General features: G+C 61.3%; 168 protein-coding genes, 7 tRNA genes, 1 pseudogene and 1 riboswitch. Of the genes and pseudogenes, 94 read left to right on the top strand and 82 right to left on the bottom strand.

The genetic code is table 11. The features are described 5' to 3' along the window. The 4 genes from B3B04_RS10520 to B3B04_RS10505 all read left to right on the top strand — a co-directional run. A partial coding sequence (locus B3B04_RS10520; RefSeq protein WP_414632072.1) for a TolC family protein occupies positions 1-1,217 on the top strand: 1,217 nt, incomplete at its 5' end. Beyond that, entirely contained in the window at positions 1,214-2,389 is a 1,176-nt protein-coding gene (locus B3B04_RS10515) for an efflux RND transporter periplasmic adaptor subunit (protein ID WP_313442798.1), read from the top strand. The genes B3B04_RS10520 and B3B04_RS10515, both read left to right, overlap by 4 nt. A gap of 12 nt (positions 2,390-2,401) precedes the next feature. Continuing rightward, positions 2,402-5,623 carry an efflux RND transporter permease subunit gene (locus B3B04_RS10510; protein WP_292042637.1) on the top strand — a complete coding sequence of 1,074 codons (3,222 nt, stop codon included), beginning with the start codon at positions 2,402-2,404 and terminating at the stop codon, positions 5,621-5,623. Positions 5,624-5,799: 176 nt separating this feature from the next. Continuing rightward, a riboswitch (cobalamin riboswitch) is annotated at positions 5,800-5,994 on the top strand. A 135-nt stretch (positions 5,995-6,129) separates the two neighbouring features. Then, positions 6,130-8,085 (top strand): TonB-dependent receptor plug domain-containing protein, encoded by a 1,956-nt coding sequence (locus B3B04_RS10505; RefSeq protein WP_292042635.1) that lies wholly within the window; start codon positions 6,130-6,132, stop codon positions 8,083-8,085. On the opposite strand, the gene B3B04_RS10500 is transcribed toward B3B04_RS10505, so the two are convergent. After that, a complete protein-coding gene (locus B3B04_RS10500) occupies positions 8,082-9,503 on the bottom strand; it encodes an alpha,alpha-trehalose-phosphate synthase (UDP-forming) (protein ID WP_292042634.1) in 1,422 nt (473 codons plus the stop codon). The genes B3B04_RS10505 and B3B04_RS10500 overlap by 4 nt on opposite strands. Beyond that, positions 9,500-10,273 carry a trehalose-phosphatase gene (gene otsB / locus B3B04_RS10495; RefSeq protein ID WP_292042632.1) on the bottom strand — a complete coding sequence of 258 codons (774 nt, stop codon included), beginning with the start codon at positions 10,271-10,273 and terminating at the stop codon, positions 9,500-9,502. Before otsB ends, B3B04_RS10500 begins: the two co-directional genes overlap by 4 nt. Positions 10,274-10,511: 238 nt before the next feature. Here otsB and B3B04_RS10490 point away from each other — a divergent pair, with 238 nt between their 5' ends. The 6 genes from B3B04_RS10490 (at position 10,512) to B3B04_RS10465 (ending at position 20,829) form a co-directional block, all read left to right on the top strand. After that, positions 10,512-11,294 (top strand): ImuA family protein, encoded by a 783-nt coding sequence (locus B3B04_RS10490; protein ID WP_292042631.1) that lies wholly within the window; start codon positions 10,512-10,514, stop codon positions 11,292-11,294. Further along, positions 11,182-12,747, top strand: a complete 1,566-nt coding sequence (locus B3B04_RS10485; RefSeq protein ID WP_292042629.1) for a Y-family DNA polymerase — start codon at positions 11,182-11,184, stop codon at positions 12,745-12,747. The genes B3B04_RS10490 and B3B04_RS10485 overlap by 113 nt, the downstream gene beginning before the upstream one ends. Beyond that, positions 12,744-16,109, top strand: a complete 3,366-nt coding sequence (locus tag B3B04_RS10480; protein ID WP_292042628.1) for an error-prone DNA polymerase — start codon at positions 12,744-12,746, stop codon at positions 16,107-16,109. The genes B3B04_RS10485 and B3B04_RS10480 overlap by 4 nt, the downstream gene beginning before the upstream one ends. Before the next feature lie 128 nt (positions 16,110-16,237). Next, a complete protein-coding gene (locus B3B04_RS10475) occupies positions 16,238-17,380 on the top strand; it encodes a PAS domain-containing protein (RefSeq protein ID WP_292042626.1) in 1,143 nt (380 codons plus the stop codon). 360 nt (positions 17,381-17,740) lie between these two features. Next, the gene (locus B3B04_RS10470) at positions 17,741-18,841 is read left to right on the top strand and encodes a DNA cytosine methyltransferase (protein WP_292042625.1); all 1,101 of its coding nucleotides are present in this window, start codon (positions 17,741-17,743) and stop codon (positions 18,839-18,841) included. Next, positions 18,820-20,829, top strand: coding sequence for a BbrUII/HgiDII family restriction enzyme (locus B3B04_RS10465; protein WP_292042624.1), 2,010 nt, complete (start codon positions 18,820-18,822; stop codon positions 20,827-20,829). The genes B3B04_RS10470 and B3B04_RS10465 overlap by 22 nt, the downstream gene beginning before the upstream one ends. A gap of 649 nt (positions 20,830-21,478) precedes the next feature. Here B3B04_RS10465 and B3B04_RS10460 read toward each other — a convergent pair. Beyond that, positions 21,479-22,279, bottom strand: a complete 801-nt coding sequence (locus B3B04_RS10460) for a DNA adenine methylase (protein ID WP_292042623.1) — start codon at positions 22,277-22,279, stop codon at positions 21,479-21,481. 201 nt (positions 22,280-22,480) lie between these two features. Here B3B04_RS10460 and B3B04_RS10455 point away from each other — a divergent pair, with 201 nt between their 5' ends. Then, positions 22,481-23,290, top strand: a complete 810-nt coding sequence (locus B3B04_RS10455; protein WP_292042620.1) for a hypothetical protein — start codon at positions 22,481-22,483, stop codon at positions 23,288-23,290. A 99-nt stretch (positions 23,291-23,389) separates the two neighbouring features. Here the strand turns inward: B3B04_RS10455 and B3B04_RS10450 are convergent, their stop codons facing one another. Further along, positions 23,390-24,406 carry a phage portal protein gene (locus tag B3B04_RS10450; RefSeq protein WP_292042619.1) on the bottom strand — a complete coding sequence of 339 codons (1,017 nt, stop codon included), beginning with the start codon at positions 24,404-24,406 and terminating at the stop codon, positions 23,390-23,392. Then, positions 24,399-26,306: a terminase large subunit domain-containing protein gene (locus B3B04_RS10445; protein WP_292042618.1), complete on the bottom strand. Its 1,908-nt coding sequence runs from the start codon at positions 26,304-26,306 to the stop codon at positions 24,399-24,401. The genes B3B04_RS10450 and B3B04_RS10445 overlap by 8 nt, the downstream gene beginning before the upstream one ends. Before the next feature lie 174 nt (positions 26,307-26,480). On the opposite strand from B3B04_RS10445, the gene B3B04_RS10440 reads away from it, so the two are divergent. The 12 genes from B3B04_RS10440 to B3B04_RS10385 all read left to right on the top strand — a co-directional run bounded on the left by B3B04_RS10440 (position 26,481) and on the right by B3B04_RS10385 (position 33,096). Beyond that, complete coding sequence (locus B3B04_RS10440; protein ID WP_292042617.1) at positions 26,481-27,398, top strand: GPO family capsid scaffolding protein; 918 nt, start codon at positions 26,481-26,483, stop codon at positions 27,396-27,398. Positions 27,399-27,446: 48 nt separating this feature from the next. After that, on the top strand, positions 27,447-28,490 hold the full coding sequence (locus B3B04_RS10435) for a phage major capsid protein, P2 family (RefSeq protein WP_292042616.1): 1,044 nt from the start codon (positions 27,447-27,449) through the stop codon (positions 28,488-28,490). A 50-nt stretch (positions 28,491-28,540) separates the two neighbouring features. Continuing rightward, a complete protein-coding gene (gpM, locus tag B3B04_RS10430) occupies positions 28,541-29,446 on the top strand; it encodes a phage terminase small subunit (protein ID WP_292042614.1) in 906 nt (301 codons plus the stop codon). A 128-nt stretch (positions 29,447-29,574) separates the two neighbouring features. Further along, a complete protein-coding gene (locus B3B04_RS10425) occupies positions 29,575-30,063 on the top strand; it encodes a head completion/stabilization protein (RefSeq protein ID WP_292042613.1) in 489 nt (162 codons plus the stop codon). Further along, positions 30,063-30,287 (top strand): tail protein X, encoded by a 225-nt coding sequence (locus tag B3B04_RS10420; protein WP_292042612.1) that lies wholly within the window; start codon positions 30,063-30,065, stop codon positions 30,285-30,287. Before B3B04_RS10425 ends, B3B04_RS10420 begins: the two co-directional genes overlap by 1 nt. A gap of 4 nt (positions 30,288-30,291) precedes the next feature. After that, positions 30,292-30,534 (top strand): hypothetical protein, encoded by a 243-nt coding sequence (locus B3B04_RS10415; RefSeq protein WP_292042610.1) that lies wholly within the window; start codon positions 30,292-30,294, stop codon positions 30,532-30,534. Then, positions 30,531-30,773 carry a hypothetical protein gene (locus tag B3B04_RS10410; RefSeq protein ID WP_292042609.1) on the top strand — a complete coding sequence of 81 codons (243 nt, stop codon included), beginning with the start codon at positions 30,531-30,533 and terminating at the stop codon, positions 30,771-30,773. The genes B3B04_RS10415 and B3B04_RS10410 overlap by 4 nt, the downstream gene beginning before the upstream one ends. After that, positions 30,760-31,242, top strand: a complete 483-nt coding sequence (locus B3B04_RS10405) for an N-acetylmuramoyl-L-alanine amidase (RefSeq protein WP_292042608.1) — start codon at positions 30,760-30,762, stop codon at positions 31,240-31,242. Before B3B04_RS10410 ends, B3B04_RS10405 begins: the two co-directional genes overlap by 14 nt. Before the next feature lie 28 nt (positions 31,243-31,270). Continuing rightward, positions 31,271-31,741, top strand: coding sequence for a hypothetical protein (locus tag B3B04_RS10400; RefSeq protein ID WP_292042606.1), 471 nt, complete (start codon positions 31,271-31,273; stop codon positions 31,739-31,741). Next, positions 31,722-31,919, top strand: coding sequence for a hypothetical protein (locus B3B04_RS10395; RefSeq protein WP_292042605.1), 198 nt, complete (start codon positions 31,722-31,724; stop codon positions 31,917-31,919). Before B3B04_RS10400 ends, B3B04_RS10395 begins: the two co-directional genes overlap by 20 nt. Continuing rightward, positions 31,919-32,413, top strand: coding sequence for a phage tail protein (locus tag B3B04_RS10390; protein ID WP_292042604.1), 495 nt, complete (start codon positions 31,919-31,921; stop codon positions 32,411-32,413). Before B3B04_RS10395 ends, B3B04_RS10390 begins: the two co-directional genes overlap by 1 nt. Continuing rightward, positions 32,413-33,096 (top strand): phage virion morphogenesis protein, encoded by a 684-nt coding sequence (locus B3B04_RS10385; RefSeq protein ID WP_292042602.1) that lies wholly within the window; start codon positions 32,413-32,415, stop codon positions 33,094-33,096. The genes B3B04_RS10390 and B3B04_RS10385 overlap by 1 nt, the downstream gene beginning before the upstream one ends. 27 nt (positions 33,097-33,123) lie before the next feature. Here B3B04_RS10385 and B3B04_RS10380 read toward each other — a convergent pair whose 3' ends face one another. Continuing rightward, positions 33,124-33,861 carry a hypothetical protein gene (locus tag B3B04_RS10380; RefSeq protein ID WP_292042601.1) on the bottom strand — a complete coding sequence of 246 codons (738 nt, stop codon included), beginning with the start codon at positions 33,859-33,861 and terminating at the stop codon, positions 33,124-33,126. Positions 33,862-33,945: 84 nt separating this feature from the next. After that, complete coding sequence (locus B3B04_RS10375) at positions 33,946-34,647, bottom strand: SOS response-associated peptidase (protein ID WP_292042599.1); 702 nt, start codon at positions 34,645-34,647, stop codon at positions 33,946-33,948. Between the two features lie 182 nt (positions 34,648-34,829). Between B3B04_RS10375 and B3B04_RS10370 the strand changes: the two genes are divergently transcribed. The 14 genes from B3B04_RS10370 to B3B04_RS10305 all read left to right on the top strand — a co-directional run bounded on the left by B3B04_RS10370 (position 34,830) and on the right by B3B04_RS10305 (position 46,546). Further along, positions 34,830-35,744 (top strand): baseplate assembly protein, encoded by a 915-nt coding sequence (locus tag B3B04_RS10370; RefSeq protein WP_292042598.1) that lies wholly within the window; start codon positions 34,830-34,832, stop codon positions 35,742-35,744. After that, positions 35,741-36,310 carry a phage tail protein I gene (locus B3B04_RS10365; RefSeq protein ID WP_292042597.1) on the top strand — a complete coding sequence of 190 codons (570 nt, stop codon included), beginning with the start codon at positions 35,741-35,743 and terminating at the stop codon, positions 36,308-36,310. Before B3B04_RS10370 ends, B3B04_RS10365 begins: the two co-directional genes overlap by 4 nt. A gap of 3 nt (positions 36,311-36,313) precedes the next feature. Beyond that, on the top strand, positions 36,314-38,191 hold the full coding sequence (locus B3B04_RS10360) for a gp53-like domain-containing protein (RefSeq protein ID WP_292042595.1): 1,878 nt from the start codon (positions 36,314-36,316) through the stop codon (positions 38,189-38,191). A gap of 12 nt (positions 38,192-38,203) precedes the next feature. After that, positions 38,204-38,695 (top strand): phage tail assembly chaperone, encoded by a 492-nt coding sequence (locus B3B04_RS10355; protein WP_292042593.1) that lies wholly within the window; start codon positions 38,204-38,206, stop codon positions 38,693-38,695. Positions 38,696-38,836: 141 nt separating this feature from the next. Then, positions 38,837-39,415, top strand: a complete 579-nt coding sequence (locus B3B04_RS10350) for a phage baseplate assembly protein V (protein WP_292042591.1) — start codon at positions 38,837-38,839, stop codon at positions 39,413-39,415. After that, entirely contained in the window at positions 39,412-39,759 is a 348-nt protein-coding gene (locus B3B04_RS10345) for a GPW/gp25 family protein (protein ID WP_292042589.1), read from the top strand. The genes B3B04_RS10350 and B3B04_RS10345 overlap by 4 nt, the downstream gene beginning before the upstream one ends. Before the next feature lie 22 nt (positions 39,760-39,781). Then, positions 39,782-40,966 (top strand): phage tail sheath subtilisin-like domain-containing protein, encoded by a 1,185-nt coding sequence (locus B3B04_RS10340; protein WP_292042587.1) that lies wholly within the window; start codon positions 39,782-39,784, stop codon positions 40,964-40,966. Positions 40,967-41,019: 53 nt separating this feature from the next. Further along, positions 41,020-41,532 carry a phage major tail tube protein gene (locus tag B3B04_RS10335; protein ID WP_292042584.1) on the top strand — a complete coding sequence of 171 codons (513 nt, stop codon included), beginning with the start codon at positions 41,020-41,022 and terminating at the stop codon, positions 41,530-41,532. A gap of 63 nt (positions 41,533-41,595) precedes the next feature. Then, entirely contained in the window at positions 41,596-41,916 is a 321-nt protein-coding gene (locus tag B3B04_RS10330) for a phage tail assembly protein (protein ID WP_292042582.1), read from the top strand. Between the two features lie 11 nt (positions 41,917-41,927). Continuing rightward, entirely contained in the window at positions 41,928-42,059 is a 132-nt protein-coding gene (locus B3B04_RS10325; RefSeq protein ID WP_292042579.1) for a GpE family phage tail protein, read from the top strand. Positions 42,060-42,084: 25 nt separating this feature from the next. Beyond that, positions 42,085-44,646 carry a phage tail tape measure protein gene (locus B3B04_RS10320; RefSeq protein ID WP_292042575.1) on the top strand — a complete coding sequence of 854 codons (2,562 nt, stop codon included), beginning with the start codon at positions 42,085-42,087 and terminating at the stop codon, positions 44,644-44,646. A 40-nt stretch (positions 44,647-44,686) separates the two neighbouring features. Beyond that, a complete protein-coding gene (locus B3B04_RS10315) occupies positions 44,687-45,115 on the top strand; it encodes a phage tail protein (protein ID WP_292042571.1) in 429 nt (142 codons plus the stop codon). Then, positions 45,112-46,140 (top strand): contractile injection system protein, VgrG/Pvc8 family, encoded by a 1,029-nt coding sequence (locus tag B3B04_RS10310; protein ID WP_292042569.1) that lies wholly within the window; start codon positions 45,112-45,114, stop codon positions 46,138-46,140. Before B3B04_RS10315 ends, B3B04_RS10310 begins: the two co-directional genes overlap by 4 nt. Positions 46,141-46,228: 88 nt before the next feature. Next, positions 46,229-46,546 carry an ogr/Delta-like zinc finger family protein gene (locus B3B04_RS10305; protein ID WP_292042566.1) on the top strand — a complete coding sequence of 106 codons (318 nt, stop codon included), beginning with the start codon at positions 46,229-46,231 and terminating at the stop codon, positions 46,544-46,546. Position 46,547: 1 nt separating this feature from the next. Here B3B04_RS10305 and B3B04_RS10300 read toward each other — a convergent pair whose 3' ends face one another. Then, entirely contained in the window at positions 46,548-46,799 is a 252-nt protein-coding gene (locus B3B04_RS10300; RefSeq protein ID WP_292042563.1) for a hypothetical protein, read from the bottom strand. A 61-nt stretch (positions 46,800-46,860) separates the two neighbouring features. Then, entirely contained in the window at positions 46,861-47,493 is a 633-nt protein-coding gene (locus B3B04_RS10295; RefSeq protein WP_292042561.1) for a hypothetical protein, read from the bottom strand. A 622-nt stretch (positions 47,494-48,115) separates the two neighbouring features. Between B3B04_RS10295 and B3B04_RS10290 the strand changes: the two genes are divergently transcribed. From B3B04_RS10290 to B3B04_RS10235, 12 genes are all read left to right on the top strand, one after another. Then, the gene (locus B3B04_RS10290; RefSeq protein ID WP_292042559.1) at positions 48,116-48,544 is read left to right on the top strand and encodes a hypothetical protein; all 429 of its coding nucleotides are present in this window, start codon (positions 48,116-48,118) and stop codon (positions 48,542-48,544) included. After that, on the top strand, positions 48,541-49,233 hold the full coding sequence (locus B3B04_RS10285; protein ID WP_292042556.1) for a hypothetical protein: 693 nt from the start codon (positions 48,541-48,543) through the stop codon (positions 49,231-49,233). The genes B3B04_RS10290 and B3B04_RS10285 overlap by 4 nt, the downstream gene beginning before the upstream one ends. 509 nt (positions 49,234-49,742) lie before the next feature. Continuing rightward, on the top strand, positions 49,743-49,961 hold the full coding sequence (locus tag B3B04_RS10280) for a hypothetical protein (protein ID WP_292042555.1): 219 nt from the start codon (positions 49,743-49,745) through the stop codon (positions 49,959-49,961). Beyond that, positions 49,958-50,320, top strand: coding sequence for a hypothetical protein (locus B3B04_RS10275; RefSeq protein ID WP_292042554.1), 363 nt, complete (start codon positions 49,958-49,960; stop codon positions 50,318-50,320). Before B3B04_RS10280 ends, B3B04_RS10275 begins: the two co-directional genes overlap by 4 nt. After that, a complete protein-coding gene (locus B3B04_RS10270) occupies positions 50,317-50,616 on the top strand; it encodes a DUF2312 domain-containing protein (protein WP_292042551.1) in 300 nt (99 codons plus the stop codon). The genes B3B04_RS10275 and B3B04_RS10270 overlap by 4 nt, the downstream gene beginning before the upstream one ends. Positions 50,617-50,618: 2 nt before the next feature. After that, positions 50,619-50,921, top strand: a complete 303-nt coding sequence (locus B3B04_RS10265; protein ID WP_292042549.1) for a hypothetical protein — start codon at positions 50,619-50,621, stop codon at positions 50,919-50,921. After that, positions 50,921-51,295: a helix-turn-helix domain-containing protein gene (locus tag B3B04_RS10260; RefSeq protein ID WP_292042546.1), complete on the top strand. Its 375-nt coding sequence runs from the start codon at positions 50,921-50,923 to the stop codon at positions 51,293-51,295. Before B3B04_RS10265 ends, B3B04_RS10260 begins: the two co-directional genes overlap by 1 nt. After that, complete coding sequence (locus B3B04_RS10255) at positions 51,292-51,711, top strand: helix-turn-helix domain-containing protein (RefSeq protein WP_292042543.1); 420 nt, start codon at positions 51,292-51,294, stop codon at positions 51,709-51,711. Before B3B04_RS10260 ends, B3B04_RS10255 begins: the two co-directional genes overlap by 4 nt. Before the next feature lie 7 nt (positions 51,712-51,718). Continuing rightward, positions 51,719-51,880 (top strand): hypothetical protein, encoded by a 162-nt coding sequence (locus B3B04_RS10250; protein WP_292042540.1) that lies wholly within the window; start codon positions 51,719-51,721, stop codon positions 51,878-51,880. Next, the gene (locus B3B04_RS10245; protein ID WP_292042538.1) at positions 51,870-52,214 is read left to right on the top strand and encodes a hypothetical protein; all 345 of its coding nucleotides are present in this window, start codon (positions 51,870-51,872) and stop codon (positions 52,212-52,214) included. The genes B3B04_RS10250 and B3B04_RS10245 overlap by 11 nt, the downstream gene beginning before the upstream one ends. Next, a complete protein-coding gene (locus B3B04_RS10240; protein WP_292042535.1) occupies positions 52,211-52,411 on the top strand; it encodes a hypothetical protein in 201 nt (66 codons plus the stop codon). Before B3B04_RS10245 ends, B3B04_RS10240 begins: the two co-directional genes overlap by 4 nt. After that, on the top strand, positions 52,392-53,405 hold the full coding sequence (locus B3B04_RS10235; protein ID WP_292042532.1) for a site-specific integrase: 1,014 nt from the start codon (positions 52,392-52,394) through the stop codon (positions 53,403-53,405). The genes B3B04_RS10240 and B3B04_RS10235 overlap by 20 nt, the downstream gene beginning before the upstream one ends. A 42-nt stretch (positions 53,406-53,447) precedes the next feature. Here the strand turns inward: B3B04_RS10235 and B3B04_RS10230 are convergent. From B3B04_RS10230 to B3B04_RS10215, 4 genes are all read right to left on the bottom strand, one after another. Continuing rightward, a tRNA-Arg gene (locus tag B3B04_RS10230) sits at positions 53,448-53,524 on the bottom strand. A gap of 131 nt (positions 53,525-53,655) precedes the next feature. Next, positions 53,656-53,961 (bottom strand): ETC complex I subunit, encoded by a 306-nt coding sequence (locus B3B04_RS10225; RefSeq protein WP_292042530.1) that lies wholly within the window; start codon positions 53,959-53,961, stop codon positions 53,656-53,658. Between the two features lie 99 nt (positions 53,962-54,060). Continuing rightward, positions 54,061-54,351 (bottom strand): sel1 repeat family protein, encoded by a 291-nt coding sequence (locus B3B04_RS10220; protein WP_292042529.1) that lies wholly within the window; start codon positions 54,349-54,351, stop codon positions 54,061-54,063. A 77-nt stretch (positions 54,352-54,428) separates the two neighbouring features. After that, entirely contained in the window at positions 54,429-55,148 is a 720-nt protein-coding gene (locus tag B3B04_RS10215; RefSeq protein ID WP_292042527.1) for a glutathione S-transferase family protein, read from the bottom strand. A 139-nt stretch (positions 55,149-55,287) separates the two neighbouring features. Here B3B04_RS10215 and B3B04_RS10210 point away from each other — a divergent pair, with 139 nt between their 5' ends. Continuing rightward, a complete protein-coding gene (locus tag B3B04_RS10210; RefSeq protein ID WP_292042525.1) occupies positions 55,288-55,851 on the top strand; it encodes an RcnB family protein in 564 nt (187 codons plus the stop codon). A gap of 155 nt (positions 55,852-56,006) precedes the next feature. Beyond that, on the top strand, positions 56,007-56,987 hold the full coding sequence (locus tag B3B04_RS10205) for an RcnB family protein (protein ID WP_292042523.1): 981 nt from the start codon (positions 56,007-56,009) through the stop codon (positions 56,985-56,987). A 145-nt stretch (positions 56,988-57,132) separates the two neighbouring features. Here the strand turns inward: B3B04_RS10205 and gatB are convergent, their stop codons facing one another. The 3 genes from gatB to gatC are packed head-to-tail and all read right to left on the bottom strand — an operon-like array spanning position 57,133 to position 60,399. Beyond that, positions 57,133-58,626 (bottom strand): Asp-tRNA(Asn)/Glu-tRNA(Gln) amidotransferase subunit GatB, encoded by a 1,494-nt coding sequence (gene gatB, locus B3B04_RS10200; RefSeq protein ID WP_292042522.1) that lies wholly within the window; start codon positions 58,624-58,626, stop codon positions 57,133-57,135. Positions 58,627-58,628: 2 nt separating this feature from the next. Continuing rightward, positions 58,629-60,107 carry an Asp-tRNA(Asn)/Glu-tRNA(Gln) amidotransferase subunit GatA gene (gene gatA, locus B3B04_RS10195; RefSeq protein ID WP_292042520.1) on the bottom strand — a complete coding sequence of 493 codons (1,479 nt, stop codon included), beginning with the start codon at positions 60,105-60,107 and terminating at the stop codon, positions 58,629-58,631. Positions 60,108-60,111: 4 nt separating this feature from the next. Then, a complete protein-coding gene (gene gatC, locus B3B04_RS10190) occupies positions 60,112-60,399 on the bottom strand; it encodes an Asp-tRNA(Asn)/Glu-tRNA(Gln) amidotransferase subunit GatC (RefSeq protein ID WP_292042518.1) in 288 nt (95 codons plus the stop codon). A gap of 120 nt (positions 60,400-60,519) precedes the next feature. Here gatC and ruvX point away from each other — a divergent pair, with 120 nt between their 5' ends. The 5 genes and pseudogenes from ruvX (at position 60,520) to dprA (ending at position 65,115) form a co-directional block, all read left to right on the top strand. Continuing rightward, positions 60,520-60,999, top strand: coding sequence for a Holliday junction resolvase RuvX (gene ruvX / locus B3B04_RS10185; protein ID WP_292042517.1), 480 nt, complete (start codon positions 60,520-60,522; stop codon positions 60,997-60,999). A 91-nt stretch (positions 61,000-61,090) separates the two neighbouring features. Then, a complete protein-coding gene (locus B3B04_RS10180) occupies positions 61,091-62,071 on the top strand; it encodes an aspartate carbamoyltransferase catalytic subunit (protein WP_292042516.1) in 981 nt (326 codons plus the stop codon). Then, the gene (gene pyrC, locus B3B04_RS10175) at positions 62,071-63,363 is read left to right on the top strand and encodes a dihydroorotase (RefSeq protein WP_292042514.1); all 1,293 of its coding nucleotides are present in this window, start codon (positions 62,071-62,073) and stop codon (positions 63,361-63,363) included. The genes B3B04_RS10180 and pyrC overlap by 1 nt, the downstream gene beginning before the upstream one ends. A 12-nt stretch (positions 63,364-63,375) precedes the next feature. Then, entirely contained in the window at positions 63,376-64,029 is a 654-nt protein-coding gene (gene plsY / locus B3B04_RS10170) for a glycerol-3-phosphate 1-O-acyltransferase PlsY (RefSeq protein ID WP_292042512.1), read from the top strand. Continuing rightward, a pseudogene (gene dprA / locus B3B04_RS10165) lies at positions 64,026-65,115 on the top strand (DNA-processing protein DprA). Before plsY ends, dprA begins: the two are co-directional and overlap by 4 nt. On the opposite strand, the gene B3B04_RS10160 reads toward dprA, so the two are convergent. Then, positions 65,102-65,323, bottom strand: a complete 222-nt coding sequence (locus tag B3B04_RS10160) for a hypothetical protein (RefSeq protein ID WP_292042510.1) — start codon at positions 65,321-65,323, stop codon at positions 65,102-65,104. The pseudogene dprA and the gene B3B04_RS10160 overlap by 14 nt on opposite strands. Before the next feature lie 152 nt (positions 65,324-65,475). Here B3B04_RS10160 and topA point away from each other — a divergent pair, with 152 nt between their 5' ends. Then, positions 65,476-68,127, top strand: a complete 2,652-nt coding sequence (topA, locus tag B3B04_RS10155; RefSeq protein ID WP_292042508.1) for a type I DNA topoisomerase — start codon at positions 65,476-65,478, stop codon at positions 68,125-68,127. A 5-nt stretch (positions 68,128-68,132) separates the two neighbouring features. Here the strand turns inward: topA and B3B04_RS10150 are convergent, their stop codons facing one another. Next, entirely contained in the window at positions 68,133-68,519 is a 387-nt protein-coding gene (locus tag B3B04_RS10150; protein ID WP_292042505.1) for a hypothetical protein, read from the bottom strand. A gap of 210 nt (positions 68,520-68,729) precedes the next feature. On the opposite strand from B3B04_RS10150, the gene B3B04_RS10145 reads away from it, so the two are divergent. Then, on the top strand, positions 68,730-70,322 hold the full coding sequence (locus tag B3B04_RS10145) for a DEAD/DEAH box helicase (RefSeq protein ID WP_292042503.1): 1,593 nt from the start codon (positions 68,730-68,732) through the stop codon (positions 70,320-70,322). A 77-nt stretch (positions 70,323-70,399) separates the two neighbouring features. Beyond that, the gene (locus B3B04_RS10140) at positions 70,400-71,458 is read left to right on the top strand and encodes a GGDEF domain-containing protein (RefSeq protein ID WP_292042501.1); all 1,059 of its coding nucleotides are present in this window, start codon (positions 70,400-70,402) and stop codon (positions 71,456-71,458) included. Positions 71,459-71,488: 30 nt separating this feature from the next. On the opposite strand, the gene B3B04_RS10135 is transcribed toward B3B04_RS10140, so the two are convergent. From B3B04_RS10135 to B3B04_RS10085, 11 genes are read right to left on the bottom strand one after another with little or no spacing between them, the layout of a single operon-like run. After that, positions 71,489-72,307, bottom strand: a complete 819-nt coding sequence (locus B3B04_RS10135) for a MetQ/NlpA family ABC transporter substrate-binding protein (RefSeq protein WP_292042497.1) — start codon at positions 72,305-72,307, stop codon at positions 71,489-71,491. A 17-nt stretch (positions 72,308-72,324) separates the two neighbouring features. Beyond that, positions 72,325-72,981, bottom strand: coding sequence for a methionine ABC transporter permease (locus B3B04_RS10130; RefSeq protein WP_292042496.1), 657 nt, complete (start codon positions 72,979-72,981; stop codon positions 72,325-72,327). Next, the gene (locus tag B3B04_RS10125; RefSeq protein ID WP_292042494.1) at positions 72,981-74,000 is read right to left on the bottom strand and encodes a methionine ABC transporter ATP-binding protein; all 1,020 of its coding nucleotides are present in this window, start codon (positions 73,998-74,000) and stop codon (positions 72,981-72,983) included. Before B3B04_RS10125 ends, B3B04_RS10130 begins: the two co-directional genes overlap by 1 nt. Further along, on the bottom strand, positions 73,997-74,395 hold the full coding sequence (locus B3B04_RS10120) for a HesB/IscA family protein (protein ID WP_292042493.1): 399 nt from the start codon (positions 74,393-74,395) through the stop codon (positions 73,997-73,999). Before B3B04_RS10120 ends, B3B04_RS10125 begins: the two co-directional genes overlap by 4 nt. Before the next feature lie 6 nt (positions 74,396-74,401). Further along, positions 74,402-74,800 (bottom strand): SUF system Fe-S cluster assembly protein, encoded by a 399-nt coding sequence (locus B3B04_RS10115; RefSeq protein ID WP_292042491.1) that lies wholly within the window; start codon positions 74,798-74,800, stop codon positions 74,402-74,404. A gap of 5 nt (positions 74,801-74,805) precedes the next feature. After that, positions 74,806-76,059 carry an aminotransferase class V-fold PLP-dependent enzyme gene (locus tag B3B04_RS10110; protein WP_292042490.1) on the bottom strand — a complete coding sequence of 418 codons (1,254 nt, stop codon included), beginning with the start codon at positions 76,057-76,059 and terminating at the stop codon, positions 74,806-74,808. Beyond that, entirely contained in the window at positions 76,038-77,060 is a 1,023-nt protein-coding gene (sufD, locus tag B3B04_RS10105; RefSeq protein ID WP_292042489.1) for a Fe-S cluster assembly protein SufD, read from the bottom strand. The genes B3B04_RS10110 and sufD overlap by 22 nt, the downstream gene beginning before the upstream one ends. Continuing rightward, entirely contained in the window at positions 77,057-77,809 is a 753-nt protein-coding gene (gene sufC, locus B3B04_RS10100; RefSeq protein ID WP_292042486.1) for a Fe-S cluster assembly ATPase SufC, read from the bottom strand. Before sufC ends, sufD begins: the two co-directional genes overlap by 4 nt. A gap of 13 nt (positions 77,810-77,822) precedes the next feature. Next, positions 77,823-79,289, bottom strand: coding sequence for a Fe-S cluster assembly protein SufB (sufB, locus tag B3B04_RS10095; RefSeq protein WP_292042483.1), 1,467 nt, complete (start codon positions 79,287-79,289; stop codon positions 77,823-77,825). A gap of 3 nt (positions 79,290-79,292) precedes the next feature. Continuing rightward, positions 79,293-80,429: a cysteine desulfurase family protein gene (locus B3B04_RS10090; protein WP_292042479.1), complete on the bottom strand. Its 1,137-nt coding sequence runs from the start codon at positions 80,427-80,429 to the stop codon at positions 79,293-79,295. Further along, on the bottom strand, positions 80,426-80,878 hold the full coding sequence (locus B3B04_RS10085; RefSeq protein ID WP_292042477.1) for an Rrf2 family transcriptional regulator: 453 nt from the start codon (positions 80,876-80,878) through the stop codon (positions 80,426-80,428). Before B3B04_RS10085 ends, B3B04_RS10090 begins: the two co-directional genes overlap by 4 nt. Before the next feature lie 161 nt (positions 80,879-81,039). Here B3B04_RS10085 and B3B04_RS10080 point away from each other — a divergent pair, with 161 nt between their 5' ends. Beyond that, positions 81,040-81,690: an alpha/beta hydrolase gene (locus B3B04_RS10080; protein ID WP_292042476.1), complete on the top strand. Its 651-nt coding sequence runs from the start codon at positions 81,040-81,042 to the stop codon at positions 81,688-81,690. A 125-nt stretch (positions 81,691-81,815) separates the two neighbouring features. On the opposite strand, the gene B3B04_RS10075 is transcribed toward B3B04_RS10080, so the two are convergent. Both B3B04_RS10075 and B3B04_RS10070 read right to left on the bottom strand, forming a co-directional pair. Next, complete coding sequence (locus B3B04_RS10075; protein ID WP_292042474.1) at positions 81,816-82,775, bottom strand: DMT family transporter; 960 nt, start codon at positions 82,773-82,775, stop codon at positions 81,816-81,818. Beyond that, positions 82,775-83,941 (bottom strand): anhydro-N-acetylmuramic acid kinase, encoded by a 1,167-nt coding sequence (locus B3B04_RS10070; protein ID WP_292042473.1) that lies wholly within the window; start codon positions 83,939-83,941, stop codon positions 82,775-82,777. The genes B3B04_RS10075 and B3B04_RS10070 overlap by 1 nt, the downstream gene beginning before the upstream one ends. A gap of 179 nt (positions 83,942-84,120) precedes the next feature. Here B3B04_RS10070 and tyrS point away from each other — a divergent pair, with 179 nt between their 5' ends. The 3 genes from tyrS (at position 84,121) to B3B04_RS10055 (ending at position 86,823) form a co-directional block, all read left to right on the top strand. Then, positions 84,121-85,377, top strand: a complete 1,257-nt coding sequence (gene tyrS / locus B3B04_RS10065; RefSeq protein ID WP_292042470.1) for a tyrosine--tRNA ligase — start codon at positions 84,121-84,123, stop codon at positions 85,375-85,377. Between the two features lie 47 nt (positions 85,378-85,424). Next, the gene (gene bcp / locus B3B04_RS10060) at positions 85,425-85,892 is read left to right on the top strand and encodes a thioredoxin-dependent thiol peroxidase (RefSeq protein WP_292042469.1); all 468 of its coding nucleotides are present in this window, start codon (positions 85,425-85,427) and stop codon (positions 85,890-85,892) included. A gap of 136 nt (positions 85,893-86,028) precedes the next feature. Next, positions 86,029-86,823 carry a bactofilin family protein gene (locus tag B3B04_RS10055; protein ID WP_292042467.1) on the top strand — a complete coding sequence of 265 codons (795 nt, stop codon included), beginning with the start codon at positions 86,029-86,031 and terminating at the stop codon, positions 86,821-86,823. Positions 86,824-86,894: 71 nt separating this feature from the next. On the opposite strand, the gene prfB is transcribed toward B3B04_RS10055, so the two are convergent. From prfB to dapA, 4 genes are all read right to left on the bottom strand, one after another. Further along, a protein-coding gene (prfB, locus tag B3B04_RS10050; RefSeq protein WP_292042465.1) for a peptide chain release factor 2 occupies positions 86,895-88,008 on the bottom strand; the annotation gives its coding sequence in 2 pieces (ribosomal slippage) (positions 86,895-87,938 and positions 87,940-88,008; 1,113 coding nt in all). An 88-nt stretch (positions 88,009-88,096) separates the two neighbouring features. Continuing rightward, positions 88,097-90,502, bottom strand: a complete 2,406-nt coding sequence (locus B3B04_RS10045) for a penicillin-binding protein 1A (RefSeq protein ID WP_292042462.1) — start codon at positions 90,500-90,502, stop codon at positions 88,097-88,099. 85 nt (positions 90,503-90,587) lie between these two features. Then, positions 90,588-91,058: an SsrA-binding protein SmpB gene (smpB, locus tag B3B04_RS10040; RefSeq protein WP_292042461.1), complete on the bottom strand. Its 471-nt coding sequence runs from the start codon at positions 91,056-91,058 to the stop codon at positions 90,588-90,590. After that, the gene (dapA, locus tag B3B04_RS10035) at positions 91,058-91,942 is read right to left on the bottom strand and encodes a 4-hydroxy-tetrahydrodipicolinate synthase (protein ID WP_292042458.1); all 885 of its coding nucleotides are present in this window, start codon (positions 91,940-91,942) and stop codon (positions 91,058-91,060) included. Before dapA ends, smpB begins: the two co-directional genes overlap by 1 nt. A 120-nt stretch (positions 91,943-92,062) precedes the next feature. On the opposite strand from dapA, the gene B3B04_RS10030 reads away from it, so the two are divergent. Next, on the top strand, positions 92,063-94,093 hold the full coding sequence (locus B3B04_RS10030; RefSeq protein WP_292042456.1) for a lytic transglycosylase domain-containing protein: 2,031 nt from the start codon (positions 92,063-92,065) through the stop codon (positions 94,091-94,093). Here the strand turns inward: B3B04_RS10030 and B3B04_RS10025 are convergent. The 4 genes from B3B04_RS10025 to B3B04_RS10010 form a co-directional block, all read right to left on the bottom strand. After that, on the bottom strand, positions 94,090-94,851 hold the full coding sequence (locus B3B04_RS10025; RefSeq protein ID WP_313442863.1) for an ABC transporter ATP-binding protein: 762 nt from the start codon (positions 94,849-94,851) through the stop codon (positions 94,090-94,092). The two genes, B3B04_RS10030 and B3B04_RS10025, sit on opposite strands and share 4 nt — an antisense overlap. Next, positions 94,848-95,783 (bottom strand): FecCD family ABC transporter permease, encoded by a 936-nt coding sequence (locus B3B04_RS10020; protein WP_292042660.1) that lies wholly within the window; start codon positions 95,781-95,783, stop codon positions 94,848-94,850. The genes B3B04_RS10025 and B3B04_RS10020 overlap by 4 nt, the downstream gene beginning before the upstream one ends. Before the next feature lie 50 nt (positions 95,784-95,833). Continuing rightward, entirely contained in the window at positions 95,834-96,550 is a 717-nt protein-coding gene (locus tag B3B04_RS10015; RefSeq protein ID WP_292042658.1) for an ABC transporter substrate-binding protein, read from the bottom strand. Positions 96,551-96,627: 77 nt separating this feature from the next. Further along, positions 96,628-97,257: a TetR/AcrR family transcriptional regulator gene (locus B3B04_RS10010; protein ID WP_292042451.1), complete on the bottom strand. Its 630-nt coding sequence runs from the start codon at positions 97,255-97,257 to the stop codon at positions 96,628-96,630. 240 nt (positions 97,258-97,497) lie between these two features. Here B3B04_RS10010 and B3B04_RS10005 point away from each other — a divergent pair, with 240 nt between their 5' ends. The 3 genes from B3B04_RS10005 to B3B04_RS09995 are packed head-to-tail and all read left to right on the top strand — an operon-like array spanning position 97,498 to position 100,541. Further along, positions 97,498-98,811 carry a glycosyltransferase gene (locus B3B04_RS10005; RefSeq protein WP_292042450.1) on the top strand — a complete coding sequence of 438 codons (1,314 nt, stop codon included), beginning with the start codon at positions 97,498-97,500 and terminating at the stop codon, positions 98,809-98,811. An 18-nt stretch (positions 98,812-98,829) separates the two neighbouring features. Next, complete coding sequence (locus B3B04_RS10000; RefSeq protein WP_292042448.1) at positions 98,830-99,729, top strand: class I SAM-dependent methyltransferase; 900 nt, start codon at positions 98,830-98,832, stop codon at positions 99,727-99,729. Next, positions 99,729-100,541 carry a TrmH family RNA methyltransferase gene (locus tag B3B04_RS09995; RefSeq protein ID WP_292042445.1) on the top strand — a complete coding sequence of 271 codons (813 nt, stop codon included), beginning with the start codon at positions 99,729-99,731 and terminating at the stop codon, positions 100,539-100,541. The genes B3B04_RS10000 and B3B04_RS09995 overlap by 1 nt, the downstream gene beginning before the upstream one ends. A 38-nt stretch (positions 100,542-100,579) precedes the next feature. Here B3B04_RS09995 and B3B04_RS09990 read toward each other — a convergent pair whose 3' ends face one another. Together B3B04_RS09990 and hrpB are read right to left on the bottom strand one after the other, a co-directional pair. Continuing rightward, the gene (locus tag B3B04_RS09990) at positions 100,580-101,818 is read right to left on the bottom strand and encodes an MFS transporter (protein ID WP_292042444.1); all 1,239 of its coding nucleotides are present in this window, start codon (positions 101,816-101,818) and stop codon (positions 100,580-100,582) included. A gap of 132 nt (positions 101,819-101,950) precedes the next feature. Continuing rightward, entirely contained in the window at positions 101,951-104,386 is a 2,436-nt protein-coding gene (hrpB, locus tag B3B04_RS09985) for an ATP-dependent helicase HrpB (RefSeq protein ID WP_292042656.1), read from the bottom strand. A 146-nt stretch (positions 104,387-104,532) separates the two neighbouring features. On the opposite strand from hrpB, the gene B3B04_RS09980 reads away from it, so the two are divergent. The 5 genes from B3B04_RS09980 (at position 104,533) to glnA (ending at position 108,800) form a co-directional block, all read left to right on the top strand. Next, positions 104,533-106,029 (top strand): amino acid permease, encoded by a 1,497-nt coding sequence (locus tag B3B04_RS09980; RefSeq protein WP_292042443.1) that lies wholly within the window; start codon positions 104,533-104,535, stop codon positions 106,027-106,029. Between the two features lie 225 nt (positions 106,030-106,254). Further along, a complete protein-coding gene (locus B3B04_RS09975; protein ID WP_292042442.1) occupies positions 106,255-106,464 on the top strand; it encodes a cold-shock protein in 210 nt (69 codons plus the stop codon). A 145-nt stretch (positions 106,465-106,609) separates the two neighbouring features. After that, positions 106,610-106,694 (top strand) — tRNA-Leu (locus tag B3B04_RS09970). 287 nt (positions 106,695-106,981) lie between these two features. Then, positions 106,982-107,320 carry a P-II family nitrogen regulator gene (locus B3B04_RS09965; protein WP_292042439.1) on the top strand — a complete coding sequence of 113 codons (339 nt, stop codon included), beginning with the start codon at positions 106,982-106,984 and terminating at the stop codon, positions 107,318-107,320. 70 nt (positions 107,321-107,390) lie between these two features. Next, complete coding sequence (gene glnA, locus B3B04_RS09960; RefSeq protein ID WP_292042436.1) at positions 107,391-108,800, top strand: type I glutamate--ammonia ligase; 1,410 nt, start codon at positions 107,391-107,393, stop codon at positions 108,798-108,800. Between the two features lie 132 nt (positions 108,801-108,932). Here the strand turns inward: glnA and tatC are convergent, their stop codons facing one another. The 3 genes from tatC to B3B04_RS09945 are packed head-to-tail and all read right to left on the bottom strand — an operon-like array spanning position 108,933 to position 110,571. Then, a complete protein-coding gene (gene tatC / locus B3B04_RS09955) occupies positions 108,933-109,829 on the bottom strand; it encodes a twin-arginine translocase subunit TatC (protein WP_292042433.1) in 897 nt (298 codons plus the stop codon). Continuing rightward, the gene (gene tatB / locus B3B04_RS14610) at positions 109,826-110,344 is read right to left on the bottom strand and encodes a Sec-independent protein translocase protein TatB (RefSeq protein ID WP_313442872.1); all 519 of its coding nucleotides are present in this window, start codon (positions 110,342-110,344) and stop codon (positions 109,826-109,828) included. The genes tatC and tatB overlap by 4 nt, the downstream gene beginning before the upstream one ends. 23 nt (positions 110,345-110,367) lie before the next feature. Next, positions 110,368-110,571 (bottom strand): twin-arginine translocase TatA/TatE family subunit, encoded by a 204-nt coding sequence (locus tag B3B04_RS09945; RefSeq protein WP_292042430.1) that lies wholly within the window; start codon positions 110,569-110,571, stop codon positions 110,368-110,370. A gap of 109 nt (positions 110,572-110,680) precedes the next feature. On the opposite strand from B3B04_RS09945, the gene rnhA reads away from it, so the two are divergent. Beyond that, positions 110,681-111,130 (top strand): ribonuclease HI, encoded by a 450-nt coding sequence (rnhA, locus tag B3B04_RS09940; protein WP_292042427.1) that lies wholly within the window; start codon positions 110,681-110,683, stop codon positions 111,128-111,130. 17 nt (positions 111,131-111,147) lie between these two features. Here the strand turns inward: rnhA and B3B04_RS09935 are convergent, their stop codons facing one another. The 3 genes from B3B04_RS09935 to B3B04_RS09925 form a co-directional block, all read right to left on the bottom strand. Further along, entirely contained in the window at positions 111,148-111,603 is a 456-nt protein-coding gene (locus B3B04_RS09935) for an NfeD family protein (protein ID WP_292042425.1), read from the bottom strand. A 19-nt stretch (positions 111,604-111,622) separates the two neighbouring features. Further along, entirely contained in the window at positions 111,623-112,648 is a 1,026-nt protein-coding gene (locus B3B04_RS09930) for an SPFH domain-containing protein (RefSeq protein WP_292042423.1), read from the bottom strand. Positions 112,649-112,725: 77 nt separating this feature from the next. Next, on the bottom strand, positions 112,726-113,136 hold the full coding sequence (locus B3B04_RS09925; protein ID WP_292042420.1) for an NUDIX hydrolase: 411 nt from the start codon (positions 113,134-113,136) through the stop codon (positions 112,726-112,728). A 77-nt stretch (positions 113,137-113,213) separates the two neighbouring features. On the opposite strand from B3B04_RS09925, the gene B3B04_RS09920 reads away from it, so the two are divergent. The 4 genes from B3B04_RS09920 (at position 113,214) to B3B04_RS09905 (ending at position 117,399) form a co-directional block, all read left to right on the top strand. Then, positions 113,214-114,617: an FAD-binding oxidoreductase gene (locus B3B04_RS09920; protein ID WP_292042419.1), complete on the top strand. Its 1,404-nt coding sequence runs from the start codon at positions 113,214-113,216 to the stop codon at positions 114,615-114,617. Positions 114,618-114,711: 94 nt separating this feature from the next. Beyond that, a complete protein-coding gene (yaaA, locus tag B3B04_RS09915; RefSeq protein ID WP_292042416.1) occupies positions 114,712-115,485 on the top strand; it encodes a peroxide stress protein YaaA in 774 nt (257 codons plus the stop codon). A 64-nt stretch (positions 115,486-115,549) separates the two neighbouring features. Next, positions 115,550-116,347, top strand: a complete 798-nt coding sequence (locus B3B04_RS09910; RefSeq protein ID WP_292042414.1) for a 3-hydroxybutyrate dehydrogenase — start codon at positions 115,550-115,552, stop codon at positions 116,345-116,347. A 32-nt stretch (positions 116,348-116,379) separates the two neighbouring features. Further along, positions 116,380-117,399, top strand: coding sequence for a patatin-like phospholipase family protein (locus tag B3B04_RS09905; protein WP_292042412.1), 1,020 nt, complete (start codon positions 116,380-116,382; stop codon positions 117,397-117,399). On the opposite strand, the gene B3B04_RS09900 is transcribed toward B3B04_RS09905, so the two are convergent. Then, positions 117,396-118,286 (bottom strand): L-threonylcarbamoyladenylate synthase, encoded by an 891-nt coding sequence (locus B3B04_RS09900; protein WP_292042654.1) that lies wholly within the window; start codon positions 118,284-118,286, stop codon positions 117,396-117,398. The two genes, B3B04_RS09905 and B3B04_RS09900, sit on opposite strands and share 4 nt — an antisense overlap. Positions 118,287-118,480: 194 nt before the next feature. Here B3B04_RS09900 and B3B04_RS09895 point away from each other — a divergent pair, with 194 nt between their 5' ends. From B3B04_RS09895 to B3B04_RS09885, 3 genes are all read left to right on the top strand, one after another. Next, on the top strand, positions 118,481-120,265 hold the full coding sequence (locus B3B04_RS09895) for an acyl-CoA dehydrogenase (RefSeq protein ID WP_292042410.1): 1,785 nt from the start codon (positions 118,481-118,483) through the stop codon (positions 120,263-120,265). Between the two features lie 63 nt (positions 120,266-120,328). Next, positions 120,329-121,066, top strand: coding sequence for an energy transducer TonB (locus B3B04_RS09890; RefSeq protein ID WP_292042408.1), 738 nt, complete (start codon positions 120,329-120,331; stop codon positions 121,064-121,066). A 62-nt stretch (positions 121,067-121,128) separates the two neighbouring features. Continuing rightward, positions 121,129-121,905, top strand: coding sequence for a hypothetical protein (locus B3B04_RS09885; protein WP_292042406.1), 777 nt, complete (start codon positions 121,129-121,131; stop codon positions 121,903-121,905). Here the strand turns inward: B3B04_RS09885 and B3B04_RS09880 are convergent. Beyond that, positions 121,884-122,699 (bottom strand): S1 family peptidase, encoded by an 816-nt coding sequence (locus tag B3B04_RS09880; RefSeq protein ID WP_292042405.1) that lies wholly within the window; start codon positions 122,697-122,699, stop codon positions 121,884-121,886. The two genes, B3B04_RS09885 and B3B04_RS09880, sit on opposite strands and share 22 nt — an antisense overlap. Positions 122,700-122,769: 70 nt before the next feature. Between B3B04_RS09880 and B3B04_RS09875 the strand changes: the two genes are divergently transcribed. The 4 genes from B3B04_RS09875 to lexA all read left to right on the top strand — a co-directional run bounded on the left by B3B04_RS09875 (position 122,770) and on the right by lexA (position 126,676). Further along, positions 122,770-124,965 (top strand): S9 family peptidase, encoded by a 2,196-nt coding sequence (locus tag B3B04_RS09875; RefSeq protein WP_292042403.1) that lies wholly within the window; start codon positions 122,770-122,772, stop codon positions 124,963-124,965. Further along, on the top strand, positions 124,965-125,522 hold the full coding sequence (locus B3B04_RS09870; protein ID WP_292042401.1) for a GNAT family N-acetyltransferase: 558 nt from the start codon (positions 124,965-124,967) through the stop codon (positions 125,520-125,522). The genes B3B04_RS09875 and B3B04_RS09870 overlap by 1 nt, the downstream gene beginning before the upstream one ends. A gap of 180 nt (positions 125,523-125,702) precedes the next feature. Then, positions 125,703-125,779, top strand: a tRNA-Asp gene (locus tag B3B04_RS09865). 189 nt (positions 125,780-125,968) lie between these two features. Beyond that, complete coding sequence (gene lexA, locus B3B04_RS09860) at positions 125,969-126,676, top strand: transcriptional repressor LexA (protein WP_292042399.1); 708 nt, start codon at positions 125,969-125,971, stop codon at positions 126,674-126,676. On the opposite strand, the gene B3B04_RS09855 is transcribed toward lexA, so the two are convergent. Next, positions 126,670-128,757, bottom strand: coding sequence for a ComEC/Rec2 family competence protein (locus tag B3B04_RS09855; RefSeq protein ID WP_292042397.1), 2,088 nt, complete (start codon positions 128,755-128,757; stop codon positions 126,670-126,672). The two genes, lexA and B3B04_RS09855, sit on opposite strands and share 7 nt — an antisense overlap. Before the next feature lie 79 nt (positions 128,758-128,836). On the opposite strand from B3B04_RS09855, the gene gltX reads away from it, so the two are divergent. The 3 genes from gltX to B3B04_RS09840 all read left to right on the top strand — a co-directional run bounded on the left by gltX (position 128,837) and on the right by B3B04_RS09840 (position 131,849). Continuing rightward, entirely contained in the window at positions 128,837-130,252 is a 1,416-nt protein-coding gene (gene gltX, locus B3B04_RS09850; protein WP_292042650.1) for a glutamate--tRNA ligase, read from the top strand. A 63-nt stretch (positions 130,253-130,315) separates the two neighbouring features. Next, positions 130,316-131,611 (top strand): citrate synthase, encoded by a 1,296-nt coding sequence (gltA, locus tag B3B04_RS09845; protein ID WP_292042395.1) that lies wholly within the window; start codon positions 130,316-130,318, stop codon positions 131,609-131,611. Positions 131,612-131,693: 82 nt separating this feature from the next. Then, positions 131,694-131,849, top strand: coding sequence for a hypothetical protein (locus tag B3B04_RS09840; RefSeq protein ID WP_292042394.1), 156 nt, complete (start codon positions 131,694-131,696; stop codon positions 131,847-131,849). 5 nt (positions 131,850-131,854) lie between these two features. Here B3B04_RS09840 and lpxB read toward each other — a convergent pair whose 3' ends face one another. The 16 genes from lpxB to dnaE all read right to left on the bottom strand — a co-directional run bounded on the left by lpxB (position 131,855) and on the right by dnaE (position 150,221). After that, positions 131,855-133,021 carry a lipid-A-disaccharide synthase gene (gene lpxB / locus B3B04_RS09835; protein ID WP_292042392.1) on the bottom strand — a complete coding sequence of 389 codons (1,167 nt, stop codon included), beginning with the start codon at positions 133,019-133,021 and terminating at the stop codon, positions 131,855-131,857. Then, complete coding sequence (lpxI, locus tag B3B04_RS09830) at positions 133,018-133,860, bottom strand: UDP-2,3-diacylglucosamine diphosphatase (RefSeq protein ID WP_292042648.1); 843 nt, start codon at positions 133,858-133,860, stop codon at positions 133,018-133,020. The genes lpxB and lpxI overlap by 4 nt, the downstream gene beginning before the upstream one ends. Continuing rightward, positions 133,857-134,648, bottom strand: coding sequence for an acyl-ACP--UDP-N-acetylglucosamine O-acyltransferase (gene lpxA / locus B3B04_RS09825; RefSeq protein ID WP_292042391.1), 792 nt, complete (start codon positions 134,646-134,648; stop codon positions 133,857-133,859). Before lpxA ends, lpxI begins: the two co-directional genes overlap by 4 nt. Beyond that, positions 134,645-135,109, bottom strand: coding sequence for a 3-hydroxyacyl-ACP dehydratase FabZ (gene fabZ, locus B3B04_RS09820; protein ID WP_292042390.1), 465 nt, complete (start codon positions 135,107-135,109; stop codon positions 134,645-134,647). Before fabZ ends, lpxA begins: the two co-directional genes overlap by 4 nt. Further along, positions 135,106-136,125 carry a UDP-3-O-(3-hydroxymyristoyl)glucosamine N-acyltransferase gene (lpxD, locus tag B3B04_RS09815; RefSeq protein ID WP_292042389.1) on the bottom strand — a complete coding sequence of 340 codons (1,020 nt, stop codon included), beginning with the start codon at positions 136,123-136,125 and terminating at the stop codon, positions 135,106-135,108. The genes fabZ and lpxD overlap by 4 nt, the downstream gene beginning before the upstream one ends. A 17-nt stretch (positions 136,126-136,142) precedes the next feature. Next, positions 136,143-136,727 (bottom strand): OmpH family outer membrane protein, encoded by a 585-nt coding sequence (locus B3B04_RS09810; RefSeq protein WP_292042387.1) that lies wholly within the window; start codon positions 136,725-136,727, stop codon positions 136,143-136,145. A 34-nt stretch (positions 136,728-136,761) separates the two neighbouring features. Continuing rightward, positions 136,762-139,185: an outer membrane protein assembly factor BamA gene (gene bamA / locus B3B04_RS09805; RefSeq protein WP_292042386.1), complete on the bottom strand. Its 2,424-nt coding sequence runs from the start codon at positions 139,183-139,185 to the stop codon at positions 136,762-136,764. A gap of 29 nt (positions 139,186-139,214) precedes the next feature. After that, positions 139,215-140,432 (bottom strand): M50 family metallopeptidase, encoded by a 1,218-nt coding sequence (locus B3B04_RS09800; RefSeq protein ID WP_292042385.1) that lies wholly within the window; start codon positions 140,430-140,432, stop codon positions 139,215-139,217. A 28-nt stretch (positions 140,433-140,460) separates the two neighbouring features. Continuing rightward, positions 140,461-141,657, bottom strand: coding sequence for a 1-deoxy-D-xylulose-5-phosphate reductoisomerase (gene dxr / locus B3B04_RS09795; RefSeq protein ID WP_292042384.1), 1,197 nt, complete (start codon positions 141,655-141,657; stop codon positions 140,461-140,463). Then, positions 141,654-142,472 carry a phosphatidate cytidylyltransferase gene (locus B3B04_RS09790; protein ID WP_292042382.1) on the bottom strand — a complete coding sequence of 273 codons (819 nt, stop codon included), beginning with the start codon at positions 142,470-142,472 and terminating at the stop codon, positions 141,654-141,656. The genes dxr and B3B04_RS09790 overlap by 4 nt, the downstream gene beginning before the upstream one ends. Next, positions 142,473-143,237 (bottom strand): polyprenyl diphosphate synthase, encoded by a 765-nt coding sequence (gene uppS, locus B3B04_RS09785; RefSeq protein WP_292042380.1) that lies wholly within the window; start codon positions 143,235-143,237, stop codon positions 142,473-142,475. Positions 143,238-143,273: 36 nt separating this feature from the next. Beyond that, positions 143,274-143,831, bottom strand: a complete 558-nt coding sequence (gene frr / locus B3B04_RS09780; RefSeq protein ID WP_292042377.1) for a ribosome recycling factor — start codon at positions 143,829-143,831, stop codon at positions 143,274-143,276. A 35-nt stretch (positions 143,832-143,866) separates the two neighbouring features. After that, positions 143,867-144,604 (bottom strand): UMP kinase, encoded by a 738-nt coding sequence (gene pyrH / locus B3B04_RS09775; RefSeq protein ID WP_292042374.1) that lies wholly within the window; start codon positions 144,602-144,604, stop codon positions 143,867-143,869. Positions 144,605-144,743: 139 nt separating this feature from the next. After that, a complete protein-coding gene (tsf, locus tag B3B04_RS09770; RefSeq protein ID WP_292042371.1) occupies positions 144,744-145,682 on the bottom strand; it encodes a translation elongation factor Ts in 939 nt (312 codons plus the stop codon). A gap of 99 nt (positions 145,683-145,781) precedes the next feature. After that, on the bottom strand, positions 145,782-146,579 hold the full coding sequence (gene rpsB, locus B3B04_RS09765; RefSeq protein WP_292042369.1) for a 30S ribosomal protein S2: 798 nt from the start codon (positions 146,577-146,579) through the stop codon (positions 145,782-145,784). A 189-nt stretch (positions 146,580-146,768) separates the two neighbouring features. Beyond that, complete coding sequence (gene dnaE / locus B3B04_RS09760) at positions 146,769-150,221, bottom strand: DNA polymerase III subunit alpha (RefSeq protein ID WP_292042365.1); 3,453 nt, start codon at positions 150,219-150,221, stop codon at positions 146,769-146,771. Positions 150,222-150,532: 311 nt separating this feature from the next. Between dnaE and B3B04_RS09755 the strand changes: the two genes are divergently transcribed. Further along, positions 150,533-151,609 carry a PA0069 family radical SAM protein gene (locus tag B3B04_RS09755; RefSeq protein ID WP_292042361.1) on the top strand — a complete coding sequence of 359 codons (1,077 nt, stop codon included), beginning with the start codon at positions 150,533-150,535 and terminating at the stop codon, positions 151,607-151,609. A 3-nt stretch (positions 151,610-151,612) separates the two neighbouring features. On the opposite strand, the gene B3B04_RS09750 is transcribed toward B3B04_RS09755, so the two are convergent. Both B3B04_RS09750 and B3B04_RS09745 read right to left on the bottom strand, forming a co-directional pair. Continuing rightward, on the bottom strand, positions 151,613-152,017 hold the full coding sequence (locus tag B3B04_RS09750) for a hypothetical protein (protein ID WP_292042358.1): 405 nt from the start codon (positions 152,015-152,017) through the stop codon (positions 151,613-151,615). A gap of 20 nt (positions 152,018-152,037) precedes the next feature. After that, complete coding sequence (locus B3B04_RS09745) at positions 152,038-153,282, bottom strand: class I SAM-dependent RNA methyltransferase (RefSeq protein ID WP_292042355.1); 1,245 nt, start codon at positions 153,280-153,282, stop codon at positions 152,038-152,040. A 150-nt stretch (positions 153,283-153,432) separates the two neighbouring features. Here B3B04_RS09745 and B3B04_RS09740 point away from each other — a divergent pair, with 150 nt between their 5' ends. Then, entirely contained in the window at positions 153,433-154,044 is a 612-nt protein-coding gene (locus B3B04_RS09740; protein WP_292042354.1) for a hypothetical protein, read from the top strand. Between the two features lie 84 nt (positions 154,045-154,128). On the opposite strand, the gene B3B04_RS09735 is transcribed toward B3B04_RS09740, so the two are convergent. The 5 genes from B3B04_RS09735 to B3B04_RS09715 form a co-directional block, all read right to left on the bottom strand. After that, entirely contained in the window at positions 154,129-154,866 is a 738-nt protein-coding gene (locus B3B04_RS09735) for a TlyA family RNA methyltransferase (RefSeq protein WP_292042351.1), read from the bottom strand. Beyond that, a complete protein-coding gene (locus B3B04_RS09730; protein WP_292042643.1) occupies positions 154,863-157,592 on the bottom strand; it encodes a valine--tRNA ligase in 2,730 nt (909 codons plus the stop codon). The genes B3B04_RS09735 and B3B04_RS09730 overlap by 4 nt, the downstream gene beginning before the upstream one ends. Before the next feature lie 123 nt (positions 157,593-157,715). Then, positions 157,716-158,258, bottom strand: a complete 543-nt coding sequence (locus B3B04_RS09725) for a DUF2497 domain-containing protein (RefSeq protein WP_292042349.1) — start codon at positions 158,256-158,258, stop codon at positions 157,716-157,718. 177 nt (positions 158,259-158,435) lie between these two features. Beyond that, on the bottom strand, positions 158,436-160,016 hold the full coding sequence (locus tag B3B04_RS09720) for a TolC family outer membrane protein (protein ID WP_292042346.1): 1,581 nt from the start codon (positions 160,014-160,016) through the stop codon (positions 158,436-158,438). 156 nt (positions 160,017-160,172) lie between these two features. After that, positions 160,173-160,802 (bottom strand): protein-L-isoaspartate O-methyltransferase family protein, encoded by a 630-nt coding sequence (locus B3B04_RS09715; RefSeq protein WP_292042343.1) that lies wholly within the window; start codon positions 160,800-160,802, stop codon positions 160,173-160,175. A 129-nt stretch (positions 160,803-160,931) separates the two neighbouring features. Between B3B04_RS09715 and B3B04_RS09710 the strand changes: the two genes are divergently transcribed. Beyond that, positions 160,932-161,005: transfer RNA gene (locus B3B04_RS09710), tRNA-Cys, on the top strand. Between the two features lie 246 nt (positions 161,006-161,251). Here B3B04_RS09710 and B3B04_RS14605 read toward each other — a convergent pair. After that, positions 161,252-161,599 carry a TrmH family RNA methyltransferase gene (locus B3B04_RS14605; protein WP_313442896.1) on the bottom strand — a complete coding sequence of 116 codons (348 nt, stop codon included), beginning with the start codon at positions 161,597-161,599 and terminating at the stop codon, positions 161,252-161,254. After that, positions 161,599-162,054: a hypothetical protein gene (locus B3B04_RS14600; RefSeq protein WP_313442899.1), complete on the bottom strand. Its 456-nt coding sequence runs from the start codon at positions 162,052-162,054 to the stop codon at positions 161,599-161,601. Before B3B04_RS14600 ends, B3B04_RS14605 begins: the two co-directional genes overlap by 1 nt. A 124-nt stretch (positions 162,055-162,178) precedes the next feature. On the opposite strand from B3B04_RS14600, the gene B3B04_RS09700 reads away from it, so the two are divergent. From B3B04_RS09700 to B3B04_RS09690, 3 genes are all read left to right on the top strand, one after another. Beyond that, positions 162,179-162,253: transfer RNA gene (locus B3B04_RS09700), tRNA-Asn, on the top strand. Between the two features lie 154 nt (positions 162,254-162,407). Then, positions 162,408-162,482, top strand: a tRNA-Asn gene (locus B3B04_RS09695). A gap of 585 nt (positions 162,483-163,067) precedes the next feature. Next, positions 163,068-163,817 carry a DUF72 domain-containing protein gene (locus B3B04_RS09690; protein ID WP_292042341.1) on the top strand — a complete coding sequence of 250 codons (750 nt, stop codon included), beginning with the start codon at positions 163,068-163,070 and terminating at the stop codon, positions 163,815-163,817. Between the two features lie 33 nt (positions 163,818-163,850). Here the strand turns inward: B3B04_RS09690 and tenA are convergent, their stop codons facing one another. The 7 genes from tenA to B3B04_RS14595 form a co-directional block, all read right to left on the bottom strand. Continuing rightward, a complete protein-coding gene (gene tenA, locus B3B04_RS09685; protein ID WP_292042340.1) occupies positions 163,851-164,528 on the bottom strand; it encodes a thiaminase II in 678 nt (225 codons plus the stop codon). Next, positions 164,528-165,169 (bottom strand): TenA family protein, encoded by a 642-nt coding sequence (locus tag B3B04_RS09680; RefSeq protein WP_292042338.1) that lies wholly within the window; start codon positions 165,167-165,169, stop codon positions 164,528-164,530. Before B3B04_RS09680 ends, tenA begins: the two co-directional genes overlap by 1 nt. Before the next feature lie 117 nt (positions 165,170-165,286). Next, positions 165,287-166,114 (bottom strand): MBL fold metallo-hydrolase, encoded by an 828-nt coding sequence (locus B3B04_RS09675; protein ID WP_292042337.1) that lies wholly within the window; start codon positions 166,112-166,114, stop codon positions 165,287-165,289. Further along, positions 166,114-166,893 (bottom strand): TatD family hydrolase, encoded by a 780-nt coding sequence (locus B3B04_RS09670; protein WP_292042334.1) that lies wholly within the window; start codon positions 166,891-166,893, stop codon positions 166,114-166,116. Before B3B04_RS09670 ends, B3B04_RS09675 begins: the two co-directional genes overlap by 1 nt. A gap of 3 nt (positions 166,894-166,896) precedes the next feature. After that, entirely contained in the window at positions 166,897-167,877 is a 981-nt protein-coding gene (locus B3B04_RS09665; protein ID WP_292042333.1) for a DNA polymerase III subunit delta', read from the bottom strand. Then, positions 167,874-168,497 carry a dTMP kinase gene (tmk, locus tag B3B04_RS09660; RefSeq protein ID WP_292042331.1) on the bottom strand — a complete coding sequence of 208 codons (624 nt, stop codon included), beginning with the start codon at positions 168,495-168,497 and terminating at the stop codon, positions 167,874-167,876. Before tmk ends, B3B04_RS09665 begins: the two co-directional genes overlap by 4 nt. 41 nt (positions 168,498-168,538) lie before the next feature. Further along, positions 168,539-169,825 (bottom strand): septal ring lytic transglycosylase RlpA family protein, encoded by a 1,287-nt coding sequence (locus B3B04_RS14595; RefSeq protein ID WP_313442906.1) that lies wholly within the window; start codon positions 169,823-169,825, stop codon positions 168,539-168,541. 149 nt (positions 169,826-169,974) lie between these two features. Between B3B04_RS14595 and B3B04_RS09645 the strand changes: the two genes are divergently transcribed. After that, positions 169,975-170,064: transfer RNA gene (locus B3B04_RS09645), tRNA-Ser, on the top strand. Positions 170,065-170,934 lie beyond the last annotated feature (870 nt).

The following is a 170,934-nucleotide window of genomic DNA, read 5'->3' as shown; positions in this document are numbered from 1 at the left end:
AGTTTCAGGGGGTCACGTCAGCGGCTTTGACTGTGATGTCAGCCAGCACCGCGTGGGCCGAACCTTCGCCGTCCTATGCCGAGCTGATTGCTCGTCTGGACACCACTCCGGCCTCGCAGGAAGCCAACGCCACTGTCGAGGCAGCAGAAGCCCGCCTGCGGCAGGCCCGTGTACGCCCTAACCCGTCCATGACGATTCAGGCCGAAAATTTTGCAGGCACCGGGCCCTTCAGCAATTTCGACAGAACGGACCTTTCGCTGTCGCTGAGTCAGGACCTTGAGCTTTGGGGCCGCCGCCCTGCCCGCATCAACACTGCGCGCGGCGATGCCGAGGTCGCCAATCGTAGCCGCCGTCTGGCCGTTGTCGATGCTGCCGGGCGTCTGGCCTTGGCCTATGCCGAGGCCGAAGCGGCCGAGCGCCGTGCCAAACTCGCCGAAGAGCGGCTGGCGCTGTCGCTGGCCGATGCACGGGCGGCTTTAGCTCTGGTAGAGCAAGGTCGCGAGCCTCTGCTGCGCGGCATTCAAGCCGACAGCGAGGCGGCATCGGCCCGCGCGGCGCTTGATGAAGCCAAGGCCGAGATGGAGGCCTCGTTTGCTCGCCTGACCACGCTGGTCATGCTGGATCAGCCGGTGACGACGGTGACGGGCAGCTTGCTTGACACACAGGCCACAGCCCCAGGCGCCGAAAGCAATGCGCCCGCGGTCGAACTGGCCGAAGCGGAAATGAGCGCTGCCGAGCGTCGCATCGCGATCGAGCGTATTCGCGCCACGCCAGATGTGAGCGCCAGTGTCGGCGTAACCCGCTTTAGCGAGCACCAGACAGCGGTGACTGTGGGGCTGAGCATGCCCCTACCCCTGTTTGACCGGAACAAGGGCAACATCGATGCGGCTCAAGCCGAGTTTCGAGCTGCCGAAGCCCGCGTGATGCAGGCCCGCCAAGATGCACAGGCCAGCCGCGCCGCGGCTGTGGCTCGTCTAACGGCGTCCACCAGCCGCGTATCCGCCGCTGATGCCGGTGTCGCCTCGGCACAGGAGGCCTATCGCCTGTCGCGTCTTGGGGCCGAGGCCGGGCGCATTTCCCAACTGGAGCTGCGCGTGTCGCGCTCTGCCCTGATCACCGCCAGCAATGCCGCCGTCGATGCCCGACTGGCCCGCGTTCGGGCTGAAATCGAACTGGCCCGTCTGGAAGGACGCGCCCCATTCCAAGGAACCCTGTGACGTTGGATACCAAGCGCAAACGCATCCTCATGGGCAGCATCGCGGCCTTGGCCATCCTGGGTGTTGGTACCTGGGTGATGGTGTCAGGCAAGAAGCCGACGGCTCCTGCAGCCGAACAGGCTGCTGCCGAGTCACACTCTGACGAAGGCACTGAGGGCGAAGAAGGCGTCATCGCCTTGACGGTCGAGGAAATTCAGGCCGCGGGTATCACCGTGGTTTCGGTCGGCAGCGGCGGCGGGGCGGAAACGCGCCTTGCAGGCCGTGTCGAGCCCATGATCGACGCCAAGGCATCTGTAGCGGCGGCTGTGGCTGGCCGTGTCGAGCGGGTGCTTATCGCACCCGGTCAATCGGTGCGCGTCGGCCAACCGCTGGTCACTATGGTCAGTGGTGACGCCGTTTCGCTCAGCGCCGAGGTGGCCGCCGCGCGGGCCGCCGCCTTTGCCGCCGAACAGGCACACGCACGCGATGAAAACTTGGCCGACATGGGGGTGGTCGCGCGTCGAGAGGCCGAGATTGCCCATGCTGAGGCTCTGAGCGCACAAGCCGCGGCCCGAGCAGCCAGCGCCCGTGCCTCTGCGGCAGGGGCCCCCAATGCGTCGGGCCGTTTCAACATCACCAGCCCGATTTCGGGCGTGGTCACCTGCATGCAGGTGGGCCCCGGCGGCTTTGCCTCTCAAGGTATGTTGGTCGCCGAGGTGATCAATCCGGCCCGCGTAGAAGTCGTGTTCAGCGCGCCGTCGAATCTTGCGACCAGTGTATCCATCGGATCGGCAGTCAAGGTCGCTGGCCCTCAGGGCGAGTTTGACGCCGTGGTCACAGGTGTGGCCGCCGGTGCCGACATGGCCAGCGGCGCAACCCAGATCCGCGCCCGCGCGACCTCCGGCAACCTGCCGCCTGCGGGTTCGGCGGTGACCGGCAGTGTCATCACCTCTGCCACGGCATCCGGCAATATGACTGTCCCCAGCGAGGCCATCCAGACCGTGGACGGCAACTCTGTGGTCTTCGTTCAGACAGCACAGGGGTTTAAGGCCGTGCCGGTCATGGTGGGCCGTGAGGCCAGCGGCCAGACCGAAATCCTGCGCGGCCTGACCGGCAATGAACGCGTCGCGTCGACCAATGCCTTCCTGCTCAAGGCCGAACTGGCCAAGGGCGAGGCCGAGCACGGCCACTAGGGAGCGCCAGTCATGCTTGAACATGTCATCGACACGTCGGTTCGCGTTCGCTGGTTCGTCGTGCTGGCCACCGCACTGGTGGCAGCGTGGGGTCTTTTCCAGCTGACCAAGCTGCCGATCGACGCCGTGCCTGACATCACCAACCGTCAGGTCCAGATCAACACCGTGGCCCCTGCCCTAGCGCCCGAGCAAATGGAGCGGCAGGTCACCTATCCGCTGGAAACCGCCATGGCGGGTATTCCGGGGATCGACAGCACGCGCTCCCTCAGCCGTAACGGCTTCAGCCAGGTGACGGTCATCTTCTCGGACCGCACAGACATCTATTTCGCTCGCCAGCAGGTGGCCGAACGGATGGCGCAGGCCAAGGACAAACTGCCTGAAGGGGTCGAGCCCAATCTAGCGGCCATCACCACGGGTCTGGGCGAAGTCTTGATGTGGACGGTGGATTTCGAACCGTTCGACGCCAAGACCGCCAAGGCGGGTGAGCCCGGCTGGCAACCTGACGGCAGCTATCTGACGCCGGAGAACGAGCGTCTGGATACGCCCGAGGCCCGCGCCACCTATCTGCGGACGGTTCAGGACTGGATTATCGCCCCGCGCATGCGCACGTCTCCAGGACTAGCGGGCGTGGACGTGAACGGCGGCTATGTCAAAGAATATGCCGTCCGTCCGGATGCTGTCCGGCTGGCCAGCTATGGCCTGACGTTGACTGACCTTAGTCAGGCACTGGATCGCGCCAATACCCAAGCAGGTGCAGGCTATGTGCAGCGCGCAGGCGAGGCCCTGACGGTCCGTACCGACGCACTGGCCACTTCCATCACCGATCTGGCGCAGGCTCCGGTCACCAACCGCAACGGTCTGGTGGTGCGCGTAGCCGACGTGGCCACGGTCGAGATCGGTCGTGCGCCGCGTCTGGGCGGCGCCAGCCGCGATGGCCACGAAGCCGTCATTGGCACGGCCCTGATGCTGGCCGGTGAGAACAGCCGTACCGTGGCCCAATCGGCTGCCCAGCGTCTGGAAGACATCAGCGCCAGCCTGCCGCCGGACGTCGTGGCCGAGCCGGTGCTGAACCGCAGCGCCCTCGTCAACAAAACGATTAAGACGGTCGCCAAGAACCTGACCGAAGGTGCCTTGCTGGTGATCGTGGTGCTGTTCCTGCTGTTGGGGAACATCCGCGCCGCCACCATCACGGCGCTGATGATCCCGATCAGCTTCCTGTTCGCTGTTATCGGCATGAACCGGTTCGGTATCAGCGGTAACCTGATGAGCCTTGGCGCGCTGGACTTCGGCCTGCTGGTCGACGGCGCGGTCGTGGTGGTCGAGAACACCCTGCTGATGCTCAGCCAGCGACGCGGCGAACTGGGCCGCGCCCTGACGCGGGGCGAACGTCTGGGAGCGGCCGCTGCGGCGGCGCGCCAGATGGTAAAACCGGCCGCCTTTGGTCAGCTGATCATCCTGCTGGTGTTCACGCCGCTGCTGCTGCTGGAAGGCGTTGAGGGCAAGACCTTCATTCCGATGGGTGCAACGGTGATGCTGGCCCTGATCGGTGCCTTCATCTTCTCCTTCACCTTTGTGCCGGCCATGACGGCCCTGATCGTTCGCGATCCCAGCACCGTGGATATGGACGAAAACGGTCAGGCCAAGGAACACGAGACCTTCCTGCTGCGTCACGCACGCCGTTTGATCGAGCCGGCCATTCTGGCTGCGGTCGATCGTCCGAAGATCGTGATCCTGTCGGCCATCGCGGCCCTGGTTGTTGGAGCCATCAGCTTCACCACCTTGGGACGTGAGTTCATCCCGACGCTGGACGAAGGCGATGTCGCAATGCAGGCCCTGCGGGTGCCGTCGGCATCTCTGGAACAATCGCTGGCGATGCAAATGGCGCTGGAACGCACGCTGAAAGCCCAGCCCGAGGTGAAGACCGTCTTCTCGCGGACCGGTACTGCCGAGGCCGCTGTGGACCCGATGCCGCCGAACATTTCGGATGCCGTCATCGTGCTGAAGGACCGTAAGGAATGGCCCGATCCGCGCCTGCCCAAGGAAGACCTGATCGCGCGCTTCGAAGAGGTGTCGTCCAAGCAGCTGGGTAACGCGTTCGAGTTCAGCCAGCCGATTGAGCTGCGCTTCAACGAGCTGATCTCGGGTGTGCGTACCGATCTGGCCGTCATGGTCTTTGGCGATGACTTCGATCAGCTACAGGCCGCGGCTGATCAGGTGGCCAATGCCCTGCGCGACACCCCCGGTTCTGCCGACGTCCGCGTGGAGCAAGCTTCCGGTCTGCCGACTCTAACGGTCACCGTCGATCGCTTTGCCGCCGCCAACTATGGCCTTAGCGCTGCGGACGTAACGGAGACAGTGTCTGCTGCCATCGGCGGAGCCGAGTCCGGCCAGATCTTTGAAGGCGACCGCCGTTTCGACGTGGTGGTTCGCCTGAACGATACCGACCGTAACAACGCCATCGCCCTGTCGGCCTTGCCTGTCACCACAGCGGAGGGCGTGACCGTGCCTCTGTCGTCGGTGGCCCGTATTCAGGTGACCGAGGGCCAGAACCAGATCAGCCGAAACAACGGCAGCCGCCGCATGGTGGTGCAGGCCAATGTGCGCGGTCGCGATCTGGGCGGCTTTGTCTCCGAGGCCCAGTCCAAGGTGGATCAACAGGTCAAACTGCCGTCCGGCTATTCGCTGACCTGGGGCGGCCAGTTCGAGAACCTGAAACGCGCTGAACAACGTTTGGGTCTTGTGATCCCAGTCGTCTTTATGCTGATCGGCATTCTGTTGTTCATGGCACTGGGATCATTTGCCGAGGCAGGTCTGGTGTTCGCCTGTGTGCCATTGGCCCTCATCGGCGGAGTCTTGGCCCTGTGGTTACGCGGCATGCCATTCTCGGTGTCCGCAGCGGTCGGCTTCATAGCCGTGTCCGGCGTGGCGACACTGAATGGATTGGTATTGATGCAGTCCATCCGTGAGCGGCTAGATGCGGGTCACAACCCCCATGACGCGGCACTGGGCGGGGCCTACGCCCGCCTTCGAGCAGTGCTGACCACTGCCACCGTCGCCATCGTCGGCTTCATTCCCATGGCGCTGGCCAGCGGTGTGGGGGCCGAGGTGCAGAAACCCTTGGCCACTGTAGTGATCGGCGGGCTTTTGACCGCCACAGCATTGACCCTGCTAGTGCTTCCGACCTTTGCCTCAAAGGTCGTAAAGACCAGAAAGGTCGAGGCCGACGACCTCTGAAACACGACTATCGAGGGCATCGGCTCGACGACAACGGGTCCGATGCCCTCCCCCTTTTGGTTCGCGGATAATACCGATCGACAAAGTCTGCCCTTACCCCTGCAAGGATAAGGACAGTTTCACAATACGCCCTTGAACAGTGCGCCGGATGATTGACGCCGACACATCCACGGCCTACTGCGCAAGGTGCAACAGGTTCCCTTCGGGGATCAAAAGGGAACGGGGTTTGATGCCCCGGCTGTTCCCGCAACTGTAAGCGGCGAGTTCGCATCTCAAATGCCACTGGGCGGCTGGTCACAGCCTCCGGGAAGGCGAGATGCAATGAACAACGACCCGTAAGCCAGGAGACCTGCCTGTTGACGTCGTTCTCCACGCGGTCGGGATGTGCCGAGTGGTCGAGGAAACTCGCGTGACGACATGTCTGAAACAGCCGCGTGGCGGTCGCTTTCAAACAGACGTCGTCTGATTGGATGCGGCTGTGGCGCGTTCAATCACGGGGTGTCCCATTGAATAAGTTTACCGCCGCCTATCTTGCTGCCGCCGCCGTTCTGGCCGGTACCTCGGCCCACGCCGATGATCTCGACCAACTGGCACCGCGCCCCGATGTGGCCGGCACCCACGCAGCCACCGCCGTGGCCGATGTGGTCGTCACCGCCAACCGCACCGTTCAGGACCTGAACCGGGTCGCCGCCTCCATCACCGTGCTGGATCAGGCCGCCATCGAGCGGGCCCAGACGCCTGCCATCGCCGAACTTCTGACCCAGACCCCCGGCGTGGCCTACAGCCGCAACGGCGGCATCGGTGGCGTCGGCAGCGTCTATATCCGCGGTGCCGAAGGCCACCACACCGTCATTCTGGTGGACGGGGTCAAGCTGAACGATCCCTCGACCACGCAGGGCGGATTTAACTTCGGCAATCTGACGGTGGGCGACACAGCCCGTATCGAGGTGCTGCGCGGGGCCCAGTCGACCCTTTGGGGCAGTCAGGCCATCGGCGGCGTGGTCAACATCATCACTGCCGCTCCGAGCACGCCATTTGAAGGCAATTTGCTGGCCGAAGCCGGTGCGCGCGGCACCACCCAGTTTCGCGCGGGTGTGGGCGGTGCTTCAGACCGCCTAAACTGGCGTCTGGCGGCCAGCCGCTATGACACTGATGGCGTTTCTGCCCAGTCGATCGGCACGGAAAAAGACGGCTTCACCAACAACACCGTCTCCGGTCGCGTGGACCTGAAGATCACCGACGCGATTTCACTGGACCTGCGCTCTAGCTGGAATGACAGCACCGGCGACTATGACGGTTGGAACGGCGACAGCCGCGAATATGCGGAAACCGAAGAGTTGGTGGCCTATGGCGGCCTGAACATCAGCCTACTGGAAGGCCGTTTCCTGAATCGCTTGGCCTATAGCTACACCGAGACCGAGCGTCAGTTCTACAATCCCGACAACGCCATCCAGACCAACACCTTCGACTCTGTCGGCAAGAATAAGCGTTTCGAATATCAGGGCAGCTTTGCCTTCACCGATGATCTAAACGCCACCTTCGGTTTCGAAAGCGAGCGCGCACAGATGCGCAGCCGTTCGCCGTCCGACTTTGCGCCCAATCCGGCCTATAATCTGGGCCGCGCGGATCAGGATAGCGTCTATGGTCAGGTCCAGTGGACCACCCTCCCCGGTCTAACCCTGACGGCGGGTGTGCGCTACGACGACCACGCCCAATATGGCGATCACACCACTGGCCAGCTAGCCGCGGCATGGGTCATCAATGATGGTGCCACCACCCTGCGCGCCGGTTGGGGACAAGGCGTCCGCGCGCCGGGCCTGTACGAACTTTACAGCGACTACGGTAATCTCGCGCTTCAGCCGGAAACTTTTGACGCATGGGAAGCTGGCATCGAGCACCGCTTTGGTAACAAGGCCGCTTTGGGGGTGACCTATTTCGCCCGTGAGGCCGATAATGAAATCCGCTACAGGGGCTGCTCGGCCGGTGCCACTGATCCTCTGTGTCTGGTGAATGGTAATCAGCGCTGGGGCTATTACGACAATATCCAGAAGACCGAAGCCCAAGGCGTCGAGGTCTTTGGTCACTGGTCGCCGATCAGCGCCCTGACCTTCAGTGGCAACTACAGCTGGACCGACGCGCGCAACGCCTCTGGCGTTAACGACGGCAAACGCCTCGCCCGCCGCCCCGAGCATATGGCCAACCTCAGCGCCGACTACCGCTTTGCCCAAGGTCTGAACGCGGGCGTATCCGTTCGCTATGCGGGCAAGGCCTTCGACAGCGAAAGCAATGCCGTGGCGTTAGATGACTACACTCTGGTCGATCTGCGCGTCAGCTATCCGGTCCGTCAGGGCGTGGAACTGTATGGCCGCATCGAGAACCTATTCGATACCGATTATGAGACGGTTCGTGGCTTCGGCACGGCCGGTCGCGGTGCCTTTGGTGGCGTTCGCCTGCGTTTCTAAGCTGTCGTGTGGCGGCGGCGTTTCGGGGCCGCCGCCATCTCTTCAATAGGTCTTTGCAAAGCCCTGACATAGCGGTCTCGCCAGAGGCTGACATCGGTGTCCTGAACCACTTTCATCAGACTTCGCCAACGGTGCTGCCTCTCTTCCAGTGGCATGGTCAGTGCTTTCAGAATGGCATCGGCCACTTCTTCACGGGCAAAGGGATTTACCAGAATGGCATCGCGCATTTGCTCGGCAGCACCGGCAAAGCGCGACAGAATAAGGACGCCGGGATCGTCTTCATCCTGGGCTGCCACATATTCCTTTGCGACCAGATTCATGCCGTCCCGCAATGGCGTCACCAGGCCAACCTTTGCGGCACGGCAGATGCCAGCCAGCTGGTCGCGTCGATATGATCGATTGAGATAGCGGATGGGTTGCCAGTCCATATCCGCAAACGCCCCGTTGATGTGGCCCGCAAGTGAATCCAGACGCCCGCGAATGTCCTGATAGCTGTCGACGGTATCGCGCGACAGAGGCGTAATCTGAAGCAGGAATAGCTTGCGGTGCCAGTCAGCATGGTCCGCCAACAGCTGTTGTAGACCTGCCAATCGCTCTTCCAGGCCCTTGGAATAGTCCAGCCTGTCAATTCCGACGATCATGGCCCGTTCGCCCGCCGATGCCTGCATACGATTGAAGGTGCGTCGCCCCAGCTCGGAGTCGCGCGCCGAGACAAAGGCCTGAACGTCGATGCCAATCGGAAAGACGCCTGTCCGTGTCGTGCGGCCAAAAGCGTGCACCGTACCATCTGCCTCGACCCGCCCTCCGGCTTCGTTCGTCACATAGTCACAGAACAACTGCCGCCATTCTTCTGTGTGAAAGCCGACCAGATCGTAAGCCAGCATCGCCTCCACCATCGCCTTATGGTGCGGCAGGGTCACCAGCAGTTGGCGCGCGGGCCACGGCGTATGCAGGAAAAAGCCGATCCTGTTCTTAACGCCCCGCTCTCGCAGGTAAGATGCCAGCGGTATCAGGTGATAGTCATGGACCCAGATCAGGTCATCGCGAGCAATGAGCGGATGCAAGACCTCGGCAAAGCGTCGATTGGTGCGTTCATATCCGGAACTGTAAGATCTTTCGTAGGCTGTTAAGTCGATCCTGTGATGAAACAGCGGCCATAAGGTTCGGTTGGCATAGCCGTTGTAATATTCGTCGACGTCCTGCGCTTCCAAGGGAATGGTCGCGACTGTGACACCCGCACGGTCTTCGACCTTCATCTGTCCATTAAAGGTCTCAACCGTCTCGCCCGACCAACCGAACCACAAACCATCATAGCGTTTCAGTGCCGCCGACAAGGCCATGGCCAAGCCTCCCGCCGATCCGGCAGCGGGATCTTTGGGGGCAGACACCCGATTGGATACGACGATCAGGCGGCTCATACCTGTGTCTCCACGGCATTCAGGAAGTCGTCCAGCCAGTCGCTGACGGCATCGGGGCCTGACAGATAATAACGTGCCTGTGTGGGGCCATCGGGGGTTACGCGAATGGACACTCCACCCCAATCCTCGGCGGCTGCAAATGCATGCTCGTCTGTCAGGTCATCGCCCAGTACAACGGGCACGGCCCCTGCAAAGGGCGGCAAGCTCATAAAGTCGCTGAGGGCATCACCCTTGGTGCGTCCTTTGGGGCGGATTTCCTCAACGAAATGTCCGGACTGAACAGACAGGCCGTGCAAGCGGGCCTGGTCCGCTGCAAATCTGCGGACCTCTTCCTGAAGTTCGGGGGCATGCCGATAGTGGATGGCGATGGCCAAGGCTTTGTTTTCCACCATCAGACGACGGTGACGGGCAGCCAGTGCAAACGCTTCCTCGAACACATCCTGAACATGTGTCGGGTTATCTCGTCGTACGCTCCCGTCTGTGTGGCGAAGCTCCAGACCGTGCACGCCCGCAACGGCGGTCACGGCACCTTCACAGATGCGATCGATGTCACTGAGTGTGCGGCCGCTCAGGATTGCCAAGCGACCCGACAAGGCCGTCTGTAGGGCTGTCAGCCGATGTGTACGGGCGGGTTCAGGCACTACCATTTCAGGACGAGGCATGATGGGGGCCAACACGCCGTCAAGGTCCAGAAACAGGGCTATCGGTGAGGATAGATCCTTTAGGTCGGGTACCGGACGCAGGTCCGGCAGCGCTCGGTTTATCGCCATTTCAAAGGTCATTGCCTTGGGAGAATGCGCTTGCTCAAAGACTGACCAAGCTTGGAAATAAGGGCTTAAATAGTTTGAGGGATTGCGGGTTGTAGTGGCGTCCCCTCGCTTCAATGGAATGCATGCGGTGGCGTATTGTTTCGCTTATTTTCGCCGCAATCTCCTTATGACCATCATCGAACACGACTCTGACAATGTTCTCTTGATCTGCCTTGAGAGCCGGTGGTAATGAGAACAAATGGAGAACAAGAGCACATTGTCAGAACGACTGTCTCGTCTCAAACAGCAGGTTGCGCTGTTGGAGGTTCATCCGTCGTCTGAACCCCAATCCGCCTCCGGCGGGGTCTTGCCCGTACCGCTGGCCGCGCAAGCCGTCCATGACCTTTATGCCGCCACTCCCGCCGATGGCGTAGCGATGAACGGCTTTGGTCTGGGCCTGTCGATGGCCATGGCCAAGGGCAAGCCTGTGGTCTGGGCCATACAGGACATGGTCAGCCATGAGGTTGGCCGGCCCTATGCGCCCGGTCTGGTCGAAATGGGGCTGAACCCCGATGATCTTTTGCTGGTGCGGGCGCGGGATATGAAAAGCCTGCTGTCTATTGGCGAAGAGGCGCTGCGCAGTCCTGCTGTGGGCGCGGTTCTGCTCAGCAGCTGGGGCGAAAGTCCGGCCCTGACGCTGACCGCCACCAAACGTCTGTTGATGGCAGCCAAGACCGGAGGCGGCACCTGCTTTCTGGCCCGTGCCGCCGCAGAGGTGATGGCCACGGCCTCTGAAAGCCGCTGGTCCGTCGCCTCTGGCCCCTCTGTCGCACTGGAGGCCAACAGCCCCGGCCACCCCTGTTTCTCCGTCACCTTGCAGCGTCAGCGCGGCGGTGGTGCCCCCCGTCGCTGGATTTTGGAGTGGAACCGTGACCGACGTGCTTTTGTCGAACCGGCGCCGCTATCTGGCGATCTGGTTTCCGTGGCTCCCGTCCGACCGGCTATTGCGGATACGGTCATCCCGTGGCGGCGAAGCGCCTGAAGCAGCCCCCATCGTCTTTGTCGAAAAGGTCGGCGGCGCGCTGAAACTGGCCGCGGTCGATCTCGAGGCTGCCCGCGCGGGCCTGTCATCCGGCATGACCTTGGCCGACGCCCAAGCGCGCCTGCCCCAGCTGGAAAGCGTGGTGCATCAGCCCGATCACGATCAGGCCCTGCTGGAACAGGTTCTGCGCGATTTCGGGCGCTTTACCCCGATGATCGCACTGGATGCGCCCCACGGTCTGGTGTTGGACATTACCGGCTGTGACCATCTTTTCGGTGGCGAAGACGGCCTGATGCAGGCCACCGCCCAGCGTGCTGCGCGTATGGGGCTACAACTGCGTCAGGCTATAGCCAGCACACCCCACGCCACCCGCGCCCTGTGTCGTTTTGGTCGCCAAGGTCGCTATGAGTTTGGGCAGGATCGCGCCGCCGTGCGCCAACTGCCGGTCGGGGCGCTGGAGATTTCCGCGCGCGATGAGCAGGCTCTGCGCCGTGCGGGACTAAAGCGCATCGGTGATCTGGATGATCGCGCACGCGGTCCCCTCGCCGCCCGTTTCGGCACCGACTTCCCCGCGCGGCTGGCCCGCATTCTTGGCGACGAGGATGTGCGCATTACACCTTACCGACCACCTGCCCCCTTGGTCAGCGACCGCATCTTCTTCGAGCCCATCGCCGCGCCCGAGGACATAGAGCGGGTGTTGTCGGACCTGATGGAGGAAACCGCCGTGCGTCTGGCCCTGACAGGGCAAGGGGGTCGCGGGTTCGAAGCGGGCTTTTTCCGAGTGGATGGCGTGGTACGCCATGTCGAAGTCCTGACCGGACACCCGACCCGCGACGTCAAAAGCGTGCTGCGCCTGTTCAGTGAACGGATGGCCGCCATGGCCTATCCTATCGAGGCGGGTTTCGGCTTTGACCAAATCCGGCTTTCCGTCACGGCTGCCGACACTTTGTCCGACCGCCAGCAGGGGCTGGATGGCGATGATGAACTGACGGACGAGGCCTTTGGAGAACTGATCGACCGGCTGACCGCGCGGCTGGGGGCCGATGCCGTGCTGCGCTTCGTCAGCCACGCCTCCTATATTCCCGAACGCGCCCAGCGCCTGCATCCGGCCTTCAAGGCACAGGCCCGCACCTCGGACTGGCCCGCACCGCACGCAGAGGAACCGCCTCTTCGCCCCCTGCAAATCTTCAGCCCGCCCCAGCCGGTCGAAACCCTGGCCGAGGTGCCCGATGGCTCGCCCCTGCGCTTTCGTTGGCGGCGCGTGCTGCACCATGTGGCCCGCTCCGAAGGACCGGAACGCATCGCCGGTGAATGGTGGCGCGCGCCCGATCAACGTACCCGCGACTATTACCGCGTCGAAGACACCGATGGCCGCCGTTTCTGGCTGTTCCGGCAGGGTCTTTATGGCCAGACGCCCGAGCCGCGCTGGTACATCCACGGCCTGTTCCCATGAGCGCGGCCCCCGTTCCCGACTATGCGGAGCTGGCTGTCACCAGCAACTATTCCTTCCTGCGCGGGGCCTCGCACCCCAAGGATCTGGTGCTGACAGCCCTGTTGCGCGGGCACACCGGCATGGGGCTGGCCGACCGCAACTCGGTCGCGGGCGTGGTGCGGGCATGGAGCGCCCTGCGTGATCTGCGCAAAGACGGCCTGCCCCCGCCAGACAAACTGCGCGACGGCAGCGGACCGGGAGAGTTCACCTATGTGGAGGACCCGCTGTCCGATCCGGCCCTGTCCGAAGAGATCAAACGCCGCGCCGCAGATTTTCACCTGATCACCGGCGCGCGGCTGGTGTTCAGCGACGGCACGCCTGACCTTCTAGCCTATCCGCAGAACCGTCAGGGCTGGGGGCAGCTGACCCGCCTGCTGACACTGGGCAACCGCCGCGCCGAAAAGGGCGAGTGCCTGCTCTATCTGGATGACTTGCTGCCGGCCGAGCACCTGTCCCTGATCGTCATGCCGCCGGATGGGGGCTGTGATCTGGCGAACCTGATCCAGCGACTACAGACGGCCACATCCGGCGCTGTCTGGCTGGCGGCCACCGTCTTGCGTCGTGGGGATGACCGGCGACGTTTGGCCCGTCTGCGCGCCCTGTCACAGCGGACAGGCGCGCCGCTGCTGGCCGTCAATGATGTGCTGTACCACAGCCCCGAGGAACGCGATCTTCAGGACGTGCTGACCTGCATCCGCGAGGGCACCACCATAGAAGATGCCGGTCGCCGCCTTGAGGCCAACAGCGAACGCTGGCTCAAACCGCCCACGGAAATGGCCCGCCTGTTTCGCGATGCGCCCGAAGCCATCGCCGAGACGCAGCACTTCCTGTCGCGCATCACCTTCGATCTGTCGCAAATCAGCTATCAGTACCCGCACGAACCGACACCCAAGGGCTGGAACTCTCAGGACTGGCTGGAAGACCTGACGCGTCGTCATGCTTCCATCCGCTATCCGCTGGGGGTGCCGCCCAAGGTGGCCGACTTGCTGGTGAAAGAGCTGCGCTTCATCGCGCAAAAGGACTACGCCCCCTATTTCCTGACCATCTATGACATCGTCCGCGTGGCGCGCGAAAAGGGTATTTTGTGCCAAGGGCGCGGTTCGGCGGCCAACTCGGCGGTCTGTTATGTGCTGGGCATCACCTCGGTGGACCCCGCCGTCTCTGACCTGTTGTTCGAGCGCTTCCTGTCCGATGACCGCGACGAGCCGCCCGATATCGACGTCGATTTCGAACACGAACGGCGCGAAGAAGTCATCCAGCACATCTATGAGCGCTATGGCCGCCATCGCGCGGGCATCGCCGCCACCGTCATCCATTTTCGTCCCCGCAGTGCCATCCGCGAGGTGGGCAAGGTTCTGGGGCTCAGCGAAGACATCACCGCCCGCATGGCGTCCAGCCACTGGGGTAGCTGGGGTGCGGAAATCGGCGAAAAACACGTCGAACAGGCTGGCTTGGCCGCCGATAATCCGATGATCCAGCGCACCGTCGCCATGGCCACGCGGCTGCTCAACTTTCCGCGCCATCTGAGCCAGCACGTCGGCGGCTTCATCCTGACGCAGGACCGGCTGGACGAGATCGTGCCTATCGGCAACGCGGCTATGGCCGACCGCACCTATATCGAATGGGACAAGGACGACATCGAGGCCCTGTGCCTGATGAAGGTCGACATTCTGGCGCTGGGCATGCTGACCTGCATCCGCAAGGCGCTGGATCTGATGCGCGACCATCAGGGCGCGGTTCAAGACCTGCATTCCATCCCGCAGGACGATCCGGTCGTCTATGACATGCTGTGTCGCGGCCATTCCATCGGCGTGTTTCAGGTGGAAAGCCGCGCCCAGATCAACATGCTGCCGCGTCTGAAACCGCGTCGGCTTTATGATTTGGTCATTCAGGTCGCCATTGTGCGTCCCGGTCCCATTCAGGGCGACATGGTCCACCCCTATCTGCGCCGTCGCAATGGCGAAGAGCCGGTTGTCTATGCCTCACCCGCCCCCGAATACGGCGCGCCGGACGAGTTGAAACAGGTACTTGGCAAGACGCTGGGCGTGCCCCTGTTTCAGGAACAGGCGATGAAGCTGGCCATGGTCGCCGCCCAGTTTTCCGACGCCGAAGCCAATGGTCTGCGCAAGTCCATGGGGACTTTTCGCGGCGACGGGAGGCTGCACACCTATGAAACCCGCTTTGTCGAACGCATGGTCGAGCGCGGCTATGACCGCGACTTTGCCCAGCGCTGTTTTGACCAGATCAAGGGCTTTGGGTCCTATGGCTTTCCCGAAAGCCACGCCGCGTCATTTGCCCAGCTGGTCTATGTCTCCGCGTGGGTGAAGAAGCATCACCCCGCCGCCTTTGCCTGCGCTCTGCTGAACAGCCAGCCCATGGGCTTTTACGCCCCCGCCCAGATCGTACGCGAGGCGCAGGAAATCGGCGGCGTGGAAATCCGCCCTATCGATGTGGCCTATAGCTATTGGGACAACAGCCTCGAAGGGCATCGTGTCGCCCCCTCGGTCCGGCTGGGCCTGCGTCAGATCGACGGTTTCAAACAATCATGGGCCGAGGCCCTGTGTACTGCCCGCCTGCAAGGCCCGCTGCACGATATCGAGAGTCTGGCCCGCCGCGCCAAACTGCCCGCTGCGGCGATGCGAAAACTGGCCGATGCGGATGCCTTCCGCTCTATGGGAATGGATCGGCGCGAGGCCTTATGGGCCGTGCGGCGTCTGCCGGATGATAATCCCCTGCCCCTGTTTGCCGCCGCCCAAGCGCGTGAACTGGGGGCCGAGCCCGATGCCAATCTGCCCTCTATGCCACTCAGCGAACATGTGGCTGCCGACTATCAGGTCACGCGCCTGTCGCTAAAGGCGCACCCTATGGCGCTGCTTCGCCCTGCATTCGGCGGCAAGGTGCTGACCTGTCGAGGCGCAGAATCCAAACGCAGCGGCACCCTGGTCCAGGTGGCAGGCGTAGTGCTGATCCGCCAGCGCCCCGGCAAGGGCAATGCCATCTTTGTCACCATGGAAGATGAGACCGGCGTGGTGAATGTGGTGCTGTGGGCGCGGATGTTCGAGCAGTACCGCCGCGAAGTCATGGCCTCGCGCCTGATGCAGGTCGAAGGCGTAGTCGAGAAAAGCAAGGAAGGCGTGGTGCATATCATCGCCCGCCATATCATCGACCGGTCCGAGGAATTGTCGCGCCTCTCAGAAGACCATCAGACCGACATCCAACTGGCCCGCGCCGATGTGGTGGCTCATCCCCAGCCTCCGCGACATCCTTCGCACCACCACCCCAGAAACGTCCGAGTACTGCCCAGCTCACGCGACTTTCACTAAATTAAAAATAGTTCCAGCCAGACCGTATTGCTTCAACATTTTTTAAAATCGAAACAACTATAAGTCCTCTATATTCATTGAATAAGCCTAAGTTTTAAGCAGGCGAAGTGACATAACTGTTTGTGGTCATGGTAACGGATTTGGACAACATATTGCCTACGCGCTGCTCGCCCGAATTTCTCAGCGAGCTCGTCAAGATACTTAAATCACCGACAGTTGTTTTTAATCAGCAGGGAATGATTAGGCACCTTAGTCCGTGTTGGTCTGGCCTGCTGTCCGTTCCTGCCTCGACTTTTTCCCAACTTTTCGATCAGCGGGACCGCGCCGACGCGTCCGCACTCGTTTCGCGCCTGGCCGGCATCGATAGCGTGACCAACTTCGAGTGCAGGCTCCCCAATGGTCGATGGGCTCTGGTGACGGTGCAGAAATTGGACTGCGACGACCACGCCCCCCTTTGGTTGGGCACCACGGCCGACATACATGACTCGAAATCTCTTCACCGCGATCTGACCACCCATAATCAAATCCAGCAGATGCTCCTGAACGTCAGTAGCGACTGCATCAAGTTGCTCGACCCCCATGGCCATGTTCAATACGCCAACGCCGCCGGGTGCCGAATTCTGAACATCGACCCAGCTGGCGGGTTTGGTCAGGAATGGATCAAACTCCTGCCCAGAGATGTATGGTCCCAGGCAGAAGCGGCGCTTGAACAGGCTTTGTCAGGAGAAACCGCCCGATTTGTCGGACCCAGCCACGACGAGAAGGGCCGTATCGAGGTTTGGGACAGCCTGTTGACGCCCAAATGTGAGCCGGGCGGCAGGGTATCCTCTATCCTGTGTATCTCGCGTGACGTCACGGAGTCATATCGGGTTTCCGAAGAGCTGCGCCGCAGTCAAAAGCGGTTGGCTATTGCCTCACGCGCAGGCAAATTGGGCATCTGGGAGTTGGATCTGGCCTCGGGCAGTTTGTACTGCGACCCGACTTGGTATGAGGTCATGGGCCGAAGCCCGTCCAAACCCGCTCACCGGATCTCGGACTTCCTCGCCCTAATTCATCCTGAAGATGCCGCCCAAAAGCGGGATATCAGCCAGATCGCGCACGAACTTGCGCCCAAGGGAGAGGACTATGCGCGGGAGTTCCGGATCATTCGCGATGACGGCAAGGTCGCATGGATACGCGCCGTGGCCAGTGTGATTTCCGATCTTCGCGGCAATCCGCTTCGAGCTATCGGCTATTCGGTCGACATCACCCGCGAAAAAGCCGCACCTTAGCCAGACACCTGTAGCCTTCACGCCTCTGGGAGGTGCCTGCGGTATCCATCATGGGCCAAATCTGGCGCGCCCTGCAGGACTCGAACCTGCAACCGTCCGCTTAGAAGGCGGGGAAGAGTTGAAGAAAAACAAATAGTTACCTGCAAAACAGGAAAACAAAAACGTCAACGAATACAAATTCTTATTAGCAGAGATGTAAAACTTATAGTGCCGTATTTTATGGACGTCGGCAGCATGCCCCTAATGCCTCCTCACTCAACGTGAATGAGGTCGGGCAAAGCAGCGAACGGTCAATTGCTGGTTTCGCCAAAACGTCATCGTTTTATACAATGCGATTTAGAATCGATGCTAAGGCCCCTCATGGAATCCGCACCACTCCCCGCTTTCACGCCAAGCTCGTCTCACCTTGGGACGGTTGTAGATCTATTTTGCGGCGCTGGCGGGCTAGCCCACGGCTTCCGACTTGAAGGCTTCAAAGTCGCGGCTGGGATCGATGTCGATGAGCGGTGCCGTTATGCATTTGAGCATAACAATAAGGCCCCATTCATCCGAAAAGATATAGCTTCGATGGAAGCAAAGGAACTAGCTGAGTTGTTTCCTGCAAATCAGCCATCCATTTTGGTCGGCTGCGCGCCCTGTCAGCCGTTCTCTACCTACAATCAAAAGAACGAAGATCCGAATTACACGCTTGTAGGCAAGTATGGAAATCTCATTACAGCAGTGAAGCCCGATATCGTCTCTATGGAGAATGTTCCTCGGTTATTAGATTTCAAAGGCGGGGAAATATTCAGGTCGTTCGTGTCCAAATTAAAGAAAGATGGCTATAAAGTCTGGCACGATGTGGTGTACGCACCTGACTATGGAGTCCCTCAAAGGAGGAAAAGGCTCGTCCTTCTCGCATCACGATACGGGGCGATTGAACTCGAGGGTCCTTCACACACAGCCGACGCCTATCTTACTGTGGCTGACGCAATTGGAGAATTGGCCCCTTTAGATGCGGGCCAAATCGATGCGACTGATCCGCTCCATCGAGCTAGTGCGCTTTCGCCGCTCAATATGCGGCGTATTATTGCGTCCAAGCCGGGAGGCACATGGCACGACTGGGATAAAGATCTACGCGCCGCTTGCCACGTTGCCGAATCTGGTCACGGTTACCGAAGCGTGTACGGCCGCATGAAATCGGATGAACCCTCCCCAACCATCACAACGCAGTTTTACGGGTTTGGAAATGGGCGCTTCGGACACCCCACCCAACACCGTGCCCTCAGCCTTCGCGAAGGCGCGATTTTGCAGTCGTTCCCACCGAGTTACGCATTTCACGCCCCTGGTGAACGGATTCATTTCACTCGCTTAGGGCGACTTATAGGTAACGCTGTTCCTGTGAAGCTGTCTCGTGCTATTGCTCGCTCAATAAAAACGCATTTGGGGGCGAGCAACGTATGGGTGAGCAATTCGAACTGACGATCAGCCTAAATGCCCTAGAGCACTTGGGCATCAACCTGTATAGCAATGTGCCTTCGGTCCTCTCAGAGATCGTGGCTAATGCTTGGGATGCTGACGCAGAAACGGTCACTGTTGACTGGAATCGTGTGGAGGATCGGATCATCATATCCGATGATGGAACTGGCATGACCTCGAAAGAGGTCAACGACCGGTTTCTCCGGGTAGGTCACCGCCGTCGAGATTTTCAACCGGGGCTTACTGCCAAAAATCGGAAGCCTATGGGCCGAAAGGGAATAGGCAAACTTTCGCTGTTTTCGATTGCAGGCACAGTGGTGGTAGAAACTGCAAAGGACGGGGAAAAAAGCGCCTTCAAGATGCGCCTTGATGATATCAGAGAGAAAATCGGTGCGTCTGGAGGAAGCGGTACTTATAGTCCAGCAGCGGTTAGTACTGACGCCATCGACTTTACGCATGGCACCCGCATCACCCTTACCGAGCTTCGCCACAAACAAACTGCCGCTACTACCAAAGCACTGCGCAAGCGCGTAGCAAGACGCTTCTCAATTCTTGGCCCTAAGCACGGCTTCCACGTTTTGGTTGATGGTCAGGAAGTCACCCCCGCGGACCGCGATTACTACAGCAAGGTCCAATATCTCTGGACATATGGCGATCAATCCGAAACTGAATTACTAACCTCAAATGTACAGCACAAGACTGTGCGAAAGTTGCCCGATGAGCTTGTACGCCTTGGTTTTTCAGGATGGTTAGGAACAGTAAAGGAGTCTGGTCAACTCCGCGATGAGGAAGGCGAAAACCTTAACCGCATTGCCATCTTCATTCGAGGTAAGATGGCCCAAGAGGATATCCTTAGCGATTTCTCTGAGCGCGGAGTCTACGCCAACTATCTCATTGGCGAGATAAATGTCGAAGGCTTAGATCTTTACGATGGGCAGGGAACTGTCCGTGACGATGATGCCGCCACTAGTAGCAGGCAGAAGCTCGTAGAAGACGATGAGAGATATCAACTTCTAAAGGCCTTCATTGGCGAAGAACTAAAGAATATCCAGAATCAATGGGGTGACTTACGCGCTGAAGCGGGTGCTCAAAAGGCTATGGATATCCCGGCCGTTAAAGCTTGGATGGATGGCTTAAAAGCGCCAGTGCGCAAGAGAGCACAGAAATGGCTGGGCAAGCTAAATCGAATAGAAATGGACAGGCTTGACGAGCAAAAGCAGCTCATCAAGCATGCGGTCCTTGGCTTCGAGTTTTATCGGCTCCACGAGAACTTGGACGCCTTGGATAACATCTCTGACGATAGCCTTTTGTCGGTGCTCGACATATTCCAGGAACTTGATGGCCTAGAGGCAAATTTGTACGGGCAAATTGTCCAACAACGGATAAAAGTTATCCAGACCCTTCGAGAGAAGGTAGACGATAATGCGCTTGAAAAGGCTATCCAGCAGTATTTGTTCGATCATCTATGGCTTCTAGATCCCTCTTGGGAGCGGACAGAAGGCACTGAGATCATGGAGAAGCGAGTGTTATCCATGTTTGATGAAGTGACAGCTGACCTGCCAGATGACGAGAAAAAGGGCCGCCTTGATATCGGATATCGAAAAGCCGCTGGTGAACACGTGATAATCGAGCTCAAACGCCCTGAGCGAATTGTTACTCGGTCGGAAATGCTTGATCAGTCGGAGAAATATTTATCCGGAATGATGCGAATATTAGAGCAGCAAAACAATCCGCACGAAACTGTCGAAATCGTGTTCGTACTTGGAAAACCGCCTCGCGAATGGGGGAATCCAGGAGGTAAGGACCGCGTTATTCAGTCGCTTGTGCCGAACAAAGCACGGGTCGTGTTTTATGATCAATTGCTCGTAAATGCCGAGAAGGCCTATAGCGATTATCTTGAACATCGAGGCACGGTCGATACTCTCGGCGCCGTTATTCAAGCCATTGATAACTATTCGTTCGACGAGGATACCCAAGCAGCAGCCGCATAGCCCTGCAAGGAAATGCAAGCGTCTTCCCCCCCCCTGCCTCTCCGATCCACGCATATCGACAGCGCCTCAAGCGCGTCCGGAAGATGCAAGAAAACTGGGACAAAAAGCCCGCGGGTGGCGCGGGGGGAAAAGCGCGGGCTTTGGGGCGAAACGGCTAAAAACGGCCTTAGGGCTCGATTTCGATCATTTGGCCGGTCGTGCCCGACGGAGTGCGGCCTGCTGCGCGTCTTGGTGGCCAGCATCCCAGCACCGGCTAGTGATCGGGATGACCAGCAGGCAGCGATGTTGACTCGCCGTGCGCCGCTCGACTGTGAGTTCACGCGCGTACACCCCACACCGATCGCAGCGCCAACGAAGATCACGAAGCGGATCATCGGCACAGCGTGATGCGATCCGCCAAGGGTCGATTTCCTTAAGGCACCGGCAGCCGACACAGTGAATCATGAGGACCAACTCGCGGTGGGCAACCACCATCCGAGCGGTCAAGTTTTCTGGCGTCCAGGTTTTAATCGGTAAGATCGTCATAGTGTGCTCCAGCCGCGATGTAGCGTCGCTGGCCCACACCGTTCAAATCAATTGTTCATGTTATGTTCTGGCCGACCGCGCAGGACGGCCCGACCCCAGACCAACCAAGGTCGGGCGCGCTCGGTCAACTGCCGGTGATGATCACCTCTCTGGCCTCGGTGGCACCTTTGCCGCTGATGCCGTAAGTCGTGGTGACGGCATCGATCTTGAAGCGGTCGAAGATCTCGCGCACCTCGGGCTTGTCATTGAGCGACAGGATGAACCGACCCTTGATGCGGGCCAGCTGGTCGGCCATCCGTTCGAACTGGCTCCGATCGAAGCCATCGCCATAGTCGCGCTCGCAACCAAAGTACGGCGGGTCGAGATAGAACAGCGCCCCGTCGCGATCGTACCGATCGATGAAGGCTGACCAGTCCAGGTTTTCGATCGTGACGGTTTCCAACCTCTGACCGGCGGCGATCAGATCCTTCGACACGATGCTGGAGGAAAACCGTGAACGCCCATCCAGCGAGACGCCGAACGTCTGTCCCCTCACCCGCCCGCCGAACGCCGTCTTCTGCAGCTGGACAAACCGCGCCGCGCGCTGCAGATCGGTCATCATCGAGACATCGGCCCGCTTCAGCTGCTCGAAATCGGCGCGGCAAGAGAAAGACCAGGCGATCAGATCCGTCAGCGCGGCAGGATGCGCCCGCATGCACCTGAACAGGTTTACCAGTTCACCATTCCAGTCATTGATGATCTCGGCCTTCGGCTTCAGGCGGCGGCGGAAAAACACGCCGCCCATGCCGACGAACGGCTCGGCATACAGCTGGTGAGGCGTGGCCTCGATCAAGGCACAGATCCGCTTGGCCAGTGCCCGCTTTCCTCCGATGTAGGGAGCGACCGGGCGCACCGGCGAAACTTTGCTATATTTGGTTGAATTCACTTGCGACTCAACGATATGTCGCCCGCGCCGGTTGACTGGCAGCGGGGCATGACGAGGGTGGCCACCCTCCGATGTGTCGAGTTACGGCTCGGCGGCTGGGGTGCGCTAACACCCTGGCCACCGCATTCGGGATGGCTTGCCGACTGGATCGAACGATTCGATGCGTAAATCACGGTCGGCTTGTTGTAGGAGAGCGGTACAATGGCAAAGCCGTTTAAAGGTCAGCTTTTTGGTCTAGCCATCATCGCTCTGCTCGGTGGACCACTTCCGATCTTACTGGACCCTCTGATGCCAAATCTAGAGGCGCAGCTATCGGACGGGGATCGGTATGCGTTCATGGTCTTCGAGGCAGTGAAAGAGTGGCAGACTTTATTGGCTGGCTCATTCGCTTTGCTGTCGGCAGGTTTTGCCGGGACCATGGTGATGAGGCAAATCCGACATTCGGACGAGCTGGAGGCTCAGCGCCGAGCGCGTCGCTTGCGAGCATCATTAGCAGTCATGCCATCTGCTATGTCTCAGATCGGCGATTACGCCGAAACCAGCTATCGAGCATTGCGCAAACAATGGATTGTTGCCTCACGCACGACAATTAGTGCTGGGAACAATCCTGAGCCAACCGCCCCTACCCTAAACTTTGATTTTCTGCCCGATATTAAACTAGTTATCGAGAACGTCTCGTCGGACCAGCATTCAGTCGCTTACACCTTGCTATTAAGCGACTTGCAAGTGCACCAAGCTCGATGGGCTGGCCGCTTAAGAGACATCGCTAGCTCAAGCTCGGTGATACCAGCCGACACGTTTGCAAACGAGATGTTAGAGGCTGCTGAACTCTACGCACAAGCCTCGAATATAATCGGAAGTACGCGACCGCAAACCACAGCGTCTGACCTACGACCAATGACGCGGGCTTCAGCTGTCCGGCTGCTGGACATACACGCTCCGTCCATCGTCAGGGAGCGCGCCAATCGTCTTGATACTTCACGGCCGCTCCCTTCTTCCTGGGCGATATAGTCAATTGAGCACGGCCGTTAAACGCTCATCAAAGCCTAATGACGTCAGGGTACATTTTCACGGTTCGGGGGCAACTAGCAGTAGGAGGCCTCGCCGCCCTCACAATATCAGTTCTCTGTCTCTGAACCGCACCACTTCCATCCCCAGCCAGTCATTGAGCGCGAGGAAACGCTGCTGCAGCGGCTGGATCTCGTTGCGGTAAAACACGGCATCGGCCTTTTCGACATCGCCGAAGCCGCCGGCATTGGCCGGCACCACGCCCAGCAGCTGGGGCGGCACACGGTGCGCGGCCAGCGTGTCGTCGCGCGTGGTGTTCTTGATGCCCATGAACTCGTCTTTGGCGGCGGCTTCGCCCGGATGTAGCAGCTGGATGCTGTCCTTCTTGCCTTGCGGCAGATGGACGAACATCGAGCGGAAATTGCCGACGCCCTTGGTCGACTTCATCGCCTGCTTCAGCGCCTCGGCATCGCCCTCGGTCAGCCCGCCTTCGCCGACATACATGATGAACCCGGCATGCGCGCCGTTGATGTAATAGCGGCGGCGGAACAGGGTCGCGCCTTCATTCAGGAACACCGACTGCAGCGCGCTCAGATATTCCGGCACGCCATAGATCTCCTGATCCAGCCAGGGCTGCATGCCGTGATAGACGGATCCCGGCTTGAACCAGTGCTCATCACGCCAGCCGGACAGAAACACAAAGCTGCCATCCTCGACGCCGCGCCGTGTGTAGCGGGCCAGCGAACGCCTCAGCGCCATCGGGCGGTTCAGCATGTTGTCCACGCGCTCGACATAGAAATTGCCGAGGACAAGATGATCCAGCACAAGGCCTTCGAATGTTGCTCGGTCCAGCATGCGGTGCGGGATGAAGTCGCGCATCAGCTGGTTCACCTTGACGCGGAAGGCGCTCGAATGGTGCGAGGTGGCATTACCCGCCTTCGACAGGACATCCAGCGGCAGCGGCGGCTGATAATAGGTCCCCTTCAGGCCGCGAACCTCCCAGCAATCCAGCCCCTCCATCAGGTCGCGCCGGTTCAGCACCGGCTCGGCATCGCCAAGAGCAAAGGCGCTGGCCGTGGCTTCGGTCTTACGGGCTTTCGCGATCGGGGCTTTAGTCATCGCCGTATATCTCCACGGTAGATTTTGTGCCGCTGTCCGCGCCGATGGCAGCAGCGATGGGTTCGTTGATCAGGGATTGCAGCAGCGCCCACGCCAGATCGGCGTGGCCTGCCTCGCGGGTCCGGCCCGCCTCGTATGTCACCTTGCGGCCCGAGGCCGTCAGGGTCCGGCGGATCGACATCAGTGCGCTGGCCAGATCCTTAAACTCGTGATCGAACTCGAGGCGGTTTTTGGTGATGACATCCAACGCCTTGAAGACCATCTGGGTCTTGAGGAAGGCGTCGTACATGTGGCCGACCACGCTGGGGAAGAAGGTCTGCACCAGCTGGAAGACGGCGTCGCCGATGCCGGTCTTGTCGATATCGATCTTCGTGACGTTGTACCGCTGGGTGTAGTTGCGGATGACCTCGGCCTGTTCGTCGAAGCGGCTGCCGGAGAACTGGCGACGCTCGATCACACGGAACTTGCCGCCCGCCACCTTGGGCGGTGCCACAACCACCAACGCAGCCTTGTCGGCATTCTCGCTCTCGCCGTTCGGGTCATAAGACAGCCAGACCTCGCCCGCATAGGGTCGGCCTGCCCCCAAAATGATCCGCGCCTGGTCGACGTCCGGCCACTGGTCGCGCGGATCCACCATGCATGGCCCGACCATGTGCATCGGGAATACGGACAACGTGTCATCGACAAAGCCGCACATCAGCAGGTTCTCGAACTCTGCTGCGGTGTAGGTGTCTCTCAGTTCGTCCAGGTCGAACAGATCGCAGCCCATGCGCTGGGCGTCCTCGATCGTGACCTTGTGGCGCCAGATCTTGTCCGGCCCGATAATGCCGTCCTGGTGCAGCGCCGCCGACATAACGTCGAACAGCTGGCGCTTATCCTTGGGTCTCTTCTTGTTCCACTCGTCGCCGTTCCAGAACTTGAAGGCTTCATGGGTGATCGATGACGGCGTCGAGAAGTAGGTCTTGCGATACCGCTTCTGCATCGCCATGCCCGACGCGACCTTCTTCAGCGTCTCGAAGCCGTAGACCCAGAAGAATTCATCGAAGTAGAAATCGCCGTGATAGCCCTGCGCCGTGCGCGCATTGGTGCCGAGGAAGATCAACTCGGGCTGGTCCAGCAGCTGCCCGTTTTCGTCGGTGCCGCGATCGATGACGATGGGATCGCCGGTCAGTTCGACCCCGATCTCTTTCATCACAAAGGCGCGGATATAGCCCTTGAACACATGGGCCTGGTTCTTTGACGCCGACAGGAAGATCTGGTTCTTGCCGGTCTCCAGCGCGACGATCAGCGCCTCCAGCGCGAAATAGTAGGTCGCGCCGATCTGACGCGACTTCAGGATCATGCGGTTGCGCAGATCGCGCTTCGACCACCAGATCTCCTGATAGCCGAACATCAGCTTTTCCAGCGCCGCCTTCAGAATGGCCGTCTGCTCGGGCGTGATGTGGTTCTTCTCGGGCTTCTTCTTCGGCCCTACATTGCGGTTTGCGACCTTCGGGTTCAGGTCGCCCTCATGCCCCCCCGGTTGTTGATAGCGCCGAATGCGCGCAAAGCGTTCGGCCTGCCGTGACAGCAGATCGATCTCCTTGAAATCAAGGCCGGTCTTCGCCGCCTTCATGGTCAGAGCGACATAGCGGGCCTCGGTCACGCCCTCCATGCGCTCCAGCGGGCTGGCCTCGTCCCATTTGTCGCGGCTCTTCCAGCTGGCGATCGTGCCCTCGGGCAACTTCAGCAGGGTGGCGATATCGGTCAGCCGCCACATAGACCAATAAAGGAATTTGGCCGCGCGCCGTTCGTCCAGCAGTGCTGTGACCGGAAAGCCGAACCCACCACAAGAGGCCAGCAGCGCCCCCAGATCATCGGGTCCGCCTGGTTCTGGTCCGTCCTGTTTGATCGGCTTCATTCGCATGCAGCGGACGCTAACCGCCCGCCCTGCGTGCCCTGACCGGCGGCTGTTGTACGGAGCGCCCCTGACAACACGCCCAGCTTGAGAAAACAGGCCAGACACGCCCGTCTTGAGGCTCTTAAGGCCCGCCTGCGACGGGCACACACCATTCAGGACCGTTCAGGAACCGTCATGGCCGAAAAGACCGCTCGCTTCTTCCGTGTCGCCGTCGAAGGCGCAACCGCATCCGATGGCCGCATCATCGAGCGTGTCTGGCTGGAACAGATGGCGGCGTCCTACAATCCGGACACCTATGCGGCCCGCGTCAACATGGAACACATCCGCAGCCCGACCGCTGACGGCCCGTTCAAAATGTACGGTGACGTGCTGGCGCTGAAGACCGAAGAGGTCGAGATCGAGATCGACGGCAAGACCGAAAAGCGTCTGGCCCTGTTCGCCCAGATCGACCCGACCGAAGACCTGATCAAATTCAACAAGGCCCGCCAGAAGAAGTTCACCTCGATCGAGGTTGAACCGAACTTCTCCAACACCGGCAAGGCCTATCTGATGGGTCTGGCCGTCACCGACAGTCCGGCGTCGCTCGGCACCGAAGCTTTGACGTTCTCGGCCACCAGCAAAGAGCCGTTCGCGGCCACGCTGAAGGCCGAACTGGACGCCCGCAAACATCATAAGAGCAGCGTCTTCAGCGCCGCCTATGAAACTGACCTGAACTTCGACGCCACCGATGACACCAAGTCTGACGGACTGACACTCGATAGGCTGATGGCCGCCTTCGCCCGCGCCTTCGGCCTCAATGCCGGCACCAAGCCCGAAGCCCCTGCCCCCGTTGTGCAGGCCAGCACCACCCCTGCGCCGGTCGCGGCCACCGCTCAAACCGACACCGCTGCTCTGGCCACCGCCTTCACCCAGTTCGGCACCGAGTTGAAGGCGCTGTTTGCCGAAAATGCCCAGTCCAACAACGCTCGTTTCGCCAAGATCGAAACCGACCTCGGCACGCTGACCAAAGCGCTCGAAGAAACCCCGAACGGTGCCTATACGCGCCGCCCCTCCCACAACGGCGGCGACGGCCAACTTCTGGCCGACTGCTGATCCTTTTCGCCCGACGCCCCAACGCTCACACCGCACCGGACCCCGATCATGAAGACCAAAACCCGCCTGCTCTATTCCAGCTACCTGTCGCGTCAGGCCGAACTGAACCAGGTCGAAGCCAGCACCGTCTCGGAAGGCAAAAAGTTCGCCGTCGATCCCTCGGTCCAGCAGACGCTGATCGACAAGCAGCGTGAAAGCTCGGAATTCCTGGGCAAGATCAACCTTGTGCCGGTGGACGAGCAGTCGGGCGAGGCCCTGGGTCTTGGCGCTGCCGGTACGATCGCGGGCCGCACGGATACCTCCAGCGCGGATCGCGCGACCCGCGACCCGACCTCGCTGGACGCAAACCCCTACTTCTGCAAGCAGACCAACTTCGACACCCACGTGACCTATGCCAAGCTGGACATGTGGGCCAAGTTCAAGGACTTCCAGATCCGCCTTCGCGATCACGTACTGCAGCAAGCCGCACGCGACATGATCATGATCGGCTTCAACGGCACCTCGGCGGCGGCTACGACCGACCGCGCGACCAATCAGCTGCTGCAGGACGTCAACATCGGCTGGCTGCAGAAGATCCGCGTCAATGCCCCGACCCGCCATTACAAGAGCGGCACTGTGGAGAACAACCACATCCACGTCCGCGCCACCCAGGGCGACTATCGCAACCTCGATGCGCTGGTCTTCGATGCCGTACAGAACTTCCTGCCGGAATGGGCGCGCGATGACACCGAACTGGTCGCCATCGTCAGCAGCGATCTGCTGCACGACAAATACTTCCCGATGATCGATGCCGAAGGCAAACCGACCGAGAAGGTGGCCACCGACATCCTGCTGTCGAAGAAGACTCTGGGCGGCCTGCAGGTCGCCAAGGTGCCCTTCTTCCCGGCAGGCACCATCCTGATCACCCGCCTCGATAACCTGTCCATCTATGAGCAGGAAGGCTCGCGCCGTCGCACTCTGGTCGACAACGCCAAGCGTGATCGCATCGAGACCTATGAGTCGGTCAATCACGCCTATGTGGTCGAAAACTACGACTACGCCTGTCTGATCGAGAACATCGTCGTCGACGAGCCGGTGCCGCAAGGCGGCTAATCGGCACGCCTTCGACCCCTCTGATTGGAATAGCCTCAAGGATACCCCGCATGAGCCCCGCCGCCCGCGCCGCCGCTGCTGCTAAAGCCGAAGCCGAAAAGAAAGCCCAAGCCCAAGCTGCAGAGGCGGCGAAGGCGGCGAAGGCTTCTGCGCCGAAGAAGGCCGTCCGCAACTTCAAGGATGCCCCCGTTCCCCCGTTCCGCTCGGGCCGGACCAGCCCAGCCGCCCAGGCGCGGGCCTTCCTCGCGGCGTCTGTCGGGGCTTCGGCCCTGTCCGCCGCCCAACAGCAAAACGATATCGCCCTGACCTCGGACGAGGCCAAGGTTGTGGTCCAGCTGGAAGCCGACCGCCGCGCTCTGAAGGACATCAAGGCCACTGACCGCAAGATCGAGGCCAAGCGACTGATGCTGCCCGTCTATAAGGGCTGGATCGACGGCGTGATCGCCGCAGGAAAGGCCGAGCAGGGACCGCTGGACCAAGTCTTTACCCAGCTGCTCGCCTGGACGATCGATATTGGTGACTATCTGGCCGCCCTGCCCATGCTCGAACATGCCATGACCTTCGGTCTGGCCATGCCCGCGCACTTCAACCGCGACCCGATCACCTTTGCGATCGACCAGATCAGCGAGGCCGCGATCAACCACTATGAACTCGGCCTCGAGGCCGACGCGTTCGATGCCGCCGTCCTGCCCATGCTGCAGGATCTGGTGAAGGACCACGATGTCGATCTGCACGACGAGGTCGAGGCCAAGCTGTTCAAGGCCTTGGGCCGCGCCATTCTGGCCGATGCCAATCCCGACGACGCCGAGGATCTGCGCAACCGCCAGCAGTCGGCCCTCGACGCCTATATGGCCGCTATCGCCAAGCACGACCGCGTCGGTGTCAAAAAGGACATCGAGAAGCTGCAGCGCGAACTGAAAAAATCCGATCCGGCTCCGGGCAATCCCGAGGCCTAAACCAACGCCCCCCCGGCGGCAGGGCGGGGCTGGTCCGGCAGCAGTTTTCTCCATGCTGATTGCCCGTCCAGCCCCCCACCCTGTTTCACCGGATCCGGCGATTTCTGAAGCTGGAAACTCCGCCTGTCATGTCCGGTCCCTTCTCGTCCCCTTCCAATATTCCCGCGCCCGACACGCCTGCCGCTTCGGGAACGGTTGACTGCGGACCATTCTGGCCGGACGTGGACCTGAATGCTTTGCGCGCCGCAATGCGCATTGATCAGGCGGTCACGGCAGAACGCCTGCGCGATGTCGCCCGCAACGCTGTCATCGACATCATGGCCGAACTCGACGGCTGGAAACGCGAGCGCGAGGCCGAGGGCGCGGCCAAGCTGAATGACGTCAGTGGCCGCTATCTGGTCGACGGTATGTCCGATTATGTGATCCGCTGGCACCGCGCCATCCAGTCCGTGATCGCAGCCGACCTGGCCGACCGCCAACTGGGCCAATCTGCGCGCTCTGCCGGTGTGGTGCGTGTCGAGGAGCTATCGGTCGATATCGACATCCACCGGCGCAACGTCGCCTATGCCGTGCGCGATTTTCTGGGCCGCACCCGCATCATCGCCGAGGTCATCTGATGGCTACCGCGAACATGATCAAGGTCGAGGCCGTGGACGGGGAAACGCTAGACCAGCTGGTGTGGCGCACGACCAGCCGCGCTTCGCCGGTTGTCGAGCAGGTCATGCAGGCAAACCCCAATCTGGCCGATGCAGGCCCCTTCCTTCGGGCAGGCCAGGTCGTGCTGATCCCCGCCAATGCCAACCGCACCGCCCCCGCGCCCATGATCCAGCTGTGGAGTTGATCGCATGACCCGGAAAAACCCGATCACCTTCACCATCAATCTGATGCAACTGATCTTCGCTATCAGCCTGCAGGTCATTGGCGTGACGCTAGCTTTTGGCTCCCTGTTCAACCGGGTTGAAGCCATGGAGGCCACAATCGAGCCGCTCTCGCGCGGGGAACTGGCGCGCATCGATGAGCGCGTGAAGGCCGTGCAGGCCGACATCGCATGGATGCGCTCACAAATGGAACGGGAGCGCGAGCGATGACGCCGCTACCCGAGGCGCAATGGCTCTGGCGTCGTCTGTTCACCTGGCTGGTGACAGCGTTCGTCCTTGCGCAGCTGCACCTCCTTATCACGCGAATGCCCGCCGAAGATCTGCGCGCCATTGCCGAGAGGCTGCTGCTGCTGCTCGGGTCGCTGATCGCCTTCTATCTCATCGGGCCAACCGCTGAACACATCATTGCGCTGGTGCGCGCATGGAAGGGCAGAAATGAGCAAGCTTAACTCCGTCAAATATCTGGTGGTCCATTGCGCCGCCACCCCGCCTGCCCGCGACATCGGCGTGGCCGAGATCCGCGCCATGCACAAACAGCGCGGCTTTAACGATGTGGGCTACCACTATGTCATCCGCCGCGACGGCCGCGTGGAAAAAGGCCGCGCCGATAGCGTCGTCGGTGCCCATGTCAGCGGGTTTAATTCTGTGTCGCTCGGTATCTGTCTGGTCGGCGGCATCAATGCCAAAGGCTGGTCCGAAAACAACTTTACGCCAAAGCAGTTCGCCGCTTTGCGCCAGCTGCTGACCACGCTTAAGGCCAAGCACACCACAGCCGAGATCCTCGGGCACCGCGACCTGTCACCGGACAAGAACCGTGACGGCAAGATCTCCCGCAATGAATGGATGAAGGACTGCCCGTGTTTCGACGTTCGCGACTGGTGGGCCGGAAATCCCGCCCAATTCCAGGTCGGTCGATAAGCCAATGGCCCGCCTCACTGTGCCTCGGATGTCTGGTCTGCCTGGTCGATCTCTCGGCCTGGTACTGGCTGCCATTGCCGGCACTGCCCTTCTCGTGGCGGTCCTCGGTGTGGTGGGCTTTCGCTTCGATCCGTTCGATCTGGCAGGCCGCAAGCTTGAACGCGCCACGGCAGAGGCCAGCCAGTCCAAGGTCGAAGCCGCTGCCGCGTCAATCGAGGCGGCGGGCGCGCGCGACACAACCACCCGGGTAGAGATTACCCTGGCCCAGAGCGCCGCCGCTCAAGGTCTCGCGACCCACCTCTCCACACTGACCAGGAGCGCACCCGATGCGAATGAACCTCTGGACCCTGCCCGCATTGCTCGCCTGCGCGACTTTGACCGGCAGCTGTGCGCTGTTCGCCCCGCCATCTGTCCCGACGCCCCCGACCCTGCCGCCGCAAAGGGTGATGCCGCAGACAGCCCTGCAGGCCTGCCAACTGGTGGGCCAGCTACCCGCTAACCCCACCCAAGCCGACCTAGAGATGGGCTACGCCCTGCGCGGAGCCGAGATCCTGTCCTGCGACGCGCGCCGCGAACTGGCTGTATCCATCTTCGAAGGTCAGAACGCCGAACAGGTCCAGTGGCGAGAACAGTTGACTGGCCGCGGCTGGTGGCATCGGTTTCTGGAGCGGAACTAATGCGTAAACTGATCAGCCTGCGCGAGCATATGACCAAGGCGCTGCAGCATCGCGGCCTCAAAGACAACCCCGCAGACCTGCACTTCGCCATCCCGTCCGGCAGCACTCTGGCCCATGGGCGCGGTCAAGCCGACAGGGCGTTTGAGTACAAGTACACTCTCGTTATGGGTATCTTCGACTGTGCGTGGTCGTTCGATGAAATCATGATTCCGCTGCTGATCTGGATCGAACGTTGGCAGCCCGATCTGCTGGCCCTCACAGCCGCCAATGGCGGGCTGGCGTGGGAGGTCGAGGAACTGGACGATGCAAAATCAGATATCCTGATCCGCATACCCATCAGCGAAACCATATCTCTCAAGCTGCGCGAAGATGGCGGTCACGATCTGACCCGACCGATAGAGCCTGTGCCGTTCGCGCTCGAGCCGAGTGCACCCCTTCACCGCGTCTGGCTGGACGATCAGATCATCGCCGCCTGCGGTCATGAGGTCGACTGATGGCCGACAGGGCTGACGAACTGGCGATCTATCGTCAGGCCGTCTCCACCTATATCGAGACTTTGGACGGACGCGAGCGCTCGCGCCTGCTGCGCCAGCTGGCGTTGCGGATCCGGCGTTCACAACAGACCCGCATCAAGGCCCAGCTGGCACCGGACGGTGCCCCATGGCCCAAGCGCAAACCACGCCAAACCCAGAAAGCGGCCAGCCGCCCGATCCGTTTCCTGTATCGCAAGGCCTCCGGCGAAGAGCGCGTGGCCGACATGCGCAGCTGGGTCCGTCAGGACGACCGGCTGACGGGCTTCGATCGCGAGGCAGACGGCCTACGGACATTCCTGAATAGCCGGATCGCCCGCCACCTGCCCGCCGAAGGCGGGGCGGACCCCGGCCCGATCGCGGGAACATTACGCACCGCCAAGGGGCGAGTTCGCCGATCGTCACAGGCCATGTTCGTCAAGCTGCGTCAGCGGATGTCAGCGGGGTCAAATTCTGATCAGGCCTACGTCGAATTTCGGGGCCGCGCCGCGCGTCTCGCCCGCATCCACCATTTCGGCCTCAAAGACCGAGTGGTGCCCGGAGGCCCCGAGACGGACTATCCGCAGCGCGAACTGCTCGGCTTCACCCAAGCCGACGATGAAGCCATCATGGATCTGGTCTTCGCTCATATGGAGGGCAGGCTATAATATAGCCACCGGAGACCAATCGGGAGGTTAGTTCGCTGGCGGTCTATAGCCGAACTCCCGGAGCTTCTTTATCGCATCGGATCCTGCGCGTAGAGTTTCAAGCGCATCCTGTTTTTGAAAGAATTTTTGGTCTGCCTCATTTAGCAGCACCCATTCATCACTAATGACGTCGGCTGCGGCAATCACTTGCTTATCAAGTGATGCCCCTCTTTGTTCTGCGTCGGATACGCGTCGGAAAAGGTCTTCAATCGTGGAGCGCTCGTCTATTCTGGCCCTGAAAAAAGCGTCTGGGATTGCTCTTTCACGCGTGTCAGCGTTGACGCGCACCATAAACTTTTCGACCTCTGCCCGGTTCTGCACCCAAGTTGGAATTCCTAACTGATGGTGCTCATGAATAACCCATTTGTCCCAAATGTAGTCCGCAGCCGCAGTCAACTGAGCCGACATCCCATTTCCTCGGCGCTCCATTAGCGTGACCAAATGCAAAATACGGTGATACTCTAGATCGTCATGCAAAATACGTTTAACAAATTCCTCCGGAACTTGCCTCGTTTTAAGCATTCTTTGGACAGTGTCTAAGAATGCGCGCAGATGACCAGGTTTCGACATCCATGTGGGCATTAACTGGGGCTCGCCTTGCAGCGCGCTAAGCTCGCGTTCAGCGGACTTTTGATCGGCGTATGCCATCCGACGATTGGCCCGCTGCACTGCAGCAATAACGAACCAAGCTATGAGTCCCACCAATATTAAAAGGAAAAAAACCAAGGCTGCCTCGCCAGAAAACTGTGTGATTTGATCGCTTGAAGAACGTCGATCTACATTTCAAGTCTTGAATGTGAAAAGAAACCGTCAACACATTTGAAGGGCATCCGCCGGTAACGGTTTTTGCAAGCGCCGAGCCTCTTCCCACGGGGCAGTCATCCATTTCTCGATTTCGTCGGGCTCGGTCAGAATGACGGGCATGGCCTTTGGGTGCACCGACTTCACCGGCTCGCTGGGCTCGGTTGTCAGAAAGGCGAATAGGTCTGCTGTCTCCCAGCCTGTCTTGATCTTGCGCACGCCCTGCCAGCCCTGCATCTGGATACCCGCAAAGAAGGCCAGAGGATCGTCCTCCGGCCGATCCAGCGCAAACCATACGGGCCTGTATTTGCCCATGGCATCCCTCCCCGGTTCGCTAAAGGCCGTGAACGGCACAAGACAGCGGTGTTCCGGGGTCAACCAGCGCCTCCAGTGCAGCGATGACGTGTTGCGCACATTGGTCGTGCCGCCGTCCGGCTCCATCTTGAGCAGCTGGTCGAAGTCAATGTCCTTCCCCTTGGCCCGCAATCTGTCCGCCCGTTTGGTCGCTGCGTCCAGAATGGCCTTGCGAGACGATGGCATGCCCCAACGTGCCGTCGCGAGTACGCGGTCGGCACCCTCTGTCCGCACGATCGGGGCTGCATAGTCTGGATAGATGTTCCCCGGCTCAAGATTGCCTGCTGCATTACGCGTGGCGCGGGCCAGATCGAGGATCGCGGCAGGGCCTTTACGGTTGGAATACAGGTTGCACATCGCGGAACCGTCTCATGCATCGCGCCGTTCTTCAATCGCAGAGCCGGCTATAGGGTCAGAGGCCCGGCAATATGCGCTGACCCACTCGCGCCCGCCCCCTCATAGGGTAGCGCTGTTGTACAGAGCGCCCGTGACAACATCCGCCGGTCAGCCCTGATAGGGCGCGCGGTTAGCGTCGCGCCATGACCCAATATTCCGGCCCCTCGGGCGGCACGACCGCCGTTGATCTATCCCGCCTGCCCTTTCCGGCGGTGATCGAGACGCTGAATTTCGAGCGGATCGTCGAGGAAATGAAGGCCAGCCTGATCGCTCTTGTCCCTGAGACCGCATCGGTGCTGCAGGACGAAAGCGAAGTTCTGGTCAAGCTGATCCAGATCTGGGCCTATCGAGAACTCAACCTTCGCCAGCGCATCAACGACGCGGCCAAGGCGATGACCCTGCCCTATGCGACTGGCGCTGACCTCGATGTCGTGGCGGCTCCCTTTGCAACCCGCATGACCATTACTCCGGCAGACCCGTTGACGGGCACTCCCGCCGTGATGGAAAGCGATTCATCGTTGCGCGAACGGGCCATGCTTGGTCCCGAGGGCTTTTCGGTGGCCGGTCCCGCCGGTGCCTATGTGAAGCTAGCGCGTGAGGCCTCACCGGAGGTGCTGGATGCATCCTGCACCTCGCCATCAGCAGGCACGGTGCTGGTGTCTGTCCTGTCTCGGGCCGAGGGAGGCGTAGCCGATCAAGCCTTGCTCGATGCCGTCGCGGCAGCCGTATCCAGCGAAGACGTGCGCCCCCTAACCGACCACGTCATCGTGGCCTCGGCCACCATAGTGCCCTTCGAAGTCGAAGCGGTCATCAAGACTTTCAACGGCCCCGATAGCGAGGTCGTGATGTCGCTGGCCCGCGCGCGTCTCGATGACCATATCGCGCGGTCGTACCGCCTTGGCCGCGACATCACGCGGGCCTCGATCATCGCGGCCCTGTGTCCTGACGGCGTCCAGGACGTGGAGCTGATCAAGCCGCAGGCCTCGATCGTCATCACGCCGCTGCAAGCCGCGCTGTGCACCGGTGTCTCGGTTACACATGGCGGACTGGCCGAATGACCGACCTTCGATCTGCAGATCCCACATCACTGTTGCCGCCGAATGCCACGCCGGTCGAGCGGGCAATCGAAGCCCTCAGTCGCGCGCTGGACCGCATCCCGTCGCCGCTGCGCGATCTGGTAAATCCAGAGACCTGCCCCTCGCGCTTTCTGCCGTGGCTGGCCTTCACCCTGTCGGTCGATACCTGGAACCCCAACTGGTCGGATCGTGTGAAGCGAAACCTGATCGCCACATCCATGGACCTGCATCAACGCAAAGGCTCTGCGGCCTCCGTCCGCGCCGTCGTGCAGGCCTTTGGCGGTCAGATTGCGCTTCGCGAATGGTGGCAGATGGATCCGCCGGGAGAGCCGCACACCTTCGACATGGTTCTGACTGTCGGCGGTGACGATGGCGCGACCGCCAGTCAGGATTTTATCGAAGAGGTCATTGACGGCGTCGCCCGCACCAAGCCCGCCCGCAGCTGGTTCACAGTTACCCAGGGCTTTCAGGCCACCGGGGCGATCGCCGCCATCGCTGCCGCACGTCCCGCCATCTATCGCCGACTTTCACTGACCGAGGCCCACTGACCGATGTCCGGCTTTACCATCACAATTACCGACGCGGGCCGCGCCGCCCTGATCAATGCACAGAACAACGGCACAACTGCCTTCATTCTGTCCGAGGTTGGCGTATCGACGCAGGCTGTCACCGGTCCCCTGAAGAGCCTCACCGCCCTGCCCAATGAAACCAAGCGTTTGGCGACCATGGCGGGTGATGTCGTGGCCAACGACACCTTGCACGTCACCATTCGGGACGAAAGCGCCAGCGCCTATGCCCTGCGCGCCTTTGGCCTGTACACCAGCACCGGTGTGCTATTTGCCGTCTACAGTCAGGCCGAGCCGATCATCGAGAAGTCGTCAGCGGCCATGCTGCTGCTGGCCGTCGATGCCAAGCTGTTGACGCTCGATACCGAACAGGTGGAGTTCGGCCCTGTCGGCTTCACCCTGCCACCGGCCAGTGAGACCGTAGCCGGTATCACCGAGGTCGCCACAGATGCCGAAGCCGACGCGGGCACCGATAACTGGCGTTATATTACACCGCGCCTTCTGAAGCGCGCCCTGTCGGCTTTGAGCGGCTTCGCAGCCCTTGGCCACAAGCACGACGCGGCCGATATCGAAACAGGCACTTTCAATGCCAGCCGCATTCCGTCGCTGGCGATGAGCAAGATCACGGGTCTGGCCGACGCTCTGGCGGGCAAAGCTGCGGCCATCCATGGACACACCGTGTCCCAGATCGAAGGTCTGTCGGCGGCTCTGGCGGGTAAAGCCAATACGCAGCACGGCCATCATGCTGACGACATTAGCCAAGGTATATTTTCTGTCGGGCGTATTCCGTCGCTCGCCATGGAAAAGATCACCGGATTGGCATCGGCCTTAGCAGGCAAAGCGCCTATCGATAGCGCCGATCTCACCGGTGCAGTACGGTTGCCCGCGTGGACAACAGTCAAGCGAAGAGCCGGTAATCAAGGCGGGCTGCTGATGCTGGAGGGGCCAGGTGAAGGGACCGGCGTGAATGGCGGGATCCTGTTTGATTTTATCGGCAACACACTCTTCATTCAGGAGCAGCTGTCACCTTGGCGTGGCCTGAACATCGATATCACCGGACTTGCGCCCGGTGTAGCGACGCAGCTGTGGACCACGCAGAATTTTAACCCGGCTACCAAGGCCGATGCGAATGGTTGGACCAACCCGAACGCTGATGCTGACGTTTTGGGCTACAAAAGCTTTTTGACGCAGGGTCAGACGCCGATTGCCAGCGGGCAAATCGATGGCCGTGCAGGGCTGGAAATCCGAGCTATCGGCACCGGTGCCGCCTATCTATGCTTTCACCGGCCACTCGAACACGCCGCATTTCTTGGCCTTGATACTGACAACCAGCTCAAGTTTGGCGGATGGTCGCAGGGCGCGGTCGCGCATCTGATCTATCACTCGGGCAACCTTCGCTTTGCCACATACGCCGAGTTACTGAACGCCTCCGTTGGAGATCGCATGCTAAGCCCCGCGCTCCTGTGGGCATTTCCGCGAGCCATTGGCGTCAGCGGCTATCAACAGATCCCTGGCACCGACCTGATCATCCAATGGGGTGTGAGCAACGCCTCATACAGCGAAGGCCCCGTGCACACCACTCTGCCGGTCGCATTCGGTGGCGGATGCCTCGTGGCCATGGCTATCCCTCGCAACGTCGCTCAGAACACCGGCTATGACTACTATATGCAGGTGGTTGGTCGCTATCAGGACCGCATTGTGTTCTTGGCGAACCGGGCCAATACGAACTCGTACAATCTGACCGGATACGAATGGATGGCCATCGGTCGTGCGACCGGCACTCCCGACCCGGCCTATGGCGGCGGCGGCGGCGGCGGCGGTGAGTGGCCGCCCAACGATGGCGAAATGCCGGTGATCCCCTAAAGGCCTCCTACAATGATGAATGAAGCACCGCAAAACCAAGACGCAGCTGATACCCAGCATGACATCGCGCCCGCCACGCTGTTTTTTAGCGCCTCACGTCTAGCCTTCTATGACGCCGCCATTTGGTCGCATGAACTGCCGAGTGACGCCATCGAGATTGATCGAGCCCGCCACGCCGAGATTCTCGAAGAGCTATCGGAGGGCATGGTCTTGACGGCGGATGAAGAAGGCCACCCCTCTGTTGCGCCCCCGCCCCCGCCGACGACCGACCAGCTCGCCGCAAGTCTGCGTCGCGATCGCGATGCGCGGATCGCTGATGTACAATGGATGGTCGAGCGCCACACGAGCCAACTCGCCTTGGAGACGGCGACGACGCTTAGCCACGCCGAGTATCTGGAACTGCTCCAGTATCTCCAGGACCTACGCGATGTGCCCTTGCAGGCCGAGTTCCCGCAATCCGTGACGTGGCCGATCACCCCGACCTTTGTGTCGTCAGCCCAATAGCGCATCTCCGGCGGGTCGGTCTGATATCCGGCCCGCCACGCGTTCACGGCTTCGTCAGAAACTAATGCCGGTTGTTGTACGGAGCGCCCCCGACAACAGCCAAACGCAGCATGCGCCGACTAATGCGGCAATCGTCGCCGCATGACCCGTGCCGCCCGTCCATCCGCTGCTGCAGACACCGATCGCGCTATCAGTGATCTGGTGCGTGAAGGCGTGGTCGCTGCAGTCGATTTGGATCAGGGCACAGCGGTCGTTCGCATTGGCGACATCGAGACCCCGCCCTGCCAATGGGCGCAGTCGGTCGGGGACACCACGATCTGGATCCCTCTGACGGTCGGCCAGCCCGTCACTGTCATTTGCCCAGAGGGTGATATCGAGCGGGCCTACATCAGCGGTTCGCTGCCTTCGACTGCCATGCCCCCTCTAAATCTCGGCAACAAGGTCGCCCTTCAATTCAAAGACGGCGCGCTGATCGCCTATGATCCCAGCGCCAACCTGCTGCAGCTGGACCTTCCGGGCCGCGCCACCCTGATCGCGCCGTCCGGCGTGGCGATCGAGGCCGATCTTGCCATCACTGGCCACGTTAGCGTGACCGGCGACATCAGCAGCACCGGCACGGTGTCTGCGGAAACCGATGTGGTGGGCGCAGGCAAGTCGCTGAAGGGCCACAAACACACTGGCGTGCAGACCGGATCGGGCATCAGCGGAGCGCCGCAATGAGCGGGCTGAATCCTGTGACCGGCCAATCCCTGTCACCCGTGACCGACGAATACATCCGCCGGTCTGTGGCCGACATCCTGACCACGCCGATCGGGTCGCGCGTCATGCGGCGGGACTACGGCTCCTATCTGCCTGAACTGATCGACCAGCCGATGAACGAGGTCACACGGCTGCGGATCTTCGGCGCGACGGCCATGGCTCTGATGCGCTGGCACCGCCGCTGCCGCCTGAAATCGGTCCAGCTGACCGGCTCCGGCTCCAGCAGGTCACTCAAACTGAACCTTGTTCGTACCGACCTGCCCCGCAGGCAGTCCCTGTGGGTCGACATCCCCCTCTTCAACTGATGCCGCAATCAAGGATCCTCTTATGGCTCTCACGCCCCGCCCGCACGGCGTAAAAATCATCGAAGTCGCAGCCGGTGCCACCACGCTGGCGATTGCGGCCACGGCCATCTGGGGCATTGTCGCCACCGCGCCTGCCGCTGATGCCAATGTCTTCCCGCTGAACACCCCGGTTCTGGTCACCGACATCGAGGCCTCGATTGTCGCCGCCGGTGCCGGAGGCACCTTGGCCACTTCCCTCAAGGCCATTGGTGACCAGGCCCGCGCGGTCGGCGTGGTGGTTCGCGTTGCCGAAGGCACCGGCGGAAACGCCGAGGACCAGGAAGCGTCTCTGCTGGCCAACCTGATCGGTGGGGGTGCTGCAGGATCCCGCGTCGGTATGCAGGCCCTGCTGGATGCCGAGGGCGTTACCGGTGTGCGTCCGCGCATCCTGGCTGTACCTGGTGTTTCGGCACAGACTGTCGGGGCTGCGCTCGGCATCGTGGCCGCCAAGCTGAACGCCGTGGCCTATTTCGAGGCAGGCCCGACCCGCACGGTGACCGCAGCCGCAGCCTTCCGCGACAACTTCACCCAACGTGAACTGTTCCTGATCTTCGGCAACTTCCTTGCGCCCGATCCTTTCACCAAGGTGGTCGGCCCGACCTACGCAGCCGCTGTGGCCGTGGGCTTGCGCGCCCGTCTGGATCAGGAAGTCGGCTTCCACAAATCGATCTCCAATGTCGCGGTCGCAGGCGTCACCGGCATCGAGACCATGGTCAGCTGGGATCTGCAGGACGAAAACACCGAGGCTGGTCTGCTGAACGGTGCCGACATCACCTGCCTGATCCGCCGCGACGGCTTCCGCTTCTGGGGCAACCGTGGCTGCTCGACCGATCCGCGCTTCGCATTCGAGACGGCTGTTCGCACCAACGCCATCCTGCGCGACACGATCGCCGATGGCGTCTTCCCCTATATCGACCGCCCGCTGACCCCGGCGCTGGCCCGCGACATCGTCGAAAGCATCAACGCCCTGTTCCGCCGTCTCAAATCGGCAGGCCAGATCATCGGCGCAGAAGCCTATCTGACCGACGCCAACACGGCAGACCAGCTGGCGCTCGGCAAGCTGCGCATCGGGTATCGCTTCACCCCCGTCGCGCCGCTCGAGGATCTGGGCATCGATAGCCAGATCACCGACGAATACTACGCCGACTTCAACGCCCTCGCCGCCTGATCCGCTGAACTCAGAAACAGCGACAAGCCCTCGAATTATCAGGAATAAAATCTATGAACCTGCCACGCAAACTTAAGGACATGGTCGTTCACGGCAATGGCGAAAGCTTCATGGGTGAATGCAAGACCTTCACCCGCCCGACGCTCGAGATGGAAGGCGAAGACCATCGTGGCGGCGGCATGATTGCGCCGGTCAAAATCTTCAACGGACTGGCGGCCCTGGAGGTCGAACACGTCTATGGCGGCGAGATCCCGGCTCTGAATGCGACCTTCGCCGAGCATGCCGTGGATGCGACCCAGCTGCGCTTCACCGGTGCCTATCAGCGCGAAGGATCCGGCGATTACGACCGCGTCGAAATCACGGTGCGCGGTCGCACCTACGGGATCGATGCCGGTGGCGACGAGGTCGGCGGTGACACCGAGGTCACCTACAAGACCGCCTGTGTCTATTACAAGCAGACCCGCAATGGCCGTGTCGAGTTCGAGATCGACATCATGAACAAGGTCTTCATCGTCAACGGTGTCGACCGCATGGCGCAAGAGCGCAGCATTCTCGGCCTGAACTGATCGCTTTGATCCGGCGGGTCAGATCGGCCCGCCGCCTTCTTTTTCAAAACGCCGGATTATCCGATGACCGACAAACCCCAAGACCAAACCCATCCCCAAACCGTCACCGTCCCGCTCGACACACCGCTTCAGCAGGGCGACCAAAAGATCACCTCGGTGACCCTGCGCCGCCCACTCGGTGGAGCGCTGCGCGGCGTCAAGCTGGTGGATCTCTACAATATGGACGTGATCGCCGTTTCAAAGGTGGTCCCGCGCATCTCGACGCCGGTCATCACCGAGCAGGAATATCTGTCGATGCCGGGTGAGGACTGCGCCGCCATCGCGGGCGAAATCACCGCTTTTTTGCTTTCGAAGAAACAGCGTCTGGAAGCTGGCCTAACCTGATCGATGACGCCATGGCCGATATCGCCGTGGTGTTTCACTGGTCGCCGGATGTGATGGCCGACATGTCGATCGGCGAAATCACCAGCTGGCGCAACAAGGCTGTCGATCGCTGGAACAAGATGAACGCGCCACCCAAGAAGTGACGCCAAGCTATTGAACCTTTGAACTATGTCGCGAAACCTGCGCCTTTCCCTGATCATGAACGCCGCTGGCAATGCCACGCGGTTCCTCAAGGAAGTGCGCGGGTCCAGCGACGCCACCTCGAAGGCCCTGCGTTCGGCGCGCGAACGGGTCAGCGATCTGCAGCGCGCCTCGCGTGATGTCAGCGCCTATCGCCAGATGACCGACAAGCTGGGCCAGACACGCGAAAGCCTGAAGGCCGCCCGCACCGAGGCGGCAAGGCTGGCGCAGGCGCATAAGAACACGGCCAACCCGACAAAGCAGCTGAGCCGCGCGTTCGAACAGGCCCGCGACCGTGTCCGCAATCTGAAGGCTGCCGAAGAAGCGCACAGCCGCACTCTGCAGGATATCCGCGGTCGATTGGACCGCGCGGGCTATTCGACAAAGAACCTGTCCGGGGCCGAAGCTAAACTGGCCAATGATACCCGCAAGGCCAATCAGGCACTGGTCGAGCAGCGCGAAAAACTGGCGCAGCTGGAAGATCGCCAGAAGCGTATCGCCGCCGCCCGTTCTCGCTATGACAGCACCCAGGCCTTTGCCGGTACCGCTGCCGGTGCCGGAGCGTCGTCGATCGGCGCGGGCATGGCCGTGGCGGCACCGCTCGTCATGGCTGGTCGGGCTGCCACCAGCTTTCAAGACGCCATGCTCGACGTCAAGAAGGTGGTGGATTTCGACACGCCCCAACAGTTCACCCAAATGAATACCGACATCATCGGCCTTTCCGGTGATTTGGCCATTGCTGCCGAGGGGGTTAGCTCGATCATTGCGGCTGCCGGACAGGCAAAAATCCCGCGCGGCGAGCTTATCGAGTTTGGTCGTGATGCTGGCCAGATGGCCGTAGCCTTTGGCACAACTGCAGAGGATGCAGGCCAGAAGCTGGCCACATGGCGCGTTGCATTCGGCCTTAACCAAGTGGCTGTGCGCGGCCTTGCTGATCAGATCAACTATCTGGGGGACAACGGCAATGCGACAGCGCTAGCTATCTCGGATGTTGTGACCCGTGTCGGTCCTCTCGGCGGGGTCGCGGGTCTGGCCGCAAAAGAGGTGGCCGCGCTCGGCTCAACAATTGTCGGCATGGGCGTCGCCCAAGAGGTGGCCGCGACCGGCATTAAGAACACCATGCTCGCGCTCACCAAAGGCGAAGCGGCCACCAAGGCTCAGCGCACGGCCTACAAAGCTCTCGGCCTCGAGGCCGTCGCCGTGTCAAAAGCCATGCAGCAGGACGCCGGAGGCACTATTGTTGATGTGCTCGAGCGGGTAAGCAAGCTGTCACCGGATCGTCAGGCTTCGATACTGACCCAGCTGTTTGGATCCGAATCGGTGGCGGCCATTGCGCCTATGCTGACCCAGCTGGATGTGCTCAAGACGAACCTCAATGCCGTAGCAGATGCTGAAAAGACCGCTGGCTCCATGGCTGTCGAGTTCGATAATCGTATGTCTGGCGCAAAGGCCGGCGTCGATCGGGCCACCACGAGCATCCGAGGGTTAGCTATCACTGCAGGGACGCAATTCCTGCCGGTCATCGAGGCCGTGGCCGATCGTGTGCAAACCGCCGCGACAGCCATGACCGCATACGCCAACAAACACCCCAAGGTCATCAAGGTGGCCGGAACCCTGCTTGGTGTTGTGGCGGGCGCCCTGCTGATCTTCGGAGGGCTGGCTCTGGCAGTCGCGGCGGTGCTCGGCCCGTTCGCCCTGCTCCAGTTTGCCCTGGCGGGATCAGCGGCCCTGTTCGCGCCGCTGCTTCTGGGCTTGAAAGCAGCCGCAGTGTCTACCTGGGCGTTCACCGCCGCGCTGCTGGCCAACCCGATCACATGGATTGTTCTGGCCGTTGTGGCGGCGGTCGCGGTACTGGCTGGCGTAGTCTACCTGATCTATCGCAACTGGGGCGCTGTCTCCCAGTGGTTCGCCGGTCTCTGGGCCAAGATCAAAGAGGTCGGCGCTGCCGCCATTCAGGGGCTTGTGCAGCTGTTCATGAATTTCTCGCCCCTCGGGCTTCTCATCAAGGCTTTCCAAATGGTCTGGCCGGGACTGCAGGCTCTTGGTGCCAACTTCCGGTCGATCGGCGCGGATCTGATCAATGGCCTGATCAATGGCCTGATGGGCGGCCTGCCCCGGATCCTTTCGTCTGTGGCCAATCTGGGCGGTCGCCTGGTCGGCGCGCTCAAGGCCAAGTTGGGCATCCACTCGCCCAGCCGCGTCTTCGCGCAACTCGGCGACTACACCGTGGCAGGCCTTGCTCAAGGTCTCGACAGATCTGCAGGCAGTGCGATCAACAAGGTCAGCAGCATTGGCGCAGGAATGACTGCCGCTCTGGCCGTGGGTGCGGCATCGCCCGCCCTTGCCTTCGATAACGGGCCACAGATCGGACCATCGATCGCCGCGACCTCGGCCTCAACTCCGGCGTCCGTGTCTTATGGCGGCGTGACCATCATCATCCAGCAACAGCCAGGACAGTCGTCAGTGGATCTGGCAACCGAAATCAAGAAAGTCCTCGACGGCGGCTCCAACCTATCCGGCTTCGGCGATGATCCAGAGGGGTTTGACTAATGCCCTCGCCAGACCACTTCGCTACATCAGGGCAAGTCTCATGGCGCTAATGACGCTCGGCATGTTCGTGTTTGACCTGCCTACCCTCACCTACACCCAGCTGCAGCGCCGCTCCAGCTGGCGTCATCCGACCAGCGATCGCGTCGGCGCCCGCCCTAAAGGGCAGTTCACCGGTGCCGGTGAGGACGATATCACCCTGACCGGATCTCTGGCCCCCATCGCCATGGGCGCCGCCGACGCGCTGGACCAGCTGCGCGACATGGCGGGAACGGGCGAGGCCTTTCCTTTGGTCGACGGCACAGGCCGCGTGTTCGGCGCATTCGTCATTACAGGGCTGGACGAGACCCAGCGGGGCATCATGGACAATGGTCAGGCGCGCGTGAGTGACTTCACGATCACGCTGAAGCGCATGGATGATGATCTTCCTGAAGAAGGCGAAACCTCAGATGCCACCGAGGTCGGGACGTGACGGGCCAGTACATCCACCGACAGGCCGTCTGGAAGCTGATCGTCGATGGCAAGGACATCGGTGCCGAAGTATCGCACCGGCTGGTCAGTCTGGACCTGACAGAAAAGCGCGGGGCGGACGCGGACGAGCTATCGATCGTTCTGGCTGACCATGACGGTATGCTCGCCCTGCCTCCGGCCGGTGCAATCATCACCCTGCAACTCGGCTGGCGGGATCTTGGCGGATCGGCTGGTGCCGTCATGATCGACAAAGGCCGATACAAGGTGGACCAGCTGATCCACTCGGGAACGCCGGACGTTCTTACAATCCGTGCGCGATCGGCTGATCTGACCCGCGCCTTCCGCCGCCGTCGTACACAGTCCTGGTCAAATCAAACCCTGGGCACGATCCTGGGCGAGTTGGCTGCACGGAACGGGCTGCAGCTGCGCTGCTCGCCGGAAAAGGCCACCGTCACCCTCGCGCATCTGGCCCAGAGCCAGGAATCCGACGCGGCCCTGATCGCTCGTCTGGGCCGTCTGCATGACGCGGTTGCCACCGTGAAGGCCGGTAGCCTGATCTTCATGGCCTGCGGTGCCGGTCAGAGCCCGTCAGGCCAAGCCCTCGATCTGGCGCAGATCACGCGCCGCGACGGCGACAGCCACACCTGGGAGGCAGCGGAGCGCGGATCCTATTCGGGCGTGGTGGCCGAGTGGCAAGACCGCGCCGCTGGCGTTCGCAAGAAAATCGTCGTCGGCAATGAGGAAAACGCCAAGAAGCTGGCGCGCACCTATGCCAGCGAGGCCAGCGCCCGCCGCGCTGCCGACGCGGAATACAAGCGCCTACAGCGTGGGGCCGCCAAATTTTCGCTCACCCTCGCCGCCGGTCGGCCCGACATTTTCCCGGAGAAGACTGTCAAAGTCACAGGCTTCAAACCGCAGATCGATGCCGAGGATTGGCTGGTGGTTGAAACACGCCACTCTCTGACGGGTAATGGCCTCGGTACGTCCCTGCAGATGGAGCGTGGCGGATCTGCCGCGTCGACTTAAAAAAACACCACGGCGTTCGTCTAGCGTTGCGATATAAGCAACTGTCATACATGATGAATTATGGATGGGGCGTCATCCGAGTTATCGCATGTCAGTACAAGATCTTTCCGCTGCAGCGCTCGCTTTGAAATCCCGTCAGGCTGGCCGCAACCATCGAGGCGTTGTCATAGATTGCCCGCACTGCGGCGGTCCTGCCGGTGCGCGGACATCGAAGCTGGTCACGCCACTGTTCAAAGAGATCCGCTATCAGTGCGAGAACATCGACGGCGAGGAGCCGTGTGGCCACACCTTCGTCGCATCGCTGACGATCGAGCGGACCATTAATCCGTCAGCCACCCCGAACCCGAAGATTCAATTGCCGATCGGCGCGGCGCGCAAGCGTCTCGTACCTGCAGTGGCCACATGATCTACTTCTTTAGTTCTTCTAAAGGTGACGGCTGTGCCGCAATCGCCAGCATGGCCTTCCGAAGTTGACGTAGCCGCATGGCTTCGTCGGGCGGCATCAACAGCTCATACGACTGTATGTCCAGCCAAGCCGCGACCTCATTGAGTATGTCGCGGTTAAATGGCTGCTTTCCGTTCCAAAGATAGCTTGCCTTTTGTTTGTTCCAGCCGAGTTCGTTGACCAACGCGATTTGGCGTTTGCCGAAGTGGGCCATCCAGTCCCGCAGATACCAATCGTCTCGCGTCTTGTTCAGTTTTGTGTCCTTACGACCGGGGCTAATCTTTCAAGTCTTTGAGCGGAGATGGCTGTTCGGCGATAGCCAACATGGCTTGGCGTATGTGGCGGAGCCTTATGGCTTCGTCAGGCGACATCAACAACTCGTATGGCTCAACGCCAAGCCACACAGCGACTTCGTTTACGATGTCACGCTTATAGGGCTGGACTCCGTTGCAGACGTCTGACGCCTTACGCCGACTCCAGCCAAGGTCGTTGACCAGATCGGCCTGCCGCTTCTGAGCGTAGGTCAGCCACTCCGTTATGTGCCAGTCCGATTCCATGCCGGAATAGTGAGTGTTTCGCCGCGTTCCGTCTGCGCCATTTTTTGGAACATATTCGTTTGACTCCGTGTTCCATTTATTGGAACAATGCGCGCTATGAAGCTTGGAACTTGGCGTCGCAATCAGAAGATCACCCTGCAAACCATGGCAGGGCGTGTAGGGCTTTCGTCCAAGGGGCGCATGAGCCGGATCGAGCGCGGGCAGGAAAGATGCCCGACCGATCTCGCCATCGCCATCGACCGCACCACAAACGGCGCTGTCACCGTGGCTGACCTTCGGCCTGACTTGGCTGACGTTCGCGTCCTTCGTCAGGACCGCGCGGCATGACGCAGGTGGGGTGGAACTGGTCATGAGCGCGCCGCCTCCATTTTGCGATGATTGCGGCTGGCAGGCCTGCCTACAGCTGAACCTGTGCATCGAGGCTATCGCTTCGGAAACCGGCCAGCGCCCAGGCGATATTGAGCTCGACCTCCTCAGGCCGCTGGAGCCCTCGCGCCCACTGGACGACGCCGAGCTTTCAGATTTGGCCAACGGCCTCGACCGCGGTCCATGTTCAGATTGTTTCGGCGCGCCCGTCGCAGCCGTTCCCCCGATCGACAGGCCCCAGCTGTCGACGCCTGCCGGAGCGGCGCAACCGCCCCGTTCTAACCCGCTCCGGCAGGCCCCCACGATTGACGGCATCGACTGATGCCGATCCACGCCCGACAGATCCTCAGGCGCACGGCTCTCGACAGAGAGCGAGCGCGTCACTGACAGGCCCCTGGCCTGCCCAGCCGTAAATCGGGTCGGGCGCAAGTCCTCTTGCTGACATCTACGGGCCGTGACGCCCGACCCATCGCGCTCAAAGTTACCGTGTGACACCGCCACGGTCATCGCTGCCCCTTTGCCGACGCTCAATGTTCGTGACCGAGCGACCGTGATCCTGCGCGCCATGACCTAAGGCTGTCATGCGGATTCAAATCCCGAGAATCCGATGAACGCCCGACAACATGCCTTCTTGGCCCGCGCACTACAGGATGCCTGTGGCGGCGCGGATCGCTGCGTCGAACTCCTGGAAAAGACCCCCTACGCTATGGGGCGGTCGGCCATGTACGACTGCCGGGATCCTGGCAAACCCAAGACCATGCCTGCGGGTGCCATAACGCATCTGGAGCTGGTCGCGCAGAAGAACATCTACACCTCGGCCATGCTGCAGGCCCGCGTCGCCCCAACGGACGCAGAGTGCGCCGTCAGCGAGGCCTGCGAAGCCTCCGAGACCATGGCCAAGGTCCAGTCCATGATCCGTCAGGCGGGCGAAGATCGCGTCTTTACCGAGAACGAGAAGCGCGAGATCGAGCCCTATATCCAGCGCGTGGAGTCGCTGCTGGCTGGCGTACGTACAGCCATGGAGCAGGCCCAATGACGGCACTCTCCATACCCCTACCGGGCAAATCCAGACGCCCTGAACCTGAACACCGCCGGACATACGAGCGTGTGCGCCGCGAAAGCCGCTGGGCAGGTAACGAGCGCTGGCAGCCCATAACGCCCACCCATGGCAAGGACATGGTTCTGGCCCTGCAGGTCTATCGCGAAAAGCTGCGCAAGCCTGGTCAACGCTGGGGCGCGGCAGGAACGATCAGCGCCGGTGCGGTCGATCTTTATCGGCTCATGGTGAACATGGCCGTACGCGGCAGCGGCAGACTCGAGCCGTCCGTGGCTTGGCTGGCCGAAAAGCTCAATGTGCCCGCTAAAGTCGTCCACGCATGGAAGACGCAACTGAAGGAGCATGGCTTCCTGAACTGGCAGCGTCGCTACGTCGAGAGCGGCCTGCAAGGTCGGCGCGGGCCACAGGTCAAACAGATCTCGAACGCCTACGTGCTGAAGACGCCGCCGCGCGCATGGGAAGCCATCGCAAAGATCATCCGCAGACGCCCCCAAGCCGCCCGTACAGCGGCTTCAGCGGGTGTTCCGGCCCCTACCCTGTCGCCGCACGCCCAACGCCGTGAAAACGAGCGCAAGGCCGCAAAGGCGCGCATGATGTCCAGCCTCGACACCATGTCGGTCAACGTCGCCCTCGATAGCTCGAAAAACCACCCCTCCAGTTTGGAATGAACGTGAATCACCTGAGGGGTCAGAAACCGTCCTGATATCTATCAAATAGCGTCTCGCTGGTCGCGAGACAGCATTGATCCAGAAGATAGACGGCGTCTCGCTAGTCGCGAGACCACATAAATCAGAGAAAGACGCCGCAAATCGCGGTTCGATCTGGTCCAGTGGGGGGCAGACAGGCTCCGCCTGTCTTTTCAATCCACCCGGCTACCGCGCGATGCACGGCTGCTGTCGCACTCTGTGGCAACCCGCCTTGGCTCGGCGAAGGGTGAGGGGTTTCGATTTTCGCACTTCGGATCGAGACCGGCCCTATGGGCGAACGGTCTTGATCCGTGAACTAGACGAAGGCGGGCCAAAGGCTCGGATTCGTCTAGGGCAACGGTACAAGGGGCGCGCGGGTGGGCGGGCGCGGCGCAGCTGATCATCACCGCATGTTTGACTTTCTCAAACTTTTCGTTTGACAGTTAGGTTTGATTTTTTCAAACTCTCCTTAACGTTGAAAGGGGGAGCCAATGCTCAAACCTGTTGTGTTGTCATCAGATCGCTGGACCGTGGGTCAGCTAACGGAACTCAGAGAACTGCATGCATCCTTTCGCGGCGACCTGACCGAGACCGCCGCCGCCGTACGACGCCCGATCGCGGAATGCGATGTCGCACTCTTCGCATTGATGGGCCGCTCGGTGATGGAGGCCCACGCCGCTCTGAACAGAACTGTCAGGTGTGCGGCATGACAGCAGTTCACAGCAATCGAAAGCTGACGACCGAGCTAAATGCAGCTGTCGCCAAGGTCGCCATTACCGCGATCCTGCCTATCCTTCGCATGTGTTCCCAGTCGCTACGCGGCCCGTGCAAAGAAGGCGAAGACCAAGCCATCGGGTTCATGATTGGCCTCGCGTTCCACCAACGGTCTGAAGCTAAACTGAGCACTCTCGCCGTCGTGAGGGGCATTGGCCAAGCCTGCGGCGATCAACTGCGCGATGGTGGCGAGGACGCCTTATCCGGCGCTGTGACCGTCGAATATTTCATCGAAGGTTTGGAGCAGGGCTTTGGCCAGAAAGTCGCTTCCCTCTCTGGAAAGGCCGAAGCATGACCGGCCACCCGATCCCCAACGATCCAACCCCTGACGCCTCGTTCGACAATCCCGATGTTCTGACCGCGGCCGCCCAAGGCCGTCTGCGCAGCTTCATCGAGCGCCTCGAGAGCATGGAGGACGACAAAAAGGCCCTCATGGATGACATGAAGGAGGTCTTCGCCGAGGCCAAAGGCGAAGGCTATGACGTGAAAACCCTGCGCAAGGTCATCCGCATTCGAAAACAGGACAAGGCCAAGCGCCAGGAAGAGGAAGCCATCCTCGACCTCTACCTGTCAGCCCTGGGTGAGGTCTGACCGTGAAGAGCAAGATCATCAACTCCCCTGCTTTGGACGGCCAAAGCGACAGCCTCGTTCAGCGGCTGCCCGATCGCCGACGCGGTCCAAACCCTTGGCTCTTGCTGCTTCCCGGCCTCGTCTTCGCGGTGGCTGCCGCATGGGTCGACGTATCCGTGGGCCGCGCCATCGGCCTCGCCGTGCTGGCCCCCAGCGTCTTGCTGCTGTCGATCATCTATCGTCGCACAGCCAGCTTGTACGCAGTCCACGCGATAAATCTCTCGGCCTATGCCGCCGCCGCGCATTACCTCGGGTTCTGCTGCTGATGCCCGATACCTTCGACATCGAAATCGGCCGGCGCATCAGACAGGCCCGCATAGCAGCAGGTCTGACCCAGCAGCACGTCGCTGACGCTGTGGGCGTTTCCGCCCAGGCATTCCAGAAATACGAGAAGGCCGAAAGCCGGGTTTCGTTATCGGCCTTCGCCAAGATGCGGTCGGTTCTGAGCATCGATCTGGCCGACATCCTGCCGTCAACGCGCAGTGATGGCAGCCCGATCAATAGCCCGACCGCAGCGATCGGCAACTCCATCACCGGTGTCCGTCTCGCCAATCTCTTCAGCCAGCTGACCGTGGATCAACAGCGCGCCCTTCTGGACGTGGCAAAAGCCATGGTCGGCCATCCGCAGGCAAACTTATGACCACTTCTAGAAAAATCGCTGCCGAGCGCACCCGCGCCGATCTGATCAGTGCCGCTAGGATCTTGTGGACCAGCTCCGACGAGTACGCCGCCCACGGCATCCGCGACGTGGCAAAACGTGCTGGCTACACGACAGGCGCGCTCTACGCCCAGTTCCCAGGCAAAGCGTCTCTATACAAGGCCGCGTTCGGTCGCCCAGCGCCTGATGAATGCCCGATCACAAAAGCCGCGCACGACATGTTCCGCGTCCTGCAGAACCTGATCGAAAACCGTCCTGAAGCGATCGGACCTGTCCCGCCCCATATCGAGCGTGACTGGCTTGAGGCCGAAGCCTTGGTCGATGGCATCAAGGACCAGCTGCTGGACTGCACGGCCCAAGTTAGCGCCACCGGCGCTGACGGTGCCATAGCCGCCTGAGGCCGCGATGGACATTTACGACAACCCCATCATCGCCAATCGCGACCCGCGCCTGATCACTTGGGCCAAACGCTTTCTCGCAGCTGGCTACAGCCTCGCCCAAGTCGCTGACCTGTTCGAATGCGACGCCCACGACCTGAAAATGGTGGTGGACAGCCATGCTGATTGATATGCGCGAGGCATTGATCAACCGCGCATGTGCGGCCATCGACAATATTCGTGCGTTGCAGCTCCAGCACGCGCTGCAGCTTTCGCCAGCCGCCGCTTGGGTCGTAGCCAAGATGGAAGAAGATCGCGCCGGCGTGTCCGCCGACGAGATTCACTATGAGAGCCGCACCGAACGCCACCCCTTCTTTCGCAAGGCCGACATGATGGAGCGGCTGTTGGCCCAGATCCACGACCGTATCGGCAAAGACTCCACATTGACCGAAAATGGCGTCGTGAGCCTGACGCCCCTCGGCAGGTTGAGAATTCGCCGAGCATTGAGGGAGACCTACTCATGAATACTGCCACTTCAACGCGGCGAAGCCTGACCTCGCTCGTTCAGAAAGCCATTCAATCAGGTAACCATCGCGTCGATATCGCGCCTGACGGCAAGGTCACCATCTTGCCTTTGAACATCACTGCGGCCCAAGCTGACGATGTCGCGCTGGACGCAGAGATCGCCGAGCTTATCAACAATGGCCATGCTACCCGTTAAGGGCATTCACGTCGTCAAGAGCAACGGCAAGATCTATGTGTACGCGTGGCGGGGCGGACCGCGCATCAAAGCAGCATTAGGTTCGGCAGAATTCTTCCAGGAGCTGGCCGAAGTGACGACCGCCATCAAAGCTCCGGACGCACGCAAAATAAGCGGCCTAATCGCTGACTATCGCGCTTCGGAGGACTGGAAGCGGCTCGCCCCCAAATCCCGTCAGAACTGGCAACCTTTTCTCGACAGTGCTTGCGAAACGTTCGGTGCGACCAGTATCACAGCCTTTGATCGCCCCCTTATCCGCGTGGCGATCCGACAATGGCGCGATCGGTTCAAGCATACACCGCGTCAGGCGGATATGGCGCTTCAAGCCCTATCCAGAGTGCTGTCTTTCGGCATAGCCGAGGGGCGGCTCCAGGCTAACGCCTGCTCTGGCATTCCCCGCCTGTACAGAAGCAATCGCGCCGATATCATCTGGACCCAGGACGACATCGACAAGCTGGCTGGTCACGCATCTCCCGAAGTCATGTGGGCTGTCAGGCTCGCCAGCCTGACTGGGCTGCGCAAGTCCGACCTGCTCCGCCTGTCCTGGACGCACGTGAAGCCATTTTCGATCGAGCGCTCGACCGGCAAAAGCTCGCATCAGAAGACAGCAGTGATCCCGCTTTACCGCGAATTGCGCGAGCTTCTGGATCAGATCCCTAAGCGCGCGACGACGATCCTCACCAACACCGAGGGTCTGCCCTGGAAAACCGGCTTCGACGCATCATTCCGGCCAGCCAAACTCAAGGCGGGAATCGATCACCACTTCCATGATCTGCGCGGCACAGCCGCCACCCGCATGTATCTGGCCGGCCTTACGGTGCGTGAAATCGCTGAAATGTTCACCTGGAGCGAGGACCAGGTAGAGCGCCTGATAAAGGTTTACGTCAAAAAAGACGAAATCCTCCTCGACCGCATCCGCCGCATCGATGAGCTCGAAGCGAGAACAAAGCTGTAAAAAACGCTGTAAAAACGTTTCAGCCAATTACCTCTAAAACCCTGGCGCGCCCTGCAGGACTCGAACCTGCAACCGTCCGCTTAGAAGGCGGGTGCTCTATCCGGTTGAGCTAAGGGCGCTGGGATGAAGCCGCACTGGTAAGCAGGTTCGGTGGCTTCGACAAGATGTGGCTATGGTCATAAGTGTACAAAAAAGGCCGGCGAATTCTCGCCAGCCCTTTTGAAATCTCAGATCGACAGAGCCGCGCCGCTTAGTGGGTCCACGGCTGCTTGCGGTAGGTGTCGAAATTATCGGCGTAGGCCTTGATGATTACCGGCGCTTCGTGCGGCTCCTGCAGGCGGAACGCAATACCGTGACGCTCGGCATACTCGATGGCTTCTTCCTTGGTGTCGAACGTCAGACGGACCTGACCATTCATGTCCGTAGAGCCGGTCCAGCCCATCAGCGGATCGATGAAACGGGCCGAAGCCGGTTCAAACTCCAGACGCCAATCGCGCGACTTGGCCTTGCCAGACTGCATCGCGGTCTTGGCCGGGCGATAGATGCGAGCAAGCATGCGGAATCCTCAGGAATACAAATCTTGAGGCGGTGCATACCCCTACCCGCCCGTCGGGTCCAGCCTTACCTCAGCCGGTGCCCGCTATAAAACGCCAGATCAGGCTGCGCAGCTGGCCGAGCCGGAGTCGATCCAGCGACGCGCCGCGCGCTGGGCTTCGGCCAGTTCTTCACTGCACATTTCCTGGCTCATCTCACGGCGGTACTCACGCGCCTCGATCGAACCCTTCATTGCGGCCAGATTAAAAATCATGTGCGCCGAAACGCGATCCAGCGGACAACCGTCCGTGCCGGAAGAATAGGCCATGCCCAGCTTGAACAGAGCGTTGCCGTCCATATCCGGCGTCGGCAATGGCAAGTGGTCTACAGACGAAATCAGCACCCCAGTCATTTTCAGTCCTCCGAAGGCCGGCCTTCTGCCGCGATCCTTTCGAGGTCTATTCAAATAACGTTGGTTTGAAATATTGGTTAATGGCCACGCTGACCGAACAATAGCTTACGAGCCTGCTCTGCATCCTTGCCGCCTGCTGACACGTCCCGGCGGTACTCGGCCCCCACGGCGCGACCTTTCTGCACGGCCTCACGAGCGCCAACCCGCTCATGCCACGCCTTCAAGGCCGGAAACTCGTCAAGGCTTTGGCCCTGAAGTTTGGGCAATATCCACGGCCATGCAGCCATGTCCGCTATGGAATAGTCGCCGGCCAGATAATCGCGATCACGCAATTGGCGGTCCATCACGCTATAAAGGCGGTGTGTTTCATTGGTGTAGCGATTGACGCCATAGGCCAGTTGGCGCTGGTCGCTGATCATCGCGGGCGCATATTGGCGGAAATGGTGGGTCTGTCCGGCCATGGGCCCCAGACCGGCCATTTGCCAGAACAGCCACTGATCTACATTGGCTCGCCCGCGTTCATCCTGCGGATAGAACTGGCCCGTCTTGCGCCCCAGATATTGCAGGATGGCACCACTTTCGAACAGGCTGATCGGCTGACCGTCCGGTCCATCCGGATCGACGATAGCGGGCATGCGGCCATTAGGGCTGAGCGCCTGGAACTCGGGCGTAAACTGCTCGCCCGCGCCAATGTTCACGTACTTCACCTCGTACGGTAGGCCCATTTCTTCCAGTGCGATGGAGATCTTCCAGCCGTTGGGCGTGGGCCAGTACCAAAGCTCGATCGGGGCCGCCATTGCATCTCTCCATTCGTGAACGCTGTTCAACTTAGCGATTGATTTTCTGTCCGCAACTTCCCTGTCAGCACGGTTCAGTTTCGGTTCAGACGCGGGCGTCCATCTTCGCGGTGACAGGGCCAGACGAATGGAGTCGACCATGAAACTCGGTACAAAAGCCGCCATCGTGGCATTGGCGCTGGCCAGCACGGCCGCCCCCATGCTGGCGCAAGCGCAAGATCGTCATCGTGGTGACCGCCACGACCGTTATGACCGCCGTTCGGACCATCGCGGCCCGGATCGCCGCGGCCCCGATTATCGCGGTCCGGTGCGCGACTGGCGAGCGGATCACCGCCCGCCACCGCATCATGTGCGCCCCCACAACGGTCCGCGTTATGCGGCTCCACCCGCGCGCTGGAACCGTGGGGATCGCAACTGGTGGCGCGGTCGTCCGGAGTTCCGTGACTATCGTGGCACTCGCGCCGGTTATTGGTACGCGCCGGGTTATGGCTATTACCGTGTAGACCCGCGCTATCGCGACTATCGCTGGCGCACGGGGGCCTATCTTCCTTCGGCCTATCGTACCTACTACGTCCGTGATCCGGGCTTTTATGGCTTACGACCGGCCCCGCGCGGCTACCGCTACGTACACGCTGGCAACGATATCGTGCTGATGGCCGTTGCCACGGGTCTTATCGCCAGCGTGCTGAGCGGCGTTTATTAAGCGACGGTTTCAGTCATCGCTTTAAACTGGCCCCATAGGACATTGTCTTATGGGGCCTTTTTGTACCCGTATTCAGATAACAACACCGTTCAGTCGATGTTCAGGTGGAAGGGTCGATGCTGACACTATCGACACTTGGTGCGAAGGAAACGCACATGAAACGCTCTCTTCTAATGTTCTCGGCCATCGCCAGTTTTGTGGTGCCTACTGCGGCACCACTTGCGGCGCTGGCTCAAGAGCGCCCTTCCATGGAACGCCCGCAACGCGGCGGTGAACGCCGCAGCGAGCCGCGCGCCGAGCGTCGCCCAGAACAGCGACAGCAGCCCCGTGCCGAACGGCGTGAAGCTCGTCCGCCGCGCAGTGCAGAACCGCGACAGCGACCGCAAGAGATGCGCCCGCGCTCAGAGGCCCGCCCAGATCGCAGCCAGCCGCGCCGTGAAAATCCGGAACTGCGTCCAGATCGCCGTCCGGACACCCCGCGTCAGGCACGTCCGGACGTGAACCGTACGGAGCAAGGTCGCCGTTGGGATAGCCAGCGCCCGCAACAAGCACGACCGGACAACAACCGCCCTGCCCCTGACCGTTCTCGCGATCAGGACCGCCGCCCCGAAAATCGTTGGGAAAACACCCGACGCCCGGATGCGCGACAGGATGGCCGCAACGACCCACGTCGTGATCGCCCCGACTACCGCCCGGATGACCGCCGCAACGACCGCTGGCAGAGCGACAACCGCCGCCCGCAAGTGCGCCGAGACCGTGACCGCAGCCACTATCGCGACTTCCAGCGGAACTGGAACCGCGACCAGTGGCGCCGTGATTTCGATCGTCGCCACCGCCCCGACTGGTGGCGTAGCGACAATCGCTTCCGTGGCTGGAGCGGTGTTCGCGTCGGTTTCTATTTCGCACCCGGTTATGGCTACTACAGCGTGCCGCGTTCCTATTGGAACCGCCGCTGGAGCGTCGGTCAGTTCTTGCCGGATGTTTTCTGGCGCTATCAGGTGAACGACTACCGCACCTATGGCCTCGGTTACCCGCCGCCCGGCACGCGCTGGGTCTATGTCGATAACTCGATCTATCTGATCGACGAATACGACGGTTACATCATCGAAGTCATCAGCGACGCCTGGCGCTGGTAGGCCTCACGCAGAACATAAAGAAGCCCCTGAAGCCAAAGCTTCAGGGGCTTTTTTGTTAGCCACACCTATGTCGCTCAAGCAGCGAGCCACCGCGTGGCGAGCGATAGCGACAAGCCGGGGGTTTGGGGGCCGCAGCCCCCAAGTATCAAAGACCCAGCTTTGCCTTCAGGATCTCATTCACCGCAGCCGGATTGGCCTTGCCGCCGGTGGCCTTCATGACCTGACCGACGAACCAGCCGATCGCTTGCGGCTTCTCGGCGACGGCAGCGGCCTTATCGGGGTTGGCGGCGATGATGTCATCGACAGCCTTCTCGATGGCACCGGTGTCGGTGACCTGCTTCAGGCCGTGCTTTTCGACAACTTCCGACGGCGAGCCTTCCCCGTTCCAGACGTGGTCGAACACTTCCTTGGCGATCTTGGACGAGATGACGTTCGTTTCGATCAGCTCAACCAGCTCGGCCACGTGCGCAGCCGGAAGCGGGTTGTCGCTAAAGTCGCGATGGTCGGCGGCCAGACGAGCCGAAACCTCGTTCGTCACCCAGTTGGCAACCAGCTTCGCGTCACGGCCCTTTGCAGCTTCCTCGAAATAGTCAGCCTTGGCCTGTTCCGAAATCAGGACGATGGCATCGTATTGCGACAAACCGTACTGATCCATCAGGCGACGGCGCTTGTCATCCGGCAGTTCCGGCAGGTTGGCCTTGATGTCGTCGACCCAAGCCTGTTCCAGAACCAACGGCAGCAGGTCCGGATCCGGGAAGTAGCGATAGTCTTGCGCTTCTTCCTTCGAACGCATGGAGCGCGTCTCGCCCTTGGTCGGGTCGTACAGGCGGGTTTCCTGATCGACCTTGCCGCCGTCCTCGATGATCTCGATCTGGCGACGGGCCTCATAATTGATGGCCTGCGAGATGAAGCGGAACGAGTTGACGTTCTTGATCTCGCAGCGGGTACCGAGGAAGCCGAAATCGCCGGTTTCCTTGAACTTGTCGTAGTTGCCGACCGGGCAAACCGACACGTTCACGTCCGCGCGCAGGTTACCCTTCTCCATGTCACCGTCGCAGGTGCCGAGGTACATCAGGATGGTGCGGATCTTCTTCACATAGGCCACAGCCTGTTCCGGCGAGCGGATGTCCGGACGCGACACGATTTCCATGAGGGCGGTGCCCGCACGGTTCAGGTCAACGTAGGAATCCGTCGGCGACAGGTCGTGGATCAGCTTACCCGCGTCTTGCTCGAGATGCAGTCGCTCGATGCCGACGTTGAAGAAGGTGCCGTCTTCGGCCTCGACCTCGACCACGCCCTCACCCACGATCGGGTGATAGAGCTGGCTGATCTGATAGCCGGTCGGAAGGTCCGGATAGAAGTAGTTCTTGCGGTCGAACTGGGACTTCAGGTTGATCTGCGCACGAAGGCCCAGACCCGATTTCACAGCCTGCTCGACGCAGAACTTGTTGAGGGTCGGCAGCATGCCCGGGAAACCGGCATCCACAAGCGAGACCTGCTCGTTCGGACCCGCGCCGAAGCCGACGGCCGCGCCGGAGAACAGCTTGGCCTTCGAAGCGACCTGAGCGTGGATTTCCAGACCCATGACGATTTCCCAATCGCCGGTGCGGCCTTTGATGACTGTTGCGTTCGCGCTCATGCTCACCACCACTTAGCCGGCTTGGAAACAAAACCGGCGCTGTCTTCGATCGCGCCTGCGACCTTGAAGACGGTCTCTTCATCCAGTGCCTTACCGATGACCTGAAGGCCCAGCGGCAGACCGTTCGCGTCCAGACCAGCCGGAACCGAAATGCCCGGAAGACCCGCCAGGTTGGTCGTGACGGTGAAGACGTCGTTCAGATACATGGTCAGCGGGTCGATCTGCTTGTCGCCCAGCTTGAAGGCGGCCGACGGCGTCGAAGGCGTCAGGATGGCGTCCACCTTGCCCCAGACATTGTCGAAGTCCTCGGCGATACGGCGGCGCACCTTAAGGGCGCGGACGTAATAGGCGTCATAGAAGCCAGCCGACAGAACATAGGCACCGATGGTCAGGCGGCGTTGTACTTCCTTGCCGAAGCCTTCAGCGCGCGAAGCGGCGTACAGGTCATCCAGCGAAGAGAAGTCTTCGGCGCGGTGGCCGAAACGCATGCCGTCATAACGGGCGAGGTTCGAGGAGGCTTCTGCCGGAGCTACGATGTAATAGGTCGGGAGGGCGTATTTGGTGTGCGGCAGGCTGATCTCGACGATCTCGCAGCCCGCAGCCTTCAGCCACTCAACGCCTTGGGCCCAGAGGGCCTTGATCTCTTCCGGCATGCCGTCAACGACGTATTCCGCCGGAACGCCAATGCGCAGCCCCTTGACCGATTGACCGACCGAAGCGGCCCAATCCGGCGTCGGAACGTCGAGGCTGGTGGAGTCCTTGGTGTCGAACGAGCACATGGAGTTCAGCAGGATGGCCGAGTCCTTGACTGTCTTGGTGATCGGACCGGCTTGATCCAGCGACGAGGCGAACGCCACCATGCCGAAGCGGCTGGCGCGGCCATAGGTCGGCTTGATGCCCACGGTGCCGGTGAAGGCGGCCGGTTGGCGGATCGAGCCGCCGGTGTCCGATGCGGTCGCGGCAAGGCACAGGTCAGCAGCCACAGCTGCCGCCGACCCCCCCGACGAACCACCCGGGGTCAGCTGGGCATCATCGCCATTGGCTTTCCAAGGATTCACAACCGGACCGAAGGCAGAGGTCTCGTTAGCCGAGCCCATGGCGAACTCGTCCATGTTCAGCTTGCCCAGCATGACCGCGCCGTCACGCCACAGGTTGGCGGTGACAGTCGATTCATACGGCGGGACAAAGCCGCGCAGCATGTTCGAGCCTGCCGTGGTCTGCACGCCCTCGGTGCAGAACAGGTCCTTGATACCCAGTGGTGCGCCTTCAAGATCGCCGCCCTCGCCCTTGGCGATGCGGTCGTCCGAGGCACGGGCCTGTTCCAGAGCCTTTTCGCCGGTGACTTCGACATAGGCGTTCAGGGTCGGGTTGGCGGCTTCGATCTCGCCAAGGAAGGCCTTGGTGATTTCTTCCGACGAGAATTGCTTGGTCCTGAGGCCGTCAACAGCATCGGCCAGCGTCAGTTTGGTCAGGTCGCTCATAAACTTACTCCACGACCTTCGGGACGACGAAGAAGCCGTCAGCCGACTTCGGCGCGTTCGACAGGACGTCGGCAACCTTGTTGCCGTCGGTCACTTCGTCTTCACGCAGACGCAGGGTCTGGGCTACGTTCGAGGTCATCGGTTCGACACCGTCCACATCGACCTCGTTCAGCTGCTCGATCCAATTCAGGATGCCATTCAGCTCCTGGGCCAGCGGCTCCAGTCGTTCCTCGGGGGTCTTGATACGGGCGAGGTGGGCAACCCGCCTCACCGTCGCGGCGTCGATAGCCATGAAAGTCTCCGAAAAATCCGGACGCGCAGCGATAGGGAGTCGTAGCGCGTACATTAAAGTCGTGGGTTACCGTCCCGCCGCGCCTTCGACAAGCGTTTCGCTATGCATTATGGGACGCACGTGCCTGTATTTGACCTAAAAGACCTGCCCGCCGCCTGCCCCCCGAACACACCGTGGATCGGACTGGACCTTGGCGAGAAGACCATCGGCGTCGCCGTTTCCGACGGAAGCCGCATGATCGCCAGCCCGCTCAAGCTTATCCGCAAGAGCAAATTCACCCTCGAAGCGGAAGAGCTGTTCAAGCTGATGGAGGGGCGCAATGTATCGGCTCTGATCATTGGCCTGCCGCTGAACATGGATGGTACCGAGGGCCCGCGCGCCCAGTCTTGCCGCGCCTTTGCCCGTAATCTGGAACGCCTGCGCCCTGTCAATGTGGCCTTTCAGGACGAGCGCCTTTCCACCGCAGGCGTCGAACGCTTCCTGATCGAAGAATTGGACCTGAACCGCAAACGCCGTGCCGAGGTCGTGGACCGTACAGCGGCATCGTGGATTCTGCAGGGCGCGCTCGACCAATTGCGCATCAGCAGCGGTCAAATCTGAGATATTCGGAAACCTGATGTGACGCCATCCACCATTCGGATGGCGTCCGCCTATTCCCTCAGGCGCGAGTCACGCCTATAGCGGCTACTCGATGACCCAAGCCGCCACCGTCACCGAAATCATTCAGGAGCGGCTGACGCCGTTTCCCAAAGCCCACTTTCTTGCCGCAGCGGATCTAAATCCGCCCGCCGCCATGGCCTTGCTGGATTTGGCCGACGCCTTCGTCGACTTCAACCGCCAGTCCGCCAAGGGCGTTGACGTGATGCGCGGCCAGACCGTGGTGAACCTGTTCTTCGAGAACTCCACCCGCACCAGTTCCTCGTTCGAGATCGCCGCTAAGCGGCTGGGCGCGGATGTGGTCACCATGCCGGTTGCCTCTTCCTCGGTAAAGAAGGGCGAGACCCTGATCGACACCGCAGTCACGTTGAACGCGATGAAGCCGGAGATTTTGGTGGTGCGCCACTCGGCCTCCGGCGCGGTGGACCTGCTGTCGCAAAAAGTGGGTTGCGCGGTTGTGAATGCCGGTGACGGACGCCACGAACACCCGACCCAAGCCCTGCTGGACCTGCTGACCCTGCGCCGCACTTTCGGTGACGTGGGCGGCCTGACGGTCGCTATCTGTGGCGACGTGACCCACAGCCGCGTCGCCCGCTCCAACATCGCCCTGCTGCAAATGATGGGGGCCAATGTGCGCCTTGTCGGTCCACCGACCCTGATCCCCAGCGTGGCCCAGCGCTGGAATGTCGAGATCTATCACGACATGAAGGAAGGCCTTCAAGGCGTTGATGTTGTTATGATGTTGCGCCTTCAACTGGAACGCATGGCGGGTGCGCTGATCCCGTCCACGCGCGAGTATTTCCGCTTCTGGGGTCTGGACCGCGAAAAGCTGGCCTATGCCAAGCCGAACGCCAAAGTCATGCATCCCGGCCCGATGAACCGTGGCGTGGAGATTGATTCCGATGTCGCGGATGATCTGGACGTTTCCCTGATTCAAGATCAGGTCGAAATGGGCGTCGCCGCCCGCATGGCCGTGCTGGCCGCCCTCGCCCACCGCCGCGCGAGAGCTGAATAATGACCCAGACAGCCATTCTGAATGCCCGCCTGATCGATCCGGCCACGGACTATGACGGTCCGGGCGGTGTCGTGATCGAAAACGGCAAGATCGTACAAGTGTTGCGCGGCGCGGGCCAAACCGCACCCAGCAGTGCAGACATCATCGATGCCCAAGGACGCTGCCTCGCACCGGGCTTGATCGACATCCGCGTAAAGACCGGCGAACCGGGTAATGAACCAAAGGAAACGCTGAAATCGGCGGCTCTGTCGGCGGCCGCTGGCGGCGTGACGACCATTGTCGTGCAGCCCGACACCGATCCGGCTATCGACGATCCGGCCATGATTGACCATATCCAGCGTCGCGGCGCGGCGCTCGATCTGGTGCATGTCCGCGCCGCCGGAGCCGCCACCCAAGGTCGCGCGGGCGAGCGCATGGCCGAAATCGGGCTGATGGACGAAGCCGGCGCGCTATATTTCACCGACGTCGATCACGTGATCCGCAACACCCGCACCCTGCAACGGGTGATGAGCTATGCGGCCTCCTTTAACGCCCTGATCGCCTGCCGTCCGACCGAGCCGTGGCTGAGCGAAGGTACAGTCGCCACCGCCGGTGAGCTGGCCACGCGTCTTGGTTTGTCCGCCCAGCCTGCGCTAGCCGAACGCATCCAGCTTGAACGCGATCTGGCCTTGGTGGAGCAGACCGGTGCCCGCTATCTGGTTGACCAGATTTCAACCGAGGGCGCGCTGGAAGTGCTGACCCGTGCCCGCACCCGTGGTCTGGAGGTCGCCGCCTCTGTGTCGATCAACCACCTGTGCTTCAACGAGATCGATATTGGCGACTACCGGACCTTCTATCGCCTCGATCCGCCGCTTCGCACCGAAGACGACCGTCAGGCCATGATCGAGGGCATCCGCGATGGCCTGATCGACGTCATCACCTCGGCCCACTGCCCCGAACCGGCGGAAAACAAGCGCCGTCCGTTCGCCGAGGCCGAGCCGGGTGCCGTGGGTCTGGAGACCCTGCTTGCCGCAGCTATCAGCAATCTGCACCATGAAAGCGGCATCGACCTGATCGACGTGCTGCGCCCGATGACGCACGGTCCGGCCAGCCTGCTTGGCCTCGCCAGCGGCGTTATCGCCGAAGGCGCTCCCGCTGATCTGGTGCTGTTCGATGCCGGTGCGCCCATCGTCGTGGACGCGTCCAGGTTGAAGTCGAAGTCTAAAAACTCGCCCTTTGATGGTCGCCGACTGCAAGGCAAGGTCTTGCTCACGATGGTGGACGGCCGCATCGTTCACGATCAACGCCAATAGGAGCGAATCAAAGTGCAAGATCTGGCGGCCCCTGCCGCAGCGACCCTCGGTCTGGTCACACTGGCGGGCTATCTTCTGGGCTCCATTCCTTTCGGCGTGGTGCTGACCCGCGCCTTTGGGGCCGGTGATGTGCGCAAGATCGGCTCGGGCAATATTGGCGCGACCAATGTGCTGCGCACCGGCCGCAAGGATCTGGCGATCGCCACTCTGTTGCTGGACGCGGGCAAGGGCGCGGTGGCGCTATTGCTGGCCCGTTATCTGACAGGCAGCGAAGTGGCGGCGGCGCTGGCCGGTGGCGCGGCCTTCCTCGGCCACCTGTTCCCCGTCTGGCTCAAGTTCAAGGGCGGTAAGGGCGTAGCGACCTTCTATGGCCTTCTGTTGGCTGCCGCTTGGCCGCTGGGCCTGATCGCGGGTGCCATCTGGATTGCCTGTGCATTCCTGTTCCGCATCTCGTCGCTGTCGGCGCTGATTTCCTCGGCGGTGACGCCACTGATCGCGCTGGCTCCTGTGGCGGCTATCGGCCTGCCGGTGGCCCAGCCTATACTGCTGCTGGCGGTGTTTGCGGCCATCCTGATCTGGATCCGCCACCACGAAAACATCGGCCGCCTGCTGAAGGGCCAAGAGCCCCGCATCGGCGGCAAAAAGACCGAGACCCCGACCGCATGACGGCCTTGCCGGAGGCCGAGCGTATTGCCCGCCTCCGGCTGGCGCGGACCGACAGGATCGGTCCCGTCACCTTTTCCCAACTGCTGAAACGGTTCGGTTCTGCCGAACAGGCTATTCGCGCCCTGCCCGATCTGGCCAAACGCGATGGCCGCAGCGCCTACACCGTGCCACCGCTGTCGTTGATCGAGGACGAGATCGCTGCAGGTGATCGGATCGCGGCACGTCTGATCGTTTTGGGCGACGCTGACTATCCCACATCCCTGACCACCATCGACCCGCCCCCCGCCCCTGTTGTGGACGCGCGGCGACGTCAGCCTTCTGAGCCGCGATAGTGTGGCTATCGTCGGCGCGCGGATTGCCTCGGCGGGTGGACAGCGCATCGCGCGCGGTCTGGCCCAGCAACTGGGTGAGATGGGTTATGGGGTGGTTTCCGGCCTTGCACGCGGCATCGACACTGCCGCCCATTCGGGCAGTCTGACGTCCGGCACCGTCGCTGTGCTCGGCGGCGGGGTGAGCGATATCTATCCGCCCGAAAACCAGTCGCTCTACGAACAGATCGTGGATCAGGGCTGTATCGTCAGCGAAAGCCCCGTCGGTGCCCGCGCCCAAGCCCGCGACTTCCCACGCCGCAACCGCATTATCTCTGGCCTGTCCAAGGGCGTGGTGGTCGTCGAGGCCGAACTGAAGTCCGGCTCATTGATCACCGCGCGCCTCGCCGCCGAACAGGGCCGCGATGTATTTGCGGTGCCCGGATCGCCTCTGGACCCTCGCTCACGAGGCACCAACGACCTGCTGCGCAACGGGGCCATCCTTTGCGAGGGCGTCGAAGACATAGAGCGCGCCTTCACTACGCTTCGCACCCTGTTCGACCCGCCCGCCGCACCCTTCGATGCGTGCGAGCCGCAGGATGTGTCCGAAGACGTCGTCGAGCGCATCGCAGCCCTGCTATCGCCCGTGCCCACACCGCAAAACGAACTGGCCCGCGCGCTGGGACTGCCGGCTGCGACTGTATCTGCCGCCCTGCTGGAACTCAGCCTGATGCAGCGCGCCTCGCTGTTGTCGGGCGGTTTGGTCAGCCAGTCCTAGCGTCCATGACGTTATTGCGCGCCAGATCAGCGGCGACATCAAGAATACAGGCCAGTTTTTCATCGCCCTGGGTGCGGGCCATCTGCGCCAATTCGCTGGACATGGCCCCCACGTATTCGCGCATATGGACGACACCGGCGGGATATGGCCCCTTGGCCTCGGTCACAACGGCCTTGCCTCGCGGTTGTGCTTCGTCGCTTTTGGACATCGTGCTTACTCCACCACAAGCTTTGCTATTTATAACCTGTGGTTGTAATTTTTTACAATACACCATCGTTAGTCGACACGCTTTCTCAAGGCGGATTGACTTATGACGCGGTCACCACCACGTTCGCGCCCCGTTTTCCCTGATAGAGCGTCATGAATCTCGTAATCGTCGAGAGCCCCGCCAAGGCCAAAACCATCAATAAGTATCTGGGCTCGGACTATAAGGTTCTGGCCTCGTACGGTCACATCCGCGACTTGCCGTCGAAGGATGGCTCGGTTCTGCCCGACGAAGATTTCGCCATGCACTGGGAAGTCGATGGCAAGGCCACCAAGCGCCTGTCGGAAATCGCCGAGGCGGCCAAGAAGGCCGACCGCGTTATTCTGGCCACCGACCCCGACCGCGAGGGTGAGGCGATCAGCTGGCACGTTCTGGAAGTGCTGAACAAGAAGAAGGCCCTCAAGGATACCGAGGTCGAGCGCGTAACGTTCAACGCGATCACCAAATCGGCGGTTCTGGAGGCTATGGCCAATCCGCGCCAAGTGGATATGGAGCTGGTGAACGCCTATCTGGCGCGCCGCGCACTCGACTATCTCGTGGGCTTCAACCTGTCGCCGGTTCTGTGGCGCAAGCTGCCGGGTGCCCGTTCAGCGGGTCGCGTGCAATCGGTTGCCCTTCGCATCGTTGTCGATCGCGAAATGGAAATCGAGAAGTTCAAGCCGCAGGAATACTGGTCGGTTGAAGCCGACCTGATCGCCGACAGCCCGCCGTTCACCACCCGTCTGGTGAAGCACGAAGGCAAGCGCGTACAGCGTCTGGACATCGTGTCCGAGGCCATGGCTACCGCTGCCCGTAACGCTATTTCGTCGGGCGACTTCACGATCAAGTCGGTCGAGAAGAAGCCGGCCAAGCGCTCGCCTGCCCCGCCGTTCACCACCTCGACCCTACAACAGGAAGCCGCCCGCAAGCTGGGCTTCACCGCCCAGCGCACCATGCAGGCTGCGCAGAAACTGTATGAGGGCGTCGACGACACCGGCGGTCTGATCACCTATATGCGTACCGACGGCGTCTATGTGACGCCGGAAGGCATTGCCCAGGCCCGTGAGGCTATCGCCGAGCGTTTTGGTCCGGCCTATGTCCCGTCTGAGCCGCGCTACTACAAGACCAAGGCCAAGAACGCCCAAGAGGCGCACGAAGCCATCCGTCCGACCAACATCCTACGTAGCCCCGACACACTGCGTCTGGATAGCGACCTGCAGCGCCTGTACGAACTGATCTGGAAGCGTATGATCGCTTCGCAGATGGAGAGCGCCCGTCTGGACCGCACCACGGTCGAGATTGAAACGCCCGATGGCCAGACTGGCCTGCGCGCGACCGGTCAGGTCGTGGTCTTTGACGGCTTCATCGCCGCCTATGAAGAAGGTCGCGACGACAAGCAAAAGGGTGCCGAGGACGAAGACGACGATGGCGGCCGCCTGCCCGCGCTGAAGGAAGGTGCGAAGGCACAGGTTCAAGCTATCCGCACCGACCAGCACTTTACCGAGCCGCCCCCGCGTTTCTCCGAAGCGACGCTGGTCAAGAAGCTCGAAGAACTCGGCATTGGCCGCCCGTCGACCTATGCCTCGATCCTGACCACCCTGCGTGACCGCGAATACGTCCGCATGGACAAGGGCCGTTTCTATCCGGAAGACAAGGGCCGTCTGGTCACCGCCTTCCTCGAGCAGTTTTTCACCAAATGGGTGGAATACGACTTCACCGCCGCGCTGGAAGGTCAGCTCGACGAAGTGTCAGCGGGCGATCTGGACTGGAAAGAACTGCTCCGTTCCTTCTGGGGCGATTTCCATGCCGCGACCCAAGCGGCAGGCGAACTGCGTACGACTGCGATCCTCGACCATCTAAACGAGGCCCTCGGTGCCCACATCTTCCCGGACAAGGGTGATGGCTCTGATCCGCGCCTCTGCCCTGTCTGTCAGGAAGGCCAGCTGAGCCTGAAGACCAGCCGCTTCGGTGCCTTTATCGGCTGCTCGCGCTATCCGGAATGCAAATACACCCGTCCGGTGGCTTCGCCTGACGGTGCGGACGGCGCTGCCGAAAGCGGCGACCGCGAACTGGGTGTCGATCCGGAAACCGGCAAGACGGTGAACCTGAAGATCGGTCGTTTCGGTCCCTATGTGGAAACCGAAGCGCTGGAAGAAGGTGCCAAGCCGCGTCGCTCAAGCCTGCCCAAGGGCTGGTCGCCGGCCTCGCTTGATCTGGATCGCGCACTGAAACTGCTGAGCCTGCCGCGCGTCGTGGGTGAACACCCCGAAGACGGCAAGGCGATCACCGCTGGCCTTGGCCGCTTTGGTCCGTTCGTGGCGCACGATGGCACCTACGCCAATGTGTCCGACATCGAAGAAGTGTTCGAGGTCGGCCTAAACCGTGCCGTCGCGCTGCTGGCTGAAAAACGCGCTTCGCGTGGCGCGCGTGGAGCGGGTGCCGCTGCGCTGAAGGAACTGGGCAACCACCCCGAGGACGGCAATCCCGTTCAGGTCATGGCGGGGCGCTATGGCCCGTATGTAAAGTGGAACAAGGTCAACGCCACCCTGCCGAAGGGCACCGAGCCGGAAGCCATGACGCTGGAAGCGGCCTTGCCGTTGCTGGCGGCAAAGGCTGGCGCTGCGCCCAAGAAGAAGGCTCCGGCCAAGAAAGCAGCCCCCAAAAAGGCCGCGGCCGAGAAGAAGCCTGCGGCAGAAAAGAAAACTGCCGCCAAGAAGCCGGCGGCCAAGAAGGCTACGGCCAAAAAGGCCGCCAAGGCCGAAGACTGATCCGGTCAGCCGGGGCTGCGTTCCAGCCCCGGCCGCCCACGGATCAACCGGTTTTCGACCCGCCGTCCGATCGGATCACGTCTCGACCAGATGTCGCCCACCCGCGCGGCGAAATAGTCGGTGCAAAAGCGGCTGACCAACAGGCGCGGGCGAATATTGTTAAGGCACAACTTCCTGCCTTCCAGTGTCCAGCGCCCCGTGAGCTCGCGCCCGTCGCTGAACTTTGAGCGGTATTGGCCATCGGCGTCGAACCAGTGATGCACCTGACCGCCGTCGCGATATGTGCTGACAATCGTATTGCCGAATGTGGCCGGCATACCGGCCTCAGTGGCCATTGCCGGACTCCCACCCACAACGATCGCCCCCGCAAACGCCAGACCCAGCAGTTTCATCACGATCTCCAAAGCGACACACGACGCCAAGGATCTACGAAAGTGAAACAGCAATGGATTTCGAAAAAAGTTGACTGTGGCGTAGGGCTTTACCTATACCGCCCCATGCTCGGAGCAGGACTGGCGATGCGCGCCGCCCGCTCGCCCAAGAGGGGCGGCTCCGTCAGCTAAAGGCGTCGTTGGCGCTATTCCTCTGTCCAACAGGACTACATGACCGAGTTTTCCAAGCTGGGCCTCTCGCCCACAACCCTTCAGGCTATCGCCGACACAGGCTATACCAACGCCACTCCGATCCAGGAGCAGGCTATTCCCGTAGCCCTAACGGGCCGCGACGTTCTGGGCATTGCCCAAACCGGCACCGGCAAGACCGCCGCCTTTACCCTCCCGCTGATCGAACGCCTGTCCACTGGCCGCGCACGGGCGCGTATGCCGCGCGCCGTGGTGCTGTGCCCAACCCGCGAACTGGCCGATCAGGTGGCCGAGAACTTCGCCAAATACGCCAAGGGCACGCGCCTCAGCTGGGTGCTGCTGATCGGCGGCGTGTCGATGGGCGATCAGGTCGCTATGCTGAACAAGGGCGTGGACGTGCTCATCGCCACCCCGGGTCGCCTGCTGGACCTGTTCGAGCGCGGCAAGATCCTGCTGACCGGCGTCGAGACCATGGTTGTCGATGAAGCCGACCGCATGCTCGACATGGGCTTCATCCCCGATATCGAACGCATCTTCAAACTGACGCCGCCGCGTCGCCAGACCTTGTTCTTCTCGGCCACCATGCCGCCGGAGATCACCCGCCTGACCCAGCAGTTCCTGAAGGACCCGACCCGCATCGAGGTTTCGCGTCCGGCCCAGACTGCCGATACCATTACGCAATACATCACCCGCCTGCCGGTCTCCGATCCGAAAGCCAAGCGCACCGCGCTGCGCATGCTGATCGAACGTTCGGACATCAAGAACGGCATCGTCTTCTGTAACCGCAAGTCGGACGTGGATATCGTCGCCAAATCGCTGACGGTTCATGGGTTTGACGCCGCACCGATCCACGGCGATCTGGATCAAGCGCTGCGCATGCAGACACTCGCCAAATTCCGTAGCGGCGAGCTGAAGCTGCTGGTCGCCTCTGACGTCGCCGCGCGTGGTCTGGATATTCCCGATGTCGGTCACGTTTTTAACTATGACGTGCCGCATCACGCCGACGACTATGTGCACCGCATTGGCCGCACTGGCCGCGCCGGACGTACGGGCGAGGCCTTCATGATCGCCACCCCATCTGACGACAAGTCGTTGGACAAGGTGCTGAAGCTGATCAAGAAGGATCCGGTCGAGCTGGCTCTGGAAGACGTCGACTTCACCGCCATTAAAGATCGCGCGCCGCGCAGCAGCGAAGGCCGCTCTGGCCGTGGCCGCCGCGAACGCACCCGCGAACCCAAGGCTGAAACGGATGCAGCCGAAGCGCCCATCGTGGCTCTGGAAGGCGATCCGCCCGCCGACGAAAAACGCAGCCGTCGCAGCCGCACCCGTCGCAAGCCGGATAGCGCCATCGAAACGCCGGTGATCGTTGAAGCCGACGCCCTGCCTGCCGATGCCTTTATCGCCGACGACGCCGTCGCAGTCGAACCCGACGCAGAAGCCAAGCCGACCAAGGGCCGTTCGCGCCGTGGCAACAACCGCAAGTCGGAAGGTGCCGCGTCTCAGGCGGTGGCGAAGTCCACGCCACAGGACAGCCAGAAGATCGCCACCCACAGCTTGGCTTTCGGCGACGACATCCCCAGCTTCCTTCGCCGTCCGGTTGTCATTCCGGCGTAAGGAATCGTTCACGCACAGGTTTAACCTCGCCGTTACGAGTTCTAACGTATGTAGAACCCCTTGGTGGGGGAAAACCTATGAACGCACAGGTCGAACTGACCGTACGCGGTCCTGAAGCCTATGATCTGGCCAAGTCGGCCATCGATTCCATGCGCGAACATGGCGTCTGGCCGACACCGCTTAATTTCGAGCTTTGGCTGCACTATGTCGGCGATCCTGACTGTCCGCTGGCGAAGGAATTGGACAAAGCCCTTCAATGCGGTCAGCCCTTTACCGAGGGCGTGGCCGAGACGCTTGCCAATCAATTCCTCCCGCGCAGTCGCCTGTCCGAGGAAATCCGTGACGCCGGCGCAGTGCTGGGCCGAGAACTGTCGGCGGTACAAACCGCTATCGACAAGGCGCGTCAGGTTCAGATCCAGTACGGCGAAACTCTGGCCGACGCCGCCGAGCGCATGTCCGGACCGGAAGCAGAAACCTCGTTGGGTGATGTTGTCGACATCCTGACACAAGCCACGCGCCGGATACAACGCCACACCAATGTGCTGGAGAAGCGTCTGGAGTCTTCGCACACCGAAGTCAGCAAGCTGCGCGAGCATCTGGAACAGGTACGCCGCGACGCTATGACAGATGGCCTGACCAACTTGGCGAACCGCAAGGCGTTTGACGAGCAACTGAACCGCCTGTGCGCCGAAGCCGATCAGCGCGGGACATCATTGGCGCTGGCCGTGGTCGATATCGACCACTTCAAACGCTTCAACGACAACTGGGGCCATCAGACCGGTGATCAGGTGCTGCGGTATGTGGCGACGGCACTGTCGCGCATGGCGTATCCGCCGAGGGTCGCGGCCCGCTATGGCGGCGAGGAGTTCGCCCTGATCTTCCCGCGTGAGGCTGCTCACGAGGTTCACGCGGCCCTGGATGCTCTGCGGTTGGAGATTTCCTCGCGTGCCCTGCGCCGTCGGTCGACCAATGACGATCTTGGTGTAGTGACGATCTCTGCGGGCTATGCCCTGCGCCAGCCGGGCGATACGCATCAGCAACTTATCGAACGCGCCGATACCGCCCTTTACGCCTCAAAGCGCAATGGCCGCAATCAGGTCACCTGTGCAGAAGACGAGATGTCGGACGCGGCCTGAGGGCCAGCGTCCGACGCGATCTCTAACGGATTATTGGGCCGGAACGACAGCGCCTTCATAGCGCTGGGCGATATAGGCGCGGGCAGCTTCGCCACGCAGAGCATTGGCCAGAGCCACCAAACGCGGGTCATTCTGGCGTGCCGGACGGATGACCAGATAGTTCACATAGGGGCTATCAGCACCCTCGAGGGCCAGCGCGTCGGTACGCGGCTTCAGACCGGCATCGAGGGCATAGTTGGTGTTGATCACAGCGGCGTCCACCTGCGGCAGAATACGCGGGATGGTGGCGGCTTCGACTTCGCGGAACTTCAGGCCCTTACGGTTATCCTGAATGTCAGCCACGGTTTGCAGCGGGTTCTCGCCCTTCTTCAGGGTGATCAGACCTGCCGATTGCAGCAGCAGTAGCGAACGGCCGGTATTCGACGCGTCGTTTGGCAGAACGATCTCTGCACCGTCAACCAGGTCTTCCAGCTTGGTAAACTTGCGCGAATACAGGCCCAGCGGCTCGACGTGGATGCCCGCCAGCGTGGTCAGATCGGTGCCGCGCGCGGCGTTGAACTCATCCAGATAGGGCTTGGTCTGGAAATAGTTGGCGTCCAGACGCTTCTCGGCCAGTTGCACATTTGGCTGGACGTAGTCGTTGAAGATCTTGACCTCCAGCGTCACACCTTCGGCCGCCAGCAGCGGACGGACCTGTTCGAGGATTTCAGCATGCGGAACAGCCGTGGCGCCCACGCGCAGCGGACCGGACGTGTCAGCCTCTCCCCCTCCACGACCACAGGCGGCAAGGGTCATACCCATGGCAGCCACAGCGGCGGCGTTCAGCAGGAAGGAGCGGCGAAACAGCATAGAGGCCTCGAGAATCGTCAGCGGTGCGACACTTTAGCGACCAGAAAGTCACCTAGCATCTGCAGAATTTGCACAAATACCAATAGCAGAACTACCGTCACGAACATGACGTCCGTCTGGAAGCGTTGATAGCCAAAGCGGACAGCCAGGTCACCCAAGCCGCCTGCGCCAACCACGCCTGCCATCGCCGTATAGCCTACCAGTGCGATGGCCGAAACCGTGGCCCCCGCAATAATACCCGGTAGCGCCTCCGGCAGCAGGGCGCGCGTTACGATCTGGAAGGTTGAGCCTCCCATGGCCTGCGTAGCCTCGACCACGCCGTGATCGACTTCGCGCAGGGCCGTTTCCACCAGCCGTGCGTAAAACGGTGCCGTACCCACCACCAGCGGCGGAATAGCGCCCATCACGCCTAGCGACGTGCCGACCAACAGCACCGTGATCGGCAGCATAACGATCAGCAGGATAATAAACGGCAACGAACGCAGCACATTGACCACGAACGACAGCACCGCATTGACCACGGGATTGGCAGCCAAACGGCCCTTGCCTGACAGGAACAGCAGCACGCCCAGCGGAATGCCGATGATCACCGTCAGCACCAGCGAACCACCCAGCATCAGCAGGGTATCGATGCTGGCCTTGCCGATTTCGGTCCAGTCTACATTGGCAAACATCAGCGTGCCCCCTTGGCCAGAGTGGCGACGTCCAGCGCATCGACAATCACGCCGCGCTGGCCAAGTTCGGTCATGGCCTTTTCGGCATCACCACCCGTAAAGGCCACCAGAAGCTGGCCGCAGGGTTCGCCGCGAATACGGCTGATGCGGCCCGACAGAATGGAGTAGTCGACGCCTACCGAACGGGCCACGCGGCTGAGTTCGGGGTCAAAGGTGCCCTGCCCACGGAAGGTCAAACGCGCCAGCGTGGCACCGGCCGGCACCGTGGTCGGGTCCAGATCGTCCTCGCCTTCGGCCACCATGGCTTGGGTCACCGGATGCTGCGGGCGCAGGAAAACATCGGCCGTCGCACCCTGCTCCACGATCTTGCCGTCCTTCAGAACAGCCACACGGTCGCAAACGCGGCGCACCACCTCCATCTGGTGGGTGATAAGTACAATGGTCAGACCCAGATCGCGGTTCAGCCCGTCCAGCAGGGTCAGAATGTCTTCGGTCGTTTCGGGGTCCAGCGCGCTGGTCGCCTCGTCGCACAACAGAACCTGAGGCTCGCAGGCCAAGGCGCGGGCGATGCCGACGCGCTGTTTCTGGCCACCGGAAAGCTGTTTCGGATACTTCTTGGCATGCTCAGCCAGACCCAGCTGGTCCAACAACTGCGCCGTGCGCACCTTCACCTCTGCCGCCGGGCGTCCTTCGAGGCGCAGCGGAAAGGCCACATTGTCCTCGATGGTCTTGGACGACAGCAGGTTGAAGTGCTGGAAGATCATGCCGATGCCACGGCGCGCCGAGCGAAGCGCGGCACCATCAAGGCCTGTGATCTCTACATCGCCGACAAAGATGCGGCCCTCGTCCGGCGTCTCGAGGCGGTTGATGGTGCGGATCAGCGTAGACTTGCCCGCACCCGAGCGGCCCACCACGCCAAAAATCTCGCCCTTGCCGACGGTCAGATCGACATTGTCCAACGCCACGCGTTCGCCCGCGCGGCTTTTATAGCGGCGCGTTACGCCCTGCAGTCGGATCATGAAGCCTCAGTACTGGTCGCCGGAATGATGGTGACGCTCTCACCACAACCGCAGGCGTCTGTCTCGTTAGGGTTTCTAAACACGAATTTAGAAGACAGCCGCGTCGTTTCGAAATCGATCTCAGACCCGATCAGGAACAGGATGGCCTTGGGCTCGATCAGAACCACAGCGCCCTTGTCCTCGACCACCTCGTCCATCGGACCGATCTCGTCGGCGTAGGCAAAGGTGTATTCCTGTCCCGCACAGCCGCCATTCTTGACGCCGACGCGCAAGCCGACGCATTTGCGGTCGGCATTGTCCATCAGCTCGCGCACGCGCGCCGCAGCGGCATCGGTCAGGGTCACGACCTTGGGGCGCGGGCGGCGCGGACGGGTTTGGGTCTGAAGATCAGTCATATCGCCTCAGAACATGTTGAGGGCCAGTTTGGCCTCATCACTCATTTTCGATGCGTCCCACGGCGGATCGAACGTCAGGTTGGCACGCGCCGAGCGCACGCCTTCCACGTTGGACACGGCCGCTTCCACCCAGCCCGGCATTTCGCCGGCAACCGGACAACCCGGCGCGGTCAGCGTCATGTCGATCACCACGTCTCGGTCATCGTTCACGTCAACGCGATAGATCAGGCCCAGTTCATAGATATCGACAGGGATTTCGGGATCGTACACGGTCTTGAGCGCCGCGATCAGATCGTCCGTCAGCTTGTCCAGCTCGGCCTGCGACAGAGCACTCTTTTGCGGCTCGTCCCACGTCTCGGCGAAGGTCGAGCTTTGAGTGATCGCGTTGTCAGTCTTGGCGTTCATAGTCGTCACACAAAGAAGTTGCGCGCTTTGATCAGCGCATCGGCGAAGGCATCAACCTCCTCCACCGTATTATATAGGGCGAAGGAGGCCCGAGTGCTCGAACTTACGCCCAAGCGACGCGCCAGAGGCTCCGCACAGTGCATTCCGGCGCGCACGGCCACGCCGTAGCGATCCATGATCTGGGCAATATCGTGCGCATGCGCCCCTTCGACAGCGAACGTCAGCAAAGCGCCCTTGCCTTTTGCTGTGCCCAGAATGCGCAGCCAGTTCTGGCCATGCAGGCGCTCTAGCGCACGGTCATACAGCGCCTGTTCGTGGGCCTGGATGGCGGCGGGATCAAAGCCCGACAGCCATTCCAGCGCCGCGCCCAGACCAATGGCCTCGACAATCGGCGGGGTGCCAGCCTCAAATCGGTGCGGCGGACGCGCATAGGTGATGCGCTCCTTCTCGACCACTTCGATCATCTCGCCACCACCCTGATAAGGCGGCAGGGCTTCCAGCGCCTCGGCCTTGCCGTACAGTGCGCCGATGCCGGTGGGGCCGAACAGCTTGTGGCCGGTCAGAACGTAGAAGTCGCAACCGATGGCCTGAACGTCGGGCGCAGCGTGCACCGCACCCTGACAGCCGTCGATCAGCACCATGGCACCCACCTCGTGCGCCAGACGCGTGATTTCGGTGACCGGATTGATGGTACCCAGCACGTTCGACATGTGGGTGACGGCTACTACTCTGGTGCGCGCGTTCAACAGGCCCTTGAAGGCCTCCATATCGAGCGAGCCGTCATCAAGGATCGGAGCCCAGCGCAGCACCACGCCCTTGCGCTCACGCAGCAGATGCCACGGCACAATGTTGGAGTGGTGCTCCATTTCGGTGACGATAATCTCGTCGCCTTCGCTCAGGCTTTGACCGATGCCGTTGGCGACCAGATTGATCGCTTCGGTGCCACCCTTGGTCCAGACAATCTGCTCGGTCGTTTCGGCATTCAGGAAACGCGCGACAACTTCACGAGCCTGTTCAAAGGCTTCCGTCGATTCATTCGACAGGGTGTGAAGTCCGCGATGGACGTTGGCATAGCTGCCTTCCATCGCCTGAACCATGCGGTCGATCACAGCACGCGGCTTTTGCGCCGAGGCAGCATTGTCCAGATAGACCAGCGGACGCCCGTTGATCTGACGCGACAGGATCGGGAACTCGCTCCGTACGGCGTACGGATCAAAAGCCTTGGTCACCTTGGCGTTCACAGGCGTTCCGTCAGCCATTGGCCTACCACTTCGCGCACATCTTCCTGTTCGATACGGTCAACGACCTCGTTCAGGAAGGCTTCGGTCAACAGGGCGCGGGCTTCCTCGGCAGTGATGCCACGGGCCTGCATGTAGAACAGCGCCGTCTCGTCCAGCGTGCCAACGGTATTGCCGTGTGCGCACTGCACGTCATCGGCATAGATGATCAGTTCCGGCTTGGCGTCGATCTCGGCACGCTCGCCATCGATCAGGGCGTTGTGGGCCATGCGCGCATCGGTGCCATCGGCACCACGCTCGACGATGATCTTACCCTGGAACACGCCGCGCGAGGTCTCGCGGGCCACGCCCTTGGTCAGCTGGCTGGTGGTGCCGTCCGCGTCCAGATGGTCCACAACCGTGGTCAGATCCGTGTGACGGCTGCCGGTCAGCAGATAAAGCCCATCCATCCGCGCATCGGCACCGTTGGCGCTGTGCGCCAGTCGGGTCTCGATGCGTTGCAGCTTGGCACCCGTGGTGAGAACCGTTTGACGGTAACGGCCGCCTGCAGCCAGATTCACATCGGCCTCTGCAATCGAAATAGCGTCGGCGGCATCCTCGACCAAAACGATGCGGGACACCGTGGCATCCGCCGCGATATCCAGTTCCAGACGGTTGTGCGCGACATAGGCCGCGCCCTGCCCTTCATGGCTTTCCAGCAATACCAGATTGGCGCCCGACTGGGCGACAATACGAGCCGAGGCAGCATGGCCGGTGCCTTCAGCGCGCGACACGAAGTGCAGCGCCAACACCTGCTCGCCCGACACGATGCGATCAGCCGCCGTTACCGCCTTGCCGTTCACAAACGCCATAGGTTCGGCATTCAGCGAGGCAAACGGACCCGCACCGGCCAACTCAGCGGCTGGCGACGCCGCAGGGGCCTCGCGCAGGTGGCGCGCCAGATCGGAATATTTCCAAGTCTCGACGCGGCGCGACGGAAAGGTCGTCGCGTCGGTCAGATCAATCTTGACCGGACTGTTCACGCGGCTTCACCCGGCAGATATTTGTCATAGCCCTCGGCTTCCAGCTGGAGAGCCAGCTCAGGACCGCCCGAGGCGACGATGCGGCCACCGGCCAGAACATGCACGCGGTCGGGTTTGATGTAGTCCAGCAGGCGCTGGTAGTGGGTGATGACCAGCATGGAGCGGTCAGCACGACGCAGCGCATTCACGCCTTCCGACACGATACGCAGAGCATCGATGTCGAGGCCCGAGTCCGTTTCGTCGAGGATCAGCAGCGACGGTTCCAGGACCGCCATCTGCAGGATTTCCATGCGTTTCTTCTCGCCACCCGAGAAGCCGACATTCAGCGGGCGTTTCAGCATGTCGAAGTCCATTTTCAGGTTCTTCGAGGCTTCCTTCACCAGCTTCAAAAACGCCGGGGCCGACACTTCTTCCTCGCCGCGCTGACGACGCTGGGCGTTCAGGGCCGTACGCACGAAAGTCATGGCCGGAACGCCCGGGATTTCGACCGGATACTGGAACGACAGAAAGACGCCAGCGGCGGCACGCTCTGCTGGGTCGAGGTCCAGCAGGTTCACACCGTTCCACGTCACCAAACCTTGCGTCACGTCATAATCAGGACGGCCGGCAATGGTGTTGCCCAGCGTCGACTTGCCCGCACCATTCGGGCCCATGATGGCGTGCACTTCTCCCGCCGGTACGTCCAACGAAAGGCCTTTCAGGATGGCCTTATCTTCGACCGATGCGTGAAGGTTATCAATCTTAAGCATTGTTTTTATTACCTTAGCCCACCGAGCCTTCGAGGCTGATGGCAACCAGTTTCTGTGCCTCTACGGCGAATTCCATTGGCAGTTCCTGCAGCACATCGCGCACGAAGCCGTTTACCAGAAGGGCCACAGCCTCTTCTTCAGACAGGCCGCGCTGTTGGGCGTAGAACAGCTGCTCTTCGGACAGGCGTGTGGTCGTCGCCTCGTGCTCCATCTGGGCCGAGCCGTTCTTGGCCTCGATGTAGGGGATGGTGTGCGAGCCGCACTCCTTGCCGATCAGCAGGCTGTCGCACTGGGTGAAGTTGCGCACGCCCGAAGCCTTGGGGTGCACCGACACCAGACCGCGATAGGTTGAGTCCGATTTACCCGCCGACACCGCCTTGGCGATGATCCGCGACTTCGAATTCTTGCCCAGATGGATCATCTTGGTGCCGGTATCGGCCTGCTGATGCCCATTGGTGATGGCGATCGAATAGAACTCGCCCGAGCTTTCCTCGCCTTTGAGGATGCAGGACGGGTATTTCCACGTCACGGCAGATCCGGTTTCCACCTGCGTCCACGACACCTTGGAGCGGTCGCCACGGCAGTCGGCGCGCTTGGTCACGAAGTTGTAGATGCCGCCCTTGCCCTCGGCATCGCCGGGGTACCAGTTCTGGACAGTGGAGTATTTCACCTCGGCGTCGTCCAACGCCACGATCTCGACGACGGCGGCGTGCAGCTGGTTTTCGTCGCGCATCGGGGCCGTGCAGCCTTCCAGATACGAGACATAGGAACCCTTGTCGGCGATGATCAGGGTGCGCTCGAACTGGCCGGTCTGGCTGGCGTTGATGCGGAAATAGGTCGACAGCTCCATCGGGCAACGCACGCCCGGCGGGATGTAGACGAACGAACCGTCCGAAAAGACGGCGCTGTTCAGGGCCGCAAAATAGTTGTCCGAGACCGGCACGACCGATCCCAGATATTGACGCACTAGTTCAGGATATTCGCGCAAAGCCTCGGAAATAGGCATGAAAATTACGCCTGCCTTGGCCAACTCCTCCTTGAAGGTGGTCACAACCGAGACGCTGTCGAACACGGCATCCACGGCCACCTTGGGCGCGCCCTGCACGCCCGCCAGCACTTCCTGCTCTTTCAGCGGAATGCCCAATTTGGCGTAGATTTCCAGAAGTTCCGGATCGACCTCGTCCAGCGACTTCGGGCCATCCTTTTTCTTCGGTGCGGCGTAGTAGTACAGATCCTGATAGTCGACAGGCTCATACTTCACCGCCGCCCAGGTCGGCTCTTCCATCGCCAACCAGCGCTCATAGGCGGCCAGACGCCATTCCAGCATCCACTCCGGCTCGCCCTTCTTGTCGGAGATGAAGCGGATAATATCCGCATTCAGACCCTTGGGCGCGAACTCCTGCTCGACCTCGGAGGTGAAGCCGTATTTATACCGTTCCAGCTCGGCAACGGTATCGATGGTTTCTTTAACAGCAGCCATAGTTTACGCGACTTCCTTCACGCGCGGAGCATGACGCGACTGGTGCTTTTCCCAAGCCGCGATCCAGACATCGGCAAAGCGAACCCAGTCGCTCTCAACCGTGCCCCATCCCCCCGAAATACGAACGCCACCCGTCGCCAGATGGTCCAACCCCATCGCGACCATGGTCTTCGACGGTTTGACCTTGCCCGACGAGCAAGCCGATCCGGCAGAGACCATAACCCCTGCCAAATCCAAGGTGATCAGCTGTTGCGGGCTGTCCCAGCCCTCAACGGCCATAAACAAAGTGTTCGGCAGGCGCGGCGCGCCTTCGCCAATGATGATGGCACCGGCGGCCTTCACGCGCGCCTCGGCGGCGTCGCGCCATGCCGCATGATCGACGCCCTCGGCCATCTCGCGCTGAACGGCGACAGCCGCAGCACCGAAACCGGCAATACCGGGCACGTTTTCAGTACCCGCCCGCAGACCACGTTCCTGACCCGCACCGTGTACGATCCGAATAGCCGACAGACCTTCGCGCATCACCAAAGCACCGACGCCCTGCGGACCGCCGATCTTGTGGGACGACAGGGTCAATGTGTCCGCACCCATGGCACGGATGTCGACGGCGATCTTGCCCAGCGTCTGGATGGCATCGACATGCATCCAGCCATCGTGGGCGTGTACCAGTTCCGCGGCCTTTTCGACCGGTTGGATCACGCCGCTCTCGTTATTGGCGTGATGCAGAGCCACAAAGGCGCGCGGACAGTTCGCCAGTGTAGCCTCCAGCCACTCCAGATCGGCCACACCCAGCCCGTCCACCGGCATGACCTCAACTGGCACGCCTGCATGTGCAGCGCTTTCGGCTACGCACGGATGCTCCGTTGCGCTGACGATCACACGCTGGCAGCCCGCAGCCACGGCGCTGGCGATGGCCTGCGCGTTCGATTCTGTACCACCCGAAGAGAAGATGACGCTGGTCGGGTCTGCACCCGCCAGTTCGGCCACGTTGGCGCGGGCCGTCTCCACACGGGCGCGCGCCTTGCGACCCAGCGTGTGGACTGCCGAAGGATTGCCACCCAGCGACATGGCGTCCAGCACAGCCTCACGAGCCTCGGGCCGCACCAGCGCCGAGGCATTATAATCCAGATAGACACTCATGCTGCGGCCCCGACCTCTGCCGGTCTGCGATTACGCAGCCGGTTGGTCACCACATCCTCCAGCGACACGCTGGCCAGATAGCGATGGATCTCCGCGCCGAGGTCTTCCCAGAGATTGTGGGTGATGCAGCGCTCGCCCGCCATCATGCAGCCACCAGCCTTGGCATGGCTTTCACAACGGGTAGCGCGAATAGGCTCATCCACCGCCAGAACAATGTCGGCCACCCACGTTTCAGACGCGGCCAGCGCCAGACGATAGCCACCGCCCGGCCCGCGCACGCTTTTCACCAGACCGGCTTTGCGCAGACGAGCAAACAGTTGCTCGAGATAGGACAGCGAGATTTCCTGACGCGTCGCGATCTCGGCCAGAGACACTGCGCGATCGGCACCATTTCGGGCCAGATCCGCCATTGCCATGACCGCATAACGTCCCTTTGTCGAAAGCCGCATCAAAAACCTCAAAAATTGCGCGCTTTTTAGGGTTGTTGTGGTAGAACCCGCGCCCTCACAGGCGAAATGCGACACGGCTTGGGATTTAGAAAATCCTACCTACGTAGTCAAGTATTCTGCCGCGATGAAATACGAGTTGAAAGACAGGGACAACGCGATCCATGCCTGAAGTCATTCTTCCTGGTGCTGCTGGCCGCATCGAAGGCCGCTATTCGCCGGGCAAGCGCCCGAACGCTCCGATCGCTTTGATCCTGCACCCGCACCCGAAGGCGGGCGGCCATATGAACAATCCGGTGGCAGTCACCCTGCACCAGCTGTTTGTGAACCGTGGCTTTGCGACCCTGCGCTATAATTCGCGTGGCGTGGGCAAATCTCAGGGCGAGTTCGACAGCGGCATCGGTGAACTGGCCGACGCCGCCACCGCTCTGGACTGGTTGCAAGCCAACAATCCTGCCGCGACCCAGACCTGGGTGGCCGGCTACCAGTTCGGTGCCTACATCGGCATGCAGCTGCTGATGCGCCGTCCGGAAACCGACGGCTTCATCTCGGTGTCGCCGCCGTCGAACATCTACGACTTCAGCTTCCTCGCCCCCTGCCCGGCTTCGGGTCTGTTCCTGCACGGCACCGCCGACACGGTCGTCCCGCCGGTTGAAGTGGAACGCGTGGTCAACAAGCTGCGCACCCAAAAGGGCATCGTCATCGACTACGAACTGGAAGAAGGCGCATCGCACTTCTGGCAGGATCACATGGGTGCCGTCGAGCGCCGCGTCGGTGCCTATCTGGACAAGCGTCTGGAAGAAAAGCCGGCGTGATAGATGGTGCGGTGGCATCGCCACCTCGCCCCTAAGCGCGCCCCGCAGGGGATCGCGGCTAAAGGGGCATTCTCTAGACTCGAGACAGCAAAAGAGCGCTTCCGGATAGGAGGCGCTCTTTTTTATTAGGCCTCCAGTTCCTTGACGGCCTCCGCCGCCGGACGGTGCGCTCTGACGCACCAGATCACGCTAACCACCATTAGGATCATAGAGACGATCTCGATCACCGTCGGGCCGCGCTGCTCCCAGATGAAGCCATAGAGGAAGGCAAAAAGGGTCTCGAACACGATCATCTGACCGAGCATGGTCAGTGGCAAGAGCCTGCTGGCGCGGTTCCAGAAGGCATTCCCCACGACCGAGGCCAAAACGGCAATGCCGAAGCTGATCAACAGGAAGCGCGGCCAGAAACCAGCCGGAAGATCACCGAGCGTCAGCACGGCCATCGGAACGAGCAGCAGCGACAACGCCCCCGTGACCACACCGATAAGCAGCGACCAGTCATGCGAGCTGACTTCGGTCATCTTGACCATCCAGCGGCTGTTGCCCACGGCGTAGGCGGTCCAGAGCGCCAATGCGATGAGCGCCGACACCAGTCCGATAGCTACCGACAGGCCAGTCGCATCGGCCGCCAGTTGACCGCGCATGATGCTCTCATAACCGATCAGTCCAATGGCCAAGGCCGCCACCGCAATGGGCGGGCCCACCTTGATTAGAGGTGGCGAATTCTGGTCACGCAGTCCCCATAGCGCCACCACGACGGGCACAGCGCCGACAATCAGCGCCGATGCAGCCACACCCGCATAGTGGACCGATACGACCAGAAACAGATAATAGACAACGTTGCCCGCAAGACTGAGCCAGACCAGCGCCAGCCATGCCTGCCGATCCAACAAACCCTTAAGTCGCTTCCAGCGCGGGGCGATCAGCAAGGCGGCGATGAGCCCGTACGCGATGTATCGCCCTGCGGACATAAGAAACGGAGAAGCCTCGGGTGCGAGCTTCGGAGCCAGAAACACCAGCCCCCACATTGCCCCTGCGCCCAGTCCACTCAGGACGCCCCAAAAACGCGCACTCGAAACGGTCATTAGATGTCTTCTGGTTCAGATCCGGGCTCGTCACCGGGATATACAGTGGAGCCTCCCGTCATCGGGCTGGCGACGCCCGTGGTACCTGGGAAGCTGATCGGTAGGCCCAGATGGCTGCGGGCTGCCAGATAGGCAAAGGCTTCGGCCTCGATGACATCGCCACGCCATCCCTTGTCCTCGGCTGTGGTAACCGGCATCGGGAGACGCTCGCGAATGGCATCCATCAGTGCCGGATTATGACGACCGCCACCGCAGACGATCACTTCCTTCGGCTGTTCACTGCAACGGGCAACGCCCAGTGCGACAGCTTCGGCAGCAAAGGCCGTCAAGGTTGTGGCAGCATCTTCGGTTTTCAGATGCTCGACTGGATCGAGCGAGAAATCGAACCGATCCAGCGATTTGGGACCCGTTGCCGCAAAATAGGGATGCGACAGATATTCCCGAAGCACTTCCGCATCGACGGTACCCGCTAGGGCCAACTTACCGCCGTCGTCCATGCGCTTGCGCAGTCGCGACTGGACCAGCTGGTCGACCATGCCATTCGCGGGCCCCGTGTCGAACGCTTCCAAATCGCCATTGGCACGGACCAAGGTGATGTTTCCAACCCCTCCAAGGTTCAGCACGGCCACCGGCCCCGTCAGCCCCGAATAGCGTACCAGCGCCGCGTGATAGACCGGGGCCAGCGGAGCCCCCTGCCCGCCAGCGACCACATCCGCTGTGCGGAAGTCATGGACAACCGGAAGGCCCAGACCATCGGCCACCGAAATGGCATCGATCAGTTGTACCGTGCGGCCCGACATATTGGCTGTCGGTGCCTCGTGCAGCACCGTTTGGCCATGCACGCCGACCAGATCGAGCGACGAAGACTTCACGCCATTCATCGCCATAAAGCCCATAGCCGCCGCTAGATGCGCATCGGCAATGGCATATCGGGCGTCGTCAAAGCTTTCAGGTTCTTCTTCGTCGCGTTCCCAATCGAAGGCATCCTCGATGGCGTACTCCACGGCCTCGCGCGTGTCGGGATCTAGTTTCATATCGCCGCACGGGCCGAAGCCTATAATGTCGTGTCCATCCGTCTCGATGACGGCCATGTCGACGGCATCCAGAGAGGTGCCAGTCATAAAGCCGAGGACACGAAGGATTTTGGGGGAAGCCTGATCAGTCATGCCGCTTGACTGCCACGGACCGCAAACTGTAGCTAGGCCTCATGATCGCGCGTGACGTTCTTTTCGTGACCTATTATTACGGCCTCGCCTAAGCGAGCGGCCGCGATCTTTGCCGCCCTACCCTTGGCGGCTGAATTCCCCGGAACATGGCCGCCAGTTTTGACTGTAACGGATCTGCCATGACCGAGACCGCCTTCAAATCCGACTTCCTGAAAACGCTTCAGGACCGCGGCTATATCCATCAGATTACGCACCCGACCGAACTGGACGAGGCGGCATCCAAAGGCATCGTTACGGGCTATATCGGTTTCGACGCGACGGCCCCGTCACTGCACGTGGGTTCGCTGATTCAGATCATGATGCTGCGCCGCCTTCAGCAGGCGGGCCATAAGCCGATTGTTCTCATGGGCGGCGGCACCACCCGCGTCGGAGACCCGACCGGCAAGGACACCTCGCGTCCGCAACTGACCGACGAAACCATTCAAGCCAATATCGACGGCATCAAAAAGGTCTTCGCCAAATTCCTGACCTTTGGTGACGGCCCGACCGACGCCATCATGCTGAACAACGACGACTGGCTGTCGCAATACGGCTACGTCCAGTTCCTGCGCGACTACGGCACGCATTTCACCATCAACCGCATGTTGGCTTACGACTCGGTTAAGCTGCGCCTCGAGCGCGAGCAGCCGATGACCTTCCTCGAATTCAACTACATGCTGATGCAGTCGGTGGACTTCCTCGAACTGAATCGCGCCCACAATGTCACCCTGCAGATGGGCGGCTCGGACCAGTGGGGGAACATCACCTCGGGGGTCGATCTGGTGCGTCGCGTGGACCAAAAGGCCTCGTTCGGCCTGACCACGCCGCTGCTGACGACCGCTTCGGGCGGCAAGATGGGCAAGACCGCAGGCGGTGCCATCTGGCTGAACGAAGAACAGCTGAGCCCGTACGACTACTGGCAGTTCTGGCGCAACGTCGAGGACGCTGACGTGGGTCGCTTCATGCGCCTGTTCACTGACCTGACGCTGGAAGAGATTGCCGCCTACGAAGCCATGGAAGGCGCGCAGATCAACGAGGCCAAGAAAGCCCTCGCAGACGCTACCACCACCATGATGCACGGCGAGGAAGCCGCCAAGGCTGCCCGCGCTGCTGCCGAGGCTGCGTTTGAAAAAGGCCAGCTTTCGGCCGACCTGCCGACGGTTGAGCTGCCACGCGATGAAGTCATCGGTGCCATGGTCGCCGCTGTCATCACCAAGGCAGGCCTGACGCAATCGAACGGCGAAGCCCGCCGATTGGCCCAGGGTGGCGGTCTGCGTCTGAACGACGTGGCTGTATCTGATGGTGCCCAGCTGATCGCCGAGGCCGACGTCAATGCCGAGGGCGTGATCAAGCTGGCGGCTGGCAAGAAGAAGATCGTGCTGGTCAAGCCGGTCTAATGACCACAACGGCGCGGGTGCGCCACCAAGTATCAGGAGTTGAGACCATGACCCAACTGACCGAAAACGCTGTCGCACCCGCTCTGGTCCTTGCCACCGATGGCGAGGGCCGGTTCGATCTGGCCGCCTTCATGGGCCGCAAAGTCGTTGTCTATTTCTACCCCAAGGCCGACACCCCCGGCTGCACGACCGAGGGGCAGGATTTTTCGACCCTGATCGATCAGTTCGAGGCGGCGGATACTGCGGTGATTGGCATTTCGCGCGACACGGTCAAAAAGCTGGACCGCTTTAAGTCCAAGCACGATCTGAAAGTCATTCTGGGCTCGGACGAAGACGGCATCGTCACCGAGGCTTGGGGCGTGTGGATCCAGAAAAAGCTGTATGGCCGCGAATATATGGGCATCGAGCGAGCCACATTCCTGATCGACCGTGAAGGCCGCATTGCCCGCGTCTGGCACAACGTAAAGGTAAAAGGCCACGCTCAAGAGGTACTTGAGGTAGCTAAAGAACTTTAAGAGCTCAAATATTTAGAAAAACGAACATTTCTCCGTTTGATCGAACCGCGATTCACGTTTGTTATACCTTCACCATAACAAAGATTGATGAGTCGTCCTCATCCCCCCAGCCGCAAGGCGATCAGCGGAGGCCTCTATGTTCAACAAGGGCAAGCCCTACGTGCCACCTCCTACACGTGCCATGGGTAGCACGCAGTCGTCTGACGATCTGCACGACATTGATGACGAGCTGGAACTCGAAGCCGAGATTCTGGACGAACAGGTCGGCACTTCGGCGCAGCCGACGTATAGCCCTGCCCCTGAAGTGCCCGAGCCGGCCCGGCCCCAGACCCTGGCTGCCGCCACTCCGGAGCCCGCCGCGTCTCCTACAACCTACGGCACATTCGGCCAATCGGGCCATGAACCTCTGACGGCATCGGGAGCGGGCGGTACCCCTCCCGTAGCCGCAGCGAGTGGCGGCGGCGCCGGAAGTGGATCGGGCGGTAGTTCGGGCGGCGGTTCAGGCTGGGGCAGCAGCTCTGGCGGCAACGGCGGCAACAATCGCGGCAATCCCCCTTCACGCCCCACCAGAGAGGTCACATCGGTGCTTGGAAATGGAATGACCTTCGAGGGTGATATCTCGGGGGTAGGACAGCTGGTCATCGAAGGCACCGTCAAAGGCGACGTTCGTGTCTCGCATGTCCTGATTAATCAAAACGGCTCCGTCGAGGGCACCGTCCACGCCGATGTGCTGGAGGTGCGCGGCAAGGTGACTGGGGCCATCGTGGCTAAACAGGTTCACCTGCATGCGTCGTCGCGTGTCGAGGGCGACATTACCCAAGAGCAACTCACCGTCGATCGCGGTGCATGGTTCTCGGGACGCTCTACCCAGGCCAAACGCGCCGAAGAAGACAGCGCTCCGCCCCCAGCGTCCGATCCGACCGGCGAATAAGCCGGCTGAGGCAGACATTAAAAAAAGGGGCGGAGAAATCCGCCCCTTTTTCTTTGACTGAACGACAGGTTTTAGCTGTCGCGCGTCTCGCCCACGCGAGCAGCCAGTGCGGCCCCCATGAAGGCATCCAGATCACCGTCTAGAACACCTTGGGTGTCCGAGGTTTCGACATTGGTGCGCAAGTCTTTGACCATCTGATAAGGCTGCAGCACATAGGATCGGATCTGGTGGCCCCAACCGATATCGGTCTTGGCATCCGCCAGCGCCTGAGCGGCGGCTTCGCGCTTTTGCAGTTCCAGTTCATACAGGCGGGCCCGCAGCATCTTCCACGCTTGTTCGCGGTTCTGGTGCTGGGAGCGGCCAGCCTGACACGCCACAACCGTATTGGTCGGAATGTGGGTCAGTCGGACAGCCGAGTCCGTCTTGTTGATGTGCTGGCCACCCGCGCCCGAGGCACGGTAGGTGTCCGTGCGCACGTCCGCCGGATTGATGTCGATCTCGATGGTGTCATCCACCACGGGCGACACGCCGATCGAGGCGAACGAGGTGTGGCGCTTGGCTGCGGCATCATACGGGCTGATGCGAACCAGACGGTGCACACCCGATTCCGACTTAAGCCAGCCATAGGCATTGGGGCCCTTCACCTGAATGGTGGCGGACTTGATGCCGGCCTGTTCGCCCGCTTCTTCGGCCTCGATCTCGACCTCATAGCCGTGCGCCTTGGCCCAACGCGTATACATGCGCAGCAACATGCCTGCCCAGTCGTTCGACTCCGTGCCACCGGCACCCGAGTTGACTTCCAGATAGGCGTCGTTGCCGTCGGCTTCACCGGACAGCAGAGCTTCAAGTTCGGCGCGAGCGGCGCGCTCCTTGATGCCGCGCAGCATGACGCGGGCTTCTTCAAGGGCGGCTTCGTCACCTTCCTCGTCAGCCATTTCAGCCAGCATCAGCCCGTCTTCCAGATCGCGTTCCATCTGTTTGACGGTGTTGACCTGATCTTCCAGCCGTGAACGTTCGCGGCTGACGGCTTGAGCCTGTTCGGGATTGTCCCACAGCGTCGGATCTTCGACGCGTGCGTTCAGCTCATCGAGCTTTCTTAGAGCGACATCCCAGTCAAAGTCGCCTCCTGAGCAGAGCAACGCTCTGCTCGATGTCGGCCTTCATGGCCTCGACATCCAGTCTCATCGCAAACTCCAATGCGATCGGTATGGAAGGGAAACGGCGCACCCGCCCAACGGATGCGCCGCTAATTTCGTGCCCCCTAACTAGAGGTTCAGTACAGCCCGCTCAAGTCCTCAGCCGGCTCCTTCTTCGGCGGAGGGGGCGTCGGTGCTACAGGCGCGCCGGTTTGTGCGGCAGCTTCCTGCTCGCGACGCAGGACGTCATAGTAGTTTTGCGGGCCTTGCGGCGCGGCCGGAGCCTCTTCGCGGACCTGACGCTCGGTACCTGGGCGGAAGGCTTCTTCAATGCCGTTCACCGTACGGAACACAGCATTGCGCGGACGCACGAAGGGACGGGCCGGACGCTTTTTCAACGCGCTTTCCATAAACTCGCCAAAGATCGGCACAGCCGCCGTGGTGCCGGTTTCACCATGCCCCAGCGGGCGGTTGTCATCGAAGCCGATGAACACGCCAACGACGATGTCAGTGGTGAAGCCCACGAACCAGGCCGAACGATATTCGTTGGTTGTACCGGTCTTGCCGCCGACCCAGCGACCCAGTCCGCGCACACGTGCTGCTGTACCGCGCTGGACCACGCCTTCCAGCATGGAGCTGACCTGATATGCAGTGATCGGGTCCAGAACCTGCTCGCCACGATCTTGAAGACGCGGCGATTCCTGACCGCTGAACGGACGGCTGCACTCGCGGCAACCGCGTTGATCGGCGCGGTGAATGGTCTGGCCGTAACGGTCTTGCACCACTTCGATCAGGTACGGATCAATACGCCGACCGCCATTCACGAAGGCCGCATAGGCCGAGGTGATCTGATAGGGCGTGGTTTCCCCTGCCCCCAGCGACATGGCCAGATTGGGCTGCATATCATCCACCACGCCCAGTTTCTTGGACAGGTCCACGACATTCTTCATGCCCACAGCCTGTGCCAGACGCACGGTCATGACGTTGCGCGACAGCTCCAGACCGCGACGCAGGGTCTGCGGACCATAATAGCGACCGCTGTAGTTCGACGGAGTCCACGGACGCCCACCCGGGCCACCCGGGAAGCTGATGGGGGCATCCAAAACAATCGACGCGGGCGTGAAATCGCCCTCCAGCGCCGCCGCGTAGACGAAGGGCTTGAAGGTCGAGCCCGGCTGGCGGCTGGCTTGGGTCGCGCGGTTGAAGCTGGACAGACCATAGGAATAGCCCCCCACCATGGCCAGCACGCGGCCCGATTGCGGGTCAATGGCGACCAGTGCGCCGTTCACGGCCGGAACCTGACGCAGGCCGTACTGGCCGCCTTGTGGCTCTACGAAGATCAGATCGCCACGTTTCAAGGGCTGACGGCTGTTGTTGGCCCAGCTGACGTCGGAGCCGACAAGAGTTCCGGTCTTGTCTTCGCGCGCCAGACGGATGCGGACAGTACCACCCGACACGCTTTCGACAGCCGCAGGCACCCAGGTACGACGCTCCGGCGGTGACTGCTTCTTCAGCGCAGCCTCCTGCCAGCCATCGGCAAAATCGGTTTCGCCCCACGCTCCGCGCCAGCCGTGGCGACGGTCATAGCTTTCCAGACCGCGCATCAGGGCCACGCGGGCCGCCGACTGCAGCTCGGGGTCTAGGGTCGTGCGCAAGTAATAGCCGCCGCGGTTCACCTCCTCGACGCCGAACATGGCAATGGCGCGACGGCGGGCTTCTTCAACGAAGAAGTCAGCGTCGGCATATTCAGCGCGGCGCGGCGCAGCACGCGTGTTCAGCGGACGGGCCAGCGCCTGCTGGTACTGGGCGTCGGTGATAAAGCCTGCCGATTCCATCTGACCCAGCACCCAGTTACGGCGGTTCAGAGCCGCCTCGGGATTACGGCGCGGGTGATAGTTGGAGGGGGCTTTAGGCAGGGCCGCAAGGAAGGCCGCCTCATCGACCGTCAGCTGCTCCAGCGACTTGCCGAAATAATTGAAGGCGGCCGATGCCACGCCATAGGAGCGATACCCGAGGTAGATTTCGTTCAGATACAGCTCAAGCAGCTCTTCTTTCGTCATGATCGACTCAAGACGCGCCGCCAGAATGGCTTCTTTCAGCTTACGGTTCAGGCTGGATTCATGGGTCAGAAGAACGTTCTTGGCGACCTGCTGGGTGATGGTCGAGCCGCCTTCAAGACGTCGGCCGGACAGAACGTTGAACACGTTCTTGAACATGGCGCGGCCCACGCCCGACACATCGATGCCGCCGTGGTTGAAAAAGCTGCGATCTTCGGCAGCAAGGAAAGCCTCGATCAGCTGATCCGGCACCTGCTCATAGGTGACATAGATGCGGCGTTGATCCGAGAACTCGCCGATCAGGGTGCCGTCACCGGCATAAACCCGCGTCGCTGTCGCAGGACGATAGTCCGCCAACTCTGACGTGTCCGGCAGATCGTACAGCACATAGGCCGCATAGACAGCAATCAGCACGCCCGCGGCGGCTACACCCGCCAACAGCGTCATTGCCGCCCAGACGAACCAGCGTTCGGCTATCTTCACCATGCACTCCGAAATCGGCCCATCACGGAATGAGCATTATCGTGCGCCGCCCGCCACGCAAACCCCGACAGACGCCCACAAATCGAATTCAGCCTTTGTCGCGCAGCAGGCGGGCCTTGTCCCGCTGCCAATCGCGTTCAGCCGAAGTTTCACGTTTATCGTGTAATTTCTTGCCCTTAGCCAAGGCAATCTCAAGTTTCGCCTTACCGGCCTCATTGATGTAGAGGCGGATCGGCACTATCGTGCGTCCATCGCGCTGAACTGCGGCCATCAACTTGTCGATCTGGCGACGATGCAGCAGCAGTTTCCGATGGCGACGCGGTTCATGGTTGAACCGGTTCGCCATCTTATAGGGCGGGATATCGGCGTTGATCAGCACCATCTCATTGCCTTCCGGCGAGACATAGCTTTCCGCGATATTGGCCCGCCCGTCGCGCAGGGCCTTGATTTCCGTACCCAGCAACTGAATGCCTGCCTCGATATTGTCTTCGAGGAAATAGTCGAAGCGGGCGCGCCGGTTCTCCGCGACAGTCTTTTGCTTGGGGGCGTCGTTAGACATTAGCTAATCCCTGCAGCCACCATGGCGGCGTCAATGTGGGGGCGCACGTCCGCGCGGGTTTGCGCCAGCGGCAACCGCACCTCTTCGGTGCAATATCCCAGAGTGGACAGCGCATATTTGGTGGGCGACGGCGAGTTGTCGAGGAACAGCCCCTTATGCAGGGCAATCAGGCGGTCCTGCCACGAGCGGGCCGTGGCCAGATCACCGGCCTGAATAGCGTCATGCAGGGCGACCATGCCCTCAGGTGCCACGTTAGAGGTGACCGAGATCACTCCTGCCCCGCCATGGGCCGCATAGCCCAGATAGGACGGGTCATCGCCCGAGATCAGGTCGAACTGGCCTTCGATGTTCGCACGCATCCAGCTGATGCGCGACAAATCGCCCGTGGCATCCTTGATGCCGACAATGTTCGGGTGCGCCGACAGGGCCTTCACCGTTTCGTTTGCGAGGTCCACACCCGTGCGGCCCGGCACATTGTACAGCAGCATAGGCAGCTCAACCACATCGGCTACGGCTTCGAAATGGGCGCGCAGTCCCTCTTGCGACGGACGGTTATAATAAGGCGTCACGACCAGCGTGCCGTCAGCCCCCACGCTCTTGGCAAAGCGCGACAGCTCGATCGCCTTATCCGTGGCCGAAGCACCGGCACCGGCAATCACGTGGACACGTCCGGCTGCGATCTCGACACACATCTCGACGACACGTTTGTGTTCATCCGGATGCAACGTTGCACTCTCTCCGGTCGTTCCCATTGGCACAACCCCATGCACGCCCGCAGCGATTTGACGTTCCAACAGTTTTTTAAACGCCGCTTCGTCCACGTTTCCGTCACGAAGTGGTGTGATCAAGGCGGTGATCACGCCCTTGAACAAATGGGCGATCATGGGAGAACTAACCTGTTGTGGAGAGCGGGCGGATAAGCCAGCCGTTATCATAATGGGGGCAGAGGGTATTTCGCTCGGGGTCCCGCCGCAACATGTAGATGCATGAGGACGAAACGACTGATGATTGGTACGACCCTAGCCGCCGCTCTCGCGGTGATGGCCCCACCCGTTCAGGACGTCGTTAACAGCGTTCCTACCGCCTACTCCGCCGCCCCCGGTTTCGTTATCAGCCCTGCCGATGCGACCTTGGTACAGCAAGGTTTGGCCGCTGCGCGCGCCCGTGATGTAGTGCGCACTCAATCCATCATGCAGGCCATCAGCGACCCCGCCGGGCGGAAGATTGTTGAATGGGCGTTGGTCGACACCTCCGACCGTCAGCTTTCCTATGCCGAACTACTCCGTGCAGAGACCGATCTGGCCGGATGGCCTCGTGCTGATTCGCGCCGGGCGGCTGCCGAGCGCGCGCTCGACGCGTCGGGTTATGGTGGCGAACAAGCTGTTGCCTTCTTCTCCCAACAGACGCCGACCACGGTGCAAGGGGCCATCGCTCTGGCGTCTGGCCTCGAACAATCCGGCCGCACGGCAGAGGCACAGGCTCTCGTTCGCGATTGGTGGCGCAACCAGTCGTTTGACCTGAACGAACAAAACCGCATTCAAAGCCGTTGGGGTGCCTGGCTGACGACAGACGACCACGACGCCCGCCTGACGACCTTGCTCAGCGGCCCGCATGGGCCGGCCACCCGCGCCATGGTCGCCTACGCATCGCCGGCCAAACAGCAGGCCGCCAATGCGGCGATGATGCTGCGTACGGCCTACGCGCCTGACGGCGTGGTCGCCAGCCTACCGCCACAGGTCGCGGGAGATTCCAATGTGGTGCTGGAGCGGGTCAGACTATTGCGCGCCTCAGACCGCCAGTCCGAAGCCTTCCCGCTACTGCGCTATCTGCCGCCCGCCCCCAGCCATTCCGAGGGTCAGAACACATTGTGGAGCGAGCGCCGCAATCTGTTCCTCGATGCCCTGCGGATGAACAACTCACAGGCCGCCTATGACGCCTTTGCCGGTCATGGCTTCCCGTCAGGCGAACGCAAGGTGGATGCCGAGTTCTTTGCGGGCTGGGCTGCCTTGGTAAAGCTGAATGATCCGCGCCGCGCAGCAGGCCATTTCGAGGCCCTGCGTGAAAGCTCGCAAACGCCGATCACCCAAGGCCGCGCCCTGTACTGGCTGGGTCGCGCCTCCGAGGCTATGGGTCAACGCGACGAAGCGATGCGATGGTATCAGGCCGGTGCCCAGCATTGGCAGACCTTCTATGGTCAACTCGCCGCCGAAAAGGCGGGTGTCACCACCCTGACCCTACCGGGCGATCCTGACCCCTCACCGGAAGATCGCAACCGTTTCAACTCAATCGAGCTGGTACGCGCTACGCAAATTCTCGGCTCCTTGGGCGAAAAGAGCCTGCTGCGTGTGTTCGCCTATCATATCGACGACACGCTTCCCGCTGCCGCTGATCTGGCACAACTTTTCGACCTGATGCAGGGCTATGGCGACCAGTTCGGAGCCATGATGGTCGGCCGCGCCGCGAGCGGTCGGGGGATCGTCATGCCAGAGCGCATGTATCCGGTCCGCCTGCCGCAACAGGTACCTGGCATGGCCCCTGCCGACTTCACCTTGGCCATCACCCGTCAGGAATCCAGCTTCGACCCTTCGGTGCGCTCCTCGGCCGATGCGCGCGGTATGATGCAACTGTTGCCCGCCACGGCGCGCGGCGTGGCGCGTCGTATGGGCCGTCCGTTCAACGACAATGACCTGTGGGATGCCGAAGCCAATATGACGTTGGGCAGCTATCACCTCGGCGAACTGCTGAACAATTTCGGTCAGTCGCCGCTGCTGGCCGCTGTCGGTTATAACGCTGGACCAGCCCGTCCGCCGCAATGGACAGCCCGCTGCGGGGACCCTCGTCAGGCTCAGGTTGATCCCATCGACTTCATCGAGTGTACGCAATTCACCGAGACCCGAAACTATATGATGCGGGTCATGGAAAACATGCAGGTCTATCGTGCGCGCCTGAATGGTGGCACGGCACCGTTGACGCCGTCCGCCGATCTGGCGCGGGGCACGCCGCCCTATTCGGGCCCGCGTCCCTATACGCCTTAAGCAGAAACCAGACGACGGGTCGCCAAAAGCGGCCCGTTTTCGTTTGCGATCCACTGTCCGTCGATGTGGAAATAGCGGCGCAACACCTCGGGGCTCAGTGCTTCTAGTGGTGCGGCATCCGCCACAACGCGCCCCTCCGCCACTACAACAACACGGTCGGCATAGGCCGCCGCCAGATTGAGATCGTGCAGCGTCAAGACCACGGCCTTGCCGGACTTGGCGCGCGCCTTGAGCACATCCAGCACCAACAGCGCCGCATCGGGGTCAAGACCCGCCACCGGCTCGTCAGCCAGCAACAGTGGCGCATCACTGACCAAGGCTCTGGCCAACAGGACACGCGCGCGCTCGCCACCAGACATCTCAGCCACGCCGCGATCCGCCAGATGCCCGATGCCCAGCGCGTCCAGGGCTGCACGTGCCTTGGACAATGCCTGCACCCCCGAAAGGAACGGCTCGCCGAGAGCAGCGACTTCCGCCGCAGGCATATTCCAAGCGATCGACCGCTCCTGGGCCAAATAGGCCAGTGCCTCACCCGTTTCTCGCGCCGACATCGACAGTGCCGAGTGGCCACCAAGCTGCACTTGACCGGAGTGGACTTTCAGCAGTCCGGCGACGGCCTTCAGCAAGGATGACTTGCCCGCCCCGTTCGGCCCGCAAACCGCCACTACTTCGCGAGCGGACACGCTCAGCGAGGCGCCATCCAGCACCAGCCGCCCGTCAACGCGCGCGCTCAAGCCCTCTGCAATCAACAGGCTCACAGTCGCCACTCCCGCGCCGCGCGCCATGCTATGACGGCAAAAATCGGAGCCCCGATCAGGGCCGTCAGCACGCCCAGCTTCAACTCTTGGTCTGTCGGAATCAGGCGGGTCGCCAGATCAGCCACCACCAGCATCAACCCACCTGCCAGTGCAGAAGGCCACAACAGCTTCGCCGGATCACCCCGCACCGCACTGCGCACCAGATGCGGTGCCGCCAGACCGACAAAGCCGATTACGCCTGCTACAGCCACCGCCGCGCCCGCCGCCACCGAGGCGGCCAGCAGCGCCAGCACCCGCAGTTTCACCATCGACAGGCCGGACACCCGCGCCGTCTCTTCGCCCAGCGTCAACATCTTGAGGCCCCGCGAGGCCATCGCAGCCAGAACACCGGCGACCACCAGCGCGCCGCCCACCCACGTCACGTCCCACCAACTGCGGTTTTCTACCGAACCCAATAGCCAGCTCATGACTTCTGCGGTTGCAATGGGCGAAGGCGACAGGTTGAAGATCAAGGCCGTAGCCGCGCCTGAAAAACTGGACAGCGCCACCCCAAACAGGATCAGCGCCTCGGGCGCGCGAACCTTGGCCCCGACAACCGTCAGCAACACCCCTGCCACTGCAGCACCGATCAAGGCCGCCGCCTCAACCGCGCCCGGCACCGCCGCCAGCCCCAACACAATGGCCAAGGCCGCTGCGCAGGCTGCGGTACCCGACACGCCGACCACGCCGGGCTCTGCCAGCGGATTGCGCAACAGACCCTGCATGACGGCACCGGCCAGCCCCAAGGCCGCGCCCACCATAAAGGCGCACACCACGCGCGGCGTGCGAACAGCCCAGATCACCTCGGCTTCGCCAGAGTGTGGATCACTGATGGCCTTGGCATAGGCAGCCTGATCAAAACGGACTTCGCCCAGCGCAATGCCCGCGACCATCGCCAACAGCGACAGCACGGCCAAAGTACCGGCCAAAACTAAAACACGCTTCACTGACTACCCTCGGCCAAGGTGACCACCGCATCGGCAGCAAACCACGCCGGACACGTCAGGGTCGAGGCCGGAAGATCGGCCACCACATCTTCTTTGTGGAGCCTGTTCAAGGCGGGATGCCGCCCCGTGCCCCGCCAATCGGCAAACACCTGCTCGAAAAAGCCGCGCACAATGGCAAACGGCGGCTGCAACAGAGCCCGCTCCAAGCCGAAGGGCTGATAGCCCGGCTGGCTCATGGCATTACGAAAGCCCGCCGCACGTAAAATACTGTCGATCAGGGTGTCAGGTCCCGCGCTAAAGCCACTGGCAGTCAGATAGGCCGCCTTGCGCCCCTGCCCCGAGCCCGCCGATGAGGACAGCTTGGCGTCCATGGTCCTGATCATCTCGGCACCACGCCCTTCGGCGTTCAGGGCCTGTGACACTTGGCGGATATTTTCGCGGATACCGTCAAACTCCCGGGAATCCTCAATGGTCACAACCGTGATCCCGTCGCGCTCCAAGCGGCGCAACAGGCGCGCGTCCCCCCCCCAATACCGGACGACCACATCGGGTCTCTCGGCTACTGCGGTCTCCAACGAAGGTCGCACCATGCGGTGCCCCTTGGCGGCGTTTCTCAAAAACGAGTCCGCGTCATCGGCACGGTGCGACAATAGCAGTTGTGCGTCGGGAGCCAGAGCCAGAACATACTGGTCAGCGCACTGATCCAGAGCCATCACCTTGAGAGGACGCGCCTGTGCCGTGCCAGCTAACGATAACGCTAATCCAAGGGCCAGCAGGCCCGCGCCCGATCTCACGGTTGGCCAAAGCCCTTTAGCATGCTGGCGATTTGGGCATCGATGAGCTGGTCGCGTTCGGCCCAACCAAAATGCGGTTTTGTAATCATCAGCGACACCAACCCGTGCACGCCTGCCCACATGGTCTGTGTCAGCACGGCCCGATCGCCATACAGACGACCCGCCTCGATGGCACGTCCGACAGACGTTTCAAACGCCTGATAAAGTTCGGCTGCCGTCTGCTGCGCCACGGTCTGGCTGCCATCCGGTGCCAATAATGTCGGCGTCATGAACGCCAGTCGATAAGCATTCGGATGATCAAAGCCAAACGCCATATAGCCGCGCGCCAGCTCGGCCACGCACGCTAACGGATCCGTACAGGCCGACATGGTTTCCAGTTGGCGCTGCAAGAGGCCATCAAACGCAGTGCGACAAATCTCATTGAGAATCTCGGCCTTGTCCGCGAAATGCATATAAAGGGCCGTCGATGACAGACCGACCTCTTCCGCAATTTTCCGGATGGTCGCACCTTCATAGCCCTTTTCGACGAAGATCCGCTCTGCCGCCGCCAGAATCTCTCCGCGACGTTCGTGTCCCTCACCTTTGGGCTTGCGCGTAGAACGCCCGATTTGCGCGATAGCGGTCAAAAGCGACTCCCACTGCGATTTCGCAAGCCAATCTACTGCTTAAATCCTCACACTCCAAACTTGCACAGATAACAAAGTTATATTTATAAGCCCGTAAGTGACTTTCTGGGGGGAGCAAAGTCAGTTTTGCGCGGATTGGATCGTCCGCCGCATGGGGTTGGGTATAGTTGTGCAGCGGCCAATGGAGGTTGGATCGCGGCCAAGGTGCTGACCGTCTGTGGTGTAGTTATAATAGTCGGCGTGCTGGGGACGATATTCCTCCCCGTGCGCGACATCGCCTTGCGCATTTTTCAGGCGAGCCTCGTCGCATTTGCTGTGTGGCGACTGGTCGTAATCTGGCACGCCTACCGGCCTGTGCCACTGCCCCGCCCGCTCGATGTTTGGCCGCGTTATACGGTCATGGTCGCCCTTTATGACGAAGCCCGCATCCTGCCGCAGTTGGTCGAGAGACTGGACCGTCTAGACTATCCTCGTGACAGGCTAGAGGGCTTCCTGCTGCTGGAAGCAGACGACGCCGAAACGCTCGCTGTCGCCAGACGCCTGCATTTGCCGCCATGGTTGTCCGTAGTGGTGGTGCCGCCGGGCAAGCCCAAGACCAAGCCGCGTGCGTTAAACTACGGGCTGTCTATGGCCACAGGCGATCTGCTGACCATCTATGATGCCGAAGATGCCCCCGATCCGATGCAGCTGAAAGAGGCTGCCGCACGCTTTGCCTCGGGCCCGCGCGATCTGGCTTGTTTACAGGCCCCCTTGCGCATCCGGCGCCTGTTTCGTCCCGCTGTGCGCACAGACATTCTGGATCGTCAGTTTGCTGCCGAGTACGCAGGCCTGTTTGAAATCGTCCTGCCGGGTATGGCGAGGCTGAACCTGCCCTTTCCATTGGGCGGAACCAGCAACCACTTCCGTGTTGACGTCCTGCGTCAGGTCGGCGGTTGGGACGCCTTCAACGTCACCGAAGATGCCGATCTGGGCTTTCGCCTGTGGCGACAAGGTTGGCGGCTGGATGTCATCCTGTCTCCCACGTTCGAGACACCGCCCGGCCCATTGAAGCTTTGGCTACCCCAGAGAACGCGCTGGCTTAAGGGCTATATGCAGACCCTAGCTGTGCACGCCTTTTCGAAAGGTCTGGGTTGGCGGGGCCATTTGGGGTTGGCCAGTACCATGCTGGCGGGACTGATGGCCGCGGGCATTCATGGCTATGCGTTGGCGGGTATGGCGGCTGTGCTGGTGCTGGGCCTGGCAGCCCAGCAGGTGCCAGATTTTGATGGCGGAGCGCTCACGGTTTTTGTGCTTGGCTTCATGGCGTCATGGCTGACCTGCATTCTAGGCACACGACGGATCGGCACGCCCTACGGCCTTGGCGATATTGCGGTCGCGCCACTTTACTGGACACTGCTAACGCTGGCCTTTGTGCACGCCCTCATACGTCTGGTGGTGCAGCCCCACGCCTGGGACAAGACCCCGCACCTGCCCGATCTTCCGGTCACCGATCAGCACTCACCTGTGATCACACCACGCTATTCGTCTGCCAGCGCTGGACGAAAGGCTGCCTGACGGCTTATCAGCCCAATCATGGCTCCGGTTCTCTCCCCTACACCCGAAACCCTCGTCACCCGAGGCTGGTCGGATTACGCGCTTATCGATAGCGGCAACGGTCGCAAGCTCGAACGCTATGGCCGTTACACGGTCGTGCGCCCCGAGCCGCAGTGTTTCTGGTCGGCCAAGGACGAAAAGAAGTTCGAACAGGCCAATGCCATGTTCGACCCCCAGCAGGAGGAAGAGGATTCCGGCCGCTGGCGTTTCGACGCGCATGGGCCGATCGACGCCTTCCCGCTGCAATGGAAAAACGTGCGGTTCATGGGTCGTTTCACGCCCTTCCGCCACCTCGCCTTCTTCCCTGAACAAGCGGCAAACTGGGAATGGCTGGATGCCCGCATCCGCACGCTGAAAGAGCCGAAGATTCTGAACCTCTTCGGATATACCGGCGTGGCGACGCTCGCCTGCTCGGCGGCGGGTGCGCATGTGACCCACGTCGATGCGTCGAAAAAATCGGTCAACTATGCCCGCGAGAACGCCGAGCTGTCGGGCCTGTCAGACCGCCCGATCCGCTGGCTGGTCGAGGACGCGCGCAAATTTGTGGCCCGCGAAGTTCGTCGGGGCAACAAGTACGATGGCATCATCCTTGATCCTCCGAAGTACGGGCGCGGTGCCAATGGCGAGGTCTGGCGTCTGTTCGAAGATATGCCGGAACTGCTTAAGGATTGCGCCGCCCTGTTGTCGGACGACGCCTCCTTCTTGCTGCTGAACGCCTATGCCGCGCGTATCTCGGGGCTATCGCTGGCGCATATGATGGCCGAGGCCACGCACGACCGTGGCGGCCGTATCGACTGGGGTGAACTGGCCCTGTCGGAAGACGGCAAAGATGCCCGCTCTATCGGCCTCAGCTTCTTCGCCCGCTGGAGCAATGTGTGATGAGCGAGCATCTGATTACCTCCCTGACCAATGACACGGTCAAGGCCGTCCGCGCCTTGCATATGCGCAAGGAACGCGAGGCGACGGGCCGCTTTCTTGCCGAGGGTCTGAAATTCATTGGTGAGGCGCTGGATCAAGGCCGCGCCCCTAAGATGCTGTTGGTCGGTCAGGATGCCCGTCCGCACGCCATCCTCGACCGCGCCAAGGAAGATACGCGCAAGGCTGGCGGCCAGATCATCACCGTCACCCACGCCATCCTTGAAAAGATCAGCCGCCGCGACAATCCGCAGACCGTGCTGGGCGTGTTCGAACAGGTGTTCACTCCGCTGAACGACATAAAGCCTGAAACCAAGCCCGTCTGGGTGGCGCTGGAACAGGTGCGTGATCCAGGCAATCTCGGCACCATTATCCGCACTGCAGACTCTGCCGGCGCCGGTGGCGTGATCCTGATCGGCGACTGCGTGGACCCCTATTCGGTGGAAGCTGTGCGCGCGACCATGGGCTCGGTGTTTGCTGTCTCCATCACCAAGACCAGCCGCGAAGACTTTGTCGCCTGGCGCAAGAACTGGCCGGGCAGCGTCATCGGCACGCGTCTTGATGCCACCCACGGCTATCGCGACAGCCCCGTCCAGCATCCGGCCATTATCCTGATGGGGAATGAGCAGGCAGGCCTAACCGACGAATTGGCCGCCACCTGCGATGTTAACGTCAAGATCCCGATGCGCGGTCGTGCCGACAGCCTGAACCTCGCCGTGGCGACGGGGATCATGGTCTATTCGATTACCGACGCGGCCTACGGCTCGGGCCTCTAAGACCCCCGACACCGCATTGGAAATGAAAAGGGGGAGGCTTACGCCTCCCCCTCTGTTTTTATCCGCCTCATACCCAGCAGGGCCACAATGGTCAGCAAGGCGACTACGGCCAGATAGATGCCGACCGCCATCAGGCCATACCGCTGCGCCAGCCACGTCGCGATAAACGGTGCCAATGAAGCCCCGAGAATACTGGCCAGATTAAAGGTCATGGATGCGCCGGTATAACGCACTGCCGTCGGGAAAGGCCGAGCCAGCGCGGCACCGATCGGACCATAGGTGCAGCCCATCAAGGCAAAGCCGATGATGAAAAAGGCCGTAATTCCTACCAGACCGCCATTGAACAAAACCGGTAAGATCATCCCGAACACGGCAATTCCGAGACTGGTCACCAGCAAGGTATTCGCCTGTCCCCACTTGTCAGCCGCCAATGCCGCAACGGGGATCAGCAGGCCAAAGAAGCACACACCCAGAAGCTGGATCGGCAGGAACTGCTCGCGGCTATAGCCCATGGAGGTGGTGCCCCACCCCAGCGCAAACACCGTCATCAGATAGAACAGAACAAAAGTCGCCAGACCGGCCAGCGTCCCCGTCAGCAAGGCATACTTATGGTCGGCGATCAGGGTAAGGATGGGGGCCTTCACCCGCTCCTGCTTGTCGATGACCTTTTGGAAATCCGGCGTCTCGTGGATTTTCAGGCGCATCCAAAGGCCGATAATGACCAGGACCGCGCTGGCGATAAAGGGCACACGCCACCCCCATACCATGAAGGCTTCCTCGCTCAGGAAGTGGCCCAGGGCAATGAAGCTGGCGGTCGACAATATAAAGCCAATCGGTGCCCCCAGTTGCGGGAACATGCCGTACCACGCCTTTTTACCCGGAGGGGCGTTTTCGGTGGCCAGCAGCACAGCACCGCCCCACTCTCCCCCCAGGCCCAGCCCCTGACCAAACCGGCATAGCGCCAGCAGCAACGGCCCCAGCACACCAACTTGAGCATAAGTCGGCAGCAAGCCGATCAGCACAGTCGAGCCGCCCATGGTCATCAGCGCGGCGACCAATGTGGCCTTACGCCCCACCTTGTCGCCAAAATGGCCGAACACAACGGCACCGACCGGACGCGCGAAAAAGGCGATCGAAAAGGTCGCGAACGAGGCCAGCATGGCCGTCATAGGGTCGCTACCAGGGAAGAAGAGCGCCGGAAACACGAGGACCGCAGCCGTCGCATAGATATAGAAATCGTAGAACTCGATTGTCGTGCCGATCAGGCTGGCGAACAAAACGCGCGCCTTAGAGTTCTTTGCGGGTAAAATCTGGCCTTCAGACACGATAGCCCCCTTGTTCAGGGCATTTTCATTTCAGAAATTGCCCTGATCCGTCAAGGATTTACAGCCGCAAAGCTTGGCGCGGTGTTATGTTCCGCGCGGCTTGACGCGATTGGTGGCCGCGGCGTTGGCAGGGTCTTCCGGCCAAGGATGACGCGGATAACGGCCGCGCATTTCAGCTCTAACCGCGTTCCAGGATCCCGCCCAGAACCCCGGGAGATCCTTGGTGACCTGAACCGGACGCCGCGCGGGTGACAGCAACGCCAAGGTCAATGGCGTGCGCCCGCCACCAACCGTGGGGTGGACTTTCAAGCCGAAGAGTTCCTGCACGCGGATATCGACGCGCGGCCCGCCTTCGGCAGCATAGTCGATGGCGGCAGAACCCAGAGGAACTTCCAGCCGCGCGGGTGCCAGCTGATCCAGCGCCCGCTGCTTGTCCCACGGCACAAGCGCGCGAAGACCATCCGCCAGATCACGATCAGACAGAGCCGACACCGCCGATACCTTATCCAGCAGCGGCCACAGCCATTCCTCGCGCCGCGCCAGCAGACCTTCGTCCGACACATCCGGCCAATCCGCCTCCAAACCATGCAGATAGGCCAAGCGTGCCCGAAAAGCCGAACTGGCCTCGCCCCAACGAAGATCGCCCAAGCCATCCTTTTCGATTTCGGTCTTCAGGGCCGCCGTCATGGCCTTCCGGTCGGGTGCGCCGATGACCTTTTCGTCCAGCACAATCGCGCCGATCTTGCGGATGCGCTTGATGACCGCCCGACCGGACGGCTCGCGGACCAGTCGCTCCTCAGTGTCGATACGGTGCGCCAGATCGCTCTCCAGCGTCGTCGCATCCAGACGCGCGGCCAGTCGGACCTTGTCGCGGCTGTCACCGCCGCCCAGTTCGGCAACGGCCAGCCATTTGTCCTGAGCCAGCGCCTCAGACGCATCGATCACCGCGCCACGACCGGACGCCAGCAGCAGCTCGCCACCTTTACCGCGCGACCGGGCGATGCGCTCTGGAAAGGCCTCGCACACCAGCAGCGCGACATCGACGCGTTCACCCCTGCCGCCCCCCGCTGCCTTGGCCCAGTGCTCGGCCAATTTTTGCGCGTCGCGGGCCCGCGGCGAACGGTCGCGCTCCATACCCTTCAGCCGCTCTTCAATATCGACGCTATTGCCGCCAAGGCCAGGTTCGCTCAGCACCGCCGCTACGCGCGCGCCGCCCATGGCATCCTCCAGATCGGACGCCGTCGCCACCATGTGCGCCAGACGCGGCGATAGCGGTATCCGCGCCAGCCTGCGCCCGTGCTCGGTCAGGTCACCGTTGTCATCCAAAGCCCCCAAACGCCCCAAGACCTTGCGTGCCTCGGACAGCGCCCCCGCAGGTGGCGGGTCCAGCAGCGCAAGTCCATCAACCGATTTCGCCCCCCATCGCGCCAGATCCAGCGCAAAGGCCGTCAGGTCGGCTTCCTGGATTTCAGGCTTTTGATGCGGAACCAGTCCACGCGTCTGCTCTTCGTCCCACAGGCGGTAACACACCCCCAGCTCCACGCGACCCGCACGGCCCCTGCGTTGTTCTGCCGAAGATTGTGACACCTTTACTGTAGCCAGACGGGTCAATCCGCTGGCCGGATCGAAGCGCGGCACGCGCGACAGGCCACCGTCGATGACCACGCGCACCCCCTCGATCGTCAAACTGGTTTCCGCTACCGAGGTCGCCAGCACCACCTTGCGGCGTCCCGCAGGTGCAGGCGAAATCGCCCTGTCCTGTTCGGCCTTGTCCAAGGCCCCATACAGGCCCACCACATCGACGTCGGCTCGTCGCATACGATCGTTCAGCCTTTGCAGCGTGCGGTGGATCTCGCCCTGCCCCGGCAGAAAGGCCAGCACGGAGCCGGTCTCTTCATCAAGTGCCTGAATAACGGCCCGCGCCATGGCCTCTTCAAAACGCTCGGCAGGATTACGGCCAAGATATCGGGTCTCGACCGGAAAGGCGCGGCCTTCTGTTTCGATGACACGAGCGCCGTCCAACAGACGAGACACCCCGGCCACGTCCAGCGTCGCCGACATTACGATGAGCCGCAGGTCTTCGCGTAATAGGGTCTGGCATTCACGCGCCAGCGCCAGGCCGAGATCGGCGTCGAGACTGCGCTCGTGGAACTCGTCAAACAGCACAGCCCCCACGCCCTCCAGCGCCGGATCATCCAACAGCATGCGCGTGAAGACGCCTTCGGTGACAACCTCGATACGGGTACGTGCGCTGATGCGGCTTTGCAGGCGGGTACGATAGCCCACCGTTTCACCCGCCGATTCGCCAAGTGTGGCGGCCATGCGCTCTGCGGCGGCGCGCGCGGCGATCCGGCGCGGCTCTAGAAGCATGATTTTCTGGTCGCCCAGCCAATCGCTTTTCAGCAGGTGCAAGGGCACCACAGTGGTCTTGCCCGCCCCCGGCGGTGCCGCCAGTACCAGCGTCGATTCGCCCGACAGAGCCGTGGCAATGGAATCCAAAACGGCATGGATTGGTAACATGTTGTCGCAGCCATCCCCGCCGCAGGTACACAAATCGGTCATTAATCGGCCTAGAAAACGTCTAGCGCGTTGCGCGATCCACAAAGCCTGTCTAGCGTCGCCCTCGAGCCGACTTCTGTCGGTACTGAATTTGCGAGGGGACTTCCATGTCTTGGCGGATTAAACCGCTGGACGCTATTATCGCGTCCGCAGAAAAGAAAGCGCTCACGCGCTCGCTGGGCGCTGTCCAGCTTACCCTACTCGGGGTGGGTGCCATTATCGGCACCGGTATCTTCGTGCTGACGTCCGAGGCCGCACAAAAGGCCGGACCTGGCATGATGTGGAGCTTCGTCATCGCCGCTGCGGTCTGTGCTGTAGCGGCGCTTTGCTATTCGGAGCTGGCCTCGATGGTGCCGGTTTCGGGCTCTGCCTACACCTACACCTATTCGGTGATGGGTGAGCTTCTGGCCTGGATCGTGGGCTGGGCGCTTATTCTCGAATACGCTGTTGCCGCCTCCGCCGTGTCGGTGGGCTGGTCCGGCTACTTTATCGGCTTGCTGAACAGTTGGGGGATATCGTTACCCCTTGCCATGACAGCCGGACCGTACGCCGGCGGCCTTGTGAACCTGCCCGCTGCGGCTATCGCACTGCTGATCACCGGCCTGCTGCTGATCGGCACCACGGAGTCGGCCCGCGTGAACGCCATTCTGGTGGCGATCAAGGTCACGGCCCTGACCGTGTTCATCGTGCTGACCCTGCCGGTCCTGAAGGGCGAAAACTTCACCCCGTTCATGCCGAACGGCTGGATGGGCGCAGGCCATGGTGCCGGTCTGGGCGTCGTCGGGGCCGCTGCCTCGATCTTCTTCGCCTATGTCGGCTTCGACGCCGTGTCGACCGCCGCCGAAGAGACCAAGGATCCGCAAAAGAACGTGCCGATCGGCCTGATCGGTTCGCTGCTGATCTGTACGGTCTTCTACATTCTGGTCGCCGCCGGTGCCATCGGCGCTCTGGGCGCCCAACCGGTTCTGGGCGTCAATGGTGAAGTGCTGCACGCCGGTACCTCGGCAATGGCAGCCCAGTGCCAGACGCTGGTCGCTGCGGGCACCGAGCCGCTGGTCTGCTCGAAGGAAGCACTGGCCCACGTTCTGCGCTCCATCGGACATGAGCGTGTTGGCGACATGATCGGCGTTGCGGCCTTCCTGGCTCTGCCGTCGGTTATCCTGATCATGCTCTTTGGTCAGACCCGCATCTTCTTCGTGATGGCGCGTGACGGCCTGCTGCCGGAGTTCCTGGCCAAGATCCACCCCAAGTGGAAGACCCCGCACATCGTGACCATGATCACCGGCGTGGCCGTGGCCTTCTTCGCGGCCTTCCTGCCGGTCGGCAAGCTGGCTGACATCTCGAACTCGGGCACCCTGTTCGCGTTCTTCATGGTGGCCCTGTCGGTCATGATCCTGCGCAAGCGCGATCCGCACCGCCACCGTCCGTTCAAGACCCCGCTCATCTGGGTCGTGGCCCCTCTGGCCATGTTCGGTACTCTGGGCCTGTACCTGAACCTGCCGACCGATGCGAAACTGGTCCTGCCGCTGTGGGCTGCGATCGGTCTGGCGGTCTACTTCCTCTACGGCTACCGTAAGAGCCACGTGGGCCGTGGTATCGAGTAATCGACACCATCCGAAGCAAGGGAAAAGCCCCGGAATTCTCCGGGGCTTTTTCTGTTTTTAAGTGCCCCGCCTTGCGAGGGGCGCATTATTCAGGCATTGTTTGCCTGTCGATATCTCTGCGTAACGCTCTATCTTCTCTGCGACGCATTGAGATTTTCCGTTTCCAAAGACCCGACTGGCCCGCGGCAATCTTTCCGTGGGCGAACGCTATAGGAGGTCATGGATATGGCTACTGGCACCGTAAAGTGGTTCAACTCGACCAAGGGCTTCGGCTTCATCGCACCTGACGCTGGTGGTTCGGACGTTTTCGTTCACATCAGCGCTGTTCACCAAGCCGGCATCAACGGCCTGGATGAAGGTCAAGCCATCAGCTACGAGTTGGAACAAGACCGTCGCTCGGGCAAGACTTCGGCTGTCCAGCTGAAGGTCGGCTAAGCGACCAAGCCCTCAAAGGCTTTCGAAAGCCCGCGCCGTTCACCGGCGCGGGCTTTTTTGATGTCCGTTGCCGCAGGCTTGCACCGTGTGCAGAGGTTTCCCTTGCGCGGCTTCAGAATCCCGCTAGAAGCCTCGAATACCTAATGCGGATGTGGCGGAACTGGTAGACGCACTGGATTTAGGTTCCAGCGCCGAGAGGCGTGGAGGTTCGATTCCTCTCATCCGCACCACCTTCCCTCGAAACTCGGCTTCCTGATACCGGCCGCGATTCTATCGCGATTGTGTTCTGCCTGCGCCTGGAACAGCCTTCGCCTCTCGCCAGCCGGGTTTTTTGCGTTGAATTCAGATACTTATTTCAACCAGAAAGCCCCACAGCGTGACATTTCTATCCATTGGGTGGGGATTTCCGATCACGGATGGCTTCTGAGGCAAGAAAAAGGCTTGCCTTATGGTGCAATGCAATGTGTCTTCGATAACCGAGCGTCGGGCCACAAGAGGACCCGCCTCGGGACCGCCAATGAAGAAGATCGAAGCCGTCATCAAGCCGTTCAAGCTCGATGAAGTCAAAGACGCCCTGCAGGACATCGGTGTCCAGGGCATGACCGTTTTGGAAGCCAAGGGATACGGCCGCCAGAAAGGTCATTCCGAACTCTACCGCGGTGCCGAGTACGTCATCGACTTCCTTCCCAAGATCAAACTTGAAGTCGTGGTATCGGACGATCTGGCGCCTGCCGTCATTGACGCCATTCAGACCGCTGCACGCACCGGCAAAATCGGCGACGGAAAAATCTTCGTGACGACCCTCGAAGACGTCATCCGTATCCGCACCGGCGAAACCGGAGCGCAAGCTATCTAACTGTCATTGGCCGTCCCATTCGGGGCGGCCTTCTTTGTTTCCTCCTCATAAGAACAGGACCTCGAGAAAAATGAGCGCCGCCCAAAAGATCCTGCAAGAGATCAAGGATAAGGAGATCGAGTACGTCGATCTGCGCTTCACCGACACCAAAGGTAAGCTGCAACACGTCACTTTCGACATCAGCCAGATCGACGAGGACTTCCTCGAAGAAGGCACGATGTTCGACGGTTCGTCGATCGCCGGCTGGAAGGCCATCAACGAGTCCGACATGCTGTTGAAGCCGGACCTGTCGACCGCCTATGTCGATCCCTTCTACCAACAACCGACCCTCTTCCTGTTCTGCGATGTGCTGAACCCGGACACGGCCGAGCCCTATAACCGCGACAGCCGTTCGATGGCCAAGAAGGCCCTCGCCTATGTGCAGTCGGCTGGTGTGGGTGACACCGTCTACTTCGGTCCGGAAGCCGAGTTCTTCGTGTTCGACGACGTGCGCTGGTCGACCGCCGCTCACAACACCGGCTACAGCTTCGACTCGACCGAACTGCCGGCCAACACCGGTGCCGAGTACGCCGAAGGCAATCTGGGCCACCGTCCGGGTGCCAAGGGCGGCTACTTCCCTGTTAATCCGGTGGACTCGGGTCAAGACCTGCGCGGCGAAATGCTGGCCGTCATGCGCGACCTCGGCCTCGATCCGGAAAAGCACCACCACGAAGTGGCTCCGGCTCAACACGAACTGGGCCTGAAGTTCAGCGACCTGCTGACCATGGCTGACCGTCTGCAACTGTATAAGTACGTGATCCACAACGTGGCCCACGCTTACGGCAAGACGGCCACCTTCATGGCCAAGCCGATGTTCGGCGATAACGGCTCGGGCATGCACGTCCACATGTCGATCTGGAAAGACGGCAAGCCGCAGTTCGCTGGCGACAAGTACGCCGGTCTGTCGCAAGAGTGTCTGTGGTACATCGGCGGCATCATCAAGCACGCCAAGGCCATCAACGCCTTCGCCAACTCGACCACCAACTCGTACAAGCGTCTGGTGCCGGGCTATGAGGCTCCGGTGAAGCTGGCCTACTCGGCCCGCAACCGTTCGGCCTCGATCCGTATTCCGCACGTCTCGTCGCCGAAGGCCAAGCGCATCGAAGCCCGCTTCCCGGACCCGATGGGCAACCCGTACCTGACCTTCGTGGCCCTGCTGATGGCTGGCCTGGACGGGATCGAAAACCGCATCGATCCGGGCGCGGCTGCCGACAAGAACCTGTACGATCTGCCGCCGGAAGAGCGCGGCTCGATCCCGGAAGTTGCCGGATCGCTGCGTGAAGCGTTGGAAGCCCTCGATGCCGACCGCGCCTTCCTCAAGAAGGGCGGCGTGATGGATGACGACTTCATCGACGCCTACATCGAACTGAAGCAAGTGGAAGTGGCTCGCCTGCAGCTGCATCCGCATCCGGTCGAGTTCGACATGTACTACAGCTGCTAATCCCTAGGGGATGACAGCGAAAGGCCCGGATGGTTCGCCATCCGGGCCTTTTTCGTGAGCATGAAACGGTCAGCAAAAAGGCCGCCGGAACGATCCGACGGCCTTTTCGATACAGCCTATGTGTGAGGCACCCTAAGCGGCGACTTCCTGTTCTGCGTCACGCTTCTTACGGCGCATTTCGATGACGCGAACGCACCAGATCGAAACCTCGTAGAGCAGCACCATAGGGATGGCGAGCATCAGCTGGCTGAGAGGATCAGGCGGCGTGACCACAGCCGCCACCACAACCACGGCCACGATGGCGTAGCGGCGCCCCTTGGCCATGGTCTCGGCAGAGATCAGGCCCGCCATACCGATCAGGGTCATCACCACCGGTAGCTGGAAACAGAAGCCAAAGGCCAAAATCAGCGCCATCACAAGGCTGAGATAGTCCGATACCTTCGGCAATAGTTCAGCGGTGACGCCCTCGCCCACAATGCCTTGGCTCAGCGAGAACCACATCACGAACGGCAGCATCACGTAATAGACCAGTGCCGCGCCCAGTACGAACAGGATCGGGGCCGCTACGAGGAACGGCAGGAAGGCCCCGCGTTCGTTGCGATAAAGGCCCGGAGCCACAAAACGATACAGCTGATAGGCGATCACGGGAAACGCGAGAAAAATCCCGCCCAGCGCGGCCAGCTTCATCTTGGTGAAGAGGATTTCCAGCGGCGCAGTGTAGATCAGCTTGACCTGTTCGGCATCCACATGCGGCAAGGCCTTTAGTCCGGCAGTACCGAGGATCAGATCAAAGGGCGACACCGCTCCGTGCCCGCCAGCCGTCCCCACCGACTGGAAAAAGGCGTACGACGCCACATAAGGCTGCACGAGGAACAGGTACAGCTGTGAGGCAAACGCGAAGCAGATGATGAAAGAGACGATGAACGCGGCCACGCACCACATCAGGCGCGAGCGAAGTTCAATCAGATGATCCATCAGGGGCGCGCGCGAGGCCTCGATCTCGGCTTCATCCCGATCCAGATTCGTCATTGAGCGTCCTTCTTGGTCGCTTCGGCCTCGGCAGCTTCGACCTGTGCGGCCTGCGCGTCCAGATCCGGCCACTCGTCAACGCCGGTCGGCACGATTTGCGGCTCGCTCACTGCTTTGGTCACAGGCTCTGCTTGGGCGACATCAGCGGCGACAGCAGTCGTGGCTGAAGCAGCAACCCCATCGCTGGCCTTTGGCTTATCGGCGGCGGCATCCAACGGCGATTCAAGTTCCTTGCGGATATCCTTGAACGCGTCGTCGGCATCTTTGCCAAGCGCATACATCCCCGAGTCCTTACGCAGGGCCTGAACTTCCTTGCGCAATTCCTCTAGTTCGGACTGGCGGGCCATTTCGTCAAAGCTGGCGCGAAACTCGTTGGCCATAGCGCGGGCCTTACCCACGAACTGACCCACCCGCCGCATCAGCAACGGCAAGTCTTTTGGCCCCACCACCAGCAGGGCCACGATTCCGATCACCAGGATTTCGAAACCGCCGATTCCGGGGCCTAAACCACCCATGCTTCAGCGTCTTTCAGAGAAGATCAGTGGGTTTTTTCGTCTTCGGTACGGCTGATGGTGCCGACCGTGTCGTTCTTCGGCTTGTCATCATCCTTCAGGCCGTCCTTGAAGGCCCGGATGCCCTTTGCGGCATCACCCATGATGCTGGACAGCTTGCCGCGACCACCGAACAAAACCAGGACCACGACGATCACGATCGCCCAGTGCCAAATACTCATAGCGCCCATCGGACCACCTCCTCAGCGGGGCGCGATCATCGCACCCACGAACAGTTTGTTGCCGCTCATATAGGCGTAGTGATGGCCCAGAGCCAAGTGACGCTGTAGTCATCTGACAATGAGTCTCACCGATCACGTCATCATTCACACCGACGGAGCCTGCAAAGGTAACCCGGGCCCGGGCGGCTGGGGGGCGATCCTGCAATCGCGCGGCCACGAAAAGGAACTGTGGGGTGGCGAAAACAACACCACCAATAACCGCATGGAGCTGATGGCCGCCATTTCAGCGCTCGAGGCCCTCAAGCGCCCGTGCCGCGTCGATCTGCATACCGACAGCAAATATGTGATGCAGGGCGTCACCGAGTGGATTCGCGGCTGGAAGGCGCGCGGCTGGAAAACCGCTGACAAGAAGCCGGTGAAAAACGAAGATCTGTGGCGGCGTCTGGACGACGCGCGCAACCGCCATGAAGTCAAATGGCACTGGGTCAAAGGTCACGCCGGACACGAGTTGAACGAGCGCGCCGATTCGCTGGCCAATCGCGGCGTGGATGATCTGAGGGGGCGCTAAGCCCCCTCCTCTACAGGTCAGCCCAGACGGACCTTCAGACGCGGTCCCGCTGCCGATTCGACGACCACGCTCTCGCCGATCAGAGGCGTGGCGTCATCGATTTCCGCAGGCCATTCCGCACCCGACACGAAGACGCGACCACGGCCATTGACGAAAGTCTCGACGACACGGGCCTTCTGGCCGACCAAGCGCAAGCGTACATCGTTGATGTCTGGCGTATCGTCAGGGTTTACCTTCTTGATGAAGCGCTTGGAAACCAGCGTCAGCACGACGGTAAACAGGGCAAACAGTCCCAGCTCGACCACGAAGCCCGTAGGGGCGATGGCGGAAATGACCGCCGTGATGCCTGCAGCCACGGCAGGCCACAGCAGCCACTCGGTCGAAAACATGGACTCGATGCCCAGCAGCACCAATCCCACTGCCAGCCACAGCCAGAACGGCTGGGCCGCGTACAGAGTCAGAAACCAGTCCACGGCCTAATACCCCTTCGCTTTATTCGGTCGTCGGCACGCCGGTGCCGCGCGGTCGGCGTGGAGTCGGCTGGGCGGGCGGCTGCGACGCCGAGGTGTAACGCGGCTGGGCGGGTGCAGCGCGCTGCGGTGTTTCCTGCTGTTGGGTGCGGGCCAAGCCAACCAGTTCGCCTACGCCTGCAATAGTGCCGACCAGCGCGCCCATCTCGGAAGGAACGATGACCGTCTTCTGCTGCGGGCTGCGGGCCAGCTCGGCGAAGGCCTCGACGTATTTCTGCGCCACGAAATAGTTGATGGCGTTCACATCACCGGCCGCAATAGCGTTCGATACCATTTCGGTGGCGCGCGCCTCGGCCTCGGCCTCGCGTTCGCGGGCTTCTGCGTCGCGGAAGGCGGCTTCCTTACGGCCTTCGGCTTCGAGGATGGCCGATTGCTTGGCCCCCTCGGCGCGGGCGATGGCGGCCTGTTTCTCGCCGTCAGCCTCGGTGATGACGGCGCGGCGTTCACGCTCGGCCTTCATCTGGCGGGCCATGGCGTTGGTGATGTCGACCGGCGGGGTAAGGTCCTTGATCTCGATACGCGCGACCTTCACACCCCACGGCTCGGTGGCCGCATCGATAACATGCAGTAGACGGGTGTTGATGCTGTCGCGCTGGCTCAGCACCTCGTCCAGCTCCATCGAGCCAACCACGGTACGCAGGTTGGTCATGCAAAGCTGGGCGATGGCGTGGGAAAGGTTGTCAACGCGATAGGCCGCTGCCGCCGCATTGATCACCTGAATAAAGACAATCCCGTCCACCTTCACCATGGCATTGTCCTTGGTGATGACTTCCTGCGTGGGCACGTCCAACACCTGCTCCATCATGTTCATGCGGCGACCGATGCGCTCGACGAACGGGGTCAGCAGGTGGATGCCGGGGTTCAGGGTCTTGGTGTAGCGGCCAAAGCGCTCCACGGTGAACTCTTGTCCCTGAGGCACGATCTTCACGACGCTGAACAGCAATATCAGCGCGAAGACGGCAAAGACGAAGACGAAAATCAAACCCATGGAGCCCTCCGCTATTGGAGAGAAACCCTAGCGTGAAATTTAACCTTTCGCCAACATATACGGTAACTTGACCGCACTTAACGAACAGCGGCATCTCTAAGATCAAAGGCCAACTGGATGATACGGCGGGTCTCCTGCCAATCGACACGCTGCAAGGCTTCCGCTTTGGACAGGAATACAGCCTCATCGGCATCGTCACCGGCCACGGCGTCACCAGTCAGCCATTCGGCCCAATAGTCGATCAGCACATAGTGTCGCCCTGCCTCCGGAAACACGCCGTCCACCACATCGACTAGCCCGCCAATGCGCGCCGTGATCGCTGTCTCTTCGGTCAGTTCGCGCAGGGCTGCTTCGACGGCTTTCTCGCCCGCTTCGATTCGGCCACCCGGCAGGCTCCATTCGCCCTTTCGCGGCGGTTGGCCCCTGCGGATCAGCAGCACCTCGTCGCCTTTCAGGCACACCACACCGACCGCGGGGACTGGAGTCATGAAATTTTCGCCAAAAGCAGAATGAAGAGCATGGGTTTGCGCTTCCACCACGTCGCGGCTTTTGCCACAAGGACGTTATGATCCTCCCTACGCCTGCCGCACTGGCCGAACTCAAGGCCGCCCTGCCCCACGCCATTACCGAAGATGCCCATGAGATGGCACCCTGGTTGACCGAATGGCGCGGTCGCTGGACCGGTCATACGCCCATTCTGATCCAGCCGCGCACGCCGCAAGAGGTGCAGACGGCGGTCGAGATCTGTGGTCGTCACGGCGTGGCCATTGTGACCCAGGGCGGGGGCACCGGACTGGTCGGCGGGCAAATCCCGTTTGGCGAGGTTCTGCTGTCCACGCGCAAGCTGCGCGAGGTGCGCGATGTGACCCCTCTGGACGACGCCATGACCGTTGAGGCCGGCGTCACCCTGCTGGAGGCGCAGGAAATCGCCAAGGCCAATGGTCGTTTCTTCCCCCTGTCGCTGGCCGCCGAAGGCTCGGCCACGATTGGCGGGGTCATCTCGACCAATGCGGGCGGCACGCAGGTGCTGCGCTATGGCATGATGCGCGATCTGGTGCTCGGCCTCGAAGCGGTCATGCCCGATGGCCAGATGTTCAACGGGCTAAAGCGCCTGCGCAAAGACAACACCGGCTATGACCTGAAACAGCTGCTGATCGGGGCCGAAGGCACGCTGGGCGTTATCACGGCGGCGACGCTGAAACTGTATCCGATCATGCGTTCGCGCTGCGTGGCCTTTGTGGGTCTGGAGAGCGCAGCCGCGTCCATCGAACTGCTGGCCCGCGCCAAGGATGAAACCGGTGGCGGTGTCGAAGCTTTCGAGTTGATGAAGCGTCTGGGCATGGAACTGGTGCTCAAGAACGTCCCTGACACGCGCGAGCCGCTGGAAAGCCAGCCGGATTGGTATGTGCTGATCGAGATTACCAGCGGCACCGTCGGCGGGGCCGAGGCCCAGATGGAACGCCTGTTGGAGGTCGCCTTCGAAGAAGGCCTGATCACCGATGCTGCCATCGCCCAGAACGACAGCCAGCGCGCCCAATTCTGGCGTATGCGTGAAGAACATTCGGCGGCCCTTAAGCCCGAGGGCGGCGGCTGGAAGCACGATGTCTCGGTGCCGATCAGCCGCATTGCCGAGTTCATCGACGAAGCCACCGCCGCGGTCCAGCAATTCCATCCCGGCTGCCGCGTGTCGTGTTTCGGGCACATTGGCGATGGCAATCTGCATTATGACATCATTCCGGGCGTCGGCGAGGACATCCCGGCCTTCATCGCGCGCTGGAAAGAAGGCTCCCAGATCGTTCACGATGTGGTGGACCGGTACAACGGCTCCATCTCGGCAGAACACGGTTTGGGCCGTCTGAAATCGGAAGAAGTGAAGCGCTACAAATCGCCGCTGGAAGTGCAGATGATGAGCGCCGTGCGTCAGGCTATCGATCCGAAACGCATCATGAATCCGTCGATCTTTTTCTGATCTGCAAAAGGCCGGAAATAAACAATCCATCAAGGTGACGGTTTAAACTGTCACCTATCATCCCTATGTGGTCGCGCGACCAAGGGAGCATGCTTTGCTGATAGTAATTTCACCGGCCAAGAAGCTGGATTTCACGCCACCGTCCATCGATCTGCCCAAGACCCCGCGCCGCTGCGCCAAGGAAACGGCAGAACTGGAAAAGGTGACGCGTCAACTCAGCCGCGCCGACTTGCGTCGCCTGATGTCGATCTCCGAGCCACTGGCCGATCTGAACTACAACCGCTTCCAGGCCTTCGACAACGATGCCGAGGAAGGCACGCTTCAGGCCGTATTCGCTTTTGCGGGCGATGTTTATGAAGGCCTGAAGGCCCGGGAAATGTCCGAGACCGATCTGATGTGGGCTCAGGATCACCTGCGTATCTTGTCGGGCTTCTACGGTCTGCTGCGTCCGCTGGACGGCATGCTGCCCTATCGTCTGGAAATGGGCACCAAGCTCAAGACCCCGCGCGGCAACACATTGTATGACTTTTGGGGCGAGCGTATCTCCGAGCGCCTGAACGAAGACGCGCAGGGCCACACCGAGCAAACCCTGATCAATTTGGCCAGTCAGGAATACTTTGGCGCGGTGGACGCCCGTGCGCTGAAGCTCAATGTCGTGACCCCGCATTTCAAAGAGCGCAAAGACGGTGTGGACCGCATTATCAGTTTCCACGCCAAAAAAGCGCGCGGTGCCATGACCCGCTACATCATCGAAAACCGTCTGGAAAAGGCTGAAGATATCAAAATCTTCGACCTTGACGGTTATCGTTTTGACGCAGCAGGTTCAACGGAATTTGACTGGATATTCATCAGAGAAGGAAATTCCTGATGCGTTGATGGCGAACCAAGGCTAGTTTCCCGAAAACACCAAATTACAGGGTTGGAGACCGCATATGTTCGCCATGAACGATCTGAAGGGCCAAGTCGCCATTGTCACCGGCTCGACCTCCGGTATTGGCCTCGCCCTCGCCTCCGCAGCAGCGGAATGCGGCGCAGCGGTGGTGCTGAACGGACTGGGAGACGCCGACGCTATCGAAAAGACCCGCGCTGATCTGGAGGCCCGCACCGGATCGCGCGTGCTGTACCACGGTGCAGACATGACCAAGCCGGACGAAATCGCCGACATGGTCGCCTATGCTCAAAAAGAACTGGGCCGCCTCGATATCCTCGTCAACAATGCGGGCATCCAGCACGTCGAGGCGGTTGAAAACTTCCCGAACGACGCGTGGGAACGGATCGTCTCGATCAATCTGTCTTCGGCCTTCTACGCCACCAAGGCCGCCATTCCGGTCATGAAGGCTCAGGGCCGTGGGCGCATTATCAATCTTGCCTCGGCGCACGGTCTGGTCGCCAGCCCGTTCAAGTCGGCTTATGTGGCGGCCAAGCATGGCGTGATCGGCTTTACCAAAACCGTCGCCCTGGAAGTCGCCCAGCAAGGCATCACCTGTAACGCCATCTGTCCTGGCTTCGTCGAAACCCCGCTGGTTCAGTCCCAGATCGCCGAGCAGGCCCGCACTCGCGGCATGACCGAAGACGATGTGATGAAGAACGTCATCCTCGGCTCTCAGCCCACCAAGAAGTTCGTGACCACGGAACAGTTGGCGGGCATCTTCCTTTATCTGGTCTCCGACCTCGGCGCATCGGCCAACGGATCTTCCTATTCCGTCGATGGAGGTTGGACCGCCCAGTAAGCGTCCCTACCCCACCACAGGAAGGCCTGCCGATGTCGAAACGCTTACCTCTGTGTCTTGCCCTGCAAGGCGGCGGATCGCACGGAGCCTTCCAATGGGGTGTGCTGGATCGGTTGTTCGAGGATGACAGGATCAAGGTCACGGCGGTGACCGCCGCCTCGGCCGGCGCGATGAACGCGGCGGCTCTTGTCACCGGTCTGGAAAAAGACGGCAATGCCGGTGCCCGCGTCGCGCTGGATCACCTCTGGCAAGAGGTCAATCGCTCCGGCGGTCGCAATGTTTTCGGCACCAGTGGCCAATGGCTGCAAAGTCTGACGAAACAATGGGTCGGCGAAAATCCCCTTTGGCAGGCGGGTCAAACACTGGCCATGTCAATGAGCCCCTATGCCTTCAATCCTTTCAACCTGAACCCCCTGAAGCGTGTCGTCGAAACGGTGGTGGACTTCGAGGCCGTACGCGCCTCCAAAATCCGCATGCATGTGTCCGCCACTGCCGTCCGCAGCGGTAAATCGCAGATCTTCGACACGGCCGAGATCACGCCCGAAGTCCTGATGGCCAGCGCCTGTCTGCCCCACATGTTCCAGGCCGTGCGCATTGACGATGAAGACTATTGGGACGGCGGCTATCTGGCCAATCCCGCACTCTATCCTCTGTTCGAAGACAAACAGCCCCACGACATTCTTCTACTGCCGCTGAACCCATTCAGGCGCGATGACACGCCCGAACAATCGGCAGACATCATGGACCGGTTGAACGAGATTTTGTTCAACGCTCCGCTGGTGGCAGAGCTGCGCTCCATCGCCTTTGTCCACAAATTGCTTGAAGAAGGCCGGCTTGAACGCGGCGGCGGCTGGGGCGAGATCAGACTTCACGCCATTCCGGCGGACGAATGGCTGGGCGATCTGTCCTTGGCGTCCAAAATGGACACCGAATGGCATTTCCTAACGACATTGAAGTCGGCTGGCCGTGAGGCTGCCGATAGGTGGCTGACCGACTGTTTCGCGCAAGTCGGCAAGGCCACCACAATAGATCTACAGGCCGAGTTTCTTTAGCCGACGAAACCGGCCGCGCGGCGTAGCCGGTCATTGATCGCCTCGCCCAGTCCATGGGTCGGAATCGGCGAGACCCAGATTGCTGATGGACGGGTACGGTCCGCCTCTCGCAGCAGGCGGAACAGATTGGCTGCCGCTTCGCGCAAATCGCCCTTGGGGCTCAGGCTCCAGCGCGGATCACCCACGCCCTCGCCGAATCCCAGAAGGATGCCATCCGTCGGTGCCTCGGTTGCATTAATGGTCACTGGCGCATCCGGCGCATAATGGAGCGCCAGACGGCCGGGCGAACGGTGCCCTTGATCGCTTTCGTGCAGTGGGCCGACAACGGCTTCCAGATCCTCACGCGTTACACTGCCCGGACGCAGCAAGGATACCTTGCCGTCCAGCACAGACACCACCGTACTCTCCACGCCCACGGCACAGCGCCCACCATCCACCGCCGCCCCTGCGGATGCGCCTGTTTCTTCCACGGCATCCGCGAACGTGGTCGGGCTGGGTCGGCCCGAACGATTGGCCGACGGTGCGACCACCGGACCACCAAAGGCCGATATCACAGCACGCGCCTTGGCATGGCCGGGCACGCGGATCGCCACACTGTCCAGTCCGGCGCGGGCCAGATCGCATACCCTGTCACGGGCGCGGACGGGAGCCACGATGGTCATCGGTCCCGGCCAAAAGGCTTCGGCCAAGGCGCGGGCCTGAGAATCAAACACGGCGATGCTCTCGGCCTCGATTGCATCGGCCACATGCGCAATCAGCGGATTGAAGCGCGGACGGCCCTTGGCTTCGAAAATCCGCGCGACAGCCTCGGGATTGGAGGCGTCAGCGGCCAGACCATAGACCGTTTCAGTGGGCATGATGACCAGTTGGCCGGCCCGAAGGGCCATAGCCGCCGCTTCCGGGCTCGCACTGGTCAACGTAGTATCCGACATCGAACTCGTCTCTCAAGCCGCAGGTGGACGGCGCACTTGGTGGCTTATTATCACCTATTAAGTGCGGGAATTTTCGACGAAAGTCCAAGTCCTCTTGCGAAACGGACCTAGAAGTTCGACACAACGGCTATCTAGATTGAGGATATCCGATGACCTATCGCGCTCCCGTCCGTGACATCGCGTTCGCCCTGAATGCCGTTGCGGGCATTGAAGACGTTGCTGCCACCGGCGTATTCCCGGACTATGATCCCGATGTGGCCGCTGCCGTGCTGGAAGCCGCTGGCCAGTTTTCGGAAGAGGTTCTGGCCCCGCTGAACCGTCCGGGCGATCTTCAAGGTGCCAAATACGCCAACGGTGCCGTCACCGCTGCGCCGGGCTTTGCCGATGCCTACAAGCAGTTTGCCGAAGGCGGCTGGACTTCGCTGACCGCGTCTGCCGAAGCGGGTGGTCAAGCCCTGCCGAAGGCTCTGGAACTGGCGGCCTATGAAACCGTGCACGCCGCCAATATGGCCTTCGGCCTGTGCCCGATGCTGTCGCTGGCCGCTATCGAGGCGCTGGAAGAAGTCGGCACGGACTATCAGAAGCAGGCCTATCTGCCGAAGCTGGTGTCTGGCGAGTGGACCGGAGCCATGGTGCTGACCGAGCCGGGCGCTGGCTCGGACCTTGGTGCCCTGACGGCGACCGCCACCCCGACCGAAGATGGCAAATACCTGCTGAACGGCCAGAAGATTTTCATCACCTGGGGCGACCACGACGCCACGGACAACATTGTCCACCTCGTGCTGGCCCGCCTGCCGGGCGCTCCGGCAGGTCCGAAGGGTATTTCGCTGTTCCTCGCGTCCAAGTTCGAGGTCAAGGAAGACGGCTCGCTGGGCGAGCGCAACAGCTTCCGTCCGGTCGGCATCGAGCACAAGCTGGGCATCCACGCCTCGCCGACCTGCGTCATGCAGTATGAAGACGCCGTCGCCGAGCTGGTAGGCCGTCCCAACGAGGGTCTGGCCCATATGTTCGTGATGATGAACGCCGCCCGTCTGGCCGTCGGCGTCGAAGGCGTCGGCATCGCCGAGCGCGCCTATCAGCACGCCCTCGCCTACGCACTGGAACGCCGTCAGGGCACCAGTGTCTGGACCGGCGAGCGTGGCGCACCGATCTTCGATCACCCCGATGTTCGCCGCACCCTCGGCGTCATGAAGGCCAAGACGGCAGCGGCCCGCGCCATCTGCCTGTCCACCGGCGTTGCCGCCGATCTGGCCCGCCATGCCGCCACCGAAGAAGAGCGCAAAATCTGGAAGGGTCGTGAAGACCTGTTCACCCCGATCGCCAAGGCATGGTCCACCGACGTCGGCTGTGAAGTCGCCTCGCTGGGCGTGCAGGTGCACGGCGGCATGGGCTTCATCGAGGAAACGGGCGCAGCCCAGTATTACCGCGACGCCCGCATCACCCCGATCTACGAAGGCACCAACGGCATTCAGGCCATGGACCTGGTGGGCCGCAAGCTGTCGATGGACAACGGTGAATCGGCCAAGCGCCTGATCGAAGAGATGAAGGCCACGCTGAACCAGCTGTCTTCCATCTATTCGGGCAAGCCGATCGAGCGCTTCGCCACCGCCATTGAATCGGTCGAGGACGCCACCCTGTGGCTGCTGGACGCCAAGGCCGACAAGGCCCGCGCCGCCGACGTGCTGGCCGGTGCCGATGCCTATCTGAAGCTGATGGGCGATGTGGTCGGCGGCTGGATGCTGGCCAAGGGCGCGCTGGCCGCCAAGGCCAAACTGGATGCCAACGACGGCGACGCCGCATGGCTGCAAGGCAAGCTGGACCTGTACGAAGTCTACGCCGCCAACGTTCTGGGCCACGTGTCCAGCCGTCTGGCTGCAGTGGGCCAAGGTGGCGAGCTGCTGAATAAGCTGACGGTGGAAGCTCTCGCAGGCTAATCCTGCAGCTTCGCTTGTAAATGACAGCGCCTCCGGCATCTTCAGTGCCGGAGGCGTTTTCATATGTCCTTATGGCTGACACTCACCACGCTTGCGGCCCTTGGTGCGCAAGAGCCCACGCTGGAGTGGCTGGAGCGTCCGGTCCCGCAACCGGATGATTATCCTGCCATCGCCCGTGATTTGCGCATTGATGGCTATGCGGAAGTCTTCTGTCAGGCCAACGCCCAAGGCATCCCGATAAACTGTCGTGCCGGCACCGCGCGTCCAGCCCATATGGGCTTTGAAAACGCTGCCGTGCGCTTGGTTCAAAGGGCGCGTTTGAACATCGATGCAACAGAAGCACCTCGGGACTTCAGCATCAAAGTGCCTTTTGCCTCGCGAACGGCTTCGGAAATTTCCCACTACGACGGACCAGCGCCAAACGAGGCTCAATTGGCGGCGGGTCAACAACGCGCCACGGCCATGATGCGCAACACTCGCGCCCTTAAATTCCGCATCGCCACAGCGTGGAACGTGGATCGGATGCCGGACGACATGCGACAGAACGTAATGGGTTGGTTGGACGAACTGGCGCCGCCTTTAGCGCAGGAGCGACAGTCTGTGGCGATGGGCGCGGCGCGTGTGCTGGCCATCCGTGGCCTGCAACAGTTTCCGGCGACACAGCCCACCGATTGGGAAACATGGCGGCGGGACATTCCGCGCTTTCAGCCCCTCAAGGCCGAGCCCGTGCTGGCGGAACTGCGACAGCGTTACTGTGCCGCCTACGACTGCACATCCGGTGAGACACCGGACACCCCCTGAGGCATGAACCTCTCGACGAACGCCCGCCTGCGTGGGAGGAAGGCCGTTCAAGGGGTGTGAGAATGGCTTTGTTCACGGGTTTTATGTTGGCCGGGGCTTTGGCCGGAGCCTCTGTCGGTGACGCGCAGGAACGGACCGAACCCGTAGAGAAGGCTTCTGTCGTGGTCACCAACCCGTCATGGAAGACGCCGCCCGCGCCGACCGACACAGACTTTCCACTTCTGGCCTATCATCTGAACATCGACGCCATCGTCCGTGTTGAATGCGAGATCAGCGTTGACAGCGTACCTGACTGCAAGCCGGACGCTGCCTCAGTCGAGGGCCTCGGCTTTGAACAGGCGGCTGTGGCCATTGTCGAACGCGGTCGGATGAACCCGCGCACCGTGAACCGCCAGCCCGTCACGACCAAGATCGCCGTCAATCTGCCGTTTGTGTCCGAACAGGAACCCCCGCTTGACGCCATATGGGACGGGCCAGAGCCGACGCCTGCCAACCTGCTGTCCGGACTGGTCGCCGCCCAGTCCCTGTCGCCCAGCGCCGGAACACGCAGCCAGATCGACTGGGGCCTTCACCAGATCGCACCGGAACGGGCCGAAGTCATTCAGGGCTGGATTTCGGAAATGTACATTGGCCGTACGCACATCAGCCTGCTTAGCCGCGCCATCGCCATGACATTGGCCAAGCGCGGTGTTCGGACCATGCCAACTAACAACCCACCGGACTGGGCCGACTGGGTGCGCGATATGGATAGGGCTTTGAGCAGCCTCTATTCCCAAGATGCCAACTTCGGCCCTCTGCGAGCGAGGTACTGTGCGCGCTATGGCTGCGGCGAAGACTGAACCGTCGCGTCCAGCAGTTCGATAGTTTCGCGCACGTATTGGGCATGGGCCACGACGCCCAACTCAATACCCTCGCCATTGCCGACCACTTCCTTGATCAGGATGCCCGCGATGAAGGGATTGTTTGGCACCGGAACGCCCGGTCTGCGAGTCGCCGCAGGCACCCAGAACACCGGCCCGCCCGAGTTACCGGACGAGACGTTGAAATCCAGCAGGAAGGTCGGGAAATGCTGGATGGGCGTCAGCGGCCATGAGCTGATCCGGCCCGAGCGCAAAATCGGAAAGCCTGCGCGGTTCGACGACAGCCCGTGCGGGTAGCCCAGCGCGAACAACTCATCCCCCGGCCCCATTCGCCAACGATCCAGCGTGTCTGTATCCGCCAGCCAGCCGACAGGAATGGCCGCGCGGGCAAAGGCCTCCGGTACCGTCACCTCCATCACCGCCACATCCTGTTCAGGGTGCTGGGTCCAGACCGGTGTGCCGTCCTCGGTGCGGATAGTCAGATCGGACGGCGTATAGCGCCAGTTGCCATCAGCCTCCGCAGTGCGCCATCCAATCCGCGCCACCGTATTGGGCATGACACGAAAAACGTGCTGCGCCGTCACCAGCAGAATTCGCGGCGTACCATCGGGGCGCGGCGCGTTCAGCAGAAAACCGGTGCCTACCTTGCGGCGGCCCTCGCCGATGTTCTGGTCCAGTTGCACCGTGGCGTTGATCAGCCCCAGCGTCATATCCCATTCGGGCACGGGCAGAGGCGCAACGGGCGGTTCGGGAGGTAAGGCGTCGATGACCATGGGATGACATTTGACCTCTGGCCGCGACCGGCACAAGGTCCGCATCGAAACTTCATCGGAGGGTAGGACTATGAATCGCCGCGCACTGATCGCATCGACTGCTGCTGTCGGACTGATGTCCGCCGCCCCTACCCTTTCCCACGCCCGAAACGCCCAGACTTCCGGAGCCAGAATGCCTCGTCCCGTCCCGCCCGTTGCCAAAAAAGTACCCGTCCGCATCGAGCAACTGGGCCGCGTCCGTACGGACGAATACCAGTGGATGAAGGATGACAACTGGCAAGCCGTCCTGCGCGATCCGACGCTGATCAAGCAGGACGTGAAGGAAAACCTGATCGAGGAGAACGCCTATCGCGAGGCCATGATGGTCTCCACCCTGCCGCTTCAGAACCAGATGTTCGAAGAGATGAAGGGTCGCATCAAGGAAGATGACTCCTCGGTGCCGTCGGCGGATGGTCCGTGGGAGTACTACACCCGCTTCAACGCCGGCGATCAGCATCCGCTTTACTGCCGCCGCCCGCGTGGTCGCACCGACGGCGAAGAAATCCTGCTGGACGCCAACAAGTTGGCCGAGGGCAAGGCCTATTCGGTCGTCGGCGAGGCCGAGCACAGCCCTGACCACACCCTGTTCGCCTATGCCGAAGACGCCCAAGGCTCCGAAGTCTACAAGATCTATGTGAAAGATCTGGCCACCGGTCAGGTGCTGCCGGACGTGATCGACTCGGCCACCGGCGACCTGACCTTCTCGCCTGACAGCCAGTGGATCTTCTGGACCAACCGCAACGACAACGGTCGTCCGGACAAAATCTTCCGTCGTCCGGCCAAGGGCGGTGAAACCACCCTGGTCTATGAAGAAGAAGACGAAGGCATGTTCATCGGTCTGGGGCGCACCTCGGACGATGCCTTCCTGATCATCACCATCGCCAATCAGGAAACCTCGGAATCGCGCCTGATCCCCGGCAACACCCCGACCGCTACGCCTGTGCTGGTTGAGCCGCGCGTCGAGGGCCGTCTCTATTCCATGGACCACTGGGGTGACCGCTGGATCATCCGCACCAACGCCGATGACGCCAATGACTTCAAACTGGTCGAGGCCCCCACGGGCTCTCCGACCAAGGCGAACTGGAAGGATGTCGTACCCCACACGCCGGGTCGCTACATCGAAGGCTTCTCGCTGACCAAGGACTTCATTTCGCGTCAGGAACGCGCCGATGCCAACACGCGCATCATCATCCGCGACCGCGCCGGTGCCGAGCACGAGATCGCCGTGGACGAACCCGCCTATAGCCTGTCGCTGGGCGGTGCGTCGGAGTTCGACACCACTATTGTACGTTACAGCTACAACTCCATGTCCACGCCGACCTCTATCTATGACTATGATCAGAAGTCGCGCGAACGCACCTTGCGCAAGGTGCAGGAAATCCCTTCGGGTCACGATCCGGCCAACTATGTCGTCGAGCGCCTGAACGCGCCTGCGTCCGACGGCCAGCTGGTGCCGGTCTCCATCCTGCGCCACAAGGACACGCCGGTGGATGGCTCGGCCCCTGTCCTGCTGTACGGCTATGGTTCGTACGGCATGTCGATGGCTGCCAGCTTCTCCAGCAACCGTCTATCGCTGGTGGATCGCGGCTTCATCTACGCCATCGCCCACATTCGCGGTGGTGCCGACAAGGGCTGGAACTGGTTCTTGAACGCCCGTCGCTTCACCAAAAAGAACACCTTCACCGACTTCATCGCCGCCGCCGATCACCTGATCGAAAAGAACTATGCGCGCGCCGGAAACATCGTGGCCGAGGGCCGCTCGGCCGGCGGTCTGCTGATGGGGGCCGTGACCAATATGCGCCCCGAACTTTGGGCCGGCATCATCGGTGGCGTACCGTTCGTCGACCTGATCAACACCATGAGCGACACCAGCCTGCCGCTGACCCCGCCGGAATGGCCTGAATGGGGCAACCCGCTCGAGGATGCTGACGCCTATGACTACATGTGGTCGTACAGCCCTTATGACCAGATCGAGGCCAAGGCCTATCCGGCAGTTCTGGCCACGGGCGGCCTGTCCGATCCGCGCGTGACTTATTGGGAACCGCAAAAGTGGGTGGCGCGTCTGCGAGAACACACCACTTCGACCAACCCGATCCTGCTGAAGATCAATATGGAGGCCGGTCACTTCGCCTCCTCGGGTCGCTTCGATTATCTCAAGGACATCGCCCACGACTATGCCTTCGCCATCTGGGCTGTGAACAAGGGCTGGGAGAAAGACTTCTCCTGATGAGCGGTGTCAGTATTCGTGAGGCGGCAGAGGACGACTTTGCCGCCATCACGGCCATTTACGCGTCATGGGTCCGCGACGCCTGCGGCACATTCGAACTGGTGCCGCCTAGCGAGACCGAAATGCGCGCGCGATTCGCCTATGTGAAGGCCTTGGGCATGCCCTATCTGGTGGCGGAGCATCAGGGCCGCGTGGTCGGCTATGCCTATGCTGGGCCGTTCCGCGCACGTGAGGCGTACCGCTACATGGTCGAGGATTCGATCTATCTCGATCCTCAGGCGCAGGGAATCGGCGCGGGCGGTGCTCTGCTGGACCATCTGATTCTGGAATGCACCCGGCGCGGGGCCCGTCAGATGGTCGCGGTAATCGGTGATTCCGAAAATACAGCCTCGATCGGCCTGCACCGCTCACGCGGATTCGCTGATTCCGGTCGATTCCACGCCGCGGGCTGGAAATTGGACGGCTGGCGCGATGTCATCTTCATGCAAAAGCCATTGGGAGATGGCGACGCCACACCGCCGGACGGGGCCGGTCTGGCTCTCAGCGACAAGGCTTAAAACAGCCATTCTAGCGGGCGTTTCGAGGTGTCGGAGCGCCCGTTCTGCTGTCTGGGCACGGATCGCCATTTCGAAAATTGGCGTATTTTTTCAGGGGTCTGCGAGTTTTCTGTTGACCCGAAACGCGAGCGCCCCTACACACCCCCTCGTTCCCGCCGGACACGGCGCGAACGGGACCAAGCGGGTGTAGCTCAGTTGGTTAGAGTGCCGGCCTGTCACGCCGGAGGTCGCGGGTTCGAGCCCCGTCACTCGCGCCACTCCCCTTCTTTATGAAGTACGGAGTGGCGCATACCGCTCTTGGTCCGAAGCGCCTCCCCTTCTCGAAAATCTCATTTGTCACTGCCCTTGCGACTTCGCGGCCGCATGTCTGGCGTTAGTTGACTTTTAACCAGAACACTTACAGAACATCTAGCAACGGTTCACGCCTTGTTCTGAAAGCCCCTGACATGCTCACCAAGAAGCAGCACGAACTCCTGATGTTCATCCATGAACGCATCAAGGAAACCGGCGTGTCGCCTTCTTTCGACGAGATGAAGGAAGCGCTGGATCTGGCTTCCAAGTCGGGCATTCACCGTCTGATTACGGCTCTTGAGGAACGCGGCTTCATCCGGCGTCTGGCGCACCGCGCCCGCGCGCTCGAAGTCGTGAAACTGCCCGAACAGGCCACAGCTGCCGCTCCGGCCCGTGGTCGCGCACCGTTCAAACCCGACGTGATCGAGGGTGGCGGTCAGAACCGACCGGCCAATCCTATCGCCGATGTGGCCAATGACGTGCGCGAACTGCCGCTGCTGGGCAAGATCGCAGCCGGTACGCCGATTGCCGCCATCCAGCACGAGACCGACCGCCTGCCGGTGCCGGAAACCATGCTCGGTTCGGGCGAACACTATCTGCTCGAGATCGAAGGCGATTCGATGATTGAGGCGGGCATCCTTGATGGCGACATGGTCGTCATCAAACGCGTGCAGAACGCCACCTCGGGCGAAATCGTCGTTGCACTGGTGGAAGGTGAAGAAGCCACGCTTAAGCGCCTGCGCAAGAAGGGCCAGTCGATCGCGCTGGAACCAGCTAACCGCAACTATGAAACCCGTATCTTTGGCCCCGATCAGGTCGAGGTTCAGGGCAAGCTGGTCGGTCTGATCCGCCGCTATCACTGATAGTCAGGATCAGCCCAGCGGGACCACGGGCGGTGGCCGCGTCTATCAATAGACCAGACGGCCCGCCACCCTGCCCCGCTGCGCCACAGTTCAACGGCCCCCTTGCTGGCAAAGTCTGCCCCATCCAGCACCAGTCGCCCCGCGCATTCCGCTGGCAATCGCGCGACCATGCTTCGAACGGCAATGACTTCGGCTGCCGTGCACATGTCCTGCATCTGTTCATCTGACGGCACCGCGCGGCCCCACCAGAGTGCCACCGGCTTTTCGCCCTCCAGCGCACGGCAAAAGGTCCGGCCACAGCGCCATTCGGCCTTGTCTCGGTCACTCACTTCGACGTCCCAGCGCTGCGCCCACAAACGCGTGCCAAAGGCGCGGACGGGTCGCATCACCTGCGCCACCTCTCCGGTTCGCCACGCGGCATTCGTGCCACCATCGGCAATCCAGACATCGGGCGGCATATCGCGCGGCCAGACCAGAACAGCCGCCGCCAGCGGCATGCCCAACAGCCGCCACCAGCCGCGCCACAAACACATGAACAGTATGCCGACAAAGGCGACCGGCAGGGCGACCGCAGGCGCGCTGGCTATGGTCTGGACTGCGCCCGGCAGATTGGCTGTCCAATGGCCCACGGCCAGCATCAGTTCAACACCCTTGCCCGCTACCCAAAGGAAAGGCGCGCCTAGACCCAACGGCTCCAGCGCCGCCCCCAAGGCCAAGGCGGGCATCATGATCAGGTCGGCAATCGGTGCGCTGGCCAGATTGGCCATCAGACCAAACACGGCCGTGCGATTGAAATGCTGCATGGCGAAAGGCCCCGTGGCCATGCCTGCCACCAGACTGGCTCCTGCCGCCCCGATCACCCACGCCCCTCCGCGTTGAACCGCAGCTATGGGCCACGGCGTGTTGATCTCCTTGATTCTGCGCGGCCAACTTTCGGCCAAGGCCACCAACGCCGCCGTGGCCGCGAATGACATCTGAAATCCCGGCGTGACGATGGCCTCGGGCTGCAAGGCCAGCACCACAATCGCGGCCGTTGCCAGCGCCCGCATACTGACCGCCTGCCGCCCCAGCAAAATGGCGGCAAAGGCAATGGAGGCTGTGATCGCCGCCCGCTCTGCCGGTGGTGGAGCGCCTGACAACGCCAGATAGCCACCCACCGCCAAAAGGCCCGCGACCGCTGCCAGCTTCTTCCCATTCACCCGCAGCGCCAGCCAAGGCCAAAGCGCGATTAGGAGTCTGGCACCGAAAAACACGAACCCGCCCACCACAGCCATGTGCAGGCCAGAGATCGATAGAATGTGCGCCAGTCCCGAATCGCGCATGGCGTCCAGATCCTCGGCCATGATCCAGGTCTCATGCCCAGTAGTCATGGCCGCCGCGATGCCGCCGTTACGTTCGCCCAGCCGCGCCACGATCCGCTCGGCCAGGGCATAGCGCACCGCGTTGACCTTCATCTCCCAGCGCACAGACAGCGGCACCGGGTCAAGGCGTGCCTCTCGCGGTTCGGTCAGGCCAAACACCTGGCCGCCCATGCCCACAAACCACGCGTTGCGCCCAAAATCATAGGCCCCTGGACTGGCCGGTGCCGGTGGCGGGTTCACTATGCCGAACACACTGACCGCAGCGCCCGGCTTGGGCGGCGTGCCCTTTACGGTGGCGCGCATCCGGTGTGGCGTTTCCTCTGGGGAGACACCCTTGATCCGCACCGGTGCCAAGATAACCCGTGCGCCAGACGCACCGGGACTATCAACATCGATCACCCAGCCATCCACGACTGTGGGCCGCATCAGTGAAGGTGCAATCGGTGCCGCCACTGCATCGCTGCGGGCCTTGGCAACGGCCAGTCCCGACAGCGCCATGGCCATCATTAGAAGAGGCAAGGTCACGGATCGCGCGGCCCCCAAAACCCGCGACACTACCCATCCGAACAGCGCCGATGCAGCCACGAGCGCCAGCGGCCACAACAACGGCTCTGTCGGCAAGCCGAAGTAGGTGCCGCAGCCCGCACCGAAAAATACCGCGCTCCATAACGGCCATCGATCCGACTGCGCTCTGAACTCCGTGATCAAGCTGGTACGCAAACCGCCGATCAACTTTCGTGTAAGGCTTCGTTTTGGCGCAAGCGGGCGTATAAGGGCGTCCGAAATGGATTCATCCCTTATGACCTCCCCTTCTTCGACAGTCGTCACCCGCTTTGCCCCTTCGCCAACCGGCTACTTGCACATCGGTGGTGCAAGAACGGCGTTATTTAACTGGCTATATGCCAAACACCATGGCGGCAAGTTCCTGATCCGCATCGAGGACACCGATCGCGAACGCTCGACAGAAGCGGCAGTGAAGGCTATTTTCGATGGCCTGGAATGGCTGAGCCTGCTGGGCGACGAAGAGACCGTCCATCAGTACGCACGCGCCGACCGTCACCGCGAAGTGGCCCAAGAACTGCTGGCCAGCGGTCACGCCTATCGCGACTTTCTGACAGCCGAAGAAACCGGTGCCCTACGCGATCAGGCAAAGGCCGAGGGCAAGGATTTCGTGTCGCCGTGGCGCGACCGTGAGCCGACCGCGGAAGACCTGCAAAAGCCATTCACCGTGCGCTTCCGTCGCCCGCTGGATCAGGCCGTTGTCGTCGATGATGCAGTGCAAGGTACGGTGCGCTGGGAATCGTCGTCTCTGGACGATCTGGTTATCCTGCGCTCCGACGGTGCTCCGACTTATAATCTGGCCGTGGTGGTCGATGACCACGATATGGGTGTCACCCACGTCATCCGGGGTGATGACCATCTGAACAACGCCGCCCGCCAAAGCCTGATCTATGATGCTTTGGGCTGGACCCGTCCGACCTTTGCGCACATCCCGCTGATTCACGGCCCCGACGGTGCCAAGCTGTCCAAGCGCCACGGCGCGCAGGCCGTCCATGAATATGCCGAGATGGGCTATCTGCCCGAGGCTATGCGCAACTATCTGGCCCGTCTGGGCTGGGCGCATGGTGACGATGAGCTGTTCACCGACGAACAAGCCATTGAATGGTTTGATCTGTCAGGCGTGAACAAGGCACCTGCCCGCCTGGACTTTGACAAGCTGGCCCACGTCAACGCCCACTGGATCCGTCTGGCTGACGATGCCCGTCTGGCCGATCTGGTGGCACAAGACCTCGGCCGTCGCGGAACCGAACTGGACGCTGACGGTATCAACAAACTCGTCCGCGCGATTCCGCTGATCAAGGAACGCGCCAAGACGATCACAGAACTGGCCGATCAGGCTCAGTTCGCCCTACAGTCGCGCCCGCTCTCGCTCAACGAGAAAAGCCGCGGGCAGCTGCAGGGCGAGAACCACGAGCGAATTTCACGACTTCGTGAGCACCTCGCTTCCGTAGACTCTTGGTCCGTAGAAATTCTTGAAGGTGAATTGAAAAAATTCGCGGAGAATGAAGGCGTAGGGTTTGGAAAAATTGGACCTGCTACGCGCGCAGCGCTTACCGGAGGAATTTCTGCTCCGGACATCGCTCGCACTCTGATGGCGCTCGGTGTCGACGAAAGTCTCGGGCGCTTGGATGATGCGCTGCAACAGACTAAGTGAACTTACAACCACACAGGCCGTCCGCCTCCCCGCGCCCGGTCCAAGAAATAACAAGGGGCTTAGATGACTGAACAAGCGAAACCCGCCGCTACGATCAACATCGGCGACAAGAGCATCGAACTGCCCGTTCTGTCGGGCTCTATCGGTCCGGACGTTGTCGACATCCGTAAGCTGTACGCTGGTACCGGCGCTTTCACTTTCGACCCAGGCTTCACCTCGACTGCATCGTGTGAATCGGGTCTGACCTACATCGACGGCGACGCTGGTGTTCTGCTGCACCGCGGTTACCCGATTGACCAACTGGCTTCGCAGTCGAACTTCCTGGAAGTTTGCCACCTGCTGCTGAAGGGCGAACTGCCGAACGCATCGGAATACGAAGCTTTCGCCGAAACCGTCACCCGCCACACTATGCTGCACGCGCAGTTTGACCGCTTCTTCGAGGGCTTCCGTCGCGACGCCCACCCGATGGCGATCATGGTGGGTACCGTCGGCGCTCTGTCGGCCTTCTATCACGACAGCCTCGACATCAACGATCCGGTACAGCGCGAAATCTCGGCCATCCGCCTGATCGCCAAGATGCCGACGATCGCTGCCCGTGCCTACAAGTACCACGTCGGTCAGCCGTTCATTTCGCCGCGCAACGACCTGTCGTACGCCGAAAACTTCCTGCGCATGTGCTTCGCCGTTCCGGCTGAAGACTACCAAGTCGATCCGCGCCTCGTGCGCGCTATGGACCGTATCTTCACCCTGCACGCCGACCACGAGCAGAACGCCTCGACCTCGACCGTCCGTCTGGCCGGTTCGTCAGGTGCCAACCCGTTCGCCTGTATCGCAGCCGGCATCGCCTGCCTGTGGGGCCCGTCGCACGGCGGCGCGAACGAAGAAGCTTTGAACATGCTGAAGGAAATCGGTACTCCGGACCGTATTCCTGAGTTCATTCAAGGCGTTAAGGACCGCAAGTACAAGCTGATGGGCTTCGGCCACCGCGTGTACAAGAACTACGACCCGCGCGCCAAGGTGATGCAGCAATCGGCTTACGAAGTGCTGGAAGCGACCGGCCGTCAGGACGATCCGCTGTTCGTCGTCGCCAAGGAACTGGAAAAGGTTGCCCTGAACGACGAATACTTCACCTCGCGCAAGCTGTTCCCGAACGTGGACTTCTACTCGGGCATCACCCTGTCGGCGATGGGTTTCCCGACCACCATGTTCACCGTGCTGTTCGCTCTGGCCCGCACCGTCGGCTGGATCGCCCAGTGGCAGGAAATGATGGCCGACCCGACCCAGAAGATCGGTCGTCCGCGTCAGCTGTACACCGGCCCGACCCAGCGCGACTATGTTCCGCTGGACCAACGCGGCTAATCAATCTTTCCAGATTGTCTTTGGAAAACGCCGGGGCCTTGGCTCCGGCGTTTTTCATTGCCCTCACCTTTCAAGGCCTTCTATGACCGATAAAATCGAAACCCCGATCCAGCGCGCCTTTCGTCTGAAACAGGAAAAGCTGGCGCAAAAAGAAAAGGCCCCGCGTGGCGGAGCCTTTCAGCGCGAGCAGAACAAGCGCATCGACGCGGGTAAATCCCGCCCGTGGATGACCAAATAGTCGCCCTAGGAAGCCTTGCGAGCGTCCAGCACCCTGAGCACTGCTTCTGCGGCCAGCTCTGACGGATTGGGGCCACCACGCCCCATCAGCTCCAACACTTCGGTCTGGCGATCCGCCTGACGCTGTGCCTTGGCAGGGTCGGCCATCAGGTCGGTCACCGCCTCGGCCAGGTTTTCGGGCGTGGCATCGTGCTGGATAAACTCGCGTGCGATTTCCTCGTCGCCAGCGATATTGAACATGGTGATGTATTTGGCCGTTACCAGCCGCTTCATCAGCGCATAGGACAGGTTGTCGATCTTATAGGCGATGACCATAGGCGTGCCCGACATGGCGATCTCCGTCGACACCGTACCGCTGGTGGCCAGCGCGACGTTGGCCGCCTTCATCGCCGCATACTTCTCGGCTTCACTAACGATGTGGGCGCGGAATGGCCAAGCGGCGACACGTCCTGTGACATCCGACGCCACCGTGCCCGCCGCGACGACCGCGACTTGCAGATTTTCGAAGCGGGTCTTCAGACGACGGATGGTCTGTTCATACACACCCGTCATACGCTCGATTTCGCTAGGACGGCTACCCGGCAGAACCAGCAACAACGGTGCCTCCGGCGCAATGCCATGAGCGCGGCGGAAGGCGTCACCATCTGCGCCGGACATTTCGACGTGCAGAGCCGATGACCCCACGACCGTGGTCTCTAACCCCTCACGCTCGAACCAAGGCGCATCCATCGGATACAGGGCCAACAGATGGTCCACCGCATTGGCAAGAACCTTGGCGCGCTTGGGACGCGACGCCCACACCTGCGGGCCGACGTATTTGATCAACGCCACATCCGGCAGCACGTCACGGATCGCCTTAGCCACGCGGATGGTGAACCCCCAAGAGTCGATCAGAACAACAGCGTCGGGCTTTTCAGCCTTGGCCAGTTCGACCGTCTCGGCTACGCGTTGCTTCACTCGGCCATAGGCCTTGATGCCGTCGATCCAGCCCAGAATGGACAGTTCGGCAATATCAAACGGGCTTTGAATGCCCAATGCCGCCATCTTGGGCCCGCCAACGCCGACCAGCTTCAGCTCATCGCCCACACGGCGACGCAAAGCCTCGGCCAGACCCGCGCCTAGCGCATCACCGGACGCTTCGGCAGCGACCAGCATAATCTTGGGTGCGCTCATGCCGATTTATCCTGTGCCAAGCCCCACACGAACAGTCCCAAACGGTCGGCGGTGGCGCGCGTCGCGGCGCGGTCGATAATAATCAACCGACCTTCATAGCCGCCAATGCCTGCCAGACCGGCCTGAGCAGCCAGTTCGACCGTTCGCGGGCCGATCACCGGCATATCCACGCGCAGATCCTGAATGGGCTTGGGTGCCTTGCCCAACGTACCGCGCGGGCGGCTGGGCGTGCCGCGCAGGTCGGCGGGAAGGCTGGCCACGCGGATCAGCATGTTGTCTGTGCCTTCCTGCGCCTCGACAGCCAGCACCAGACCTTCGCAAACAACCGCGCCCTGCCCGATATCAAGTTCGCCTGATTTTTCAGCGATATAAATCGATTTCTTAAGGTCGGCGAGAGCTTCTTCGGTGGGCGAGACTGCGCCCAAAGCCCCGCATTCCAGGAGGGAGCTGCCCAGAATGTCGTCAGCCCCTTCTACGCTCATACCTTCGGCTTCGAACACCGACAGGATTTTGCGCAGCAGGGCGTCATCGCCCTGAGTGGCCGCCTTGATAATGCCCGGCAGGAGGGACGCACCCTTCAGGTCCGGCTTAAGCAGCTTGAAGTCAGGACGATTCACATAGCCCGCCAGACAGACTGCCTCGCAACCCTCGGATTTGAGAGCCTTCAGTATGCCGCCAATCTGCGCCATGCCGAAGGTCGCGCCCGGCCATGCGTTCATCTCCGGTCCGGCAAAGCCGTCCAGACGGATCACGTACAGGGCGCGGCCTTCCTCGGCACAGCGGGCCGCCACCGAGGCCGGAAGGTCACCGCCCCCGGCGATCAGACCCAGCTTTTTCATTCGGCGTTTGGCAGGCACAGAGGGCGCTTGGCACCGTTATTGATGAAGTCGAGGATCTCGACCACTTCCGGCAGATCGCCATAGGTCTCGCCCACAGCAGCCAGACGCGCGGCGAACTCACCCTCGCCTTCGAACAGGTCGCGATAGAAGGCCAACAGGCGACGCAGCTGGTCCTTGCCATAGCCCTTGCGCTTCAGGCCGATGATGTTCAACCCGCGCAGACGCGCATGGTTGCCCCACGCTGAACCGTACGGGATGACGTCCCGCGTGACCGCGGCGAGACCGCCGACAATCGCACCGTGACCTACGCGGCCGTTTTGGTGAACAGCACACAGGCCACCAAGGAACACCTTGTCGCCCACTTGGGCGTGGCCGCCGAGGGTGGCGTTATTGGCCATGGTCACATTGTCACCGACCACACAGTCGTGGCCGATGTGCGCGCCGGTCATCAGCAAGCAGTTGTTGCCCAGACGGGTCACGCCCGTGCCCTGCGGCGTGCCACGGTTCAGGGTCGAGTGCTCGCGGATGATGTTGTTCTGGCCGATCTCCAGACGCACCGTCTCGCCCTTATAGCCAAGATGCTGCGGATCACCGCCCACCAGAGCAAAAGGGTGCACCACGGTGTTGTCACCGATGGCGGTATCCTGTTGCACGACAACGTGGGATTTCAGTTCCACATTCTCGCCCAAGGTCACGTTCGGGCCGACCACGCTCCACGGGCCGACGATGGCCGTGTCAGCGACGATGGCGCTGGCATCAATGCTGGCGGTCGGATGGATACGGCTCACTTGGCCGGTTCCTCGATCTTGACCACCATGGCCATGAACTCGGCTTCGGCAGCCAGTTTGCCGTCGATGAAGGTCTCGCCGCGGAATTTATAGGCATCGCCACGGGCCTTGATGACCTTCACTTCCATGCGCAGCTGGTCACCCGGACGGGCCGGCTTGCGGAAGCGAACGCCATCAATCGACATGAACATGATGACCTTGTCCTCGACCGGTACATCGAGGGTCTTGGACATCAACAGAGCGCCCGTCTGGGCCATGGCCTCCACGATCAGAACGCCCGGCATGACCGGATCGATCGGGAAGTGACCGGGGAAGAACGGCTCATTATGCGTAACGTTCTTGATGCCGGTGATCGAGGTGCCGGGCACAAAGTTCTCGGCCTTGTCGACCAGCAGGAACGGATAGCGGTGCGGCAGGCGGCGCATCACCTCTGCATAGTCGATGTTGATCTGTTCGCTCATGCTTTCGATTCCTTTGCGCCCTTCTTGTGGGACGTCTGTTTGGACAGCCACACCGTCTCGCGCAAGAACTGGCGCAGCGGTCGGGCCGGATAACCGGACCAGGTTTCACCGGCAGGCACGTCCGACAACACGCCGGCACCGGCAGCCACGCGGGCACCTTCGCCGATCTTGAGGTGATCGCCCACACCCGCCTTGCCGCCAAAGATGACATTGTCGCCGGTCGTTACCGAGCCGGAAATGCCCGTATTCGCGGCCATAAGATTGTTACGGCCAATGATGCAGTTATGACCGATCATGACCAGATTATCGATCTTGGTGCCCTCGCCCACCACTGTGTCGTCATAGGCGCCGCGATCGACGCAGCTATTGGCACCGATCAGCACATCGTCCTGCAGGATCACACGGCCCAATTGCGGGATGTCCAGCGGGCCATCACGCGAAACGGCCGCGCCAAAGCCGGATTCGCCAATGCGGGCACCGGCATACAGCTTCACCCGATCGCCCAGCATGCAGAAGCTGAGCGACACATTGGTGCCGATCCAGCAGTCTCGACCGATCTGTACCCCCGGGCCGATGACAGTATTGGCGCAGATACGCGTTCCGCGACCGATGCGGACGCCTTCGCCGATGATTACGCCGGGTTCGATGATGACCGTGTCATCCTCGGCGGCCTCTTCGCGCGATATGGAGCGGTCCAGCGTCAACGGAGCGTGCAGCATCATGGACGCGCGCGCCCAGTCAGCCTGTGCCTGACGCGAGACGATCACAGCACTCCCCTCAGGTGCCAGATCAGCCGCGTTCGGCGGCAGGATCACGCAGCCCGCACGGGTTTGAGACAGGGCGTCGGCAAATTTCCGGTCACCCATAAAAGCGATAGCGCCCCCGTCCGCAGAGGACAGGGGCGCAACCGCCGAAACGACAACCTCGCCACCCCGGATCACCTCGGCGCCAAGTTCCTTGGCGATTTCGGAGACCGTGCGGGGGGGCAAGGTCTTGAAGAAATTCGGATCGGGCATGGCCCTAGGTATAAACCTTAGTTTTGAGCCGGTTGAGCCGGAACCGGCATGCGGTTGAAGCTCAGGGTCGGCAGTTGGGCGTTCAGGCGCTGGATCACCAGATCGGTGATGTCCATAGCCGGGTTGATGTAGGCAACAGCGTCACCCGACAGCAAGACACCGCAGCCGCGCTCTTGATAGGCAGCGATCACCAGCGGGCGAGCAGCCTCGTCAATGGCGTTGGCTTGTACCGACTGGGTGTAGCGCAGCTCGTTAGCGCGGGTCTGTTGCAGTTGCTGGAACTCGCGGTCGCGGGTTTGCAGCGCTTGAATGCGGCTGTTGCGGTCGGCTTCCGACAGCGAAGCAGCCGATTGTTGCAGTTGCTGGGTCTCGGTCTGGATGGCGGTGGCGTACGGTTGCAGTTCGCCTTGAACTTCTTGGTACAGCTGGACCATGCGAGATTGCAGGGCCTGACCGGCGGTCGAGGTACCCAGCACGCGCTCGCCCGAGAAGGAGCAGACGCCCGGGATCACCGGACCCGGGTTCGACGGGACGTTTTGAGCGCTTGCGGCCGAAGCAGCCAGCGTGGCGATAGCAAAAGCGCCAATAGCGAGAGTCTTCATAAGGTAGGCCTTAAAAATCAGCTGACAGCTGGGGTTAGAACTGGGTCGACGTCGAGAAGCGGAACGTTTCCGTCTTATCATAGTCTTCCTTCGAAATGACCTTGGACAGGTCAAAGCGGATCGGGCCCATCGGCGAACGCCAGTGGATGCTGACACCCGCTGCGGCGCGCAAGGCCAGATCATCGACGATATTCGGGTTCGGCTGACCATTGGCATTGACCAGATAGCGGTCGTCCAGCTTGCCGATGGTGCCCACGTCCGCGAACAGGCTGGTACGGATACCATACTGCTCCGGCAGGCCGTTCGGCAGGGTCAGTTCGATCGTGCCGATGGCATAGAATTTACCGCCCAGAGCATCGGTCGTGGTCAGGTCACGCGGTCCCATACCGGCCGTTTCGAAGCCACGGAAGCTGTTGCCGCCCTTGAAGAAGCGGTCGTTGATACGGATGGCGTCGCCGTTCCAACCCGACACATAGCCGGTCGAACCTTGCAGCGAGACAATCCATTTCGGACTGAAACCGTAATACCAGGCGGCATCGATCTCGGTCTTCAGATAGTTCACGTCGCCGCCCAGGCCTGCGAAGTCCTGACGCAGGGTTGCGGTCCAGCCACGGGTGGCGCGGATCGGGTCATTCCGGCGGTCTACAAACAGCGTATAGCCTGCCGAGGAGTTGATGTAGGAACCGATCTGGTCGCACAGGGCCGACGACCCGAAACCGCCGCCTGCGCAGTAGTTATTCGGGATCATTACTTCGTCGGACTTGAGGAAGTAGCGCGTCGACAGACGAGTGTAAGGGTTCAGCGGATAGGTCAAACGCAGACCGCCGCCCGTCGTGCGATAGTCGTACGAAGAGTATTCGCGCAGGTCCATGCGGGTGTGGAACAGGTCAAAGCCTGCGGCCAGATCACGGCCCATGAACTTCGGCTCGGTGAAGCGGAAGTCGACCTGCTGACGGATCGAACCCCATTCTGCGCGGGCCACAATGTTCTGGCCACGACCACGGAAGTTACGCTCGGTGATGCCGAGGTTCAGCGTGAAGCTGTCGAACGAGCTGAAGCCCGCACCGACCGAAAGCTCACCCGTGGGCTGCTCTTCCACCGTCACGTTGACGACCGAACGGTCCGGCTGCGAGCCGCGCGTTTCCTCGATCTTGACGTCCTTGAAGAAGCCAAGGGCACGCAGATTGTTGCGCGAACGCTCGATCAGGTTGCGGTTGAACGCATCACCCTCGCCCAGCATCATTTCGCGGCGGATCACACTGTCCAGCGTGCGGGTGTTGCCCACCACATTGATGCGGTCGACGTAGACACGCGCGCCTTCACGCACGTTGAAGGTCACATCCACCGTGTCCGTTTCCGGATTGGCACGATAGGAAGGCGTGATGTCCACGAAGGCATAACCCGCCGAACCTGCCGCAAAGGTCAGGGTGTCGACGGCGGCCTCGATACGGTCGCTCTGATACAGATCGCCACTGCGGATCGGCAACAGGCGCTCGAGGAACTCGGCGTTCAGGCGGTCCGACTCGGTCACAACCTTCACTTCACCGAAGTTATATCGGTCGCCTTCGTCCACCGTGATGGTAACGGCAAAGGCCGAGTTATCAGGCTTCAGTTCAGCCACCGACGAACGGATGGCGAAATCGTAGTAACCGCGGTTCGTATAGAATTTGCGCAGTTGCTCGCGGTCGTAGTCCAGACGGTTCGGGTCGTAGTTGTCGTTCGAAGAGAAGAAACGCCACCAACGCGAGGTCTGGGTCACCATCACTTCGCGCAAATCGGCATCCGAAAAGGCCTCATTGCCAAGGAAGGTAATGCCAGCGATGCCCGTCTCGGGGCCTTCATCGATTTCGAACACCACGTCGACGCGGTTCTGGTCCAGCTGAACCAGTCGCGGCGTCACGGTCGCCGAGATACGGCCTGACAGACGGTACAGTTCGACGATCTTGCCCACGTCTTCCTGCACGCGGGCACGGGTGTAGATGCCACGCGGGCTGATGGTCACTTCATCGCGCAGCTTCTTCTCGGTAAGCGCCTTGTTACCCTCGAAGGTCACCTGGTTGATGATCGGGTTTTCGACCACTTCGATGACCAGATCGCCATTCGGCTGAAGGCCCAGCTGGATATTGGCGAACAGATTGGTGCGGTAAAGGGTGCGCACGGCCACGTCGAAGGTGACCGGATCAACCATATCACCCGGCTGGATCGGCAGATAGGACAGGACCGTGGTCTGATCGATGCGCTGGTTGCCCCGCACGAGAATGCGGTTGACCTGAGCGCGCTGCTCTTCGGCCATCACCACCTGCGGAGCGGCCGATTGGGCCGGAGCGGCCTGAGCCTCGGCGGCGGGAGCTTCCTGCGCAAAGGCGGGGGCAGCAAGGCCCGCAGCCATGACAAGAGCGATACCGCTCGGACCCAAGATACGCGCTCGGAAAGTGGTTCGATTCATCGTGTCGGTCATTCGGGATACCCTCAGGGTCTGGCCGCGGCTCACGTGGCAAGCCCGCCGAGGAATTTAAAAAGGTTCAGCTTCTGCAGATCGTTCCAAGTGGCGAACAACATCAAACACGCCAACATGGCAAGTCCAACCCTGTAACCAGCCGCTTGAATCCGAGCATCGAGGGGGCGTCGGGCAACGGCTTCATAAGCATAAAACATAAGGTGCCCCCCATCGAGAACCGGAATCGGCAAAAGATTTAAAAAGCCGATTCCGACCGAAAGTATGGCGGCGAAACTGGTCAAGGTCAGGACAAGGTTGATCGTCGCCACGCGCGGATCGGGATTTACGTCCACCGCAGCATTGGTCAGCGCACCGGAAGCACGGGCGATTCCAAGAGGACCTGAGAACTGATCGCCGTTCTCGCGACCGGTAAAGATGCGGCCGATATAGGTCAGCGTCGTGCCAATGATGTCGCCGATTTCCTCCGCGCCCTTACCGACAGCTTCGATCGGATTATAGCGGATATGGCGGACTTCATCGCGGGTGGAGCCGAGAACCAGACCAATCCGGCCCATACGAACACGGCCACCGATGGGATCATCCACCTCTACGCGTTCGGGAGTGGCGACAATGGTCTGGGTGCCTTCGCCGCGCTCGACAAGGAAGGTGACCGGCGTAGCGCTGTTCAGGGCCACAAAGCGGGTAACCTCGCTGCTGTCTTCGATGAGGCGACCGTTCACGTGGGTGATGATGTCGCCGGCCTGAAAACCTGCCACGGCAGCAGGTGATTCCGGCGAGACCTCAAACACGCGGGCCGGACGCTGGGTCACGCCCACGACCGAGAACAGAACCGTGAAGATGGCAATGGCCAGCAAGAAGTTTGCAAAAGGCCCGCCTGCGACGACCAAGGCGCGCTGCCAGACCGGCTTGAAATACAGATAGTCGCGCTCGGCCCCGGCACCTTCTTCGGCAGTGATACGCTGGCGCAGAGCTTCGAGGCCCTTGGCGTCGGGCACGCCCGTGTCGTCCAAGTCACCGGCAAATTTCACATAGCCACCCAGTGGCAGCCAGCCCACGCGCCATTCAACGCCCTGTTTATCGACACGACGGAAGATCGCACGACCAAAACCGACGGCAAAACGTTCGATCTTTACGCCAAAGGCGCGAGCCGTCAGAAAGTGACCCAGCTCGTGGATCGTGACCACTACGGTCAGGACCAGAAGAAATGGGACCACATAGGTCAGGGCCTGGCCCAGAAAAGCGATCATCCGGTCTTAGTCTCCTGTCGCCTGTTTATCAGGCTGCCCGAGCAAGTGAAGCCACCACATCGGCAGCGATTTTACGGGCCGCATCATCGACAGCCAAAGCGGCCTCACAGGCGTTTGCGCCGCCTGCGGCCAGTTCCCTGCCCTGCGCCCTTTCTAGGGTTTCGGCGACGACTGCGGCAATATTGAGAAACGCCAATCGTCGGTCAAGAAAGGCCAGTGCAGCCACTTCATTGGCGGCATTGAAGATGATGGTCGCGTTGCCGCCGGCTTCCAGCGCCTGTCGCGCCAGTGCCAGCGAGGGAAAGCGCGCCAGATCAGGGGCCTCGAACGTCAGACGCCCCATAGCTGCCAGATCCAGTTTCGGTGCGGGCCAAGGCAGTCGACGCGGCCATGACAAGGCACAGGCGATCGGCGTGCGCATGTCCGGTGGCCCCATCTGTGCCAGCGTCGAACCATCCACATATTCCACAAGGCTGTGGATAATGGACTCCGGGTGGACCACCACGTCGATTTTCGATTGCGGCATGTCGAACAGATAGGCCGCTTCGATCAGCTCAAGGCCTTTGTTGGCCATGGTGGCACTGTCGACCGAAATCTTGGCCCCCATGGACCAGTTCGGGTGCGCCACGGCCTGCTCCGGCGTAATGGCACGCATGGCCTCACGCGCCGTCTGGCGGAAAGGACCACCCGACGCCGTCAGCACAAGTTTTGAGACATCGGATTTCCAATCCGACGTAAAAACTTGAAAAATCGCGGAATGTTCGGAATCGACCGGGATCAGTGATCCGCCTGCCTGACTGACCCGCTGGATCAGGGCAGGACCGCAACAGACCAGACTTTCTTTATTGGCCAAGGCCAGCGTGCCACCATGGCCAGCAGCTTCCCATGTCGAGCGAAGACCCGCCGCACCAACAATCGAGGCCATGGTCCAGTCCACCGGACGGCTGGCCGCCTCGACGACTGCACTGTCACCGGCAGCGACCTCGATGTCGGTCCCAGTCAGTGCGTCCCGCAAATCATCCAGTTTGCGCTCATCAGCGATGACCGCCACGCGCGGCTGCCAGCGCTTGGCCTGTTCGGCCAGCAGAGCCACATTGCGACCGCCCGTCAGCGCCTCGACCTCGAAGCGGCCAGACCCTGCACGCTCGGCCTGATCCATCAGGTCCAGCGTCGAGGTACCGACCGAGCCGGTTGAGCCCAGTACGCTGATCCGACGGGAAATCATGCATGACCTCCGGTCATGAGTACAAACAGACGGCCAATCGCCACGACGACGACCGCAAACATCAGGCCGTCCACGCGATCCAGCAGGCCGCCGTGGCCGGGAATCAGATTGCCTGCATCTTTAACGCCGAAGCGACGCTTCAGTGCCGACTCCCACAGATCGCCGCCCATGGTGGCCAGCGCAGCGGCCAGACCCAGCACACCGCCCCAAACAGCCGTCAGCGCCCCCATATCCAGCCAAGCGGCCATACCCGCCCCCGCAGCGGCACCCGCTGCCAGGCCGCCGATAAAGCCCGACCATGTCTTGTTCGGGGAGAAACGCGGCCACAGCTTCGGCCCGCCCACAGCACTGCCGACCAGATAGGCTAGAATGTCGGCGGCCCATGCCACTGCAAACACCAGCACGGTCCAGTACAGGCCCTGCGCCGAGTTCAGGTCGCGCATCCAGATCAACAGTATGCACGGCCAGCCAAGATAAAGAACGCCATACGCCCCATCCAGCCCCTCACCGCCTCTACGGTGCGAGACCAGACCCGCCACAGCCGCACCCACGACCAGCAGGATGAAGGCTAGCGACATCTGGCCAAAGTGCGCGGCCACCAGCGGAATCACCACGCCCAAAGCCACCGCAATGCCGACCGGCTTCCAGTCCTGCGGCTCGCTCATACGGGCCCACTCAAAGGCCAACATGATTCCCGCAGCCACGATCAGCGCCGAGAACCACGCGCCACCAGCCCACATTGCCAACACAGCGGCGGGAGCCAGCACCAATGCCGACGCAGCCCTGAGGGCAATATCCTTGGGTTTTAGCGCCATCTAGCTCGCAGCCTCTACGGACACAGAGGCGGGAGCGTCCTGCGCTTCCCGCCCGCCAAAGCGACGCTCGCGACGCTTGAACTGCGAAATAGCGTCAGCAAGGGCGTCTTGACCATAGTCAGGCCACAGAATGTCTTGGAAAACCAGTTCCGCATAGGCGCACTCCCAAAGAAGGAAGTTCGACAGGCGCTGTTCGCCGGAGGTGCGGATGATCAGGTCCACCGGCGGCGCATCCGCGGTGGATAGAGTGCGACCAAACAGTTCTTCGGTCACATCGAAGCGGCCTTCCGAAGCGGCGCGATCCACCATCGCCTGCGCCGCGTCCACCAGATCGGCACGGCCGCCATAGTTGAAGGCTACTTGCAGTAGGAATTTTGTGTTGTTGGCCGTCTGGCGCTCGGCGCGGTCGATGATCTCGACGATATCGCGCGGCACGCCGGTGCGGCGGCCCAGAATACGGACACGCACGCCCGCATCATCAAGTCGTTTCAGGTCCGTGCCGACAAAGGCGCGTACCAGCCCCATCAGGTCGGAAACCTCGTCCTTGGGGCGGCTCCAGTTCTCGGTCGAAAAACCGAAAACCGTCATACAGTTCACGCCCAGATCGGGCGCGGCCTTGATGGTGCGGCGCAGGGCCTGCACCCCTTCCCTATGCCCCAGCGAACGGGGCACGCCCCGACGCTCGGCCCAGCGACCGTTGCCGTCCATGATAATGGCAACATGGCTTGGCCCCTTTGCAGGAGCCGGTGACTGGGCCGAAGACATCGGGTCTGGTCCTTGGTTCAAAAGGCCGTAACGGCCTTAGACCTGCATGATCTCGATTTCTTTGGCCTTAAAGACCTCGTCGATACGCTTAACGGCAGCGTCAGTGTCCTTCTGGACCTCAGCTTCCATCTTCTTTTGTTCGTCCTGACTGATGTCGCCGGCCTTCTCGGCCTTTTTCAGCTCGTCATTGGCGTCGCGACGCACGTTGCGCACGGCGATCTTCTTGTCTTCGGCGTATTTGCCAGCCAGCTTGACCAGCTCCTTGCGGCGCTCTTCGGTCAGCGGCGGGATCGGAATACGCAGGGTCTGGCCGTCAACGACCGGGTTGAGACCCAGACCGGCAGCGCGGATGGCCTTCTCGACCGAAACCACCATGCCTTTGTCCCATACGCTGACCGAGATCATGCGCGGTTCCGGTACCGAAACGGCAGCCACAGCGTTCAGCGGCGACAGCGAGCCGTAGGCCTCGACCTGAACCGGATCCAACAGACCGGCGTTGGCGCGACCGGTGCGCAGACCAGCATAGTCGTCCTTGAGGGCAGTGACCGACTTATCCATGCGGTCGCGGAAAACTTTGAGATCAGGTTTCGCCATGAGTGAAGTGTCCTAGATCGAAATTAGGCCGACGCTTAGGCCGGTTTGTTAGTGATGACGGTGAAGGTGCCTTCGCCCGTCAGGGTCTTCTTCAGAGAGCCTTCTTCGCGAATGGAGAAGACGACAATCGGAACATTGCTGTCGCGCATCAGGGCAATAGCCGATGCATCCATGACACGCAGGTCTTTTGCCAGCACTTCCTGATAAGTCAGGGTATCATAGCGCGTAGCCGTCGGGTCTTTCTTGGGATCGGCGGTATAGACGCCATCCACGCTTGTGCCCTTCAGCAGAGCATCACAGCCCATTTCCGCAGCGCGAAGTGCCGCACCCGAATCGGTCGTGAAGAACGGCGCGCCGACGCCCGCAGCAAAAATGACGACGCGGCCCTTTTCAAGGTGACGAAGGGCGCGACGGCGGATGTAGGGTTCGGCAATGGTGTTCATCGGCACCGCGCTCTGCACGCGCGTATCGACACCAATCTTTTCCAGCGCGCCCTGCATGGCCAGTGCATTCATGATGGTGGCCAGCATGCCCATATAGTCGGCATTGGCGCGATCCATACCTTCTGCCGCCTTGGACAGGCCGCGGAAGATGTTACCGCCGCCGATTACCAGGCAGATTTCGATGCCCTGACGGGCCACGTCGGCCACAGCCTGGGCAACGACCTCTACCGTCTTCATGTCGATGCCATAGGCCTGATCGCCCATGAGCACTTCGCCCGACACCTTCAGGAGAACGCGTTTGTAACGGAATTCGGAAGGGGCGTCGGTCATGCTTTTGGGTCCGTAAAAACTTGATCAGGCAGCCGCGCTAGGGGAATCGGCGGCTCCATCATAAACGAAGGGCGCGCCGGCCACCAAAGCCGAACGCGCCCTTTTAGCTTTATCTTCCCAATAGGGAAGATTTTTAGGCTTAGTTGCCGCCGGTCATCGAAGCGACTTCAGCAGCGAAGTCCGGGGTATCGGCCTTCTCGACGCCTTCGCCCAGAGCCAGACGCACGAAGCCAGCCAGCTTCAGCTCAGCGCCCAGTTCCTTACCGGTGTTGGCGACCAGCTGCTCGACAGTCACGTCCGGGTCCATCACGAACGGCTGCTTCGACAGAACAACTTCCTTTTGGAACTTGTTGATTTGGCCTTCCACGATCTTTTCGATCATGTTGTCCGGACGACCTTCTTCCTTGGCCTTTTCGATCAGAACGGTGCGTTCTTTCTCGATAGCCGCCGGATCGAGGTCCGAGGTGTCCAGAGCCAGCGGAGCGGTCGCTGCCACGTGCATGGCGATCTTGCGGCCCAGCTCGCGGACAGCAGCCTTGTCACCAGCGCCTTCGATGGCGACCAGCACGCCGATGCGGCCGATACCCGGCGACACAGCGTTGTGGACGTACGAAGCCACAGCGCCTTGCTCGACCGACAGACGGGCCGAACGACGCAGGGTCATGTTCTCGCCGATGGTGGCGATCAGCTGGGTGATTTCGTCCGCTACGGTGCGGCCGTTTTCAAGGGTTGCAGCCGAGATGGCTTCAACGCCGTCGTTCTTCAGGCCCAGCTGAGCGAATTGCTTGGCTGCGGTCTGGAACAGGTCGTTACGGGCGACGAAGTCGGTTTCAGCGTTGAACTCGATGGCAGCAGCGGTCTCGCCAGCGCCGTTCTCTTCGGTCGCAACAGCGACAACGCCTTCAGCGGCGACGCGGTCAGCCTTCTTGGCAGCCTTGGACAGGCCCTTGGCACGCAGCCAGTCGATTGCTGCTTCGATGTCGCCGTTGTTCTCAACCAGCGCCTTCTTGCAGTCCATCATGCCGACGCCCGAACGCTCGCGAAGTTCCTTCACGAGGGCGGCAGTGATCTCGGCCATGTTCTTCTCCTGAAATTCGATTGAGCGGCCGGACCATTAGCCCGGCCGCATGTCGGTTTGACGTCAGTTCGCCTCTATATAGGGACGAACTGTCAGAAATCAGCCTTGAGCGGCTTCTTCAGCAGCCGGAGCTTCGGCAGCGGCTTCTTCAACCAGAGCCGGCTCAACCGGAGCTTCCAGAGCGCCCAGGTCGATGCCTTGGGCAGCGGCGCCAGCAGCCAGACCATCCAGAACGGCGTCAGCGAACAGGTCGCAGTAGGTTTGGATGGCGCGGGCAGCGTCGTCGTTACCCGGAACCGGGTAGGTGATGCCGTCCGGATCCGAATTGGTGTCGAGGATGGCGACGATCGGAATGTTCAGCTTGCGAGCTTCCTGGATCGCGATCGACTCTTTGTTGGTGTCGATGACAATCATGATGTCCGGAACCGAACCCATGTCCTTGATGCCGCCCAGCGACAGCTCAAGCTTGTCTTTTTCGCGCTGCAGGGTCAGCAGCTCTTTCTTGTTACGGCCTTCGCCGCCGGCATCCATGATGGCTTCCAGCTCGCGCAGACGCTGGATCGAACCCGAAACGGTGCGCCAGTTGGTCAGCGTGCCGCCGAGCCAGCGGTTGTTCATGTAGTACTGGGCGCAACGTGCGGCAGCTTGTGCAACCGGGTCAGCAGCTTGACGCTTGGTGCCGACGAACAGCACGCGGCCGCCCTTGGCAGCGACGTCGCGAACTGCAACCAGAGCCTGGTGCATCAGCGGCATGGTTTGCGACAGGTCGATGATGTGGATGTTCGAGCGCGAACCGAAGATGTAGCGTTCCATCTTCGGGTTCCAGCGGTGCGTCTGGTGACCAAAGTGAGCGCCGGCTTCCAGCAGGGTGCGCATCGAGAATTCAGGCAGAGCCATGATCGTATTATCCTTTTTCCGATCAAACGTAGCGTGGGCGATTAAAGGACCGGCGGTCCCTCGGAACGGAGCAGGTCAGGATTTCTCCCCGACCGCGCCTCACCCACGTGCGAAGTGCGCCGCCCCTCTACGGGTAATGCGGCAAAAACGCAAGCACTGGCTGGCACTTGCGCAAAGAAAAACGCCTGATCAGGCATCTTCCAGCATGACCACACCCGGCACCGTTTTCAGTGCGCCGCGCAGGGCCGCATCCAAACGATAGCGCCCGGGCAGTTTGATCTCGACCTCGGTGCGGCCTTGCAACGTGGTCTGAACCCAGACCTCGCCGCCCTTGCCGTTAGCGCGGGCGCGATCCAATCGGGCCTTTAGTGCCTCGGGATCAGCGCCATTGGACGATACCACGACACGCAGGCCGATGTTGGCGTCATCCAGCAGCACATCCATGCGCGTGGCATCGTCGCCAAAGAAACGCACCTCGCCGTCATTGGCCTTGGCCCGCACCTTCACCAGCACAGACTGGCCGACCTCCAACACATCGCGACAGCGGCGCAGCTGTTCCGGCGGGAACAGGCATTCAAACTCGCCTGTCGGATCGGAGAAGCCGACAAAGGCAAACTTTTCGCCATTCTTGTTGGGGCGTTCCTGTTTGCGGCGAACCACACCCGCCATCTGGAAGGCTTCGTGTCCGGCTTCGGCCAGACCTTGGGCCTCGGCCACGAAGGTCACCCGCTTGCGCTTCAGGGCTGGCGTCAGTTCTTCCAGCGGGTGGCCCGACAGATAAAAGCCGACAGCGGCCAGTTCTTGATCAAGTTTTTCCGGTCCGGCCCAGGGCTCAACCGATCGCAGGCGCGGACGCGCAGCCCCCGCCTGATCGGCCCCGAACAAACTGACCTGCGATGAGGCGCGCTCTGCCGCCACGCTCTGGCAATAGGCCACCAAGACATCGGCCTGCTCAAATAGCTGGCGCCGGTTGGGGTGAATGCTGTCAAACGCCCCTGCCCGCGCCAGTCCTTCCACTGCGCGCTTGTTCACCACCTTGGGGTCAACGCGTTCGAGGAAGTCAAAGATATCAGCGAACGGTCCGCCCGCGTTGCGCACCTCGACCACATGCTTCATGGCCTCAAGGCCCACGTTACGGATGGCCCCCAGCGCATACAGCACGCTACCCTTGTCGCCATCCCACGCGACGTCGAAGTCAGCCGACGAGCGGTTGATGTCAGGTGCCACGACCGGAATCTCGAAGCGGCGGCAATCCTGATAGAAGACGGCCAGCTTGTCCGTGTTCGAAAGATCGAGCGACATCGAAGCCGCAAAAAACTCGACCGGATGGTTGGCCTTCAGCCAGCCCGTCTGGAACGAAATCAGCGCATAGGCCGCAGCGTGCGATTTGTTGAAGCCATAGCCCGCGAACTTGGCCACAAGGTCAAAGATGCCGCCGGACTGGTCTTCCGGCACGCCCTTTTCCGAAGCGCCCTTCACGAAGCGGAGGCGCTGGAAATCCATCTCCTCCTTTTTCTTCTTACCCATAGCGCGACGCAGAAGGTCGGCTTCACCGAGGCTGTAGCCTGCCAGGATCTGGGCGATCTTCATCACCTGTTCCTGATAGATGATGACGCCGTAGGTTTCGGTCAGCACCTCTTTCAGGCTGGGGTGTAGGTAGTCGACTTCCGCACGACCGAACTTACGGTCGATATAGGTGTCGATCATCTCCATCGGGCCGGGACGATAGAGCGAGATCAGTGCCGTGATCTCTTCAATCGAGCCGCATCGCATCTTGCGCAGCGTGTCCCGCATGCCCTGCGATTCAAGCTGGAACACCCCGACCGTCTGGCCCGAAGCCATCAGCTCATAGGTTTTGGCATCATCGAGAGGCAGCAAGTTCCATTCCGGCCCTGCGCCACGGCGATCAAGGAAGCTCTTGGCGCGGTCCAGGACCGTCAGGGTCTTCAGGCCCAGGAAGTCGAACTTCACCAGACCCGCCGGCTCCACCCATTTCATATTGAACTGGGACGCCGGAATGGTTGAGCGCGGGTCCTGATACAGCGGCACCAGTTCCGTCAGCGGGCGGTCCCCGATCACGATACCTGCGGCGTGGGTCGAGGCGTTACGATACAGCCCCTCCAGCTCCATCGACGTATCGAGCAACGCCTTAACGGCCGGTTCGTCATCGCGCATCTGGCGAAGGCGCGGCTCCATCTCGAGAGCCTGCGCCAATGTGACCGGATTGGCCGGGTTGGCCGGAACCATCTTGGCCAGACGGTCGACCTGACCGAACGGCAACTGCATCACCCGCCCGACGTCACGCAGCACCACTCGGGCCTGCAGCGTGCCGAAGGTGATGATCTGGGCCACACGGTCCTTGCCGTAGTGCCCTTGCACATAGTCGATAACTTCTTCGCGCCGCTCCTGACAGAAATCGATATCGAAGTCGGGCATCGATACGCGTTCAGGGTTCAGGAAGCGCTCGAACAGAAGACCGAACCGCAGCGGGTCGAGATCGGTAATCGTCAACGACCACGCCACCAGCGAGCCCGCACCCGAACCACGCCCCGGGCCTACGGGGATGTCGTGCAGCTTGGCCCATTTGATGAAGTCCGAAACGATCAGGAAGTAACCCGGGAAACCCATCTGCTGGATGATCCCGACCTCCCATTCGAGGCGCTGCCAATATTCCTCTTCGGGAGCAAAGGCAGGGTTCTTGGCCAGCCGCGCTTTCAGACCTTCCCGCGCCTGATGCGCCAGTTCGTCGTCTTCCGAACGCCCTGCGCCGGTATCGAAACGCGGCAGGATCGGTTTGTGCGTCTTCGTTAGGAAGGCGCAGCGGCGTGCGATCTCCAATGTGTTGTCGCAGGCCTCGGGCAGGTCCGCGAACAGGGCCCGCATGTCCTCAGGCGATTTGAACCAATGCTCGACCGTAACGCGGCGGCGGTCTTCCTGACCGACAAACGCCCCGTCCGAGATACACAACAGGGCATCGTGCGCCTTGGCCTGACTGGATTTGGCGAAATAGACGTCATTGGTAGCCACCAACGGCACGTCGTTATCGTAGGCCCAGCGCACCAGTCCCGGCTCGGCGGCTTGCTCCTCGGGCAACTCGTGGCGCTGTAGCTCGACATAAAAGCGGTCGCCAAAAACCGCCTTCATCGTGGTCAGCGCCTCACTGGCGTCGGCGTCCTTACCCGCTGCGAACAGAGGGTTCACCGGACCGTCCGGTCCGCCGGACAGCAGGATCAACCCTTCGGACTTTTCGGCGACCAGTTCCCACGGCACGCCCTGCTCGGGCAGATCAATTGTGTCGAGGAAAGAGGATGACGACAGGGCGCAAAGGTTCAACCAGCCCTGCTCATTCTGCGCCAACAGCATGATAGTGGGCACCTTGGCCCAGCGCTCCGGCTTGCGGCCACCGATACCGAACACCGGCAAGGCACAGCCCACAATCGGCTGAACCCCTGCGTCTTTTACGGTTTGGCTGAACTCCAGCGCGCCAAACAGATTGGACCGGTCGGCAATCGCCACAGCGGGCATACCGGCCTCGGCAGCCATCTTGCCGATCTTGCCCGCCTTGATCGCGCCTTCCAGCAGCGAATAGGCACTGCGCACGCGCAGATGGACAAAACCTGCAGTCTCTGCCGTCTCAGCCAATGCCAAACTCCAAACCCAAGTGAACGCCGCGCGGGTGACATACCCATTGTGCGTAGAGTCTGTCTCTGGCTCCAGCACGCGGCAGAAGCATGACCTCCGGTCTTAGCTGACCAGGAACGCAGCCTGCCACACCATCCAGACGAAGCCGCCGCAGGATGCAAGAGCCGCCAAATCAGTAACCAACCGCTTCATGGCTTTATCCCCATGTCCAATGTTCGTGTTTTGTTCTTAATGGCCGTTTTTCGGGCCTGCAAGCCCTTACCCCTAAAATTGTTCTTGTTCCGTTCCGTTTTTGGTGGTCCAGTCCGGCTATGAGCAAAGTCAGTGGTCGCGGTGCCCGCTCGAATGCGTCTGGCCGGTTCGAGGCCCTGACCATCGAGGCGATGGACGATGGTTGGACGCAAGAGGATGCGGACTGCCCGCCCCTGCGCACCACTTTGGCCGTCGAGAACGCGCGCACCATCATCACGCGCAACACCAGTCCCGATATCCAGTTTGACCGCTCGATCAATCCATACCGAGGGTGCGAGCACGGCTGCACCTATTGTTACGCACGTCCGGCGCACGCCTATATGGGGCTGTCGCCGGGTATCGATTTCGAGAGCAAACTGTTCTTCAAGCCCGATGCGCCGACCCTACTACGCAAGGAATTGAACGCGCCGCGCTATCGTTGCCAGCCCATCCACATTGGCGGCAACACCGACCCCTATCAGCCGGTGGACCGCGAAACAGGCCTGACGCGACAGGTGTTGGAAGTTCTGCAACAGTATCGCCACCCCTTCTCCATCATCACCAAATCGGCATTGATCGCGCGCGATGCAGATATTCTGGGCGAGATGGGCAAGGCTGGTCTGGCGCGGGCGTGCGTTTCTATCACGACGCTGGACCGCCAGTTGGCTCGCGCGATGGAGCCGCGCGCCGCCACCCCTGTCCGCCGTCTGGACGCCATCAGCCGATTGGCGGATGCAGGATGCCCCGTCACGGTTGGTTTTGCGCCGGTGATCCCGGGGTTAAATGATCATGAGTTGGAGGCCGTGCTGGAGGCCGCCGCCAAGGCAGGCGCGACCTCGGCCATGTATGTGACTCTTCGCCTGCCGCTGGAGATCAAAGACCTGTTTCAGGAATGGCTGGCCGATGCGCGACCGGATCGCGCGGCGCGGGTCATGTCGCTGGTCCGGCAGACGCGCGGCGGTAAAGACTATGACCCCGACTGGTCACAGCGCATGAAGGGCACCGGACCCGTCGCCCAGTTGATCGCCACCCGTTTCAAGGCGGCAATCAAACGCTATGGGCTGGATACGCACAAGATGGCGCTGGATATCAGCCAGTTCCGCCTGCCGCCCGAGACCCGACCACAGATGGACCTATTCGCCGACGCCTTCGGCTAAAGCTCAGTCGTCGGCCGCTGACGGGTCGATATAATCCTGCACCAGCTGGCGCCACGTCGCATCGGACGCATCCACCAGATCAACGTCTTCGGACAGAGCCACCGCGCCATCGCCGTCTGGCAGGATCAGGCCGTAGACCTCCATCTCTTCATCGTCAGAGTTGGTGTGGGCCTCGGCCTGAATGATGACAACAGGCTTTTCACCGTCTTCGTCCCACCAGATGGCAGGTTGGGGCAGTTCCAGATCCAGCGGATACGGACGTTCGGTATCGCCCAGAGCGAAAATGGCCGTTTTGGCGTGGACATCGTCCAGCGTCGCCACCCTACCCGTGAACGGCTTCAGACGATCCCAGTCGTCAAAGTCGAAACCGCCACCGTCGAGATCATCGACGTCATTCACCTGTGTCATGGTGTGCCTTTCCGGCAAAATCAGCGACGGAACACGCCGACCAGTTCGATGTGGGTGGACCAGATGAACTGGTCAATCGGCGTCACCTTTTCCAGTCGGAAACCGGCATCGACCAGCACGCGCGCATCGCGGGCAAATGTCTGCGGATTGCACGACACGCCGACGATGGTTTGGGCCTTGGTGCCCGGCAGTTGCTGGGTTTGTTCCAAAGCCCCTGCACGCGGCGGGTCCAGAACGATGGCGTCACAGCCTTTTAGGTCAAAGGGCGATAAGGGGCGGCGGAACAGGTCTCGCGCCTGCGCCTCAATGCCTTTCAGCCCTTGCGTCGTGGGCAAGGCCGCCTTTAGCGCGGCAATCGACGATGCCGCCGAATCGGCTGCGGTTACCGAAGCCACTTCGGCCAGCGGGAAGGTAAAGGTGCCTGCGCCGCAGAACAGGTCTGCCACCTTCTTATGGCCTATGACCGCAGCCACGGTGCGCTCGACCATGGCGGCCTCGGCGGCGGGCGAAGCTTGCAGGAAGCCCCCTGCCGGTATCGGCACCGAGGCCCGACCGAAGGTCACGCGCGGCTGGCGGGCCATGACCAAGGTGTCGCCATCCAGGCTGAGCCGCGCCAGATCGCCCTCGGCTGCGGCGGCGATGGCCTTGGCAAGCTGGTCGGCACTCGGCCCGCCCGAGCGTTTTTCAACGCCCGTTACATCCACATCTATGCCCGTATCGGTCAGGGTCGCATGCAGGGTCGGTGCCGATTTCGGATGCACCAGAAACGCATCGGCCACCTTCGCCAGCGTCGGGAATGCCGCGACCAGTGCCGGATCGGACACCGGACATTCCGTCAACTCGACCAGACGCCACGAGCGGCGCGCCTTGAAGCCCAGCAGCACACGGCCATTGGGGCCACGGCGCGCATGCAGCGCAATACGCCGGCGGGTGGCCGGCGGTGTGGCCACCGTGGCTTCGACCTCGGTTTCCAGACCTTCACGCGACAGGGTGTGGATCACCACATCGCGCTTCCATGCCAGATAGGGTGCATCGGACCAATGCTGCAGCGGAGCCACGCCGCATTCGGCATAAGCTTCGGAGAAAATGGGGCGGCGGTCGGGGCTGGCCTCGACCAGTTTAAAGCTCTCGACGCGACCATCCTTGATCTCGGCGCGCACCACTTCGCCGGGCAAGGCTCCGGGGACGAAGATGGCTCCATTGGGGGAATCGGCGATCCCGTCGCCTTGGTGTCCCATGCGGGTGATGGTCAGCGTTTGCGTCATAGCGCCGCTAATAGCCGCGGATCGTGTCGAAAACAAAGATGAACGAAGATGAACGGCATAATCAAAATCCGTTCAGACTCGTTCAGCTAGCCATAACCCAACGAGACGGAGCCGGAGCTGAAAGCGCGGCCCCTCGCGGGAGTTGTCAGCATGAACGTCAAACCCACCGCCTTTGCATTGGCCGCCGCTGCCTGCGCCGCCATGGTTCTGCCGACCACGGCCTCGGCACAGACCTATGGCTATGACTATCCGTCGGCCTACAGCAACAACACCTATTATGACCCGTGCGCGCGTGACCAGCGCGAGCGTCAGGCCGGTGCCGGTCTGCTGGGTGCCGCCATCGGCGCGGTTGCCGGATCGCAGGTCGCTTCGCGCGGTCGTCGCACCGAAGGCAGCCTGCTGGGCGGCGTATTGGGTGCCGCTATCGGTGCGGGTGTGGGTCGCAGTACGGCTGCCTGCCAGCCCAACTATCAGCAACCGGTTCGCTATCAGGGCTATGACACCCAGTCCTATGGCTATGAGCCGGCCTATGATCCCTATGACCGTCGCGATTACCGCCGCGACGACGGCTACGACTATTATGGTGACTACCCGCAAAGCTATGACCGTGGTTACGGCTATGGCGGATCGGTCCAGCCAGTTCAGGCTGACAATGGTTGTCGTCTGGCCGAAAGCCAAATCCGCATGCCTGATGGCCGGATGGAGGTTCGCCACGTGCGCACCTGTCCGGACAGCAGCGGCCGCTATCGCATCGTCGATTAATTCTCAGCCCCCCTGTCTAATCGATGATGTGAAGAAGGCCGCCGGAGCAATCCGGCGGCCTTCATACTTTCATGGGTTCGAACTTTAGGCTCGGCGTTTGGCCCAGAGCAGGAACTCGCGATTGCCGTCCCCGCCCACGATCGGACTGTCAGCCACGTCTTGCACGGACCAGCCAATGCTCTCCAGCCAGTCCCTGACCTTGTCGACCGCCGCCTGATGGGCGGCAGGGTCCTTGACCACGCCCTTCTTGCCCACAGCGGCAGCACTGTCGGCCTCGAACTGGGGTTTGACCAAGGTCATCAGCTGGGCGCTTCGAGCGGCCAGAGAGAGCGGCACGGGCAGCACCTTCAACAGGCTGATGAAGCTGGCATCGCAGACGATCAAGGCGGGCGGCGTGGTTATCTGTTCAGTCGTCAGCTCGCGCGCGTCGGTCTTTTCCAGATTGATGACGCGCGGATCGGCGGCGACGCGCGGGTGCATCTGCCCCTGCCCCACATCGACGGCGAACACCTTGGCCGCGCCGCGATCCAGACAGACCTCAGTGAAGCCACCTGTCGATGCGCCAACATCCATGGCAACCTTGCCCGCCACGTCCAGCGGCCACAGCTCAAAGGCACGCTCCAGTTTTAGCGCGCCGCGACCGACCCAGCGGTGGGCATCGGTATATTGGATGTCGGCGTCTTCGAGCACCTTTAGCGAGGCACTTTTGGCCACCTCGCCGTCAACGGTGACATTGCCCGCCTCGATGGCCGCCTTGGCCTTGGACCGGCTTTCGGCCAGCCCAAGGTTCACGAGGTGTTGGTCGAGCCGGATACGGCTCACGCCATGGCTTCCAGACGCACCAGAGCAGCCTGCAACTTGGCCTTGCCTGCTTCAGCGTCGGCCAGTTTCTGTCGTTGGTCCTCAACCACATCCGGTGCGGCGCGCGACACGAAGTTCGGGTTACCGAGCTTCTTGTTGTAGTGCGCGATATCGCTGTCGAAGGCGGCAATTTCCTTGTTCAGGCGAGCTTTCTCGGCGCTCAGGTCGATAAAGTCGGCCAGCGACAGTGCCACGGTCGAACCGCCCGAAACGCAGGTCACAGCACCCGACGGGGCCGCATCCAGAATTGACACTTCCGACACGCGGGCCAATTGCAGGATCAGCGGACGGTGACGCTCGACCAGAACCTTGGTGGCTTCATCTGCACCAACGAAAGCCAGCGGCGGCTTGGCCGACGGCGGAACGTTCATCTCGGCACGCAGAGCACGGATTTCACCGATCAGATCGACCAGCCAGCCGATCTCGGCCTCGGCTTCGGCGTCAATGAAACTGTCCGGTAGCTGCGGCCAGCTGGCACCGATCAGCAGGGTGTCTCGCGACGGACCGGTCTTGCCCAGTTCGGCCCACAGCTCTTCGGTGATGTACGGCATAACCGGATGCAGCAGCTTCAGCGTCTCGTCCAGAACCCACGCGGTCATGGCGCGGGTCTCGATCTTGGCTGCCTCGTCCGAGCCTTGGAACACCGGCTTGGCCAGTTCCAGATACCAGTCGCAGAAGACGTTCCAGATGTAGCGGTACAGCGCGCCCGCCGCATCGTCGAAACGACCACCAAGGATGGCTTCCGAAACGGCACGTTCGGCCTTGGTCAGTTCGCCAAGGATCCAGCGGTTGATGGTCTGCTGCACGTTGGCAGGGTCGAAGCCTTCGACACGGGCGCATTCGTTCATCTGGCTAAAGCGTGCGGCATTCCACAGCTTGGTGCCGAAGTTGCGATACCCTTCAATGCGTTGCTTCGACAACTTAATGTCGCGCGTGCCCGAGAGGATGGCCATGGTGAAGCGCAGCGGGTCGGCACCCAGCTCGTCCACGATCTCCAGCGGGTCGATGACGTTGCCCTTGGACTTCGACATCTTCTGGCCCTTCTCGTCACGAACGAGGCCATTGATGATAACGCGCTTGAACGGCGCATCGCCCATGAAATGCTTGCCCATCATCATCATGCGGGCAACCCAGAAGAAGATGATGTCGGCAGCGGTGACGAGGTCAGCGGTCGGATAGAAACGGGCCAGATCGTCGGTCTGTTCAGGCCAGCCCATGGTCGAGAACGGCCACAGCGCCGAAGAGAACCACGTGTCCAGCACGTCTTCCTCGCGGGTCAGCTCAACACCGGCACCCAGTTTGGCTTCGGCTTCGGCGCGGGCTTCCTCTTCGGTTTCGGCGACGAAGATTTCGCCGTCAGGACCGTACCATGCCGGGATCTGATGCCCCCACCATAGTTGGCGCGAGACGCACCACGGCTCGATGTTGTTCAGCCACTCGAAATAGACCTTCTCATAGCTCTTCGGCTCGAAAACGGTCTCGCCGTCCTGAACGGCTTTCAGCGCCGGCTGAGCCAGGGTTTTGGCATCAACCCACCACTGGTCGGTCAGCCACGGCTCGATGACAGCACCCGAACGGTCGCCGTGCGGGACCTGATGCTTGGTCTTTTCGATCTCTTTCAGCCAGCCGTCTTCCTCGGCCTTGGCGATGATCGCCTTGCGCGCGACGAAACGGTCCATGCCAACGTATTCAGCCGGGATTTCCGGCACTTCATCGGCGATGATGCGCGCCAGCGAGTCCATGACGTTCAGCGACGGCAGACCGGCACGCTTGCCAACCTGGAAGTCGTTAAAGTCATGCGCCGGCGTGATCTTCACCGCGCCCGAACCCTTTTCCGGATCAGCGTATTCGTCGGCCACGATCGGCACGCGACGGCCGGTGATCGGCAGGACGACTTCCTTGCCGACGAGGCCAGCATAACGCTCGTCCTTCGGGTGAACGGCCACGCCGGTATCGCCCAGCATGGTTTCAGGGCGCGTGGTGGCGACCACGATGTAATCGCGGGTTTCAAACTCGGTCGGCTTGCCTTCTTCATCGAAAGCAACCGGATGCTGATAGGTTACGCCGTCAGCCAGCGGATAGGCGAAGTGCCAGTATGCGCCGTCGACTTCCTTCTGCTCGACCTCAAGGTCCGAAATAGCGGTCTGGAAGTGCGGATCCCAGTTCACCAGCCGCTTGGCGCGATAGATCAAACCCTCTTTGTAGAGCTGCACGAACACCTTGCGGACGGCCTCATTCAGGCCCTCGTCCAGCGTAAAGCGCTCACGCGACCAGTCGCACGATGCGCCCAGACGGCGCAGTTGCTGGATGATGGTGCCGCCCGACTGGGCTTTCCATTCCCACACCTTGTCGACGAAGGCGTCGCGGCCCATTTCACGGCGGCCCGGCAGTCCATCTGCGGCCAGCTTACGCTCGACGACCATCTGGGTCGCGATGCCCGCATGGTCCGTACCCGGCAGCCACAGCACAGCCTTACCCGTCATACGGTGATAGCGGGCCAGAATATCCTGCAACGTGTTGTTCAGTGCGTGACCAATGTGCAGGCTGCCCGTCACGTTGGGCGGCGGAATGACGATCGAATAGGCTTCGGCAGCGCCTTCAGTCTTGGGCGCAAACAGTCCGCTGTCTTCCCACTGTGCATACAGGCGGGGCTCGGCGGCCTTCGGATCGAACGTCTTCTCAAGCATGGTCATGTCTTTGTCTCTAGCGCGCAACATGGGCGGCGTCGCGGGCTGAGGGGTAAATTACAACAGAAAAAGGCGGCCCCGCCGGAGCCGCCCCCTTCATTTAATGTCAGGCGAAGCCGAGGGCTAGCTCGCACTGCGTGCGATGCGCTCTACTTCCTTACGAACTTCACGTTCGACGATGGTCGGAAGGTTGGCATCCAGCCACGATTTCAGCATGGGGCGCAGCATGTCGCGAACCATGCCCTCGACGGTGTTGCCGCTGTCGAACGGCATATCCAGCGGCGCTGCGGGTGACGGACGCCCTGCGGCGGCCAGACCGGCGAAGGCATTGGCGGCCTCTGCGGCGGCGGCTTCGCTGACCAGAGCATCGTCAAACGCGACAGAAGGAGCCGGGGCCGGAACCGGCTCGGGCTCCGGCTCATAGATCGGTGCGACCTCAAGATCGCCGATGGTTTCAGCTGCCGGGGCCTCATAGGTCTCGGTCAGTTCCAGCACATCGTCTTCCGGCTCGGCGGCAAACGGCTCGGGTGCGGGTTCAGGTTCGGCCAAGACCTCGGGTGCGGCCTGCGCTTCGGTTTCCGCAGGCGCGTCGTCTTCGGAAATGATCCGGCGAATGGACGCCAGAATCTCTTCCATTGTCGGTTCCTGAGCGGTCGGATCAGTCATAACGAGCCTTGGATCAGCCTAAGCCATAAGCAGACAGGCATCAGAAACCAGAAGTTTTAAGAAAACTGGAATCTGCCGCCCACCCACAAGGCCAAGTGGTCGCATCATCGCACACAGGAATCAACGACGCTTTTTCTCCTAGCTGGGGATTGAGCGCCGTATGCCCGAAAAAACGGCTCAGTTTTCGGGTGCGGTCCGAACCACGTCGCTCTTGAGACGGGCGTCGATCGGTGCGTCCGGCAAATCTGTAGCCGGAGCCACAAGCGGCGCGCCGATGTGGTCCAGTGCCTCAATCACACCATCCCACGGCAGAGCGCCACGGTTACGGACAGCGCGATAGTTTTCGCTGGCATCATAGGCTTCCAGCTGCGGGTCCAGTTGCGGGCCCGACAGACGCCCCATGGCCGCCAGCAGCTGGGCTTCGGCGACATATTGATTGCGACGGGCCGACGCCAAGGTCACCTGCGCGCTACGCAGTTCCAATTCCTGGTTCAGGACGTCCAAAGTGGTACGTAGGCCGACCTGTGCTTCCTGACGCACGCCCTCGGCGGCCACCGAGGCGGCACGTACAGCCTGCTCGCCTGCCAACAGCGACGAACGCGCCGACGCGGCCTGAGCATAGGCCGAGCTAAGGGTCTGAAGAACCGTGCGGCGCTCGCCTTCAACCAGGATCTGCGCGGCATTGGCGCGCTCCAGAGCCTGCGCCACGCGAGAACGGTTCAGACCGCCCGTAAAGAGCGGCACCCGCACCGAAGCACCTGCGGTAAAGGCCGTACGGTCGGAGAGATCGAAACCCGACAGATCATTGGCCGTGCCGCCATAGGAGGCCTGCAAGCCGACGGTCGGACGATATTCAGCGCGAGCCGCAGCCACGTTCGCCTCGGCCGCAGCGAGAGAATATTGAGCGGCCAGCACCTGAGGGTTTTCAATCAGCGCCACGTCAAGCGCGGCGTCAAAATCATTGGGCACGCCCGGCAGCGGCGGAAGGGATTCCAGATCGGTCGGTGCCTGACCCACAACCGAAGCATAGGCGGCACGAGACACTGACAGCTGGGCCTGAGCCTGCGCCAGATCCGCCTCGGACTGGGCCAGACGGGCTTCGGACTGGGCCACGTCGGTGCGGGTGATCTCGCCGACTTCGAAGCGGGCGTTTGATTCTTCCAGCTGGCGACGCAGCACCTGCAGGTTCTCCTGACGGACGCGCAGGATTTCCATGTCGCGGAGCACATCGGCGTAGGCCTGAATCACGCCCAGCATGACTTGCTGTTCAACGCGACGAAGATCTTCGCGACCGGCCAGAATATTGGCCTCGGCCACCGAGATCGCGCTGCGGATGCGCCCGCCGCTCCACAGGGTCTGATTCAGACCGACCGACGCTGTCGCACCGTCGGTGCTGACACGGCCGCCCGTGGTTTGCGATGTCCCCGGGATTGTGCCCGTCGCGTCCGGCACACCATCGCCGTCAAGGTCGATCGGGATCGCCGTCGCAGGCGAGGTCACCGTGACGCGGTCGGTGCGGGTTTCATTATAGGTGACACCCAGCGTGGCATCGACAGAAGGGCGCAGCCCAGCGCGCGCCTGAACGGTCGATTCGTCGAGGGCACGCTGGTTGGCCCGCTGGGCCAACAGATTAGGGTTGGTGCGATAGGCCAAGCCCACTGCATCGCGGAGTGACTCTGCCATTGCCGGAGCCGAAAGGCCGCCGGTCATCAGAGCCAAAACTGCTACCGAAGCCAAGACGCGCGTGCGTTTCACCATAACCTGTCCCTGCTGGCGCGTCCGTAAGTGACACGCCGTACCTCAATGTCTGTCCTTGGCACGGTTTACGGCAACGCCAGACCGACACCAGTTAAGATTTTTTCACGCAGGCGCAGGAGCGATCCGTCGCCCTCCCCTAGACCTAACGCGCTTTATTTAAAGCGCGAAGGCCGGTTGGGGCTTCAGTTCGTCCAGAATCACGGGCGAGCCGTCAAACAATTCGCGGCGCGAAACGCCTTCGCTGCTCTTTACGTACAGGACGGCTTTCCCGATGGGTCCGCTGCGCTCGACAACAACCAGACGGCCATTATCCGCCAGAGCTTCGATCCATGCGTCCTGACGGACCGGCACAGCCGCTTCAGACACGATCACGTCATAGCCCGAGCCCGACGGCGCGTTCAGCGGCGCTTCGACCGTTTTCACGCCATAGTCAGCGAGTGCTTCACCCGTGACAGCGAACACCTCGGCGTCCGAATCTTGCAAGGTCACGTCCAGACCCATCTTGGCTAGCACCGCCGCGGCGTACGGGCCAACGATGACCAGAGCCTTTTCACCGGCGCGTGCGTCGGTACCTTGCAGCAGTTTGCCCAGATCACGAGGCAGCATCAGGCGACGTTGCGCGGTCACTTCCGGCATAACGTCAGCATAGGCAGCGTGGGCGCGGTCCGGCGCACAGAAACGCTCACGTTCGACTGCGCCCAGCGCAGCGTGCAGTTCACGATCCGTCACATCGTTCACGCGGACTTGCGAGTCCACCATGACCTTGCGTGCAGCGGCGAAATCCATGTTCCGGTGTCCTTGAAGGCGACTAAGGCAAAAAAAATCTGTCGCGCTTATAAGACTCTACGTTGCGAACCGCAAACTAATCGGCTACTTCACGGCTCCTCGCGATGGCGACGCCCCCAAACGGGGCACGGCCTGATGGCGGAGTGGTGACGCAGAGGACTGCAAATCCTTGCACCCGGGTTCGATTCCCGGTCAGGCCTCCATCGCAGAGAACACCAAGGAACCCCGCTTCGGCGGGGTTTTCTTTTGCCTGTTTGGCTAGGATTGTGCGGCCCAGTGCATAAGGAATGGGGCTGCAACCAGCAGCAATAAGCTGGCCGTCAGGGCCGCAGCGCCTAGCCCCAGCACGATCTTCAGCGACTTATCCATCATGCTCTCGCTCCCTATGTGCGAGCCCACTCAATCGTTGATCCCATCCTGAAGCAATGCGGCATAACCGCGATCTGCGCTCAAGATGTCGCGAGATGATGAAGCGCGACAGCGCTGGTGGCTGCGACATTCAACGAATCGAACCCGCCCGCCATTCTGATTCCCACGGGCGTGCAGCGGTCGATGATGGGGCGCGGCAGGCCCGGCCCCTCGGTGCCCAGCAGAATCACCGTGCGGCCAGATGGCTTGAAGTCGCTCAACTGAGTCGTGGCCGATGGCGTCAACGCCAACACTTCCCATCCCCGCGCCTGCAACGCCTCCACCATTTCAGTGGCCGACACGCCCGTCACCATCGGCGTGCGCAGCACCGCTCCGACCGACACGCGGATCGCCTTACGGTAAAAAGGATCGCAGCAGCCCGAATCCATCAGCACCGCTCGTGCCCCGAATGCCGCCGCATTGCGGAAGATTCCGCCATATTGTCGTGGTTACCAATGCCGCTGGCCGCGACCAGGACCTTGGCCACCGAAGCCTCGACCGCATCCAGCATGCTAGACAGGCCGATGGCCTCCGGTTTGCGTCCCAAGGCCAGTATGCCGCGATGCAGATGAAATCCGGCGATGGTGTCCAGAACGTCCTGCGACGCCGTATAGACCGGCACATCGCCCAAGGCTTCCAACACGGGTAGCAAAGTCTCCCAGCGCTTTTCGGCAATCAGTACCGACACCGGCCGGCAAAGGGAGGCGTCGGACGCCAAGACACGCAGGACTACCTCCCCCTCGGCGATAAACAGCCCCTCTCGGCCCGTCAGGTCGCGTTCCTTTACCTGCGAATAGGCCTGAATGCGGGGATCCAGCGGGTCGGTCACGAGGATAGGCGTCATGGTCAAAGCCTTACCTCAAACCACCCTGAAAAGGCCCCGTGAAATTTCTGACGCTTTTGCGCGATTTAGCAGTTGCATGAATCAAAAACTCGCTGCTATACGCCCCTCTCCCTCGGGGCAGTGTTCCGCGGTAGCTCAGTGGTAGAGCAGCCGACTGTTAATCGGCTGGTCGTAGGTTCGAATCCTACCCGCGGAGCCAGCCCCCGAGTGGTGTTACGAAATGCGCCCCTGTGGCGCATTTTTCGTATCGACCTCCCCGCTTCCCGCAACGCAGATTTTTCTCTTTTAGATCAAGTCTTAGCTTGCAGGAATCAAAACGGGGCTGCTATACGCACCTCACCGAGAGGCAACGGTCCGCGGTAGCTCAGTGGTAGAGCAGCCGACTGTTAATCGGCTGGTCGTAGGTTCGAATCCTACCCGCGGAGCCACTCCTCATCGGAAGCAAAAAGCGCCGCATCTGCGGCGCTTTTTTCGTATTCAGCCCAGACGCCTAGCAACTTCCATCCTCGGAATAGGTGGGTCCAGCTCGTTGTCCCATTTCGCTAGCCGTCTGTCGCAACCATACGTCCGCGCTGGCGCGACCATCCGCCCGCATCCGACGTTCATATTCGCGGCGCAGCGTGTCGCGCTCTGACTGGCTTATACAATGCATCGGATTTGGAGCGCCCTCCCTATCACCGGATGACCGATCATTCGCTCGCGCGCGCGTTCTAGGAGAACGATCCTGATCAGGGGCCGTCTGCTGCTGCAGTAATTGACCATTGCTCATGATCTGGGCCTGTCGTCCGGCGTCAAACCAAATGTCTTGGGCAAGCACAGACGATCGACACAAGACAAACGGCAGCGGGCACAGAATAGCGTTTCATTTCTCGTCTCGCTTTCTACCCGACCGATCGAGGCTATCCCATCATTCCGATCTAACAAAGCGGAGCCGTTTACGCGCGATATCCTCTCTCGTAACCCTCGCCACGAGGGATTAGACAGAGGGGCACCCTTAAGTTGGCGGAGGCTTCATGTCTGGCAAAACCCACATCGGCATCGGCGGTTGGACCTTTGAGCCGTGGCGCGGCACCTTCTATCCGGACGGCTTGGTCCAGCGCCGAGAGCTGGAATATGCCGCATCGAAGCTGACCAGCATCGAGATCAATGGCACCTATTATTCCACGTTCAAGCCGGACAGCTGGACCAAATGGCGCGATGAAACGCCCAAGGACTTCGTCTTTGCGGTGAAGGCCAGCCGCTACTGCACCAACCGTAAGGTGCTGTCCGAAGGCGGTGAAAGCTTCGAGAAGTTTCTGTCGCAGGGCCTGACGGTGCTAGGCGACAAACTGGGGCCCATCAACTGGCAGTTTATGGGCACGAAGAAGTTCGACCCTGTCGATTTCGAGGGCTTTCTGAAACTGCTGCCCAAGGAAAAGGACGGCGTGCAACTGCGCCACGCGCTTGAGGTGCGGAACCCCACCTTTGCCTGCGAAGAGTTCTATGACCTCGCGCGCAAATACAACGCCGCCATCGTATATGCCGTCGATGATGAAGAGCCCACTTGGCCCGAGATTGATGAGCGTACTGCCGACTTCACCTATGCCCGCCTGATGTCCAGCCGCGCCGACGAACCCATCGGCCTGACCAGCGACGAATTGGATACTATCGCCGACAAAACCCGCGAATGGGCCAGGGGCGGTGACGTATTCGCCTATTTCATCTCCGGCGCAAAGGTGCGCAATCCGGCGGCAGCCATGGCTCTGATCAACAAAGTGAAATGACAAAAGGGCGGGATTATCACCCCGCCCTTTCCATTATTCCGTCTCGGCATCGCGGCCCAAATCGAGACCCATCTGCCAGAAGTTGGCTTCCAGCTTGGAGGCCATGGCGAAGATTTTGGTCAGCTCTTTGAACCGCTCTTCCGACACACCGCGCGACGCCAGCCGGTCGAGGTTGGCACGGGCCGCAGCGGCGACGCCCTGATACCCCTCGCCCGCATATTCGGCGATCCAGTCCTTATAAGGGTGGTTGTGCATCGCGGTCGGATCAACAGGTGCCAAGGCCTGGCCGATCTCGGCATAGCCAATCACGCACGGAGCCAGGGCGACGTGAAGGTCCAGCAAATCTCCCTGTAGGCCGCAATCGATGACATAGCGCGTATAGGCGACGTTGGAGTGGTGTTCCTCGGTGGCCTCGACATCGGCAGCAGACAAACCCCAGCGCTCGCAGAGCCGCAAATGCAGCTCCATTTCGCTGAGAATGCCCTGCATCGTTTGCTGGGCCGCGCGGATATCCTCCAGCGTACGGCCCTTATAGGCCGCCAGCGCCCAAGCCCGGCTAAAGTGGATCAGGAACAGATAGTCCTGCACCAGATAGGCTTTGAACGCCTCGACCGGCAGGGTGCCGTCGCCCATGCCGCGCACGAACTCATGATCGACATAGGACTGCCATTCGTCGTGCGCCGCGTCTTTCAGACGGTCGAAGAAATCCATTACGCTTCCCCCTCATAGACCGAGTCAAAAAAGGCCAGCTCCAGCTCGACAGCCCGCGCGAAGAAATCGCGGGCCAGGGCTTCGTCAGCAGGCCCCACGCGATCCAGCTCTCCCTGAAGGAAGGTCACGAAATCCACAAAGAAGGGATTGTCGTGCAGCGTAATCCATTCGGCGTGAATGAAGTTTTCCGGCAGCGGGCCATCCAGACGCTGCGCCCAGTCCAGATAAAGCCCCTCGGCCACGTTCAGCACGGCCATGATGGCGGCATAGGAACGCGTGGCCGCGGCTTCTTTCATCAAGGCTTTGAATCCCGCGGTGGGGGCAGTGTCGGGGATATCATGGCGCTCTTCGCCAATGCCCAGAGCCGCAAATGAACGCAGGAAATAGTCGTTCTCGTCGCTGCACACCATGCCGAGGAAGCGGCCCAGACGCAGGCGGCTTTCCAGCTGATCCGCAGACGCCACCGCCGCGCCGATCAGGATGATGAAGGCATCCACAAAACGATGGTCCTGAACCAGATAGCGGCCCATCACCTGATCCGAGACCGTGCCTGCCAACAGTTCGTCGACGAAACGGTGCTCGATGCTGGCGCGCCAAGATTGCTGGTGCTCGGCCTTAAGGCTCGCGACAAAACCCGTCATTGCGTTCTCCCTGATCCCGCGGGCTTTCTGGAGGAATCGCGGGTGCCATTGGGGTCGCATTTTGCATCAAAGGGGTAAAGTCGGCCGCCCGCTTCGGAAACCTAAGTTGTATCCCTACTAAAGCGGGAAACGCGCCGACCAACCATCAAAGCCGACCTCGACATTCGCTGGCAGGCGCGATGACAGGTCTTCATAGTCCAGATCGATATGAAGATTGGTCAGCACGGCCCGCTTCACGCCCGACTGTGCGATCCAGTCCAGCGCCTTGTCGACGTGTGCATGGGTGGGGTGCGGGTGATAGCGCAGGGCATCCACGATCCACAGATCGGCCTCGCGCACGGCCTCTATAGCCGCCTCGTCAAGATCGGATACGTCCGGCGAATACACCACGCCGCCCTGTCCGTCCTTGCCGCCCATGCGATAACCGACCGAGCGGATGTAGCCGTGCGCCTGATCGAACGTGACGACCGGAATAGGCCCGCCCTCGCCCGACACCTCCCAGTGAGTCCCATGCGGCGGGATCAGATGCGCCTCGGCAATGGCCGGATAGTTGTTTTGCGCCTCGAATACATAGCCAAAACGCGCCATCAGCGAGTCATGCGTCGCCTGATCCAGCCACACCGGAATGCGACGGCGACCCTGAATGAAGAAGACGCGGATATCGTCGATGCCGTGGGTCTGGTCGGCGTGGTCGTGGGTATAGAGCACCGCATCCAGATGGCGCACGCCCGCCATCACCATCTGCTGACGAAACTCCGGCGAGGTATCGACCACCACATTGGTAACGCCATCCGCACCGACGCGACGAAACAGCGCCGAACAGCGCGTGCGCAGATTGCGCGGATTGGCCGGATCACACACGCCCCAATTGCCATCGCCGCGCGGCACGCCGCCCGACGATCCCGAACCCAGTATGACGACTTCCAGTTCGGCAGCTTGGCTCATCAGGGCCTCGGGATGGTATGGAACAGTCCAAAGAAGGCGTCGGTCGTCAGCTGATCCGCCTCCTGCGGCGACCAGCCTCGGATTTCGGCCAGTTTTGACAGAACGTGGCTGATAAAGGCCGGTTCATTACGACGCCCGCGATATGGGATCGGTGCCAGATACGGACAGTCGGTTTCGACGATGATGCGCTCATTAGGCATGGTGCGGATCACCTCGCGCACGTCCTCGGCGGCCTTGAACGTGGCAATGCCGGAAACCGAGAACCACGCCCCCAGTTCATGCGCCAGATCAGCCAGATCCTGACCGCTGGTGTAGCAGTGCATCAGAAATTTGAACGGCCCAACGGCCATTTCTTCTTTCAGGATCTGGGCGCAGACCTCATCGGCCTCGCGCGTGTGCACGATCAGCGGCAGGCCGGTTTCGCGCGCGGCAATGATGTGCTGGCGAAACACCTTGGCCTGGACCTCGCGCGGACTAAGGTCATAGTGGAAATCCAGACCGCACTCCCCAATGCCGACCACGCGGTCGCGCTGGGCCAGTTCGATGAGGGTGTCAGCGGTGAGGTCGTCGTAATCCTTGGCCTCGTGCGGGTGGACACCCACCGTGCACCAGATGTCCGGATTGCCCATGGCGATGGCGTGGGTCGCCTCGAACGTCGAAAGCTTGTCGGAGATTTCGACCATCATCTGCACGCCGGCCTCGCGGGCACGCGCGATGACCTCGTCGCGGTCTTCGTCAAACTGGGGGGCGTGAAGATTGACGTGGCTGTCGATCAGCATGGTTCAGTACAAAGCTTTCGTCCGCGCGATGTCTGCCAGTGCACCCAGCAGCACATCGCCCTTATCCATATTTAGTCCGGCGGCTCGTTCCGGCAATTCCGACAGGCGTCCCCACAGATCGGCCCAGTGCGCGCCTTCGCGTCCTCCGCTTTCTGCCGCGCGGCGCTTTACTGTCGCGATCAGACGATCCATCAGCGCCTCGAAGCGCACCGCGCCTTCGGCACCACGGAAACTACCCGCCAGATCGAGCTCCTCCTTGCGATCCAGACCACCCGCCTCGACGATAATGCGAGCCAGTTGGTCCATTTCAAACAGAGGACCGGACGCAAGGCTCAACGCTGCACCGGGTGAGCCACCGGCCATGCTGGCCGCGTTTTCGGCATCATCCCACGACACATGGGTCTTCTGCTGGACTAGTTCAGCCAGACGCGCCTCGGTCCACACGGGAAAGCTGAGGCGGCGGCAACGCGAACGGATCGTCGGCAGCAGGCGACCCGGCGCATGCGTGACCAAAAACAGCACGCCGCTTTCAGGTGGTTCCTCAAGAATCTTCAGCAAGGCATTGGCAGAATTGACGTTTAGATCATCAGCCGCATCAATAATGGCCACGCGGTGCTTGGCCTGCGACGGGCTCTTGGAGAAGAACTCCGGCAGCTGGCGCGCCTGATCGACCGAAATGGCTTTCTTGGTTTTGCCGCCTTCGACAATGCGTTCCAGCACCAGCAAATCAGGATGCGCCTGTGCCGCTACCAGTCGGCTGACCGGATCATGAGGCGACGCCCCAAGAGGTCCGCGCGATGTGTCCGGTGCCGCGCCCAGCAGACGCCGCGCCGCGCGATAGGCAAAGGTCGCCTTGCCCGCACCCTCGACCCCGCACAGGAGCCAGGCGTGGTGAAGACGTCCGCGTTGCAGGGCGTCCAGAAAGGCGTCTTCCGCCTTTAAATCGGGAATGAGGTCGTAACGGTCGCGCGGATGCTCGCTCAAAGCAGCCGCTCCTCCACCACGGCCCACAACCGCTCGGCAACCTCTTCTACCTCGCCCGTGGCGTCCAGAACCACACAGCGTTCCGGATGGCGAACCGCAACCTCAAGGAAGCCCTCGCGGAGCTTTTGATGGAACTCCAGCCCCTTGGATTCAAAGCGCGTTTCAAACAGGCCACGGCCAAAGGCGCGCTCTAGCCCCACCTCCACCGGAATATCGAACACAACGGTCAAATTGGGCTGGTTGTCGCCGACAACGTGTTCGTCCAGCGCCTCGATCAGGCTGTCCGGCGCACCGCCGCCCGCCCCCTGATAGGCACGGCTCGAATCGGCAAAGCGGTCACAGACCACCCATTTGCCCTCTTCCAGCGCAGGCAGGATTTTGCGTTCAAGGTGGTCCGAACGCGAGGCGTACATCAGCAGGGTTTCGGTACGCGCCGACCACCGCTCTGCATCACCCGACACCGCAATGGCGCGGATTTCCTCGGCACCCGGCGATCCGCCCGGCTCTCTGGTCTGGACGACGTCGATGCCTTGCGCACGCAGGCGCTCTGCCAACAGGCGCGCCTGTGTGGTCTTACCGGCACCCTCGCCGCCCTCGAATGTAATAAATCTGCCTCGCACGGGCGCACAATGGCGGCGCCCGCAAAGGAAGTCACCCCCGCTTAATCGGCTATCAACAGGGCGTCGCCAAAACCTCGTGCGATAATGGCCTGACGCGAGCGTTCAGCTGCCGCATGATCGGGCCAGGGGCCGACCACAACGCGGTAAAGCGTGCGTCCGTTTCGCTCGAAACTTTCCACAGTTGCCCCGCCGCCCAGTTGGCGCGCCACGGCATTGGCAAAGGCGGGCTGCTCGAACACGCTGACCTGCACGCGATAGCCCTCCGGTGTCCCCGGATATGTCGGCGCCGGCACTGTCGCAGGCGGATAGACGGGCTGCGACTGTGGCTGAGCTACCGGCGGCGCATAGGGAGATACTGGCGCGGTCTGGGGCGAAGGTGCGGGTACAGGCGGCGGTAACGGTTGCACCGGCGTTGCATAAGGCGAAACCGGCTCTTGAACCGGCGGGGCATAGGGCGCGGGTGTCGGGGTCGGTACTGGAACCGGCACGGGTGCCGGAATCGGCGCAGGCACCACCGGTGCGGGCAGTGGATCACGCGACGGCATGACCGGCGGCAGCGGCTGTTCAGGGATCGGCACATTGCGCACCGTCGGCACGCCCTCATAGCCTCGGCGCGGGCTCTGGGTTCTGGGGCGAGACGGCGCGGATTGCGCCGGAGGCTGCCTCACCACCTCATTATATGGACGCTCGGTCGAAGAGCGCGGCGCGGGTGCCACAGGAACCGATGCCGCAGGTTGGCTCGCACCACGCGTGCCCACATCGGCCAAGCGCGCGCCGCCACCGGATCGTGGTGCCCGTCCGGCATAGCGCACCCTCACCTCGCCCACACCCTGTTGCAACAGGCCCAATGCCTCTGCCGCGCCACGCGACAGGTCAATGATGCGATTGTCCACGAACGGCCCACGGTCATTCACCCGCAGCAACACGCGTCGTCCATTGGCGGGGTTGGTGACCTCGACCATGCTGGGCAGCGGCAAGGTTTTGTGCGCCGCCGTCAGGGCATTCATGTCAAACCGCTCACCGGTCGAAGTAGACTTGCCGTGATGATACTGACCATACCAGGACGCCATCCCCGTCTCGTCATAGTTCGGCTGTTCCACCGGACGATAGGTGCGCCCTCTGATTGTATAGGGGCGCATCGTCCCCGAAACGAACGGTGCCGGATCATTAACCGTCGGAATATCCACCAGCGGCCCGCCCTTGCCCCCGGAACTGGCGCAAGCCGTTAACGTCAGCAAGCCCGCCGTGACCATCAAGGCGCGCACAAACCGACGCCCGCCATCGCGGGCCATCAGCAGTTGTCGGGGGGTACAAACGGCCACTGTCATATCGCCACTATGACCAGACGACACTTCCGGTTTGGTTAACGCATCTTAGTCATTTTGCGCTTTCTTCCGCCCACCAAATGCGGCTATTCACCACCCCATCGCTGATTCAGGCCTCGTCGCCTGCTTCATGCTCGCGGCATCCCGCAAACGGAAGTGTGGCCGAGTGGTTTAAGGCACTGGTCTTGAAAACCAGCGTAGGTGAGAGCCTACCGTGGGTTCGAATCCCACCGCTTCCGCCATCTATTCAACAACAACTAGTAAGTATAAATAAGCACATACTAGTCATGTTTACTTAAAATCTACATCAGAGACTGAGTAAGTTATGAATATTTCCAATTAAACTGGATATATACTTTATCAAAATCTCTAAGGTAGATTTTGGATACTTTAAGCTGCGACATTTCCGCGGCTTGCAGCCAAAACTATATCTCAGCTTCGAATCCATATCTTCCCGCCATCTATTCAACAACAACTAATAAGCATAAATAAGCACACACTAGTCATGTTTACTTAAAATCTACATCAGAGACTGAGTAAGTTATGAATAATTCCAATAAAACTGGCTATATACTTTATCAAAATCTCTAAGGTAGATTTTGGATACTTTAAGCCGCGACATTTCCGTGGCTTGCAGCCAAAACTATATCTCAGCTTCGAATCCATATCTTCCCGCCATCTATTCACCCGCTAAAGCGGGCTATGCGGGTCGCCCGCAAATACCCCCGACATTACCGCAACTTGCGCAGCCCACCTGGGCTATTTGCCGTCTCCAGAGATGGCTGATGGCGCAGTTATGCCCCTCATTCTCCCGCCCGTCTCCGTTTGCGCAGCGGCGCTAGAGTTTGGCGCGCCCTTTGCCTGTTTACAGGGAATAACAGGGAATATCGCCTGTGTTTTGATAGCGGAAGCCTGGCACCAAACCGACAAAACCCCGCTGTAGCGGGGCTTTTGATAGTGCGGCAGCTCATTTCCCTTACAAATTAACAGGGAAAATAAAACGGCCGAGCAGGGAATAAATCGACCGTATCAGGGATTCAAATCACGATATCAGCGAATGGATTCAGTCCATAAAAAGAGCCCGCTGATCGGTGCTGACAAGTTAACTGGAT

Source organism: Brevundimonas sp. UBA5713, from assembly GCF_002419815.1.
Classification (GTDB): Bacteria; Pseudomonadota; Alphaproteobacteria; order Caulobacterales; family Caulobacteraceae; genus Brevundimonas.
The sequence above is the reverse complement of the archived record's forward strand: the minus strand, read 5'-3'. Positions and strand labels throughout refer to the sequence as shown.

What these genes read in the sequence shown, in the direction of transcription:
- B3B04_RS10510 (WP_292042637.1), top strand. Translation starts at nt 2,402, where the DNA reads ATGCTTGAACATGTCATCGACACGTCGGTTCGCGTTCGCTGGTTCGTC.
- B3B04_RS10500 (WP_292042634.1), bottom strand. Translation starts at nt 9,503, where the DNA reads ATGAGCCGCCTGATCGTCGTATCCAATCGGGTGTCTGCCCCCAAAGAT.
- otsB (WP_292042632.1), bottom strand. Translation starts at nt 10,273, where the DNA reads ATGGCGATAAACCGAGCGCTGCCGGACCTGCGTCCGGTACCCGACCTA.
- B3B04_RS10490 (WP_292042631.1), top strand. Translation starts at nt 10,512, where the DNA reads ATGGAGAACAAGAGCACATTGTCAGAACGACTGTCTCGTCTCAAACAG.
- B3B04_RS10480 (WP_292042628.1), top strand. Translation starts at nt 12,744, where the DNA reads ATGAGCGCGGCCCCCGTTCCCGACTATGCGGAGCTGGCTGTCACCAGC.
- B3B04_RS10475 (WP_292042626.1), top strand. Translation starts at nt 16,238, where the DNA reads ATGGTAACGGATTTGGACAACATATTGCCTACGCGCTGCTCGCCCGAA.
- B3B04_RS10470 (WP_292042625.1), top strand. Translation starts at nt 17,741, where the DNA reads ATGGAATCCGCACCACTCCCCGCTTTCACGCCAAGCTCGTCTCACCTT.
- B3B04_RS10465 (WP_292042624.1), top strand. Translation starts at nt 18,820, where the DNA reads ATGGGTGAGCAATTCGAACTGACGATCAGCCTAAATGCCCTAGAGCAC.
- B3B04_RS10455 (WP_292042620.1), top strand. Translation starts at nt 22,481, where the DNA reads ATGGCAAAGCCGTTTAAAGGTCAGCTTTTTGGTCTAGCCATCATCGCT.
- B3B04_RS10450 (WP_292042619.1), bottom strand. Translation starts at nt 24,406, where the DNA reads ATGACTAAAGCCCCGATCGCGAAAGCCCGTAAGACCGAAGCCACGGCC.
- B3B04_RS10445 (WP_292042618.1), bottom strand. Translation starts at nt 26,306, where the DNA reads ATGAAGCCGATCAAACAGGACGGACCAGAACCAGGCGGACCCGATGAT.
- B3B04_RS10440 (WP_292042617.1), top strand. Translation starts at nt 26,481, where the DNA reads ATGGCCGAAAAGACCGCTCGCTTCTTCCGTGTCGCCGTCGAAGGCGCA.
- B3B04_RS10435 (WP_292042616.1), top strand. Translation starts at nt 27,447, where the DNA reads ATGAAGACCAAAACCCGCCTGCTCTATTCCAGCTACCTGTCGCGTCAG.
- gpM (WP_292042614.1), top strand. Translation starts at nt 28,541, where the DNA reads ATGAGCCCCGCCGCCCGCGCCGCCGCTGCTGCTAAAGCCGAAGCCGAA.
- B3B04_RS10425 (WP_292042613.1), top strand. Translation starts at nt 29,575, where the DNA reads ATGTCCGGTCCCTTCTCGTCCCCTTCCAATATTCCCGCGCCCGACACG.
- B3B04_RS10420 (WP_292042612.1), top strand. Translation starts at nt 30,063, where the DNA reads ATGGCTACCGCGAACATGATCAAGGTCGAGGCCGTGGACGGGGAAACG.
- B3B04_RS10415 (WP_292042610.1), top strand. Translation starts at nt 30,292, where the DNA reads ATGACCCGGAAAAACCCGATCACCTTCACCATCAATCTGATGCAACTG.
- B3B04_RS10410 (WP_292042609.1), top strand. Translation starts at nt 30,531, where the DNA reads ATGACGCCGCTACCCGAGGCGCAATGGCTCTGGCGTCGTCTGTTCACC.
- B3B04_RS10405 (WP_292042608.1), top strand. Translation starts at nt 30,760, where the DNA reads ATGAGCAAGCTTAACTCCGTCAAATATCTGGTGGTCCATTGCGCCGCC.
- B3B04_RS10400 (WP_292042606.1), top strand. Translation starts at nt 31,271, where the DNA reads ATGTCTGGTCTGCCTGGTCGATCTCTCGGCCTGGTACTGGCTGCCATT.
- B3B04_RS10390 (WP_292042604.1), top strand. Translation starts at nt 31,919, where the DNA reads ATGCGTAAACTGATCAGCCTGCGCGAGCATATGACCAAGGCGCTGCAG.
- B3B04_RS10385 (WP_292042602.1), top strand. Translation starts at nt 32,413, where the DNA reads ATGGCCGACAGGGCTGACGAACTGGCGATCTATCGTCAGGCCGTCTCC.
- B3B04_RS10375 (WP_292042599.1), bottom strand. Translation starts at nt 34,647, where the DNA reads ATGTGCAACCTGTATTCCAACCGTAAAGGCCCTGCCGCGATCCTCGAT.
- B3B04_RS10370 (WP_292042598.1), top strand. Translation starts at nt 34,830, where the DNA reads ATGACCCAATATTCCGGCCCCTCGGGCGGCACGACCGCCGTTGATCTA.
- B3B04_RS10365 (WP_292042597.1), top strand. Translation starts at nt 35,741, where the DNA reads ATGACCGACCTTCGATCTGCAGATCCCACATCACTGTTGCCGCCGAAT.
- B3B04_RS10360 (WP_292042595.1), top strand. Translation starts at nt 36,314, where the DNA reads ATGTCCGGCTTTACCATCACAATTACCGACGCGGGCCGCGCCGCCCTG.
- B3B04_RS10355 (WP_292042593.1), top strand. Translation starts at nt 38,204, where the DNA reads ATGATGAATGAAGCACCGCAAAACCAAGACGCAGCTGATACCCAGCAT.
- B3B04_RS10350 (WP_292042591.1), top strand. Translation starts at nt 38,837, where the DNA reads ATGACCCGTGCCGCCCGTCCATCCGCTGCTGCAGACACCGATCGCGCT.
- B3B04_RS10345 (WP_292042589.1), top strand. Translation starts at nt 39,412, where the DNA reads ATGAGCGGGCTGAATCCTGTGACCGGCCAATCCCTGTCACCCGTGACC.
- B3B04_RS10340 (WP_292042587.1), top strand. Translation starts at nt 39,782, where the DNA reads ATGGCTCTCACGCCCCGCCCGCACGGCGTAAAAATCATCGAAGTCGCA.
- B3B04_RS10335 (WP_292042584.1), top strand. Translation starts at nt 41,020, where the DNA reads ATGAACCTGCCACGCAAACTTAAGGACATGGTCGTTCACGGCAATGGC.
- B3B04_RS10330 (WP_292042582.1), top strand. Translation starts at nt 41,596, where the DNA reads ATGACCGACAAACCCCAAGACCAAACCCATCCCCAAACCGTCACCGTC.
- B3B04_RS10325 (WP_292042579.1), top strand. Translation starts at nt 41,928, where the DNA reads ATGGCCGATATCGCCGTGGTGTTTCACTGGTCGCCGGATGTGATGGCC.
- B3B04_RS10320 (WP_292042575.1), top strand. Translation starts at nt 42,085, where the DNA reads ATGTCGCGAAACCTGCGCCTTTCCCTGATCATGAACGCCGCTGGCAAT.
- B3B04_RS10315 (WP_292042571.1), top strand. Translation starts at nt 44,687, where the DNA reads ATGGCGCTAATGACGCTCGGCATGTTCGTGTTTGACCTGCCTACCCTC.
- B3B04_RS10305 (WP_292042566.1), top strand. Translation starts at nt 46,229, where the DNA reads ATGTCAGTACAAGATCTTTCCGCTGCAGCGCTCGCTTTGAAATCCCGT.
- B3B04_RS10300 (WP_292042563.1), bottom strand. Translation starts at nt 46,799, where the DNA reads ATGGCCCACTTCGGCAAACGCCAAATCGCGTTGGTCAACGAACTCGGC.
- B3B04_RS10295 (WP_292042561.1), bottom strand. Translation starts at nt 47,493, where the DNA reads ATGACCAGTTCCACCCCACCTGCGTCATGCCGCGCGGTCCTGACGAAG.
- B3B04_RS10290 (WP_292042559.1), top strand. Translation starts at nt 48,116, where the DNA reads ATGAACGCCCGACAACATGCCTTCTTGGCCCGCGCACTACAGGATGCC.
- B3B04_RS10285 (WP_292042556.1), top strand. Translation starts at nt 48,541, where the DNA reads ATGACGGCACTCTCCATACCCCTACCGGGCAAATCCAGACGCCCTGAA.
- B3B04_RS10280 (WP_292042555.1), top strand. Translation starts at nt 49,743, where the DNA reads ATGCTCAAACCTGTTGTGTTGTCATCAGATCGCTGGACCGTGGGTCAG.
- B3B04_RS10275 (WP_292042554.1), top strand. Translation starts at nt 49,958, where the DNA reads ATGACAGCAGTTCACAGCAATCGAAAGCTGACGACCGAGCTAAATGCA.
- B3B04_RS10270 (WP_292042551.1), top strand. Translation starts at nt 50,317, where the DNA reads ATGACCGGCCACCCGATCCCCAACGATCCAACCCCTGACGCCTCGTTC.
- B3B04_RS10260 (WP_292042546.1), top strand. Translation starts at nt 50,921, where the DNA reads ATGCCCGATACCTTCGACATCGAAATCGGCCGGCGCATCAGACAGGCC.
- B3B04_RS10255 (WP_292042543.1), top strand. Translation starts at nt 51,292, where the DNA reads ATGACCACTTCTAGAAAAATCGCTGCCGAGCGCACCCGCGCCGATCTG.
- B3B04_RS10250 (WP_292042540.1), top strand. Translation starts at nt 51,719, where the DNA reads ATGGACATTTACGACAACCCCATCATCGCCAATCGCGACCCGCGCCTG.
- B3B04_RS10245 (WP_292042538.1), top strand. Translation starts at nt 51,870, where the DNA reads ATGCTGATTGATATGCGCGAGGCATTGATCAACCGCGCATGTGCGGCC.
- B3B04_RS10240 (WP_292042535.1), top strand. Translation starts at nt 52,211, where the DNA reads ATGAATACTGCCACTTCAACGCGGCGAAGCCTGACCTCGCTCGTTCAG.
- B3B04_RS10235 (WP_292042532.1), top strand. Translation starts at nt 52,392, where the DNA reads ATGGCCATGCTACCCGTTAAGGGCATTCACGTCGTCAAGAGCAACGGC.
- B3B04_RS10225 (WP_292042530.1), bottom strand. Translation starts at nt 53,961, where the DNA reads ATGCTTGCTCGCATCTATCGCCCGGCCAAGACCGCGATGCAGTCTGGC.
- B3B04_RS10220 (WP_292042529.1), bottom strand. Translation starts at nt 54,351, where the DNA reads ATGACTGGGGTGCTGATTTCGTCTGTAGACCACTTGCCATTGCCGACG.
- B3B04_RS10215 (WP_292042527.1), bottom strand. Translation starts at nt 55,148, where the DNA reads ATGGCGGCCCCGATCGAGCTTTGGTACTGGCCCACGCCCAACGGCTGG.
- B3B04_RS10210 (WP_292042525.1), top strand. Translation starts at nt 55,288, where the DNA reads ATGAAACTCGGTACAAAAGCCGCCATCGTGGCATTGGCGCTGGCCAGC.
- B3B04_RS10205 (WP_292042523.1), top strand. Translation starts at nt 56,007, where the DNA reads ATGAAACGCTCTCTTCTAATGTTCTCGGCCATCGCCAGTTTTGTGGTG.
- gatB (WP_292042522.1), bottom strand. Translation starts at nt 58,626, where the DNA reads ATGAGCGCGAACGCAACAGTCATCAAAGGCCGCACCGGCGATTGGGAA.
- gatA (WP_292042520.1), bottom strand. Translation starts at nt 60,107, where the DNA reads ATGAGCGACCTGACCAAACTGACGCTGGCCGATGCTGTTGACGGCCTC.
- gatC (WP_292042518.1), bottom strand. Translation starts at nt 60,399, where the DNA reads ATGGCTATCGACGCCGCGACGGTGAGGCGGGTTGCCCACCTCGCCCGT.
- B3B04_RS10180 (WP_292042516.1), top strand. Translation starts at nt 61,091, where the DNA reads ATGACCCAAGCCGCCACCGTCACCGAAATCATTCAGGAGCGGCTGACG.
- pyrC (WP_292042514.1), top strand. Translation starts at nt 62,071, where the DNA reads ATGACCCAGACAGCCATTCTGAATGCCCGCCTGATCGATCCGGCCACG.
- B3B04_RS10160 (WP_292042510.1), bottom strand. Translation starts at nt 65,323, where the DNA reads ATGTCCAAAAGCGACGAAGCACAACCGCGAGGCAAGGCCGTTGTGACC.
- topA (WP_292042508.1), top strand. Translation starts at nt 65,476, where the DNA reads ATGAATCTCGTAATCGTCGAGAGCCCCGCCAAGGCCAAAACCATCAAT.
- B3B04_RS10150 (WP_292042505.1), bottom strand. Translation starts at nt 68,519, where the DNA reads ATGAAACTGCTGGGTCTGGCGTTTGCGGGGGCGATCGTTGTGGGTGGG.
- B3B04_RS10145 (WP_292042503.1), top strand. Translation starts at nt 68,730, where the DNA reads ATGACCGAGTTTTCCAAGCTGGGCCTCTCGCCCACAACCCTTCAGGCT.
- B3B04_RS10140 (WP_292042501.1), top strand. Translation starts at nt 70,400, where the DNA reads ATGAACGCACAGGTCGAACTGACCGTACGCGGTCCTGAAGCCTATGAT.
- B3B04_RS10135 (WP_292042497.1), bottom strand. Translation starts at nt 72,307, where the DNA reads ATGCTGTTTCGCCGCTCCTTCCTGCTGAACGCCGCCGCTGTGGCTGCC.
- B3B04_RS10130 (WP_292042496.1), bottom strand. Translation starts at nt 72,981, where the DNA reads ATGTTTGCCAATGTAGACTGGACCGAAATCGGCAAGGCCAGCATCGAT.
- B3B04_RS10125 (WP_292042494.1), bottom strand. Translation starts at nt 74,000, where the DNA reads ATGATCCGACTGCAGGGCGTAACGCGCCGCTATAAAAGCCGCGCGGGC.
- B3B04_RS10120 (WP_292042493.1), bottom strand. Translation starts at nt 74,395, where the DNA reads ATGACTGATCTTCAGACCCAAACCCGTCCGCGCCGCCCGCGCCCCAAG.
- B3B04_RS10115 (WP_292042491.1), bottom strand. Translation starts at nt 74,800, where the DNA reads ATGAACGCCAAGACTGACAACGCGATCACTCAAAGCTCGACCTTCGCC.
- B3B04_RS10110 (WP_292042490.1), bottom strand. Translation starts at nt 76,059, where the DNA reads ATGGCTGACGGAACGCCTGTGAACGCCAAGGTGACCAAGGCTTTTGAT.
- sufC (WP_292042486.1), bottom strand. Translation starts at nt 77,809, where the DNA reads ATGCTTAAGATTGATAACCTTCACGCATCGGTCGAAGATAAGGCCATC.
- sufB (WP_292042483.1), bottom strand. Translation starts at nt 79,289, where the DNA reads ATGGCTGCTGTTAAAGAAACCATCGATACCGTTGCCGAGCTGGAACGG.
- B3B04_RS10090 (WP_292042479.1), bottom strand. Translation starts at nt 80,429, where the DNA reads ATGAGTGTCTATCTGGATTATAATGCCTCGGCGCTGGTGCGGCCCGAG.
- B3B04_RS10085 (WP_292042477.1), bottom strand. Translation starts at nt 80,878, where the DNA reads ATGCGGCTTTCGACAAAGGGACGTTATGCGGTCATGGCAATGGCGGAT.
- B3B04_RS10080 (WP_292042476.1), top strand. Translation starts at nt 81,040, where the DNA reads ATGCCTGAAGTCATTCTTCCTGGTGCTGCTGGCCGCATCGAAGGCCGC.
- B3B04_RS10075 (WP_292042474.1), bottom strand. Translation starts at nt 82,775, where the DNA reads ATGACCGTTTCGAGTGCGCGTTTTTGGGGCGTCCTGAGTGGACTGGGC.
- B3B04_RS10070 (WP_292042473.1), bottom strand. Translation starts at nt 83,941, where the DNA reads ATGACTGATCAGGCTTCCCCCAAAATCCTTCGTGTCCTCGGCTTTATG.
- tyrS (WP_292042470.1), top strand. Translation starts at nt 84,121, where the DNA reads ATGACCGAGACCGCCTTCAAATCCGACTTCCTGAAAACGCTTCAGGAC.
- bcp (WP_292042469.1), top strand. Translation starts at nt 85,425, where the DNA reads ATGACCCAACTGACCGAAAACGCTGTCGCACCCGCTCTGGTCCTTGCC.
- B3B04_RS10055 (WP_292042467.1), top strand. Translation starts at nt 86,029, where the DNA reads ATGTTCAACAAGGGCAAGCCCTACGTGCCACCTCCTACACGTGCCATG.
- B3B04_RS10045 (WP_292042462.1), bottom strand. Translation starts at nt 90,502, where the DNA reads ATGGTGAAGATAGCCGAACGCTGGTTCGTCTGGGCGGCAATGACGCTG.
- smpB (WP_292042461.1), bottom strand. Translation starts at nt 91,058, where the DNA reads ATGTCTAACGACGCCCCCAAGCAAAAGACTGTCGCGGAGAACCGGCGC.
- dapA (WP_292042458.1), bottom strand. Translation starts at nt 91,942, where the DNA reads ATGATCGCCCATTTGTTCAAGGGCGTGATCACCGCCTTGATCACACCA.
- B3B04_RS10030 (WP_292042456.1), top strand. Translation starts at nt 92,063, where the DNA reads ATGATTGGTACGACCCTAGCCGCCGCTCTCGCGGTGATGGCCCCACCC.
- B3B04_RS10020 (WP_292042660.1), bottom strand. Translation starts at nt 95,783, where the DNA reads ATGGTCGCGGGCATTGCGCTGGGCGAAGTCCGTTTTGATCAGGCTGCC.
- B3B04_RS10015 (WP_292042658.1), bottom strand. Translation starts at nt 96,550, where the DNA reads ATGGCTCTGGATCAGTGCGCTGACCAGTATGTTCTGGCTCTGGCTCCC.
- B3B04_RS10000 (WP_292042448.1), top strand. Translation starts at nt 98,830, where the DNA reads ATGGCTCCGGTTCTCTCCCCTACACCCGAAACCCTCGTCACCCGAGGC.
- B3B04_RS09995 (WP_292042445.1), top strand. Translation starts at nt 99,729, where the DNA reads ATGAGCGAGCATCTGATTACCTCCCTGACCAATGACACGGTCAAGGCC.
- hrpB (WP_292042656.1), bottom strand. Translation starts at nt 104,386, where the DNA reads ATGTTACCAATCCATGCCGTTTTGGATTCCATTGCCACGGCTCTGTCG.
- B3B04_RS09980 (WP_292042443.1), top strand. Translation starts at nt 104,533, where the DNA reads ATGTCTTGGCGGATTAAACCGCTGGACGCTATTATCGCGTCCGCAGAA.
- B3B04_RS09975 (WP_292042442.1), top strand. Translation starts at nt 106,255, where the DNA reads ATGGCTACTGGCACCGTAAAGTGGTTCAACTCGACCAAGGGCTTCGGC.
- B3B04_RS09965 (WP_292042439.1), top strand. Translation starts at nt 106,982, where the DNA reads ATGAAGAAGATCGAAGCCGTCATCAAGCCGTTCAAGCTCGATGAAGTC.
- glnA (WP_292042436.1), top strand. Translation starts at nt 107,391, where the DNA reads ATGAGCGCCGCCCAAAAGATCCTGCAAGAGATCAAGGATAAGGAGATC.
- tatC (WP_292042433.1), bottom strand. Translation starts at nt 109,829, where the DNA reads ATGACGAATCTGGATCGGGATGAAGCCGAGATCGAGGCCTCGCGCGCG.
- tatB (WP_313442872.1), bottom strand. Translation starts at nt 110,344, where the DNA reads ATGGGTGGTTTAGGCCCCGGAATCGGCGGTTTCGAAATCCTGGTGATC.
- B3B04_RS09945 (WP_292042430.1), bottom strand. Translation starts at nt 110,571, where the DNA reads ATGGGCGCTATGAGTATTTGGCACTGGGCGATCGTGATCGTCGTGGTC.
- rnhA (WP_292042427.1), top strand. Translation starts at nt 110,681, where the DNA reads ATGAGTCTCACCGATCACGTCATCATTCACACCGACGGAGCCTGCAAA.
- B3B04_RS09930 (WP_292042423.1), bottom strand. Translation starts at nt 112,648, where the DNA reads ATGGGTTTGATTTTCGTCTTCGTCTTTGCCGTCTTCGCGCTGATATTG.
- B3B04_RS09925 (WP_292042420.1), bottom strand. Translation starts at nt 113,136, where the DNA reads ATGACTCCAGTCCCCGCGGTCGGTGTGGTGTGCCTGAAAGGCGACGAG.
- B3B04_RS09920 (WP_292042419.1), top strand. Translation starts at nt 113,214, where the DNA reads ATGATCCTCCCTACGCCTGCCGCACTGGCCGAACTCAAGGCCGCCCTG.
- B3B04_RS09910 (WP_292042414.1), top strand. Translation starts at nt 115,550, where the DNA reads ATGTTCGCCATGAACGATCTGAAGGGCCAAGTCGCCATTGTCACCGGC.
- B3B04_RS09905 (WP_292042412.1), top strand. Translation starts at nt 116,380, where the DNA reads ATGTCGAAACGCTTACCTCTGTGTCTTGCCCTGCAAGGCGGCGGATCG.
- B3B04_RS09900 (WP_292042654.1), bottom strand. Translation starts at nt 118,286, where the DNA reads ATGGCCCTTCGGGCCGGCCAACTGGTCATCATGCCCACTGAAACGGTC.
- B3B04_RS09895 (WP_292042410.1), top strand. Translation starts at nt 118,481, where the DNA reads ATGACCTATCGCGCTCCCGTCCGTGACATCGCGTTCGCCCTGAATGCC.
- B3B04_RS09890 (WP_292042408.1), top strand. Translation starts at nt 120,329, where the DNA reads ATGTCCTTATGGCTGACACTCACCACGCTTGCGGCCCTTGGTGCGCAA.
- B3B04_RS09885 (WP_292042406.1), top strand. Translation starts at nt 121,129, where the DNA reads ATGGCTTTGTTCACGGGTTTTATGTTGGCCGGGGCTTTGGCCGGAGCC.
- B3B04_RS09880 (WP_292042405.1), bottom strand. Translation starts at nt 122,699, where the DNA reads ATGGTCATCGACGCCTTACCTCCCGAACCGCCCGTTGCGCCTCTGCCC.
- B3B04_RS09875 (WP_292042403.1), top strand. Translation starts at nt 122,770, where the DNA reads ATGAATCGCCGCGCACTGATCGCATCGACTGCTGCTGTCGGACTGATG.
- B3B04_RS09870 (WP_292042401.1), top strand. Translation starts at nt 124,965, where the DNA reads ATGAGCGGTGTCAGTATTCGTGAGGCGGCAGAGGACGACTTTGCCGCC.
- lexA (WP_292042399.1), top strand. Translation starts at nt 125,969, where the DNA reads ATGCTCACCAAGAAGCAGCACGAACTCCTGATGTTCATCCATGAACGC.
- gltX (WP_292042650.1), top strand. Translation starts at nt 128,837, where the DNA reads ATGACCTCCCCTTCTTCGACAGTCGTCACCCGCTTTGCCCCTTCGCCA.
- gltA (WP_292042395.1), top strand. Translation starts at nt 130,316, where the DNA reads ATGACTGAACAAGCGAAACCCGCCGCTACGATCAACATCGGCGACAAG.
- B3B04_RS09840 (WP_292042394.1), top strand. Translation starts at nt 131,694, where the DNA reads ATGACCGATAAAATCGAAACCCCGATCCAGCGCGCCTTTCGTCTGAAA.
- lpxB (WP_292042392.1), bottom strand. Translation starts at nt 133,021, where the DNA reads ATGAGCGCACCCAAGATTATGCTGGTCGCTGCCGAAGCGTCCGGTGAT.
- lpxI (WP_292042648.1), bottom strand. Translation starts at nt 133,860, where the DNA reads ATGAAAAAGCTGGGTCTGATCGCCGGGGGCGGTGACCTTCCGGCCTCG.
- fabZ (WP_292042390.1), bottom strand. Translation starts at nt 135,109, where the DNA reads ATGAGCGAACAGATCAACATCGACTATGCAGAGGTGATGCGCCGCCTG.
- lpxD (WP_292042389.1), bottom strand. Translation starts at nt 136,125, where the DNA reads ATGCCCGATCCGAATTTCTTCAAGACCTTGCCCCCCCGCACGGTCTCC.
- B3B04_RS09810 (WP_292042387.1), bottom strand. Translation starts at nt 136,727, where the DNA reads ATGAAGACTCTCGCTATTGGCGCTTTTGCTATCGCCACGCTGGCTGCT.
- bamA (WP_292042386.1), bottom strand. Translation starts at nt 139,185, where the DNA reads ATGACCGACACGATGAATCGAACCACTTTCCGAGCGCGTATCTTGGGT.
- B3B04_RS09800 (WP_292042385.1), bottom strand. Translation starts at nt 140,432, where the DNA reads ATGATCGCTTTTCTGGGCCAGGCCCTGACCTATGTGGTCCCATTTCTT.
- dxr (WP_292042384.1), bottom strand. Translation starts at nt 141,657, where the DNA reads ATGATTTCCCGTCGGATCAGCGTACTGGGCTCAACCGGCTCGGTCGGT.
- B3B04_RS09790 (WP_292042382.1), bottom strand. Translation starts at nt 142,472, where the DNA reads ATGGCGCTAAAACCCAAGGATATTGCCCTCAGGGCTGCGTCGGCATTG.
- uppS (WP_292042380.1), bottom strand. Translation starts at nt 143,237, where the DNA reads ATGTCTTCGGCCCAGTCACCGGCTCCTGCAAAGGGGCCAAGCCATGTT.
- frr (WP_292042377.1), bottom strand. Translation starts at nt 143,831, where the DNA reads ATGGCGAAACCTGATCTCAAAGTTTTCCGCGACCGCATGGATAAGTCG.
- pyrH (WP_292042374.1), bottom strand. Translation starts at nt 144,604, where the DNA reads ATGACCGACGCCCCTTCCGAATTCCGTTACAAACGCGTTCTCCTGAAG.
- tsf (WP_292042371.1), bottom strand. Translation starts at nt 145,682, where the DNA reads ATGGCCGAGATCACTGCCGCCCTCGTGAAGGAACTTCGCGAGCGTTCG.
- rpsB (WP_292042369.1), bottom strand. Translation starts at nt 146,579, where the DNA reads ATGGCTCTGCCTGAATTCTCGATGCGCACCCTGCTGGAAGCCGGCGCT.
- B3B04_RS09755 (WP_292042361.1), top strand. Translation starts at nt 150,533, where the DNA reads ATGAGCAAAGTCAGTGGTCGCGGTGCCCGCTCGAATGCGTCTGGCCGG.
- B3B04_RS09750 (WP_292042358.1), bottom strand. Translation starts at nt 152,017, where the DNA reads ATGACACAGGTGAATGACGTCGATGATCTCGACGGTGGCGGTTTCGAC.
- B3B04_RS09745 (WP_292042355.1), bottom strand. Translation starts at nt 153,282, where the DNA reads ATGACGCAAACGCTGACCATCACCCGCATGGGACACCAAGGCGACGGG.
- B3B04_RS09740 (WP_292042354.1), top strand. Translation starts at nt 153,433, where the DNA reads ATGAACGTCAAACCCACCGCCTTTGCATTGGCCGCCGCTGCCTGCGCC.
- B3B04_RS09730 (WP_292042643.1), bottom strand. Translation starts at nt 157,592, where the DNA reads ATGCTTGAGAAGACGTTCGATCCGAAGGCCGCCGAGCCCCGCCTGTAT.
- B3B04_RS09725 (WP_292042349.1), bottom strand. Translation starts at nt 158,258, where the DNA reads ATGACTGATCCGACCGCTCAGGAACCGACAATGGAAGAGATTCTGGCG.
- B3B04_RS09720 (WP_292042346.1), bottom strand. Translation starts at nt 160,016, where the DNA reads ATGGTGAAACGCACGCGCGTCTTGGCTTCGGTAGCAGTTTTGGCTCTG.
- B3B04_RS09715 (WP_292042343.1), bottom strand. Translation starts at nt 160,802, where the DNA reads ATGGATTTCGCCGCTGCACGCAAGGTCATGGTGGACTCGCAAGTCCGC.
- B3B04_RS14605 (WP_313442896.1), bottom strand. Translation starts at nt 161,599, where the DNA reads ATGGATTCGGGCTGCTGCGATCCTTTTTACCGTAAGGCGATCCGCGTG.
- B3B04_RS14600 (WP_313442899.1), bottom strand. Translation starts at nt 162,054, where the DNA reads ATGACGCCTATCCTCGTGACCGACCCGCTGGATCCCCGCATTCAGGCC.
- B3B04_RS09690 (WP_292042341.1), top strand. Translation starts at nt 163,068, where the DNA reads ATGTCTGGCAAAACCCACATCGGCATCGGCGGTTGGACCTTTGAGCCG.
- tenA (WP_292042340.1), bottom strand. Translation starts at nt 164,528, where the DNA reads ATGGATTTCTTCGACCGTCTGAAAGACGCGGCGCACGACGAATGGCAG.
- B3B04_RS09680 (WP_292042338.1), bottom strand. Translation starts at nt 165,169, where the DNA reads ATGACGGGTTTTGTCGCGAGCCTTAAGGCCGAGCACCAGCAATCTTGG.
- B3B04_RS09675 (WP_292042337.1), bottom strand. Translation starts at nt 166,114, where the DNA reads ATGAGCCAAGCTGCCGAACTGGAAGTCGTCATACTGGGTTCGGGATCG.
- B3B04_RS09670 (WP_292042334.1), bottom strand. Translation starts at nt 166,893, where the DNA reads ATGCTGATCGACAGCCACGTCAATCTTCACGCCCCCCAGTTTGACGAA.
- B3B04_RS14595 (WP_313442906.1), bottom strand. Translation starts at nt 169,825, where the DNA reads ATGACAGTGGCCGTTTGTACCCCCCGACAACTGCTGATGGCCCGCGAT.